This is a genomic window from Undibacterium sp. SXout7W (assembly GCF_049339385.1).
Lineage (GTDB): Bacteria > Pseudomonadota > Gammaproteobacteria > Burkholderiales > Burkholderiaceae_D > Undibacterium.
The window spans coordinates 1-230,686 of record NZ_JBMPPF010000002.1; the positions used below are offsets into that span (position 1 = coordinate 1).

The 230,686-nt window shown below is 50.0% G+C and carries 186 protein-coding genes, 1 tRNA gene and 4 pseudogenes (1 of these 191 cut by a window edge); 93 read left to right on the top strand and 98 right to left on the bottom strand.

From position 1 onward, the window contains the following. The first annotated feature begins 263 nt into the window (after positions 1-263). A complete protein-coding gene (locus ACO0LB_RS02425; RefSeq protein ID WP_423046142.1) occupies positions 264-1,184 on the top strand; it encodes a cation diffusion facilitator family transporter in 921 nt (306 codons plus the stop codon). Here ACO0LB_RS02425 and ACO0LB_RS02430 read toward each other — a convergent pair. The 5 genes from ACO0LB_RS02430 to ACO0LB_RS02450 form a co-directional block, all read right to left on the bottom strand. After that, positions 1,181-3,787 carry a DUF1631 family protein gene (locus tag ACO0LB_RS02430; RefSeq protein WP_423046144.1) on the bottom strand — a complete coding sequence of 869 codons (2,607 nt, stop codon included), beginning with the start codon at positions 3,785-3,787 and terminating at the stop codon, positions 1,181-1,183. The two genes, ACO0LB_RS02425 and ACO0LB_RS02430, sit on opposite strands and share 4 nt — an antisense overlap. 71 nt (positions 3,788-3,858) lie before the next feature. Continuing rightward, positions 3,859-6,447, bottom strand: a complete 2,589-nt coding sequence (locus tag ACO0LB_RS02435; RefSeq protein WP_423046146.1) for a DNA topoisomerase III — start codon at positions 6,445-6,447, stop codon at positions 3,859-3,861. Between the two features lie 167 nt (positions 6,448-6,614). Then, entirely contained in the window at positions 6,615-7,079 is a 465-nt protein-coding gene (locus ACO0LB_RS02440) for a DUF494 family protein (protein ID WP_423046148.1), read from the bottom strand. 223 nt (positions 7,080-7,302) lie between these two features. Beyond that, the gene (gene dprA / locus ACO0LB_RS02445; protein ID WP_423046150.1) at positions 7,303-8,394 is read right to left on the bottom strand and encodes a DNA-processing protein DprA; all 1,092 of its coding nucleotides are present in this window, start codon (positions 8,392-8,394) and stop codon (positions 7,303-7,305) included. Positions 8,395-8,426: 32 nt separating this feature from the next. Next, on the bottom strand, positions 8,427-9,524 hold the full coding sequence (locus tag ACO0LB_RS02450; RefSeq protein ID WP_423046152.1) for a LysM peptidoglycan-binding domain-containing protein: 1,098 nt from the start codon (positions 9,522-9,524) through the stop codon (positions 8,427-8,429). A 169-nt stretch (positions 9,525-9,693) separates the two neighbouring features. On the opposite strand from ACO0LB_RS02450, the gene def reads away from it, so the two are divergent. The 4 genes from def (at position 9,694) to ACO0LB_RS02470 (ending at position 12,751) form a co-directional block, all read left to right on the top strand. Beyond that, entirely contained in the window at positions 9,694-10,218 is a 525-nt protein-coding gene (def, locus tag ACO0LB_RS02455; RefSeq protein ID WP_423046153.1) for a peptide deformylase, read from the top strand. Then, a complete protein-coding gene (gene fmt / locus ACO0LB_RS02460) occupies positions 10,218-11,198 on the top strand; it encodes a methionyl-tRNA formyltransferase (protein WP_423046155.1) in 981 nt (326 codons plus the stop codon). The genes def and fmt overlap by 1 nt, the downstream gene beginning before the upstream one ends. A 291-nt stretch (positions 11,199-11,489) precedes the next feature. Next, positions 11,490-12,173 carry a hypothetical protein gene (locus tag ACO0LB_RS02465; protein ID WP_423046157.1) on the top strand — a complete coding sequence of 228 codons (684 nt, stop codon included), beginning with the start codon at positions 11,490-11,492 and terminating at the stop codon, positions 12,171-12,173. After that, a complete protein-coding gene (locus tag ACO0LB_RS02470; RefSeq protein ID WP_423046159.1) occupies positions 12,173-12,751 on the top strand; it encodes a FlgO family outer membrane protein in 579 nt (192 codons plus the stop codon). Before ACO0LB_RS02465 ends, ACO0LB_RS02470 begins: the two co-directional genes overlap by 1 nt. Positions 12,752-13,127: 376 nt before the next feature. Here the strand turns inward: ACO0LB_RS02470 and nhaR are convergent, their stop codons facing one another. Then, the gene (gene nhaR / locus ACO0LB_RS02475) at positions 13,128-14,027 is read right to left on the bottom strand and encodes a transcriptional activator NhaR (protein ID WP_423046161.1); all 900 of its coding nucleotides are present in this window, start codon (positions 14,025-14,027) and stop codon (positions 13,128-13,130) included. A gap of 160 nt (positions 14,028-14,187) precedes the next feature. Here nhaR and ACO0LB_RS02480 point away from each other — a divergent pair, with 160 nt between their 5' ends. The 3 genes from ACO0LB_RS02480 to metH all read left to right on the top strand — a co-directional run bounded on the left by ACO0LB_RS02480 (position 14,188) and on the right by metH (position 19,956). Beyond that, complete coding sequence (locus ACO0LB_RS02480; protein WP_423046163.1) at positions 14,188-14,874, top strand: Bax inhibitor-1/YccA family protein; 687 nt, start codon at positions 14,188-14,190, stop codon at positions 14,872-14,874. 3 nt (positions 14,875-14,877) lie between these two features. Continuing rightward, positions 14,878-15,843 carry a TerC family protein gene (locus ACO0LB_RS02485; RefSeq protein ID WP_423046165.1) on the top strand — a complete coding sequence of 322 codons (966 nt, stop codon included), beginning with the start codon at positions 14,878-14,880 and terminating at the stop codon, positions 15,841-15,843. Positions 15,844-16,212: 369 nt separating this feature from the next. Beyond that, complete coding sequence (metH, locus tag ACO0LB_RS02490) at positions 16,213-19,956, top strand: methionine synthase (protein WP_423046167.1); 3,744 nt, start codon at positions 16,213-16,215, stop codon at positions 19,954-19,956. 438 nt (positions 19,957-20,394) lie between these two features. Here the strand turns inward: metH and ACO0LB_RS02495 are convergent, their stop codons facing one another. From ACO0LB_RS02495 to ACO0LB_RS02505, 3 genes are all read right to left on the bottom strand, one after another. Further along, positions 20,395-21,579: an ABC transporter permease subunit gene (locus ACO0LB_RS02495; RefSeq protein ID WP_423046169.1), complete on the bottom strand. Its 1,185-nt coding sequence runs from the start codon at positions 21,577-21,579 to the stop codon at positions 20,395-20,397. Positions 21,580-21,590: 11 nt separating this feature from the next. Further along, positions 21,591-22,184, bottom strand: a complete 594-nt coding sequence (locus ACO0LB_RS02500; RefSeq protein WP_423046171.1) for a helix-turn-helix domain-containing protein — start codon at positions 22,182-22,184, stop codon at positions 21,591-21,593. Between the two features lie 67 nt (positions 22,185-22,251). Further along, positions 22,252-22,536, bottom strand: coding sequence for a hypothetical protein (locus ACO0LB_RS02505; protein ID WP_423046172.1), 285 nt, complete (start codon positions 22,534-22,536; stop codon positions 22,252-22,254). A 273-nt stretch (positions 22,537-22,809) separates the two neighbouring features. On the opposite strand from ACO0LB_RS02505, the gene ACO0LB_RS02510 reads away from it, so the two are divergent. Continuing rightward, on the top strand, positions 22,810-23,025 hold the full coding sequence (locus tag ACO0LB_RS02510) for a hypothetical protein (protein ID WP_423046174.1): 216 nt from the start codon (positions 22,810-22,812) through the stop codon (positions 23,023-23,025). 10 nt (positions 23,026-23,035) lie between these two features. Further along, entirely contained in the window at positions 23,036-24,019 is a 984-nt protein-coding gene (locus ACO0LB_RS02515) for a DUF6976 family protein (protein WP_423046176.1), read from the top strand. Positions 24,020-24,200: 181 nt separating this feature from the next. Here ACO0LB_RS02515 and ACO0LB_RS02520 read toward each other — a convergent pair whose 3' ends face one another. Further along, the gene (locus ACO0LB_RS02520) at positions 24,201-24,650 is read right to left on the bottom strand and encodes a DUF6884 domain-containing protein (protein ID WP_423046178.1); all 450 of its coding nucleotides are present in this window, start codon (positions 24,648-24,650) and stop codon (positions 24,201-24,203) included. Positions 24,651-24,687: 37 nt separating this feature from the next. Beyond that, positions 24,688-25,227, bottom strand: coding sequence for a GIY-YIG nuclease family protein (locus ACO0LB_RS02525; RefSeq protein WP_423046180.1), 540 nt, complete (start codon positions 25,225-25,227; stop codon positions 24,688-24,690). 455 nt (positions 25,228-25,682) lie between these two features. Here ACO0LB_RS02525 and ACO0LB_RS02530 point away from each other — a divergent pair, with 455 nt between their 5' ends. Beyond that, the gene (locus ACO0LB_RS02530; RefSeq protein WP_423046692.1) at positions 25,683-27,830 is read left to right on the top strand and encodes a S46 family peptidase; all 2,148 of its coding nucleotides are present in this window, start codon (positions 25,683-25,685) and stop codon (positions 27,828-27,830) included. A 289-nt stretch (positions 27,831-28,119) separates the two neighbouring features. Here the strand turns inward: ACO0LB_RS02530 and ACO0LB_RS02535 are convergent, their stop codons facing one another. From ACO0LB_RS02535 to ACO0LB_RS02625, 19 genes are all read right to left on the bottom strand, one after another. Further along, positions 28,120-30,156, bottom strand: a complete 2,037-nt coding sequence (locus ACO0LB_RS02535; protein ID WP_423046182.1) for a primosomal protein N' — start codon at positions 30,154-30,156, stop codon at positions 28,120-28,122. A 643-nt stretch (positions 30,157-30,799) separates the two neighbouring features. After that, a complete protein-coding gene (gene hemE / locus ACO0LB_RS02540; protein ID WP_423046184.1) occupies positions 30,800-31,882 on the bottom strand; it encodes a uroporphyrinogen decarboxylase in 1,083 nt (360 codons plus the stop codon). Positions 31,883-32,316: 434 nt separating this feature from the next. Continuing rightward, positions 32,317-33,141: a PPK2 family polyphosphate kinase gene (locus tag ACO0LB_RS02545; protein WP_423046185.1), complete on the bottom strand. Its 825-nt coding sequence runs from the start codon at positions 33,139-33,141 to the stop codon at positions 32,317-32,319. A 53-nt stretch (positions 33,142-33,194) separates the two neighbouring features. Beyond that, positions 33,195-33,575, bottom strand: coding sequence for a CoA-binding protein (locus tag ACO0LB_RS02550; RefSeq protein WP_423046694.1), 381 nt, complete (start codon positions 33,573-33,575; stop codon positions 33,195-33,197). A gap of 143 nt (positions 33,576-33,718) precedes the next feature. Next, complete coding sequence (locus tag ACO0LB_RS02555; protein ID WP_423046187.1) at positions 33,719-34,141, bottom strand: F0F1 ATP synthase subunit epsilon; 423 nt, start codon at positions 34,139-34,141, stop codon at positions 33,719-33,721. 69 nt (positions 34,142-34,210) lie between these two features. Continuing rightward, on the bottom strand, positions 34,211-35,617 hold the full coding sequence (gene atpD / locus ACO0LB_RS02560) for a F0F1 ATP synthase subunit beta (protein ID WP_423046189.1): 1,407 nt from the start codon (positions 35,615-35,617) through the stop codon (positions 34,211-34,213). 30 nt (positions 35,618-35,647) lie between these two features. Continuing rightward, entirely contained in the window at positions 35,648-36,517 is an 870-nt protein-coding gene (gene atpG, locus ACO0LB_RS02565; RefSeq protein ID WP_423046191.1) for a F0F1 ATP synthase subunit gamma, read from the bottom strand. Positions 36,518-36,535: 18 nt separating this feature from the next. Continuing rightward, complete coding sequence (gene atpA / locus ACO0LB_RS02570) at positions 36,536-38,077, bottom strand: F0F1 ATP synthase subunit alpha (RefSeq protein WP_423046193.1); 1,542 nt, start codon at positions 38,075-38,077, stop codon at positions 36,536-36,538. Positions 38,078-38,103: 26 nt separating this feature from the next. Then, positions 38,104-38,637 carry a F0F1 ATP synthase subunit delta gene (locus ACO0LB_RS02575; protein ID WP_423046195.1) on the bottom strand — a complete coding sequence of 178 codons (534 nt, stop codon included), beginning with the start codon at positions 38,635-38,637 and terminating at the stop codon, positions 38,104-38,106. A gap of 2 nt (positions 38,638-38,639) precedes the next feature. Next, positions 38,640-39,110: a F0F1 ATP synthase subunit B gene (locus tag ACO0LB_RS02580; protein WP_423046197.1), complete on the bottom strand. Its 471-nt coding sequence runs from the start codon at positions 39,108-39,110 to the stop codon at positions 38,640-38,642. 67 nt (positions 39,111-39,177) lie between these two features. After that, a complete protein-coding gene (gene atpE, locus ACO0LB_RS02585; protein ID WP_162019491.1) occupies positions 39,178-39,417 on the bottom strand; it encodes a F0F1 ATP synthase subunit C in 240 nt (79 codons plus the stop codon). A 91-nt stretch (positions 39,418-39,508) separates the two neighbouring features. Then, on the bottom strand, positions 39,509-40,330 hold the full coding sequence (gene atpB, locus ACO0LB_RS02590; RefSeq protein ID WP_423046199.1) for a F0F1 ATP synthase subunit A: 822 nt from the start codon (positions 40,328-40,330) through the stop codon (positions 39,509-39,511). Next, positions 40,327-40,671 (bottom strand): ATP synthase subunit I, encoded by a 345-nt coding sequence (locus tag ACO0LB_RS02595; protein WP_423046201.1) that lies wholly within the window; start codon positions 40,669-40,671, stop codon positions 40,327-40,329. The genes atpB and ACO0LB_RS02595 overlap by 4 nt, the downstream gene beginning before the upstream one ends. Before the next feature lie 229 nt (positions 40,672-40,900). After that, positions 40,901-41,452, bottom strand: coding sequence for an RBBP9/YdeN family alpha/beta hydrolase (locus ACO0LB_RS02600; RefSeq protein WP_423046203.1), 552 nt, complete (start codon positions 41,450-41,452; stop codon positions 40,901-40,903). 15 nt (positions 41,453-41,467) lie between these two features. Next, the gene (locus tag ACO0LB_RS02605) at positions 41,468-42,358 is read right to left on the bottom strand and encodes a ParB/RepB/Spo0J family partition protein (RefSeq protein WP_423046204.1); all 891 of its coding nucleotides are present in this window, start codon (positions 42,356-42,358) and stop codon (positions 41,468-41,470) included. Positions 42,359-42,361: 3 nt separating this feature from the next. Further along, positions 42,362-43,138 (bottom strand): ParA family protein, encoded by a 777-nt coding sequence (locus ACO0LB_RS02610; protein WP_423046206.1) that lies wholly within the window; start codon positions 43,136-43,138, stop codon positions 42,362-42,364. A 20-nt stretch (positions 43,139-43,158) separates the two neighbouring features. Further along, positions 43,159-43,809, bottom strand: a complete 651-nt coding sequence (gene rsmG / locus ACO0LB_RS02615; protein WP_423046208.1) for a 16S rRNA (guanine(527)-N(7))-methyltransferase RsmG — start codon at positions 43,807-43,809, stop codon at positions 43,159-43,161. Further along, positions 43,806-45,755, bottom strand: a complete 1,950-nt coding sequence (gene mnmG, locus ACO0LB_RS02620) for a tRNA uridine-5-carboxymethylaminomethyl(34) synthesis enzyme MnmG (protein ID WP_423046210.1) — start codon at positions 45,753-45,755, stop codon at positions 43,806-43,808. The genes rsmG and mnmG overlap by 4 nt, the downstream gene beginning before the upstream one ends. A gap of 177 nt (positions 45,756-45,932) precedes the next feature. After that, a complete protein-coding gene (locus tag ACO0LB_RS02625; protein WP_423046696.1) occupies positions 45,933-46,694 on the bottom strand; it encodes a sulfite exporter TauE/SafE family protein in 762 nt (253 codons plus the stop codon). A gap of 120 nt (positions 46,695-46,814) precedes the next feature. Here ACO0LB_RS02625 and ACO0LB_RS02630 point away from each other — a divergent pair, with 120 nt between their 5' ends. Then, a complete protein-coding gene (locus tag ACO0LB_RS02630) occupies positions 46,815-47,972 on the top strand; it encodes an iron-containing alcohol dehydrogenase (RefSeq protein ID WP_423046212.1) in 1,158 nt (385 codons plus the stop codon). A gap of 279 nt (positions 47,973-48,251) precedes the next feature. On the opposite strand, the gene ACO0LB_RS02635 is transcribed toward ACO0LB_RS02630, so the two are convergent. From ACO0LB_RS02635 to ACO0LB_RS02670, 8 genes are all read right to left on the bottom strand, one after another. Beyond that, the gene (locus tag ACO0LB_RS02635) at positions 48,252-49,232 is read right to left on the bottom strand and encodes a branched-chain amino acid ABC transporter permease (RefSeq protein WP_423046214.1); all 981 of its coding nucleotides are present in this window, start codon (positions 49,230-49,232) and stop codon (positions 48,252-48,254) included. Positions 49,233-49,243: 11 nt separating this feature from the next. After that, entirely contained in the window at positions 49,244-50,128 is an 885-nt protein-coding gene (locus tag ACO0LB_RS02640; RefSeq protein WP_423046216.1) for a branched-chain amino acid ABC transporter permease, read from the bottom strand. Positions 50,129-50,298: 170 nt separating this feature from the next. Next, a complete protein-coding gene (locus ACO0LB_RS02645) occupies positions 50,299-51,510 on the bottom strand; it encodes an ABC transporter substrate-binding protein (RefSeq protein WP_423046218.1) in 1,212 nt (403 codons plus the stop codon). 63 nt (positions 51,511-51,573) lie between these two features. Next, positions 51,574-52,296 (bottom strand): ABC transporter ATP-binding protein, encoded by a 723-nt coding sequence (locus ACO0LB_RS02650; RefSeq protein ID WP_423046220.1) that lies wholly within the window; start codon positions 52,294-52,296, stop codon positions 51,574-51,576. Continuing rightward, entirely contained in the window at positions 52,293-53,066 is a 774-nt protein-coding gene (locus ACO0LB_RS02655) for an ABC transporter ATP-binding protein (protein ID WP_423046222.1), read from the bottom strand. The genes ACO0LB_RS02650 and ACO0LB_RS02655 overlap by 4 nt, the downstream gene beginning before the upstream one ends. A gap of 214 nt (positions 53,067-53,280) precedes the next feature. Next, on the bottom strand, positions 53,281-54,900 hold the full coding sequence (locus ACO0LB_RS02660; RefSeq protein WP_423046224.1) for a GMC family oxidoreductase: 1,620 nt from the start codon (positions 54,898-54,900) through the stop codon (positions 53,281-53,283). A gap of 12 nt (positions 54,901-54,912) precedes the next feature. Beyond that, positions 54,913-55,950 carry an NAD(P)H-dependent flavin oxidoreductase gene (locus ACO0LB_RS02665; RefSeq protein ID WP_423046226.1) on the bottom strand — a complete coding sequence of 346 codons (1,038 nt, stop codon included), beginning with the start codon at positions 55,948-55,950 and terminating at the stop codon, positions 54,913-54,915. Positions 55,951-56,362: 412 nt separating this feature from the next. Then, entirely contained in the window at positions 56,363-57,865 is a 1,503-nt protein-coding gene (locus ACO0LB_RS02670) for a CoA-acylating methylmalonate-semialdehyde dehydrogenase (RefSeq protein WP_423046228.1), read from the bottom strand. Between the two features lie 362 nt (positions 57,866-58,227). Here ACO0LB_RS02670 and ACO0LB_RS02675 point away from each other — a divergent pair, with 362 nt between their 5' ends. The 9 genes from ACO0LB_RS02675 (at position 58,228) to ACO0LB_RS02715 (ending at position 67,164) form a co-directional block, all read left to right on the top strand. Beyond that, positions 58,228-59,121, top strand: coding sequence for a LysR family transcriptional regulator (locus ACO0LB_RS02675; protein ID WP_423046230.1), 894 nt, complete (start codon positions 58,228-58,230; stop codon positions 59,119-59,121). Between the two features lie 176 nt (positions 59,122-59,297). Continuing rightward, positions 59,298-60,035 carry a substrate-binding periplasmic protein gene (locus ACO0LB_RS02680; protein ID WP_423046232.1) on the top strand — a complete coding sequence of 246 codons (738 nt, stop codon included), beginning with the start codon at positions 59,298-59,300 and terminating at the stop codon, positions 60,033-60,035. Further along, a complete protein-coding gene (locus ACO0LB_RS02685) occupies positions 60,035-60,301 on the top strand; it encodes a hypothetical protein (RefSeq protein ID WP_423046234.1) in 267 nt (88 codons plus the stop codon). The genes ACO0LB_RS02680 and ACO0LB_RS02685 overlap by 1 nt, the downstream gene beginning before the upstream one ends. Before the next feature lie 82 nt (positions 60,302-60,383). Continuing rightward, positions 60,384-60,842, top strand: coding sequence for an FKBP-type peptidyl-prolyl cis-trans isomerase (locus ACO0LB_RS02690; protein ID WP_423046235.1), 459 nt, complete (start codon positions 60,384-60,386; stop codon positions 60,840-60,842). 162 nt (positions 60,843-61,004) lie between these two features. After that, entirely contained in the window at positions 61,005-62,474 is a 1,470-nt protein-coding gene (glpK, locus tag ACO0LB_RS02695; RefSeq protein ID WP_423046237.1) for a glycerol kinase GlpK, read from the top strand. Between the two features lie 164 nt (positions 62,475-62,638). Continuing rightward, entirely contained in the window at positions 62,639-63,133 is a 495-nt protein-coding gene (locus tag ACO0LB_RS02700; protein WP_423046239.1) for a hypothetical protein, read from the top strand. Positions 63,134-63,289: 156 nt separating this feature from the next. Next, positions 63,290-64,504 (top strand): DUF3419 family protein, encoded by a 1,215-nt coding sequence (locus ACO0LB_RS02705; protein ID WP_423046241.1) that lies wholly within the window; start codon positions 63,290-63,292, stop codon positions 64,502-64,504. Between the two features lie 17 nt (positions 64,505-64,521). Continuing rightward, positions 64,522-65,652, top strand: a complete 1,131-nt coding sequence (locus ACO0LB_RS02710; protein WP_423046243.1) for a hypothetical protein — start codon at positions 64,522-64,524, stop codon at positions 65,650-65,652. A 984-nt stretch (positions 65,653-66,636) separates the two neighbouring features. Continuing rightward, positions 66,637-67,164, top strand: a complete 528-nt coding sequence (locus ACO0LB_RS02715) for a DUF2059 domain-containing protein (protein ID WP_423046245.1) — start codon at positions 66,637-66,639, stop codon at positions 67,162-67,164. A 493-nt stretch (positions 67,165-67,657) separates the two neighbouring features. Here the strand turns inward: ACO0LB_RS02715 and putA are convergent, their stop codons facing one another. After that, complete coding sequence (gene putA / locus ACO0LB_RS02720; protein ID WP_423046247.1) at positions 67,658-71,362, bottom strand: trifunctional transcriptional regulator/proline dehydrogenase/L-glutamate gamma-semialdehyde dehydrogenase; 3,705 nt, start codon at positions 71,360-71,362, stop codon at positions 67,658-67,660. 149 nt (positions 71,363-71,511) lie between these two features. Between putA and ACO0LB_RS02725 the strand changes: the two genes are divergently transcribed. Both ACO0LB_RS02725 and ACO0LB_RS02730 read left to right on the top strand, forming a co-directional pair. After that, entirely contained in the window at positions 71,512-71,970 is a 459-nt protein-coding gene (locus tag ACO0LB_RS02725; protein ID WP_110254407.1) for an Lrp/AsnC ligand binding domain-containing protein, read from the top strand. 214 nt (positions 71,971-72,184) lie between these two features. Further along, positions 72,185-74,122, top strand: a complete 1,938-nt coding sequence (locus ACO0LB_RS02730; RefSeq protein WP_423046249.1) for a GAF domain-containing sensor histidine kinase — start codon at positions 72,185-72,187, stop codon at positions 74,120-74,122. A gap of 147 nt (positions 74,123-74,269) precedes the next feature. Here the strand turns inward: ACO0LB_RS02730 and ACO0LB_RS02735 are convergent, their stop codons facing one another. Further along, entirely contained in the window at positions 74,270-75,781 is a 1,512-nt protein-coding gene (locus ACO0LB_RS02735; RefSeq protein WP_423046251.1) for a DUF3369 domain-containing protein, read from the bottom strand. A 234-nt stretch (positions 75,782-76,015) separates the two neighbouring features. Here ACO0LB_RS02735 and ACO0LB_RS02740 point away from each other — a divergent pair, with 234 nt between their 5' ends. From ACO0LB_RS02740 to ACO0LB_RS02750, 3 genes are all read left to right on the top strand, one after another. Then, positions 76,016-76,891, top strand: coding sequence for a substrate-binding periplasmic protein (locus ACO0LB_RS02740; RefSeq protein WP_423046253.1), 876 nt, complete (start codon positions 76,016-76,018; stop codon positions 76,889-76,891). A gap of 79 nt (positions 76,892-76,970) precedes the next feature. Further along, on the top strand, positions 76,971-77,357 hold the full coding sequence (locus tag ACO0LB_RS02745) for a carboxymuconolactone decarboxylase family protein (protein ID WP_423046255.1): 387 nt from the start codon (positions 76,971-76,973) through the stop codon (positions 77,355-77,357). A gap of 48 nt (positions 77,358-77,405) precedes the next feature. After that, a complete protein-coding gene (locus ACO0LB_RS02750) occupies positions 77,406-77,906 on the top strand; it encodes a cupin domain-containing protein (protein ID WP_423046257.1) in 501 nt (166 codons plus the stop codon). Between the two features lie 37 nt (positions 77,907-77,943). Here ACO0LB_RS02750 and ACO0LB_RS02755 read toward each other — a convergent pair whose 3' ends face one another. From ACO0LB_RS02755 to ACO0LB_RS02765, 3 genes are all read right to left on the bottom strand, one after another. After that, complete coding sequence (locus ACO0LB_RS02755) at positions 77,944-78,630, bottom strand: riboflavin synthase subunit alpha (RefSeq protein ID WP_423046259.1); 687 nt, start codon at positions 78,628-78,630, stop codon at positions 77,944-77,946. 33 nt (positions 78,631-78,663) lie between these two features. Then, positions 78,664-80,796, bottom strand: coding sequence for a sensor histidine kinase (locus tag ACO0LB_RS02760; protein ID WP_423046261.1), 2,133 nt, complete (start codon positions 80,794-80,796; stop codon positions 78,664-78,666). A 118-nt stretch (positions 80,797-80,914) separates the two neighbouring features. Continuing rightward, a complete protein-coding gene (locus tag ACO0LB_RS02765; RefSeq protein ID WP_423046263.1) occupies positions 80,915-81,886 on the bottom strand; it encodes a LysR family transcriptional regulator in 972 nt (323 codons plus the stop codon). 139 nt (positions 81,887-82,025) lie between these two features. Here ACO0LB_RS02765 and ACO0LB_RS02770 point away from each other — a divergent pair, with 139 nt between their 5' ends. After that, complete coding sequence (locus tag ACO0LB_RS02770; protein ID WP_423046265.1) at positions 82,026-82,343, top strand: hypothetical protein; 318 nt, start codon at positions 82,026-82,028, stop codon at positions 82,341-82,343. A 54-nt stretch (positions 82,344-82,397) separates the two neighbouring features. After that, positions 82,398-82,823: a DUF2798 domain-containing protein gene (locus ACO0LB_RS02775; protein ID WP_423046267.1), complete on the top strand. Its 426-nt coding sequence runs from the start codon at positions 82,398-82,400 to the stop codon at positions 82,821-82,823. Between the two features lie 330 nt (positions 82,824-83,153). Here ACO0LB_RS02775 and ACO0LB_RS02780 read toward each other — a convergent pair whose 3' ends face one another. Continuing rightward, complete coding sequence (locus ACO0LB_RS02780) at positions 83,154-85,004, bottom strand: phosphoenolpyruvate carboxykinase (GTP) (RefSeq protein WP_423046269.1); 1,851 nt, start codon at positions 85,002-85,004, stop codon at positions 83,154-83,156. Positions 85,005-85,385: 381 nt separating this feature from the next. Between ACO0LB_RS02780 and ACO0LB_RS02785 the strand changes: the two genes are divergently transcribed. The 3 genes from ACO0LB_RS02785 to ACO0LB_RS02795 all read left to right on the top strand — a co-directional run bounded on the left by ACO0LB_RS02785 (position 85,386) and on the right by ACO0LB_RS02795 (position 89,933). Then, entirely contained in the window at positions 85,386-86,366 is a 981-nt protein-coding gene (locus ACO0LB_RS02785; protein WP_423046271.1) for a D-2-hydroxyacid dehydrogenase family protein, read from the top strand. Between the two features lie 119 nt (positions 86,367-86,485). Beyond that, complete coding sequence (locus tag ACO0LB_RS02790) at positions 86,486-86,719, top strand: hypothetical protein (protein ID WP_423046273.1); 234 nt, start codon at positions 86,486-86,488, stop codon at positions 86,717-86,719. Then, a complete protein-coding gene (locus tag ACO0LB_RS02795) occupies positions 86,694-89,933 on the top strand; it encodes a VIT domain-containing protein (RefSeq protein WP_423046275.1) in 3,240 nt (1,079 codons plus the stop codon). Before ACO0LB_RS02790 ends, ACO0LB_RS02795 begins: the two co-directional genes overlap by 26 nt. A 240-nt stretch (positions 89,934-90,173) precedes the next feature. Here the strand turns inward: ACO0LB_RS02795 and sugE are convergent, their stop codons facing one another. Further along, positions 90,174-90,494 carry a quaternary ammonium compound efflux SMR transporter SugE gene (gene sugE / locus ACO0LB_RS02800; protein WP_423046276.1) on the bottom strand — a complete coding sequence of 107 codons (321 nt, stop codon included), beginning with the start codon at positions 90,492-90,494 and terminating at the stop codon, positions 90,174-90,176. A 360-nt stretch (positions 90,495-90,854) separates the two neighbouring features. On the opposite strand from sugE, the gene ACO0LB_RS02805 reads away from it, so the two are divergent. Continuing rightward, complete coding sequence (locus ACO0LB_RS02805) at positions 90,855-91,382, top strand: TlpA family protein disulfide reductase (RefSeq protein ID WP_423046278.1); 528 nt, start codon at positions 90,855-90,857, stop codon at positions 91,380-91,382. A gap of 61 nt (positions 91,383-91,443) precedes the next feature. On the opposite strand, the gene ACO0LB_RS02810 is transcribed toward ACO0LB_RS02805, so the two are convergent. Further along, complete coding sequence (locus ACO0LB_RS02810) at positions 91,444-92,220, bottom strand: L-asparaginase (protein ID WP_423046698.1); 777 nt, start codon at positions 92,218-92,220, stop codon at positions 91,444-91,446. 52 nt (positions 92,221-92,272) lie between these two features. Here ACO0LB_RS02810 and ACO0LB_RS02815 point away from each other — a divergent pair. The 4 genes and pseudogenes from ACO0LB_RS02815 to ACO0LB_RS02830 all read left to right on the top strand — a co-directional run. Beyond that, positions 92,273-92,737 (top strand): annotated as a pseudogene (locus tag ACO0LB_RS02815) (NAD(P)-dependent oxidoreductase); the annotation flags it as partial. A 532-nt stretch (positions 92,738-93,269) separates the two neighbouring features. After that, positions 93,270-94,472, top strand: coding sequence for a ricin-type beta-trefoil lectin domain protein (locus ACO0LB_RS02820; RefSeq protein WP_423046280.1), 1,203 nt, complete (start codon positions 93,270-93,272; stop codon positions 94,470-94,472). A 240-nt stretch (positions 94,473-94,712) separates the two neighbouring features. Continuing rightward, on the top strand, positions 94,713-95,198 hold the full coding sequence (locus tag ACO0LB_RS02825; RefSeq protein ID WP_423046282.1) for an asparaginase domain-containing protein: 486 nt from the start codon (positions 94,713-94,715) through the stop codon (positions 95,196-95,198). Positions 95,199-95,212: 14 nt separating this feature from the next. Continuing rightward, a complete protein-coding gene (locus ACO0LB_RS02830; protein ID WP_423046284.1) occupies positions 95,213-95,710 on the top strand; it encodes a hypothetical protein in 498 nt (165 codons plus the stop codon). 274 nt (positions 95,711-95,984) lie between these two features. Here the strand turns inward: ACO0LB_RS02830 and hisC are convergent, their stop codons facing one another. Beyond that, the gene (gene hisC, locus ACO0LB_RS02835) at positions 95,985-97,046 is read right to left on the bottom strand and encodes a histidinol-phosphate transaminase (protein ID WP_423046286.1); all 1,062 of its coding nucleotides are present in this window, start codon (positions 97,044-97,046) and stop codon (positions 95,985-95,987) included. Positions 97,047-97,175: 129 nt separating this feature from the next. Then, a complete protein-coding gene (locus ACO0LB_RS02840) occupies positions 97,176-97,646 on the bottom strand; it encodes a MarR family winged helix-turn-helix transcriptional regulator (protein WP_423046288.1) in 471 nt (156 codons plus the stop codon). 38 nt (positions 97,647-97,684) lie between these two features. Here ACO0LB_RS02840 and ACO0LB_RS02845 point away from each other — a divergent pair, with 38 nt between their 5' ends. Further along, the gene (locus ACO0LB_RS02845; protein WP_423046290.1) at positions 97,685-98,425 is read left to right on the top strand and encodes a siderophore-interacting protein; all 741 of its coding nucleotides are present in this window, start codon (positions 97,685-97,687) and stop codon (positions 98,423-98,425) included. Between the two features lie 187 nt (positions 98,426-98,612). Here ACO0LB_RS02845 and alaC read toward each other — a convergent pair whose 3' ends face one another. After that, positions 98,613-99,902 carry an alanine transaminase gene (alaC, locus tag ACO0LB_RS02850; protein ID WP_423046292.1) on the bottom strand — a complete coding sequence of 430 codons (1,290 nt, stop codon included), beginning with the start codon at positions 99,900-99,902 and terminating at the stop codon, positions 98,613-98,615. Positions 99,903-100,032: 130 nt separating this feature from the next. On the opposite strand from alaC, the gene ACO0LB_RS02855 reads away from it, so the two are divergent. Then, a complete protein-coding gene (locus ACO0LB_RS02855; RefSeq protein ID WP_423046293.1) occupies positions 100,033-100,293 on the top strand; it encodes a hypothetical protein in 261 nt (86 codons plus the stop codon). Then, a complete protein-coding gene (locus ACO0LB_RS02860) occupies positions 100,211-101,104 on the top strand; it encodes a Dyp-type peroxidase (RefSeq protein ID WP_423046295.1) in 894 nt (297 codons plus the stop codon). The genes ACO0LB_RS02855 and ACO0LB_RS02860 overlap by 83 nt, the downstream gene beginning before the upstream one ends. Here ACO0LB_RS02860 and ACO0LB_RS02865 read toward each other — a convergent pair. The 5 genes from ACO0LB_RS02865 to ACO0LB_RS02885 form a co-directional block, all read right to left on the bottom strand. Continuing rightward, positions 101,081-104,056: a bifunctional diguanylate cyclase/phosphodiesterase gene (locus ACO0LB_RS02865; RefSeq protein WP_423046297.1), complete on the bottom strand. Its 2,976-nt coding sequence runs from the start codon at positions 104,054-104,056 to the stop codon at positions 101,081-101,083. The genes ACO0LB_RS02860 and ACO0LB_RS02865 overlap by 24 nt on opposite strands. Positions 104,057-104,230: 174 nt before the next feature. Beyond that, positions 104,231-105,295 carry an ABC transporter ATP-binding protein gene (locus ACO0LB_RS02870; protein WP_423046299.1) on the bottom strand — a complete coding sequence of 355 codons (1,065 nt, stop codon included), beginning with the start codon at positions 105,293-105,295 and terminating at the stop codon, positions 104,231-104,233. Between the two features lie 37 nt (positions 105,296-105,332). Next, entirely contained in the window at positions 105,333-107,111 is a 1,779-nt protein-coding gene (locus ACO0LB_RS02875) for an ABC transporter permease (protein ID WP_423046301.1), read from the bottom strand. A 102-nt stretch (positions 107,112-107,213) separates the two neighbouring features. Continuing rightward, positions 107,214-108,329, bottom strand: a complete 1,116-nt coding sequence (locus ACO0LB_RS02880; protein ID WP_423046302.1) for an ABC transporter substrate-binding protein — start codon at positions 108,327-108,329, stop codon at positions 107,214-107,216. 63 nt (positions 108,330-108,392) lie between these two features. Then, a complete protein-coding gene (locus tag ACO0LB_RS02885; RefSeq protein WP_423046304.1) occupies positions 108,393-109,391 on the bottom strand; it encodes a tripartite tricarboxylate transporter substrate binding protein in 999 nt (332 codons plus the stop codon). A gap of 466 nt (positions 109,392-109,857) precedes the next feature. Between ACO0LB_RS02885 and ACO0LB_RS02890 the strand changes: the two genes are divergently transcribed. The 3 genes from ACO0LB_RS02890 to ACO0LB_RS02900 all read left to right on the top strand — a co-directional run bounded on the left by ACO0LB_RS02890 (position 109,858) and on the right by ACO0LB_RS02900 (position 112,405). Next, positions 109,858-110,532, top strand: coding sequence for a response regulator (locus ACO0LB_RS02890; RefSeq protein WP_423046306.1), 675 nt, complete (start codon positions 109,858-109,860; stop codon positions 110,530-110,532). After that, positions 110,532-111,995, top strand: coding sequence for a sensor histidine kinase (locus ACO0LB_RS02895; protein WP_423046308.1), 1,464 nt, complete (start codon positions 110,532-110,534; stop codon positions 111,993-111,995). The genes ACO0LB_RS02890 and ACO0LB_RS02895 overlap by 1 nt, the downstream gene beginning before the upstream one ends. Before the next feature lie 95 nt (positions 111,996-112,090). Continuing rightward, complete coding sequence (locus ACO0LB_RS02900; protein ID WP_423046310.1) at positions 112,091-112,405, top strand: metal-sensitive transcriptional regulator; 315 nt, start codon at positions 112,091-112,093, stop codon at positions 112,403-112,405. A gap of 164 nt (positions 112,406-112,569) precedes the next feature. Here ACO0LB_RS02900 and ACO0LB_RS02905 read toward each other — a convergent pair whose 3' ends face one another. After that, positions 112,570-114,090, bottom strand: coding sequence for a DUF4080 domain-containing protein (locus ACO0LB_RS02905; RefSeq protein ID WP_423046312.1), 1,521 nt, complete (start codon positions 114,088-114,090; stop codon positions 112,570-112,572). On the opposite strand from ACO0LB_RS02905, the gene ACO0LB_RS02910 reads away from it, so the two are divergent. Beyond that, positions 114,089-114,214, top strand: coding sequence for a hypothetical protein (locus tag ACO0LB_RS02910; RefSeq protein ID WP_423046314.1), 126 nt, complete (start codon positions 114,089-114,091; stop codon positions 114,212-114,214). The two genes, ACO0LB_RS02905 and ACO0LB_RS02910, sit on opposite strands and share 2 nt — an antisense overlap. A gap of 130 nt (positions 114,215-114,344) precedes the next feature. Here the strand turns inward: ACO0LB_RS02910 and ACO0LB_RS02915 are convergent, their stop codons facing one another. Then, the gene (locus ACO0LB_RS02915; protein WP_423046316.1) at positions 114,345-116,087 is read right to left on the bottom strand and encodes a methyl-accepting chemotaxis protein; all 1,743 of its coding nucleotides are present in this window, start codon (positions 116,085-116,087) and stop codon (positions 114,345-114,347) included. A 523-nt stretch (positions 116,088-116,610) separates the two neighbouring features. Here ACO0LB_RS02915 and ACO0LB_RS02920 point away from each other — a divergent pair. The 4 genes from ACO0LB_RS02920 to ACO0LB_RS02935 all read left to right on the top strand — a co-directional run bounded on the left by ACO0LB_RS02920 (position 116,611) and on the right by ACO0LB_RS02935 (position 118,602). Further along, positions 116,611-116,973 carry a hypothetical protein gene (locus ACO0LB_RS02920; RefSeq protein ID WP_423046318.1) on the top strand — a complete coding sequence of 121 codons (363 nt, stop codon included), beginning with the start codon at positions 116,611-116,613 and terminating at the stop codon, positions 116,971-116,973. Positions 116,974-117,043: 70 nt separating this feature from the next. Beyond that, on the top strand, positions 117,044-118,120 hold the full coding sequence (locus ACO0LB_RS02925) for an alpha/beta hydrolase (RefSeq protein WP_423046320.1): 1,077 nt from the start codon (positions 117,044-117,046) through the stop codon (positions 118,118-118,120). 106 nt (positions 118,121-118,226) lie between these two features. Further along, complete coding sequence (locus ACO0LB_RS02930) at positions 118,227-118,439, top strand: SlyX family protein (RefSeq protein WP_423046322.1); 213 nt, start codon at positions 118,227-118,229, stop codon at positions 118,437-118,439. Continuing rightward, positions 118,417-118,602: a hypothetical protein gene (locus ACO0LB_RS02935; RefSeq protein WP_423046323.1), complete on the top strand. Its 186-nt coding sequence runs from the start codon at positions 118,417-118,419 to the stop codon at positions 118,600-118,602. The genes ACO0LB_RS02930 and ACO0LB_RS02935 overlap by 23 nt, the downstream gene beginning before the upstream one ends. 72 nt (positions 118,603-118,674) lie before the next feature. Here ACO0LB_RS02935 and ACO0LB_RS02940 read toward each other — a convergent pair. From ACO0LB_RS02940 to ACO0LB_RS02950, 3 genes and pseudogenes are all read right to left on the bottom strand, one after another. Further along, a pseudogene (locus ACO0LB_RS02940) lies at positions 118,675-119,642 on the bottom strand (MBL fold metallo-hydrolase). Between the two features lie 82 nt (positions 119,643-119,724). Next, complete coding sequence (locus ACO0LB_RS02945) at positions 119,725-120,576, bottom strand: HDOD domain-containing protein (protein WP_423046324.1); 852 nt, start codon at positions 120,574-120,576, stop codon at positions 119,725-119,727. Positions 120,577-120,665: 89 nt separating this feature from the next. Continuing rightward, on the bottom strand, positions 120,666-122,324 hold the full coding sequence (locus ACO0LB_RS02950) for a methyl-accepting chemotaxis protein (protein ID WP_423046326.1): 1,659 nt from the start codon (positions 122,322-122,324) through the stop codon (positions 120,666-120,668). A 366-nt stretch (positions 122,325-122,690) separates the two neighbouring features. Between ACO0LB_RS02950 and ACO0LB_RS02955 the strand changes: the two genes are divergently transcribed. Next, positions 122,691-123,398, top strand: coding sequence for a glycine-rich domain-containing protein (locus ACO0LB_RS02955; protein ID WP_423046328.1), 708 nt, complete (start codon positions 122,691-122,693; stop codon positions 123,396-123,398). On the opposite strand, the gene ACO0LB_RS02960 is transcribed toward ACO0LB_RS02955, so the two are convergent. Further along, complete coding sequence (locus tag ACO0LB_RS02960; RefSeq protein WP_423046330.1) at positions 123,354-124,436, bottom strand: GlxA family transcriptional regulator; 1,083 nt, start codon at positions 124,434-124,436, stop codon at positions 123,354-123,356. The two genes, ACO0LB_RS02955 and ACO0LB_RS02960, sit on opposite strands and share 45 nt — an antisense overlap. A 109-nt stretch (positions 124,437-124,545) precedes the next feature. Here ACO0LB_RS02960 and ACO0LB_RS02965 point away from each other — a divergent pair, with 109 nt between their 5' ends. Both ACO0LB_RS02965 and ACO0LB_RS02970 read left to right on the top strand, forming a co-directional pair. Beyond that, positions 124,546-124,986 (top strand): PaaI family thioesterase, encoded by a 441-nt coding sequence (locus ACO0LB_RS02965; RefSeq protein WP_423046332.1) that lies wholly within the window; start codon positions 124,546-124,548, stop codon positions 124,984-124,986. Then, positions 124,983-125,513 carry a PaaI family thioesterase gene (locus tag ACO0LB_RS02970; protein WP_423046334.1) on the top strand — a complete coding sequence of 177 codons (531 nt, stop codon included), beginning with the start codon at positions 124,983-124,985 and terminating at the stop codon, positions 125,511-125,513. Before ACO0LB_RS02965 ends, ACO0LB_RS02970 begins: the two co-directional genes overlap by 4 nt. A gap of 181 nt (positions 125,514-125,694) precedes the next feature. Here ACO0LB_RS02970 and ACO0LB_RS02975 read toward each other — a convergent pair whose 3' ends face one another. Then, positions 125,695-127,353: a long-chain fatty acid--CoA ligase gene (locus ACO0LB_RS02975; protein WP_423046336.1), complete on the bottom strand. Its 1,659-nt coding sequence runs from the start codon at positions 127,351-127,353 to the stop codon at positions 125,695-125,697. Between the two features lie 191 nt (positions 127,354-127,544). Here ACO0LB_RS02975 and ACO0LB_RS02980 point away from each other — a divergent pair, with 191 nt between their 5' ends. Continuing rightward, positions 127,545-128,942, top strand: coding sequence for a hypothetical protein (locus tag ACO0LB_RS02980; protein ID WP_423046337.1), 1,398 nt, complete (start codon positions 127,545-127,547; stop codon positions 128,940-128,942). Positions 128,943-128,945: 3 nt separating this feature from the next. On the opposite strand, the gene ACO0LB_RS02985 is transcribed toward ACO0LB_RS02980, so the two are convergent. Next, the gene (locus ACO0LB_RS02985) at positions 128,946-129,422 is read right to left on the bottom strand and encodes a DUF2721 domain-containing protein (RefSeq protein ID WP_423046700.1); all 477 of its coding nucleotides are present in this window, start codon (positions 129,420-129,422) and stop codon (positions 128,946-128,948) included. A gap of 334 nt (positions 129,423-129,756) precedes the next feature. Between ACO0LB_RS02985 and ygiD the strand changes: the two genes are divergently transcribed. After that, on the top strand, positions 129,757-130,533 hold the full coding sequence (ygiD, locus tag ACO0LB_RS02990) for a 4,5-DOPA dioxygenase extradiol (RefSeq protein WP_423046339.1): 777 nt from the start codon (positions 129,757-129,759) through the stop codon (positions 130,531-130,533). Between the two features lie 181 nt (positions 130,534-130,714). On the opposite strand, the gene ACO0LB_RS02995 is transcribed toward ygiD, so the two are convergent. Both ACO0LB_RS02995 and ACO0LB_RS03000 read right to left on the bottom strand, forming a co-directional pair. After that, positions 130,715-132,061, bottom strand: a complete 1,347-nt coding sequence (locus ACO0LB_RS02995) for an ATP-binding protein (RefSeq protein ID WP_423046341.1) — start codon at positions 132,059-132,061, stop codon at positions 130,715-130,717. After that, a complete protein-coding gene (locus ACO0LB_RS03000) occupies positions 132,058-132,786 on the bottom strand; it encodes a response regulator (RefSeq protein ID WP_423046343.1) in 729 nt (242 codons plus the stop codon). The genes ACO0LB_RS02995 and ACO0LB_RS03000 overlap by 4 nt, the downstream gene beginning before the upstream one ends. A gap of 616 nt (positions 132,787-133,402) precedes the next feature. Here ACO0LB_RS03000 and ACO0LB_RS03005 point away from each other — a divergent pair. Beyond that, entirely contained in the window at positions 133,403-133,936 is a 534-nt protein-coding gene (locus ACO0LB_RS03005) for a Spy/CpxP family protein refolding chaperone (protein ID WP_423046345.1), read from the top strand. A 327-nt stretch (positions 133,937-134,263) separates the two neighbouring features. Here the strand turns inward: ACO0LB_RS03005 and ACO0LB_RS03010 are convergent, their stop codons facing one another. Both ACO0LB_RS03010 and ACO0LB_RS03015 read right to left on the bottom strand, forming a co-directional pair. Beyond that, positions 134,264-134,539: a hypothetical protein gene (locus ACO0LB_RS03010; RefSeq protein WP_423046347.1), complete on the bottom strand. Its 276-nt coding sequence runs from the start codon at positions 134,537-134,539 to the stop codon at positions 134,264-134,266. A 341-nt stretch (positions 134,540-134,880) separates the two neighbouring features. Next, entirely contained in the window at positions 134,881-135,339 is a 459-nt protein-coding gene (locus tag ACO0LB_RS03015; protein WP_423046349.1) for a hypothetical protein, read from the bottom strand. A 257-nt stretch (positions 135,340-135,596) separates the two neighbouring features. Between ACO0LB_RS03015 and ACO0LB_RS03020 the strand changes: the two genes are divergently transcribed. Continuing rightward, the gene (locus ACO0LB_RS03020) at positions 135,597-136,019 is read left to right on the top strand and encodes a low molecular weight protein-tyrosine-phosphatase (RefSeq protein WP_423046702.1); all 423 of its coding nucleotides are present in this window, start codon (positions 135,597-135,599) and stop codon (positions 136,017-136,019) included. A 13-nt stretch (positions 136,020-136,032) separates the two neighbouring features. Here ACO0LB_RS03020 and istB read toward each other — a convergent pair. Beyond that, positions 136,033-136,698 (bottom strand): annotated as a pseudogene (gene istB, locus ACO0LB_RS03025) (IS21-like element helper ATPase IstB). A gap of 237 nt (positions 136,699-136,935) precedes the next feature. Here istB and ACO0LB_RS03030 point away from each other — a divergent pair. The 8 genes and pseudogenes from ACO0LB_RS03030 to ACO0LB_RS03065 form a co-directional block, all read left to right on the top strand. After that, positions 136,936-137,132, top strand: a pseudogene (locus tag ACO0LB_RS03030) (transposase); the annotation flags it as partial. A 250-nt stretch (positions 137,133-137,382) separates the two neighbouring features. After that, the gene (locus ACO0LB_RS03035) at positions 137,383-138,267 is read left to right on the top strand and encodes a TauD/TfdA family dioxygenase (protein ID WP_423046351.1); all 885 of its coding nucleotides are present in this window, start codon (positions 137,383-137,385) and stop codon (positions 138,265-138,267) included. A 9-nt stretch (positions 138,268-138,276) separates the two neighbouring features. Next, positions 138,277-139,131, top strand: coding sequence for a diaminopimelate epimerase (dapF, locus tag ACO0LB_RS03040; RefSeq protein ID WP_423046352.1), 855 nt, complete (start codon positions 138,277-138,279; stop codon positions 139,129-139,131). Between the two features lie 5 nt (positions 139,132-139,136). Then, positions 139,137-140,108 (top strand): 2,3-diaminopropionate biosynthesis protein SbnA, encoded by a 972-nt coding sequence (gene sbnA, locus ACO0LB_RS03045; RefSeq protein ID WP_423046354.1) that lies wholly within the window; start codon positions 139,137-139,139, stop codon positions 140,106-140,108. A gap of 11 nt (positions 140,109-140,119) precedes the next feature. Further along, entirely contained in the window at positions 140,120-141,133 is a 1,014-nt protein-coding gene (gene sbnB, locus ACO0LB_RS03050) for a 2,3-diaminopropionate biosynthesis protein SbnB (protein WP_423046356.1), read from the top strand. A 26-nt stretch (positions 141,134-141,159) separates the two neighbouring features. Further along, complete coding sequence (locus ACO0LB_RS03055) at positions 141,160-142,212, top strand: PLP-dependent cysteine synthase family protein (protein ID WP_423046358.1); 1,053 nt, start codon at positions 141,160-141,162, stop codon at positions 142,210-142,212. A gap of 9 nt (positions 142,213-142,221) precedes the next feature. Beyond that, entirely contained in the window at positions 142,222-143,430 is a 1,209-nt protein-coding gene (locus ACO0LB_RS03060) for an MFS transporter (protein WP_423046360.1), read from the top strand. Between the two features lie 152 nt (positions 143,431-143,582). Beyond that, positions 143,583-144,038 (top strand): ParB N-terminal domain-containing protein, encoded by a 456-nt coding sequence (locus ACO0LB_RS03065; protein WP_423046362.1) that lies wholly within the window; start codon positions 143,583-143,585, stop codon positions 144,036-144,038. Positions 144,039-144,311: 273 nt separating this feature from the next. Here ACO0LB_RS03065 and ACO0LB_RS03070 read toward each other — a convergent pair whose 3' ends face one another. After that, the gene (locus ACO0LB_RS03070) at positions 144,312-145,391 is read right to left on the bottom strand and encodes a hypothetical protein (RefSeq protein ID WP_423046364.1); all 1,080 of its coding nucleotides are present in this window, start codon (positions 145,389-145,391) and stop codon (positions 144,312-144,314) included. A 215-nt stretch (positions 145,392-145,606) separates the two neighbouring features. Here ACO0LB_RS03070 and ACO0LB_RS03075 point away from each other — a divergent pair, with 215 nt between their 5' ends. After that, complete coding sequence (locus tag ACO0LB_RS03075) at positions 145,607-146,578, top strand: hypothetical protein (RefSeq protein WP_423046365.1); 972 nt, start codon at positions 145,607-145,609, stop codon at positions 146,576-146,578. Positions 146,579-146,580: 2 nt separating this feature from the next. On the opposite strand, the gene ACO0LB_RS03080 is transcribed toward ACO0LB_RS03075, so the two are convergent. Then, entirely contained in the window at positions 146,581-147,063 is a 483-nt protein-coding gene (locus ACO0LB_RS03080) for an SRPBCC family protein (RefSeq protein WP_423046366.1), read from the bottom strand. A gap of 117 nt (positions 147,064-147,180) precedes the next feature. On the opposite strand from ACO0LB_RS03080, the gene ACO0LB_RS03085 reads away from it, so the two are divergent. The 4 genes from ACO0LB_RS03085 (at position 147,181) to ACO0LB_RS03100 (ending at position 151,987) form a co-directional block, all read left to right on the top strand. Then, a complete protein-coding gene (locus ACO0LB_RS03085) occupies positions 147,181-149,214 on the top strand; it encodes a UvrD-helicase domain-containing protein (RefSeq protein ID WP_423046368.1) in 2,034 nt (677 codons plus the stop codon). 217 nt (positions 149,215-149,431) lie between these two features. Further along, positions 149,432-150,445 (top strand): DNA-binding protein, encoded by a 1,014-nt coding sequence (locus ACO0LB_RS03090; RefSeq protein ID WP_423046370.1) that lies wholly within the window; start codon positions 149,432-149,434, stop codon positions 150,443-150,445. Between the two features lie 8 nt (positions 150,446-150,453). After that, positions 150,454-150,906 (top strand): type II toxin-antitoxin system death-on-curing family toxin, encoded by a 453-nt coding sequence (locus ACO0LB_RS03095; protein WP_423046371.1) that lies wholly within the window; start codon positions 150,454-150,456, stop codon positions 150,904-150,906. Between the two features lie 121 nt (positions 150,907-151,027). After that, positions 151,028-151,987: a TraB/GumN family protein gene (locus ACO0LB_RS03100; protein WP_423046373.1), complete on the top strand. Its 960-nt coding sequence runs from the start codon at positions 151,028-151,030 to the stop codon at positions 151,985-151,987. Positions 151,988-152,162: 175 nt separating this feature from the next. Here the strand turns inward: ACO0LB_RS03100 and ACO0LB_RS03105 are convergent, their stop codons facing one another. Then, positions 152,163-153,710 carry a DUF4214 domain-containing protein gene (locus ACO0LB_RS03105; RefSeq protein WP_423046375.1) on the bottom strand — a complete coding sequence of 516 codons (1,548 nt, stop codon included), beginning with the start codon at positions 153,708-153,710 and terminating at the stop codon, positions 152,163-152,165. Between the two features lie 390 nt (positions 153,711-154,100). On the opposite strand from ACO0LB_RS03105, the gene ACO0LB_RS03110 reads away from it, so the two are divergent. Then, positions 154,101-154,487 (top strand): hypothetical protein, encoded by a 387-nt coding sequence (locus ACO0LB_RS03110; RefSeq protein ID WP_423046377.1) that lies wholly within the window; start codon positions 154,101-154,103, stop codon positions 154,485-154,487. A gap of 31 nt (positions 154,488-154,518) precedes the next feature. On the opposite strand, the gene ACO0LB_RS03115 is transcribed toward ACO0LB_RS03110, so the two are convergent. Continuing rightward, complete coding sequence (locus ACO0LB_RS03115) at positions 154,519-155,748, bottom strand: GIN domain-containing protein (RefSeq protein ID WP_423046379.1); 1,230 nt, start codon at positions 155,746-155,748, stop codon at positions 154,519-154,521. A 232-nt stretch (positions 155,749-155,980) separates the two neighbouring features. Between ACO0LB_RS03115 and ACO0LB_RS03120 the strand changes: the two genes are divergently transcribed. Then, on the top strand, positions 155,981-156,616 hold the full coding sequence (locus ACO0LB_RS03120; protein WP_423046381.1) for a YcbK family protein: 636 nt from the start codon (positions 155,981-155,983) through the stop codon (positions 156,614-156,616). Positions 156,617-156,663: 47 nt separating this feature from the next. Here ACO0LB_RS03120 and ACO0LB_RS03125 read toward each other — a convergent pair whose 3' ends face one another. Both ACO0LB_RS03125 and ACO0LB_RS03130 read right to left on the bottom strand, forming a co-directional pair. Then, on the bottom strand, positions 156,664-159,429 hold the full coding sequence (locus tag ACO0LB_RS03125) for a M16 family metallopeptidase (protein ID WP_423046383.1): 2,766 nt from the start codon (positions 159,427-159,429) through the stop codon (positions 156,664-156,666). Positions 159,430-159,963: 534 nt separating this feature from the next. Next, positions 159,964-160,788 (bottom strand): D-hexose-6-phosphate mutarotase, encoded by an 825-nt coding sequence (locus tag ACO0LB_RS03130; RefSeq protein WP_423046385.1) that lies wholly within the window; start codon positions 160,786-160,788, stop codon positions 159,964-159,966. Between the two features lie 156 nt (positions 160,789-160,944). On the opposite strand from ACO0LB_RS03130, the gene ACO0LB_RS03135 reads away from it, so the two are divergent. After that, the gene (locus ACO0LB_RS03135) at positions 160,945-161,328 is read left to right on the top strand and encodes a SirB2 family protein (protein ID WP_423046387.1); all 384 of its coding nucleotides are present in this window, start codon (positions 160,945-160,947) and stop codon (positions 161,326-161,328) included. 140 nt (positions 161,329-161,468) lie between these two features. On the opposite strand, the gene ACO0LB_RS03140 is transcribed toward ACO0LB_RS03135, so the two are convergent. Next, entirely contained in the window at positions 161,469-163,073 is a 1,605-nt protein-coding gene (locus ACO0LB_RS03140) for a GMC family oxidoreductase (protein WP_423046389.1), read from the bottom strand. 304 nt (positions 163,074-163,377) lie between these two features. Here ACO0LB_RS03140 and ACO0LB_RS03145 point away from each other — a divergent pair, with 304 nt between their 5' ends. Beyond that, the gene (locus ACO0LB_RS03145; protein ID WP_423046391.1) at positions 163,378-164,514 is read left to right on the top strand and encodes a helix-turn-helix domain-containing protein; all 1,137 of its coding nucleotides are present in this window, start codon (positions 163,378-163,380) and stop codon (positions 164,512-164,514) included. 126 nt (positions 164,515-164,640) lie between these two features. On the opposite strand, the gene ACO0LB_RS03150 is transcribed toward ACO0LB_RS03145, so the two are convergent. Beyond that, positions 164,641-167,040, bottom strand: coding sequence for a PAS domain-containing sensor histidine kinase (locus tag ACO0LB_RS03150; RefSeq protein ID WP_423046393.1), 2,400 nt, complete (start codon positions 167,038-167,040; stop codon positions 164,641-164,643). Positions 167,041-167,076: 36 nt separating this feature from the next. Then, positions 167,077-167,562: a thioredoxin family protein gene (locus tag ACO0LB_RS03155; RefSeq protein WP_423046395.1), complete on the bottom strand. Its 486-nt coding sequence runs from the start codon at positions 167,560-167,562 to the stop codon at positions 167,077-167,079. A 420-nt stretch (positions 167,563-167,982) separates the two neighbouring features. On the opposite strand from ACO0LB_RS03155, the gene dinB reads away from it, so the two are divergent. Further along, on the top strand, positions 167,983-169,131 hold the full coding sequence (gene dinB, locus ACO0LB_RS03160; protein ID WP_423046397.1) for a DNA polymerase IV: 1,149 nt from the start codon (positions 167,983-167,985) through the stop codon (positions 169,129-169,131). Between the two features lie 171 nt (positions 169,132-169,302). Here the strand turns inward: dinB and ACO0LB_RS03165 are convergent, their stop codons facing one another. Continuing rightward, on the bottom strand, positions 169,303-170,241 hold the full coding sequence (locus tag ACO0LB_RS03165) for a substrate-binding periplasmic protein (protein WP_423046399.1): 939 nt from the start codon (positions 170,239-170,241) through the stop codon (positions 169,303-169,305). Positions 170,242-170,244: 3 nt separating this feature from the next. Beyond that, positions 170,245-171,225, bottom strand: a complete 981-nt coding sequence (locus tag ACO0LB_RS03170; protein ID WP_423046401.1) for a 1-aminocyclopropane-1-carboxylate deaminase/D-cysteine desulfhydrase — start codon at positions 171,223-171,225, stop codon at positions 170,245-170,247. A 72-nt stretch (positions 171,226-171,297) separates the two neighbouring features. Here ACO0LB_RS03170 and ACO0LB_RS03175 point away from each other — a divergent pair, with 72 nt between their 5' ends. Further along, positions 171,298-171,960 (top strand): GGDEF domain-containing protein, encoded by a 663-nt coding sequence (locus ACO0LB_RS03175; RefSeq protein ID WP_423046403.1) that lies wholly within the window; start codon positions 171,298-171,300, stop codon positions 171,958-171,960. Positions 171,961-172,167: 207 nt separating this feature from the next. On the opposite strand, the gene ACO0LB_RS03180 is transcribed toward ACO0LB_RS03175, so the two are convergent. The 4 genes from ACO0LB_RS03180 to ACO0LB_RS03195 form a co-directional block, all read right to left on the bottom strand. After that, a complete protein-coding gene (locus tag ACO0LB_RS03180) occupies positions 172,168-173,034 on the bottom strand; it encodes a DMT family transporter (protein ID WP_423046405.1) in 867 nt (288 codons plus the stop codon). A gap of 175 nt (positions 173,035-173,209) precedes the next feature. Next, complete coding sequence (locus ACO0LB_RS03185) at positions 173,210-173,665, bottom strand: response regulator (RefSeq protein ID WP_423046407.1); 456 nt, start codon at positions 173,663-173,665, stop codon at positions 173,210-173,212. 276 nt (positions 173,666-173,941) lie between these two features. Beyond that, entirely contained in the window at positions 173,942-176,461 is a 2,520-nt protein-coding gene (locus ACO0LB_RS03190) for a prolyl oligopeptidase family serine peptidase (RefSeq protein ID WP_423046409.1), read from the bottom strand. Positions 176,462-176,590: 129 nt separating this feature from the next. Beyond that, positions 176,591-176,923 (bottom strand): hypothetical protein, encoded by a 333-nt coding sequence (locus tag ACO0LB_RS03195; protein WP_423046411.1) that lies wholly within the window; start codon positions 176,921-176,923, stop codon positions 176,591-176,593. A gap of 137 nt (positions 176,924-177,060) precedes the next feature. On the opposite strand from ACO0LB_RS03195, the gene ACO0LB_RS03200 reads away from it, so the two are divergent. Continuing rightward, a complete protein-coding gene (locus ACO0LB_RS03200; RefSeq protein ID WP_423046413.1) occupies positions 177,061-178,593 on the top strand; it encodes a peptide MFS transporter in 1,533 nt (510 codons plus the stop codon). Between the two features lie 307 nt (positions 178,594-178,900). Further along, positions 178,901-181,069, top strand: a complete 2,169-nt coding sequence (locus tag ACO0LB_RS03205; RefSeq protein WP_423046415.1) for a ShET2/EspL2 family type III secretion system effector toxin — start codon at positions 178,901-178,903, stop codon at positions 181,067-181,069. 200 nt (positions 181,070-181,269) lie between these two features. On the opposite strand, the gene ACO0LB_RS03210 is transcribed toward ACO0LB_RS03205, so the two are convergent. The 4 genes from ACO0LB_RS03210 to ACO0LB_RS03225 all read right to left on the bottom strand — a co-directional run bounded on the left by ACO0LB_RS03210 (position 181,270) and on the right by ACO0LB_RS03225 (position 185,525). Beyond that, positions 181,270-182,445, bottom strand: a complete 1,176-nt coding sequence (locus tag ACO0LB_RS03210; RefSeq protein ID WP_423046417.1) for an acetyl-CoA C-acetyltransferase — start codon at positions 182,443-182,445, stop codon at positions 181,270-181,272. Between the two features lie 213 nt (positions 182,446-182,658). Further along, positions 182,659-183,225, bottom strand: coding sequence for a phasin family protein (locus ACO0LB_RS03215; RefSeq protein WP_423046419.1), 567 nt, complete (start codon positions 183,223-183,225; stop codon positions 182,659-182,661). A gap of 262 nt (positions 183,226-183,487) precedes the next feature. Beyond that, entirely contained in the window at positions 183,488-183,961 is a 474-nt protein-coding gene (locus tag ACO0LB_RS03220; RefSeq protein WP_423046421.1) for a methylated-DNA--[protein]-cysteine S-methyltransferase, read from the bottom strand. A 28-nt stretch (positions 183,962-183,989) separates the two neighbouring features. Next, complete coding sequence (locus tag ACO0LB_RS03225) at positions 183,990-185,525, bottom strand: AlkA N-terminal domain-containing protein (RefSeq protein ID WP_423046423.1); 1,536 nt, start codon at positions 185,523-185,525, stop codon at positions 183,990-183,992. 271 nt (positions 185,526-185,796) lie between these two features. On the opposite strand from ACO0LB_RS03225, the gene ACO0LB_RS03230 reads away from it, so the two are divergent. Continuing rightward, positions 185,797-187,890, top strand: coding sequence for a GAF domain-containing sensor histidine kinase (locus tag ACO0LB_RS03230; protein WP_423046425.1), 2,094 nt, complete (start codon positions 185,797-185,799; stop codon positions 187,888-187,890). On the opposite strand, the gene ACO0LB_RS03235 is transcribed toward ACO0LB_RS03230, so the two are convergent. Next, positions 187,873-188,553 carry a TetR family transcriptional regulator gene (locus ACO0LB_RS03235; RefSeq protein ID WP_423046427.1) on the bottom strand — a complete coding sequence of 227 codons (681 nt, stop codon included), beginning with the start codon at positions 188,551-188,553 and terminating at the stop codon, positions 187,873-187,875. The genes ACO0LB_RS03230 and ACO0LB_RS03235 overlap by 18 nt on opposite strands. Before the next feature lie 188 nt (positions 188,554-188,741). Here ACO0LB_RS03235 and ACO0LB_RS03240 point away from each other — a divergent pair, with 188 nt between their 5' ends. The 5 genes from ACO0LB_RS03240 to ACO0LB_RS03260 all read left to right on the top strand — a co-directional run bounded on the left by ACO0LB_RS03240 (position 188,742) and on the right by ACO0LB_RS03260 (position 197,506). Further along, positions 188,742-190,322 carry an AMP-binding protein gene (locus ACO0LB_RS03240; protein ID WP_423046429.1) on the top strand — a complete coding sequence of 527 codons (1,581 nt, stop codon included), beginning with the start codon at positions 188,742-188,744 and terminating at the stop codon, positions 190,320-190,322. A gap of 96 nt (positions 190,323-190,418) precedes the next feature. Beyond that, entirely contained in the window at positions 190,419-193,718 is a 3,300-nt protein-coding gene (locus ACO0LB_RS03245) for a carboxyl transferase domain-containing protein (RefSeq protein WP_423046705.1), read from the top strand. 145 nt (positions 193,719-193,863) lie between these two features. After that, positions 193,864-195,081 (top strand): MFS transporter, encoded by a 1,218-nt coding sequence (locus ACO0LB_RS03250; RefSeq protein WP_423046431.1) that lies wholly within the window; start codon positions 193,864-193,866, stop codon positions 195,079-195,081. Beyond that, complete coding sequence (locus tag ACO0LB_RS03255) at positions 195,078-195,212, top strand: hypothetical protein (RefSeq protein WP_423046433.1); 135 nt, start codon at positions 195,078-195,080, stop codon at positions 195,210-195,212. The genes ACO0LB_RS03250 and ACO0LB_RS03255 overlap by 4 nt, the downstream gene beginning before the upstream one ends. Positions 195,213-195,352: 140 nt before the next feature. Next, the gene (locus ACO0LB_RS03260) at positions 195,353-197,506 is read left to right on the top strand and encodes a M3 family metallopeptidase (protein WP_423046435.1); all 2,154 of its coding nucleotides are present in this window, start codon (positions 195,353-195,355) and stop codon (positions 197,504-197,506) included. Between the two features lie 121 nt (positions 197,507-197,627). Here ACO0LB_RS03260 and ACO0LB_RS03265 read toward each other — a convergent pair whose 3' ends face one another. The 4 genes from ACO0LB_RS03265 to ACO0LB_RS03280 all read right to left on the bottom strand — a co-directional run bounded on the left by ACO0LB_RS03265 (position 197,628) and on the right by ACO0LB_RS03280 (position 204,676). Beyond that, complete coding sequence (locus tag ACO0LB_RS03265; protein WP_423046437.1) at positions 197,628-197,975, bottom strand: energy transducer TonB; 348 nt, start codon at positions 197,973-197,975, stop codon at positions 197,628-197,630. A gap of 57 nt (positions 197,976-198,032) precedes the next feature. After that, positions 198,033-199,796, bottom strand: a complete 1,764-nt coding sequence (locus ACO0LB_RS03270; RefSeq protein WP_423046439.1) for a methyl-accepting chemotaxis protein — start codon at positions 199,794-199,796, stop codon at positions 198,033-198,035. A gap of 803 nt (positions 199,797-200,599) precedes the next feature. Then, a complete protein-coding gene (locus ACO0LB_RS03275; protein WP_423046441.1) occupies positions 200,600-203,368 on the bottom strand; it encodes a TonB-dependent receptor in 2,769 nt (922 codons plus the stop codon). Between the two features lie 765 nt (positions 203,369-204,133). Then, complete coding sequence (locus ACO0LB_RS03280; RefSeq protein WP_423046443.1) at positions 204,134-204,676, bottom strand: c-type cytochrome; 543 nt, start codon at positions 204,674-204,676, stop codon at positions 204,134-204,136. 228 nt (positions 204,677-204,904) lie between these two features. Between ACO0LB_RS03280 and ACO0LB_RS03285 the strand changes: the two genes are divergently transcribed. The 5 genes from ACO0LB_RS03285 to ACO0LB_RS03305 all read left to right on the top strand — a co-directional run bounded on the left by ACO0LB_RS03285 (position 204,905) and on the right by ACO0LB_RS03305 (position 212,352). Continuing rightward, positions 204,905-204,981, top strand: a tRNA-Arg gene (locus ACO0LB_RS03285). A 186-nt stretch (positions 204,982-205,167) separates the two neighbouring features. Continuing rightward, positions 205,168-207,954 carry a M16 family metallopeptidase gene (locus ACO0LB_RS03290; protein ID WP_423046445.1) on the top strand — a complete coding sequence of 929 codons (2,787 nt, stop codon included), beginning with the start codon at positions 205,168-205,170 and terminating at the stop codon, positions 207,952-207,954. A gap of 236 nt (positions 207,955-208,190) precedes the next feature. Beyond that, positions 208,191-208,988: a substrate-binding periplasmic protein gene (locus ACO0LB_RS03295; protein WP_423046447.1), complete on the top strand. Its 798-nt coding sequence runs from the start codon at positions 208,191-208,193 to the stop codon at positions 208,986-208,988. A 154-nt stretch (positions 208,989-209,142) separates the two neighbouring features. Beyond that, positions 209,143-209,871, top strand: coding sequence for a substrate-binding periplasmic protein (locus ACO0LB_RS03300; protein ID WP_423046449.1), 729 nt, complete (start codon positions 209,143-209,145; stop codon positions 209,869-209,871). Between the two features lie 138 nt (positions 209,872-210,009). Continuing rightward, positions 210,010-212,352 carry a DEAD/DEAH box helicase gene (locus tag ACO0LB_RS03305; RefSeq protein WP_423046451.1) on the top strand — a complete coding sequence of 781 codons (2,343 nt, stop codon included), beginning with the start codon at positions 210,010-210,012 and terminating at the stop codon, positions 212,350-212,352. 107 nt (positions 212,353-212,459) lie between these two features. Here ACO0LB_RS03305 and ACO0LB_RS03310 read toward each other — a convergent pair whose 3' ends face one another. Beyond that, on the bottom strand, positions 212,460-214,676 hold the full coding sequence (locus ACO0LB_RS03310) for a C1 family peptidase (RefSeq protein WP_423046453.1): 2,217 nt from the start codon (positions 214,674-214,676) through the stop codon (positions 212,460-212,462). A gap of 143 nt (positions 214,677-214,819) precedes the next feature. On the opposite strand from ACO0LB_RS03310, the gene ACO0LB_RS03315 reads away from it, so the two are divergent. Beyond that, entirely contained in the window at positions 214,820-214,987 is a 168-nt protein-coding gene (locus ACO0LB_RS03315; protein WP_423046455.1) for a hypothetical protein, read from the top strand. 10 nt (positions 214,988-214,997) lie between these two features. On the opposite strand, the gene ACO0LB_RS03320 is transcribed toward ACO0LB_RS03315, so the two are convergent. Further along, the gene (locus tag ACO0LB_RS03320; RefSeq protein WP_423046456.1) at positions 214,998-215,954 is read right to left on the bottom strand and encodes a peptidylprolyl isomerase; all 957 of its coding nucleotides are present in this window, start codon (positions 215,952-215,954) and stop codon (positions 214,998-215,000) included. A gap of 482 nt (positions 215,955-216,436) precedes the next feature. Between ACO0LB_RS03320 and ACO0LB_RS03325 the strand changes: the two genes are divergently transcribed. Continuing rightward, entirely contained in the window at positions 216,437-217,036 is a 600-nt protein-coding gene (locus ACO0LB_RS03325; RefSeq protein ID WP_423046458.1) for a hypothetical protein, read from the top strand. 100 nt (positions 217,037-217,136) lie between these two features. Here ACO0LB_RS03325 and ACO0LB_RS03330 read toward each other — a convergent pair whose 3' ends face one another. Beyond that, positions 217,137-219,503, bottom strand: a complete 2,367-nt coding sequence (locus tag ACO0LB_RS03330; RefSeq protein WP_423046460.1) for an EAL domain-containing protein — start codon at positions 219,501-219,503, stop codon at positions 217,137-217,139. A 596-nt stretch (positions 219,504-220,099) separates the two neighbouring features. On the opposite strand from ACO0LB_RS03330, the gene dbpA reads away from it, so the two are divergent. Continuing rightward, positions 220,100-221,485, top strand: coding sequence for an ATP-dependent RNA helicase DbpA (gene dbpA / locus ACO0LB_RS03335; protein ID WP_423046462.1), 1,386 nt, complete (start codon positions 220,100-220,102; stop codon positions 221,483-221,485). A gap of 46 nt (positions 221,486-221,531) precedes the next feature. Here the strand turns inward: dbpA and ACO0LB_RS03340 are convergent, their stop codons facing one another. The 3 genes from ACO0LB_RS03340 to ACO0LB_RS03350 form a co-directional block, all read right to left on the bottom strand. Beyond that, on the bottom strand, positions 221,532-222,494 hold the full coding sequence (locus ACO0LB_RS03340; protein WP_423046464.1) for a VirK/YbjX family protein: 963 nt from the start codon (positions 222,492-222,494) through the stop codon (positions 221,532-221,534). A gap of 492 nt (positions 222,495-222,986) precedes the next feature. Further along, positions 222,987-223,706: a superoxide dismutase gene (locus tag ACO0LB_RS03345; RefSeq protein ID WP_423046465.1), complete on the bottom strand. Its 720-nt coding sequence runs from the start codon at positions 223,704-223,706 to the stop codon at positions 222,987-222,989. A 118-nt stretch (positions 223,707-223,824) separates the two neighbouring features. Then, complete coding sequence (locus ACO0LB_RS03350) at positions 223,825-224,148, bottom strand: NINE protein (RefSeq protein ID WP_423046467.1); 324 nt, start codon at positions 224,146-224,148, stop codon at positions 223,825-223,827. 281 nt (positions 224,149-224,429) lie between these two features. Here ACO0LB_RS03350 and ACO0LB_RS03355 point away from each other — a divergent pair, with 281 nt between their 5' ends. From ACO0LB_RS03355 to ACO0LB_RS03365, 3 genes are all read left to right on the top strand, one after another. Beyond that, positions 224,430-225,449 carry a transporter gene (locus ACO0LB_RS03355; RefSeq protein WP_423046469.1) on the top strand — a complete coding sequence of 340 codons (1,020 nt, stop codon included), beginning with the start codon at positions 224,430-224,432 and terminating at the stop codon, positions 225,447-225,449. A gap of 291 nt (positions 225,450-225,740) precedes the next feature. Next, entirely contained in the window at positions 225,741-227,036 is a 1,296-nt protein-coding gene (locus ACO0LB_RS03360) for an HD-GYP domain-containing protein (protein ID WP_423046471.1), read from the top strand. Next, the gene (locus tag ACO0LB_RS03365; RefSeq protein ID WP_423046473.1) at positions 227,033-229,468 is read left to right on the top strand and encodes a sensor domain-containing protein; all 2,436 of its coding nucleotides are present in this window, start codon (positions 227,033-227,035) and stop codon (positions 229,466-229,468) included. Before ACO0LB_RS03360 ends, ACO0LB_RS03365 begins: the two co-directional genes overlap by 4 nt. Here the strand turns inward: ACO0LB_RS03365 and ACO0LB_RS03370 are convergent. Continuing rightward, positions 229,432-230,208, bottom strand: coding sequence for a tetratricopeptide repeat protein (locus ACO0LB_RS03370; protein ID WP_423046475.1), 777 nt, complete (start codon positions 230,206-230,208; stop codon positions 229,432-229,434). The two genes, ACO0LB_RS03365 and ACO0LB_RS03370, sit on opposite strands and share 37 nt — an antisense overlap. A 176-nt stretch (positions 230,209-230,384) precedes the next feature. On the opposite strand from ACO0LB_RS03370, the gene ACO0LB_RS03375 reads away from it, so the two are divergent. Further along, positions 230,385-230,686 carry the 5' end (the start) of a methylglyoxal synthase gene (locus ACO0LB_RS03375; protein ID WP_423046477.1) on the top strand. The gene runs 601 nt beyond the window's last position, so only the first 302 of its 903 coding nucleotides appear in the window; the start codon lies at positions 230,385-230,387; its stop codon lies beyond the right edge, outside the window.

Sequence of the window (230,686 nt, forward strand, 5' to 3'; positions counted from 1 at the left end):
AGAACCGTATTCTTTTCTGCTTTTGCTTCGAAGCGTTGTGTTCGTCAGCAGCAGAGAAGCGAGATTATGCAGGATCTAACCGTACATGTCAACTGCCTGCCAAACTTTGTTCTTGCTTTGCGCATCGTTCCCGCACCTTGAAGTATCCGCGTAATGAGTTGTAGCTCCGATATCTCGTCAATTATTTGTCTGAATAGTATTGATAGATTGATTCTTGTTAGGCATTTCAGTATGTTTAATTGTTTTTAATTAATGATCTCTTTATGTCTTCCCATTCCGAAGGTTCTACAAAAGCTATTTATTACGCTCTGGGTGCAAATGCAGGAATTGCTCTGGCTAAATTTGGTGCGGCTTTATTCACTGCTTCTGGTGCGATGTTAGCGGAAGCAATCCATTCTTTGGCGGATTGCATTAATCAAATATTTTTACTGATCGGATTGAAAGAAGCTCAGCGGCCGGTCGATGCGGCGCATCCCATGGGATATGGGCGAGTGGTGTATTTCTGGGCGATGATGGTTGCCCTATTACTTTTCTTTTTGGGCGGAGCATATTCAGTGATGGAGGGAGTGGAGCGACTTAAGCATCCTGAGCCTTTGAAAAACCCGATGCTGGCGCTAGGTGTATTGGGAATTTCTGTACTTCTGGAGAGTATTTCTTTGCACGGCGCCTTGAAAGAAATCAAAAAAATTTCTCAAGGAAAATCTTTTTATCAGTGGTTCCGTGAAACACGTCAATCGGAACTCATGGTTGTTGCGGGCGAAGATATCGCCGCATTAGCGGGATTAAGCATTGCATTTATCGCAGTCATACTGACTGTTGCGACGGGAAATCCAGTATGGGACTCCATTGGCTCCATCGTGGTCGGCACTCTGTTAATGCTGGTTGCTTTTTTTGTCATTCGAGAAGTGAAGGCAATGATCACTGGCGAATCTGCTGCGCCTGAGATCAACGCTGCCATTCGCGCTCATATTGAGTTGCATCCTCATGTCAGTCATGTCATCAATCTGATTACCTTGCAATGGGGGGAGCAACTCATGATTGCCGTTCAGGCAAAAATGCATCGTCAGCCATCCGACATGGCACTGATTGAAGCAATCAATGAAGTAGAAGAAGACTTACAGAAACGCTGGCCACAGGCGAAGTGGTGTTTTTTTGAGCCAGATGTGGATAATACGCAAGATTAATGTTGCGCTGTCATATCGTCATGATCAATCGCATCAGCGGATACTAATAGTGACCGGATGGCGCGCTCAAACAAGGGTTCAGTCTCTGGAAAGCGCGCCTGTTCCGATTGCAACATATGCTGCAATTCTATGCAACTCATCAACACGACAGATGTATTTTCCTGAAAGCGTAATATCAGGTTACTCATGTCCTGATTAACCCACATGATACAGGCAGGTTGCAAGCTGCCCTGCACCTGTACTTCCAATGCCGTTCCAATCTGAAATACCGTCGGTATCACTGGCTGAAGATGATTTTGCCTGACATAGGTACTGGTAGCAGAGTCATCATGATGCGCCGGTCTGTGCAGGAAAGTAATCGCCAGTCTGGAATCCCGTATCACAGCAGGCAGAAAATCTGGCACAGATTCAGGAATCTCCTCAGACTCATCTTCTACGTCCAGACTATCCGGCTGATCAGTGAACTGCCCAAAGTGGTCATGCATATCAAACAATGAAGTGGGCTCTTGTACTGCATGTCCTGGTCGCAGCGCTTCTGCATGCGCATCGGCCAACCAATTAAGGAGCATTTGCTGTTCTGTTTTGTCCCATGCCAGCATTTCCAAACCTTGATGTAAGTTATTCAGCATGACAGGAATCATAGCTGATAACTGGTTACGGTCTTCGACGCTGACTTTGGGACTCAGGCTCCAGAATATATCTGGAACAAGCAAACGATAACGGCGAGCCCATCTCGGATCCATGCGTTCTGCGCGGACAATAGCGCTGCTCCAGTCATACAACAGAAAATGGCGGAAATACGGATCGACGTGCAGACGCGACAGCGCATGCGACAATTGCTGATGAGTCTGAACGAAACGCACTCTCAATGTTTCTGCCTCAGACACAGCCTTCACAGCGAGTTTTACATTCACATCACAATGACGCAACAGGCGTCCGACGACCGTGTCAAATCTCTCCTGTACCTTGGGAAATAAATCTGGAACTTCACAGTCATACCGCAGTAATGTTTTGACCAGACGTGCCAGCTCGTCATCAAACAGGGACACGCCCGGCTCAACCTTGGACACAGCAAATGCAACGGTCGCCAGACGATTCAACAATAATCGTGCGGCATGGTGAGTTTCTGTCAAAAATGCCGGCTCCAGCAATGCTTGCTGCAACATTAAAAATTGCAATCGACCTATCTGAATTCTGGTATTCAGGCTCAACAATGCATCGCGCAGAATGAATTCAAACAACATGGCGACGATATCTACCGTCATTTTTTCATCACCGGTCTGCGCCAGACTATGCAAAGCATCACGATGTTCACGCAAGAGATTTCTTATGTCGCCGTTTTCGTTGACCATCGCAGCAGCCTCCGGCGTCATTTGCCTATGCATGCGGCCAATGACTTTAATGAGCCGAATTTCAATCGCCGGAAACACCTTTGGTTCTGAAGCAGATCCCGGTTCTGCGGATATACCTGCAGAATGAGGCAGGCGTAGTGCAGCCAACGACGATATATCCATTTCGGTGCTGGTAACCCGACCGGAATTAGTCTCTACCTCACCCAATGGCAAGGCCGTGTTCTCAGAAGTGGCGGCACCTGTCAATGCGGCAGAACCGGGAGCAGACGTACCAAACACTTTCCTGAGCAAGCCACCAATCGCCATGCTGCCCGCCAGCCAGGAGGTGTCGCTCCCGTTCGCCACTACCGGGGAACCGAATGAAGCAGTTGCAACGCTTGAAGTCGATATTGCCGATGGTGAGGGCGCAGCAGATTTTCTGCGTGCTGCATGAAATAACTGCTCTATCCAACCCTGAGGATGTTGTATGGCAGGTGGAATTTGTTCGACGGCAGGATGTGGACCAGAGCCGGGTGCCGCTCCAGCCGAAACAGGCATTTCTGAAAAAGTAGCCCCCGCTGGTGACACACCTGGCGCCGAGGGCTTCAATTTATTCAGTGTATTGGGTGCCTTAGTGATTTTCAGGGTTAAATTGGCGCTCACCCCCAGATTCTCGAGACATACGTTGGTCGCGCGATACATATCAGCGACGCTATGCTGGAGACATTCACCCAGTTGCAAAATCAAGATTGTATTCAACTCAGGTAACAAACCAAGTGCTTCAATCGCCTGGGAAATACACCGTGTCAATAAATAGGGGCGAAATGGATTTTCTCTTTCGCACATATCTTCTTTTTCAAATAACACAGCGATGCGGATATTCAACTCACGCAATTGCTGCTCAGCCTTGTCGCGAAAATGCTGTGTTATTTCATTAAAACGCAGGGAGTTCTCAAAAACGGAAGGATCGAGCAAAGCAAGGGATTCTACGTCCTGGTTGAGAACAGAAGACGGCCTGAAATTGCTGTACGCCGTTTCCAAACTACGATCGAGCAACTGCGCCATATTCAGCATCAGCTGCTGCATGAGTTGTTCGCGTTTATCCTGTATCAGAGCACGGGCATGAAAAATCAGTTTTTGTTCATGCGATGTAGCAGCTTCTGCCTTGACAAACAAAGCTTCAATGGCGGCCGGCACAAGATCCTGAATCGCATTTTGAAAGGCATGCGTGAACTCGGCTCTGGCATTGGACAATACGTCATTCGGTACCATGTACACCTATTGCAAAATAAACATGATGAACCACATCCACCTGACCGCACTCACGCGCTATCACGATATTGTCAGGCGACTTTTTTCTTTCTGGTAGCTGGCTTTTTGACAGGAGTTGCAGCAACTTCGGTTACCGCAGTGTCTGCCTTGGCTTTGGCCTTCGCCGGTGCTTTGGCTTTACGCTCCTCAAACTCAAAACTGACTTTACCGTCTTTGCCACGGACTAAAAATGCCTTGAACGGGCGACGCGTACGCTGAGAAACAAAACCCGGCAACAAATCGGTCTTACCCTCGTTCAACAATTTTGCCATTTGTTCCGGCAAAATTTCTTGCTGCAAAATAATACGACCACTGCGGAAATCACACGCTTTCGGTTTAGCAGCGGTTTTTTCGCAGACATATGTCAGACCCATTTCGTAGACACCACTACCACATTTCGGGCATGGTCCCAGAACAGTCTGGCCAGTAAAGTCAACGCCTTCGCCGTCTTCACCTTCATCCTGACTCTGCCCGAAATCAAATTCCAGCTTCAGATTATTGTGTTCGGTATCCGGCACGATTTTCAGAATCGCGGCAAATGGTCTTCCCATCTTGGAACGGAATCCCTGCAGCGGACCAATTTCACGTTTCGCCAGCAATTCCTCCACTTCAGCCACTTCAAACTGTCGACTACCCGGTGTTTTGCTCATGGAAAATTCACATTTAGTACAGGCAAAACGACGGTAATTTTCCTTCACGACACCGCCACAGTGAGGGCATGGTGTCGTCAATGTGGCATAGTCGCCAGGGATCGTGTCGTTGTCATATTCTTTGGCACGCTTGACTATAATTTGCGTCATTTGTGCGATTTCACGCATGAATTCTTCGCGGCTGATTTTGCCGCGTTCCATTTGCGACAGTTTATATTCCCACTCACCTGTCAGCTCGGGCGATGTCAGCTCATCCACACCGAGGCCACGCAGTAAAGTCATTAACTGGAAAGCCTTGGCGGTGGGTATCAGTTCACGACCTTCACGCAACAGATATTTTTCTGTCAGCAAGCCCTCGATAATCGCGGCCCGTGTTGCAGGTGTTCCAAGGCCTTTACCAGCCATGGCTTCCCGCAGATCGCCGTCATCCACCAGCTTTCCTGCGCCTTCCATCGCACTCAGCAGAGTCGCCTCACTGTAGCGCGCAGGCGGTTTGGTTGCCAAACCATGCGAAGCGACCTGATCGGCAAGAACTTTTTCACCTTTGGCCACTGCCACTAAAGTACCCTTGCTCTCGCCGTCTTTAGCGTCTTTGTCTTCCAGTGCCTCTTTACCATAAATCGCCAGCCAACCCGCGCTGGTCATGACTTTACCTTCAGTCTTAAACTGATGTCCTGACACTTCGGTAATGCGGGTAGTCACCTGGAATTCGGCTGCCGGGAAAAACACCGCCATGAAACGGCGAGTCACCAGGTCATACAGCTTTTGTTCAGGTTCAGATAAATTCTTGGGCGCCTGTCCAGTAGGAATAATGGCAAAGTGATCACTGATCTTACTATTATCAAAAATACGTTTGTTTGGTTTCACCCACTGGTTATTCAGAATCTGGGCTGCAAACTGGTAGTAATTATTATTTTCAGCAATCGTTCCCAGAGTCTGTTTTACCGTATCCAGATAATCTTCTGGCAAATGACGGGAATCGGTACGCGGATAGGTCAAGACCTTATGTTTTTCGTACAAAGCCTGTGCCAGACCCAGCGTATTTTTAGCCGAAAAACCGAATTTCGCGTTTGCTTCACGCTGCAAGCTGGTCAGATCGAACAAGCCCGGCGCCATTTGGGTTGCCGGCTTGGATTCTTCTGTTACATTGCCCTGGCGACCACGGCAGGCAGCAACGATAGAATCGGCCGCGAGCTTACTCCAGAGGCGTTCGGCTTTCTTTTCTGGATCATGTTCGTCTTTTTTGAACTGATGATCCAGCCAGCGGCCTTCATACACACCCGCAGCGCACACAAATTCGGCACGGACTTCCCAGAAATCACGGGAAACGAATTTCTTAATTTTTTCTTCACGCTCAACCACGATAGAGAGTGTTGGCGTTTGTACGCGACCCACTGTGGTCAGGTAAAAGCCACCCTCTTTGGAATTGAAGGCAGTCATAGCACGCGTACCGTTGATACCGATCAGCCAGTCAGATTCTGAGCGGCAACGGGCAGCGTCTGCCAGCGGCATCATATCGCTGTCACTGCGCAGCTTCTGAAAACCGTCACGTATTGCGCCTGGTGTCATGGACTGTAGCCACAAACGCTGCACCGGCTGCTTCGCCTTGGCGTGTTGGGCAATCAAGCGAAAAATCAGTTCACCCTCGCGACCCGCGTCGCATGCGTTGATGAGCGCGCTGACATCTTTGCGTTTGATTAACTTATTTAATACCTTCAGACGTGATTCCGTCTTCGCTATCGGATTGAGCGCGAAATGTGGCGGAATCATCGGCAAATGCGTAAAGCTCCATTTCCCACGTTTAACGTCGTATTCTTCAGGAACCGCAATTTCCAGCAAATGGCCAACCGCCGAGGACAGCACGTAATTGTCGGACTCAAAATAATCATCATGCTTGGTGAAACCACCCAGAGCTTTCGCAATGTCAGCGGCGACAGAGGGTTTTTCGGCAATGATGAGCGTTTTTGTCATTTCGGGATTCTCGGGTGATTTCTGTATTGCAAAAATGTTTAATGTGCAACACTTTTTGCAAAATATGCGTAAGACTAACCTACATTAGCGCGGAATGATAAACGTGAACGACAAAAAACCGCAATGTGTCTGCGTTTTTTGTCATAAATCTTCCGATAAGAAAACGATTAGTGCAAAAGGCGTGTACTGTTGTCGTCATCTGACAACAGTAACTCATCGAACATTAACATGTCCGGCTCAGTGCCCTGACTCCAGAGCATCATCAGCACGATGATACGCAACTTATCCAGAGGTAATGGTGACTCATGCACAGCAAGAGCACGTTCAATGACGATTTCGCGCTGACGGGAATCAAGCAAACCCGCTGATTCCAGAAACTGTATAAAACCGATCGCTGGTGAACCCAGTGCACTGATTTCTTGCTCTGCATAAACACGAAAGCCGCTGGACGCCAGAGATTCTGGTTGTGACGCATCCGAGGTATTGGCAAGCCCGGTCAGCCAGTCAAGCGCCTCTGAAATTTCATCTTCCGGAAAACCGACAGCCGACAATTTTTTGACCAAGGCGGCCGTATCCGGACACGCATCCGGGCGGTAATAAGTTTCGTAGAGGTAGACAAGGATATCGAACATGTTGCTACTCTATCTGTTGAACCGCTTTCAAACAAGCCCCTTTTTTGGGAGAGCATGCTGAAATGTTAAAGCACATCATGGCGACTCTTGAGATCAGCAAAGCTTTTACACTTCCGTTTCATGAAAAGAATGTGTCTTAAGAAAGCGATAACAAGGCGACTCTGCGAAGAATGGCCAATGCCAACTGATACCAACTGATGCAACCTGGATAACCCGTATCAACCTATACCAAGCGCCGATATAGTCCTCCCGGCAAGGCTTCCGCCTGTCCGCTTAACTCCAGATCCAGCAAACCTGCACTCAGGCTGGCAATGTCCATATCAGCGCGACTCGCCAGAATATCCAGATGTACCGGGTCATAACCGAGTAAGGATAATAAGTGATTGTCGGGCAGCGTCAGTAAATCAGATTCGGCAGGCACCAATGGGAGCGATGGTGATCGAACCTCCAGCTCATCAAGAATGTCTTGCGCCGAATCGACCAGTTTGGCGCCTTGCTTGATCAACTGATGGCATCCTTTTGACAACGGTGCATGAATGGAGCCCGGGATGGCAAACACATCCCGCCCTTGTTCGGCGGCCATGCGCGCAGTAATCAGCGAGCCGGACTGTGCTGCCGCTTCGATCACAAGCACGCCTTTCGCCAGACCAGAAATAATCCGGTTTCGCCGTGGAAAATGCGATGCAATCGCCGGTGCGCCCAGCGCATATTCGCTGACGATACAGCCGCCTTCGGCAATCAGATGTGCCAGACTGCGGTTTCTGGCTGGATACACAATATCGGCCCCCGTCCCAATCACCGCGACCGTCGAACCGATCCCGCGCAAAGCCCCATGATGCGCGGCAGCATCAATACCGGCGGCAAGACCGGAGCTGATCGTCAAACCAGCATGGCTGAGCGTTTCGGCAAATTGCTCCGCATCGCGCACGCCTTGTGCCGTGGCATTGCGGCTACCAACCACGGCCAGCATATCTGCTTGTAACAAGCGCGTCTGGCCTTTGACATACAACAGCGCCGGGGGATCGGGAATATTAAGTAAGGATCCAGGATAACGCTCATCCGCGAGTGTCAGGATGTGGTTGCCTGGCTGTGCACACCAGTCATTGCAACGCTCCAGATACCGTTGCAATTGATCATCTGGTTTGGCCAGCAGGGCATGTGCAATTCTGGTGGACACCACCTGAGATAATTGGGCGGGTGTCGCCGCAAAAATAAACTCCGGCAGACCAAACGCTGCTAACAACTTGCGGGCAGTTTCCGGCCCCACACCTGCTGTCTGCAACAAGCGCAGCCAGTCATGCAGATCGGATGTCATCAATCGCCTTTGAGCCGGTCAGTGCCATTCAATTACTGGGGCGATTTGGCCGTGTCACCAATTTTGACAATATTGGTGACCTGCATGACCAGACCGTAAGAAATATTATCAAACACACGGAAGATAAATAAATTGCCATATTCTTCGTCCGGCAATTTTACTTTGCGATTGTTATCTGTCTTGTCCACAATCATATTTCCAAAACGATGTAACTCCAACACTGTGCCGATGTCTATCCCTTGTTCTTTGCCGCGATTGATCGACACAATATGATTTTGCCCTGCCACAGAAACACCGCCATAAACAGCCACGACACGCGCGGTGACTTCTTCGACTGGAGGATGCGGCACATAACTCATGATCGGCGTCGGGGGAATTGGCAATAATCTGTCACCTACCGACATTTCTTCTTTAGAGTTGACGACCGAGAATGTATGAACATCACCATCCTCACCCGCTTCGCGCTCCAGTTTGACAGTTCCCAGGAACACCGCTTCATAGCCAATAACTGCGTTGGTATCCGGATCTTTTAATGGTGTGCCTGGACGAAATACCTGGAACGACGTGCCGCCTTCGAGTTCGCCACGGACATAGGCTTTTTCACCCTGACCAATATTAACGCTGCCTTCTTTGGTAGCAACGATGCGCGGCGTACCATCGAGTTCGTTGCGTTCAACAATAATAGGCTGCGATAAAAATGGTTCGATCAGCGATGCCGGAATCGCCGGAATCGCATTCGCACCTATCCCTTGCGTACGCGAACGCGGCGTCCATTTCACCGTTGGTACACCTCCCACGTTGGCAAGACGCAAGCGACCATTGGCACGATCCAGATACACAATCTGTCCAGGATAAATCCAGTGTGGGTTACGAATGTCTTCTTTATTCATGCCCCAGACATGTGGCCAGCACCAGGGATTTTTCAGGAATTTGGCAGAAATCCCCCATAAAGTATCGCCACTGACTACCTCATGTTTATCGGGCGCATCTGGTAAAAAATCACACTTGCTGCTGTTAGCAACCGCCTGTGCTTGTGCCAGCGTTGCTTGCGCGCCTGCGGCAAATGCCGGTCCGGTGGCAAACGAAAGACTGGCAACGAGGAGAGGTACGATTGTGCTAAACTTTTTCATAAATAAATGTCCGATGCAAAATACCGCAACATGCTGATGAACAGCAGACTCGCGCAAGCAAGCGAAAAACTTGCAAAACTTGCCAAATTGAATCAAATTCTGCCCATAAATCCTTGAACTAGCAAGAAAAACTGCGTAACGGACTAACAGTCCTGTTGCGAAACGTCTTATGTCAATACTCAATATCCTGCGTTATCCCGATCCGCGCCTGCATAAAGTGGCAAAACCGGTCACCGTGTTTGATGATCGTCTGAAACAACTCATCGCCGATATGGCAGAAACCATGTACGCAGCACCTGGCGTGGGTCTGGCCGCATCCCAGATTGATGTTCACGAACAGCTCGTCGTGATTGATATTTCAGAAACCAATGACCAGCTACAAGTATTCATCAATCCCGAAATCATCTGGGCCAGTGAAGAAAAGAAAGTGTACGACGAAGGTTGCCTGTCGGTACCGGGAATTTACGACGGCGTGGAACGTCCGGCCGAAGTCAAGGTGAAAGCACTCGATGCGCAGGGACAATCTTTCGAATTACAGGCAGATGGCTTGCTGGCGGTGTGCATCCAGCATGAAATGGATCATCTGAAAGGAAAAGTCTTCGTTGAATACCTTTCACCACTCAAGCGCAACCGGATTAAAACCAAAATGCTGAAAGAAGAACGCGAAGAGCAACGTCACCGGAACAAACGCTGATGAAAGTCATTTTTGCGGGAACACCCGAATTCGCCGCCACAGCATTACAGGCGATCTGCGCAGCTGGCTTTGAAGTGCCGCTGGTGCTGACGCAACCCGATCGTCCAGCGGGGCGCGGGATGCAGTTACACGCCTCCGCCGTCAAACAATTTGCCCTGCAACATCAGATACCGGTCGCGCAACCGATATCGTTGCGTCTGGATGGTAAATATCCCGACGTCGCTGCTGAAGCACATCAGTTGCTACACTCCACACCACATGATGTGATGGTCGTGGCGGCTTACGGCCTGATTCTGCCGCCGTCGGTACTGGGGATTCCGCGACTGGGTTGTCTGAATATCCACGGCTCGCTGCTACCCCGCTGGCGTGGCGCCGCGCCTATTCATCGTGCGATCGAACATGGTGACGCAGAAACAGGCATCACGATTATGCAGATGGAAGCAGGTCTGGATACCGGCCCCATGTTGCTGAAGCACAGCATACGCATCGCCGACACTGACACCACGGGCAGTCTGCACGACACGCTGGCCGCAATGGGAGGAGACATGATCGTCACCGCCTTGCGTCAACTCGAACATGGTTCGTTACCTGCCACGGTGCAACCGGAAACGGGGATCACTTATGCAGCAAAAATCAGTAAGGAAGAAGCTGCGCTTGATTTTGCCGGATCAGCGACCAGTCTATGGCGCAAAATACGTGCATTCAATCCATTTCCGGGAGCGCATGCGTCATTTGCCGGTAGCAACATCAAAATCTGGCAGGCCGACATTGTTACCAGCCCCGCGCCTTCCGTCACCAGCGCTCAGCCGGGACAAATTCTGGCAGCCAACGCGCAGGAAGGCATTGTCGTTGCCTGCGGTGAAGGCATGTTGCGCCTGACCGAATTGCAAAAACCGGGCGGCAAGCGTTTACCCGCAGCCGAATTCCTAAAAGGATTTCCGGTCACAACAGGAGCAAGCTTTTCCTGTGCGCTTAAGTGAAGCAAAAAAGCGACAGCTTGCGTATGCAAATGGCAACTTTCTGAATATTACGAAAGAAATAACTCATTTCCGTGTTGGTGCTGAGCAAAATCTTTGTTGCGCTCACTGAGTTGTTGTATTCTCTTACACTGAATTATTGTCTGTTTCCTATTCGACACATACAGGACGGATGCAATATGGTTCCGGCAATGATCGCTACGGTGACAAAATCAGCCACAGCGATCTGTTTGCTACCAAAATAGTGTTACATACGTCCCGACATACTGACAAAGACCTAGAAAAGGTGAGCTCATGAAGAAACTTCTTCCAGTTGCAATCGCAGCCGCGCTGTTGGCAGGTTGTGCTACTCCTTATAGCGAAGCACCGCTAGCCGGAAATTTTCCGACCACCAAGCAAAATAAGCTACAGGCTGCGTCGCACTGGCTGGTTATTGCCAAGGATGTTGCTGAACAGATCAAACTGGGAACAGATAAAATCGGGGCACCTGTTTATGTGGCTCCGCCGCAGAAAAACAGCCAGTTCACACAGGCTTTTTATACACAGATCATCACTTCTCTGGTCAATCAGGGCGTGACTGTCAGAAAATTCAATGACGGTACTGCGCAGATCGTCGATATTGAAACGCAATTGGTGCAATTCTCCCCTAACAGACATCAGAACAAACGCTTTACCAGCGCATCAGTGATTGGTGCCGGTATCGGTGTAATTCATGGTCTGGGCTTCCCTGTCGGTACCGACCGCGTGCTGGGCGGTTTTGCTGTCACTGGTGCGTATGACTGGACTAGCTGGGTAGAACAAGAGTACGCCCGCGGCGCGACGCCAACATACGAGCTGATCGTAACAACATCGCTGGTAAAAAATTCCCAATTCGTTGCACGTCGCACAGATGCCTACTATGTCAACGACCCAGACTGGACTTTGTACAATAACAATGTGACTGACTTCAATTTCAAAGTAGTCGGGGAGCAAAAATAATGAAGAAACTCGCACTTGTTTTCACATCGGTTGTTGCTCTCAGTGCGTGTTCAGGCATGCCTAACTGGGGTGGTGCGCCTGTTTCCACGGCCACAGTACCAACCTGGAAAGATGCTGAAGCCAATGAATTTATTCCGGCAAATCAACGTGCAGCCACAGCGCTGATCGCGTCTGCCAACGCCTCTGCGAATGGCACGCTGGACAAAACCCGTCCATTGATTATCGCCACGCTGGCCAATATCAATGCGCTGGAAGAATCTTCTGCATTTGGCCGTATTCTGGCTGAGCACGTCTCTGGCCAGTTCTCGCGCTCTGGTTACAGAATGGTGGAAATGAAATTCCGCGACAAAGTATTCATGAAACAAAACGTGGGTGAATTGCTGCTGACACGCGAAATCAAAGAAGTCGCTCAAAATCATAGCGCGCAAGCGGTGATCGTCGGCACCTATGCCGAAAGTGACAAACTGGTATTCGTGAACCTGAAACTGATCCGTCCGGGTGACAACATCGTACTGGGAACTTACGATTACGCTATTCCTATGGATAAAACGATCAAGGCTCTGCTGGGTCGCCGCTAAATCCTGCGCAACCAATCACCGCTAAACATCACAGCTTAAGCCACGCCTTAAACCACGTTTTACTGAGCGCCCGGTATTGCATTTGCAGTAGCGGGCGTTTTTCATTGCTGATCATTTTGTTTCTGATTGCGTTGTTATTACCCTGTTATTACCGTGTTTTTACCGCGTTGCTCCTTACCCTGCCCTGTCAAACTTCCCGCCACGCTCCCCGGCAATCAACGACGATCAACGACGATCATTCGATTTTTCACATACTCCCTTACAGTATGTATCATTTACTGCGGCTAACGCTTTAATAACAAGCTCTGTGAGCTGAAATTAACAGATACTCCCCTTTTTTATGAATATGATACGCCCATCATCCAATTCACCTGATTCACCCAATTGCATCTTGTTGCGCAGCGCGGCTGATGGCCAGCACGGCGGGATGTGTGAGTTTGCGTTGCACCGAGATGGCATAGAACTGTTCCCGTATCTCGTCCGTACGACCCACCAGACAGACATCGTATTGGCGCATGACCATGTCAGCGATGACCGTTGGCGCGGCAAAAAATCCGGCTCCTGCCTGACCAAAAGCACTCATCAGCGCACTGTCATCAAATTCGCCAGCGATGCGCGGATGAATATTGCGCTGATCCAGCCACTGCAACAGGCGGGAGCGCAAGGCGGCATCCTCGCCTGGCAACAATAACGGTGCACCTTCCAGATTGCCGGGGAACGCGGACGAATACTGCGCCAGCAAGGCCGAAGTGGCAAAAAAACTGATTCCGCACTCGCCAAGCAAATGGCTATAACCACGCACATTCACCGTGGGCGGCATGGCGCTGTCAGACATCACCACATCGAGCTTATGCGTGGCCAGATCTGCGAGCAAGGATTCCAGCTTGCCTTCACGGCAATTGATGCGCAAGGTTTGCGGCAATTTCAAGGCAGGTTCCAGCAGCCGGTAGGCAACTGCTTTGGGTAATGCATCCGACACACCAACCCGCAACTGCAAGGTGCGCTCGGTTGGCCGATGATGCAATACCTCCTCCAGCTCCTGACCCAACGCAAAAATATCGTCTGCATAACTCAGCACCAACTGCCCGGCTTCGGTCAGTTCCAGGTTACGTCCATTTTTACGAAACAATTGCTCACCCTGAATTTCTTCAAACAAACTCAATTGTCCGCTGATGGTTTGCGGCGTCAGGTGTAGCTGTTCTGCCGCGCGCGCAATGCTGCCCGCTTTGGCAACCACCCAAAAGTAATGCAGATGCTTATAGTTCAACGCCGACATATCCGTACCTTCCGTTCATTCATCGTAAAAATCGAAGTATTTTTCAATTATATTCGACTTTTTTTACAGATAGACAACGACTACACTGCTGTTACCTTCTGTTGAGAAGGTGAAGCTCTTGCCCGTGTTCGCAGAGTCTTCCACATTTCAGGAGATACGCATGAAAATCTTGAGCCGCACGATTGCCCGCGACGTGCAAACCGTTGACTACATTGACAGCAGTGCTGGTGCCAGCCATAAAGTGCTTCGCAACACCTACATGCTGTTATCGATGACTTTGCTGTTTTCAGCACTGACTGCCGCTGCCACTGTCGCCTTTGCCATCCCCGGCCCGGGCATGTTGCTGACGCTGATCGGCTACTTTGGTCTGCTGTTTGCCACCACCAAATTACGTAACAGTGCATGGGGTATTGCCACTGTTTTTGCATTAACCGGTTTCATGGGTTACACCCTTGGCCCTATCCTCAGTCATTACCTGAAAATGCCGGGCGGCTCCGCCATCGTCATGACAGCGATGGCAATGACGGGTCTGATTTTCATGGGTTTGTCTGCCTACGTCCTGATCAGCAAACGTGATTTCAGCTTTATCGGCGGCTTTTTGATGATCGGTATGATCGTCGCGCTGGTGGCGAGTCTGGGTGCGATTTTCTTCCAGATTCCCGCTTTGTCGATGACGATTTCTGCGGTCATGGTCTTGCTGATGTCGGGCATGATTTTGTTTGAAACCAGCAACATCATCCACGGCGGCGAAACCAACTACATCATGGCGACAGTCAATCTGTACGTCACCATCTTCAACCTGTTCACCAGCCTGCTGCAATTGCTGGGCTTCATCGAAAAAGAATAAGCCATGTTACATACCGTCGCTCAACCCTGGATGTGGGTTGCCTTTATTGGATTCGTATTGACCATGCTGGCAGTGGACGTATTTGCCCTTGGCGGTTCGCGCGCCCATAAAGTCAGTGTCAGGGAGGCGGCGGCATGGTCTGTTGTCTGGGTCAGTCTGGCGCTGGCATTTGATTTTGGCCTGTGGATATACCTGACAGAAACCGTCGGACGCGAGATCGCCACTGCCAAAGCCATGGAATTTCTGACAGGCTATGTCATCGAAAAATCGCTGTCAGTCGATAATGTCTTTGTATTTCTACTGATCTTCGGTCATTTTGCAGTACCTGCCCAGCATCAGCGTAAAGTCTTGCTGTATGGCGTGTTAGGTGCCATCGTCATGCGTATCGTCATGATTCTGGCGGGTAGCTGGGTCGTCACACAATTCGCCTGGGTACTGTACCTGTTTGGTATTTTCCTGCTGATCACCGGCTTTCGCATGCTGGTGTCGGCAGAACAGGAACCTGACCTGGAAGCGAATCCGGTATTGAAGTTTGCTAAAAAACTGCTGCCCTTTACCAAAGAATTCCATCAGGAAAAGTTCAGCATCAAGATCAATGGCAAATTGTTCTTCACACCGCTGTTACTGGTGCTGATTCTGATCGAAGTATCCGATGTGATTTTTGCGGTGGATTCCATCCCGGCCATTTTCGCCGTAACGACCGACCCGTTCATCGTCTTCACGTCGAATATTTTCGCGATTATGGGCTTGCGGGCACTGTATTTCCTGTTGGCGGATATGGCAGACCGTTTTCATTTACTTAAATTTGGTCTGGCGTTTGTGCTGATGTTTGTCGGTATCAAAATGCTCATCGTGGAATGGATGCATATCCCAACCGGCATTTCGCTGATGGTCATTGGCTCGATTCTTGGCAGTTCCGTCATTGCCAGCCTGTTTGTTACCCGTAAAAAAGGCGCAACAAAACACTGAAGAACCACAAAACGACAGATTCAACAGATCAGCAGAGAAAAGCTCAAAGCGGCTGACACTATCTGAGCCACCTACGTTCATCACCTAGTAACAATTTCCCTTTGGGCACATATCTTCTCGGAGTATGTGCCCTTTTTTGCTATGCTTTACTCGTTCAGGGCATAACCATCTAACCACAATATATAAGCAAAACCGTCCCAAACCCCGGCAGGCAATATCCAAGCCCTTGATTTGACGTATAATTTATGCTTCCCAGCGCCGATTTGAGATTCAGATTGCGGGCGCGTAATAAGTGCTGCTAAAAGGACGTCGCCCGATCCGCCTGCATGCATGAGCCGATCGGGTTTTTCGTTTTTGCGAGTAAAGATCATGACCAGAACCCTGCCTGTCTCCGCCACCGAAACCCGTTTGCGCGCATTGCTGCAACAACGCATCCTGATCCTGGATGGCGCGATGGGCACCATGATCCAGCGTTATAAGCTGACGGAAGAAGATTATCGAGGCGAGCGTTTCAAAGATTTTGCGGTGCCCGGCAAAGAATTATTCGTCAAAGGCAACAATGAATTACTGACGCTGACGCAGCCACACATCATTCAGGAAATTCACGAACAATATCTGGCCGCCGGTGCCGATCTGATCGAAACCAATACCTTCGGTGCCACAACCGTCGCGCAAGACGACTACCACATGGCGCATCTGGCCTATGAGATGAACGTGCAGGCGGCAAAGATTGCCCGCGCCGCCTGTGACAAATACAGCAGTGCCGACAAACCGCGCTTCGTCGCCGGCGCGCTGGGGCCGACACCAAAAACCGCCTCGATTTCACCGGATGTGAATGACCCTGCGGCGCGGAATGTCACTTTCGATCAACTGGTTGCCGCCTATCATGAACAAACCCGTGGACTGGTCGAAGGCGGCGCCGATGTGCTGCTGGTCGAAACCATTTTCGACACACTGAACTGTAAAGCGGCCCTGTTCGCGATTGATCAGTATTTTGAAGAAACCGGCCAGACCTTACCGATCATGATTTCCGGCACCGTCACCGATGCCTCTGGTCGCATACTGTCTGGTCAGACCGTGCCGGCATTCTGGAATTCCGTACGCCACGCCAAACCGCTGACCATAGGCCTGAACTGCGCGCTCGGTGCGGCGCTGATGCGTCCATATGCAGAAGAACTGTCGAAAATTGCCGATACTTTTGTTTGTATTTATCCGAACGCCGGTTTGCCAAATCCTATGAGCGATACCGGTTTTGATGAGCTGCCAGCCGATACCTCTGCCTTACTGAAAGAATTTGCCGAAGCCGGTTTCATTAATATCGCCGGTGGCTGCTGCGGCACTACGCCGCCACACATCAAAGCGATTGCCGACATCCTGCAAACCCAGACACCACGCGCGGTTCCGGGCGTTGCTCCGGCCTGTCGTTTGTCGGGCTTAGAGCCTTTCACCATCGATGAACAATCTCTGTTTGTGAATGTCGGTGAACGCACCAACGTCACAGGTTCGAAAGCCTTTGCACGCTTAATTTTGAACGAACAATACGATGAAGCTTTAGCCGTCGCCCGCCAGCAAGTGGAAAATGGCGCGCAAGTCATCGACATCAATATGGATGAAGCGATGCTGGATTCACTGGCAGCCATGACGCGCTTCCTGAATCTGATCGCATCAGAACCAGATATCGCCCGCGTCCCGCTGATGATCGATTCGTCCAAATGGAGTGTGATCGAAGCTGGTCTGAAATGCGTGCAAGGCAAGGCCATCGTCAATTCGATTTCGATGAAAGAGGGCGAGGCAGAATTTCTGCGGCAAGCCAACTTGTGCAAGCGTTACGGCGCGGCGGTCATCGTCATGGCGTTTGATGAAAAAGGCCAGGCGGACACGTATCAACGCAAGATAGAGATCTGCGAACGCGCTTATCGCCTGCTAGTCGATCAACTCGATTTTGATCCGCAAGACATTATTTTCGATCCGAATATTTTCGCGGTCGCTACCGGTATCGAAGAACACAATAACTACGCTGTCGATTTCATCGAAGCGACGCGCTGGATTCACAACAATCTGCCAGGCGCCAAAATCAGCGGTGGCGTCTCGAATGTGAGTTTCTCTTTCCGTGGCAATGACCCGGCACGTGAAGCGATCCACACCGTGTTCCTGTATCACGCGATTCAGGCCGGTATGACGATGGGTATCGTGAATGCAGGCATGGTCGGCGTGTACAGCGAACTCGATCCCGAATTGCGTGAACGCGTGGAAGACGTGGTGCTGAACCGCAGGGAAGATGCGACTGAACGCATGATCGAATTTGCGGCAACACTGAAAGCCGGCGGCAAGAAAGAAGAAGCCACGCTGGAATGGCGCAGTGAGCCGGTCGCCAAGCGACTCGCACATGCGATGGTGCATGGCATTACGCAATGGATCGTTGAAGATACCGAAGAAGCACGCGCCGCCATTATGGACAACGGCGGTCGCCCAATACAGGTGATCGAAGGCCCGCTGATGGATGGCATGAATATCGTCGGCGATTTATTCGGTCAGGGCAAAATGTTTTTGCCGCAGGTGGTGAAATCCGCGCGCGTGATGAAGCAGGCTGTCGCCCATCTGGTGCCCTACATTGAAGAAGAAAAAAAGCGCAGCGGCGACAATAAACCGAAAGGCAAAATCGTGATTGCCACCGTCAAAGGCGACGTGCATGACATCGGCAAAAACATCGTCACTGTCGTGCTGCAGTGTAATAACTTTGAAGTCGTCAACATGGGTGTGATGGTGCCGTGTTCGGAAATTCTGGCCAAAGCCAAAGCCGAAAACGCCGATATCATCGGCCTCTCCGGCCTGATCACGCCGTCACTCGAAGAAATGGCCTATGTCGCCAAAGAGATGCAGCGTGATCCGCATTTCCGCATGATGAAGATTCCGCTGCTGATCGGCGGTGCCACCACCAGCCGCGCGCATACTGCAGTGAAAATCGCGCCGAATTATGAGGGCCCGGTCGTGTATGTGCCGGATGCTTCGCGCTCAGTATCGGTCGCGCAATCCTTGCTGACGCCGGAAAGCCGCGATCAATACATTGATGAGCTGGCGACGGATTACGAACGTATCCGCGTGCAGCATGCGAACAAAAAAACCACGCCATTGCTGACGCTGGCGCAAGCGCGTGCGAATAAAATGAAGCTCAGCTTTGATGGTGCGAACGCACCTGTGAAGCCAAAATTCATCGGTCGCCGGGTATTTAAAAACGTCGATCTGGCAACGATTGCGCAATACGTCGATTGGGGTCCGTTCTTCCAGACCTGGGATCTGGCTGGCCCTTATCCTGCGATTCTGACGGATAGCGTGGTCGGTGAAGCGGCGAGCAAAGTGTTTGCCGAAGGCCAGGCAATGCTGAAAAAAATTATCGATGGCCGCTGGCTGACAGCGAACGGCGTCGTCTCTTTGCTGCCTGCGAATAGCGTGCATGACGACGACATCGAAATTTACACTGATGACAGCCGCAGCCAGGTCGCGTTCACTTATTACGGCACGCGCCAGCAAACCGAAAAACCGCTGGTTGATGGCATACAACGTCCGAATCAATGCCTGAGCGATTTCATCGCGCCGAAAGACAGCGGCGTCGCTGACTACATCGGCATGTTCGCTGTCACTGCCGGTCTGGGAATCGAAAAATACGAAAAACGCTTTGAAGACGCGCATGACGATTACAGCAGCATCATGCTGAAATCGCTGGCAGATCGTCTGGCCGAAGCCTTTGCCGAATATCTGCATGAACGCATCCGCACCGATCTGTGGGGGTATGCCGCCGATGAAAAACTCAGCAACCAAGAGTTGATCAAAGAATCCTACCAGGGCATACGCCCGGCACCCGGCTACCCGGCCTGTCCGGAACACACGGTTAAAACCGCGATGTTCAAGCAGATGCAATGCGAAGAAATCGACATGCACATCACCGAATCATGGGCGATGATTCCTGGCGCCGCGGTCTCCGGTTTCTACTTTGCGCATCCAGAATCCAAATACTTCAGCGTCGGTAAAATCGGCGACGATCAGGTCACGGACATGGCGGCACGACGCGGCGTGGCGAAGGAAGAAGTCGAACGCTGGCTGGCACCGAATCTGTAATCACATCGATGACGGAACGTTGACCAAACGTTTGGTCGCCTCCGGCAGCGAGTATGAATCCGACCTGTGATCATGCTCGCTGCTGATCGCACTCAACACTGATCAATGCACCGTGCCACTACTTTGCAGATGATGCCGGAATAGAGTTAAAAATTGGATTTTAAGGGGAGTATGCTGCTATTTTCATCGATAGTCAGCATAAACAAAGGCGTGTTTAAATATACTCCCAGTCAGTATATTTACCCTTTAAAACACGCTTTTCAAGCGTTTTTTCTTTTGTATGCTGTGCGCTATGCGGTGAGCGGTGAGCGGTGAGCGGTGAGCGGTGAGCGGTGAGCGGTGAGCGGTGAGCGGTGAGCGGTGAGCGGTGATGCTAACCGCAGCGGCTAGTCATGTTGCAAGCGATGCATGAACCTCACGTTATGCCCCTCATCCAGTTCATCCTGCTGGTGATTTATGGAGCCTGTCTTCATGTCTGGTGGCGGGCCATAAACCCGCTGGTCGGTATAGCATGATCAGAATCATCGCTAAACCCATCAGTAATTGCCGCAGGATTTCGCTGGGGATCAGGACCTGGCCAAACAAGAGCTGCTGCAGTGGCTCGACCAGATAGCGCAAAATTTCTGGCAGACCAGTGAGCAGGACAGCGCCCAGAATCACGCCGGGAATATGCCCCATGCCGCCCAGAACTACCATCGACAGCACCGTGACCGATTCGTTAAGAGAGAAAGATTCGGGGGAGATGTAGCCCTGAAACGCGGCGAACATGGCCCCGGCGACACCGGCAAAGGAAGCGCCCATGGCAAACGCCAGCAATTTGATCTGACTGGTATTGATGCCCATGGCTTTGGCAGCGGTTTCATCTTCGCGTATGGCGACAAAAGCGCGCCCCAGACGTGAATGTTGCAGGCGGACGGTGACAAAAATAATCGCACCGCACAGCGCCAGAAATAAAAAATAATAGGCATTGACCGAGGGCATGGCAATACTGCCGATGTGCACGATGGCATGTGAATCAGCTTCGCCATGCAGCGATATGCCGAAGATGCTGACCGGATCGATCATGTTGATGCCTTTGGGGCCATCGGTGATGTTGATCGGATCGTTGAGGTTGATGATCAGGATGCGAATAATTTCACCAAACCCCAGCGTGACCACGGTCAGATAGTCACCACGCAATTTGAGCGTGGGAGCGCCGAGCAATATGCCAAACAGGCCAGCCAGTGCGGCGCTGAAAGGGACGATCAGCCATACCGGTAAGTGGATGCCATCATGGGCGATGGCGGGGCCGCATAGTTGTATCAGCCAATGGCCGAAAGCCGGATAATGTTCGACCAGCGATCCCAGTAACACCGCAAACTGCGGCGATGCAAACAAGCCGCTCAGGTAAGCGCCCACCGCGTAAAAAGCGATATAGCCGAGGTCGAGCAGACCGGCAAATCCAATCACAATATTGAGCCCCAGCGCGAGCATGATGTACATCAGCGCCAGATCCATGATGCGCACCCAGGCATTGCCAAACTGGGCTGCGATCAACGGAAACAGCAGCAGCGCGAGCACGATGCTTGCCAGCGGCAGGTGAGCATTGGCGCGGAGTTTAGCGCGGCTGATGAGCGGCTGCATCGGGTGTTGTTTCAGGGCTGAAGGCTGACACACAGATACCGCGCGGGGCTGCTGCCAGGGCAGACGAAGCGCGCTGCACCGCGCATATGAAAGCGCAGGCAGTCACCGCGTTCCAGTCGATAGGTTTTGCCTTCCAGTGCGATCTCAAGCTGCCCCTCGCACATCCAGATATGTTGTTCGGTACCGTGGACGGTGGGGGCGTCGTAGTTCACCATCGCTCCGGCGGGCAGGGTGATTTCGACCAGTTCTATTTGAAAATCGCGTGCCGGTGCCGAGACGGTGCGGCGCAGAAAACCCGATGCAGGATCAACCCAGAGCGCTTGTGCTTCCAGCGCGATCAGCCCCGGCGTTTGCGCTTCTACATCCGCCAGCAGGCGCGACATGCTGATGCCATACACACTGCATAATTTGCTGAGCAGGCTGGCGCTGGGGCTGGTGTCGCCACGCTCTATACGCGACAAGGTGGCGCGGCTGATACCGCTGGCCTGCGCCAGATCGTCCAGCGACAGCCCACGATCCGCCCGCAAGCTCGCCAGACGCAGCGCCAGCCGCAGATCCAGTGCATCGTTTGTTTCAGTATCCAGTGGGATTGTATTTTCTCTCATATTTAAGAATATAGTTCAATTATGAGAATTGTGCAATCAATCCCGGTTGACCTGAATCACTGACCTATCATCCCCGATGAACGTGAGCAGTTGATGCAGCAAGGGCGGCGCGGGTGGATATAAGACAATCAAGGCAGTCAAGACAATCGACAACCGCATCATCGTCCTGACCGGCTGCGTCCAACAAAGCCTTGATCTGGGCGCAGTCGCAGTCGGCTACCAGTTGCAATTTGCCCTGCTCCTGACTCCGGCAGTGGACATCGCAGGTAAAGTTGACGGTAGCGCCGTTACCCTGACAATGCAGGCCGCCGACATGGCTCGTCGCAAGGCTGGAGAACAAAACAGGCAACACGCAAAGTCGTCTCAGACATTGCCATTAAGAAACAATCTTTCACGTATTCGGCTTCTTAAATGCATTTTCTTTTGCATTACTGCTGCTAGAATAAAAAACAGCTGACTAACTGCCAATGCGAAAATAGTAGACTGACGTGCGGTCTTGATGTGGATTAACACATGCGCTATTTGAACTCCTTACACTAAGAGCAGCAGATGACGGTAGCGGATAACGCCTGTGTGATTATCCGTGCCTTTTAAATAGTATGACATCAATACCGAGGAGACTTTCATGGCCGTTCCACCGCTCAATCATCCCTGCTGGCAAAAACTTGCCGGTGGTGCCTTATCGAAGATCAAAACCCAGCATCTGGGTACACAATTGCTCGCCAAACGTCTGGAGCGTAGCACCAGCCCTATACAAGAACGTGCACTTGAGTTACACACCTTCTTTACCCGCTGGGAGCGCATACTCGGCAACGAAATCTCACAACTGACCACTCTGTAAGGGAATCACCATGAATGAACTCATCACCGTACAAGCTGCCAGCGAATTAATCCGTAGCGGCAAGGCGCTGACCCTGGCAGGACCAGAGTCCGCTCTCGATCAGTTGCCAGCGGGTAACTGGATAGGCGGTACTATTCCTTACTTCATGGTGGCCGATGGTGGCGTCGTCGCCAATGAGGGCAAGGTATTCGTCAATGATTTGTCTTCCGTCGGTCACGTCAGTTTTGCCAGTTATGGCCCAGACGAGCTGGCAGGTATTGCTGGCAATGGTCCGGACAACGGTTTTGCCATCACCATCATTCCCGCAGGCAGCACAACGCATCAGAAATTCGCTGCTGGTGCCGCCAATTTTGAAGATGCGTTTGTGAAGCCGACCGTGGGCTGGATCGCTGGCGTTCACCTGTCTGAACTCGGCAGTAAAACCCCGAAAGTGTACGATGGCCGCACTTCTGCAAAATATGAAGACCGCGCCGTTGTCGCTTATGTCTCTTTACCCGATAACAAGCTGGCCTCCATCGAAATCGTCAACCTGTTTGAACAGGATGGCGGCGATGTCCTCAATTTCCAGGACACCAGTTTCGGCGTGCAGCAATGTACCGTCAACGGCAATACCGTCAATTTTGCCGACTACATCCGCAGCCGCGGGCTGGAACATGGCAAATTACCTCTGGTAGGCGACTACGCCGGCGCCCAGATCAATGTCTCGCTGCAAACAGTTGGTGAAGCCGGTGGCACCGTCGCCTTGTATGCGCCTGTGTTTCCGGGTGTGGACTACCGCTTTGCCAAGCCAGTCGCCGACTATGCTGCGGCCTTCCGCACAGAACTGGCAGGCAAGGATGATGAAGGCGTCGCGTTTTCATGTAACTGCATCCTGAACTTCGTGTTCGGTGAGCTCGAAGGAAAAGCGATTGGTGGCGTTCAGGGTCCGGTCACTTTTGGCGAAATCGCTTACCAACTGTTGAATCAGACGCTGGTTTCAGTACGCATCGTTTAAGGCACCATTTAGCATCATTTAGCATCCGGGTCTCCTCCCCACAAGCCCACACCGCCCGCCCTCACCGGCTGGCGGTTTTTTTATGGGCGTTACTCAAGACGATGTAAAAAAATGTCATTTAGGGGGAGTATCTACCCTTTTCTGACCGGTAGTCATGACAAATAAAGGCGTGTAAAAATATCTAGGCTTGCTCTACAAGCAATGGGGAGTGTCGCAAAAGCCAACTTTTTTGCTCACCAATCCGTAATCCTCTCATTGGAACCAATACCTTTACATTTTGTTCGGATAGGTGGAGAGACAAGAATTCCCGATACTTTTCACCTGCCAAGAAAATTACTTGTTTCAATCCTGGCTCAGCCTCTAAAATTTGTAAAAATACACACTTGGCCCATGAGCGCCGATCCTTAGCCGGCATCGTGTTGAGCGTTCGCTCATATGGCGCAATTATTTGATCGGGATTAATCAAACCATACTCTGCAGAAAGGATATACCACGAACACGGCGAAGACTCCGCATAACGACGCGACTTAATGAACCAGTCAGAGATATACAAATCACGTGCGGCACATGCTTGATCTCTCTTTTGACTGACGCAGGATATGAGATAAATAGTGGAATCGTTCGACTGCATTGTTTTCTCCTTCGACCACAATAAGCATATTAAAACATCACAAATATATATTTCTTCTTTTATAATTTTTTCGAATGACCTTCAGAAGATTAATATAATTCAACAATTCGGGTCGTTTGTTGCCCTGAATATTAAGCGGGTAATGATATTCACCATGAAGCTCGCTGCGTTCAATTAACTCCGCTTCTTCTCTTGTGTTTGTCGACTTCCAACTGAGAGATAGATCGTCGAAATAGTTGTTGATCTCCACGTCTCCACCTGAATAGTCAATCTCGTTCAAAGCAAGAAGAGTAAGTCGGAAGGTCGAAAGAAAACCCGATTCTAAGCAGCTAAATGTCAATTTTTGAGCTGCATGCCACTCCACGCGTTGGGCAAGGTTTTTTGCTAAGCCATGGTAAAGACATATTCGACCATCCAATGCAGTCCGTAGTTTTAATTTTTCGACATTACAAAACTCGGAAATACGTAATTGTTCAAGTGCTGTCGGCGGAAAATACCACCAGTAAACACCTGAAGACGTAGGTAAATTTGACCATTTATGATTACGGGAAATCGAAAGTAACTGAGGTTGATTCATTGCATTTTATTTATGATTTACAGAATAAAGTTTGTCCTCCGCATCGGATCAAAAAATAAAAATTCATAAATATTGTGCGGGACAAACCTCGTTGATCTGGAACGAGTAGGAGTTAGTATATTAAGAGGATTGTATGTGAATTGATCGGTTAATTTTCTCATCAGTGGAAGATGACTCCGATCTTTTAGAAATAAAAGGTATGCGACTTAAAACATTTATAGACTCAAGCGCAAATGAAAATCTATAAAAAATCACGTTTTTGATAAAATTCATAAAATGTAAATAAATTTTCTTTTTTTTATAAATATGGAATTATTAATATCAAATTTTCTCTTTTATCGAAGCATTTCCTAATGCTGTAGGTCTAGAATACGGAATTCTGGGCTGGCTTCAGGATGAGGCCGGGCTGTTGACCACTGACGGAGAAAAAGTTGAAACAATCGTATGCATGGAGTCTGGCACTGGCCGGACTGACTTTGGCCAGCAGCCCGCTGGTCCAGGCGGATGAAGGCCAATGGCAGCCGCATCAGTTGCCGCAATTAAAAGCAGAACTGAAGCGCATTGGCATCGCCATTCCGGCTGAAAAACTGGCAGATTTGTCCAAACATCCGATGACAGCGATAGTTTCGCTGGGTGGTTGCTCGGCGTCGTTTGTGTCGCCAACCGGTCTGGTGGTGACCAATCATCACTGCGCGTATGGCGCAGTACAGCGCAATTCCAGCGCAGAAAAAAACTATATCGCTAATGGCTTCCTGGCGAAGTCACGCGCTGAGGAATTACCGGCTGGTCCGGATTCGCGCATGTATATCACCGACAAGGTAGAGAATGTGACGGAGCAGATCATGCGCGGCATCACGCCATCCATGAGCGGCAAGCAAAGACATGAGCATGTGGAAAACCGCATCAAGAATCTGATCGCGGAATGCGAACAGGCGGATGGAAAAAACCAGGCCTATCGCTGTTCTATCCCTGGTTTTCACCGTGGGCTGGAGTACTACCGTATCCGTCAGATGATGATACGTGATGTGCGTCTGGTGTATGCACCATCTGACAAGATAGGCAATTACGGTGGTGAGGTGGATAACTTTGAATGGCCACGCCACACCGGCGACTATGCCTTCCTGCGTGCCTATGTAGGCAAGGATGGCCGCCCGGCTGATCCATCACCCGACAATGTGCCATATCAGTCTAAAGATTTTCTGACAGTGTCAGCTCAGGGTCTGAAAAATGGCGATCCTATCCTGCTGGCGGGCTATCCTGGCCTCACCAGCCGTTACAAGCTGCCGGAAGAAATCCGTTATGCGCGCGATGTCAGCTATCCGGCCCGCGCATTTGAATCGCGTTCCGATATTTCCGTGATTGAGGCAGCCACGGCAGGCAATGCCGAAGGCAAAGTACGCTATGCGAGCGTGGTCAAGGGCATACAGAATCGCTTGAAAAAAACCGAGGGTTTGCTGGCTGGTTTTGCACGTAAAGATATCGCTGCCATCAAGGATGCACAGGATGCAGAATTCCGCAGCTGGGTGGCGCAGCATTATGCCGATAAAGACTTCCTGAAAGATCTGGATGCGGTGATCGCCAGCGATATGGCACTGACGGAAGAAGAGTTTGCCTACAGCGTGGCCAGTAACAGCGATTTGCTGAAAAGCGCACGCACGCTGTACCGTCTGGCACTGGAAAACCAAAAGCCGGATGCGGAACGCAAGGCCGGCTTCCAGCAGCGTGACCTGCCTTTCATCACAGCGCGTCTGAGCCGTCTGGAGCAATCCTATCTGCCAAATGTAGATCAGGCCCGCTTCACGGCTGGCTTACAACGCTATAACAAACTGGCTTCCAAAATCCATCCGCAGGGGCTGGCGCAGGGACTGGACATATTGCTGCCTTTGCCGGAATCGGTGTCTGCGTTTTATCCTCTCACTGAACTGGGTGATACCGCGAAACGCCTGGCCTGGATCAAGAAAGACGTGGCGGAATTCCGCGCTTCCAAGGATGCCTTTATCCATCTGGCCGTCAAATTGCATGACATCGGCATGCAACTCGAAGATCGTCGTCAGGAAGTCGATGGCAATCTGGAGCGTGTCATTCCGAAATACATGCAGGCTGTGATCGCGTGGAAGCAATCCCAGGGCAAGCCGGTGTATCCGGATGCGAACTCCACGCTGCGTGTGACTTACGGCACCGTGGCGCCGTACAGCCCGCGCGATGGCGTGACTAAGGGCCCGTTCACGACCGTGGAAGGGATCGCTGAAAAACACACAGGCAAAACGCCTTTCATCGCACCGGACAATTTGCTGGCAGCGATTAAAGACAAGCGCTACGGTGTGTATAAAGACCCGGTGCTGGGTACGGTACCGGTGAATTTTCTGTCGAGTGCGGATACCACCGGTGGCAATTCCGGTTCTGCGGTGCTGAACAAAAACGGCGAGCTGATCGGTCTGAATTTCGATTCCACGTATGAATCGATCACCAAGGACTGGTACTTCGACAGCGCAATCACCCGCGCCATCCATGTCGATATCCGCTACATGCTGTGGGTCATGCAGGAAGTTGATCATGCCGACAATCTGCTCAAGGAAATGCGTATCCGCTATCCGGCGAGATAAAGCGCCTGACACAGCTTCTTATTTGGCAGCTTTATACAACGACCTTCAACAGCGTCATATCAGTATCGGGCTGGCAGCGCGCCAGTCCCGCCTCATCCACCTTATACACCTTATCCACTGCATCCACTTAACACACTGGATGCAACTGGATAATGAATAAGTCGCGAGTCAGTGTCCGTTGCGGGGTTTGCAGGTGGATTGTGGATGAGTACTAGCTGTCGTCACCGCCATACTGCGATGGCGGTGATGACGGTGATGACGGTGATGTTGCAGAGTGTGCATAAGTCCATCAGATATCCACAGGGTCGATTTCCAGACTCCATTTCACCCGGCTTTTCCAGCTACGCAGCTCTGCGATCCAGATTTTCACAAACGCCTGTAAAGCGGGACGGGATGCGGACTCGATCAGTAACTGGGCGCGGTCACGGTTGGCGACGCGGGTCATGGTCATCGGAATCGGGTCGTTGATCGTCATGGCGGGATGCGGCATGCAGGCAGCAGCTTGCTGTAAAAAATCGAGAGCGGTCTGCAATTCCCGCGCTTCCGCACGCAACAATGCCTGATACATGAATGGTGGCATGCACGCCTGCTGCCGCTCATCCAGCAAATCTGCCGCAAAGCTGCGATAGTTGTGCGCCATCAACGCATGGTACAGCGGATGATCGGGGTAACGTGTCTGTACCAGCACTTCGGAAGCATTGCCGTCTTCTTTCTGTGCCGCCCTGCCAGCACGGCCAGCAACTTGCATCAATTGGGCAAACAGCCGCTCGCTGGCGCGGTAGTCTTGCGAAAACAGGGCAGCATCCGGATTGAGTGCTGCCACCAGCGTCAGATGCTTAAAATCATGGCCTTTGGCCACCATCTGGGTACCGATCAAAATATCGACATCGCCATCATGTACACGCTCGAAAGCCGCCGCCGCACTGCCTTTCAGGCGGGTCGAATCCGCATCGATGCGAAATACACGGGCATCCGGAAAAATAGCAGCAAGACTTTCTTCCATGCGCTGCGTGCCACGTCCCAAGGGTTGCAGATCAATATTTCCACACGTCGGACACGAGCGCGGAATGCGTTGCTCCAGACCACAATGATGACAGCGCAGCCGATGATCGCCTTTGTGCAATACCAGATGCGCGGAGCAGCGGTTACAGTCGCTGATCCAGCCACAGGCATCACAGGCCAATACCGGCGCGTAACCCCGGCGGTTGAGAAACAATAGTGATTGTTCTTTTTTGTCGAGACGGCGACGAATCGCTGCAATCAAACGGGGAGTCAGCCCTTCGCTGGGTTTTTCCTGTTCCAGATTGATGATTCTGATGACGGGTAACACCGCCTTCTGCACGGCCCGCTCATGCAATTCGAGCAAACGATAACGCCCGCTCTGGGCACCATGCCAGCTTTCCAGCGACGGCGTTGCCGAACCAAGCACGACCGGTATCTGCAATTGTCTGGCACGCCAGACAGCGAGATCGCGGGCGGAATAACGCAAACCTTCCTGCTGCTTATAAGATGGATCATGTTCTTCATCCACAATAATCAGCCGGAGTCGCGGCAAGGACGCAAGCATCGCCAGACGTGTACCGAGAACAATACGTGATCGCCCTGTGTGCGCTGCTATCCAATGTAGCAAGCGCTCACCTTCTGCCATTCCACTATGCAAGGTCGATAACAATAATCCCGGAAACCGCGCGCGGATATGGGCTTCGAACTGCGGTGTCAGATTAATTTCCGGCACCAATATGAGTATCTGCGCATCCACAGATTGCGCGAGTATCCTGGCAGCCGCCTGTAGATACACTTCGGTTTTGCCGCTGCCCGTGACGCCAAATAAAAGATGCGCCGCATAGCCATCCCTACCCACAATCGTATCGACCGCCCCTTGCTGCTCTGAATTGAGTACCGGCTCCGCGATTGGCGTGGCATCGGCAAGTGCAGGTAATTGTGCAAGCTTTTTGAGCGCACGGACAAGAGACACGGTTTTACTGACTTTGAGATTCTTGGGTAGCGACGGAAGGGCGACTTCTCCTAATGGTCGCTGGTAATAATCAGCAGCAAACTGACACAACGCGATCCAGTCCGGCGACAACGGTGTTACATCATGACGAACGGCAATGGCATCGCGGAGCTTATTTTCTGGAACAGTGGTTGTCTCAAGCACATCCAGTATCAGACCGACAATTTCCTGACGACCAAACGGGACCAACACCAGTTGCCCTACTTTGGGCACTGGCGCGGCAACGCCATCTTGCTGTGTCAGCGTCCAGCGATAATCGAAACTGGTGTCCAGCGGCGTGTCAAGGGCAACGCGGAGAAAAATGACTTCCACCAATTTACTCACACAGACAAAAAATAGCGCTAACTACTGGTTTTATAAGTAATTTTTGAGATATCCACAACGCCTGTGGATAACTTTGTGGAGAAAGGTCTATTGACATCGGTTTTTGCCAGTGTTGACGCGGGTTTCAGAGAAATTCTGATTTCGCAATAGAATAATTAATTCTTTTAAAATCAATAACTTACAAAATATGTCTGTGCGGTAAAAAAATATTTTTGCATTTATTTTTATCGCCCGAATTTTGTGCATAAGTATCATAAAACAGATATCTGAATGCGTTTTTTTTGACGAATATCAGTATCGTTCTCCACCCTGTTTGCCTTGGAAACCCTGATGTACTCTGGCTTGTGCAGAGCAACATGATGGCCTGGCGCTGTTCATCAGGCATTAACACTTTATCATGCCTGATTTACCATAGGACTTGGGCAAAATTGCCCTGGCATGCTATGGCGCAATATGGCACGCAGGCAGCACGAACCTGTACGGAGTTTATACTGCCCGCTTGCACAACCAGCAGCCATCACGCCGCTGGGATGGCTTTGCGCAAGTTCAGCACCATCCTGTATAACTATTTTTCTTGATGCACCATCGCTGTGAAGTACACCATCTGGCGGCATCGATCCTGGTACAGAACTTATTGACGTAATTGACGACTATATTCATGCACAGTCTCCACCAGAACACTGACAGACTCCACCGGCGTGAATTGCGAAATACCATGTCCCAGATTGAACACATGGCCCTGACCTGCGGTTGGCTTGCCATAAGAATCCAGTGTCGCGATGACCTGCTGACGGATCTGGTCCGGATTGGCAAACAGGACAGCAGGATCCAGATTGCCCTGCAAAGCGACCTTGTCTCCGACACGGGCTCGTGCCTGCGCGAGGTTCACAGTCCAGTCCAGACCAACGGCATCAGCACCAATTGCCGCAATTTGCTCTAACCAAAGACCGCCACCTTTGGTGAAGACGATAGAAGGAATCCGTTTTCCATCTTTGTCTTTTTGCAGTTTGTTCACAATATCCTGCATATAAGACAAAGAGAACCGCTGATACGCGCCATCCGCCAGCGCCCCGCCCCAACTATCAAAAATCATCACAGCCTGGGCACCTGCATCAATCTGCGCATTGAGATAACTGGCAACGGCATCTGCATTGACGCGCAGGATATGTTCAAGCAGATCAGGACGCTTGTACATCATGGTTTTGACAGTATGAAAATCGCGCGACCCTTGCCCTTCCACCATGTAGCAAGCAAGTGTCCAGGGGCTGCCTGAGAAGCCGATCAGTGGAACGCGACCATCCAGCGCCGTACGTATCTGCGTTACGGCATCAAATACATATTGCAGGCTCCCTGCTTCCGGTACGCTCAGAGCAAGAACTTCTTTTTCATCCTTCAAGGGACGCTCAAATTTCGGGCCCTCGCCTTCTTCGAAATACAGACCCAATCCCATTGCGTCCGGCACAGTCAGAATATCGGAAAACAAGATCGCGGCATCCAGTCCGTAGCGATCTATCGGCTGCAGCGTGACTTCAGTCGCAAATGCCGGATTTTTTGCCAGACTCATGAACGAACCTGCACCTTTGCGCGTTGCCCGATATTCAGGTAAATAACGCCCTGCCTGGCGCATCAGCCATAACGGCGTGTAGTCAGTTTCCTGACGCATCAGAGCTTTAAGGAAAGTGTCGTTCTTGAGCGGAGCAAAATTGTTAGGCATGGTTGCTTTCGGAAAGGCTATTTGATATCAATCTGATATTAAAAGCATGAATGTCGGAAATATCTTCTATTATCGCTGATACTGCTGACATCGGCATCTGATCTGGCGCAAGCAGCTGAGAAGCATCAATATTTTCTTCACAGGCTGTGGATAACTTTGTGGATAGCTTTTGAAAATACACTACTTATCTCAGCTAATTCAATACGGTTAACAAGATTGTCACGTAAGTCATTGATTTTATTCGTATGACAATCAAATATATGACGAATGACCCGATTTCAGTCTCAATACGAATTCGTACAAATTGTGCATAAGTCTGAAGAATATATGCCTCTTCAACATGGATGCTTCCTGAAATACAGCATCATCTGCGTTCATGAAATGACTTGTCCGGCAACATCGTTACGTGTTTTCACTGCTGTACCGCCGTTTTTCTAATCTATCAGCAGTTTGCTATATTCAGGATTACCCGGTGGAAAATGCAGGTGCATGTTGTTGAGCGCTTCCATCACAATGCTGGCAATCACAAGATTACGCTGCGTTTTGGAGTCTGCTGGCACCACATACCAAGGTGCGCTGTCAGTGTCTGTGGCCATCAACGCCTTTTCATACGCCCGCTGATATGCGTCCCAGTAAGCGCGCTCGGCAATATCCTGAGGATCAAACTTCCAATGTTTATCGGGATCAGACAAGCGTTCTTCTAAACGACGCTTTTGCTCGGCCTTGGACAAATGCAAAAAAAACTTCAGTACTATCGTTCCGGTCTCGGTCAGCATACGTTCGAAATCTCGGATATGGGCGTAACGTCGCTCACATTCAGCCTGATCTATCCAGCCATGTACGCGAGTAATCAGAACATCTTCATAATGACTGCGGTTAAAAATTACTATTTCGCCTTTACCCGGTACTTCGCGATGAATGCGCCAAAGATAATCATGATCTTTTTCCGCATTACTCGGTGCTTTAAATGCGACCGTGCGGGCGCCAAGGGGATTAATCTGGCCGAATACGCCCTTTACAGTACCGTCTTTGCCGGAAGTATCCATCCCCTGCAAAATAACCAGTAACTTGCGATCTCGTGATGCATACAAAACATTTTGCATTTCAGCAATCTGTTCTGCCAGCTTCAAGGTCTGCAATTTATCAGCCGCTTTGGCCTCAATTTTGTCTGTTAAGGTCGTGCCCAGCGTTTTTTTGCTGGCATCAGCATCTTTTAAAGCGAGAGTGGCATTGATACGGAATTGTTCTGCAATAGTCATGTAGTTTTTCTAATAATGCGGATACAGCAAAATGTCGGTCTATCAGATACGTGTCAGCAACGTATCATATGCTCAATTTTCAGGCACAGATCCATATATACCTCAATACCAGCCTGACGTGCTTTGTCTGCCGCAGCAGCATGCACAATGCCAGATTGCATCCAGACACATCCGGCACCAATGGCAATCGCCTCGTCCACAACTGGAGGAATATCATCAGATTTCCGGAAACAGTCGATGATATCAATAGAGTAATGCTTGCTGGCATCAGTCAGACTGGCAAAACAATGCTCGCCGAGGATGAGTGTCCCCGCTTCACGAGGATTGACCGGAATGATATGGTAACCATGCGCCTGCAAATAAGCAGCAACGCCATGACTGGGCCGATCAGAACGAGCAGAGATACCGACGATGGCAATATGCTTACTGCGCATCAGTAGTGTTTTCAGCGGATCTGTGTCAGCTGTAGTTTGATCTGTCAATATCACTTCCCGGCTCCTGAAAGACAAAAGGCAGCCTGAGCTGCCTTTTGAATACCGTACTTATGCTACGTTCACAAATTACTGCGGTCGGCGAATTAACGCTTTTGACGCAATTTATGAATCGCAGCCAATTGCGCGATCGCGGATGCCAGTTCTGCCTGTGCTTTCGCATAGTCAATTTTGGAATCGCGATTAACCAAAGCCTGCTCTGCCAGCTTCTTAGCTTCGGTGGCTTTCGCTTCATCCAGATCGTGACCGCGAATCGCTGTATCAGCCAAAACTGTCACTGCATTCGGTTGCACTTCAAGCAGACCACCGGCAACGAATACGAATTCGTCTTCCGCTTGTCCTGAAACCTTGATGCGCACCGCACCCGGCTTGATGCGGGTAATCAGTGGTGTGTGTTTCGGATAAATACCCAATTCACCAGCCTCACCCGGCAACGCGACGAATTCGGCTTCACCGGAGAAGATCAACTCTTCTGCCGAAACCACGTCAACGTGAATAGTGTGTGCCATGTTGGACCCTTATTATTCGCTCAAAAAAGCTATGGTGCGACTGAACGAGTCGCACCGCCAGTGCAGCTATTAAGCAGCAGCCAGTTTTTTCGCTTTTTCGATTGCTTCGTCGATAGTACCTACCATGTAGAACGCTTGTTCTGGCAAGTGATCGAGTTCACCGGAAGCGATCATTTTGAAGCCCTTGATCGTATCTTTCAGTGAAACGTATTTACCTGGAGAGCCGGTAAACACTTCAGCAACGTGGAAAGGCTGAGACAGGAAACGTTGCATCTTACGTGCACGAGCAACCAGTAATTTGTCTTCAGGCGCCAATTCGTCCATACCCAGAATCGCAATAATGTCGCGCAATTCTTTGTAGCGTTGCAAAGTACCTTGAACAGCGCGAGCTGTTTCGTAGTGTTCTGCACCAACGACTTGTGGGTCCAGCTGACGAGATGTTGAATCCAGTGGATCAACCGCAGGGTAGATACCCAGAGAAGCGATGTCACGGGACAAAACAACGGTGGAATCCAAGTGAGCAAATGTTGTCGCTGGGGATGGATCGGTCAAGTCATCGGCTGGAACATACACGGCCTGAATGGACGTAATGGAACCAGTTTTAGTGGAAGTAATACGCTCTTGCAGACGACCCATTTCTTCAGCCAATGTAGGTTGATAACCCACAGCGGAAGGCATACGACCCAGCAACGCGGATACTTCTGTACCAGCCAGTGTGTAACGGTAGATGTTATCCACGAAGAACAAAACGTCTTTACCTTCGTCACGGAAACCTTCAGCAATCGTCAGACCTGTCAAAGCAACGCGCAGACGGTTACCTGGTGGTTCATTCATCTGACCGTACACCATCGCTACTTTAGAGTTTTCTGGATTTTCCAGATCAACCACTTTAGCGTCAGCCATTTCGTGATAGAAGTCATTACCTTCACGAGTACGCTCACCAACACCAGCAAACACGGACAAGCCGCTGTGTGCTTTAGCGATGTTGTTAATCAGTTCCATCATGTTAACGGTCTTACCCACACCCGCACCACCGAACAGACCAACTTTACCACCCTTCGCAAATGGGCAAACCAGATCGATAACTTTGATACCGGTTTCCAGCAATTCTTGCGATGGAGACAGTTCGTCGTATGCAGGAGCTTTACGGTGAATGGAGGCTGTCTGCGCGTGGCTGACTGGACCGCATTCATCGATAGGGTTACCCAATACGTCCATAATACGACCCAGCGTTGCTTTGCCAGTTGGTACCATGATAGGGTTGCCAGTATTGGAAATAATCATGCCACGACGCAGACCATCAGAAGTACCCAGCGCAATCGTACGGACAATGCCGTCACCCAATTGCTGCTGAACTTCAAGAGTCAGTTCGGAGCCTTCCATTTTCAAGGCATCGTAAATCTTAGGCATCGCGTCACGTGGGAATTCAACGTCCACAACAGCGCCGATACACTGAACGATTTTGCCATTAGCCATGTTCGTTCCTTCTTAATATTTAAATTCAGTTTAGACCGCTGCCGCGCCGGCGACGATCTCGGAGAGCTCTTTGGTAATGGCAGCTTGACGGGTTTTGTTATAAACCAGTTTCAGTTCGCCAATCACGTTACCCGCGTTATCACTTGCTGATTTCATCGCCACCATACGGGCCGACTGTTCAGAAGCCATATTTTCCGCTACTGCCTGGAAAACCAACGCTTCTACATAACGAATCAACAATTCATCAATCACGGTATTTGCATCTGGTTCGTACAGATAATCCCAGGAATGGGCATTCTTATCTGTTGCCAGTTTGTCCGATGTCAGAGGCAGTAACTGCTCCATCACCGGTTCTTGCTTCATCGTGTTAATAAATTTGGTATAACTCAGATAAACCGCGTCCAGTTTGCCTTCCTGATAAGCATCCAGTAACACTTTTACTGGGCCAATCAGTTTGTCGAGGTGAGGTGTATCACCCAGTTGTACCGCATGCGATACCACTGGTGCCCCTACCCGATTCAGAAAACCGAGACCTTTATTACCAATTGCGACCGCTTCTATCTTTGAACCCTTTGCTTCGAGCTCACGCAGCTTGTTGGTGACCAAACGCAATACGTTAGTATTCAGGCCACCGCATAAACCCTTATCTGTCGTCACAACGATCAGTCCAACTTTCTTGGACTGATCTTGCTGGATCATGAAAGGATGCGTGTACTCAGGATTCGCCTGCGACAAGTTCGCTGTGATAGTACGAATTTTTTCACTATAAGGACGGGCTGCACGCATCCGGTCTTGCGCTTTACGCATTTTGGATGCAGCAACCATTTCCATCGCTTTAGTGATCTTTTTCGTGTTTTCTACACTTTTGATCTTGCCGCGTATCTCTTTGCCTGAGGCCATGTTTAGCTCCAGTTAAGATCAGTACGCGCCAGATTTTTTGAAATCAGCAACAGCTGCAGACAAAGTGGCTTCGCCATCTTTATCCAGTTGCTTGGTTTCTTCAATCTTAGCGAGCAATGCTGCGTGGCTAGTTTTCAAATAGTTATGCAGGCCAGCTTCGAAGGACAATACCTTTTTAACTTCGATGTCGTCCAAGTAACCTTTATTCACTGCGAACAGGGAAGCGGCCATCAAGGAAATCGACAACGGAGCATATTGTGCTTGCTTGAGCAATTCTGTCACGCGGGCACCACGATCCAACTGCTTACGTGTGGATTCATCGAGGTCGGACGCAAACTGCGCAAACGCTGCCAACTCACGATACTGTGCCAAGTCAGTACGAATACCACCGGACAGGTTTTTGATAACCTTAGTCTGAGCAGCACCACCAACGCGTGATACAGAAATACCCGCGTTAATCGCAGGACGAATACCGGCGTTAAACAAGGAAGTTTCCAGGAAGATCTGACCGTCAGTAATCGAAATTACGTTGGTTGGAACGAAAGCGGAAACGTCACCAGCCTGAGTTTCAATGATAGGCAATGCTGTCAGTGAACCTGTCTTACCTTTAACTTCACCTTTAGTGAAGGCTTCAACGTAGTCTGGGTTAACACGTGCTGCACGTTCCAGCAAACGGGAGTGCAAATAGAACACGTCACCTGGGTATGCTTCACGGCCTGGTGGACGGCGCAGCAACAGGGATACCTGACGGTAGGCAACCGCTTGTTTGGACAGATCATCATAAATGATCAGTGCATCTTCACCACGATCGCGGAAGTATTCGCCCATCGCGCAACCGGAGTATGCAGAGACGAACTGCATTGCTGCAGATTCAGCTGCTGTCGCGGCTACAACGATCGTGTATTCCATTGCGCCGTGAGCTTCGAGAGCACGCACAACGTTTTTGACGGAAGAAGCTTTTTGACCAATCGCTACATAGATACAAGTAACGCCTTGGCCTTTTTGATTAATCACGGCATCAATCGCTACGGCTGTTTTACCAGTTTGGCGATCACCAATGATCAATTCACGCTGACCACGACCAACTGGAACCATCGCATCAATCGACTTGATACCGGTTTGCATTGGCTCGGAAACAGATTGACGTGCAATAACGCCTGGAGCGATTTTTTCGATCGGTGCAGACAATTTTGCATTGATAGGACCTTTGCCGTCGATAGGCTGACCCAATGCGTTAACGACACGACCACGCAGTTCAGGACCGATAGGTACTTCCAGAATGCGACCTGTGCATTTGACGGTGTCGCCTTCGGAGATGTGTTCGTAGTCACCAAGAATAACGGCGCCAACGGAATCACGTTCCAGATTCAATGCCAGACCGAATGTATTGCCTGGGAATTCCAGCATCTCACCTTGCATCGCGTCAGACAGACCGTGAATGCGGCAGATACCGTCGGTAACGGAAATAACCGTACCTTGATTGCGAATCTCAGCGGAATCGCCAAGGCCTTGAATCCGGCTCTTGATCAGCTCGCTGATTTCAGATGGGTTGAGTTGCATACTAACTCCTAATATTTATTTCGTTCTTACGCGGTCAGAGCGACGTGCATTCTTTGCAGCTTCGCACGTACCGACGTATCGAGCACCTGATCACCAACCACGATGCGCACACCACCGATCAAAGCAGAATCTACTTTGACAGTTGGGTGCAGTTTGCGGCCAAATTTCTTTTCCAATGTACTCGCCAGTTCGGTTAACTGTGCTGCCGATAATTCAAATGCGCTGGTCACTTCAGCATCTGCAGCGCCGTCAAAGGCGTTTTTCAGAGCATGAAATTGGAAAGCGATTTCGGGCAACAAAGTCAAACGATCATAATCAGCAAGCGTGTTGATGAAGTTGGTCGCTTCAGCAGTCACTGGGGATTTGAGCGCAGACATGAAAATCTCAGCTTTTTGCTTTGCTGAAATTTTTGGGTTGTGTGCAAGAGCTTGTACATCAGGGTGCGCGCCAGCTTGTGCCATCTCGGCAACCAGATCCGACCAGGCGGACAGGTTACCAGTCTGGGCAACACGAAACAGCGCTTCTGCGTAAGGACGAGCGATCGTTGCGAGTTCGGCCATAATTACAGCTCGGTTTTCAGTTGATTCAACAGATCAGCGTGAGCGGATGCATTGACTTCACGTTTCAGAATCTGCTCTGCGCCTTTAACTGCTAAAGTAGCAACCTGGTCACGCAATTCTTCACGTGCTTTCGTTACCTGATTAGCTGCGTCAGCTTGAGCGGCAGCAATAATGCGTGCGGCTTCTGCAGATGCAGTGTTTTTGGCTTCTTCAACGATCAGTTGAGCACGTTTTTCTGCATCAATAATACGCTTCTGACCTTCATCACGAGCACCCGCCAATTCGGCCTGTACGCGCTTTTCGGCAGCTTGCATTTCTGCACGGCCACGATCGGCTGCTGCCAGTCCGTCTGCGATTTTCTTGGCGCGCTCATCGAGCGCGTTCATCAGTGGCGGCCACACAAACTTCATTGTGAACAATGCCAAGATGAAGAAAACCCCAAACTGAACGAACAATGTTGCGTTTAAGTTCACGGTAATTCCTTATCTAAATGGATCAAGCCGAAAGCTGTTTGCTTCCGGCAGTAGAAGGAAAAACTGATTATTTGAATGGGTTTGCAAATGCGAACAACATTGCGATACCAACACCGATCAGGAACGCAGCATCGATCAGACCAGCCAACAAGAACATCTTAGTTTGCAATGTGTTCATCAATTCAGGTTGACGAGCAGACGCTTCCAGGTATTTACCACCCATGATAGCGATACCGATACAAGCACCGATAGCGCCCAAGCCGATGATCAAACCGCAAGCCAAAGCAACAAAAGATAAATCAGTCATGACATTTCCTTAAAAGTTAAAAATAATAAAAAGCTAAAACTAAAAAACCAAAACTAAAAACTGAATCAACAACTACGATAGAACTTAAATCTTAGTGATGTTCGTGAGCCTGACCGATGTACACCAGTGTCAGCATCATGAAAATAAACGCTTGCAGGAAAACAATCAGAATGTGGAAGATAGCCCAGATGGAGCCTGCTACCAAGTGACCGAAAACACCAAATACTGTTGCCATTGAACCAAGTAAAGCAATCAACAGGAACAATAATTCGCCCGCAAACATGTTACCGAACAATCGCATACCCAAAGAAACGGTTTTTGCAGCAAATTCGATCAGTTGCAGAATCAGATTGAACGGTGCCATCTTGATACCGAATGGTGCAGAGACCAATTCGTGTAAGAAACCGCCTAAGCCTTTGATTTTAACGCTGTAATACAGCATCAGCGCCAACACACCGAGAGAGATACCTAAAGTACCATTTAAATCGGCAGTTGGTACGACACGGTGATGAGGGAAAATATGCTCAATGCCTAAGAGTGCAAATAAACCTGAAAACAAATCAACAGGCAAGAAGTCGAGAGAGTTCATCAGGGCAACCCAGACGAATACAGTCAATGCCAATGGAGCAATAAAACTACGGTCACCGTGAACGATGCCTTTGGACTGCTCCTCTACCATTTCAACCAGAATTTCTACTGCTGCCTGGAAGCGTCCTGGAACACCTGAAGTGGCTTTGCGGGCTGCAAGCCATAACAAGATGCTGCCGACGACGCCGGAGAATATGGACCAAAAAATGGTATCCATATTGAAAATAGAAAAATCAACGATTTTATCTTGGTGGTGTGTCGAGAAATGTCCAAGGTGATGGACAATATATTCTGACGCGGTTGGTGCGTGCTCGGTTGCGCTCATGGTCGTTGTCTAAATAGTAAAATGAAATAACTTTTCAATACTACGATGAAGGCGATCAGAAAAGCCGGCCAGTTGACATCGCGGTACCAGTAGACAACCGCAGCCATTAGCGCAATTGTCAATGCAATCTTGATAAATTCACCAATGAAAAAACTCATCGGGTTGGCTCCTCCGGGCTTTCGGGCGCTCATAGTCAGGCGCAACGCGAAAAATGCATTTGGAACCACACAACACATCCCACCAAAAAAAGCGGACAGTGCTAACGATACATTGCCGAATATTCCAGCGAGCATAGCCACAAGCACAGCTGCTGCCATTTGCAACAGAACGATACGTGCCATGCTTCCCCCGCTCTTTCAGGACTTATGCAAAACAGTCCTCTGAACGTCAGAACAATTTTGCATAAATTCTAGGATTGATCATCGATTGACTGTTGAATATCAACACATTCGCCACAATTTAGCAGGCAGCGTATATCCTCGCCAATCAAAACCACGGAATTATACGTGGTAGTGCGTAACATCGTCAAACGTTTGATACAACGCATCAAAATGAGACACAACTGTTTTTTCAGCTATTTTTGACTTTGCTCAACAGCTCTGCAAGCCAATACTGGCCTTGCTCCCAGGCATCAAGACCAGAATCGCCGTTTATATGCCCTTTTGCACCAATATGGTGAAATTCAGCATGCCATTTCTCGGCCCATCTGTTTGCAGTCTGCAAATCACACCAGATATCGTCCTCTGAAGCAACGACTTTGCATGGAAACGGGAATGCGATTTCAGGCATAGGCGCAAAACTGGATGCTGGAAAATCAACACGATTAACATCCGGAGGGGCAACCAAAAATGCGGCTTTCACTTTACTTTTATCGTGAACACCAGGCATTTCAAGCGCAACCCACCATGCTGTCAGCGCACAGCCGAGACTATGCGCGACAAGAATTACATCTTCCTTACTACTGTCAATTGCGCTGGACAGGTGGGCGAGCCAGTCATCAAGTTGCGGCGTATTCCAATTTGCCTGCTGCACCCTTTCAGCATCAGGCATACGATGCTCCCACAAGGTTTGCCAATGTGTGGAACCAGAATTATATAAACCGGGTAACAGCAGAATTTTCATCAGTAATATCAGTAATTATTGACCACGAATTTTCAATATGATGCCATCCAGAGAGTCGAGATCGGCAAAATCGATCATCATTTGACCTTTGCCTTTGCTCCCCATTTTCAAAACAACCTGTGTTGCAAGCAAATCGGACAATTCTTCTTCCAGTCGTTTAATATCTCTTGATTTTTCTGCCTTATCGCGAGATTTCACAGCGCTGACTTCCGCAATTGTTTTCGCCACCAATTTCTCAGCTTCACGCACAGACATTCGTTTGGCGACAATCTGGTTCGCCAGCTGTATTTGTGTCGCGGCATCTGTTGCGAGCAAAGAGCGAGCATGGCCCATATCGATATCACCTGCCATCAGCATGGTTTGTACCGGTTTGGCAAGATTCATCAGCCGCAGTAAATTCGATACCGCGCTACGCGAACGACCTACAGCATTTGCCGCTTGCTCGTGTGTGAAAGAGAAATCGGTTATCAGCCTGTGTATCCCCTGCGCCTCTTCGAGAGGATTCAGATCTTCGCGCTGCATGTTCTCGATCAACGCCATGGCAGCTGCCGTCTGATCGTCTACATCTTTCACGAGAACCGGCACTTCTTCCAATCCAGCCATTTGCGACGCCCTGAAACGACGCTCACCGGCAATGATCTCATACCGTGTCACACCATTATTCTGCCCTATCGGACGTACCAGTATTGGCTGCATCAGGCCTTGTGCTTTGATCGATGCGGATAACTCTGCCAACGCTCCCTCATCCATACGAGTACGTGGCTGATACTTACCAGCCTGCATCTGTGTTACCGCAAGGCTGGTAGGAGCACCGCTGATCGTTGGTGCGACCTCTGCGAAATCACTTGCCCCTCCCAACAAGGCATCAAGCCCACGTCCGAGGCCTTTTTGTTTTTTTGTTGCCATACTTTATTTATCCAATTGTTTAATTCTCTCAACCATTTCCGCACCAAAAGCGATGTACGCCTGAGCCCCTTTGGAAGAAGGATCGAACACCACGCCAGGTATCCCGTACGATGGGGCCTCTGCCAGACGGACATTACGCGGAATAACGGTCTTAAACACTTTGTCGCCAAAGTGCTGTTCCAACTGATCCGACACTTGTTGAGATAACGTCATCCGCGGGTCAAACATCACACGCAGTAATCCAACAATTTTTAAATCTGGATTCAGATTCGCGGATACTTTTTTAATGGTGTTAGCTAAATCTGATAATCCCTCAAGAGCGTAATATTCACATTGCATAGGAATAATGACGCCATTGGCTGCGCATAATCCGTTTAAAGTCAGCATCGACAACGCCGGTGGACAATCAACCAAAATAAAATCATATTCTTGATCAACCAAAGACAAGGCATTGCGCAAACGTTTATCGCGATTGTCGAGTTCAACCATTTCTACTTCTGCCCCAGCTAATTCCCGATTTGCCGGCAGCACATCAAATCTGCCGGATTCAGACCGCTGCCGAGCAGTAGCGACATCGGACATTCCCAGCAAGACTTCGTACACAGAAGCTGTCAGCTTGGATTTGTTGATACCCGCCCCCATCGTGGCGTTACCCTGGGGGTCGAGGTCAACCAGTAATACTCGTTGATCCAATTTTGCCAATCCGGCAGCAAGATTCACGGTAGTGGTGGTTTTGCCAACGCCACCTTTTTGGTTTGCTACACAAAAGATTTTTGCCATAGAGGTTTTCTGTAAATAATTCAGGCGGAGGTTTTCTTAACGAAAACAAGATGACGAGATGCCTGTAAGCCAGGCACAACCAAAGGCTGGACTCCGGTCACTTCCCATCCCTCGGGCAAACGTTCTATTTCCTTGTCAGGAGCGACACCTTTCATCGCGATGAATTGTCCACCATCTGCCAGCAAATGTCCCGACCAATTAATAAAATTGCATAATTCGGAGAACGCACGCGAGGTAATTACATCGAATTTTTCCGTAACTTCCAGTGCTTCTACCCGTCCGGTGTGCACTGTCACGTTTTTTAAGCCTAGCTCCGTTTTCACCTGCGTTAAAAATGCGGTCTTTTTACTCACAGTATCGATCATTGAAACAGATGTCTGCGGATACACAATTGCCAGTATCACACCGGGTAACCCACCACCAGCACCGACATCCAGTACGCGACGGGTTTGTTTGAAAGCAGGAGTCGCTGATAAAGAATCGAGCAGATGTTGTTTGACCATTTCGCTTTGGTCACGGATAGCGGTTAAATTGTAAACAGCATTCCATTTTGACAATAATTTCAAATAAGACATTATGTTATCAATTTGATCATTATTTAATTCTAAACCTAATTCACCTACCCCATTGATGAGCATGGTACGCAAAATCGAAGTATCAGCATTATTCACGATACGTCTCCAATGGAGCTGTCGGTAGTTTCACGTGAAACGGCAAATTCTTTAAAGCCACGCTTTTTCAAATGCACCAATAAAAGAGAAATAGCTGCCGGAGTAACGCCAGATATACGCCCACACTGCCCCAGAGTTTCAGGTTGATGTTTGTTCAATTTTTGACGCACTTCAATCGATAAGCCATTGACTTCCATATAGTCAAAGCCGACTGGCATTTTTAAGTTTTCAAAATAGGCGTGTCGTTCAACTTCTTTAGCTTGCCTGTCGATATAGCCCGCATATTTGATCTGAATTTCAACCTGCTCTTTGACGGATACATCTTCAACACCAGGTCCAGCCAACAATGCTCCCTCTGTACCTTGCAATGTCATCAGACTTTCATAGGTGACCTGAGGGCGTCGCAATAAATCTGCCAACGAATATTCGCGCTCCAACGCCTTACCAATCACCCGCTCCGCTTCAGCATCAGCAAGAATTCTTGGATTGACCCAAGTTGAGCGCAAACGCTCTGTTTCACGTGACACACTTTCTCGTTTCTGCTCAAATGCAAACCATTGATCGTCGCTGACACAACCGAGTTGACGACCAATTTCTGTTAAACGCATGTCAGCATTATCTTCACGCAAACTCAGACGGAACTCTGCACGACTGGTGAACATGCGATATGGCTCTTGCACACCTTTCGTAATCAGATCGTCGACCAACACACCAAGATAAGCTTCATCACGCCGTGGCACCCAGACATCTCTACCCTGCGTTTGCAGCGCTGCGTTTAAACCAGCCAACATGCCTTGCGCCGCAGCTTCTTCGTAACCTGTTGTGCCGTTAATTTGCCCTGCAAAAAACAAACCTTCAATCTGTCGTGTTTCCAATGATGATTTCAGTCCACGCGGATCAAAATAATCATATTCAATTGCATAACCGGGGCGCAAAATATAGGCGTTTTCCATGCCACGCATAGATCGCACCAGATCAAGCTGCACATCAAACGGCAGGCTGGTAGAAATTCCGTTGGGATAGAATTCATTCGTAGTTAAGCCTTCTGGCTCAAGAAAAATCTGATGTGACTCTTTGCTGGCGAAACGGTGGATTTTATCTTCGATAGATGGACAATAACGTGGGCCGACACCTTCGATCACACCGGTGTACATTGGGCTACGATCAAGACCCGCACGAATAATGTCATGCGTTTTTTCATTCGTATGCGTAATCCAGCATGGCACTTGCCTTGGGTGCATGGCTGTATTTCCCATATACGAGAACACTGGTACTGGATCCAGATCGCCAGGCTGCTCCTGCATCACAGAAAAATCAATGCTGCGACCATCAATACGTGGAGGCGTTCCAGTTTTTAAGCGTCCCTGTGGCAAAGCCAATTCTTTGAGGCGGGCGGATAATGAAATGGCGGGAGGATCCCCTGCTCTTCCAGCCGAATAATTATTCAAGCCAACATGGATTTTTCCATCAAGGAAAGTACCGGCAGTCAGTACTACGGCACGAGCACGAAATTTAATACCAACCTGTGTCACCGCACCAACGACACGATTTCCTTCTACCAGCAAATCGTCCACGGCCTGCTGAAACAGCCACAGATTATTTTGATTTTCAAGCCGACGACGGATGGCCTGCTTATATAATATTCTATCTGCCTGAGCACGGGTTGCCCGAACCGCCGGACCTTTAGACGAATTCAGAATACGAAACTGTATTCCGCCTTCATCTGTGGCAATCGCCATCGCCCCACCCATCGCGTCCACTTCCTTGACCAAATGTCCCTTGCCGATTCCACCAATCGAAGGGTTACAGGACATCTGGCCAAGTGTCTCAATATTATGGGTAAGCAACAACGTAGTTTGCCCCATACGTGCGGCAGCAAGAGCCGCTTCTGTGCCAGCGTGACCACCGCCGACAACAATGACATCAAATTCTTTTGGATAAAACATAGTAGCTTCTGGCAAACAAGGACTCTAAGAGCCACGATTATAGTTTGTTTTGAAGATGATTCACTTTTCGGACTCAGAATACAGAAAATAATTCAGCCTTATGTTTCACGTGAAACATAAGGCTGAATTATTAAATAGACATCGAAATAGAATCAATTATTGTTTCACGTGAAACCCTTACTTGAAAAATGCGTCATAACTTGTCTTGCAAATCAATGCGGTAACAACCCCAAGAAACATTTTTCTGACAAATCCAGTTCCGTGTTTAATCGCCAAATGACTACCAATCACCGAACCCGCGATGCCACATGCAGCCATTACCGTACCCAGCAACCAGATCACATGTCCGCTAAAACCAAACCAACTCAGTGCAGCAGCATTACATGCAACGTTCAATACTTTCGCCACCGCAGAAGCGCGTAGAAAATCATACCCAAACATACGAACAAACAAGAACATAAAAAAACTACCCGTGCCAGGGCCGAAAAATCCATCATAAAACCCTACTCCTGCCCCGACCAACATCGCCATCTGAATTTCCTTTTTGCCAGAAAAAACAGGTGAATTATTTGCACCAAATTCCTTTTTCTTAAAAGTATAGACAGCGACTGCCAACAAGATGAAAGGTAAGGCCTTGCGTAAATAAGTCGGCGGGATATGCGTCACCGCAAAGGCTCCCGCAAAAGCAAACAGAAATGCCATTGCCGCTGCAGGAATCACCATCGCCCATCGGACACGAACCTTATTGATATAGTTACGGGCAGCGACTGTCGTGCCCCAGATACCTGCAAACTTGTTGGTTCCAAGTAGAGTCGCAGGTACAACTCCTGGTAAAAAAGAAAACAGCGCGGGAACCTGAACCAGGCCACCACCACCAACAATGGAATCTACAAAACCGGCAAAAAATGCGGCAAGTCCTAATAAGGCAATATCGATCATGAAATTTATTAAAGTTAAGCTATGACAACCAGAGTTCTGGCAAGCTAGAGAGGATATCAACACTTCGTCATATCCGGTGATACAGAACGTCTCAATAACCAGCAGAACAGAAAGCAAGCCATGAAAAATTTCGAGTTCCAGACCGTACCCACGATCATCAGCCAGCTAGGGGCAGCAGGCCAGTTAGGAAATATTATCCGCCAGCATTATCCTGCCAGCCAACACATTCTGCTTGTCACTGACGCCGGATTTCTGAAAACAGGTTTAGTACAACCTGCTATCGATAGCATTGAAGCACAACAATTAAAAGTCAGTGTATTTTCAGATGTCGTAGCTGATCCTCCGGAATCTGTTGTAACAGAGGCAGTAGCCAATGCTCGTGCACTCAACATTGATCTTGTGGTTGGACTCGGTGGCGGCAGCTCTATGGACGTTGCCAAGTTAATTGCCATACTCGTCGGTAGCGATCAGACTTTAGCATCGATGTACGGCATAGGAAACGTCAAAGGCAAACGACTACCGTTGATTCAAATTCCTACCACTGCCGGCACCGGCTCTGAGGTCACACCAATTTCTATCGTCACGACGGGTGCAACCACCAAAATGGGCGTTGTCGCACCTCAGCTATACGCCGATATAGCGATTCTCGATGCAGAATTAACCGTTGGCTTGCCTACAAAAGTCACCGCTGCAACGGGTATCGACGCGATGGTGCATGCTATTGAGGCTTACACCACCAAACATAAGAAAAATCCGCTGTCTGACATGTTGGCTCGCCAGGCATTAAAATTACTCTGGAACAATATTGACCAAGCCTGTACCAACGGCAGTAATCTTGTTGCCCGCCAATCCATGTTGTTGGGCGCGATGCTGGCTGGGCAATGTTTTGCCAATGCGCCCTGCGCGGCAGTGCATGCACTGGCATACCCTATCGGCGGGATTTTTCATGTGCCGCATGGCTTATCCAATTCATTAGTATTACCTCACGTCTTACGCTTCAACACGCCTTATGCAGCAGAACAATATGCAGAATTGGCGGACATCATTGCACCTGATGCGACTGGTAGCACTGAAGCTCGCAGCAATGCATTGATCAGCGCTATGCAGGATCTGGCACAGCGTACAGGGATAGAAACCCGCTTACATCAGGTAGGGATCAGCGAAAGCCATCTGGATCAGTTGGCAACCGATGCCATGTTACAAACGCGGTTATTAGGCAATAATCCGAGAGAAGTAACATTCACCGATGCCAGAGCCATTTACGCGGCGGCACTGTAATGGTGCCAATCAATGCCATGTTGATGTTGCGCTGGTTGGTTTCAGAACCGGTGCAATATGTGTGTAAGTGACGACAACATGTATTCCATATTGGAACAGTATTATTGTCAAAGATAATTGATTGTTAATTTAATACTATTAATTTAATATTGTTAAATAGTAATTAATTTTGATAATTGACACGTACTTTCTTGATAGATGGATAGATAGATATACGTTTCAGATTTAAAAAAAAACCCCGAAAAATCGGGGCTTTTTTTATATCAATATCAACAAATATCAACCTGTTTTTGTCTTCGCTGATCGCTGAAATAACTCTGTGAGTTCACCAACAATACCTTTACGGAACAACAACACACAAACGATAAAGATAAAGCCTGTCACGATGGTCACTGAATCCCCCAGCGTGCGGAACCAATCTATCGTCGTGATATCAGCAAGAAGATTACCGAGGTCGCCCAATTTGTTTTCCAGAGCAATAATGATGACGGCACCAACAATGGGGCCCACCAACGTACCTAAACCGCCCACCAGGGTCATTAACACGACAAGGCCAGACATGGACCAATGTACGTCCGTAAGCGTCTCAAAACCCAGTACCAGCGTTTTAGTAGAGCCTGCCAGACCTGCCAATGCGGCAGAAAGCACGAACGCCAGCAATTTGTACTTATCCACATCGTAGCCCAACGAAATGGCACGAGGTTCATTTTCCTTGACCGCTTTCAATACCTGACCAAATGGCGAATGTATCGTTCTGACGACCAAAGCAAAGCCAGCAACAGCAATCGCTAACACCACATAATACAAAGTCAGGTCTGACGTCAAATCCAGACTACCCAGCAATTTGCCACGTGGAATGCCTTGTAAGCCGTCTTCACCGCCAGTAAATTTAGCCTGCAAGAAAACAAAGTACAACATCTGCGCCAATGCCAGCGTAATCATCGTGAAGTAAATCCCCTGACGACGAATTGCCAACGCTCCCATAACCAGACCGATAAGTGCAGCTGCCGCAACGCCAAGCACAATACCCAACTCCATCGGCAAGCCTGCATCGCGTATGGCCCAGCCGGTGATATAACCTGCACCACCAAAAAATGCGGCATGGCCAAAGGAAAGCAACCCGGTAAAGCCAATCAGCAGATTAAATGCACAGGCAAATAAGGCAAAACACAACAACTTCATCAAAAACACGGGGTAGACAAACAACGGTGCTGCCAGCAATGCGACGAGGGCAATGCCATAGCCAATTTTCTTATTCATAGTCGCTCCGATTATTTTTCTTTACCGAACAGGCCAGCAGGACGAATCATCAGAACAATTGCCATGACGATAAACACCACGGTTGCAGACAATTCCGGATAAAAGACGCGGGTCAGGCCTTCGATAATGCCCAGGCCAAGGCCCGTCAGAATCGATCCAAGAATAGATCCCATACCGCCAATGACGACCACTGCAAACACGGTGATAATCAGATTTGACCCCATCAGCGGAGAGACTTGAATCACAGGTGCCGCCAACACACCGGCAAACGCTGCCAGAGCCACGCCAAAACCATAAGTCAGAGTTACCATCAAAGGCACATTGACACCAAAGGCTTCTACCAATTTAGGATTTTCTGTTCCTGCACGCAGATAAGAGCCGAGTTTGGTTTTTTCGATCACGAACCAGGTTGCAAAACACACCACCAACGATGCCAGCACAACCCAGGCACGGTAATTCGGCAAAATCATAAAGCCAAGATTGGTCGCGCCGAGCAGGGAATCAGGTACCGAATAAGGTTGGCCGGAAACACCGTAAATAGAACGAAATACACCTTCCAGCATCAGCGTGATACCGAAAGTCAGTAAGAGTCCATATAAGTGGTCAAGCTTATATAACCAGCGCAACATGGTTTTTTCGATAATTACGCCGAACACACCAACCAGTAACGGAGCCAGAATCAGCATCACCCAGTAATTGATGCCGAAGTAATTCATCCCCATCCAGGCGAGAAATGCGCCCATCATATACAGCGCACCATGCGCAAAATTGATCACGTTCAGCAAGCCAAAAATCACTGCCAAACCGAGAGACAGCATCGCATAGAACGAGCCGTTGACTAAACCCAGCAAGAGCTGGCTCAGCATCGCCTGAAGCGGAATACCAAATATTTCCATGGCGCTCTTTTTTAAAAAACCCCATACAAATGGGGTGATGTCAGAAAAAGGATGTGTCAGTCAAAAACACGACACATCCCTGTTGAAGCAATGCGATGAATAGAAAAACCGATGACTGTTAAGAGAGTCCGCAACAACTGCGATGCAGTATTGAAACTCTCTTCAGCAACTTATTTCCACGCCGCACACTTAGATTCTGCTTTGGTCGTAAATGCTTGCTCGCCAGGAATCGTCTGTGCCACTTTGTAGTAATCCCATGGTTCTTTGGATTCAGCCTGAGATTTCACCTGCATCAGGTACATGTCGTGAATCATGCTGCCATCACCACGGACATAACCATTTTTTGCGTAGAAGTCATTGATCTTCGCACTTTTCAGTTTTTCCATGACTTTTTGCGTATCGTCCGAACCCGCTGCCTTGACTGCGTTCAGATACGTGATCGTTGCCGAGTAATCTGCTGCTTGCAGACTGGATGGCATTTTTTTCATTTTTTCAAAATAGCGACGTGACCAGGTACGTGATTCTGGCGATTGATTCCAGTACCAGCTATCAGTCAGGTACATGCCATGAGTCGCATTCAAACCAAGAGAATGAATATCATTGATAAACATCAGCAAACCTGCCAGCTTCATGGTTTTAGTAACGCCGAATTCATTTGCAGCCTTCACAGCATTGATGGTGTCACCACCCGCGTTAGCCAGTCCAAGAATTTGTGCTTTGGAAGCCTGTGCCTGCAACAGGAAAGATGAAAAATCCGATGCAGATAATGGATGTTTAACTGAGCCAGATACCGTGCCACCATTGGCTTTCACCACTGTTGCGGTATCGGCTTCGAGAGAAGCGCCAAACGCATAATCGGCTGTCAGGAAATACCAGCTCTTACCGCCCTGTTTAACAACGGCAGAACCCGTTCCCTTTGCCAGCGCTACGGTGTCATACGCATAGTGGATTGTGTTGGGAGTACATTCTTCATTGGTCAGGCGGGCAGTACCGGCACCGATAGAGATAAAGATTTTTTTCTTTTCAGCAGCGACTTTGGACATGGACAAGGAAGTACCGGAATTCGTTCCGCCGATCAGCATATCCACGCCGTCACGATCAAACCATTCGCGGGCGCGACTGGCCGCGATATCTGCTTTGTTCTGGTGATCTGCTGTCACCAACTCAATTTTTTTACCAAGTACCGTACCACCAAAATCTGCAATTGCCATCTTGATGGCTTCTGCACCGCCCTGACCATCGATATCAGAGTACAAACCAGAAACATCTGTAATAAAACCGATCTTGACCGTATCACCGGATACCTGTGCACTTGCAGAACCTGCCAGCGCGGATAAGGCTGTTGCTACTGCGAGACTAGCTACCTTGAATGTTGTTTTCATGCGTCTTCTCCCATCGTTTTTATATAAAACCTGCGGCATGTGCTTGGCAGGCAGATCAACAATTTACACACCTAATAGTTCGTTCAAGACCGGCATTTTTTCTTGCAATTGAGAAGACGAAAACGTCTCTACAATCTGGCCATGTTCCATCACATAGAATCTGTCCGCCAGCGGCGCAGCAAAGCGGAAGTTCTGTTCCACCATCACAATCGTGTAGCCCTTGGCTTTCAACGTCGTGATCATGCGTGCCAAAGCCTGCACGATGACGGGAGCAAGACCTTCTGAAATTTCATCCAGTAACAACAAGCGCGCACCCGTGCGCAAAATACGGGCAACTGCCAGCATCTGCTGCTCACCACCAGACAGACGGGTCCCCTGACTATTTTTACGTTCTGCCAGATTAGGGAACATGTCATAAATTTCTTCGATCGACATACCTTGGGTTTCACGTGAAACAGAAGGCGGCAGCATCAAATTTTCTTCTGTGGACAACGAAGAAAATATCCCTCGCTCTTCAGGGCAATAACCAACACCCAGATGCGCTACTTTATACGTTGGCAGATGAATCGCTTCTACGCCATTAATTTTGATTGATCCCTTGCGCGCTCCGGTCAAGCCCATAATGGCACGCATGGTGGTTGTACGACCAGCGCCATTACGTCCAAGCAGCGTCACGACCTCGCCCTGATTTACTTGCAGGTTCACGTCGTGCAGGATGTGTGATTCACCATACCAAGCCTGCAAATGACTGATTTCCAGCGCGACTTTTTTTGCAGAGTCACTCATGCATGCGCTCCTTCCAGTTCGCCGCTGGTACTGCCCATGTAGGCTTCCATGACCTTCGGATTATTTGATACTTCGTTGTATGTTCCTTCGGCCAGCATCGCACCACGCTGCAATACGGAAATCTTGTCGCAGATACCGGACACCACACTCATGTTGTGTTCCACCATCAGAATAGTGCGTCCTGCCGATACTTTTTTAATCAGCTCAGTCACACGATGCACGTCCTCATGCCCCATTCCCTGCGTTGGTTCATCCAGCAACATCATCTCTGGTTCCATGGCCAGGGTAGTGGCAATTTCCAGCGCGCGCTTACGGCCATAAGGTAAATCCACTGTCACGATATCGGCGAATTGCGTCAGATCGACCAATGCGAGCAACTCCATGGCCTTGTCATTGAGCCGGGTCAGACTGGCTTCGGTTTTCCAGAAATGGAACGAAGTACCGAGCTGCCTTTGCAAGCCGATACGCACATTTTCCATGACCGTGAGATGAGGAAAAACAGCCGAAATCTGAAATGAACGAATGATGCCCTGACGTGCAATTTGTGCCGGTTTGGCAGACGTAATATCACGTCCATTGAACAAAATTTGCCCCGATGTGGGAACCAGAAACTTGGTGAGCAAATTAAAGCAAGTCGTTTTACCGGCACCGTTAGGGCCGATCAATGCATGGATATGTCCACGCTGTACTTGCAAATTGACTTCGCTCACGGCGGTGAAGCCCTTGAACTCTTTGGTCAAACGCTTGGTCTCGAGGATGACGTTGGTCATCGTGTCTCCTTGTTGTCTTGCTTCAGGCCCTTTTCGGGTCCACTTATTTCAACATGACAAACCCGCTGATCTGGCAGCGGGTATTTTTATTATTGTCGGGACTGTTTCTCATCTGAGTCCCGATGATGTTTTTTGATAGTACCTAGCAAACCGAGTTCACAACAATACGGTATAACTACTGTAAGTAGTTTTACTGATGCTGTAAAAACAACAGCTATTTCTGCAAAATACATTGTGCTGCTTTTTCAGCAATCATCACCGTCGGTGAATTCGTATTGCCTGAGGTGATGGTCGGCATCACAGAAGCATCTGCAACGCGCAGACCTGCAATACCCAAAACCCGCAACTGGCTATCCACAACGGCGCTGAGGTCGTCTCCGCGCCCCATTTTACAGGTACCGACGGGATGGAAAATCGTCGTACCGATATCCCCGGCAGCCTTCGCCAATTCTTCTTCTGTACGGAACTGCGCACCTGGTTTCATTTCTTCTGGCGCGTATTTTTGTAATGCTGGTGCTGCCACAATCTGTCTTGTCAGCGTCAGTGAATCAGCTGCAATTTTTCGGTCTTCTGGTGTACTTAAATAATTTGGCACGATCTTTGGCGCGGCCAAAGGATCATGGCTGGCAATGCGCACATGACCGCGCGACGTGGGGCGCAAATTGCAGACGCTGGCGGTAAATGCCGGAAAATCATGTAACGGATCGCCGAATTTTTCCAGTGATAAAGGTTGTACGTGGTATTGCAGATTGGGAGTTACCTGCTGCGCATCTGATTTGGTAAATACGCCCAGTTGCGAAGGTGCCATCGACATAGGACCGCTCTGAAACAAGGCATATTCAAGTCCGATACGAGCTTTGCCGATCAGGCTGTTCGCCATTTTATTGAGCGTTTTAGCACCGCTGATTTTGAATGCTGAACGGATTTGTAAATGGTCTTGCAGGTTGGCACCGACACCGCTTAAGTGATGCACCACAGGCACGCCGACCTGCTGTAAATGCGCAGCATCACCAATTCCTGAATGCTGCAAAATGGCTGGCGAGCCAATGGCTCCTGCCGCCAGTACGGTTTCCTGCACGGACTCGGCAAACCACTCGCGACCGCCGCCAATGAACTCCACACCGGTACAGCGCTTACCGTGTTCATCAGCGCTGATGCGCAGGCGCTTGACCTGACATCCGGTCATGATCGTCAGATTCGGGCGACTGGACGCTGGCCGCAAAAATGCCTTGGATGCGTTCCAGCGTATGCCCCGCTTCTGGTTAACATCAAAATAGGCGCTGCCTTCATTATTGCCACGGTTGAAATCTTCCGTTTTTGGGATACCAATCTGCTCTGCCGCATCGCGGAAGGCATCCAGAATTTCCCATGATAAACGCTGTTTTTCAACCCGCCATTCACCGCCGCGTCCATGAAACTGCTTGTCGCTGCTGTAATGGTCTTCACTCTTTTTAAACAGCGGCAATACCTGCTCCCAACGCCAACTGTCATCGCCCGTATGAGCCGCCCATTCGTTGTAATCACGTTCCTGACCACGCATATAAATCATGCCGTTAATGGAAGAACAGCCACCCAGCACTTTGCCGCGCGGATAAATCAGGCTGCGGCCATTGAGCCCCGGTTCTGACTCGGTACGAAACATCCAGTCAGTACGCGGATTGTTAATGCAATACAAGTAACCTACAGGAATATGTATCCAGACATAATCATCTTTTCCACCCGCTTCCAGCAACAACACGCGCTTGTCCGGATTTTGTGTCAGCCGGTTTGCCAGCACACAGCCAGCAGTACCGGCACCGATCACGATGTAATCAAATTGTCCTGCAGATTCCATGGATTTCTCTTCCTATGCTTGTGATTCTCTGATCAGCGCCGCCATCAGTCCGGCAGCAGAAATATTGCGTGTACGTGCTACACCTTGCCCGCTCCACATCGACATCAGTTCGGTATTCTTATCTTTGGCAGCCTGGGCGCGAATACTGCCCGTTAATGCATTCTGGATCGGATAAGCAGGAACCCGCTCTGCCACCGGTGCCATCAACTGCATGAAACGGTTATCCAGACCACGTGCCAGACGACCGGAAAATGTGCGTGTCTGACGAGTCGTATCTTCCTGCGCATCCAGCAAACGCTGTTTGTAGGATGGATGAATACCCGATTCTGTCGTCGTCAGGAATGCGGTGCCGATTTGCACCCACTGCGCTCCCGCCGCTCTCACCCGGGCAATATCCTTACCATCCATCAAGCCACCCGCAGCAATGATCGGTACTTGCAAATGCGGGCGACACTGCGCCAGCAACTCCAGCAGGCTGAGAGTGGACTCTTCCTGCGCACCGATAAACGTACCACGATGGCCACCAGCTTCAACCCCTTGCAGGCAGATGGCATCAGCACCCATTGCCTGCCACACGATTGCCTCACGCAGATTCGTCGCCGTCCCGATCACCAGAATGCCCGCATCGTGCAGGCGCTGTAGCTGGCTACCGTGTAAAACATCAAATGCAAAACTCGCCACCGCCGGACGTGCCGTAATTAAGGCATCTAGTTGCGCCTCAAAATCTTCGCACCAGCGTGTGGGTGTCGGTACAGTCTCCCAACCCAATTCCGCACAGACGGGTTGCAGCAATTGCTTCGCTGCGTCCACTGCCGCCAAGTCCACTTGCGGACGCGCCTGCACAAATAAATTAATCGCAAACGGTTTATCAGTTAAGCGGCGTATATGTTCTGCCTGTTCAATGATGGTCAGCGGGCTGAGTAACGGTGCGGCAAGTGATCCCAATCCTCCTGCATTCGACACGGCAGCCACTAATTCTGGCGTGGTCGCACCGCCTGCCATTGGCGCCTGAATAATCGGATGTGTGCAGAGGGTATCGATGGTCAACATGATTGTTCCTGGTCAATTTTATATACTGGGATGGAGTATCAGATAGTGAACATCCAGTCTCGTTATTTTCTCAGCGAGATTGAACATATTCATCCATATACTCCCACATATTGATAACAAATTGAACAGGATTTGCACTACGTTTGCGGTTGCCTGTACGCGACTTGGATTGTGCTGATTTGATGAGCACTCCCAATAAAACAGACGACACACTCCCCTCCGCTGTTTCTTTACACAGATACAGCAGCCAACAAAAATACCGGAAAAATAATTAGGTAAAACCAACGACGGTCACCAGCCCACACAAATCATCTGAGACGCGTTTAGTCATTCCAGCGCTTCAGATGTACTCATGCTCAACCATGAGCAATCATGATCAACTACTCCGGCGAACCGTCCCCCGCAGCGCGATTTACTTCGCTACCGGCATCGTGAACTCAGCACCTTTATCTATGCTGTCAGGCCAGCGCTGCATGATGGATTTGTAACGGGTATAGAAACGAATGCCCTCTTCGCCATACGCATGCTGATCGCCAAACAAAGAGCGCTTCCAACCACCGAAAGAATGCCACGCCATCGGCACAGGAATAGGAACATTAATGCCAACCATACCGACCTGGATACGACGAGAAAATTCGCGTGCCGTATTGCCATCCGACGTGAATAGCGACACACCATTGCCAAACTCATGACGATTGATCAGTTCAACCGCAGATGCGAAATCCGGTACACGGACAATACACAGCACAGGTCCGAAAATCTCTTCACGGTGGATTTTCATACCCTCTTTGACGTGATCAAACAAAGTGCCGCCAAGGAAGAAACCACCTTCATGACCCGGTACTTGAAAACCACGGCCATCCACCAGTAATTGCGCGCCTTCGGTAACACCATCGGCAATATATCCTTCGATTTTTGCCTTATGAATGGCAGTAACCACCGGCCCCATTTCGGCATCGCTTTCCATGCCATTTTTAATCGTCAGCGCTTTCACACGAGGTACCAGCGCCTCGACCAATTTGTCTGCCACGTCACCAACCGCAACCGCAACCGAAATGGCCATACAACGTTCACCAGCGGAACCATACGCTGCGCCCATCAGCGCATCAACTGCCTGATCAAGATTGGCATCTGGCATCACCACCAGATGATTCTTGGCACCGCCCAGTGCCTGTACCCGCTTGCCCATGCGCGTACCTTCGCTGTAAATGTATTCAGCAATCGGCGTCGATCCGACAAACGAAATCGCCGCAACGTCCGGGTGCTGCAATAAGCCGTCCACTGCGGTTTTATCGCCTTGCAGTACATTAAAGACGCCATCCGGCAAACCCGCCTGTTTTAATAAATCTGCGATCAGTAATGCGCAGGAAGGATCACGTTCAGAAGGTTTCAGAATAAACGTGTTACCCGTTGCAATCGCCAATGGTGCCATCCACATCGGCACCATAAAAGGGAAATTAAACGGCGTAATCCCTGCTGTCACGCCCAGCGGTTGACGCAGGTTGTAATTATCAATACCGCCACCGATGTTGTCAGAAAACTGGGTTTTCAACAGTTGCGGCATACCGCAGGCAAATTCAACAATTTCAATACCCCGTGTCACTTCGCCCATTGCATCGGACAACACTTTGCCGTGCTCGCGTGTAATCAGCGTCGCCATTTCTTTATGATGGCGGTCGAGCAACTCCTTGAATTTGAACATCACGCGTGCACGCTTGAGTGGTGCGGTCTCTGCCCAGGCTGGTGCCGCTGCTTTTGCTGCTGCCACCACTGCATTGACTTCATCCAGATTGGCTAATACCACCTGTGCCACGACTTCACCAGTCGCCGGATTAAATACGTCTTGCTGGCGGCCGCTGGTCGATGGAAAAATCTGGCCATTCAGATAGTGCTGGAGAGTCGCAGTTGATGTCATAAGAAATCCTTAGTGAATAAAACAATGTTTGAGAGAGATTAATTCAGTCGCTTCTGCAAATCCAATGAGTTATTATCAATAGCATTATAAGAAATACTTATAATTAGAACTGACGAAAAATTGTCTGGACCAAGTCAGGTAAGCTTGCTGTGCTTTGAGCAACATTACTTGCAACTGCTATTCATTTCGCCAGCAGGCAACTCCACAGCGACGCAGGTATTACAAGCTTTATCACAAACAGCCGTCATGCTGCTGGGGTGGTTTCGCGTTATTCCTGATCATGCTTTGAATAGAATACTGGAACGATATCGTATCAACGACGAATCGCCATCATTATCAGCACAGCCCACTCTCTACTTCCTATGGACTTTACACAATTACGCGCTTTTGTCACCGTTGCCAGAGAGGGAAATCTGACCCGTGCGGCAGAACGTCTGCATGTGACCCAGCCCGCTGTCAGCCTGCAGATCAAAGCCTTGCAGGAAAATCTGCAATTACAGTTATTCAGCCGTAACGCCAGCGGCATGGCACTGACCAATGACGGTGCCAAACTGCTGCCCTACGCAGAGCGCGTTCTCTCCAGCATAGGCGAATTCCGGCAGGCGTCGAGTTCTTTACATTCGACCCTCAACGGTGAGCTGGCAATCGGTACGATTCTCGATCCGGAATTTACCCGCCTCGGGTTTTTTCTAAAGCGCTTAGTAGAAACTTATCCACAATTATCCACAAGGTTGCAACAAGGCATGTCTGGCTCGGTATTACAACAAATCCGCGCCGGAACACTGGATGTCGGTTTCTATCTGGGGCAGGTACCGGACGACGGCAAAACGCCTTGCCACAGCATCGTCCTGACAGAATTTACCTACCGCGTACTGGCTCCCAGCGGCTGGAAAACCCGTGTTCTGGGTCAGGACTGGCCTGCACTGGCAAAGCTTCCGTGGCTCTGGACACCGCCGGAGTCTGCGCATCACCGATTACTCAGCAAAATTTTTGCGGAATATGGTGTAGTGCCGAATAAAGTCGCGCTGGTGGATCAGGAGCCCTCCATGCTGGATCTGGTGAAATCAGGCGTCGGCCTGAGTCTGATCCGCGATTCGATTGCGATCCGCGAAGCCCATGCACACGGCCTGATCATTGCCGATGCCGTCAGCGTAGCAACAGAACTATGTTTCATCGCACAAGAAAAGCGGAAAAATGAAGCCATTATTGCCGCTACGTTTGAACTGATTAGTGAAAGCTGGCGTCTCGATGGCTGAACGTAGCTAAAAAAAGAGACCGAGCATGCCGTACCCGGGAAATTCAACTACGCTGAACACTACCTCGCTGTCGTATTTCGTTTTATAAAAAACAATGAAATTGTCACAGATACCTATCTGCGAAGCAGATTCAGCGGTATATTTCAAAGGATTCAGAAAAACTGTTGAGGTTGCATGTGTCACGATTAAACATCGTATCTGCCGGCGTTGCTGTTTGTATAGCATGTCTTCCCGCGTGGACACAGGCAGAAAATATCAAACTGATCATTCAGGAATTCGCCCCTTTTTCACATACTGATATCAAAAACGGTGAAATTCAGGGAATCCTGACGGAGAAAATTCAGGAAATCATCAAACGTGCCGGCGATACCAGTAGCATCACCAGCACGTCGCTGGCACGAGGTCTGCACGCCACAGCAAATGAAGACAACACCTGCCTGTTTGGCTTTCGCCGAACTCCGGAACGAGAAAATTTCTTTAGGTGGGTTGGCCCGCTCATTACGGACAACTGGGTTCTTTACGGCAGAAAAAGTGATCATCGTCAGTTAAAAACATTTGAAGATGCGAAACCGTATCCGATCGGCTCCTATAAAAATGCAGCGACCGGGCTGCAACTGACGGAACAAGGATACAAAATCCTGTTCGCCAGCCAGGATGAGGATAATCCTCGCTTGCTCGTCAATGGAAGAATCGATTACTGGATTGTGTCTGAACTACATGGCATGGTGATTGCGCAACAGCAAGGGGTTTACGCAGATATCGTTCGTGCTGCCCGCTACAAAAGTATAGAACTGAATATGCTGTGCAATATTCACATGGATAAACAAAAAATAGAGTTGTACAACAAACTGAATAAAGACATCGATAATGACGGAACGATGGAAAAAATTTTACGTAAATATGGAAGCAAGTAATGGCACGTTCAACCAAAGCCAGTAACGCAGTACAACGACTCAAAGAACGCAGTAATAACGCTCGTTACTCCATGGTTAGCATGGCAGACGGGCGTTTTTATCTGACTCTGTCAGTGGAAGGTCATGCGAGCGAAGTGATTTGTGACGCCATGGAAATGGATGATTTTGTCGCCTTCGTCAACGGCCTGCAAAAACAGGCACCCAAAAGAGTCAGCCAACTCGATGTTGCCTTTGAAAAAAAATTGCAGCATTCGCGGCAAAAATAACCAGAAATATACTGCGACTGTTTTCGCGATTGTTCATCTCTCTTCTTTCATTTTATCTATCAGTACCACAAGGAAATTCCCAATGACATCCCGCCTGCTTGCTGCACTCCTCTGCCTGTCCACATTCACCGCTACCGTCCTGGCGCAAACATCACAAACGCCGCAAAAAAACGATGCTCAGGTGATCGTCACCGCTGAAGGATTGAAAAAAATTGATCTGCAACCTGGAAATGGCATGGCTGCCATCAGCGGTAATTTTGTACGGGTTCATTACACCGGCTGGCTGTATGATCCTTTAGCTAAAAATGAACGTGGCACGCAGTTTGACAGTTCCCGTGGCAAAGCGCCTTTCGGCTTTTTGCTGGGAACGGGTCGTGTGATCAAGGGCTGGGATCTTGGTGTGGCAGGGATGAAGGCAGGTGGAAAACGCACCCTGATTATTCCGGCAGACCTTGCTTATGGCGCACGCGGCGCAGGTGGCGTGATACCTCCAAATGCGACACTGATTTTTGACGTGGAATTACTGGAAATTAAACAATAACAGCACAAAAAAAAAATGATTCTTGCGAGGCCAGCGGGGAAACCAGCACCGACTTATACACAGCTTATATGAAGCGTGTAACGGGTTGTACCGTAAGAAGCCATCACCCCACTGCGGCGGTTTGGCATCAGTCCTGAATAAATACTCTGCACGGAAATCAACATGACTTATCTGCTTGCACTTGACCAAGGTACTTCCAGTTCACGCAGTATCATCTTTGATCACCGGGGTCAGATCGTTGCCTCAGCACAGCAGGAATTCAGGCAACTCTTTCCACAACCTGGCTGGGTTGAACATGATCCAATCGATATCTGGCAAACCCAGCTAGCCACATGCCAACAAGTAATACAACAGGCAGGTTTGCCAGTCAGCGATCTTGCTGCCATTGGCATTACCAATCAGCGCGAAACCACGGTATTGTGGGATAAAAAAACCGGTCAGCCAGTGTACAACGCGATCGTCTGGCAAGATCGCCGTACGGCCAGCTACTGTGACCAGCTTCGTGCGCAAGGATATGCCACTGCGATTCAGGAAAAAACCGGCCTGATCCTCGATCCGTATTTTTCTGCCAGCAAACTCACATGGCTGCTGGATCATGTTCCCGGCGTACGCGCCCGGGCTGAACGTGGTGAACTGGCCTTCGGTACCATCGATACATGGCTGGCGTGGCAACTCAGCGCAGGTGAACTGCATGTCACGGATGTCAGCAATGCATCGCGTACGATGTTGTTCAATATACATACGGGCCAATGGGATCATGATCTGCTGAACTGGTTCACGATTCCAGACGCAATCCTGCCGGAAGTTCAGCCATCCGCCAGTCATTTCGGAACAACCAGCGTGTTCGGATCACCGATTGCCATCACCGGCATGGCAGGAGATCAGCAGGCAGCCTTGTTTGGTCAAGCCTGCTTTACTCCCGGTATGGCAAAAAATACCTATGGCACTGGCTGCTTCATGCTGATGCATACCGGTAATGTGGCGCCGGTATCGCATAATGGGCTCATCAGCACGGTCGCCTGCCAGACTGGGACTCAAGCGCAATATGCACTGGAAGGCAGCGTCTTTATTGGTGGTGCTGTGGTGCAGTGGCTACGCGATGGGCTCAAAGCAATACAACATTCGCCGGATGTAGAACAACTCGCGGCCAGCGTACCGGACTCTGGTGGCGTAGTCTTTGTGCCCTCGTTCACTGGATTAGGTGCACCTTACTGGGTACCGGACGCCAAAGGTGCAATTGTCGGGCTCAGCCGTGGCAGCACCGTTGCCCATATCGCCCGCGCAGCGCTGGAATCCATTGCTTTTCAAAGTACTGCACTATTGCAGGCCATGATCCTGGATGCAGTATCCCCCATCACTGAACTACGCGTCGATGGCGGCGCAGCTGCAAATAATTTGCTACTCCAGTTTCAGGCAAATCTGCTGGGAATTCCTGTCATTCGACCACGTATTACGGAAACAACCGCGCTCGGTGCCGCCTATCTGGCTGGTATTGGTGCAGGGATTTTTCACAATACCGCAGAATGCGCCGCACTCTGGCAAATTGATAGAGAGTTTATCCCCACCATGCCCAGAGCAGAAGCGCTGAATCTGATGGAAAAATGGGAAGTCGCGGTAAAACGTGTACGTTGACCCCGCATCCGTCATCAATTGTGGATAAAATGGCGGCCGGCAGGCATACAATGCCTTACTTGTTATTGCCCCTGTCGTTGTCCTTTTTTTGATCTCTTTTTGATCTCTTTTTGATCTCTTTTTGATCGTTTCTCTGTCTTGTTCATTCACTTCTGATTACCTTGATGAAATCCAAGTTTGCCCTGATGCTGGCTGTTCCAATGCTGACTCTCAGCTCTTCTGCCGTTATTGCAACCTCTGCAGCTACACCTGATATGAATGGCAGCAGCGTTCGTGTAACCAGTGCTGCCAGCACCGAACAGGCAACGCCTTCTTTTTTCGTTGTCACGCCGGATGAGTCTCCAAAGCAAACCCAGGGCGTGCAGATTGACACACCAAAAATGACCGTGCCAGAAAAAACAGCCAGTAACAAGAATGGGAAAGCAGATGTGCCTATCCAGGTTTGGTCTGGCCCTGTTCCACTCGCTGGTGGTTTATGGATACTGGTTGCCTCCATGCCAGTACTGGCTTCACTCTATTTTGCATATCAATTATTGTTATTCATCCAGGCACGCCGTCGTCGTTTGTCGATACGGCATGATCGTGATGGCAATGTCAGTGATGTTGATGTGAGCAATGCGTCTCAAAACAAGCAAAATTCCCCTCAATCGCCGCAATAAAGCGTGCCTTTCAACAGACGTCAGAAAATTTCATCCTATACATAGTTGTTTTATGTGTTTTTTCATCAATTCTTCATCAGCCTGTCACCTGCCTGTCACCTGACAAACTTACAGTTTCCGTATTCACAGTAATTACAGACCAGACCGGAGACTGATATGTCGAGCAAAGCCTTGATTGATAGTGCTGTATTTAATTCCACCACATCGGGCAGAAAAGGCATTGCCGACAAGCTCTTTGCACACTGGTTCAGCCGTCTTGTGTACGCACAAATCTGGGAAGATCCACAATCCGATCTGGATGCACTGCAATTGCGTCCGGGTGCAAATATTCTGACTATTTCCTCTGGTGGCTGTAATGCGTTGGCTTATTTATCCGCAGAGCCAGCTGCCGTGCACGCAGTTGATCTGAATGCAGCACATCTGGCGATGCTTGATATCAAGCAAAAAGCCATCAAACATCTGCCAGATTACGATGCCGTATTGGCATTTTTAGGCGATGCAAGTCAATCCGATAACATCAAACGTTATCAACGCCATATCCGGACACATTTATCCGAAGATGCATCGCATTTCTGGGAAAGTCGTTCACTGAGTGGTAAAGCGCGTTACCACTATTTCAGCAATCAGGCTTATCAGCATGGCTTGCTGGGGCAATTTATCGGCTTCGCCCATTTTTTTGTACGCATGATGGGTGGCGATATGAGCAAATTGCTGGAAGCCCGTAATCTGCAGGAACAAGCGCAATTATTTGAGCAACATGTCGCACCGGTATTTGAAACGCGCCTGTTCAAATTCATCGCGCGTCAGCCGCTGGCACTGTACAGCCTGGGTATTCCACCGTCTCAGTTTGAGGCATTAAAACGGGATGCCAGTCACGGTTTGCATCTGCTGTTCAAAGAAAGAATGCGTCATCTGGCCTGTGATTTTCCGCTGGAACAGAATTGTTTTGCGCAACAGGCATTCGGCCGTCGCTATAACACCCACCAGCAAACAGCATTACCCATGTATTTGCAGCAACAGCATTTTTATCGCCTGAAGCGCAACATCGATCGCCTGCATGCGCACCACACCACATTGACTGCATTTTTGCAGCAACAACCGCGCGGCTCTATGGATGCCTATTTGTTCCTGGATGCACAGGACTGGATGGATCAACAGCAAATCAGCGAACTCTGGCAAGAAGTGACCCGTACCGCTGCACCGGGAGCCAAAGTCGTTTTCCGTACAGGGGGGGAAGCATCTCCTTTGGAACATCAGCTACCAGCGAATCTCTTATCCGCGTGGACAACTGATACGGAACACAATCGCCGCCTGTACGCGACTGATCGCTCGGCAATCTATGGTGGCATGCATCTGTACATCAAACGCTGAATACCGGATTGATCAGTTTGAGTCATTTACTTCCTCCACGCCAGTTAGCGGACGCCTTATGGCTCTTAACTGCGCGCTCGCGTGGTGGTCAACACTGGGTAAGTAATACCCATTGCCAGATCGACAGCGTCACTATTGCCGGACACAATATTCCGATCAGCTTGCTGGAGCAAAGCGGATGGCAGGAAAGCTATGTCTCCAGCCCGCGTTCGACCTGGCTGCGTTATGCCCAACAGGAAGCTTTACGCCAGCTCCCTCAATCCGGCAGCTGGCTGACCACTGCCATGAAAACAGCCTTGCAACTGGCGTCATGCCCGGTATCGGCCCTGCTGAAAGGCGCCAGACTCGATCAGGCAGCGATTATCGGCAATCATTTGATCTCCACCAATCTGTATCCGGCATGGAATCATCAGGATATGCTGGAAATGACCATGCAACTGACAGGAACCTATTCAGAACGCCCGTTGATGATGCGCAATATTTGCCCAGCGGTGAATCCGGAACTGCATCAGATACTCTGCAAACTAGGCTGGCATATGATTCCTTCCAGAATGGTTTACCTGTGTGATCCACAAGAAAACGGCGTCTGGAAACACAATCACGTCAAGCAAGATGCCCGTTTGCTACGTCAGCCTGAGGTAGAAATTGTCTATCAGGATAATATCCATCCCAGTGATTTACCTGGCTTGCGCAAAGTTTTCAGACAATTATTCATAGACAAACATTCTCATCTGAACCCTGACTTCAGTCCTGCATTTTTTGAACTCTGCCTGGAAACCAGTTTTCTGGAACTGATCGGCCTGCGTTGGCAAGAACAATGGGTTGGTGTACTCGGCTTATATGCCCATCCAGACAGCGGCTGGATCACAACCCCACTGATCGGCTACGATACCAGCCTGCCGCAGGAACTGGGCTTATATCGACGTCTGATGGCCATCCTGCTACAACAAGCCAGACAACGGCATCTGCGACTCCATTACAGCTCAGGTGCGGCCAGATTCAAACGCGCACGCGGCGGCGTTGCTGCATTGGAATATACCGCAATATATACGCAGCACCTTCCCGCCATCCCTCGTAGCAGCCATCAGGCATTCAAAACTCTGCTACAAACCTGCGCTCCCACCCTGCTGACTCGTGCAGATCAATAAACAATTCCTACTTTAATAGCATCAATTTCAACCAAAAGTCGTGTGGATAAGTCTCTGCATATCCCCAACCAAAATTGGGGAAAAGTCAGTTACTTGTCCTCAGGCGTTTTTTTATCCCAAAACTATTACAGGACAGTACAAGGCTTATCAGGCGACATATACTTCTTTTAAGTCATTGTTTCTGTGAATAAAACAGGACTTATCCACAAAATATAGCGACGTTAACTACTATTACTATGTATATATAAACTAAGTTATATAAGTAAACCGCATTCCTGATTTTTCAACAAAACCGCTCTTTTTATCTTGATATCACTCTTTTCAAAGATCAAAAAACGATTAAGTCAGTTCAAAGTATTTATCGACAGCCATACTTTTCATTTTGAAAGCCTGAACGCTAAAAAATATCCATTACGAATTTATATCTGTCGACTTTTAAATAAAGACGACATATCTGCGGACAATTTTTTTTCTTGTAATGGGGTTCAGAGTCAACAACCTGAAAACCAGATGAAAAACATATTCTTTGTAGCAATATTGCTAGCCGTATCAGTGACTAAATCATTTCAATGTGGCAAAAACACACATGGAATGACGCGGCAAAGCCAATTTTTTTGAAAAATCGCTGTTTTACAGAAGTATTTTCACTAAAAAACCACACTTTTACATTTTTTTATGTGGATAACTCGGTCAATATCCACTGTACACATTGTGAGCAAGGATCTATATCGCTCTCACTAAAATATTTGTGCAGATTTTCTCCTGTGGATATACAACGTTTTTTCACCAGTTTATCAATTTCGTAAACAGTTGATTCTGTGGATGTAAACCGACTTATCCACAGAAGCTTTATCACGTTAACAATTACTACTATTTTTATATAAAGTTATTCAATTTAAAGGTATTCACAGGGCAAAAAAACCAAAAAAACAGCGCCTCCAAATTCCATTAGAATTCGTCATCGACCAAATCTTCAGGATAAAAATGAAACTCTGGCATGCGTTGTTACTGATAGGAACTTTGCTGGCAAATGGTGCAGAAGCAGCAAAACCGACAGAAGAATCATTGAAAACACTGTTTGCTGCGGCAAACTCAAAGTCTCTGATACGCAATATGGAAGGGCAACTGGATCAGATACTCAAAAATGCCCAGCAAACAGTGTCTAAAGGCCAGCCAGTCAGCAAAGAAAAGCAAGAGGTACTCGATCACTTCAGGGATAAGTTGATTGTTATCTACAAGCAGGAAATGAGCTGGGAGCATATGGAGCCCGCGCTGATTGAAATTTATAATAATTCTCTGAGCCAGGAAGATGTTGATGGCATCACTGCTTTTTATCAATCTCCAGCAGGACAGGCATATGTACAAAAAATGCCTGTAGTGATGCAGCAGACAATGAGTGTCATGCAAAAGAAGATGGAACCAATCATGGAAAAAATCATGGTCATTTCGAAAGAGCTACAGACAGAATTGCTTGAAATCGATAAAAAAACACAAAAAAATAAACCAGAGTAATACTAATTTTGTGGATAAGTTTTCATCCTCTTTTATTTTTAATCTAAATTACGTCATGTTCATTTAAATTAATTTATCTGTATTGAATAAGATTGTGGATATTGCCTGTATAAACAAAGAATAAGTAGTGAATAACTGTTTTTAATCAGCTAGCAAAATTAGCTTTGTCCGGTAATACGATTATTTTTTGCTCATATTCAACGCCAAACTATCAAAAGCAAGATAAGTACCAAAAATATTCCGCCTGTAAGCTTACTGTATAAAATCATATGTTCTTGTGAATAAGTTTTTAAAAGTCAGTATTTTTCATGATTATCACTTTATTTGGCATTAAATCTATTTAATTTGTTTGAGTAAGTTTGGGTATAACTCTGTGAAAAAAAGCTGTAAAACTAGGGTATATGCTGTGGATTATTTTTATGATGGCTTTTAGTATTCGAAAAAAAACCGCCGTATGGCGGTTTTTTATATTGAAATGACGATGGCAAGACGATCAGTTTTCTAGTGTCATTAAGCTTGCATTACCGCCAGCAGCCGTCGTGTTGATACATACAGCACGCTCAGCGACCAGACGCCATAAAGGTATTTTAGTCGCTTCATGTGTTTCAATGACAGACACAATCGCCTCATTCAGCATGGCAAAGCGCAATTGATATTCATGCAGCAGCTTTCCATCGACTAATGCAATTTGGGCCCCGCTTTCCTCTGCTTCAGCCTGGATCATCAGATTTTTTACTGAGGCAGGCAAACCTGTAGGAACCAGATTGAACGTCGTTTCTGGTAAGACCGGAATATTGCCCGTAGCCAGCGTGGCTGCCAGTTGGTTAATTAAATGATTGACGCTGCTGGCAGCACAGAAAATTCTCCCACGTGGTGCAAATGACAGTGTATTACGCTCACCAGTAGGGCCAGGCAACACTTGTGTGACTTTATATGGATTCTGATGAATATATTGTTCACCCAGATCACGCATTTTCTGGTGACCTTGCTCTTGTGCCCAGACTAAGAGTGCTTCCAGTGCTGGCGGTGATTGTCTTTCATAGACCGTATGTCCGCTCAGGCCAGATTGTGGATTGCGCTGTAGACGGCGCAAATACAAGGGACCACCTGCTTTGGGACCTGTGCCGGATTTACCTTCTCCACCAAAAGGCTGAACACCGACAACGGCACCGACAATATTACGATTGACGTAGATATTGCCGACATGCGCATGATCAATCACAAATTGTATGGTTTCATCAATACGGGAGTGAATGCCCAATGTCAGGCCAAAACCTGTTCCGTTAATCTGATCAATCAATTGTGGCAGCTCATCGCGACGGTAACGCAAAATATGCAGAACCGGTCCGAATACTTCTTTTTTCAGTTCATCCAGCGAGCGTATTTCCAGCACTGTCGGTGCCACGAAGGTTCCTTGCTGACATTGAGCAGATAATTCCAATGAATAGATGGAGCCTGCATGCAAACGCATGGCATCGATATGTGCTTGCAATTGCTGTTGTGCTTCAGCATCAATCACAGGGCCAATATCGGTTGCCAATTGATCCGGCAAACCTATGCGCAGTTCCTGCATTGCACCGTGTAACATTTCGATGGTTTTATCGGCGATGTCGTCTTGCAGGCACAATATACGCAAGGCAGAACAGCGCTGCCCGGCGCTATCAAAGGCAGATGACAATACATCATTGACGACTTGTTCAGGCAAGGCACTACTGTCAACAATCATGGCATTCTGGCCACCGGTTTCAGCGATGAGGGGAATGTCGATGCCCTCGCCCACAGCACGCTTTGCCAGCGTACGGTTGATGATCTGGGCGACTTCTGTTGAACCTGTAAAAATGACGCCTTTCACACGACGGTCGGAGACCAGTTGCGCACCCACGATTTCACCGCTGCCTGGCAGGAATTGCAGTGCACCTGTCGGAACACCCGCCTCGTGCAACAGTTGTATCGCGCGATAGGCAATCAAGGGCGTTTGTTCAGCTGGTTTAGCCAGCACCACATTACCAGAAGCCAGAGCGGCGCTGACTTCACCGAGAAAGATCGCCAACGGAAAATTCCATGGACTGATACAGACCACCGGACCCAGTGCCTGCGTATTTGGCAGACCTTCTACCTGTGCTGCGTAATAACGCAGAAAGTCAATTGCTTCGCGCACTTCTGCCACCGCGTTTGGCAAGGATTTACCCGCTTCACGAATTGCCAGCGCCATAAAATCAAGCAAATGTGCTTCTAGCAAATCACCCGCTCTTTTCAAGATGGCAGCACGTTCTGATGGCGCCGTTGTTTGCCAGTCCATCGCATATTGTTCTGCCGCATGTAATGCAGTTTGCACATCCTCGCTGGTGGCTTCAATGACGCTGCCAACCTGATCGGTATGTTTTGCCGGATTCAGAACCGGCCGCGCAGTATTTGTGTCACTCAGATGCTTTGCCGCACTGCCACCATCTGATTTTTCTGCTATAGGTCTGCTACCTAACAGCGGCATCGCCGTGATCTGATGCTGGCTATATTCCGCAAAATGTGTGGCAATTCTTTTTAATTCGAGTTCATTCGATAAATCAATCCCGGCAGAATTATGTCGCTCGCTGCCAAACAAATGGCGTGGCAATGAAATACCTGTATGGGGTTTGCCGCCGAGCTCGCGGGATATGACAATCGGGTCTGCAATCAATGAATCGATAGAAATGTTTTCGTCCACAATCTGATTGACGAATGACGAATTTGCACCATTTTCCAGTAAGCGGCGCACCAGATATGCCAACAAGGTCTGATGGGAACCGACAGGTGCATAGATACGGCAGGGCTTGTCCATTTTATCTTTTCCGACAACCTGGTCGTATAACGTTTCGCCCATGCCGTGCAGACATTGGAATTCATAATCAGTAATGCCAGCTTGTTGTGCCCAGGTATAAATTGTCGAGAGTGTCAGCGCATTATGGGTGGCAAATTGTGGATAAATGACATCGGTTGCTGCAAGTAATTTTTGTGCGCAGGTCAGGTAAGACAAGTCGGTATATACCTTGCGGGTGTATACCGGAAACTCACTCATTCCATCGACTTGCGCACGTTTAATTTCAGCATCCCAATATGCTCCCTTGACCAGTCGTATCATGAATTTGCTATCACTACGACGTGCCAGATCAATCAGATAATCAATCACAAACGGGCAACGTTTTTGATATGCCTGTACCACAAAACCTATGCCTGAAAAGCCCTTCAGATCAGGATCGAAGGCCAGTGCTTCCATCAGATCGAGTGAGAGTTCCAACCGGTCGGTTTCTTCTGCATCAATGTTCAGACCGATATTGTATTGCTTGGTCAGCAATAGTAAATTTTTCAGTAACGGTAACAATTCCTGCATTGTGCGTTCGCGCTGTGCACGTGAATAGCGTGGATGCAGAGCGGATAATTTGACGGATATTCCAGGCCCTTCTTTCACTCCACGCCCGTTTGATGCTTTGCCGATCACATGGATCGCCGTTTTGTAAGCCTGATAGTAAAACGCAGCATCTTTTGCCGTCAGTGCTGCTTCGCCTAACATGTCATACGAATAGCGATAACCACGTTTTTCATTGTCCAGACTATTCTTGATCGCTTCTTCGATGGTTTGACCAGTGACAAACTGATTTCCCAGCATACGCATTGCCAGATCCACCCCTTTGCGTATCAAAGGTTCACCGCCCTTGGCGATCAGACGCGTCAAGGCTGAACCCAGGCCCTGTTCGCTATTGGTTCCAACCAGTTTTCCAGTCACCAGTAAGCCCCATGTGGCGGCATTCACAAACAGCGATGGTGATTCGCCCAGATGCTTGCTCCAGTCACCCTTGCTGATTTTGTCTGCGATCAGGCGGTCTGCTGTCTGATAGTCAGGAATGCGCAACAGTGCCTCGGCGAGACACATCAGCGCAATTCCTTCTTCTGACGACAATGAAAATTCATGCATCAGCGCATCGACTCCGGAGGCGCGTGTTCGTTGCTGACGTACCGAACTGACCAGTTTATGCGCCAGAGTGCTGACTTGCTGTTGCTGATTGGTATGTGGATTAATCTCCGTCAGCAGCCAATTTACTGCATCAATCTCGTTTCGGCGGTAAGCTTGCGTTATTGCATTTCTTAACGTGGACGGTGCTGATAACAGTTCAGCTTGCAGAGCGGCAAACGGGATATAAGTAGAAGTCACGGTAGTCACAATCATAAAAATTGGTCAAAACGAATTAGATTTGATTGTATAGAGAGTCTTCTATGATTAATTCTGGAAATAAGAACTTATATCGGAATTTTCTATTTTGTGAGAAAATTATCCCGAATTTTATTAACCATCCATCTCATCTTTTTTGACTTCTTATGCTCGACAAAATCAGTAAAAGAATTCTGGCCGAATTACAAAATGACGGCCGTATCAGTAATGTAGAACTGGCAACGCGAGTGAACCTTTCGCCTGCAGCCTGCCTGGAACGTGTACGCAAACTGCAGGAATCAGGCTACATACTGGGATATACCGCCCAGCTTAATCCACATTTATTGGATGTGGCATTGCTGGTGTTTATCGAAGTAGTGCTGGACCGCACAACACCCGATGTATTTGATGCGTTTCGTCGTGGCGTACAGGCAATTCCTGAAGTGCTGGAATGTCACATGGTCGCTGGTGGCTTTGATTACCTCGTCAAGGCGCGCGTCAAGGATATGAATGCGTACCGGGATTTTCTTGGTAAGTCGCTGTTACAGCTGAACGGTGTGCGTGAAACGCATACTTATGCGGTTATGGAAGAAGTCAAAAATACCAGCTGCCTGCCTATCAAATAAATTCGCTCCCCGTTTATCAGCATCTTGTTGAAGCGGATGATATACGCAGCGAGAAGTGGTGGTAAGCAGTGACAGAAGACAAACATCGGCGATATCTGCGTCATGTATGAATCGCTGATATTTGAGTTGCATCTGTTAAATCGTATGGCATTACGGTGTTGGCTGATCGAGATGAACAGTATCTGCATTATGCAGAGATTATTGGGATAGTCCGATGAATACGCGTCTGGAACGTCTTGAAGCAGTGCAGCAAATTGTCCTGGATATCAACAAGATATCTGCTTCTGGCAGTGATCTTGTTGAATTTATTACTATCGTGCATCAGAAAATTGGTCGTGTAATGTACGCGGCCAATTTTTTTGTCGCGTTATTTGATGCCAGTAAAAACACGATCCGTTTTGTCTACGACGTCGATGAGCGCGATCCTCCACTTGACCCTGAACAAGAATTTCCTTTAGCGTCGCCCAATGAATCACCTACTTCCTGGGTGATTTTTCATCGTCAGCCTTTGATTATGACTGCTGAAGAAGATGCTACCCATTTACATGGCGATAAAGTCTGGGGCACTGGCACCCGGGCCGAGCACTGGATGGGTTACCCTTTATTTGATCACCAGCGAGACGTGATCGGTGTGATGGTGGTGCAAAGTTATGACAAGAAGCATTTGTTTACGCAGGGTGACCAAAAATTGTTTGGTCTGATTGCTGCACATGTGTCATCCGCATTGCACAGCGCAATCAGTGTAGATCGTCTGGAACAGGCTGTACGTGAGCGAACATTTATGCTGGAACATGAGGTGGAAGAACGAAAAAAAGCCGAGACCTTACAGCGCGTGTTACTACAGATTGCCGAGCTATTTATTACGGTTGCACCGAACGATAAAAAATTTGAGCAATTGCAAGGCATCATCAGCCAACTGGTACAAGTGCGTAATTTTTTGGTGGCATTATTTCATCCGGAATCACAGGAATTCAGCATTGAATATATTGTTGATGAAAAAGATCTGAATGCTTTTTCCGGAATGCGATTTCCTATGGGCGCTGGCATCAGTTCTTATGTCATGCAACAAAAGCAGGCTTTGCTGATTAACCGTAACGAATTATTGCAGTTGATTGATACTGGAAAAATCAAAGTACTGGGAAATCTGGATACCTACAGCTGGGTTGGCGCTCCGCTGATGGTCGATAGCACCGTGTATGGGGTCATCGTCATACAAAGTTATGACACGTCGTTAACTTACACCGAAGCCGACAGAAACCTGTTGGCCTTCGTGGCAAATCATGTCGCTTCTGCATTTGCCCGGATGAAGGTTGATGAAGAAATCCGTATTGCCAAAGCCGCACTGGAACAGCAAAACATGATGCTCTCCCATACGCTGGATGCCTTAAAAAAGGCGCAGGCAGAATTGGTCAACCAGGAAAAACTTGCTTCACTTGGACGTCTGGTGGCAGGTATTGCACATGAGATTAATACACCACTTGGTATTTGTGTGACGGCGACCAGCCATATGGTGGAAGAGCTGTCACTGATGCGTAAGGAATTTGCACAGGGAAAATTGAACGAACAGGGTTTGCTGGAATTTTTTGATATTTTTCAGCAATCGCTACGCATCATGACGACCAATGCACAACGTGGTGCGGCCCTGGTCAGAAGTTTTAAACAGGTGGCGGTGGATCAATCTTCTGAAGACATCCGTCAATTTGATTTACGTATTTATCTGGATGAAGTGCTGCTGTCGCTGCAACCAAAGTTAAAGGGAAAAAACTACACCGTTACACTGAATTGCCCTGTTGGAATTGATATGAAAACTTATCCCGGAGCTATTTCGCAGATATTAACCAATATGCTGACGAATTCACTGATACATGGTTTTGAAGGTCGTGAAAAAGGGCAGATATTCATTACAGCACATCAGGAAAATGATGTGGTCGAGATGACTTATGCAGATGATGGCATCGGTGTAGATGCGGAAGCGATGGAAAAATTATTCGAACCATTTTTCACAACCAAACGCGGTCAGGGCGGAAGTGGTCTTGGCACACATATTTCTTATAATCTGGTGACAGGTGCATTAGCAGGTCAACTCAAAGTCAGCAGTCCACCTGGCTGCGGGCTGACATATCAGATGCGTTTTCCTCGCGTCCGAAAATAATAAAATCCTGATTCTGCCATCCGAACATCAGGATTTTTTCTGTTGATATTTTATGTATTCATTCAGCATTTATTTGTGACCATATCGTATGGTCACATCGCCACATCGCGTGACTACATCACATCGTCAAAACGGATAATGACCCGCTCAGTCAGGATAATGTTTGTTGATTGCCAATGCCTGATCAACATGTTTAACCAGAATATCGACATACAAAGGATCCAGATGGGAGCCTGATACTTCCTGCATATGTTTGAGTACGTCGTCGATGGGCCACGCCGGCTTATAGCAGCGTTTTTGGATCAATGCATCGAATACATCTGCTGCAGCTACAATGCGCGCAAACGGATGAATTTCTTCACCTCTTAATCCTTGCGGATAACCACTGCCATCAAATTTTTCATGATGTTGATGCGCGATGATGGCTGCGGCACGCAGAATCGGACGATGTGAACCATCCAGTATCGACAGGCCTACATCAGGATGCTGTTTCATGATTTCCCATTCGCTCAGATCGAGTTTTCCAGGTTTCAGCAGAACAGCATCAGGCGTCGCAATTTTGCCGATATCATGCATAGGCGCAGCCTGTTTGAGGATGGCTGCTTCGGCTTTATCCATACCGGATTCAATCGCAATCAGATAGCAGACTTCAGACATGCGCCGGACATGGTTGCCAGCTTCATGCGAGCGAGATTCAACAACATCACCAAGACGCATAATCAACTCGCTCTGTGTATCGGTGATTTCCTGATTCAATAAAATATTGTCGAACGCAATTGCGACACCAGACGAAAAAATCTCCAGTAATTTGGTATCAACTTCCGATACGTCGTGAACACCTTGTAGCACCAGCAAAGAGGTCTTGCCGCTGTCGTTGGGAAAATAACCAACATAGGTATCACCATACAATCTTGAAATACGATTGATGCAAGTTTCGTCAAGTTGTTCTATCAGTGTGGCGTTAAAAATCTGATCTTCGTGATCAAGATCACCAATCTGAGCCAGTACTTCATATTTGTCTTCGCCCGTAATACCCGATGTACCACGTAACCTTACCAGCATGCTGTTTTCCATTTGCAGCAGCGCCACGACCTGTTGCAGCAAGCCGTGGGCAAAATCATACAAATTGCGCTGTTTGAAAATATGCGTGGAGGCTTCAATGACGCGCTCCAGACCTTCCCGGTAGGTAGATTGAAAACGGCGAGCATCTTCGACCGTCATAATGTCGCGATAACCACGTAATGCGGCGAACGTCGTAGTGAAGAGTTTTTTGCGGTCTAATTCAGTTTTTTCTTTATAGTCATTGATGTCGTACTCAACGATGACACTTTCTTCCGGTGCTTGTCCCGGTTGTCCGGTACGTAGCACAACACGCGTGAAATGATTGCCCAGTTCCTGTCGCATCCAGCGCGCAACTTCCAAACCTGCGTCTTCTGTTTCCATGACGACGTCTAAAAATACTAAGGCAATATCTGGCTCGCGCAAAAGAATTTCTTTCGCTTCTTTTCCACTGTACGCATCCAGAAATGCCAAAGGACGGCCATCAAGTTTAAAGCGGTTTAAGGTCAGTTTTGTTACATCATGAATATCAGGTTCATCATCGACCAGTAATACTTTCCACGGTGGCTGTCGGGGAGAATCCGGTTGCAGAAACGACATGATGTTTTTCCGATCTGTTGAAAGATGTAACGCCAATGGCATAGCAGGCTATCTTGATTCTAGTCTTGAGCCCATATTTTCTACAAAGTAATTCGTTCAATTGGCAGGGTTTTTAACTTGTTTTAACGATTGCTTTCACTTCTGTACGGTATGTTATTCAGGTTACAGATAAAAATACTGGTACCGATTGCATTGCAGAACGATAGTCGATACGGATTATGTTGGTGAAAAGTTATGTTGATACAAAAAAACAATATTCCTGCATGGAATGCGGCATGGTTAGCGACGACGGCTATGGCGCTGGTCTTGATTCTGATATCGATGTTGCCAGCAAAAGCAGTGACATTAACTGGAGACGATAGTCCTTGCGGCTCTTTGAAACTGGCATTTTATGAACACGGTGCTTTGTACTATCAGCAGCAGGATGGCAGCTATACCGGTATCGACAAAGATATCGTAACCGAACTTGAAAAAAGGACTACCTGTCGCTTTGATACGGTTCTGGAGTCACGTGCAAGAATTTGGTCACAGATGGAAAAGGGGCTGATTGATATCACGATGTCAGGTATTCCTAACCCTGAGCGAGAAAAATATGCCATGTTTTTTCCTTATTTATCGTCACATAATTATGTTTTGATACAAAAACATCTGACGTTGCCTTCTTCCACGCCCGATAGTTTTCTGGCGGAGACGCAGCTGAAAATCGCAGTAGTTAAATCCTTCCAGCATGGTTATAAAATTGATGACTGGCTCGATAAAATGCGCTTGCAAAAGCGGGTAATTGAAGTTGCTGATGTGAGTACTCTGTTCCGGATTTTTAAGGCTGGCAGAGTGGATGCCATTATTGCGTTACCTACTACCTGGGCGCAACATCAGGCACAGAAGGAATTTCTTTATAATGCAAGGGTTCAGGACTGGTTTCCGGTAGAGACCGGAACAGGTGGTATGGTTATTTCCAAATTCCGTGTCAGCAGCCAACTCGCGATGCGTATAGAACAGGTACTGCGGGAGATGCATGAAGATGGCAGCATGGAAGCAATTTTCAAACGCCATGTCAATGCAGACATTGCCCGTCTCTTATTGATCGACAAGTACCGGCGGCGTCAGTGAGAATGAATATAAATGGGCATGTGTTTCCGAGGTCGGCATACCTGATAGTTGCAACAGTAATTTTTCATGAAAGTCAGAGATGGATCAGCAATTTGAAGATGGTTTGGCAGTGCGTACAAAAGTGATGGGTGATGCTTTTGTTGAAAAGGCTTTCAGCAATCTTGATGCCTTTAATACGCCCTTGCAAGAATTTATTACTCGCAATGCCTGGGGTACAGTGTGGTGTCGTGATGGATTGGATTTAAAAACAAAAAGTCTGATCACCATCTCCATGCTGACGGCGCTGGGTCGTTCGCATGAAATCAAAGGGCATGTCCGTGGCGCGGTAAATAATGGCGCGACGATGAAAGAGATACAAGAGGTGTTATTGCATTCCAGTGTCTATTGCGGCATGCCGCTGGCCATCGATGCTTTCCGATCGGCACATGAAGTATTGAGCGACATGGGAAAAATCGATCCTCTCTGATCCGCAATCTGCTTGTATGGTCCATTACATTGGTCAGAAAGTCAGTTCATGAGCGACAACAAAAAACATTCATCCATCAATACGAGCGGAAATGTTGAGCCATTTCTGATTGAGGACGTGGAATGGCAAACATTTTCTCATGGTGAGCGTTTTGCCAGTCGTTATCGGCAATTGGGTGAATTTGGTGGTTGTTCGCATGTTGGTGTTTGCATGGAAGAACTCTCACCGGGCAAGCAGGCATGCCCGCATCATTACCATCACCTCGAAGAAGAGCAATTGATGATACTTGACGGTGCTTTGACCTTACGTTTAGGTGACAAGACTTATCTGATGCAGGCAGGTAGCTATGTTGTTTTTCCTGCGGGACAAAAAGCCGGACACAGTCTGTTCAATCATACAGATGCCGTCTGTCGGTATTTGTTGATTGGTGAGCGTAATCCGCATGATGTGATTGTGTACCCTGATTCCAATCGCATCAGCGTCCGCCTTGCCGGAGAAGGCTACAACAAGGCGGCTACGATGGACTACTGGGAGAGTGAAGATGCCTGAGAGGCGGATGAAGCCTCAGTGTGTGATCAGATATTGATCAGGCGATCAGATCTTTTACGGACTGAGATTGTTGCGCCAGCAGTGCTTCTAATGCGGGCATCAACGGCCCCAGTCTTTCTTCCAGCACGGTCTGCACGGTATCGACGATGACTTGTGTGCTGCGTTCGATTTCGATATTCAGGCTGGCTCCGGCTTTTTTGTCTGCAAAAACCGTCATACGCAATGTTTCGGGAATCAGCCAGACTTCAAACCAGGATTCTTGTTTATTGACTTCGGCAATCGTCAGACTCGCACCATTGATAGCGATATAGCCTTTTGCAAAGATATATTTCAGCCATTCTGGCGGTACCGCAATCCGGATCACGTAATTATTTTCCAGCTCGCGTATCTGGGCCACTTGCGCCGTAAAATCAATATGACCGGATAAAGGATGTCCACCGATTTCGGCACCATCCCTAGCGGCTCTTTCTACATTCACCCGATGATTAAGCTGGTAGCTTCCTAATGTAGTGATATTCAGACTTTGTTGCATGACATCAAACTCTGCAGCATGGTCGCCATGTAATGCTGTGACGGTCAGGCAGACGCCATCTACAGCGACACTGGCGCCGATTTCAAGGCCAGTGGTGAAGTGGGGTGGAAATGCCAGTGTCAATGTGCGCAGACCCGTTTTGTCTGTCATGTCGGCGATGCTGGCGACACCTTGTACGATACCAGTGAACATAAATGAGATAAAAAAAGAGGTGGATGAATGCAGTCAGCCGTGATTGTAAGCGATCGCGTCGTTTGCTGAGTCAGCAAGCATCTCAGCAGCCATCATTAAGGGAATATCGACGGTAAAGGTGCAGCCTTGTCCGATTTCACTATCGCAATGGATACGTCCACCGAAGACCTCACTGAGCTTTTTTACAATGAACAGACCAAGACCGCTGGAGTGCTCACCGGCGGTTGGTATTGGCGATAAGCGGGTAAATTTTTCAAACAGATGTGCCTGATCCTGTTTTGACAAGCCCGGTCCTTCATCACGCACCTGTAAGCGTCCCATATCTTGATACGTGCTGATGCTGAGCCAGATCGATTTACCCAGCGGAGAGTATTTAATCGCATTGGAAATAAGATTATCAAAAAGCTGTGCTACCGCATCAGGATCGGCTTTGACAACCACGGGGTCGGTTGCTGTTGACAGTACCAGCTTTAATTCTTTTGCCAATAACATATCGCCGTATTGTTGACTGACATCAGCCAGAACCTGATGCAGATCCACGGCTTCGTGCTTCAGGTGCAAATGCCCGGTTTCAAGGGCATTCACATCAAGCAGATTGGTGATGATGTGCATCATTCGTTGCCCGCTGTGGCTGATACGCTCCAGATATTGATGACGCTGCACTTCTGGTAGTTGTTTATCCAGTTTATGCAGCAGATCACTCATTCCGATGATGCTGGTCAAGGGATTTTTCAGATCATGCGCAGCAATTCCCAGAAATTCGTTTTTTTCCTTGTCCAGTTTTTGCAGGCGCGTGACTGCATCGGCAAGCTCGGAAGTCCTTTGTTTGACTATTGCATCAAGCTCCTGTTCCGAGCGCTGGGACATCGCCAGCAATTGTGCCTGTGCCTGGGCTCTTTCTCTTTTGAGTAAATTGATGCGGTCTGCTTGCGCCAGTGCCAGCAGGATGACTTCCAGTGCCGAGCCTACCTGAAAGCCATAATCGGTCAGGCGACTGGGTTCGACCAGGCCAAGATTGCGCATGGTCAGCATCAATACACCGATCATCCATGCTGTGGACGCGATGAACACAATATAGCCAGTCCTGTTACCGCGCCAGCCACAAATCAGACTGACAGGAAATATCAGGATAATTTGTACAAAACCGAGAGACTGGACGTAGGGTGCAATCAAATGGTTGTATCCCATCAAGGCGATGATCGATGCTGCAGCGGAGAGTAGCTGCATGAAACGGAATATCCGGTACATCTTCGGCATACCGGTTTTCAGCCGTAAAAAACTAGTCATGAATAACGAGGTACACAGCATGACGACAGGTGATATCAGGCCAGGCATGATATCGACCAGCCAAGGCCAGTCGGGGGCGATGTACATACCAATATGTCCATTGACAGACATACCGGCGATCAGTGTCGTCACCGACAGCAACAGATAAAACAGCAGCGACATATCGCGGTAGGAAGTCGCCAGCATCAGGTTGTATACGATCATTGCCAGCATAATGCCGTAATAGATGCCCATCATATTCGAGGTCAGATTCGATTCTTCAGCAAAACCGATCGGAGACCATAACGTGGCACGTAAAAAGACAGAACTGGTACTTTGTATGCGCAGATAAACAACGTGCTCATCCGTATCCGGTATATCAATCAAAAAAGTCGGAAAACGATGTTGAATTTCGAGTGCTGAAAAAGGGATACGATCACCAGCCTTATGCCGTTCGGTCGTGCCGTCTTTTTTGGGGATATAGAGCTGTATATCATCGAGCATCACCGGCGTCAGTTCGATCAGCCATTGTTGTGGCGCCGAGAGGTTTTCTCTTTGTAATTTCAAGCGTAGCCAGAAAGCAGACTTGCTGTAAGACGCGCTCAGGTTGCCGGATAAAGGCTGGAATTGGCTGGAAAAATCAGGTGCTGCAACATCGTTGATCGTCAGTTGTGCTTGTTTATCCTCAAACAGTTCAAACTTGGAATGCAGAGCGAGCTTGCCGGTTTTGTCGCTTAACTTTACCGCAGCAGAGACTAATTGCTGGCTTAACAGCAGACACAATGCCAGCAGCAGCGAAATTCTGAGATAAGTTGACTGGCGCAAAAACATCTTCAGTGGCAATCCATTTTGTGGCAAGTTCGATCGATCTGTAACAGACTGTGGTCGTGAACGTTTCATTAATGCAGTGTCAGACTATCAAGTTCCGGATGATGCAGCAAGAGTAGCCATCATCTGAGCGCCTGTCTTATCCACAGGAAAGACAGGCACTGTTAGCATGAACATACACAGTTCGCGCTCAGGTATCAAGCTGAAGGCTGTGTTCGAGTTCAGGAACGAGGTCAGAGTGTGTCATATTGATCAGATTATCCCGCAGCCACTTATGTGCAGGGCTGCGGCTGTCGCGTTCATGCCAGAGCAAATCAATATGTACTTCAGGCATGTCAAATGGTACTTCTTTCCAGATTAGCGCGTCGGTCATCCCCGTTGCTGAAATCAGATGACGCGGTAACACTGTCAGCAGATCAGAATTTGCCACCACACGGCCACCAGTGAAAAACTGGTTAACTGTCAGCAAAATACGCCTTTCACGGCCCATTTTTTGTAAAGCTTCATCGACCAGCCCATTTGCCCGACCAGAAAAACTGACGGTCAGGTGTTTGGCAGCACAATAATCATCGACAGTCAGTTTGCTGTTGGCAAGGGGATGATTTTTACTCATCACACATACATAATGACCCGTGTACAGACGTTCGTGACGGATGGCATTGGATGCCACTTGTCCTCCTGCCATCTGCGCCACCACACCGGGGAAAAAACCTACCGCGACATCGATATCGCCGCGTAGCAGCATCGGGCGCGGTTCACGTGTCGTCAATGGCACCATGCGGACATTAATACCCGGTGCATCCTGTTCTATGGCTCTGACCAGCGTTGGCATCCAGAGTGCGGCTGTCGCATCTGCCATCGCCATCCGGAATGTCACCTGGGATTTCGATACATCAAATGTTGTTGGAGCAATAGCGGCTTCCAGACTCGACAGCGCTTGCCGGATGGCTGGCCACAACGCCTCCGCCCTTGGAGTCGGTTTAACACCGTAGGCGGTACGAATGAGCAGTTCATCGTTGAGCGAATGGCGCAGGCGCTTTAATGCGTTCGACACAGCCGGTTGTGTCATTGCCAGTTTATCCGCCGCGCGCGTCAGATTTTGTTCAATCATGACTGCATCAAAAACGCGCAACAGATTCAAATCTAACGTCAGAAAATTCATACAAATTGTCTCCGGGTAAGTGGATGCAGGCAATTATTCACAAACGATATAGTAGATATGAGGATTCAAAATTAGAATTATATGTTGCAATGCAATATGATGACAGCATTGTAGAATAAATCTTAGCTGGAGTATCACCATGAATTTCCTGAATATCGCCTTCCCTGCCTCTAGCGCACTGCCTGTCGCTCAACTTGCTATCAGCACTATCGCAGGTGCAGCACGACCACTGCTCGGCTTCGGCATTTTGGTCACAATGTTGCTGGCATTTAAGCCTTTGTTAGTCGGTATGTTGCGTGCTGCTGTATTGGCTGTTCGTCCGAGCAAAACACGTGAACAGAAATCTGCATTGCGTAATCTGCGTAATTTATATGCAATCCACCGCGTTGCTAATGAGGTACATCATACATCGCCAAGCATGGCGGCAGAATTGCGCGCACTGGCTTCCCGCGGTTAATTGTTAAGCTAATTATCCCTGTTTGTACGCTGTTTTATCCGGAGGATTCTGATCATGCAACATAGTCCCGTATATGGTGATCGTTCATACCAAGCTTATCAGGTAGCGGCAACACGCCCTTCGGTACGTGAAGTTGCTGGTTCCAAGAGTCTGGCATCAATGCTGCCGACTATCCTGACCACCGGCGTTATTACCTTGGTTGTGACAGCGACGATGCGTCTGATCTGGGCAGGCTTCAATAACGACTTTTTTGCAGCATGGATGGAAGCCTGGTTGACGACATGGCCTATCGCTTTTCCGATTGCCTACCTGACGAAGCCATTGGTCAACAGATTGACACGTAGCGTGAGCAAGCCTGTTGCTGCTTCTGTGCAACGTCGCCGTCCAGGGTTGACTGTGGCAGATGTGATGTCTGCCTCCGAACAGGCAACGCATGCACGTGGCTTGAGAGTCAGAGAATCAGTCACGCCACGTTATTAAACTGAACTCGTATTGAATTGAAAAGCCACAGGTTTCTGTGGCTTTTTTGTTTTTCCGTCTCTCAGACGGATGTTCTGGCTGATCAGTGTCAGACGAGCGAATATCAGCAATCAACGACAGGAAAACGTATGAGACTAATACAGCTGACAACGCCAATAAAACCAGTAACGCTAATCCAACAAAAAGAGAAAAAATAAGTAACAGTAAATAAACGAAAAAAACGCAAGCCATGAGCTTGCGTTTTTTGTCAGAGACTGACGTCACCTGTTCGTAACAGAGGCAAATATGACAATGCCTTTATTTAAACAGGCATCGTCATATCAGTCTTTCTTACGCAGCCAGACGTTTTTCCAGTGCTGCGCGAGTGGCTTCGAGTTCTGCTGGCAGATGGTAGGCCAGTTTTTCGAACAGCTCGGTATGCAGTTTCAATTCTGCTTCCCATGCTGTTTTATCAATCGATGTGATGGTGTTGAACTGCTCTTGCGTGAATTGCAGGCCGTCCCAGTTCAGGTCACCAAAGGTCGGTGTTACACCAAATACGTTTTCTACGCCGTTGGCTCCGCCTTCGATACGATCCAGCATCCACTTCAGTACGCGCATATTGTCGCCAAAGCCAGGCCAGACGAACTTGCCATTTTCATCGGTACGGAACCAGTTGACGCAGAAAATAGCTGGTTGTTTGGCACCAGCGGCTTCGATTTTCTTGCCCATGTCCAGCCAGTGCTGGAAATAGTCGCTCATGTTGTAACCCATGAACGGCAGCATCGCAAACGGATCACGACGCACCACGCCTTGCTGACCAGCCGCCGCAGCGGTGGTTTCGGAACCCATGGTCGCTGCCATGTAGACGCCTTCCACCCAGTTACGCGCTTCCGTGACCAGTGGTACGGTAGTGGAACGACGGCCGCCGAATATGAATGCAGAGATAGGTACGCCAGCTGGATCATCCCATGCGGCATCGATTACCGGGTTTTGTGTTGCTGCGACGGTGAAGCGGGCATTCGGATGTGCCGCTTTTGCGCCTGTTTCCTTGGCGATTGCGGGTGTCCAGTCCTTGCCCTGCCAGTCGATCAGATGCGCTGGCGCTTCTTTCGACATACCTTCCCACCAGACATCGCCATCATCCGTCAGCGCAACGTTAGTGAAAATCGTATTGGCGGTCAGCGAAGCCATGCAGTTTGAGTTGGTTGCCGTGTTGGTGCCCGGTGCCACACCGAAATAACCTGCTTCCGGATTGATCGCATACAAGCGACCATCCTGGCCTGGTTTGATCCACGCAATATCGTCACCGATCGTCGTGACTTTCCAGCCCTTGATCGCTGGAATCAGCATCGCGAAGTTGGTTTTGCCGCACGCCGATGGGAAAGCTGCTGCCACATAATGTTTTTTACCTTCTGGTGATTCCACACCCAGAATCAACATGTGTTCTGCCAGCCAGCCCTGATCGCGACCCATGGTGGAGGCGATACGCAGTGCGAAGCATTTTTTGCCCAGCAGCGCATTGCCGCCGTAGCCGGAGCCAAACGACCAGATTTCGCGGGTTTCAGGGTAGTGCACGATGTATTTCGTCGCATTACATGGCCATGCCACGTCTTGCTGACCGGCTGCCAGCGGCGCGCCGACAGTGTGCACGCAAGGGACGAAATCACCGTCACTGCCAAGCACGTCAAATACCGCTTTGCCCATACGCGTCATGATGCGCATGTTCACTGCCACATACGGAGAATCGGACAGTTCAACGCCGATGTGCGCAATGGGTGAACCCAGTGGACCCATAGAGAAAGGCACCACATACATCGTGCGGCCTTTCATGCAGCCGTCGAACAGCGGGTTCAGGGTGGTACGCATTTCTGCGGGAGCCATCCAGTTATTGGTTGGGCCGGCGTCTTCTTTTTTCTCAGAACAGATGAAAGTGCGGTCTTCAACACGCGCCACATCGGTAGGATCAGAGCAAGCCAGATAGCTGTTCGGGCGCTTTGCCTCGTTCAGTTTTTTCATGGTGCCGGCAGCGACCATCTGGGCGCACAAACGATCGTATTCTTCCTGGCTGCCATCGCACCAGTAAATGGTGTCCGGCTTAGTCAGTGCCGCCATATCGGCGACCCAGTTGATCAGTTTCTGATGTGTTACGTGGGCGGGAGCATTTAATGCGGCCACGCCTTTCATGATAGGTTGATTCACGATACTACCTCCAATGCCATTTCAATAAAAAATTCCGGTGTAGCGGCACGGCAGGATCGTCGTTAGATTGTCAGTCGATGCGAGCACAGTTGGAAAAATCCAGCTCCAGCAAGGCGAACACCATAGCGGCGGTTCTGTCGGATAATATGAAGCAGGAATGTAATCCTGGCTTCAGCGCAATGAGCGTTATAGATGCTGCATTACACGCTCTTGCAACCGGCAGGATGATGCGGGAAGCAAGAATCAAAAAGCTACGTAGCCGGACATTGTACACGTGCAATCGGGCTTGGGGCGAACTTTACGTCAATTTTATTATCACAGTTATATGTTTTGTGAAAGTGAAACTACTTCAGGTATGTAAATTAACAGGGAAAATTTTTCATGAAAATTGCGATACTCGATGATTTCCAGGATGTGGTGCGTCATCTGGACTGCTTTCAGTTATTGAAAGAACATGAAGTCAAGGTGTTTAATAACCGCGCTGTAGGGCTTGGGCAACTGGCGATCCGGCTGGCTCCTTTTGATGCACTGGTACTGATACGCGAACGTACACATTTAACACGCGCGTTATTGGAGCGCTTACCGCACCTGAAGTTGTTGTCCCAGACTGGCAAAGTGTCTGGCAATATTGATCTGGAGGCGGCAGCGGCGCTCAATATCGCGATCGCTGAAGGCACAGGCGACCCGACTGCGCCGGCAGAGCTGACCTGGGCGTTGATTATGGCGTCGTCGCGACGATTACCGAATTATGCGCAGCAGTTACAGGAAGGAAACTGGCAATTGTCGTCTTTGTATCCGGCGCATAATCAATTGGGGCGCGTTTTGAAGCGGCGCACGATCGGTATCTGGGGCTATGGCAAGATAGGCCGGCTGATGGCTGGCTATGCGAAGGCATTTGGCATGCAGGTCATGGTCTGGGGTCGCGAAGCCAGTCTTGTGCAGGCTGCACAGGATGGGCACCGGATCGCGGCTTCACGGGCACAGTTTTTTGCTGAGGCCGATATCGTGACCTTGCACTTGCGACTCAATGATGCTACTCGTGGGATCGTGACCGCAGATGATCTGGCGCTGATGAAGCCGGATGCCTTATTCGTCAATACCAGCCGTGCTGAACTGTTGCAAGCAGGCGTGCTGGAAGCAGCTCTGGATGCCGGACGTCCGGGGTTTGCCGCTCTTGATGTGTTTGAGACCGAACCATTACCAGTACAGAATACCTTGCTGCGACGTGAAAACGTACTGGCGACGCCGCATCTTGGGTATGTCGAAAAAGACAGTTATGAATTGTATTTTGGGACGGCGTTTCAAAACATCGTCAATTTTGCCAACGGCACGCCCAGCAATCTGATGCAGTTACAAAAATAAACAAATTTTGTCGGAAAAAAGAGGGAATGTTGTCGTCGTGATGTCTTGCTGCTTCGTTGAGCATCAGTACGATTGTACGATCTCAGCACGATCTGAACACGTCAGGCCATGAGATCCGGTTGTATCTGACAATCCTGGCGCGTGGTGCTTGTATGTTGTATGCCGTAGTGTGGCCGCTATTGTTCAAGGCGTCGGGTGTGCGGATCTGGTTTGCGCAACAGGTGGCCGCGCATGATGTTTCCTCTTTTTCAGACAAGGATGACCGTGGCTACCAAAAGCTTGATGAATCGTTCAGCCGGACTACGGTACCTGCTGATGGCGGCAGCGATGCTATGGAATTGTTCTGCTGTTGATGCCCAGACCTCCGATTCTGGTCACCATTCTGTGACCGGGAAGTCCATTTTGCCATCGCTATCACCGCGCTCCCCTCTACCACTACCATTGCGACCTGTGCTGGTCGTCCCTGAAGCCCGCATTCCGGTGCGCCTGGACGCGGTGCAGGTACGCACCGATATTGTGGGGGGCAGTGCCCATAGCGTGGTAGAGCTGACTTTTTATAATCCGAATGACAGAGCGCTGGAAGGGCAACTGGAATTTCCTCTGTCACCCGGGCAGCAGGTCAGTGGTCTGGCGCTGGATATTGGCGGAAAACTACGTTCCGCCGTGGCGGTCGATAAAGCGCGTGGGCAGCAAGTCTTTGAGGATGTCAGCCGCGCCCGGGTAGACCCTGCGCTGCTGGAAGCAACACAGGGCAATCATTATCGGGTGCGTGTATATCCGCTGCCTGCAAAAGGCCGACGCACAGTTCAGCTGCAACTCGATGAGCTTCTGGAAAAAAACGATCATCCGCAGCAATCCCGACAATTCCGGCAATCCCGGCAATCGCAACAACAACCATTGCCGCAACAACAGGCGCACTGGAATTACCGCTTGCCGTTGCAGTTGGGACAGGCGATAGGCAGGCTGGATGTCGCCATTCATCTGCATGGTGTGCGTGGCAGGCAAGTGTCGTTGCTGCCTGCCTCCGGTGCCGCGTTGATGGGGCCGTCATCAACGTTACAGCCGCAAAAAGCACCACCGCAAATGGTATTGCCAACAGCCGATATCGGCTGGCAAAAACGTGAAGATGCTGAGCAGACTTTGCTGCAATGGCAGCAGCGTGATCTCAGTCCTGCGGCACGTTTGCCGCAGATTATGGTGACTGCCGGTGAACAGCCGCTGGTACAGATACAGCCGTGGCAGGGAGCCTCTTATTTTTATGCCGACGTGCCAATTGCCGCCCGCGCCACCCAGAGTGCGGCTCGTGCTGTTCCGAAGCGGCTGGCTTTGTTGTGGGATGCGTCCGGTTCGGGTGCCGGACGTGATCATGAACGCGAGCTGGCGGCGCTGGATGCTTACTTTGCGACGATGCCAGAACTGGATGTGCAACTGGTGATTGGTCGTGATCAGGCCGAACCGGTGCGCAATTTTACGATACGCAAAGGCCAGTGGCAGCCATTACGCCAGTTGCTGCAGAGCCTGAATTATGATGGTGCCAGTAATGCCGCTGCCCTCGTGGCACCGGCTGGTTGCGAGTTGGCGCTGTTATTCTCGGATGGCATGATGAATTATGGCAGCCGTTATTTTACTGCGGCACCCATTCCTACCTATGCCTTGCTGGCCAGCACCAGCGCCGATGTACCCGCCTTGCGTGGGCTGGCAGAAAACAGTGGCGCGCAGTTGCTTGATCTATTCCGGTTGTCACCAGCGCAGATCGTTACGGCCTTGCGTACCCGCCAATTACGGTTGACTGGCGTGGTGACAGATCAGATAACTCAGGTAGTGACGGCATCGGTGTATCCCGAACAAGGTCGCTTCAGAATCGCTGGTTTGCTGAATGCGCCATCAGGTCAGCTGGTGTTGCAACTGGAAACGCCGCAAGGAAAAACGCTGGAACAACGTCTGACCGTGGCGACGGGCGACCAGCAGCGGCGCGCAGAGGAGCAGGCGGCGCTATTGTCTGCGGTGCCGGTTGCGCCGCGCTGGGCCAGCCTGCAACTGGCGCAACTACAGCAACAACAGGAATTGAATCGCGCCGCGATCCGGCGGCTGGGACGGCAATTTTCACTGCCAACCTCAGAAACCTCGTTGCTGGTACTCGACAGCGTGCAGGATTATGTCCGTTACGACATCGTGCCGCCATTGGATTTATTGCCAGAATATGAACGTTTGTCTGCTCGCAAAACCTCGGAGCAGACCATGCGCGAGGGGCAGCATCTGGAAAAAATTCTGATGCGTTTTAACGAAAAGCAGCAATGGTGGGACAAGGTTTTTCCGCAGGATCAGCGCCCGCAGCCGCTACCTAAGCCAGCGGCAACTTCACTCGTGCGTTCATCCGCAAATGCAGCTGCAAATTCGCCTGTAACTGCCTCTCCCGCCCCGCTTCCGATGTTGATGGAAGCCAGGGTTGCTGCTGTACCGGTACCGACATCGGCACCAGCCACGCGTGATGCCAATGCGGAGGCTAAGTTTGATGCTGGGAATCAGTCCAATAACGCCGGTGGTGCAGCGACGATACGTCTGAAAAAATGGGAACCCGACGCAGCATATTATCGACGTCTGCAAGAGGCAAGTCCGACTGAGATGGAACGTATTTATTTCGATGAGAGGCCGTCTTATACCGACAGCAGTGCTTTTTTTCTGGATGCGGCGGATTTGTTTCTGGAGCGTGGGCAAACGGCAACGGGTTTGCGCATCCTGTCCAATCTGGCAGAAATGCAGCTGGATCAACGCCAGATTTTGCGCCTGCTGGCATATCGTTTGTTGCAGGCGCAGCAGCCGGCATTGGCGATACCGGTATTACAGCAGGTCGTGCGTCTGAGTCCGGAGGAGCCGCAATCGTATCGTGATCTGGGGCTGGCGCTGGCCGCCGCAGGGCAGCCGCAAGCGGCGATTGACCAGTTGTGGCACGTGGTCAGTCATCCGTGGCATGACCGTTTTCCGGATATTGAGCTGATTGCGCTGGCAGAGATGAATGCCATCATCGCCCGGCAGCCAGCCACTCAGCCGCTGGATACCACGCGCATCGACAGCCGCTTTTTGCGTCATTTACCGCTGGATTTGCGGGCGGTACTGAGTTGGGACGCCGACAATACGGATATTGATCTCTGGGTGACCGATCCGAATGGCGAAAAAACCTATTTTGCCGCACCGTTGAGTTATCAGGGGGGACGTATCTCTCGCGACTTTACTGGCGGCTATGGCCCGGAAGAGTTTTCGCTGCACCATGCCAAGCCGGGTAAATACCGTGTCGAAGCGCAATTTTACGGTCATACGCAGCAGATACTCGCCGGGGCGACCACGCTGATGCTGCGTTTATCCACCGGTTTTGGAACGGACAAGCAAGTGGATCAGCTGGTTGTGTTGCGGTTAAAAGGGCGTAAAGACAGCGTGGTGGTTGGTGAGTTCGAGATCGCTGCATCCGTATCGGCATCCGCGCCTTCCGTGGCGCCGGCATCCACGACCTCCCCGATACCGCCAACACGGGTATCACCTGCGTCGATGAACGAGGATCAGGAAGGGAAGTAGGAAAGGCGAACAGAAAGGCACTTCGGCATTGGCGCACTGGGTGGGTTTCAGGACGATGCACGGAGTGCCTTTATCGTAGTGTTCGTGCGGATATTTTCATACCTCCCCCGACACATATTCCAATGCCTATCCAAATTCGCTCTATCAGCTGTTTTTATACTCCACCCAGTATATAAAATACCATCATATTCCACCGTGTGATGCGGTCGATTAATGAGAAAATGAGGGGGAGTATATGTTTTACTCTGCCGCAGCCAGTTTGAGTCCGATGATGCCTGCGATAATCAGGCTCAGGCTGATCAGGCGCGCCATGCTGGCAGATTCGCCAAACAGCAGTATCCCCAGAATTGCCGTTCCTACTGCGCCCACGCCGACCCAGATTGCATAGGCGGTGCCAACAGGCAGGCTTTTCATGGCGAAGCTGAGTAAGCCGACGCTGATGGCCATCGCCAATAGCGTCAGCACGCTTGGCCACAGGCGTGAAAATCCCTCGGTGTATTTCAGGCCGATCGCCCAGACGATTTCAAACAGGCCAGCCGTGATCAGAATGATCCAGTTCATGGTGTAGTCTTTCAACGGGGTCGTCCCCAACAGGAAAATGGTCAGAGCGCCGTGGTCGTCCCCGTGTCTGTATCGACGTCTGTGGCGCATACTGTACATAGGGCCCATAAGCCGATATAGGAAGATATAGGCAGATATGCGCATAACAACGCGCTGTGCGCATATCGGACGCAGTCATCTGCATCTGCTTTGCATCTGTTGCTGGTGCAGATGTTAGCCTGATGTCCCTGCGCAGATGGCATTATAGGGTTGTTGCACCGTGTTTGCTCTGGAGCCGGTCGTGTAAGTTTTTTCCGTCTTTTGCGACCAAGTGCTACCGGAGTTAATTTTTCCTTTTCATTGCACAGAAAGACATTGCCCATGAACATCCCCTCCTTCCTTCGCGCTTTACCAATCTGTCTGCTGGCCGGTGTCGCTCTGCTTGGTCAGGCATCACAGGTGCAGGCGCAGGCGGCGAAAGAGTTGCCGCAGATGACTCTCAGTGCTACGGATGTGAACGGCAAAAAACTGGAACTCAGCGATTATGCGGGGAACACCTTACTGGTCAGCTTTTTTACTGCTGGCTGCAACCTCTGCGCTCGCGATCTGAGGCTGATGCGGGAGTTTTATGTGGGCAACGCCAAACGTCATTTTGTGCTGTTGGCGATTAACATTGATCGCAGTAAGCAAGATTACGAGACGTATCTGCAACTGATTAATCTTGCTGTGCCAAAAGAGCAGCGATTTCCGATTGTCTGGCGTTATGCACCGGGTTTCAAAGATAATTTTGGCAATATCACCAGCCAGCCTACCCATTTTGTGATCAACCCCAAAGGCCAGTTACTCTGGAAGCGCGAGGGCACTTTTCAGTCTGAAGACTGGGACAACCTGTGGGAAGCGCTGGGTTGATGCCGAAACCGACCAGTGACGGCAGCCTTACCGGCATCGCACTAAGACCAACCCGCATCATTTACAGTTCCAGCGGCAGACTCCAGCTACCGGGAATCACATCATGCCTCACCACCGCGCGCAGCAGATGATGGCGTGCCAGCGTATCCTGGCTCCAGGTGCGCTCCCACCCCGGCGGGTAGCTGAGCGTGACATCATGCCGTTCCGGCAGACGTTGCCTGACCGCCATGATGGGTAAATGCAGAGGCATCGGCGTGGCCGGCGTATCTGCCCCCAGACTGTAAGCGTAATTTGGCAGCAACACATCACAGACATGGGCAAACCACGCCGTGTGATCTTCGTCGCGCCCCAGTGCCTGCGCCAGTCCTGCCGGATCAAAGCGGGACAAAGCGTCGACCAGTTCAGCGCTGCTCGCTCCCGGCGCATCACCCCAGCCCATGACCGGATTGATATTGTAATCCGCTCCAGAGCCATACCAACCCTGACGCAACGGCCTGTGCATCCAGTTACGTGGGCCGGTAAACAGCTGCCAGCGCCAGTGCAGGCCAGATGCCGTGGGCCAGTGATACAAGTACAGCTTTTGATAGCCAGCGGCGTGCAGCTCGCGCACCATCGCCATCAGCCGTGCATGTGGCATGCGCTCAGGAGGCGTACGCCGGAACAAGATCGCTTCGCCATCGGCATGCTGGACAGCATCGGTGGATAAGTTCAGATCGAGCGTGCGTTTTTCCTGCCCAAAACGTGCCGACACCCAGCCCGTCAGCAAATTAACAGCCGTCAGTACACCATAACCGCGGTGGTGATGAAAAATGACAGTACCTGGAGCAACCGGTTTCATGACAATAAGGAATTTCAATTGGCGGCACAGTGTAGCAGTTTTCAGCCTTTCTGCGTTTGGCATGCACGTCATTGTCTGGGGCAGTGAAGCCAGCCGCGCACAAGCGGTACAGGATGGCTATCAGGCCGCCGCTTCGCGCGAAGCATTTTTTGCAGAAAGCGACATCCTCACCCTGCACCTGCGCCTGAATGAGGCCACACGCAGCATCATTCAGGCAGATGATCTGGCACGCATGCAACCTGATGCCCTGTTCGTCAACACCCGCCGCGCCGAACTGCTGGCACCAGACGCCCTCGTTCACGCACTCGATGCCGGCCGCCCAGGATTTGCCGCCATTGACGTCTTTGAAACCGAGGCTGTATCGCCAAACCACCCGCTGTTGCAACGTGAAAACGTCCTCGTAACACCGCACATCGGCTACGTTGAACAAGACAGCTATGAACTCTACTTCGCCGCCGCGTTTCAAAACATCCTGAATTTCGCTGCCGGGACACCGACCAATTTATTGCAGGGATAACGGTGTGCTATGGATAAGGCCAGACATAGTCGCCATCAGAAACGTTGCGCCATGTGCTGGCGTAGCGTCTGAACTTTGAATCAGCACTAGAGGTAATCTACGTACCGATTTTTCGTTGTGAAGCGGTAATGCCGATAACGCAAGCGTTTTTGAGCTTGATTCAGTAAAAGCAGCTTTTGTGATGTCGGTGAAGTGATGTTTGCCCATTTGACTACATTGTTTCGATATTCAGCATCACTCAACACAACAAAGCTGTGTAAGGCTTTCAACGCCTTTTAGGACTGACGCAAAACCTCGCCAGCGGCGTTATGGCGCCTTATTGTACGAAACTCTGTACAAGCACGTACTGCCTTCGTCGCCTTGCCTTGCCGGGACAATGTTGTGTAAGTCCAGGCATTTTAAGAAAATTGTCTTTTTTGACACATCGAGTTAAGCTACCATCGAAAAGGAAGAAGTAGAAGGTGTTGTAAAAACAGGAACAAAAACTGAAAATCTAATCGTTTTTTACCAAAGCCAAAAAAGGGAAACCCGTATGAGTTTTGTTTATTACATAGAAAACATAGCTGGTGGCGTTGTTACTGCGGCACAGACGATGGCGAATGCACAGCTTGCAGTGCTGAATCAGGCAGGTTCATCTGATCTTCAACTCTGGCGTTTTACGAATGAGGGGTATTTTGTATTGAACTCTTCTTCCCCGGAACTTTGCCTGAGCGTGGTGCAAGATTCATTGCAGAACGGGAGTCTGGTTACCTTGGCACCAAAAGGAGCGCAGAACTATTTGCAAACGTGGGTATATAACACTGCAAAGAACGGCTTCTCTCTTGTGGCGAACAGTAACTATTTTTTAACCAGTGGATTGGGCGGGTCAGGTGGCCCAGTAGTCTACGTCTCGACAGAATCAAACACGCCGTTGACGCAATGGCGGCTGGGTTTTGATTGGGCACTGGAGCAACAATTTTATTTTTCCGATGGGGCAGACATAGACAGAACTGTCTGGCAAAGTCCGCAATGGATTTCATCGAATAACAATCCATCATTTTTTGGGCAAACATCTATACGCAATCCAGCCGATTTTAGTCCTCCGATTGGTTACGTTCCGGTAGTAAATAACACCGCTCAACTGTGTCTTTCTACTTTCAATCCATTGGCAGCAGCTCAGGGAAATCCGGATTTTCTAGGCGCGCAAATTGGTACCATCAACCAATGGGGCTTACCGTCTTATGACGCGGTTGCTTTTGAAGCCAATGTAGTGCTGCCACAAACTGCACCCGGCGGAGTCGTTGCATCGTTATTTGCCTACAATCTCATTCAGCAGGCGCCATTTTTGCACGATGAAATTGACTTTGAGTTATCGTCCAATTACTGGGGTGATTCTCAACCACAGATCAATACGAATGTGTACGTCGTCACAGGGCAAAGCATGCCAAATTACGATCATGTTGTTACTTCTCAAATTGGTCTGACTGGTACCGTTACCTTGCGCATAGAGTGGAGTCAGGCAGGCGTATCCTGGTACATCAATAAAGACCAGAACCCTGCCCCGATTTACACCGAGACCAATGTCCCACAAACAGATATGAGTCTGGTGCTCAACTTCTGGGTGCCTGACAGCGGGTGGAATTGGGCTTACGATTCCTCGTTAGTTCCAGCAGCGAATCAACCGGGACAGCAATGGGAGTATCAGGTGAATTGGGCCAAGGTTTGGGTAGTTAAAAAACAGGCGTCATCGTGTTGACGGTTCGCCTGACGGTTGCCCGGGGCATTTCTTCAAATACACTCGGCTAGTGGTTTTTAGTGTTTTTTATGCCTGATCATGTTCAGCCTGCATCTCTGGTGCGGCTGAGCTCTGTTGGTGGCATAGCGTAGCAGTTTTCAGCCTTGGCCCTGTCCGTTACAATGGCGGCAGGCGTTCCACGAGAATGCTGAAATCACATCCCCGCGATGTACTTATTCCATCATCCAGAGACAACACACCATGAGCTTACGCATACTCGCCACCGGCGGCACTTTTGATAAACATTATGATGAACTGGCAGGCAAGCTCAGTTTCTCCGACAGCCATTTACCAGCCGTGATCAAGCGTGCGCGCCTGACTGTTCCTGTAGAGCTCGACATCTGTATGCTGATGGATTCACTGGACATGGACGATAGCCATCGTCAGACGATTTTGCAGGCATGTCAGCAGGCTCCGGAAAAAGCACTGGTCATCATCCACGGCACCGACACCATGCGCGAAACAGCCGAAGTGCTGGGTGCTGCCAATCTGGATAAAACCATTGTGTTCACCGGCGCCATGATTCCTTACGAAATTGATCATTCCGATGCGTTTTTCAATCTCGGATTTGCCTGTGCTGCCGCGCAACTATTGCCAGCAGGCGTACATGTCGCGATGAATGGCAGAATTTTCCCGTGGAATGACGTACAGAAAAATCGTACTGCCGGTGTGTTCGTCAATAAATAATCGAAAGTCCAACAATGAAATCGCTGCTGGCAGCTCTCCTGTTATGTTGTTCTTCCCTGACGCTGGCAGCAGAAACGCGTTTTGACTCCTTTTATTTTTTCCAGTCAGAAGCCGTATTGCAGGAAAAAGGCATTAACGTCGATACTCTCGGACGCTATTCCAGAACCTTGCAATCGAGAATTTATCAATCGCTGAAAAAAGTCAAAATGCCGTCCAGCGCTGGTTATCTGGTGATTGCCATCCGCTCCGACGGCGCAGTGACGTCCTGGCTGGACATGCAGCCTGCCGTGCACGAATATTACGATAACCAGATTTACGAGATCATTCAGAAACTCCCTGCACCCGATGTGAAGACAGGTATTTTCGTCTTTGCCATCAAGATGGCGATTGATACCCCTGTCCACACAAAGAAAGCAGTGCCCTCACCCTCGGATTGGGCTGAAGCGAAAAAACGTCTGGTCAATAAAGATAATATCGAAGAACTGGTATTTTCTGTCTGGCCGGAAGAGTAAGCCGAAGTCGTATTTCTCTCTCCATCCGGTCAGCGTGACAGGACAGAGCAAGAACAAAGCGGGAACAAAGCTGGAACAGAGTAACGCCGCCATCATCGCTTAACGGATGATGGCGGCGTTTCTTTTCAGCGGTTGGCCATGCCTGTTTGTCTGCGGAGCCAGTGCCGGCGTTGTTGTTGAATGCAACTCAGGACTGAAATTCATACAGGTTCATACAGGTTCGCACATTGGCGTGAACGCCAGTGCAGACTCAGCGACTAGCTCCGCGATGAACTCAGGTGCCGAGCAATTGCGCAAGGCCGTCCAGCAAAGCGGCACACTCGGCATCCGTACCGACCGAAATCCGCAGGAACTGCTCTATCCTCGGCAATCGGAAATGCCGCACAATGATTTGCTGTTCACGCAAGCCCTGCGCCAGTGTTGCCGCGTCGTATGCCGGATGGCGGGTGAATACAAAGTTGGCACTGGAAGGCAATACCTCAAATCCCAGCGCCTGCAAGCCATGCGTCAGCGTGTTTCTGGTGTCAATGACCGCTTTGCAGGTATGTTCAAAATACGTCTGATCTTCAAATGCTGCGATCGCACCTGCGCTTGCCAGCCTGTCCAGTGGGTAAGAATTAAAGCTGTTTTTTACCCGGTTCAGCCCTTCAATCAGATCAGCATGGCCCACCGCCAAACCCACCCGCAAACCCGCCAGTGAACGCGATTTGGACAGGGTTTGCACGACCAGCAGATTCGGATAGCGATGCACCAGGCTGATTGCGGTCTTCGCCCCAAAATCCACATAGGCTTCGTCCACCACCACGACCGATGCCGGATGTTGTTGCAGTAACTGTTCTATCTGTTCCAGCGCCAGCACACAGCCTGTCGGGGCATTTGGGTTAGGAAAAATAATGGCACCATTGGCTTGCTGATAATCGTCGACATTGATCTGAAATTGCGCATCCAGCGCCACCGTCTGATAGTCAATGCCATACAGGCCGCAATACACCGGATAAAAACTGTAAGTGATATCGGGAAACAATAATGGCTGATCATGTTTCAGCAAAGCCTGAAAGGTATGCGCCAGGACTTCGTCTGAACTGTTGCCGACAAATACTTGTTGCGGCGTGACATCGTAATAGGCAGCAATCACGTCACGCAGACGGTCAGAACCCGGATCGGGATACAAACGCAGATCAGCCGATGTCACGTCGGCAATCGCTTCCAGCACCTTGGGTGACGGTGGATAAGGGTTTTCGTTGGTATTCAGTTTGATCAGTTTTTGCAGCTTGGGTTGTTCTCCGGGTACATACGGTGTCAGACCGTGTACGAGCTTGCTCCAGTATTGGCTCATGATGAATCTCGTTCCTGATAATAAAAATAAATGTCGGTATCGTGTTGCAGACGGCGCTGATTCTTGTTTGGTACTGCCTGGCACCGCTTGTTGCTGTTTTTGGTGGCCTTTTGTTATCGCTTGTCGTGCTTAGCCGGCATGATCCAGATTCTGTTTTACACGTTGTAACAAGGCAAATAACTGTGCCTGTTCCTGCGGGCTGAAACCGCCGATGGCCCTACTGGTCAATCGCGTTGCCTGCGTTTGCAATTCGCTCAGGATCGCATTGCCTTCCGGCGTCAATGACAAGTGCACATGACGCCGATCACTCTCGTCGGCAATTGCTTCAAGCAATCCACGATCCCGGAGCCCCTTGATCAGGCGCGCCAGCTGTGCCTTGTCACGCCCGCTGTCACGCGCCAGATCGCTTTGTGTGGCGTTTGCATGGCGGGCGAAATACGTCAGTACCTTGCTCTCCATATGTGTGATGTCATGCGCGCCATGACGCAGCGCCTGAAACTGCTGCGAGCGGTACTGATGCATCACGGTATGAATTAATTCCAATACATCCTGGTCACCATGCTCCAAAGAATGGTTGACATTGTCATTTGATTTGCGCATTATAGTAGATATTGTCAACTAATTGAAACGATCAGACTATGAGTATAGACTCTGTCACCAGCCGCGTACAACGCGTGCGGCATGAACTGACCTTGCGCCCGCTTCAGGTGTTGCGGGTCGAGAGCATCAGTCCCCATTTCCGTCGCATTATTGTCGGAGGTGAAGCCTTGTCCGGTTTCGTCAGCGCGTCATTCGATGATCACATCAAACTGATGCTGAACACGGAGAGCGATCATCCCGTGCGTCGCGACTACACACCACGTTATTACGATGCCGCTCTGGGCGAGTTGGCGATAGAGTTTTGTCTGCATGAGGCGGGTGCCGCATCAGCCTGGGCAGCGCAGGCCACGCCGGGGCAAACGGTCACCATCGGTGGACCGCGTGGCTCGTTTATTATTCCCACCGATTTCACGTGGCATTTGCTGCTCGGCGATGAGACGGCTTTGCCGGCTATCGCCCGACGGCTGGAAGAGCTACCCGCCAGCGCTAAAGTGATTGTGTTGCTACAGGTTGCTGATATTGCAGACCGTCGTCCGTTGAATAGCGTGGCCGATGTGGATCTTTACTGGAGCAGCGATGATGCCGCATTGCTGGACACCTTGCGTCGTCTGTCCTTACCTGCTGGTGAGGGTTACGCATGGTGTGCCGGTGAGGCGCGCATGGTTGCCAGCGCGCGCCGCATTCTGACAGAGGAAAAGCAACATCCCTCCGCTGCTATTCGTGCCGCCGCTTATTGGAAGCGTGGCAGCAGCGGACACCATGAAAATCTGGAAGGATGATGCTCTGAATTTCACCGGATTTTCCGGTGCGAGGACTGACGATATTTACTGACGACATTTCCCGACACAAATTTCCCAGTGCATCAGGTAATGTTTGCTGTCACGAGTCTGTTGCTGCAATGGCAGCAACGACCGCCACTGCCATCAGAACCGCAGCGCACGACGGTGTAGTCGTGCGCTGCGGTGATTATTTCAGGAGTCCATCGTCTTTAAACATGGTTTTCAGACCACGTAATGCCTGACGGATGCGGGATTCGTTTTCGATCAGGGCAAAGCGCACATAGTCGTCACCATACTCACCAAAGCCAATGCCGGGTGACACGCACAGTTTAGCTTTTTCCAGTACCTGTTTAGCGAATTCCAGCGAACCAAGCTGGCGGTAATGTTCAGGAATCTGTGCCCAGATATACATTGATGCTTTTGGTTTCTCGACCATCCAGCCGATGTCGTGCAAGCCTTTGACCAGCACATCGCGGCGCGCCTGATAGGTATCGCGAATCTGATGTACGCAGCTCTGATCGCCTTCCAACGCCGCAATCGCCGCCACCTGCACTGGTGTGAAACTACCGTAATCGTGGTAGCTTTTAATCCGTGCCAATGCCGCGACCAGCTCTTTGTTACCGACCATGAAACCAATGCGCCAACCTGCCATGTTATAGCTTTTGGAGAGCGTAAAAAATTCCACCGCCACATCCCGCGCACCCTTTACCTGCATGATGGATGGCGCTTTCCAGCCGTCATACACGATGTCGGCATACGCCAGATCATGCACCACCAGAATATTGTGTTCTTTGGCGAGTTTCACCACGCGTTCGAAAAATTCCAGCTCTACGCATTGCGCCGTCGGATTCGACGGAAAGCCGAAAATCATCATCTTCGGTTTTGGATACGTTTCGCGTATCGCTCTTTCGAGTTCGGCAAAAAAATCCACGCCGGGGCTCATGCGTATCGACCGGATATCGGCACCGGCAATCACCGCACCGTAGATATGAATCGGATAGCTGGGATTCGGCACCAGCACGGTGTCGCCTTTATCCAGCGTCGCCAGCATCAGATGCGCCAGACCTTCTTTCGAGCCGATAGTGACGATGGCTTCGGAATCAGGATTGAGTTCGACTTCGTAGCGGTCTTTGTACCAGCGCGAAATCGCCCGGCGCAGACGTGGTATGCCTTTGGAGGCCGAATAGCCATGTGTGTCGGGGCGTTGGGCCACTTCAACCAGCTTGTCAACGATGTGTTTTGGCGTCGCGCCATCAGGGTTGCCCATCGACATATCGATAATATCTTCGCCACGGCGACGCGCAGCCATCTTGAGTTCGGCTGTGATATTGAAGACGTAAGGCGGCAGACGATTGATGCGGGAGAACGAAAATTTTGGCGAGGAGACGGGTACTGAAACAGGTGTCGAAGCAGGTGTGGATACAGGCGTATCTTCACCAGTTGAACCCCGGCCCGGCGGAGTAAGTGTGTTTGTCATGATCAGATTGTGTGTGAATAGCGTAACGCCCGGAACCGTCCGAGCGACGTGGAAACCAAAGTTTCTGGATTGATTGTAACCAGTGAATCCGTTTTCCGTAAACAATTTTTTTTACATCTGGTCAAGGCGCATGTCTGATAAGGACATCAATGCGGCTGCTTGCTGCACGGATGCTGACGCGCTATCTGCACATCAGCATTGCGCAAACATCATCGCCTTACGTTATGCTGTGCGCTTTGTCGCGACCAGCATCATCGCCAGCGTCACACATCTGAAGAACGTTACGAATATCATTGAAGGAGAATCTCATGTCTTTGCATCAGGAAGGCATTTTGCACGCCCTGCCCGCTCATGCCAGTTATCTGAGCCTGACGCTGAAACCGCAGGCTGATACGGTTGCCATTACTCAGGCACTACGCGCCTTGCAGGTTCTTGTTGATGGCAAGACGTTGGTACTGGGTGTTGGCGCGAGTATCGTGGCGGCACTTGGTCACACGGTTCCGGGCCTGAAAGAATTTACCGGTATCGAAGGCAGCCGCGTGCTTTTACCAGCAACTCCAGCCGCGCTCTGGTGCTGGTTGCGTGCGGATGAGCGTGGCGAGCTGGTGCATTTGTCACATCGCGTATTGCACGCAGTTGCTGCCGCATTTGATGTGTCGCAGGAAGTCGATGCGTTTGTGTACGCAGGTGGTCGCGATTTGAGCGGTTACGAAGACGGCACTGAAAATCCTGAAGGCGATGCCGCCGCCGCTGCTGCGCTGGTCAGTGGACAGCAAGCCGGTGTGGATGGTTCCAGCTATGTTGCGGTTCAACAGTGGCGACATCGTTTCGACCGGCTCGAAGCGATGCCACAAGCTGAGCAGGATCAGATGATGGGGCGCCGTAAAAGTGACAACGAAGAGCTGGATGACGCACCCGCATCTGCGCATGTCAAACGCACTGCGCAAGAAAATTTTACGCCGGAAGCCTTTGTCTTGCGTCGTTCCATGCCCTGGTCAGCACAAGGGCAGGCAGGCTTGCAGTTCGTCGCCTTCGGTGCATCGCTGTATGCCTTTGAAGCACAGTTACGGCGCATGTCCGGTGCGGAAGATGGCGTGACGGATGCCTTGTTCCGCTTTACTCAGCCATTGACGGGTGCTTATTTCTGGTGCCCGCCAATGCTGAACGGTACTCTGGATTTACGCATACTCGGGCTCGTCTGATACCGGCTCTAACAGCGCCAGAAAACCTTCCAGGGGCAGTGGTTTGGAGAACAGATAGCCCTGGAAGGCGAGGCAGTTATGCTCAATCAGAAATGCCCGTTGAGCTTTGGTTTCCACGCCTTCTGCAATCACATTCAGACCCAGATTCACACCCAGTGAAATGATGGCACGGACAATCGTCGCATCGTTTTCATCATGGCTCAGATCCCTGACGAATGACTGATCAATCTTGAGCTGGTTCAGGGGCAGACGTTGCAGATACGCGAGCGAGGAATAACCGGTGCCGAAGTCATCCATGGAAAATGCGATGCCGAGTTTTTTCAACTGATGCATTTTTTCTGTGGTCGCATCAACGTTATCGAGAATCGTGCTTTCTGTCAGCTCAATTTTCAGGCGTGTAGGATTGATCTGATGTTGATGTACGACATTGCTTAATGTAGAGACAAAATCCGGACGCTGGAATTGTTTGGCACTGACATTGACGGCCAGTGTCAGATGGGCGGTCAGCGGGTTGTTTTCCCATTGTTTGATCTGTGCACAGGCGGTGTCCAGTACCCAGTTCCCGATAGGAATAATCAGGCCGGTTTCTTCTGCCAGAGGAATAAAGTCTGCCGGAGAAATAAAGCCACGATCAGGATGTATCCAGCGCAGCAGCGCTTCTGCACCGATCAGTTTGCCATCAGAATTGACTTGCACCTGATAGTAAAGCTGGAACTGATTATGCGTCAGTGCGACACGCAGATTGGATTCCAGCAGCATTCTGACGACCAGTACCGCTTGCATGGCTGGATCAAAAAAACGTACTGTATTGCGACCGGATGTTTTTGCTTCATACATCGCCGTATCTGCGCGTTTGAATAAATCCTTGACGGTATTATCGCTCCCCTGAAACAGACAGACACCGATACTGCTGGAACCGTGATGTTCAAAATCGGTGATCTGATATGGCAGGCTCAACAGATGGCGAATTTTTTCTGCAATCCGGTCAGCATGACCCAGTGCTTCATCACGATCGTCGCTGAGTTCTTCGAGCACCACCACAAACTCATCACCGCCCAGACGTGCCACGGTATCGCTTTCGCGCACGCAGGTTTGCAGGCGGCTTGCTGCTTCGATCAGCAGTAAATCACCCGCATCATGACCACGTGTATCGTTGAGTGTCTTGAAGTTGTCGAGATCGATAAACAAAATGGCGCTATGGCTATGATTCCGGTTGCTGAGCGAGATCAGATGTTCCAGTCTATCCATCAGCAGACGACGGTTGGGTAACTGCGTCAGCGAATCATAAAATGCCAGATTGCGAATTTCTGCTTCGTAGCCTTTGTTGCGGCTGATGTCGGTAAATGAACCGATATAATTGCTGACATCCCCTTTTTTATCGGTGATGGCAGTCAGGGTAATCATTTGTGGATAGATTTCGCCGTTTTTGCGGCGGCTCCATAATTCACCATGCCAGAATTTGTTGTCTCGTAGCGATTGCCGGATATGCTCAAAAAAGCCCTTGTCCTGCTGCTTCGTTTCATGGATCGGCGGACGCAAGCCGATCAGCTCGCTAGCGCTGTAGCCGGTGATGCGGGTGAATGCCAGATTCAGGCGCAGTATCGTCCAGTGGGCATCTGTGACGAACATGCCTTCCTGTGATTCAAAGGTGCAGGCTGCGATTTGCAAATCCTGTTCCGCCTGTTTGCGTTCCGTGATATCGGTGACGAAGCAGTGCCATAACATGGCACCGTCAGGTTCCGCTTCTGGCAGTCCATCAATATACAGCCAGCGTATGCTGCCATCCAGCCGACGAATGCGGAATTCACTCTGCCAGGCCGTCTGGTGGCGCATGGCAATCCGCAGCGACGCCGTGCCGGCTTCCACATCCTGAGAATTGATGCGTTTGAGCAGTGGCAGCGCATCGTTCTTAACTTCTTTCTGACTGACTTCAAAGATTTGCAGAATCGCATCGCTGGCAAAAGGGATACAAGCAGTTTTATCTGGACGAATACGATATTGCATGACGAGTCCGGGCAAACGTGACGCTACTTTGTTGATGCGGTTGTAAGCATCTTCTATCTGCAGACTGGCGTGCATTCTTTCGGTCTGCAAGGCGGTAATGATCAGGGTAATCATCACCATCGTTGCCATATAAGCCCAGAGGATTAACAGGCTGGCCTGGCCGTGATCAGCGAACGGGCCTTTACCAATCGCCGTCGCCCACGCCGCCACCATGGACGCAGCCAGGGTAGCGACGGAGGCCGCAGAAATACCAAAGCGCATCGCCGCCAGTACCATCACACCGCCTGTCATGAATGTCAGGTTCAGGTGGCTGTAGGGTGACAGGAAAATTAACCAGTTGGTGGTACAAAATATCAGCAGATATCCGATCAGCTCTTTACTGCGATGCTGCAGTTTTGCCAGCGAGTGGCTGGAAAAGGTCAGCAACAGCGGGCCTGCCAGCAATGCACCTATCGTGTCGCCTGCCCACCAGGTCAGCCAGATCGGCAGTACATTCCCCACCATCCCGGAAAACGACAGCGTCAGCAAGCCGCCAGTGGCCGAGATACACATGCCCAGCATGGTGGCGACACTGAAACCGAGTACATCGCGTCGCCGTGAAAAATCAGTGCGGAAGCCTTGTTTGCGTAATATCCAGCTGCTCAGAAACGGACCGGCAGTAGAGCCAATTGCCAGCGCCATCGCGATGTTGAAAGAAAACCCGGCACCGATTTCCAGGATCACAGCCGAGGCAAAGATCACGGGTAGCATGACGTAACCAAAGCGCATCAGGCTGGCGATGGCAATACCGGTAGGTAACCAGATCAGACTGACATTCGGATTGGTGTAGGGAATGGATAAACCGATGTGCCCTGTACCGATATACAGAACAACCGTCAGGAGTATGTGTCTGAACAGCTGATCTGGTCTGAAGGTCGTGGAACGTATGGCTTGTTGAGGCTTTGACATGACAATGAACGGTGATAAAACTGCGTTAATTATCCGTCAAAGCACTCCTTGCGGTTGACCTGATTACACGAATTAATGCCTGTTTTTTCAACAAAAACAGGGTATTTCTCCTTAGAACAACAAGAATTGAATCATTGTCTTTTTGTCTTTGCTAGTCGAATTTGCAAGATGTTTTCAATACAACCACAACTTGTCCGCATCGAGCTGCAACCAGTAATCGCCTGCCGCCAGTTTAAATGGTGAATACGCGCGGATACCATCACCGGCGTGACCAAACAGACATTCCCAGCGATCACCGAGATACATGCAGGTGGTCAGTGGTAGTTTGATGGTGTTTTCTGTATGACCATCGGCAATACGGACTTTTTCGAGACGGATAATCGCGGTTGCTTCGTCGCCGATATGTTGTCCGCGTACCGTGGTTTTCAGATGCTCGCCATTCACATTGATGGTGGCAACGTCGCCATCACGATGTACAACCTTGCCACGCAGTTTGTTATTGCTGCCCATGAACTCGGCAGTGAACAAGGTGTTCGGTGTTTCATACATACTTTGCGGTGTACCCTGTTGTTCGATGACGCCGTTATTGAGCAACAGAATACGATCAGAAATCGCCATCGCTTCACCCTGATCATGCGTCACCATCAGCGCTGACAGGTTCAGGCGCACAATCAGTTCACGCAAAAATGCCCGGGCTTCTTCGCGCAATTTAGCATCCAGATTGGATAGGGGTTCATCCAGCAAAATCACTGGTGGGTTGTAGACCAGCGCACGGGCAATGGCGACACGCTGTTGCTGACCACCGGACAACTGGTGCGGAAAGCGCTCACCCAGATGACCAAGACCAAGTTGTCCCAGTACGTCCTTGACCTTGGCGGCGATATCGGTGCTGTTCATTTTACGCAGCTTGAGTCCATAGGCGACGTTATCGAAAACGGTCTTGTGCGGCCATAAGGCATACGATTGAAATACCAGGCCGAGATTGCGTTGTTCGGCGGGTACTTCCAGTTGTTTGTTACCATCAAAAATGGCGCGGTCACCCAGATGGATGGTGCCTGTTTTTGGTGATTCCAGACCGGCAACGGCACGTAGTAAGGTTGTTTTGCCGCTGCCCGAAGGGCCAAGCAGCGCAACGACCTCGCCACGCTGCAAATCCATGGAAACGCCTTTGAGGATAGGATTGGCACTTGCTCCGGAACCATATTCCAGAGTTAAATTCTTGACGCTGAGTTCTGACATGTTGTTCTCTCTCGTGTATAGGATAGTCGGATATAGATCAGTGGCTGAGCTTGACGCCGAAGCGCAGAGCCAGTCCGAGACCGATCGCCACCAGGGTGATGTTAATGAAGGACAGTGCTGCTACCAGATCGACAGAACCACCTGCCCACAAGGAGACGATCAGCGCACCGATCACTTCAGTCCCCGGCGATAACAGATACACGCCGGTCGAATATTCACGTTCAAAAATCAGGAAAATCATCAGCCATGCGCCCAGCAGGCCGTACTTCACGAGCGGCAATGTCACATCGCGCGTGACTTGTCCGCGATTGGCACCAACGGCACGCGCAGCTTCTTCCAGCTCAGGTCCCACTTGCAGCAAGGCGCTGGAAATCAGACGCAGACCATAGGCCATCCACACGACGGTGTAAGCGATCCAGACAGAAAATATCGTTGAACGGACAGAGCGCAATTGAGGAATCAGATTATCGCTGAGCCACAAAGCGAGTGGATGCTCTATGCCTTTGAGCATACCGTCGAGCCAGCTTGGAACGAAAAGAAATACCCACAGGAATGACAGACCCGCCAGCAAGCCCGGAATCGCACGTGGCACCAATACACTGTAATCCAGCAGGCGGGTAATACCATCGGGTTTGCGATGCATGGCCAGCGCGATACCGGCGTAGCAAATGACGGCCAGCGCACCACCAATGATGCCGATGAGTACCGTATTAAAAATGCCGCGCATCAGTGAAGGTTGTTCCAGAATATCGCGGAAGTGTTGCAGCGTCAGCACGTCTGCCAGCTTCACGCCTTCCCCCCAGTACGCCACAAATGCACGCAACACAATGCCTGACAAAGGAATGATGACCGTGAAAATCAACCATGCCGCCAAAATGGCGAAGGCCAGCCATTTCCACTTACCAAGCGGCAGCGGTTTCTGACGTGAACCTTTTCCTTTGATTGATACATATTTGCTGGCCGACTTCAGTAACCAGCGCTGTACCATCACCAGCGGCATCGTGACCGCTACCAGGCAAACTGCTGCCGCAGCCATGAGATGATAAGACGGTGTGCCAAGTTTGTTGGTCAGTTTGTAGAGGTAAGTGGCGAGTACCAGATGGCCTTCAGGATCACCCAGCACCAGCACCAGACCGAATACTTCAAAGCCCAGGAAAAATACCAGCACAGCCGCAAAAGACAAGGCCGGCATAATCATCGGCAGTGATACATGCAGCGCAACCTGAAATGGTGAAGCGCCAGTGATACGCGCCGCTTCTTCCACATCTGAACCCAGACTTTTCAATGCCGAAGAGGAGTACAGATAAACATGCGGCACATGCGTTAAACCGGCAATCAGAACGATGCTGAAAAACGAATAAATATTCCACGGTTCAATACCCGTTAATTGCTTCGCCCACAACGTATAAAAGCCGACAGGTCCCATTGATACCACGTAACCGAAAGCCATCACCATAGGCGAAACAAAGATAGGAACCAGCAATAATGGCTCTATCCAGCTGCGGCCCGGCAAGTCGGTACGAATCATCAGAAATGCCAACAGGCCGCCCAGCGGTACGGCGATACCCGCCAGACCGGATGCCAGGATCAGACCGTTCCAGAACGCCTGACGAAAATCCGGGTCTTCAAAAATAAAGCGATAGGAGTCCAGTCCTAATTCTTTGACCGGAGAAAAGAAGGGGGCGTTTAAAAAACTTTGAAACAAAATCAATGACAGTGGCGTAAAAATCGCCAGTACGGTCAGTATCACAACGAGTCCGCGCGGCCAGTTGATATGTGACCATCTGCCAGACGGAGGGAGGCTCAGGGTGCTCATGGTTAGCCCTAATAAAAATTCAAAAAACGGGAGGCAGGATTGCCCGACAGAACAGTGGACACTCTCCGGCAAGTTGCGCCTGCCGGAGATGTTTCGTCCGTCTTATTTTTTACCTGCGGTTTCTTTCCATTGCTTCAGGAAAGCCAGACGTTTTGTCTGATCGAGGTATTGCAGCAAACTAGGATTGACGGGCAGAGGTTTCAATCCGGCACCGACTTTTTTGCCCAGCGCAACCGGATTGGCGTCACCTTTGACATCCGGGCGAATCGCAAACAGGTTGGCTTCGTTGGCGATGATAGTTTGTCCGCGTTTAGACAAAATATAATCCAGCCACAATTTACCTGCGTTCGGATGCTTGGCAGATTTGCTGATAAATGCGACGCGTGACAATACCAGCGTATAGTCTTTTGGCATTTGCACACCGATGGATGGGTCTTTGGCGGCGCGGGTCAGTGCGTAGGAACCGAGGATGTTATAGCCGATCAGATTTTCACCGGAAGAAATACGTTCCAGCATCGTACCGGTCGATGATTGCACGCGCACGCTGGCGTTACCAAACGCTTTTGCCAGTTCCCAGAAGTCTTTATTTTCGTGACTGTCCTGAGTAATAAACATGAAGCCGACACCAGATTTTTCGATGTCATAAGTAGTGACTTTGTTTTTGAATTTATCGAGTTTGGTATTGATCAGTTTGGCAAACTCTGCATGTGTTTTTGGTACTTCGTCTTCACTGACCAGACGTTTGTTATACACAAATACGGCGGGCTCAAATGTTGTACCGAAAGCAGAATTATTCCAGATCGCCCATTGCGGAATGCCGCTGATTTCCGGCGAGGCATATTGCAAACCATAGCCATCGGATACCAGCTTGACCTGCAAATCCATGGCCGAAGACCACAGCAAATCGGCACTGTTACCGCCGGCGGCCATTTCGGAAATATAGCGGCTGAATACTTCGGTTGAATTCATGTCGTTGTATTCGACCTGAACTTCCGGATACATCACACGAAAATCCTTGATCAGCGGTTCGACAGCCTTGGTGTCGGTTGCGCTATAGATCACGATCTTGCCTTCTTTTTTTGCAGCGTCGATGATTTTGTTGTAGTCGGCAGGGTAGCCTGCCGGTGCCTGTGCCACAGCGAGAGTGGACATGCCGAGCGTCAGTGCAGTGATGGCACTGGCAAACAGCGTTTTGGACAGTAAGAGGTTGGAATTCATTTGTCTTCTCCTTTGATGGATATTGTTGGGTATTGTCGTAATCAGAAATGAGGAATGGAAAAACTAACGTACCATGCCAAATTCTTTTGCTTGCAAGCGGTAATGCACAACGGCTCTTTCTATGTATTCCGTGAGTTCTTTTCCTGTCATGGCAAATGGATACAGCCCATGCAGGCGACGTTGTTCTTCAAAGGCCGGCGTGTTCATCGCCTGCTGAAAATAGTTGACCCATTTCTGGTAATCATGATCGCTGACCTGTGGTCCCATGTAGAGTCCGCGAATAATCGGCCAGGTGACATCAAATCCTTGTTCGTGTGCTGTTGGCACCCGTGCCAGTGCACCGGGAAGACGAGCGTCTGACAGCACTGCCAGCACGCGAATTTTGCCATCTCTGGCGTGCAGGCTGGCTTCGGAGGCATCACCTGACACGACCTGCACATGATTTGCCATCAATGCGGTAAATGATTCGCCGCCGCCTTCAAATGCGACCAGACGCATGGCTTTCGGGTCCATGCCCGCCTGCTTGGCGATTTGCGCCATTTTCAGCCAGTCCTGGCTGCCGACTGTGCCACCGGCACCAATCGCAAATTGAGCAGGATTTTTTTTAATGGCCTCGATCAGTTCGCGCAGGGTTTTATAAGGGGAATCGCTACGTACGGCGATCATGCCGTAGTCGGTACCGATGGCTGCGAGCCAGCGCACGTGACTGGTGTCGAATTTGCCAAACTTGCCTTCAGCCAGATTGAGGAGTGAGCCACCGGAGTACGCGACCAGCGTGTTCGTTTCGGCTCGGCGCTGGGTAATCACGGTATTCCAGGCAATGGCACCGACGCCGCCCGGTAGATAATTAATTTGCACTGGCTGGCGCGGTAACAATGTTTGTACCAGCTTGCAGGTCTGATCCATACCACCACCGGGTTTGGCCGGGACGATGCACTGCACCTTCTCTGCATCCGCGCCAGTCTTGCCGTTGGTTGTTAATGCGGGTGCAATGGCCCATGCCGGTATCAGCGTCAGCAGGCTGGCGATGGCGGCAGTACAAAGAGTGATGGGCTTGAGCATGATCAGAATGGGACTCCTAGAGTGACATGGATCATACCGTGACGAAACTTTCAGTCGGCTTTCAGAATCATGCGGTATGTATCCATATGTATCCGTCTATACCCGTCTGTGTTTGTCGCTTTATGTCCGGAAGATGGTCAGCGTCTTTACTGTAGCAGAAGCCGCAGCGCAATATTCTGACGCTGATAAAAAAAGCGCGTTCTGCTGTGAATATGACCGTCACGTCCGCTGTTGTTTTATGTTTGGTTTGGGTTTGCTTTCAGTTGGCTTTCAATATCGTTTCAGAGACCGATTTATCGTGTAATTTTTTAGTCGATTTTAGGCGTGATTTATGCGATTCTGTCGATCCGCAGGTCAACAGATGTAGCCGACATTCACATGTTTGTATCACATGCGTGTATCGCTTCTTTCTCGGCACCTTTGTCTTGTTATCTTGAGACCTGCATTCTCCTGATGGTATTTATCTATGCGTATTCTGTTGGTCGAAGATCATGTTGAGTTATCCCACTGGGTGGCTAAGGCCTTGCGCGATGCGCACCTGACCGTAGAGACGGCAGGGAATGGTGCGGATGCCGATGCCTTGTTGCATACGCAAGAATACGCGCTGGTGATTCTGGATCTGACTTTGCCAAAAATGGATGGGCTCGATGTGCTCAAGCGTATGCGGGCGCGTGGCAGCAAGGCACCGGTGCTGATACTGACGGCAAGAGGCGGCCTCAATGAGCGTGTACAAGGATTGAATCTGGGGGCGGATGATTATCTGCCCAAGCCTTTTGAACTGGCGGAACTGGAGGCACGGGTCAAAGCCCTGTTGCGGCGTTCTCAGGGTAACGAAGCCGTGGTGTTGCAATGCGGCGCATTGAGTTTTGATACCGTCAGCCGGCAGTTTTTTTATGATGCGGCATCACTGTCCCTGACACCGCGTGAATATGCAGTGCTCGAAGCTTTGATGACGCGCCCCGGGCAAGCTGTTTCCAAAGACAAACTATTTGATGAAGTATTTGCACTCGATGACGATGCCAATCTCGATGCGATCGAAATCTATATTCACCGATTGCGTAAGAAACTCGATAGCGTCAGCGTTGGCAAAGTGGCGATTGTGACTTTGCGCGGCATTGGCTACCTGCTGGAGGCGCGCTGATGCCGGGGAAGGACCGGCTGGGCAGCCTGCGCGGGCAGTTTCTGCGCTGGTTGCTGATTCCCTTAGTGTTGCTGGTAGCGGCGAATGCGTTTTCTGTGTATCGCAACGCACTCGATGCTGCTGATCTTGCCTACGACCGTTCCTTGTTATCCTCTGCCCGGGCATTGGCAGACCGGGTCGGTATCGTGGATGGCAAAGTGCAGGCTGATGTGCCCTATGTAGCACTGGACAGTTTCGAGACGGATACCTTGGGGCGTCTGTATTTCAAAGTCACCGGCGTGAATGGTGAATTTGTGTCTGGCTACGAAGACTTACCGGATTTACCAAAAAACGTTCCACGTTCCGATATGTACCCGGCGCTGGTGCATTTTTTTCATGCTGAATATCAGGGGCAGACAGTCCGCATTGCCGCCTTGCATCAGCCCGTCTACGACGATCGTATGCGTGGTATTGCCTTGATCGAGGTTGGCGAAACAACCGATGCCCGGCGTGGCTTATCACGCCAGATTCTGATCGATACCCTGCTGCGTCAGGCCGCACTGGTGTTGGCTGTGGCGCTGATGGTCTGGGTCGCGTTGCGGTTTGTGCTGTCGCCGATTATGCAGCTACGCAGCGACGTGGAAGCGCGTGAGCCAACCGATTTATCCGATTTTGATCCGCAACTGGTACATAAGGAAATTCGACCGCTGGTGCTGGCGATGAATGCCTATATGGCGCGTTTACAGACGCTCATCAATGGACAAAAACGGTTTATTGCCGACGCTTCGCATCAGTTGCGTACGCCCTTGACCGTTCTGAAAACGCAGGCAGAACTGGCATTGCGCGAAAACGATCCGGTCGCCATGCGGCAGATCGTGGAAAGTATTGCGCACACGACCGATGCCACAGTGCATCTGGCGAATCGTTTGCTGACACTGGCGCGTACCGGACACGGTGCGGAAGCGTCAGAACTGCAAACCCTCTCGCTGACGCAACTGGTGCGCCAGGTCTGTCTGGAACTCGCGCTGCCTGCCGTCAGAAAGCAGATTGATCTGGCGCTTGATGCCGATCACGACATCTTCATCCGTGGTCAGGCTTTACTCTTGCACGAAATGGTCAGCAATCTGCTCGATAATGCGATCCGCTATACGCCGGAAGACGGTCGTATCGTCTTGCGCGTGCAGCAGCAAGGTGAGAATGTCTTACTGGAAATTGAAGACAATGGTCCCGGCATTCCAGATACGGAACGTGAAAAAGTGTTTGAACCGTTTTATCGCTCTACCACGACCAGTGCAGTCAATCCCGGCGGCACGGGTCTTGGCCTGTGCATCGTGCGCGATATCGTCGTCTTGCACGGAGGGCAGATACTTTTACGGAATGCTACCCCAATCAATCCAATCGATACCGTCATTACAGACCACGCTGCTCCGGCTGTTGTATTACCGGGTTTGCGGGTGTCGATACTGTTTCCTGAGCAGCGCTGATCCTGTTACTATAGCCGATATATGTACTATACCCAGTATAGTATCAGTCACCGCTTCGTCGTATCACTTATAAACCATTGCTCAGGAGAACAAACATGGCAGATACTCCCCCCCTCAAGATTATTCAGGGCACAGCATTGAGCGAACAGCAAAAGAAAGATTTGCTGCATCGTCTGGCACGGATAGAAGGTCAGTTGCGCGGCGTGCAGAAACTCATCGCCAAGGCCGCCGAGCCAGCGGATTGCGAAGGCATTGCCCAGCAAATGTCTGCGGCCCGTAAAGCATTGGATCGTTCTTTCGTCACGTTGCTCACCAGTTCTGTGGTTACACACGCAGAAAAAGCAGCGACACCGGAAGAGTCCTTGCAAAGCGCCAAACAGATTGCCGCTTTGCTGGAAAAATTTGTCTGAACTTGGTTGAGCTTAGTTGAACTTAGTTGAGTCGGATCGGATTTTTATCGGATAAAAATCCGACGATCAGACGGATTGCTATATTGTCATTGCGTCGGTACGTGAATACATTATTAACGTATTGTCAGCGCACTCATGCGCTGACATGGTCATGCCAGAAAAACTCAGGCTGCCAGATGTCTGGCCTGGCGTTGCGGCAATGTCTTTGGTGTTTTTTCCTGCGTAACCGTTTTTTCGCCGCCCTGTTTATGTTGAGCTTGTCCTGCATAATCACTGGCGAGCAGCGTCGCGACTGATTCTGCACTCATCTTTTGTTCCGCATGCAGCCATTTGCCGACCAGATTGGCTAAACGATCCAGTGCGATTCTGTGCGTGGCATCGGTATTGACATAAATCCAGTCAGAAAACGCCATGAAACGTTCAAACGGATGCTCACCCAGCATCACCGGCAGCGTGTGCGCAAAGCGGCCAGAGTTGGCGACCATATCCCAATAGCGTGCAAATCGCACCAGTCTTTGCATATCCGCAAAACGAATGTCCTTGTTTGCCAGAATCGTGTACGGTGGCAGCGGATCAAATGTCAGTTGGAACGCTTCTGTATGCCGGATCAGTGGCGTACCCCGCAGACGCTTCAGAATGCCAAACTGAATTTCATGCGGGCCGAGCCCTACCAGTTTGTTAAAACCAGCGGCAAAACTTTCGATGGTTTCACCCGGCAGACCGGCGATCAGATCGACGTGTAAATGGGCATGCGAATGCTCACACAGCCAGCGGATATTTTCTGCCGCCTTGTCATTGTTTTGTTTGCGACTGATCAGGCTTTGTACGTCCGGATTAAAACTCTGAATACCGATTTCAAATTGCAAGGTGCCATCCGGGAATTGTTGTATCCCTTCTTTCAGCGCATCCGGCAAATGATCTGGTACCACCTCAAAATGGGCAAACACCGGATCGTGTGGTGCCGCTGCCAGCTTATCAAGGAAGAACTGCATAATCTTCAGACTGGTTTTGATATTCAGATTGAAGGTGCGATCGACGAATTTAAACAGTCGCGCACCGCGTTGGTACAGGCTTTCCATCTCCACCAGAAATGCATCGATATCAAAAGGCCAGGCGGTTTTGTCGAGCGCCGATAAACAGAATTCGCATTTGAACGGACAACCGCGTGATGCCTCCACATACAGCGTGCGATGGCGGATATCCTGATCGCTATAGAGTTGATATGGCAGTGTGATTTCATTCATTGGCGGTTGTTTGCCAGCATGAATTTTCATCAACGGCTGTGGCCCGTGCAGGATTTGTCCACAGAGTTCAGGAAAACTGACGTCGCCCCAGCCAGTGATCACATAGTCGGCGAGACGGACGATCTCTTGATCATTGGTTTCATGGGATACCTCAGGCCCACCTAGCACGATCACGACATCCGGCGCGACCCGTTTTAACACCGCCACTACCTGCGTGATCTCCACCACGTTCCAGATATACACGCCAAAGCCGACGATGAAAGTTTCACCCGGTGTGCGATAGCCAAGGATTTTTTCCACGATGTCGGTACTGCGCGCACCGATGACAAACTCATGCAACAGCGTTTGCGGTTGCAAGTCTCCCATATTGGCAAGCAGATAGCGCAACCCCAACGAGGCGTGGGCGTAGCGGGCATTCAGGGTGGTCAGCAGGATGGTCATGGAGTACAGCAGAAAACATGGGGAAGGCGCTATTGTACGCTGCTGCGCCCTGGTCATTACAGCGAGTGCGATGAATGCGACCCATGCAGCGATGGTCTTGATTGCGGTGACGCTGAATCTGTAAAAATGAAAAAGCCGTTGCCTGTGATAAAAGGCAACGGCGTCACAATCAATACCACACTATTGGTATGACAGACTCTGCTGTGCGAGGAACGCCAGTGTCATTGCGTTCAGGCCTGCAGATCAGTCACTGGTCAGAACTCTTCCCAGTCGTCATTGACTTTACTGCCGGAAGCCGGCTTGCCAGAGTAGCTTGATTTGGCCGCGCTGGATGCATTTGCTGTACTGGCGGCTAATGCCGGGCGTGCACTGGATTTGGTCGCCGATGGTGCTTTCGGTGGGGCTGGACGTACTTTTGCAGAGGTGCTGTGTTGTGCGCTACGTTGCGTCTCTTGTGGAGTACTGCTCTGATTGATTTTAAATACACTGACGACTTGTGCCAGATTGCTTGCCTGATCTTGCAGAGACGATGCGGCAGCAGCGGCTTGTTCGACCAGCGCTGCATTTTGCTGCGTGGTTTCATCCATGTGTGTGATTGCCATGTTGATCTGGTCGATACCGGCCGTTTGCTCCTGGCTGGCTGCCGTAATTTCGCTCACCACATCGGTCACACGGCGTACGCTTTCGACGACTTCGCGGATCGTCGCACCGGCTTCACTGACAAGTTTGCTGCCGTGATCGACTTTTTCAACAGAGTCGTCAATCAGGGTTTTGATCTCTTTGGCTGCCGAGGCGCTGCGCTGTGCCAGATTGCGGACTTCTGCTGCCACCACCGCAAAGCCGCGCCCCTGCTCACCGGCACGCGCCGCTTCAACGGCAGCATTCAGCGCCAGAATATTGGTCTGGAATGCAATTCCATCAATAACGGCAATGATATCGACGATTTTTCTGGCGGAGCCATTAATACCGTCCATGGTTTCCACCACGCGTTCTACTACTTCGCCGCCTTTGCTTGCGACTTCCGAAGCAGATACCGCCAATTGGTTGGCCTGGCGGGCGTTATCGGCGTTATGTCTGACGGTACTGGTCAATTCTTCCATTGACGATGCGGTTTCTTCCAGTGCGCCGGCTTGCTGTTCGGTACGGGCAGATAAATCCATATTGCCCGTGGCAATTTCGGTAGAGGCAGACGCAATATTATCTGTGCCGATGCGTACTTCACCCACGACTTTGAGCAAGCTGTCGTTCATGTGTTGCAGTGCCAGCATCAACTGACCCATTTCATCTTTGCCGGAGGTGTCGATTTGTACCGTCAGATCGCCACTGGCAACCGTTTCTGCCACGCTGATAGCCTTCGACAATGAACGGCTGATGCCGCGTGTGAGTATCAGACCCAGAAAAATAATACCGCCAGCAACTACGATGCTAAAACCGAAACTGATGACGTTGGCAGAAGCCTTCGCTGCCGCTGCATCGTCAGCGCCCTTTTTGCCTAAAACCGTGTTGTATTCCAGATGTGTGTCGAAGTCACTGTTTAATTTATTAGAGACAGTTAAATTGCCCATCAATAACTCTCTGCCCTCGTCCGGTTTATTTTCATAAGACAAGGCGATCACTTTTTTTCTCACCTCAACATAGTCGTTATAGCCTTTTTGTACTTCCTTTAATAAGCCGGCATCTTTCTCATCGCTGATATCGTCTTTTTCGTAGAGTGCCAGAGCGTCAAGCACTTTTTGATGTGCCGCGATGATTTTTGTTTCTATTCCTTTTTTCTGTTCAGCATCACTTGCCGCCATATGCTGCCACACCAGTACGCGGTCCAATCCAAACTGGCTTCTGGCTGTCGCTAGTGCAAGCAGGCTGGGAACAGTGTTGACGTTGGCATAATTGGCGGCATCGTACACTTTGCTCATTTGGTATCCACCGAATCCGCTTACGCCAAACAGCGCCAGAATGGCGAGGGCGAGTAGCAGATACAGACGTTTGGCTATGCTCATGTTGATCTCCAATGGCTTTTATTGATAAGAAGTATATGTCAGTGATCTGATGACGAAGATGCCGGGCCTGTTTTTTGTTTGCAGCGAGCGGCTTTGTTGCTGGTATCGCTACGATACTTTACACCGCTTATATCGAGAGCCGTACCGAAAATCCTGTCAGTCTATGCAGGCAATAAAAATTGCCTGATGTAAATTAATCATAAGTCATAACTATCCCTTGTTCCAGTGCTGCCTGTTGATTTTGCAATTGATTGCAATTCGTGTATTTATTTGTATCTGTTTGTATCTATCTTCATGGGCAACGCGTCTATAAGCCACCCACAACCATCTTGCGGTCACTCGCGAGGATGCTAAAGACCTGCGGTATGTGGGAGTGTGAATAATTTCACCACGGATTTTTGTACGTTCATCCCTGTGATTTTGCTGTTCGTCGCAAGTGCCTGGTGACTTGATGGGCGTGTGTCTACAGTGCATACATCGCACCACCACACGTCACTACGCGACGTCAACACAGGAGAACGACATGAAACAATCTACTCAAACAACACTGGTTTTTGTGTTTGGCTTGCTTGTCAGCAGCCTGTTCATGAGCCAGACCATGATCAACCAGCGTCTCGCCAGCGGCCATCATCAAGGCGTGAAGCAGGAACAGAACCAGGCACCGTATCAGGAGCAGATGCAGATTGTGACGATTGTTGCCAAAAGTATGAGCGAAGAGCAGAAAGTGGCTTACGATCAGGAATCATCCAGAATGCAAACCGTGATCATCAGCGCGAAACGTCTGAGTCCTGAGCAAAAGCTGGCAATGGATTTGCAAGCGGATCAGCAAAACAGCATCGCACGTGACACCGTCGCAACTCAGGAAGCACAGGCTGATAAGATATAAATACTGTTACATTCCTCACGGGTGGTGCAGTGTTATAGTTGTGATATCAATTCATCGTGAGAAATACATCATGTCTTTCGTTCTGGTCAATGTTGAGCGTATAAACATCGGGTCTGTAAAAAAGGGGCTATTTGCCTTAGTGGCGACCTTATTCATGATGATGTTGGCACAGTCCGCCAGCGCCGGTGCGCTGCGTGACAGATTGCTGGAGCGTCGTGCAGAACGACAGGAGCAGCAAGACAGACAGGTGACATCAGAGGCGGCAGCCGGGACCACTGAAGACGCCGGTCAGAACAGCATGAGCACTATGGATACTCATCAGTTTCAGGGGCAGAATTTACCGGCCGGTAGCCGGGTATTGCGTGATCTGCATTATGGCAATGATCCGCGTCAGACCATGGATGTGTACCTGCCACCAGCAACATCGGAACCAGGTAACAAGGCCTTGCCTGTCATCATGATGGTACATGGTGGTGCCTGGAGAACAGGAAGTAAAAATGCGGCGCATGTGGTGCAAAACAAACTCGCACGCTGGCTGCCGAAAGGTTTTATTTTTATCTCTGTGAATTACCGCATGTTGCCAGATACCTTGCCCTTGCAGCAGGCGGCAGACGTTGCAGTTGCTCTCGCCGATATTCAACAGAAGGCAGCAAGCTGGGGCGCTGACAGTACAAAAGTGATCCTCATGGGACATTCTGCCGGTGCGCATCTGGTCGCCTTGCTGGCATCTTCTCCATCACTACTGAGCGCGCATGGTGTGGTGCCGTGGTTGGGAACCGTTGCACTCGACAGCGCGGCGTATGACATAGACAAAGTCATGTCCGCACGGCATTACCGATTCTACGATCAGGCATTTGGCCGTGATCCGCAGGTCTGGCGCGCTGCGTCACCGTTCTGGCAACTGACGCAAGCTGGGTCGCCAGTGATGGCGGTCTGTTCCAGCACTCGTCCGGATCATCCCTGTTTGCAGGCACAAGCGTATGTCAGCAAAGCGCAGGGGCTGGGTATGCGTGCTGTCTTGCTGCCGCAGGCGATGAGCCATGCCGATATCAATCATCAACTGGGGTTGGACAACGACTATACGCATGCCGTAGAAAACTTCATGGGTACTCTGGATGCGTCTGTCAGGCTAAGGTTGTTGCACTGATGTCTTCGTGTGGTGATAGCGGTGACACCAAGTCTGCAGAAGGTGCGGCGAAGGAACGCGCCTGGTATGGCATACTGCGTGGACTTTATGAGTAGGAAAGAACAAGATGACGACCGAAGAACGCCTGATTGACCTGGAAATTCGCCTCAGCCGCCAGGATGATCTGGTCGATACACTCAACACCACGGTGTATCGTCAACAGAAAAAAATTGATGAGCTGGAAGCCTTGTGTACCGCCATGATTGGCCGCATACAAGAGTTGGCGATCAATGCCAGCCAGAGAAACGCAGTGATCGATGAGCGACCACCGCATTATTGAAATTGCTCTAAGACGTTTGAATACGTCTGACGCCGATAAGCTGATTGAAAATGTCGGTGACGATGACCGGAATGTCGATCTTGATGGGATTTTGATGATGAAGATGACTGCCGGATGGCATGAAATACGTGTCCATCCGGCAGTCATTCGCTTATTCAATTAAGCAGCCTCTACCGAGCTGATGCCATCATATAAGCGTCATATAAGCGCTTCCTTCTTTTGCTTCCTTCGTGCTTTATTGCTTCGGCGCGTAGTTCACAGGAATCCAGGCATATCCTTTACCTTGCTTGCTGACATAGCCAAGTCCAGGAAAAGACAGATGGGCAGCGCCAACCAGATAGGATTGTTGCGCGGCGCTGGCATAGGCTTTTTTACGCTCAGCAGCCGCTGATTTGCTGTCCGTATCAAACTGGATTGTTACCGCAGGGTTGGCAAACTGCACCGCAGCAACGTGCATCAGATCGCCCCATAACACCAGTGATTGTCCTTTGCTGTCAATTTTATAAATGCTGTGACCAGCGGTGTGGCCGTGTGCCGCAATGGCTTTGATGCCAGGCTGCAGATCGGTATCACCCTCAAACGCTTTAAACTTGCCCGCCTTGACATAAGGGTTCAGCGACGCCATTGCTCCCTGAAAAAAGCCTTTGGCTTCTGCCGGTGCTTTGTCCAGGTTTGTCTGGCTGAGCCAGAAATCAGCATCATGCTGGTCGGCGCGGATGACTGCATTTGGATAGACCATTTTTTCACCATCCATCAGGCCACCAACGTGATCAGGATGCATATGGGTGATGTAAATTTCATCGACCTGATCTGGTGTGTAGCCAGCCGCTTTCAGATTCGCCTGTAATTTACCCAGTGTCGGACCAAACAATGTGCCAGCACCGGTGTCAATCAATATCAGCTTGCTGCCTGTGTTGATCAGGTAACCGATGTTTCCAGTGGGCTGTGCTGATGCACTTTGCTCAGTGCTTGCGTGACTTGTGCTGGCTTGATATTGGTCAGTAATTTATCCACAGGAAGGGTAACGGTACCGTCCGACAGTGCCGTGATTTCAAATTCACCGAGCATGGTGCGGTAAAACCCGGGCGCTGCTGTTGTCGCCAGCGGTGCCGCTGCCAAGACGGACGCAGCAGGCAAGCCAAGTGTGGCAACAGTAGCAATAGTAGTAACAATACGGTTGCGGAGCAGATGAGGCATGTTCATCAGTTTCTTCCTTCCAGACGAGAGTAGAGCCAAATGGGCAGCTTATTATGCCTAAGTTTGGAAGGATGCGTTTTGGCAGTCCTTAGTCGAGTAAGGCATTGGTCAGCGAAGACAGATCGCCAGCCGAGTCATGGAGTATCTGTGTGAGTGTTGAGGTGTCAACGGTAAAGTCGCTGTTGTCGATCAGTGCCTGTAATTCCTCTGGGGTACGTGGGTCCAGCGGAGATGCCACGCTGGCCAGTTCATTGGCAAGCAGCAACGTATCGCCGAGTGTCTCCGGAGGTGTAGTACGAACGCCATACCACAGGGTTTCGATGGCACTGACGACGCGTTTCGGCACCATCAGTTTGCTGAGTACCGCGCGTCCGATAAAGGTCTCATGGGTTTCCAGCGGTGCGTCTTCAGATGCTGGAGCGGTGTCGCGGTCCAGCAGTGAGGGAAACTCCTCGGCACGTGACAGCAGGTAAAAACTGCCAACCTCATGCACGATGCCGGCAAACAGGGCAGATTCTGGATCAACGTGACTGACTTTACGTGCTAGCAAGTGAGCGAGTGCACCGACATGGGCTGAGTGTTGCCACATTTGCTGCATCTGGGCACGTATGGCAGGTTGGGAAACGGCGTAACTCAGTTGACGCATGGCGACTGAAGCAATCACAGAGCGCAGAGTGCTGAATCCCAGGATGGTGACCGCAGTTTTGATATTGGTAACGCCGCCGCCAAAACGACTATAAGCAACAGAATTGGCGATAGCCACGACCCGCGCTGCTATTAATGGCTCGGTGATGACCAGTTTGGCGGCCACTTCGAGACCACAATCAGGGCTGTCGAGTGCTTCCTGAATTTTGAGTGATGCGGTGACATTGGTCGGAAAGACAAGATCTCCACGGTTGGCCTGAGCGGCAATACTTTTTAAAGCGTCGGATTTGTTCATAGAAAAGGTCAGTTGCAACAAGGGCGTTCGTATTTGAAATCGCCACGCCCTTTTTTGATGCGCTGGTGCAAAAAACCTTATCCTACGCGTTAACTCTTGCTCAGTCCAAGTGCTTTCAATAATTTGCCTTTTTCATTGTCGGCGAACAAATTAGCTGGCGCTTGGGTTTGTGCTGGTTTTGCCGCTTGCGGGCGATTGGCCGCGTTGCCGAGCTTGAATGCCGACACAGTACGTGCCAGATTTTCGGCCTGTTCTTCCATGCTTTCGGCAGCAGCAGCAGCCTGTTCGACGAGCGCCGCGTTTTGCTGCGTCATTTCATCCATTTGTGTGATTGCGCGGTTGACTTCTTCGATACCGGAGCTTTGTTCCAGACCTGCCGCCGTGATTTCCGCCATGATGTCGGAGACATGTCTGACTGAACTGACAATATCGTTCATGGTTTTTCCAGCCGCGTCTACCAGCTTACCGCCTGCTTCCACTTTTTCGACAGAGTCACCAATCAGTGTTTTGATTTCTTTGGCTGCGCTGGCGCTACGCTGTGCCAGATTGCGCACTTCGGCCGCCACGACGGCAAAGCCACGCCCTTGCTCACCCGCACGGGCAGCCTCGACAGCGGCATTGAGCGCCAGAATATTTGTCTGGAAGGCAATTCCGTCAATCACGCTGATGATATCGACAATTTTGCGCGAGCTTTCGCGGATGGAATTCATGGTATCAACAACTTTGCCGACTTCTTCTCCACCTTGTACCGCAAAGCCGGAAGCTGACGTCACCAGTCCATTGGCCTGCCGCGCATTGTCTGCATTGTGGCGCACAGTTGCCGTGATTTCTTCCATCGAACTGGCAGTTTCTTCCAGTGCGCCAGCTTGTGTTTCCGTACGTGAAGACAGATCCGCATTGCCAGCCGCGATCTCACCGGCTGCGGTGGCAATGGCATCGGTACCTTGCCTGACTTCACTGACGATCTGATACAAATTGTCATTCATTTCTTTTAAGGCATTCAGCAGTTCACTGATTTCATCGGTGCCTTCCGATGTCTCCTGAAACAATAATTCACCTGCTGCCACACGTTTGGCTATCGCAACTGCATCGCGCAATGGTGTGGTGATACCACGAGTCAGGAAGACAGAAAAACCAGCGCCGATCAGCAGAATGACTAAGCCAATCGCAAACAGAGTGATGGTCAGTTGTTTGCCTTTGCTTTCGGTGGCAGCCGACATGTCTTTGGCTGCTTGATTTTGAATCTCGACCAGTTTGTTGATTTCTAATAAAGCTTTTTGCTGCAAAGGATCAATCTGTGTAGCGATCACTTTGACAGCTTCTTCGCCATTAAAATTGAGCAGCATTTTCAGCGCTTCTTTTGTCGGCACATCAATTTGTTTGTCGAAATCCACGACGATATCAGCGATCTTTTTTTCTTCGGCGTTCAGACCCAGCGCGAGTAAAGCCTTATGTGCATTCAGGAAGCGTTCACGCTGGGTTTTGACGACGACTTTTTGTTTGTCAATTTCAGCGATATCCGACTGCAAGCCGATATTCCGGATCGCCAGTCCACCTTCCAGCATGGCACTTTTCATAAGTGCTGCCTGCGTGGATTTGTTATTGGATAACTCCAGACTATCTACCATTTGCTGACGGTTACGGGCGCTGAACACGCTGTCGATAATCAGGATCAGAATCAGACTCGCCAGGATGACCCCAAAACCGACTGCCAGACGGGTTCCTATACGCAGATGACGCAGATTCATGATGATTCTCCCTGTTGAGTTCATGCCTGAACATGAATTATCTGAAAAAAATGATTTAGTAAATAAAGCTAACAGACTAATGACAAGAGAAAATCTGGAATAGCAGCGAGATTGAAATACAAGTCATGGTCGTTTTGAATGCAAAAACTGTTCCGTCGTCGATATATATTCGCATGTTCAAAAAAAGATGGCTATAGACAAAAAATCAGATGTTTTTTTAGATAGTCAATATGACCATCATCAGTAGTGTTTTTTTGTATCAATGTTTACGTTGATGAATTAGTTAAAATGGCATGACTTTTTTTATTCAATACATTGTTTGCAGCGTGAGGTTGAATCGTGCAAACAGGGAAGGATGTTCTGTCGATGCGATCACTGCTGATCATGGGATGCGTGGGATTGTTATTACTGGTGCTGTATCTGTATGCCCGCTGGCGGGCGGTTGCCAGGGCCGACTACATCCGCAGCTATATGTTCCCTAAAGGCTTACTGGAGAAGCTGCACCAGCGACGTCCCGATCTGTCGTTGAAGGATCAGCAGCTCGTTGCCAGAGCGCTACGCCAGTTCTTTTTGGTGTATCTGAAGTCCGGCTACAAACAGGTGTCTATGCCTTCGCAAGTGGTGGACGATTTATGGCACGAATTCATTCTCTATACAAAAAACTACGATGCCTTTTGCCGTAAAGCTTTTGGCCGGTATATGCATCACACGCCAGCGGCCGTATTAGGGCAGCATCAGCGCAGTAATGATGGGCTGCGACGTACATGGTGGTTTGCCTGCCTGGAAGAAAATATTAATCCACGCAACGCCACGCGTTTGCCTCTGTTGTTTGCACTGGATGGTAAATGGAATATCGCTGATGGTTTTCGCTACGAACCGGATTGCAGTGCTTTACGTAAAAACGGAGACGGCGGGGTGTATTGCGGCGGTGATTTTTCTGACGGCAGCGTCGCTCACGGATTTAGCTCAGATTCCGGCGATAGTTATTTCAGTGCCGACGGCAGTGATAGTAGTGGCAGTGGCGATAGTTCAGGGTGTAGTGGCGGTTGCAGCGGTGGCTGTGGCGGCGACTGAGTGCGGGTTCGCGGAGCGAATGGTAGATTTTCTGGCCGGGCCGAATTGTTCGCGGTAAGCCACGGGCGTGACGCCGGTATGGCGTTTGAACAGGCGTCGAAATGAACTGGGGTCGCTGTAACCGGTACGTCCGGCAACTTCTTCCAGGCTGAGTGTGGTGGTTTCCAGTAAACGTTTTGCCACATCCATTTTGATCTGTTGCGCATAACTGGCAGGCGTGGTTCCCAGCACCTGATGAAAATGTCGTATGACCGTACGTTCGCTGACCGCCAGATGATCGGCCAGTGCAGGTAGTCGGAATGGTCGTTGATGGTGCTGACGTAACCATTTTTGTGCACGCTGCACCAACGGGTCTGCGTGTGATTGACGATCCTGTTGTGTTGGTCCTATCAGTTGCATATAGGGCATTTGAGAAGCGCGGTTGGCATCAATCAGCAAGGTTTTAGCGACTCCCGCCGCGATTTCCTGTCCCGCAAACAGCTCTGTCAGGTGGTAGGCCAGATTCAGATAGGTAGAGGCTGCGCCGGAAGTAATGATGTTGTTATGCTCATGCAGCACATCGGCAAGATGCAGATGTATTTGTGGATACCGTTTTCTGAACAGGCGTTCCAGCCACCATGCTGTCGTGGCATGACCCTCATCCAGCAAACCAGCTTCTGCCAGTAAAAAACTGGCGCTGCAATTGGATGCCAGCAGACATCCTTGCTGATGCCTTTGTTTTAACAGTGGATACAGCGCCTGCATCGTTTGCAGAGTGTGAGCCACACCGCTGCTGCCCTGATCTACATAAAACCCTGGCAACAGTACGACATCGGGTCGCGCTTCGCTTTGTATGGCACCGTCGGCATGCAGATGAATATTGGCCGGCGTCAACACTGGCGCACCATCAATGGAGCGCAGGCTCCAGCTGAATAAAGCCTGACTGGCTTCTTTGTTCCGTGTAGCCCAGATGGCATTAGCAACCGCCAGCACATCCAGTGGTCCGGTCACTGCCGACGCCATGCAACCGGGATAGATCCAGACTTCAATATGAGTCATTGCATCACCTGTATGTCAGTATTTGCCTTAAAAGAGTCAATACTGACACTGTGCATGACGTTACGCAATCCCTACAATGGTTGCAGACGCTTTTTAATGAGAGATGACGATGAACACAGCGCAACACTCGCCAGAGGAACATGCCTTGCGCATGAATCAGCATGGGGCCTCCTTTTTGCCGGGACATCTGGGCATACGCATGCTATCGGTTGCCAAAGGCGAAGTACATGCCGAGCTGGATATTGCGCCACATCTGCTGGCTCCCAATGGCTATCTGCATGCCGGTACGGTGGTGACACTGGCGGATACGGCTTGTGGATATGGCTGTATTGCCAGTCTGCCGGAAGGGGCTGCCAGTTTCACGACGGCGGAGTTGAAATCGAATTTTTTAGGGACTGCGCGTTCCGGAAAAATCACCGTGCATGCCAGCGCCTGTCATCTCGGGCGCACGACTCAGGTATGGGATGCCGTGGTCAGTTATGAAGGTAAAAAAATCGCTCTGTTCCGTTGCACACAAATGATCTTATTTCCTAAAAAGGATGTGGCATGAATCAAGAAATGACAGTATTGCAGCAATGGTTGGCGCGCGAGGCCGAAGTACGTGCCAATATGCGTGAGCCAGGTACGATGGATCTGGCGCTGGTCAAGGAAATGACTGGTCTGGAGTTTTTGCAAGGCATACTGAATGGACATCATCCGGTTGCCGGCATCGGCAAAACCATGGATTTTTTTCCAGTCGAAGGCGAGGCTGGTCGTATCGTATTTCAGGGGACGCCGGGACGTCAGCATTACAACCCGATGGGCAGTGTGCATGGAGGCTATTTCTGTACCTTGCTCGATTCTGCAGTGGGTTGTGCAGTGCAATCCATGCTGCCTAAAGGTATGGGATATACAACCCTGGAAATCAAGGTCAATCTGATTCGCGCCATGAATGAAAAAACCGGTCCGGTCAGAGCGGAGGGCAAAGTGATTCAGGTGGGACGGCAGGTAGGAACGGCAGAGGGCCGTATTATTGATAGCCAGGGCAAAGTCTACGCACATGCGACGACAACCTGTCTGATTTTTCCTCTGCCCTGATGGCAACTGACTGCAACTGATCTTAACCTGACCTGAGCCTGACCGCACCCGGTATGGCGTCGGTCAGATCGTTCATATCAGATCGTGCATATTGAGGTGCTGGTGAATGATTGCTTCACCAGCACCGCTTCAATATTGGCGCATGATTGGCGTATGACTACGTGTGTGATTCGGGCAGTATTCAGTGCGTGGCTTCTTTTTCCTGAAGTGTGCGCCACATGACTTTGCCTGTACCGGATTTGGGCAGGGTATCGACGAACTCGACAAAGCGTGGCACTTTGTAAGCAGCCATTTTTTCATGTGCCCACGCCATGATTTCGTCGCCAGTGATGTTGACGCCAGGTTTTTTCACAATCACTGCTTTCACGGTTTCGCCACGGTAGGCATCTTGCGCCGCGATAATGCAGCACTCCTGAATCGCTGGATGTTGGTACATCATCGACTCCACTTCGGCCGGCCAGACTTTAAAGCCACTGGCATTGATCATCCGTTTGAGGCGATCGGTAAAGAAGAAGAAGCCTTCTTCATCAATGTAGCCGAGATCGCCGGAACGGAAGAAGCGCTTACCATCAAGTTCAGCAAATGATTCTGCTGTTTTTTTAGGATCATTCCAATAGCCTTGAAACACTTGCGGACCATGTATCCAAATTTCTCCGGTCTCGCCCTGCTTCACTTCTTGTAAGGTCGTCGGGTCGACGACGCGGGAATCCACATTAAAATAAGGAATGCCCAGACATTGTTGCTTCATGCGCTGTGGTGGATTCAGGTGGGATGGTGCCATGGTTTCTGACAAACCATAGCCTTCCATATACACCTGACCAGACAAGGTCAGTAGTTTTTGTGCAATTGCTGCTGGCATTGCTGCACCGCCACCGGAAACCCGCGTCAGTTTCGAAATATCGTATTCCGGCAGACGTGGATTGGAGAGGAAGTCGATCATCATTGGCGGCACCAGCGTCCAGTTCGTGACGTGATAACGGGTAATCAGTTCTCCGGCCGCATCTTTATCCCAGCGCGGCAAAATCACCAGTGCACCACCACAGTAAATCATGGCGTTCATGACAGATTGCATCCCGGTGACATGGAAAAATGGCAAAACTGCCAGCGCCACATGCGTCGGCACAATGGCGCCTGACCATGTCGGGCTGCCAACGATATTGAACATGACCGATCGGTGGTTGTGAATGCAGCCCTTGGGTTTGCCAGTGGTGCCTGAGGTGTAAGGCATACAGGCCAGATCGTCTGGGCCAGCCATGTGTTCGTTTGGACGGTATTGAGTCGCTATGGCGTCTTTCCAGCTGACGACGCCCTGATGAGCCGCCACATCTCTTGGTGCTTTGACGAATTCAGGGACATTCAGCGTTGTTTCTTCTGTCAGATGATCAGAATACGTAGCGACCACCGCATGCTTCAGGCCAGTCGTGCCGACCAGCGGCAGCATGCGTGGGAACACGTCTTGTGATACCAGCGCCGTAGAAGCGCCGCTATCACTGATGTAATGCGTGAGTTCATCGGTCATCAACATGGGATTGACGGGCACCACCATCGCATCAGCACGCAAGATTGCATAAAAACCAATGACGAATTGCGGGCAGTTTTGCATATTCAGCAATACCCGGTCACCTCTTTTCACACCGCAAACCTGTTGCAGATACCCGGCGAGCGCCAATACTTCCTGGTGCAATTGTGCGTAGGTCAGTACCGAATCGTAAAAAATGATCGCAGGCTTATCCGGGTAACGTAAGGCGGAGACTTGCAGATTCGTATAGACGCTGGCTTCTGGGGTGATCAGCTGATGCGGTAAGCCTTGCGGCCAGTGTGCATAGTGTGCGGTGTTCATGTCAGTCTCCGTAGTGTGATGTGAATTTTTTGCATTAGAGTGCCACACCTAAATTATTTTTGCACGGTCGTTCGCAAATTTGCAACAAGAAACTTTGCCGCTTCCGTATGGATCAATGTACTGCATTTGTCTGCCTAAAGTTACAATGATGGTTATTTATTCAGATTGTTACCTCATTCAACGGAGTCAGCGTGTTTCAGCAAATAAGACTAGCCTCAATCGTGTTCTCTGGCCTGCTCGTGGCCGCCTGCGGCGGCGGTGGCAGCAGTGGGACGACTACTGCAACAGGCAGCAGCAATCCGGTCACTGTTGCTGTTCCCGCGCCGCTGACAGTATCCAATGGTAATCCACTGACGTTTCTGGGGCAGGTCAGCAGTACTGCCGGGACGATTTCTACGATGTCCTGGAAACTGGAGGCGCTGACACTGGGGGCGAATAATGTTTCCGTTCTGGCAAATCAGGATTGCAAAAATACACAAAAGAGTCCCACTGGAACAGAAGCCAGTTGCACCTTGCAAGTCACACCACCCACGCTGCTGACCGCCGACTATACCTATAAGCTGACATTTACTGCCAGCGATGCTAAAGGTAACAGCAATACTGCCTCGACCACCTTGCTGGTGTTGAAAGAAGCATCATCGACCTACAACCCGATTGCCAAAGTAGGTAGTGATATAACGGTGACTTCCGGTGATAAGGCGACGATGACGTGTACCGGTAGCGGCGGTACGCCAGCCACGAGCGGTGATCCATACGCCTATCAATGGGTGGTCAGTGACGATGCCGGTCTGGGAGTGAAACTGGTGACGACGGATACCGCCGTCACCAGTTTTACGGCACCGGTGGTGACTGCATCCACCACCATGAAGTTTCAATGCCGCGTTACAGACGATAAGCAGAAAATTGGTACTGCCACGCAAAATGTGATTGTCAATCCGATTATCAAGCCGACGGTGATTCCCATTTCCTATAGCGGTGGCGTGGTGACGTCGGGTTCCAATATCACACTCGATGGCAGCAAATCAGTGAAATATGACGCGAACGGAAAACTGATTGATGGCGGCGTTATTTACTACTATTGGACGCAGAAATCAGGCCCGGTAGTGGATATTTTCAACGCCTTCAGCAGCGTTGCAACAACAGCTTTGCCAAAACAGGTAAGCACACGCACGGCTTTTGTTTTTACGTTGAATGTTTCCAATTCGCCAATCACGACTGGTGGAGTGTCGATTGATCCGATTAAGCAGGTTGACGTGGTTTTTTACGTTGATCCGTTGCCCGCGATTTCTTTGGTGTCTTATACGCCGACACAGGTAGCATTGAGCGGTAGTGCTGTTGTCCTGAAAGTAGACGCACCGTCGAATACTGGTTCAAACCAGGTGTATTACGGTTGGACGCAGGTATCAGGGCCGTCAGTACTGATCGCGGGTGCGAACACTGGCAATGCCGGGTTCGTTGCTCCGGTAGTCAGTACTGATACGATTATGATTTTCCGTGCCAGTGGCGGTTATCAGCCTATCACGGTGACGACACCGGGTACGGCTGCGATTGATGTCATCGTTCTGGTGCAGCCAATCCCGACAAAATAAATTTTACTCACCCGGCAAGGCTCTGCTCTTGCCGTGTTTATGCTGGCGCGACAGAGTTTTTGTCGCGACCAGGATTTCCCGCATGAAGTAAATAAAGCTGCCGATCAGCGAAAAAATACCTCCGACAAACAAGGCTGCAATCAGTTTGTCCAGATTCAGGCTGGTTGCATCGCCAAGAAACAGTGTCGCAATGACCAGGCAGATCAGCAGACCGCAGGATGTGCTGAGGGTGATGGCACGGTTAATCAGGCGTGAGCGTTCGTAGAGTTCATTGAGTTCGTATTCCAGCCCCAGCTTGTTGATGGGGGCCCTATCGTCTGGCATTTTCTGCAATAAATCTTCCACTACCCTTGCCCGGTCAATGATACGTGCCAGACGGCTGGTCAGGACGGACAATTTTGTACCCACACCGGTCAGTAAAAATACCGGCGCGATCGCCAGTTGGATAATGTGGCTGACATCGCCAAGTTGCAGACTAATCATAAAATACTCTCTTCTTTTCATTGGCTGGCAGACGCGGCATTTGCACATGGTGATTGCGTAATGTGCTGGCTTGCCGGACAAAGTCTTGTTTGTAACGGGATTACGTGGTCAGGTCTTGGTAAGACCTCTTCCTGGCAGACTGTACACGATCCCATGCACATCATTCAGGCGGATAGATGATAATAGAGTAAGCGCAGACAACACAATATGGCAGTAAATTATGTCTTCCGTATGGTCGTGATTCATCCTCTTCTGGATAGCACGGTCTGTACTGCACCATGATGATTGCACCGCGATGCATTACGATAGCGATGAACCTCAGGAGTAACTTATGTCAGTATCTCAACGTATGCCAGCGATTTTTTTTGGACATGGCAGTCCTATGAATGCACTGGAAAATAATCGCTATACGCAGGCCTGGGAGCAGTTGGGGCAGCGTTTCCCCACGCCGAAAGCCATCCTGATGATTTCTGCGCACTGGATGACGCATGGCGTTGCAGTGACTGCGATGGCAGAGCCAAAGACGATTCACGATTTTGGTGGATTTCCGCAGGCTTTGTTTGACATGCAGTATCCGGCACCAGGAGACCCGGCATTGGCGGCACGTATTGCTGAATTACTGTCACCGGAGCTGGTGATTCAGGATCAGCAATGGGGTCTGGATCATGGAACCTGGTCAGTGTTGGTCAAAGCGTATCCGGCAGCTAATATTCCGGTGGTGCAGCTCAGCCTGAATATGGATCAGCCCGAGGCCTGGCATTTTTCTTTGGGACAGAAACTGGCTTTGCTGCGTGAAGAAGGCGTGATGATTGCGGCAAGTGGCAATGTGGTACACAATCTGCGACGCCTTGCATTTCACGCCCCTGCGTATGACTGGGCGACACGATTCAATGACAATATCAGACAAGCCATCGTGAGTCGGGACTGGAACAAGGTGATCAACTTTACCCGCATGGGGAGCGACGCCACCCTATCTGTCCCAACCACAGAGCATTTTCTGCCTTTACTGTATGTACTCGGCTGCCATACAGCGCAGGATCAGTTGGAGATTGTAGTGGATGGCATTGAACTGGGGGCGATCAGCATGATGTCTGTCGTGGTTGCATAAACGTCGCATAGCAAGATACGTAATATATTCTGCATATCCTGTCACCGAAACAGGAATATTGCTCGCAAGTACTGGATTTCAGCTATTTTTTTCTGACTACGACTACGACATTACGGCCATGGCAGTTGAACTGCCATGGGATCGCCATTAATAGGTAAGTGTGCGGTAACTGAGCTATAAACTAAGCCGCCGCGACAGGCAGGGTCAGGCGCACTTCCAGACCGCCTTCGGACATATTCGTCAACGCTAATTGTCCGCCGTGTTGTTGAGCGATATTTTGTGCAATCGTCAGCCCCAGACCTGTGCCGCCAGATTCGCGCGAGCGCGATGTTTCAATCCGGAAAAATGGTTCGAATACCTTGTTCTGGTATTCAGGAGGGATGCCATTTCCGCCGTCGCGTATCAATATATGCAAGACATCGGCCGCGGCATCGGTCCCTGTTGCCAGGCTGACCTTCGCAAAGTGACCATATTTCACTGCATTATCGATCAGATTTGTCAGGCAGCGGCGTAACGCCTGCGGTCTTGCCATCACGGTAATGCCCGGCTTACCTTCAAAACTGACATCCTGACCCGCATCATTGGCATCGGCGCAGACGCTATCGAGTAGTGAGTCCAGATCCAGAGGCCGTAAGGCTTCGTTACTATCCATACTACGCGCCAGATCCAATCCGTCCTTGATGAGCATCTGCATGGCAGACAGATCACCGATCAGTTTGTCACGCAGATCATCATCGCCCACTTTTTCCAGACGCAGACGCAAGCGTGTCAGAGGCGTTTGCAGATCATGCGTAATGGCCGCCAGCATATGCGTACGTTGTGCGATGTGTTGCCGTATCCGCGCCTGCATCGCATTGAAGGCACGCGTCGCTTGTAAAATTTCTTTCGCACCTTTTTCAGGTAAAGGCGGACGATTGATATCTTGCCCCAGATCTGTTGCTGCCTGCGCCATCTGCTGCAGAGGTCGCATGGTCATTTTGGCGATCAGAAAAGCCAGTACTGCAATGCTGGTCAAAAACATGAACAGGTACTGTATAAAGTCTGGACTCATGGGCGGTACCGGGCTGCGTGGCGGCAGCACAGTCAGACGCAGTTCTGTACCGTCGTGCAGCGTGATCCCCAGCGCTTCGCATGGCAAGCGGGACGACTGAAAATCAGGCGGAATGCGTGGACAGGACGCAGGGTCTTGTGGCAGCGACATGACCCGGAAATTTTTATCCAGACGCTTGCTGACTGCAATCGCATAATTGGAGCGAGGAACAACATCAGTGGTTGCTGCTGGCAGAGTGGTGACCTTCAGACCCAGTCGTGGTGCTGTTGCCAGAAAGGCTTCACGATTCGCCGCTGGCAGCGCATCCAGCGCCAGCACCAACTGTTCGGCCCGCTCAACGGCATGCGAGTCGCGGTATTGCGACAGAGTTTTTTGTCGCTCGCCAAATGTCAGCCACCACGTTAATACGGTAGACGCAAGTACGCCCAGCAACAAAATGGCAAATACCCTTCCCCACATGGACGACAGAATTTTCATGCATCTGGCTCCGTGGTGACCGTCACTGCCAGAACATAACCACCATTGCGAACTGTTTTAATGATTTGCGGTGAACGTGCATCTTCCCGTAATTTCTGGCGCAGACGACTGATTTGAATATCGATAGACCGGTCAAACGGGTCAGCATCACGACCGTGCGTCATATTCAATAACTGATCCCGGTTCAGGATACGGTTGGGATGATCCAGAAAAATACTCAACATCCTGAATTCTGCACCAGACAGCGACACGATCATCCCTTCAGGGCTTAGCAGATGACGTGCAGTCATATCCAGTGCCCAGCCTGCAAATTTTAATTTTTGTAAGGCTTCGCCATGTTGATTGTGATGACTCGATTGCGTCCGTCGTAAAACACTGCGGACACGCGCCAGCAGTTCGCGAGGTTCAAAAGGTTTTGGCAGATAATCATCTGCGCCCATTTCCAGACCAAGAATCCGGTCGAGTGGCTCGCCCCTTGCTGTCAGCATAATGACGGGCAGCGATGATTTGCTCCTGAGCGTTCGGCACAGTGTCAGGCCGTCATCGCCGGGCAGATTTAAGTCCAGCACCACCAGATCAATCTGATGCTCCTGCAGCGCCGCCCACATCGCATTGCCTTCACCGGCTGTGACAGTGGCATAGCCGTTATTATCCAGATAATCAGCCAGCAAACTGCGGATGTCGCGGTCATCATCAACGATGAGAATTTTATTTAATGTATCCATGCTTTTCATTATGACTCCGGCGGAGGAATTGGAGGCGGTGATTTTGTATCGGCTTGTTATCGTCAATGATCAGAATTTCATCGTTATTCAGACATGATTCAGGTATTCGCCCGGCAACATTCCCCAGTGTATTTGTTGATTATTTTGCTTTATACATCTGACACACCTGATGTTGCTATTTGCTGTTCTTACTCAGGCTCAGAGCTGATTAAAGTCATAATAAGGTCATACTTAGGTCAAACAAAGCCATACCAGAGGCAAGTTAGCGTCACATGAATTCCACGCCTTGCGCTGTCTTTCAGGTCATATTTTGCCTGCTGAATCGTGTATTTTTTCCCTGCATATCTCTCTTTCTCATCGAGACTGTTACACAGGGATACAAACCAGAAGCTGTCTGACATTTGATAGTTACATCTATGACCCAAGATACAGGCTATGACTGAAGCGAAGATGTTTGATCGCAGATCAGCCATTGCGTTTATACCGTCAGTTTTTTTTCATTCCTGATCCTTCACCGCCAATACTTGCCGCAACCCGGTCAGTGCTGATGACAGTGATTAATCTGCAATGAATTCGGAGACGGGTATGAACTGTTCAACTCAACGAGATAAAAATCATGAAAATTCTGAAAATGAAATTGTACATTGGTTTGACAGCAATGACTCTTGCCATCGCTGGCAGTGTTTATGCACAAAGTACACCTCCGGCACCGCCAGCGCCAGATGCACACGCAGGACACCACGAAGCACCCGGTGACAAGGCAAAATGGGCCGAAAAAATGAAAGATCGCATGGCGAAGCATCAGGCCGAGCTACACGATAAATTGAAAATTACCGCAGCTCAGGAACCTGCATGGAAAACCTTTACTGACGCAATGAATCCTGGCGCGATGCCAGCACGTCCAGATCATAAAGAGCTGGAAAAAATGACGACGCCGGAACGTCTGGAAAAAGGCCTGGATCGTGCTAAAGAACATTTGGCACAGATGCAGACACGTCTGTCCGCGTTAAAAACTTTTTACGCCATCCTGACACCAGAACAGCAAAAAATATTTGATGACAGTCATCGTCGCATGGAAAAAAATATGCATGAACGCATGTCTGACCATATGCATGGTCATGGTTCTATGAGCGGCGATAAAAAGCCTTAAATCCTCTATTTTGTTCCGGTACTATTGCACACATCGCGAGTACTGGAACAATCAATCTGATTTTCTTATTTGAAGTGATCTGTATCCAATCAGACATCATTGAGAATTTTCAGAATTGAGGAAATGTTGTCTCGTTAGAGTGATAGCTTTTGTTGTATAAGTTCAGTGTAAATTTCGTACAAGCTCGTATTATTTTCGTCATGCAATGTTGGGATATTTTTTGTCAGCCCATACATAAAAAGAAGCACCTGTTTTTTGAACAGGTGCTTCTTTTTTATTGATTAGATCGACAGCGAATTGCGCTGTTGGATTTGTCATCCAGTCAGATTATTTAGCTGGTGCAGTTTTTGTTTGTTCGGCTTTAGGTTCTGTATTGGCACTTTCTTTTGCCTCTTTTTTTGCAGCTGCATGTTTGTGATGTTTATGTGCTTTTTTCTCACCAGCAGGAGTCGCTGTTTTATTTTCTGCTACGGGTGCTGACGCTGGAGCCGTAGCGCTGGTGCTGGCAGGAGTAGCCGCTTTCGCTGGAGTTGCTGGTGTTTGAGCAAATGCAGTGCCCATAGCAAAAGTAGTGGCGATGATGGAAGCGATGATCTTGTTCATGATAAATCCTGTTCTGTTTTAATCTGGTTAGCGTAGTCAATCTACGTAAGCTAAAAACGTGTTCAACATGATTTCTGTTGACATGAAATTTGTTGCGAATTGTAATTGTTGACGCGATTATTTTTTCATTTTTAAGCAGTGAAATTTTTTAAAAAATCATGATGTTTTTGTTTTTCAAAAAATTTTTTTCATCAAAAAATAAACAATGATCTGAAGAAAATAATGATTAAAAATTTCGTCATATTTTTCTTAAAATAAAATGAAAATCGGCAGACATTTTTTAATGTCTGCCGATTTTCATTTAGACTGATATCGTCGATATCAGCCATTCAATTGTCAGTTTATTTTGCAGGAGCTTGTTTCGTTGTTTCTGCTTTTGGTTCTGCAACCGGATGTGTTTTTAAATCGGTTTTTACGTTTGCTTTTACCTCTGATTTAGCCGCTGCTTTCGCATCTGTTTTAGCGTCTGCTTTTACGTCAGTCTTTGCTTCTATTTTTGTATCCGCCAGCGCTTCTGTTTTTTGTTTGGCATGTTTTACATGTTTGCTGACTTTTTTCTCTGCTGCCGGAGCGACAGATTTTGCATCGCCAGTTGTGGCTGCGACTGATGCTGCTGGTGTTGCGGCTTTCGCGTCTGCGGCAGATGCCGCGACAGAAGTTTTAGCTGTGCTTGCTGCGGCTTGCGCTGCTACCGCTGGTGTAGCGGGTGCGACTGTTTTTGCAGCAGTAGCTGGTGTTTGTGCGAACGCTGTACCCATAGCGAAGGTAGCAGCAACGAGGGAGGCGATCAGCTTGTTCATTTGAAATCCTGTTCTTTGGTTGATTTGTTTTACGTAGTCAATCTACGTATGCCAAGAACGCTGCCCGTTGCATTTGTGTTGACACAGAATGTGTTGCGAATTGTTACTTGATATTTTTCGGCGCAACATAACGACGCATTCACTATTTTCTGCTTGGGCATCGCAGATGTGTTTTATGATACTTTGGCAGTAACTGAATCACATTACATTACGTTGAAATAATCTGAGTCCGGATCATTAATAATAAAACGACTTCTATTCTATTTGTCTGTATGGGTAACATCTGCCGCTCACCAACAGCAGAAGGCGTATTTCGTCACAAGGCTAACGTGGCAGGGTTGGCTTCGGTGTTGTCTATCGGTTCAGCGGGAACGCATGCTGATCATATTGGTAAACCACCGGATCTGCGTTCACAGGAATTTGCATTCAAGTGCGGGATAGATTTGTCTGCACAACGCGCGCGTCAGGTGAATCAGGAAGACTTCATCCGCTTTGATTTTATACTGGCGATGGATAAGCGAAATCTGGCCTTGTTAAGGTCATGCTGCCCTGCTGCGAATTCGCGTCAAATAAACCATCAAATGGCATTCAAAAAAGCTACTCATTCGCATTTCACCTGTACCACCAAGTCGCATCAAAAAAGCCACCTGCGCTTTTATTCACAGATGGCTCAGTGCTGAAGTCGATTTTTGACTATTTTATTTTTTGCCTCGTCTTTTTCCTTAGTGATTCACCAGACAACTTGACAGCGTAAGAACTGTAGACAACTCGGTTCAAGATAGCATCTGCCACTGTTTTGTTTGGCAGCGTATCATGCCACGCGCTCATAGGAAAATGACTTGTGATAATTGCGGACTTCTTTCCTGCACGTGCATCAATTAACTCAAGTAAGTCATGTTGAGCACGTTGATTAAAAGGTTCAGTACCTCAATCATCTAGGATAAGAAAATCAAATTCTTCTAGCTGCTGTAATCTTTACTGAAATAAATTCAATGCCCGTGCAGAAGTCAGTTCCAACATTAGCGTCGGGACGCGAATAAAAAATGTAGGAAGTCCGTTTTTGCAAGCTTGATTTCCCAGCGCGCACGCAAGCCAGGTTTTTCTTGTGCCTGTTAGTCTTGTCAATACCAGATTAAGATTTTGCTGCATCCATTCCAAAGTAGTCAGCGACAATATCTGAGATTTGTCGACAACGCGTGGAGCACGGTAGTCAATGTTTTCGACGGATGCTTGCATTTGTAGTTTCGCTTTTTTTAGCAACATTTGCATACGCTTGCTGTTTCGGGATGTGGCCTCCTGATCTACAAGAATACGAATTCTTTGTTCGAACGGAATTTCGCCGATACTTGGATTGGCAATTTAACGTTCATTCCAATGATTTTTCTAGACTCCATTCAGCAATCGCTGCGTGCGCTTCCGTTCTATGCTGCTTGTGCACAGTGAATTTTCCACGTTCATAACTGCGAATATGAGTTGTGATGCATTTACTCTTTTGAAGAATATCGACGGCAGTGGCGGTTAGGCGGAAATCAAACTCTTGCCCCCGCATTTGATGTGGAACGCATGTAACCATGCCCGTCGATTGTGACAAGGTAGATTTCCAGAAGAACCAACAACACTAAAGCCAATCCGGAATTCGATGCACGTCTATACAAGCAACGCCATCTGGTTGAAATTTTTTTGCCAGATTGAAGCATTTCCGCAGTATTGCGACTTGCTTTGAGAAATTGGCGCGAAATTTCAAAGTCATGCTCTCTATGGCATGTGCTTTTATCTGGATGAAATTGAAATGAGGATACTCCCTAAAGACAAGATAATTAGACATAACGCCCATTAGTTATTAACACGATTAAATGTAAATTTGTTTACATTTAATCATTGAAAATGAAACAACAGAAATGAATGGAAACATTTCAAAATTCCCTATAAATATTATTATAATAAATAGATAAAAATATAACTTTTGATGAGCGGCATCATTTAAAAAAATTCTTTGGCGTGTAGTGATGCTCCGGAGAAATTGCAGATTAAAAGCAGGGACACATGACTCAAATTTTACAAAATCTAGCCAAGCTAAATGCCTACGAATGGATTCAAAGACGCCAAGGAAAAATCCCATCGATCTTCGGTAGAACGCAAGTTCCCCCGCTTGCGTTAGCGCAAGTCGTGGCAGGAATCAGCGGCTACGGAATAGTGCGTGGAATCATGAAGGAGTTCCTGAGCACGTTACCGCCAACAGGGGCGAGTGGCGACCGTCCTGAAAGAAGCGAATGGGGCCTGGAATGGGCTATTTTGCGCCTAGCCTCGTCGATTGGCTGCGATATTTTGGGCTATCCTGGCGAGAAAAAGGGGGAGTACATCCATCAGGTGATTCCCGTGGCAGGCCGTGAAGAAAGTCGCAGTAATGAAGGTGCTAATCTTTTTGAGGCGCATATGGAAGCCCCTCATCTCCCCGAGCCGCCCGATCTCATCATGATCACCTATCTCAAAAATGAGGAGAAGGGGCCAACAGCGATCTGGCCACTGGAGGTGTTTCTGGAGGTGATGACTCCGCAGGAACTTGACATCGCATTTCAGCCGCGATTTTGTGTAGAAATGGGAGAAAGCTGGGGTGTGCGTGAGACTTTCAATTACCCGATTCTGGAGCGCAACGAGCTCGGCGAGATGAAGCTGCGACTCGACCTGACATCCATGACTGGCGCGGATGAAGAAGCGCAACGGTTGCTCGACAAACTCTTCAAACATTGTGTGACGGAAGACGGTCAACTACGCAATTGCCTGAGTTTGCTCATGGAGCCGGGCGATGTATTGCTGTTCGATAACCGTAAAAATTGCCACGGTCGAGTTTCTATCCCAAAGGTAGATATTGCACCGGAAGACCGGCGTTGGTTGCAGCGAGTCTATCTGCGCAGACTGCAAGCGATCTAAAAGTGTGCTATGGAACGAAAAATTAAATTCACCAAAATGCACGGTCTCGGCAACGATTTTTTACTTGTTGAGGAAGATCATGTGCGAAACGAAAATCTCGGCCAACTCGCCACGATTATGTGCAATCGCCGCACCGGTGTGGGTGCCGATGGTCTGCTGGTTTTAGGGGCATCCTCTGAGCCGAGAGCCGTGTCGATGAGGATTTTCAATCCTGACGGTAGCGAATCATCCATGTGTGGCAACGGCATACGTTGCGTAGCTCATTATGCCTATGGTCGCGGAATTTGCCGGTATCGAGAATTCGCCGTTCATACCTTGGCGGGGCGCATGCAGATTTCTCTGCGGCTGGTCTCCGATGATGTAGTCGGTGTCAGCATTGATATGGGTGTTCCTGTGCTGAATACCAACGATATCCCCGCCCAGCTTGCTTTGGAAAATTTACCCCCATTTTCGATCGAATACGCAGGGTCTTCCTGGAATGGCCATGCGCTGCGGGTTTCGGTCCCGCATGCGGTGATCTTCTTGGATACATTGGACCAAGTCAATGTCGCTGAAGTCGGAGCCTTCATTGAGCGCCATGCATTTTTTCCGGAAGGTATCAATGTCAATTTTGCCCAACATATCGGTAAGGATCGGGTTCGCCTACACACCTGGGAACGTGGTGCGGGATTGGTTCTCGCTTGCGGCAGCGGTGCCTGCGCCACAGTGGTAGCGGCCAACGAATTAAGTTTGACTGGGCCTCAGGTCACCGTGGAAGTCGCACTCGGCGAGCTGCTGATCGAGCGTTCCAGCGACGGCCGGATACTTATGACGGGACCAGCGCGTTATGTTTTCGATGGTAACTTCCACTTGATGGGGGAATAGATTTTATGATTGCTCAATGCCCTACTGAACTGGTGCATGATGATTGCTTTTTGGCGTTGCGCAGCATCGCGCCGCACTTTGCCGTCAACCTAAAGCTTGAAGGTTTTTCTGTTACAGGCTCCATCAAGGTCAAGGCAGGGGCGCATATGATCCAGGCTCTGGAGGCAGCTGGCACATTGCGGCCTGGTTCGCGAATCATCGAAAGCTCGTCCGGAAATCTCGGCCTGGCGTTGAGCATGATTTGCGCCGCCAAGGGGTATGCCTTCACCTGTGTCAGCGACCCAAATATCTCGCCGCTCACTGAAAGCCTGATTAAGGCCTATGGTGCTGAACTCATCATCGTGAACAAGCGTGATGTGAATGGCGGCTACCTGGAAACCCGTATTGAACTGATCAAGTCTATGATCAAGCTGGACAGTCGGCTGGTATGGATTAATCAATACGAAAATATCGAGAACGTCAGAGCGCACCGGCTCACGACAGCCACCAGCATTCTGAAGCATTTCCCGAATCCGGATTTTATCTTTGTCGGCGCTGGCACGACCGGCACTCTTGGCGGCGTCTCCAGCGAGCTGCGCGAGCGGGCGCCCAACGCCCGCATTATCGCCGTGGATTCTGTCGGCTCTGTGACCTTCGGCGGTCTGGCGGGGAAGCGGTACATTCCCGGGCTTGGCACGAGCACGCCACCACCCATCCGCCGGCATTCGAGTTTCGACAAGATGCTGATGATTCCAGAAGTCGAAACGATAGTCATGTGTCGCCGCCTCGTACGCCAGGGCATTTTGCTTGGTGGTTCTACCGGCACCGTACTGGCTGGTGTAGGTCGTTACGCCGATCTGATTCATGCCGGTGCCTGCGTGGTCGCTATCTCGCCTGATCTCGGTGACCGCTATGCCGATACCATTTACAACGACGAGTGGGTTAATACCCGCTTCCCGAACCTACTACGCGAATCTGTGCCAGAAATGGCGAACTAAGTCAACAATCCATGATATCCCCAAGCACTTTATTTGTTGTTCCCGGTAGAGCAATTGCCGATCTACTCTCCAAATCGCATGCAAATGTTATCGGTGTGGTACGAGATACCTATTTGGCGCACGGTGCGGCACAGACCATCAATCCAGACAGTTATTTCTTGCGCTTTGACGACAAGCCGGAAGCTCGCATTATTGCATTGCCTGCTGCCTTGAAAGGTGATCGAGCGGTCTCTGGCATTAAATGGATTGCCAGTTATCCGTCGAATATCCGCGTCAATCTGCAACGCGCTTCTGCGACGCTGATCCTCAACGATTACGAAACCGGCTATCCCATTGCATTTTTGGAGGCGTCACAGATCAGTGCGGCGCGTACCGCCGCCTCAGCCGTATTAGGAGCTGAGGTGCTAGGCAATGGTAAACATGCAAAGCGCTTAGCGGTGGTCGGTGCAGGCGTCATTGCGAGAACCATTATCGAATACTTTCATGCGAATTCATGGTCGGTGGAATCACTCGTTGTGCACGACCTAAATCAAACTGATGCCTCGCATTTGGCCAGAGCTGCTGAGCCGCTATGCGCATCGGCGGTGGTGGCCGCATCGCTGGATGAGGCGTTGCAAGGTGCCTCCCATGTAGTTTTTGCCACCACTGCGGTTCAGCCCTATATCCACAATTCAAGCTGGCTTACTCCTCGCCAGATCATTCTCAATATTTCCTTGCGCGATTTGGCGCCTGAGATTTTGATTGGTTCTACCAATATTTTTGATGACGTGGAACACTGCATGAAGGCATCAACTTCGCCACATTTGGCGGAGCAGCTTACGGGCAATCGTGATTTTGTAGCGGGGACGCTGGCGGATGTGATATCAGGAAATCTTGATATCGATGATGATAAACCCATCATTTTTTCGCCATTTGGACTTGGCGTTTTGGATGTCGCACTCGGCCATTACTTGCTGGAACGCGCATGCCTCCACAAGCTGGCTTGTCCCATTGAAGGATTTTTCCCGGATACCGCCCGCTGGTAATTCCCTAACGCAACATTAAAGATAACATGTACTACAACAATTTTCTTGGCACAGTCGGCAATACGCCGGTAGTACGGATCAATAGCCTTGCCGGCAATTCCGAACACGCCATTTTTGCCAAATTGGAATTTTTCAATCCTGGTCGCAGCGTTAAAGACCGGATCGCCCTCAATATCATTGAGCGTGCTGAACAGAGCGGCGCACTGCAACCCGATGCGATGGTAATTGAATCTTCATCCGGCAACACTGGCATCGGACTCAGCATCGTTTGTCGTGTTAAAGGCTATCGTAATGTGGTAGTGGTGGATCAGAACTGTCCGGTGGAAAAGCTGAAGCTACTGCGAGCGCTGGGCGCGACGATTTTGATGCTAAAAAGCAGAGCAACCGTGGGAGCCGACCTGACACAGTCGCGGATTAAACTTATCGACGAACTGCGCAGCCATGTCGATGGGATGTTCGTGCCCAATCAATATGAAAACCCGGATGCGCCCGATGCGCATTACCGTGGCACTGGTGCCGAAATTGTGGAATTTATCCAAACTAGCGCGATACCAATCAAGGCAGTATTAGTAAGTGTCGGCACCGGAGGTACGATCACCGGAGTCTCGCGGCGTATCAAAGAGTACGATCCCACGATTCAGGTGATAGGTGTGGAACCAGTAGGCTCGACGCTGTTCGGAGGCCAAAAAGGGCCTTATCTGCAGCAAGGTCCGGGAAATTACTTTACCCCAAAAAATCTCAGTCACGACTATATCGACATAGGCGCAAAGATATCTGATACGGATGCGTTCAATATGTGCCGTCGCATGGCGATGCAGGAGGGCATGCTGCTCGGTGGATCGGCCGGAGCTGTATTACATGAGGCACAGCGGATTTTGCCTACACTAGGAAGCAGCATGCTTTGCGTGTTACCCGACAGCGGCGAAAAATATCTCGACACCATTTATTCCGACGAGTGGCTCGCGCAACATGGCATCGAGATTGATACAAATCTTCGCAATCCAATGCTAGAGGTTGATATGGATAGGCCGGTCGATTGTGCTGAGCTTGCTGCCGCCATTTCTCATCAAGAATATTGAAAGTCGATTATGGAAAAATACAAAATACGCAGTTTATTGTACGCAGAGAATTTTTTTGTCACCTTTGCGGTCGGTATATTTCTCACACTTCCACTGTGGTTCCAATCCTTTGGTCGTAACGAATTATTTTTCGGGCAAGTATTTGCAGTAGGTGCTGTCGGCGCTCTTGTTTGCGTACTGTCCAGTCACTGGTTGCTGAAACGATTCGGACTGAGTCGTTTTGCCCCAGCGGGAAGCCTGCTGTTTTTCATCGGTAGCATAATTTTCCTGCTTGAGTCCCGCAGTGTAATGCCTTCCGAGCCGCTACTTTATCTAGCTTCTTTGTTGCATGGGATGGGATGGGGAATTTTTCTCACTCAGGGGCCTTTGTGCATGTCGTCCACATTGGAGGACAAGGAGCGTTCTTATTATTTTACGATTTATGGTGCTTACAACACGATGGGGATCGGCCTGGCACCCATCTTTTGTAGTCTGGCGTTGAAATATTTGGGAATGAACTACAGCAATCTCTACACGCTGGCATGCGTGACGAGTTTTGTCGCTTTTCTTCTCTCCAGCAAGGCTGCCAACAGAAATAAGCTGTATGCAACGGTGGGGCAAAATGAGGCGGGCGCGAGCTCTCAGGGCATTGGTACCATCATGCGACTTCCAAGCGCATTTTTCTTGACGATGGTAGTGATCTGCGCCTGCGTCTATACAAGCATGATGAATTTTCAAGCAACCTTCGCGACCTCCATAGGAATCGATTACACCATTTTCTTTAGTTTTTATACGTTGGCGGTGGTCAGTGCTCGCTTCGGTTTGAGTAAATCTATTGCGAAGTTCTCCCCTGGTTTTGTGATCGCGGCACTTGCTTTGTTGATGGTGATTGCACTCACCTTGCTGCTATACGCGGATTTGTCCGTCGTGGTCTATGCCATGGGAGCCTTGCTGTTAGGTGTGAGCTATGGACTTCTGTATCCATTGATCCAGGCGCAGGCTGTGAACCATGCTCCTTCTGCGATGCGAGCACAGGCATTGATCGCCTTTAGTTTGTCTTATCTGGTGGCGCGCTACCTGTTTCCCTATCTCGGTGCTGTGGCGGTGCAAGAGCATGGTTACCGTGGTTTGTTCTTCCTGTTGCTGATTGGCACCTTGGCCAACCTTGGCATTGCCACGTACTTTTACACCATTGGTCCAGGGAAGGCCCCCTCGGTCAACTTCGCTGCCGACCGATAGCGCTTGTCACGTAGCTGCAAAACCGCCTACGTGGTCACTACCCAGCCCAGTATCGCGAAGTGATGGCGTATTTGCGTTTAATCGACGACCAGAACGATATCTTACTGGACGCTTGATTTTTTCATTCCAATCGTCTTTCTTGAAGGTGACACATGTCCATCTTATCCAGCTATCCGGTGGTACTTGAGTCCATCGATTTTTTCCTGGCTTCAGAAGAAGTCGATTACCATGATGTGCAAAACTTAGCCCAACAAATTGCCGACCGGGGCATGTGGATCATGCCTGTACCTGTGGAACGCCATACCGGCATCATCATGGATGGTAACCACCGCTTGCGCGCAGCTCGGCTGTTGGGGTTGTCGCATTTGCCCTGCATTTTGCTCGATTACAATACACCCGGCGTCTCGGTATTACACTGGGACAGCGGCGAACCATTTTCGATTGCCAAAATCTATCAGGTGATCCTGCGCGAGCACAAAATCTTTGCTTACAAAACCACGCGCCATGTTTTTGAACCAGCTCTGCCCGCCTGCGAAATCAGCATCGCCAGCTTGCGCCAGATTAACCAATTTACCCAACACAATGATGAACGGGTGTTGTCCCCGTAGTCGAAGTTCTACCGCCACCGCAGCCGACCAATGCCAGCACGGTGGTCAGTGCGGTTAAACGTAACGCTGTTGAAATAGAAGATGTAATTTTTTCATAAAAATTCTCGTCAAATTGAATTGCCGATTTTTTAGAACGTGCTCACGATCTTACTGTCAGGGCGTGAACACGTTCTGAGAAAAAATAAACAGGATGTAGCAAAGACGTATGTGAATGAGGCGAAGACAATCTGTCACAGAAGTTCTTCGCCTGATGACGCTGATGAGGGCTACTGATTATTCTGCCAGCATTTCACGCTTCACTCTGCGGGCGATTTCCCAATCGAGTTCTTTGTCACGTTTTTTTTCCAGCGCATCGATGTGACGCAGTTTTTTATCGGCGACAAATTCTCCCGACAAAATCAGACGTGGTTTGCTGTCGGCAGAGATCAAGCCTTGCGTTGCCCATGCGGAACGTGGCAAGGTGGAGCCAGCAAAAATGCCATAGTCTTTACCGCAGTGAATGCCTTTTTCTCCGACCACAGATTCACCGGCCTTGATGTATTTTGCTGCGTATAAAGTCGCTGCCGTGGCGATCCAGCGGCCTGCGTGAATTTCGCCAAACAGACTGCTGAGTTCACCTTTGGCGCGGATGCTGCCCCAGGCACTGATGTCACCCTGGCTACCGATCGCACCTGCGGAGACATTGCCCTGACAAACAATTTCACCAGCAAACAGGCTGCCTTCGACTTCGATATTGGTTTCGCTGAATACTTCACCCTGGCAATTGCAATCACCCGCGACGTGGATTGCGCTGGCACTCAGATGGCCGCCAACGAATTGCACTTCGGTAGCTTCAAGGTCGTCATCGAGTTGCAGGTTGCCATGACAATCCAGATCTGCGCAGGATAAATAACCGAGTCCCTGAATATCACCAAAGCCGCCGAACACATCGTTATGCTGATGGCGGTCGAGTATCGCCGGATGCACCAGCAGATCGATAAAACTCTCACCTTCTTTGAGTTTGCGCTGATCGAGTTCGAGTACGCGCGCCATCCATTCGGCATTGCAGCCGGTTTTGACGAGGAATTCCACGTCGATATTGCCGCCTGCATCCAGTGTCTGGCCGATATACAGCGATTGCACCTGCACATCACCCGTCACCGTCAGCTTACCAAGACAGAAGACCTCTTCTGCAATCAGGTCACCGTCAATTAACAAGTCACCGCCGACGATCAGTTGTGTCGTGATCGTCACGTCGCCCTGAATATGGACATCGCCAGTGCTGGAGAATTGTTTGCGTTTCAAGCGCGTTGCTTGAAATGGTTCAGGTGCATCAGGGACGCTTGCAGGGGCGCTTTTAGTGAGCTTGGACATGGTATGCCTTATAAAGGAGAGGACCTGGATCAACTGGAACAACGCGCATTATCCCAGACTTCTGTTATCACCGATATGGTATGAGCTGACAACACCGGGACGAATGATAGTGAGTGCCATAATTTTATGTGGCCTCAAAGGAGTTGAGCATGACATAGCATGCAGATGGCATGGCATCATGTTGCCTTTGCATATTCCGTCTTTTGGAGTCAAGAGTGAATTCTGTTTCAGCATTGCGTCCGTGGTTAGTCCGTTTGCCTGCCGGTTTGTTTGGGATTGTATTGGGTCTGTTGTCTTTGTCATCCGGATGGCGCAGATTGCAGGTATTTGAGATTCAGGGCGCTGGCGTGGTCGCTGATCTGGTGCAGATGGCTGGGCTGGTGGTATTTGCATTGCTGGCGCTGTTGAGCGTATTGAAGCTGATACGTTATCCGTCGACGCTCATGACGGAATTACGCCATCCCGTGCAGGGCGCCATGTTGGCCATTGCCCCGACATGCTGCTTGTTTATCGTCATTCTGCTGTTGCCTGCTCACATGGAATGGCTGACCGAGGCGCGGATATTGGTTGCAGTTGCGCTATTGTCTCAGTTGTTAATCGCATGGCATATCGTGTCACAGTTATCGACGGGCAGAATGCCTGCTGATCTGATCAGTCCTGCCTTGTATTTACCGATTGTTCCGGGCGGATTTGTCGGTGCGATGGCAATGAAGACCGTGGGTTTGCCAGGATTTGCCATGTTGCTGTTCGGCGTAGGTCTGGCGGGGTGGGCGTTGCTGGAATTTAAAATCCTGAACCGCCTTTTCTCTGGTCCTTTACCTGTGACCCTGCGCACTACACTGGGCATCGAAGTAGCGCCAGCAACAGTGGGTACGTTGACGGTGATGACATTATGGCCGGAATTGTCAGCAGATTTTCTGATGATAGGAATTGGTATTTCGAGCGGCTTACTCTTCGCCGTCATGACACGCTGGCACTGGCTGTTGGAAACGCCGTTTAATGCGGGTTTCTGGTCTTTTTCATTTCCTTTAGGCGCAATGGCATCCTGTGTGGTGGAAGCGGTACAACGTGGACATTGGCCTGCAGAAGTAGCGCTGACAGCGGTTTTGCTGGTCAGCGCTCTGGTGCTTTTTTTGAGTGTGCGTACGATGTTATTACTGTGGCGTGGTGAACTGTTACCAGCCTGAAATCAGGAAGGTAAGGCATCCAGCCGGCCGCTTTCTGCCAGTTCGCGGATGACCTTGATGGTATCAATATCGGCTTCTTCATACGCTGATTTGCGATATTCGTTGTACATCTTGTTCTCTTCATCCTGAGCAGCCGAGGTACTGTTTTCGTAGAGAAAGCGTACGAACAGATGCCCGGGTTGTGGTTCTTCAATCATCATGCGCAGTGACGAAGGCGGTATGTCACCCTGTGCTGCCACGTCGTAATGCACATGTTCAAGATGCACAAAACGCACGGTATCAGTCACCGACAGATCGCCATATTTCAGCGTGCGTGTCATGCTGGCTTCTGTACGGTCAACGATGTTGGCTGCATCCAGATACGGGACAAATAATTTCGGTGATTCCGCTCGTAGCACCAGTCCGCGCCACAGTTGTTCACGGCTGATGAAGTCGGCCATGGGATTCAGGATGTCATTAATTTCTACCAGATGCTCAAATTTCATGATGTCGCCTCATTTTTGAATGAGCCATAGTTTACTCTTCTTGCTGACAGCAGGGGGAAATCCCGCCAGCCTTGACGATAGGGCTACAATAGCGCTTACTCCGATTTTCTAAGCGCTATGTCCCACGGTCTGAATACTCCCCAACGTAATGCCGTCAACTATATGGATGGCCCTTGTCTGGTTCTGGCGGGGGCGGGTTCGGGCAAAACCCGTGTGATCACGCAGAAAATCGTCAATCTGATCGAAATCCACGGTTACGAGCCCAGACATATTGCCGCGCTGACATTCACCAATAAGGCGGCACTGGAAATGCAGGAGCGGATAGGCAAACTGCTGGCCGAGCCGCGTCAGGCCAAACAACTAACGGTATCGACGTTTCACTCGCTGGGCGTGAAAATTCTGCGGCAGGAAGCGCAGGCGCTGGGCCTGAAAGACCGCTTCTCGATCATGGACAGCGACGATTGTTTTTCGCTGGTACAGGATCTGGCCATCACCACCGATAAGCAATTAATCCGCCGTATACAGACTGCCATGTCGCTCTGGAAAAATGCGCTGATCACGCCGGAACAGGCATTGCAGCAGGCGCAGGACGAAGAAGAAGCGATTGCTGCGCGTATTTATGCGAGTTATGTCGCCACGTTATCGGCGTATCAGGCGGTCGATTTCGATGATCTGATCCGGCTGCCAGTCGAGCTGTTCCGCAATAACGAGCAAGTGCGCGACAAATGGCAGCGCCGTTTGCGTTATCTGCTGGTCGATGAATATCAGGACACCAACACCTGCCAGTATGAACTGGTGAAATTATTGGTCACCGGCGTAGGCAAAAAGCCGATGTTTACTGCCGTGGGTGACGACGATCAGGCGATCTACGCCTGGCGTGGTGCTACGATTGAAAATCTGAAGACTTTGCAAGTCGATTTCCCAAATCTGGAAATCATCAAGCTCGAACAAAACTACCGTTCCAGCACGCGCATCTTGCAGGCGGCGAATGCGGTGATCGGTAATAATCCCAAGCTGTTTGAAAAATCGCTGTGGTCTGAGCATGGCCTTGGAGATCCGGTCAAAGTGCTCGGTATGCAGGACGATGAACAAGAGGCGGAACAAGTCGCCATCATGATCTCTGCGCATCGCTTTGAGCGGCGTGCCAAGTATTCTGATTACGCGATCCTGTATCGCGGCAATCACCAGGCGCGTGTGATCGAACAGGCCTTGCGTAAGGAGCGTATTCCCTACACGATTTCTGGTGGTCAGAGTTTCTTTGACCGCGCCGAAATCAAAGACATCATCGCTTACCTACGTCTGATCGCCAATGAAGATGATGATCCGGCGTTCATCCGCGCGATTACGACACCTAAGCGCGGTGTTGGTCAGGCGACGCTGGAAGTGCTGGGCGCGTTTGCCGGCCAATGGCAATGCTCGTTATTTGCTGCCGTATTCAAAGGCGGTATCGAAGCAAAACTCACGGACCGGCAATTGCGGCCATTGCGTGAATTCTGCACCTTTATCAATCAGGTCGAAGCGCATGCGCATCGCGAAAGTCATGCCGAGCAATTGCTGGATGATCTGATGAAAGAAATTAATTACGAAGCCTATCTGTATGACAGCTTCGATGACCGTGCGGCGCAAAACAAATGGCAGAACGTACTGGATTTCACGCAATGGTTAAAGACCAAGGGCAGCGGTGGTAAAGACGGTACCGACGATCATCGCAGCCTGCTCGATCTGACGCAGATGGTGGCGTTGATGACGATGATGGAAGGTAAGGATGAAGAGCCAGATGCGGTGCGCATGTCTACCCTGCACGCATCAAAAGGTCTCGAATATCCGCATGTGTTTCTGGTGGGTGTTGAAGAGGGTATTTTGCCGCATAAAGGCGATCCTGATGCACCGATAGAAACGCTCGCCGCGCGTATCGAAGAAGAGCGGCGACTGATGTATGTCGGCATCACGCGCGCTCAGCGCAGCTTGCATATCACTTGGTGCAAGAAGCGAAAACGCGCCGGTGCACCAGTGCATTGTGATGTTTCCCGCTTTATCAAGGAAATGAAACTCGATGAAGGCGACGCCGTGCCGAGCGAAGCAGAAACCTTGACACCGAAAGAACGGCTGGCGAATCTGAAAGCCTTACTGAGTCAGCCTAAACCTGAATAGAGAATCAGCTTACATAAAAGATTATTTGGCTATTTTTTTATGTACTTTAAATGATAATCTTGTGCCAATTTTCTGAAAGAGATGCAATGTACAACGTGTGCTTAGTCAGCGAACCATGCGGGTGATACTGCAAGAAAAAATCACTCAAAACCTTCTTCGATTTCAATCGTTTTTAGATTAAAAAACCAACGGCTCCACTATTAGAGAAAGATCATTTATGGCAAACGACCTAACTAATTCTTTAGTAGATAGACAAAATGTACTGAATAATCGTTATGCCTTATCGCAGGCAGAACATCATCTAGCTCTTGGCGGAGTGTTTTTTGATGGTGAATGTGTGTTCACTAAGCAGCATGTCATGGCAATGTTCGATGTCAGCGATGCCACGATTGAGCGTTATCTTTCTGCACACAATGAGGAACTAAAATCTAATGGTTACATGTTGTTGCGTGGGAAAAAACTCAAAGAATTCAAGAGCTTAAGCAATGTTACCCTCATGGATGAGGGTAACAAGGCACCGATATTAGGATTATTTACTTTCCGCTCGGTTTTAAATTTAGCGATGTTATTAACTGAAAGTGAAAAAGCTAAGCTCATTCGCAGCCGTTTGCTAGATATTGTAATTGACACTGTAGCGGCACGCTCTGGCGGCAAAACTAAATATATCAATCAACGCGATAATCAATATTTACTCGCTGCTTTTCAAGAACAGGGTTACCGTAAGCAATTTACCGATGCTTTGGATCAGTACGTTGATGCTAATCACTGGAAGTATTCGCGTTTTACCAATCTAATTTATCAAAGTATTTTTCATGAAAATGCCACTGAATATCGACGCGTTCTCAAATTAGCGGAGAGTGACAGTATTCGCGAAACTTTATATTCTGAGGTGCTGACGCTGATTGCCAGTTATGAGGCAGGTATAGCTCACGAGTTAGAGCGGGCATCAAAACAACTTAATAGAAAATTGACTCAAAAAGAGACAGAGGAATTATTTAGTAAGTTTGAAGCCCATCCATTATTTATTCCACTAATTCTTGACGCCAGGACAAAGATGGCGAGCCGTGACTTGTGCTTTCGTGATGCTTTGCATGAGAAGTTAAGCGCCTATGTAAAGTCGGTACCGGAAGCTGATTTTGAACGGTTTTTAGGAGAAACAAGCAAATCGTTAGAGGAGCAATTAAATGATCCAGAGACCTTAGCAGTATTTAAACGACTCAAAGATCGCTAAAGACAGCAATGGATAATAAACTGCCGACCTTCTACTTCGATGTAGATCATGCAATTGATGTTCACGACTGGATTATAGAAAATTCTGGTGGACGGATTGGAATATTGAATCTTGGCAACCTGGAAAGTCCTTTAGCTCACATTCAGAATGATCTTTACTATCCTGAGTTTCAGGATAAATTAACGCACCTAGTTTTTGCTATTAACAAAAACCACGCATTTAACGATGGGAATAAACGTTCCAGTATCGCTCTTGGTGCTTATTTTTTAAAACTCAATGGCTATGATTATGTAATTACGCGCTTTGTTTTTGAAATGGAAAACATTGCGGTTTGGGTGGCAGACAATCAAATTGATAAAAATTTATTGGCTGAAATTATTGAATCTATATTGATTGAAGCTGACTACAGTGAAGCTCTGAAACTGAAAATTATTGATGCAACAATAACCAACAATTTCTGAGGAATTAGGTATTTATTGATAAATGTAATTATTACCATCCCCATTTTCTCGTTTGGCTGACATTACTCCGCCTGCAGTCTTGTCATTCATGGAAAACCAAAATCCGAATAAGAGAAAAATAATGATTCCCCTTCTTCATCCCCCGTATCCTTTACTTAAACACGCATTCAATATGCTGGCAGGTGTCGCTATTGCGTTCCACGGCCTCGCACAGGCGGGTGATGAAACGCCTGCCAACGGCATCCTGTGGGAAGTAAAATCGACGATGAACACAGCGTATTTGTTTGGTTCTATTCATCTGGCCAAAGCGAGTTTCTACCCCTTGCCCGATGCAGTACAGCAGGCGTTTCAGCAGGCTGATGTGCTGATGGTGGAAATTGACGGCAGCGATGCAGAGGCCGGGAAAAAAGCGATGCCCTGGTTAAGTTATACGACGCCGGACAATTTAAAAAGACATCTGCGTACTGCCACCTGGAAAAAATTACAAGCCATGTTAGGAAATTCCGTGGCACAGGTCAGCCAGCTGAAACCGGCGATTGTCGCGACCAGCCTCAGTCTGGGGATATTTACTGCACAGGGATACGATGCCGCAGAGGGAGTTGATCTGCATTTTATCCGTCGCGCACATGCTGCACATAAGCCTGTCGTTGAACTGGAAAGCATGGAGTTTCAGGCGCAGGTATTAGGTGGGCTTGATGATGAAGATGGCGATGCCTTATTACTTCAGACGCTGGAAGCCTTGCAAAGTGGCGAGGCCGTGCGTGAGACTGAGCAGATGGTACGGGCATGGCAGGAAGGAGATGCAGAGACGCTGGTGCGCATACTGGAGCAAACGGCGGATAAGGACAAGGGCTCACGCAAGATGATGAAGCTTTTGCTGGATGACCGTAATCCACATATGGCGGCACAGATGGCAGCGGCGATACATGCTGGCAAGAAAATCTTTGTCGTTGTCGGTGCCGGACATATCGCAGGCAAAAACAGCATTACAGATTTATTGCAACGTCAGGGTTATCAACTGCGCCAGCTACGCCAGTCAGGTTCGCCGGAGCAGTTGTTCCTGCCTCTGCGTCAGCCCTGATCGGGGCAGCGCAGAGGTGGGCGGTGTTGATCTGAAATGACTCACTTACTTCAAGCTATCTGTCATTGCGGTCGATTATCCGCAATGACAGAATTACCGGCAATCTCCCGCCACTAATCACCACCACTCACTACTGTATCGCGAGGCGGCGGAGCTGCCGTTATTGTTGTTACGTTTATCCCAGCCACGGTGTGAATTCGATACCGTTTTGTATGGAGCCGATGACTTGTGCCTGATTTTCTGGACTGTCAGCAAAGCTGGCCAAGGTATCTGCTGCGGAGATTCTTCCTGCGCTTAATTCTTTAAACCAATAGTCATAACCACTTGGATCTGCCTCCCTGTGCAATACATTTTTGTATATATTGGTGAGCAAAGTGGCGTTGGTTGGGTTATTCCCGTACAGCGTTTGGAACTCCGCAGACTGTGTAAAACCAGTCGCAACTTTTTGCAGACTCGCCCCTTTATCCATTTCATTGATCCAGTAGCCTAGCCCCGTCAGATCAGGTTTGCGGTCAAATGCGGCCTGATACAGACGATAGGTTTGCCCGGCATTGCCGCTGATATCAAAGCCTACGACGCTATCGCTGAACTGCACCCGTTCGACATTGGTGATCGTCAGATTGTCGCCAGAAGCTGCATTTTTGGCAGTCACCAGATCGCCATTTTTTTGTATGGCAAAGCTGGCCTTGCTGCCATTGACAACCAGCGTATCAAAGCCTGCACCGCCATCGACAGTATCGCTACCACCACCGCTGACGATCCGGTTATTGATCGCATTACCGATCAGCGTGTCGCTGAATTTGGTGCCGATCAGGTTTTCGATCACGGCATCGTAAGCAATCGACAGGTTATTAACCGCGGCGCTGCCATCGGCGATTTTTCCAACTGAGCTGCTGCTGCCTGCGACAAGGCTGATGCTGACACCGATCGTTACAGCGGATGCATCGATGGTATCGGTTCCGCCGGTATCGTTGATCAGCTTGAGGATTTTGCCATCGGCATCCGAATAACTGTAGGTCGTGTTGTCGGCGTTATAGGCTTTGCCACCGTACAGATATTTCAGCGCCAACAGATCGTATTTGGCAAAGAAATCCCGTTCCTGCTGTTGCGGCGCCTTGATGTAAGACATGATGGTATTGGCTTCGCTATCTTCCGCAGCGGCCAGGAAATTATCCGGCGTTGTCGATGCAGGTTCGCCCGCATTGTAGTTACCAGGATGCTTGAGACCGATAGCATGGCCGATCTCATGTACCAGTGTTGCCCAGCTATTGGTGCCGGGAACGACATTGCTCAGATTACTGGCATCTTGATTGTTGATGTAGACGTCACCTGAGGTATTGAGGTCGCTGGTGTCCGGATACGTTGCGTAGCCAGCACTCGTCGCTCCCTGTGCGTTATTGCCAAAACGCATGGTGCCGTAGCTCGCGTCGGTATCAGTGACTTCCTTGAACGTGATGCCGATTTGCTGAGAAATCAGATCAAGGATGGCGCGCGTGGCTACTTTTTGTTCATCCGTAAAGCTGCTGAACCCTTTTTTATCAGAATCCTGACTGTAGGTCGGCGCATTTGACATGAAACTGAATGTCACTTCTGCTGAGGTACCTACGGATTTGCCATTGTTCCAGCGTGCAGTTGCCGAGGGTAATAAAACATCAATGCGATAATCGCCGCTGTAAGCGTTGACAATCAGCGTTTCTTTTTGAGTGGAGACGGTATCAGGCATGATGAATTCCTTCTGTTGTTGTAGTTAATATAACGATACGCGATGCTCGTAAGATAGTCGTAAGATGGTTTTAATATGACTCTAAGGCAACTCTAAGGCAACCTGAAGGTGACTCTGGGGCATTCATGCAAGGAATGCAGTTGTATCAATGCAGTCCTGAATCATGGCGTGATAGCGCCATGGCTCAAGCTGGTAACTCAATCTTGATGTTGTGTCGGGCATAGACCATACTTGCAAGCAATTTCTGGCGGCGTTTCAAGCGTAAGCTTTCGCCCCCTCTCACGCTTATTGTTGATCCCGTGATACCGCTGCTCTGACACATCCTGGCCTGGTGCCTTGGATTATCTTAGTTCAGCTTTTCTGAGACTTCTAGAAAAATAGTGACCCTTCATGAACCCATCTCCCGTTTTATCCGAGCATCCCTGGACTCCCTTGGAATCAGTACTGGAAGTCGAATCCTGGATGGAGTTGTATAACCGCGAATTACAGGAGGCGATCGGGACTGCGCATAGCGTCGGTCAGGGTATTTGTTTTTCCCTGTTGCATGGTGGAGAGGTCTATCTGCATACCAATCAGGACGGTGATGTGATGCTGGATGTCACGTCCGAAGCAGCGTGGGTGATTCCACTGATTACCGCGGTCACCAGTCAGTCAGCGCCACGCGGGCAATACTGGATGTTGCCCGGACATGTGCTGGTGCAACTGATCTTTGGCCTGAACAGTCTGATTGCGTCAAGCCGACTGGTGCTCAGGCATGAATACAAACGCCCTGCCTGATGTGCATGGCGCCAGAAGTCGCGGAAGAGTATTAACTGACGACGCCGTTACGATCAATTCTGACAACGCGTGAACCGTCCGCTTTTTTGACATTGACCTCTGCTTCGCCCGCGCCGGTGACCTTAATGCTGGCATTGTCGAGTAACAGCTGCTTGGCATGCAAATCACCGGAACCGCTGAGTCTGGCTTGCAGGCTCTTGGCTTTTCCGCTCAGATTGACATTGCCAGGGCCGGACATCGTCAGATCGAACGTCGCGTTCGAGTCTGAAATGGCGCTCAGATCGCCCGAGCCACTGATGTCTGCCTTGAGCGTTTGCATGATGTGTAACTCCGACAGATTGGAGGGACCATTGTTGCTGATTTGTGCGCTGGCAACCTGTAAATGCGCGGCATTCAGATCACCGGAACCGTGGGCATTGATGATGAGTTGAGCAGTTTCTCCTGCCAGTTTCACATCGCCAGAGCCTTGTATGCGCAGTTGAACCTGCTGCGAATGCAGACCCGCGACCTCAACGTCGCCGGAGCCATGTACCTCGATGTTCAGATCGCGGATATCGCCATTGAGCTCAGTATTGCCCGAGCCGTTGACGGTCAGCTTCACTTTCGTTTGCGCCAGCTGACTCAGCTCGACGTCACCGCTGCCATTCACATTGATGTTTGCCGTTTGTCCGACATTTTGCAAGTGTACGTCGCCCGAACCGTGTATGTTGAGCGTTAATTGCTGACTCTGGAGCTGTGATCCGCGCAGGTCGCCACTGCCACGGATGTTAATCGTCAGTTCCTCGGTGCGGCCTGCCAGCACCAGGTCGCCAGAACCATTGCTATTGACGCGCAACTGTTTGCCATCGAAGGCACGCAGATCGATATTGCCGCTGCCCTGACTATTCAAGGTAGAAAACCGGGTTGCCGTAATTTTGACCGCGATGTGCGGCTGGCTCCAGCCCAGTTTCAGTCCTTTATGCTTGTTGCGGATGATCAGCGTATTGTTTTCGACGATGGTATCTATTTCTGCGAGCAGGTTTTCATCACCACTGACATCAACGCCCGGATTTTCTCCGCTGACGATCAGAATATCCTGTGAGCTGTCATTGCTGATGGCATCGAATGAGCCGATGGTCCGCGCCTGCGTCACCATGTGACCATTGCCTGCGAGTTGTTCCGAATGGACATTGATGTCACAGGCATTCAGGCTGAGAATCAATGCCGGTAACACCAGCAGGCGCATGGATGAAGGAAATAATGGAGGGAATAAATTTCGCATAGTAGTCAATGGACAATGAACAGTGTCAATGGAAACAACGGTCATGATGGCAGTTTTCTAAGCATGTGAGTGTAGTGCCGTTTTGAACACCGTGGCCTGTGAAAACGACGAACGGCAAAAAGTACGGCATCAAATGCCAATCTCGCTGACAGAATGTGGCGCCAGCACTTGAAGATTCGTTAATCGGCGTTACACTAAGCTTGTCCCTTATTGTTGAACAGATTGATACTCCATGCCAACGCGTCGCCATGTATTAAAGAAAAGTATTTTACTCACCGCTGCTGGTTTGTTTGCCGGTACTTCGCTGGCGCAGTCCGGCGAACCCAAAAAAACCGGACAACTGGAACCGCCACCGGACCTGTTTGATTCCCAGGCGCTGGATATCGAATTCTGGGTCAAGCCCAGAACACTTGATCTGGTTCGTCCAGCCAGCGGTGAACGTAGCAAATTACTGTACTGGAAAGATGGCGAAATGATTGACTCCGCCTATCAGGAACTATGCCATTTGTTACGCGACGTGAATGGGAAACAGGCGGCAGCCATTGACCCCAAATTACTCGAAACCCTGTGGGCAACCCAAGCCTATGTTGCACGTTTTGGTATGACGCGGCCACTCGAAATTTTATCCGGCTACCGCACGCCGGAATCCAATCGTCGCCTGATAGAACAAGGCGTTCCCGCTGCCCGCAAATCTCTGCACATGGAAGGCAAGGCCGCTGATATCCGGATCGCGCAGTTGCATGAGGAAGTGCTGGGAGAACTGATCCGCAGTTTCCGTCAGGGCGGCGTCGGCTTTTATTATCGCCCTTCTGCCAATGGCGGCTGGATTCATACTGATACCGGCTTGCAGCGCAGCTGGAAAGGCTGATCATTGCCGCCAGCAACGCTGATTCAGTATGTCTGTTGCGCAAATGGTTATTGCTGGGCGGCTTTATCGACAGGTGACTGAAACCGGGCTTGATCTCCTGCAATAAAAATACTCATGCTGGCTGGATGAATATACCGGCGGAATGCCTGATTCACCTGCTCCAGCGTCACCGCCTGTATTTTGTCGTCGATACTTTGTGACCAGGCAAAGGTACGCTTCAGATACAGATTGCCGTTCCAGGTACCTGCCAGCGTATTGTCATTGCTGCGGCTCTGTGCGCGTTGTTGCAGCAGACCCGATTTGGCTTTGGCTAATTCTTCGGCGGTAAAGCCTTCTTTCAGGGCACGTGCCAGTTCTTCCTGTATCGCCTGATCGAGCTTTTGCAGGTTTTGTGGGGCGGCAATGGCGCTGATGCTGAAACTACCGTCACGATCGAGTTCGCTGACGCTGAGGCTGGAACCGCCGCCATAGGACAAGCCATCTTTTTGTCGTATACGTTCCAGCAGGCGCGAATTGAGGCCGGAGCCGCCGCCGAAGATGTAATTGGCGACTCTTAAGGCCACGGTATCGGCATCGTCTTCGCGCAAATTCAGATTCAGCCGTGCCAGATAACTGCCGTTTTCTTTTTCAGGCGTATTGAATATCTGCCGTACCGGTGCGATGTCGGCATATTGCGTATTCAGCCGCGTATAGGGCAAATGGCTGTGCCAGCCGCTGAACGCAGCGCTGATCGCCTGTTTGGCTGCATCAGCATCGAAGTCGCCGACGATAGACAATTCACCCTGAGAAGCACCATACATTTGCTGGTGATAAGTGTGAATGTCGGCCAGTGTCAGCGCGCGCAGAGCTGCCAGCGACTCCTCCAGTGTGGGTGCATAGCGGAAATCGCCTTTGGGATAGTGATTAAAATGGGCGGCCATCGCGCGGGCGGCGATGGCGCCGGGTTCGTTGCGGCTCGATTCCAGTCCGACCAATGCTTTTTCTTTGGCCTGGATAAATTCGCTTTCCGGGAAATTCGCTTCGCGCAGTACATGCGCCATCAGGGCAATGGCGGCCGGTAAATGTTCGCGTGTGGTCTGGAAGTTATAAACATTGCCGCTGATTTTCAGGCGCGACATTTCATCGGCCAGTTGTGCGCGGCTGTACCTGCTGGTGCCCGTTGTCAGCAAGCTGCGTGTAAAGTTGGCGATAGTCTGTTTGCCGAACAGGGTTTTTTCATCACCCCAGCGTAATAACATCGCCACATTCACGGTTGCTCCGCGATTTTTCTTGGGCAGCAGCGCGACTTGTAAACCGTCGATCTGGCTGATCTGTGTGCGTCGGTCAATGTTGGCAGGAGTGGCATCGAATTCCTCTCCGGTCAGATACGCGGCTTTCGGAACAAATCCCTGCATCACCGTTGCGATGGCAGGCGCAGCCGGAATCTCTGCACGCTGCGGTTTGTCTTCCGGAATAAACATGCCGACCGTGCGGTTGTCACGCACGAAATAGCGTTTGGCCGTAGCGTTGATCTGGGCCGCGTTGATCTGGGCGATCGCGTCTCTTTCTTTGAACAGATAGCGCCAGTCGCCCATGGCGATGTATTCGGACAAGCTGATGCCCACGGTTTCATGGTTGTTCAACAGTTTTTCGTATTGGTTGCTTTCTTCGCGCTTCAGGCGTTCGATTTCCTCGGCGGTGGGGGGATGCGCCATAAAATCGTCGATACCGTCCAGCAACGCTTGTCGTGCCGCTTCTATCGACTCACCTTTTTTGACCACAGCGCCAATGATCGCCAGCCCCGGCGCAGCATGGCCGACGCTGGTCGAAAACACCTGCACGACTTTGCCGGTTTCGACCAGTTGCTTATGCAGACGCCCGTGTGGCGCGCTTGTCAGCAGGTTGCTGGCATAACCGATATCGTCGCTGTCGGGATGCAGATCGGCAGGGATTTTGTACCCTATCATCAGCAATTGCACATCGCCCTGACGGCGGACAATCACACTGCGTTCACCATCCTGTACCGGTTCTGTCGTCCAGAAGCTGGGTAAGGTGCGGCTGGGTTTGGGAATGCGGCCAAATGCATGGCTGATCCATTGCAATGTGCTGGACGGATTAAATTTGCCTGCGACCAGCAGAACCGCATTGTCGGGTTGGTAGTAAGTACGATAAAACGCTTGCAGATTCTCGATCCTGACGTTTTCGATATCCGAGCGGTTACCTATCGTCGAATGTCCATAATTGTGCCAGTCGTACGCCACGCTTTGCAGGCGTTTCATCAACACGCCGCCCGGAGAGTTTTCGCCCTTTTCAAACTCATTGCGCACGACCGTCATCTCGGTATCCAGGTCTTTTTTCGCGATATGCGAATTGACCATGCGATCGGCTTCCATTTCGAGTGCCCATTTCAGATTGTCGTCGCTGGCCTGAAACAGTTCGTAGTAATTGGTGCGGTCCAGCGATGTGGTGCCGTTCATGCGCATGCCGCGCTTGTTGAATTCGTCATCAATTCTGGGGTTGGTCGGCGTGCCTTTGAACATCAGATGTTCTAACAAATGCGCCATGCCGGTTTCGCCGTAATTCTCGTGCCGCGAGCCGACCAGATACGTCATATTGACCGTTACGGTGGGTTTGCTGGCGTCCGGTAACAACAGCACACGCAGGCCATTCGCCAGTCGGTATTCGGTAATGCCTTCGACACTGGTGATCTGGCTCATTCCATGCGGCAAATTATCTGCCAGCGCCGGTGGTTCGGTAAACATGAACACCCCGCCTAAGACCAGCGCACGCAGCACAGGCGTCAGGGACAGAGGCAGGAAGGGACGGTGTGACATAGATTTCCTTTACGGATGATCGGGCAATATGGACAAGACTGACATCAACCACCCCAGCGGCATGTTGGTTTCTTGATATACAAGCGATACAAGCGAGGTACAACATCGGTACCAGCCTGACAAGAATTGATGACAAGCGCCTATGACAAGTGTTATTACCGGCCTTATTGCCAGTTATTGTCTCAGCGCAGAAAGCTTGTCTGGCCTTGCCGGGGTACTGTTGTGTCAGTCCTCATTCAGTTAAACAATACAGAGAAGAAATTCACATAAAAATCAGACAAACAACTTCATGCAAACTGGTTCAGGCAAATACGGGCCTGGCGGAAGCAAAATACGGCTTAATAATACTCACGGGAGTATGCTACAGCATGCCTTATTTTATGCTGACAAGCGGTCGATATTACAAAAAATCAGGGGGAGTATGCCGGATTCCGTCGCAATCAGGCTTTATCTGACCCCTGACGGCTCCCCTTCGCTTGCAGACCAGCCTGATTTCAGGCCAACATGATTTCATACCGACATCACGGCCTGGCATCAGCTTGCCGTGGGGAACACTTCCAGCGTCTGGCTGCCGCTCCATTGTGCTCCAGGTGTCAGACAGACGGGCTGTAAAATAGTTGCAGCTTCAATGCACAACATGCGTTGTTCCCCGCCGCTGTCCAGATCACTGAGCTTGCCGGCGCTCTGGCCGGGATTCCAGATCACGGCATCCGCAAAGCCGCGGGCATGAATGCGCAGCGTCTGATGTGGCTGTTGTAATTCGAGTATCTCTGGCACTGCGCCGTAAATACGATCTGTTTCACCTTCAATCTGCAACAGCGCGGCATGTTCGGTGCAATGCTGCGCGCCGCTCACGCTGTCGCGGTACTGCAAACCCTGCAAGCCTTGTACCCGTGCCTGACGGAGATCATCCACCGCCAGATAGGTATGCAGCGCACTGGTGAACTGAAACGTCGTATCTCCGGTATTGTCGATCGCCAGCGCCATCTGCAGACGAGCCGCACCGACCGTGACTTTGAATGTTGCCCGGAACACATGCGGCCAGATCGTCAGCCGGGCGATGTTTTCACGCAGTTCATACACTGCTTCTGCGCTGCCATCCGCCAGCAGGCCGGACTGCAACAGCCGCCATTCAGATGTGCGGGCAAAACCATGTTTAGGCAAGGTACCCAGACCAGCGAATTGCGGAAAAATAACAGGTACACCGCCACGGATGGCGACGCCCGGCGCAAAACCGGATGTTTTGCTCAAAAATAATTGTTCTGTGCCACCGGCGGGTATCCAGGAGCAGACATGTGCGCCCTGGCTGGCGATACGGACAGCAGCGCCATCACTGGCGGTCAGAATGAGATCAGTCATGCGGGAATTTCTTTCGGTGAATATGTTGTAGAACACACAGAACGACTATTCTAAGCCAAGCCGCGCTATTGATCGCGATGCCAGAAGTGGTACTGCGCCGATTTCAGGTAGGATGCGGCATACCTATTGTGAATGATTAATCAGGATATTTTCTTTATGTCGATCAGCTATATTGCCGTCAAACATCTGCACATCACCTGCGCCGGTCTGAGCGGGTTGTTGTTTGTCCTGCGTGGCATCTGGGCCGTACGGGGCGCCGGTATGCTGCAAAAAACCTGGGTCAAAGTGCTGCCGCACGTGATTGATACCATCTTACTGGCCAGTGCCGTGACGCTTGCTGTACTGAGCGGTCAGTATCCGTTTGAGCAAAGCTGGCTGACGGCCAAATTGCTGGCGTTGTTGGCGTATATTCTGCTGGGAACCATCGCGATCAAGCGTGGACGCACTGCCGGCACGCGTCTGAGCGCCATGATCGCGGCGCTGGCTGTTTTTGCCTATATCGTGGCAGTTGCCATCACCAAGCAAGCGTTGCCGTTCTGACCAACCAGGCAGGGCAGTCAGGCAGCATGTTGTTCTGTCATGACGTTTGATGTTTGACGTGCGATGTCTTCCCTGCTGACCGTATGCGACGAATACGGCCAGCACTTTTCATACCGAAGTCATCCTCGGCACCCCCGGCATCATCCCTGGCGGTGAGCGGCGCGTAGCAGGTCGGCGGCTTTTTCACCGATCATCATCGTAGGGGCATTGGTATTGCCACCGATCAGTGTTGGCATGATCGAGGCATCCACCACGCGCAAGCCCTGTATGCCATGCACCCTGAGTTCCGGATCGACCACCGCCATGTCATCGGTACCCATTTTGCAGGTGCCGATTGGATGATAAACGGTATCCGTTTTTTCCCTTAACACGGCGCGGATCTGGTCGTCGATCTGGATATCTGCGGTCTGGAATTCGCTGCTGCGTGCCTGCGCCAGCGCCGGGGCATTGAGCAGGCGACGGGTGAGTTTAAAACCTTTGAGCATGTTTTCCAGATCATCAGGATGCTCCAGAAAGCGCGGGTTAATCAGCGGTGCGCTGAACGGGTCGGGGCTGGCGAGCGTGACTTCGCCGCTGCTTTTCGGGCGCAGCAAACAGACGTGACAGGAATAGCCGTGACCCAGATGCAGTTTGCGGGCATGGTCATCGAGCATCGCCATGACAAAGTGCAGCTGGATATCCGGCGCTGGCAACGACGGATCGGTTTTCAAAAATCCGCCTCCCTCGGCACCATTCGAGGTCAGCATGCCGCGTCGCTGGCGCTGATAACGGCTGAATTCCCGCATCATGCGCACGCTGCCACCGGCGGAAATACCAAGTAAGTCCAGACTGTTGGCCCGGTATTTGAAAACAAAATCCGGATGATCCTGTAAATGTTGTCCGACACCCGGCGCATCGTGTACCACCGGAATCCCCATTTTTTGCAAAGCGGCACCATCGCCCACGCCGGACAGCATCAGTAATTGCGGCGTCTGGAAAGCGCCAGCAGCCAGCAGGATTTCGCAACGTGCGTGTAAGGTTTTTTGCACACCGTTCTGACGATATTCGACGGCGACAGCACGTTTTCCTTCAAACACCACACGCGTTACCTGACAGCCGGTTTCTACCCGCAGATTGGCGCGTTTGCCGATATGCGGATGCAGGTAGCCACGCGCGGCTGTCCAGCGCTCTCCCTGATGTTGCGTGACCTGATAGATGCCGATGCCTTCTTGTTCTGCCCCGTTAAAATCATCGTTGATCGGAAAACCCGCTTGTCGCGCTGCTTCCAGATACCGCTGCTGATAAGGGTTGTCGGTGCGCAGATGGCTGACGCGCAAGGGGCCGGACTGACCGTGATACTGCCCGCCCAGACTCTCGTTGTTTTCTGAACGGATAAAGTAAGGCAATACCTCCTCATACGACCAGCCGGTGTTGCCCAGTGCAGCCCAGTGATCGTAATCAGAACGATGACCACGGATATACACCATTGCATTCAGTCCCGAGGAGCCGCCCAGCATTTTGCCGCGCGGTTGATAGCCGCGGCGACCGTTCAGGCCCGGTTGTGGTACGGTTTCAAACGCCCAGTTATTGAGCTTGGTGGGTAACATTGCCACCACACCGATCGGCGTATTCACGACCCAGCTGTCACCCCGGTTGCCGGCTTCAAGTACCGTCACGTGGATGCCGGGGTCTTCCGTCAGTCGTCCTGCCACGGCGCAGCCGCCAGAACCGCCGCCGACGACGATGTAATCACTGATGTCAGTCATATTTGTCTCTTCCATAAGGTTGATCAGATACACACAATGGTTCTGCTATGTTGCCGAATCCGGATTTCAGGTGTACGTTACGGTCGATAGTAGTGCGTCCCGGGGCGATAAGTAAGGACATTTACTGCCACTTTGCAGACTTGGCTCCATCAGCTCAGAACAAGCCACAATAGTTCAAAACAGGTCAAAACAGGTCGGGAGTGGATGTGGGAGCGGATGAGCGCGCTGAAGACCGGGATCTGAAGCATGAACATGAACCATCAACGTGAACCATCAACGTCAATAACGCAAATGATGAACGCCAATGACGACTGTAGATAAGCAACGGGTATCTGCCACCGTGTTATCGGTGCAGGATGCGGTATTTCCGGCGCATCCGTTCAGCGGTGTGCTGGCGATAGCTCGCGAGCAGCAGTGGCGCGTGCAGGAGATGTTTCAGGCATTTGCGGAGCATGCTTCTTCCTTGCCTGCACAGACAGGTGCCGCTGCGCTTGCCTGCGCCCATTCTGAGCCGGATTCACGTTCCGCTGCTGATTCCGGTCAGCGTATCAGCTACGTTCAGGCCAGAGCGGGGTTATTGCAGGCCCGTCAGCAGGGTGTCGACGGATTGGCGTTGTTGTCCGGTGCTCGCAAATTTTTACCGCAACTGGGGCAAATGGAGTACGGCATGCGGGCGCAGGTGTCTCTGGGCGAGGCGCTCCGGTTCGGGCTGGAATATCAGCTGATTGCCGGCTCTATGGTGCAACTGAGTCTGGAGCAGGACGGCGCGCAGATGGCGCTGGTGGCGCATGGTCTGTTTGATGATCCGGAATTACAGGATTTTCTGGATGCCGATCATTTGGCAACTGCACTGAATGCGGCGCGCCAGCTGTGCGGTCAGCCATTGTCGCTACACAAAGTGGAATTGCGTGGCAGTTGCCCGGGTGGGCGCTCGATGGCGGAAGCATTTTTTGGCTGCCCTGTGGTTGATCGCGCTGATGTCAGTCGCCTGGTGTTTTCTCCGGCGATGCTTGATATTCGCCTGCACCATGCCACATCACAGGCCGCAGCACAGGCCGATCCCGACCTGATCCTGCGTGCACGGCTGGCATGTGAACAGGAATTGGCGGCAGTCGGTGTACTGGGTCGGCAAAGCCTGCTACGCAAACTGGTGACGCTGCAGTGTGAGCAGCACCCGGTACAGGACATGGCAACAGTGCTGGGGATGAGCCCGCGTACCTTGCATCGTTTACTGGCCCGCGAAGGCACCTCGTATGCCAACATCACAGAAAATATACGGATAACACGTGCCAAACGCTTGTTGCAGGGCAGCCGCAGTCTGGACGATATCGCCGTCGAGCTGGGTTATTCAGACAGCCGCAGTTTTCGCCGCGCTTTCCGGCGCTGGACGCATCTTAGTCCCGGAGATTATCGTCTGCAGATGCGGAGTCAGCCGCAATAAGCAGCAGGACTGACGCGATACTTCCCCGGCGCATGATGTTTCCCAAAATACAGGAGGCTCGCCCAGCCTTGTTGGCGTGCTGGTGCATCCGTCTTCATGTGTTGATTTGAACGAACGTGCCGTGCATCAAACCAGTTGCTGATTGCTGTGGCTGTCAAATTCAAACCAGAATGTTGATCCTTTGCCGACTTCGCTGTCAAAACCGATATTGCCGTGCATTTTTTCTACCATCACTTTGGTGATGGACAAGCCTAAGCCTGTGCCGCCCTGCTGCCGTGTATTGGTGCCATCAGCCTGAGTGAATGGTTCAAACAGACGATTCTGGAATTCCAGCGTGATACCGGGCCCGGTATCACAGACCTCTACCCGGTAGCGATTGCCACAGGTCCAGATTTGCAGATGGACATTGCTGCCTTCGTCAGAAAATTTAGCAGCATTGGACAGTAAATTCGCCATCACCTGCATCAGCCTGTCATAGTCCGCCATGATCCAGGCACTTGGCGGATGCTGGCGTAGCACCAGCCGGACTTTCAGGGAGCTCGCATACGTCAGGTTAGCTTCGATCGCGTTGTGTACCAACGCGACCAGATCAACCGGTTCGGATTTGAACGTCATCTTGCCACTGGCCAGTTTATCCATGTCCAGAATGTCATTGACCAGCGTGATCAGGCGCTTGCTGTTGTTATGCGCAATTTTGACCAGATGTTTTCCTTGCTCAGACAGCTGACCCGCGACACCGGATTCGAGCAGACTCAGGGAGCCGCGGATAGAGGTCAGCGGCGTCCGAAGTTCATGGCTGACGACCGAGATAAATTCAGTCTTCAATTGAGTCATACGCAAACGCTCGCTGATATCCATGATGAAGGCCACCCATTCTGCCCGCGAGTTTTCCAGCAGACTCAGGCCGACCAGCATCGGTATCTGGTGACCATCACGATGGATCAGCATGATTTCTACCGGTGCGGTGCTGCCATGTTCCAGCAAGGCGGTATACGACTGGCGGCAAAGTAGCTGATCGGATTCTGACAGCAGGCAAGTCCAGCTTGTTTCGTTGCCCAGCAACTCCTCGCGGGTATAACCACTGAGTTGCACAAACATATTGTTCACATCCAGCAAATACTTGCTGCCACGCCCTTGCACAATGCCGATCAGACTATGGTTCATCAGCCTTTGCAGCCGATGTTCGCTTTGGCGTAATGAGTCCAACGTGCGGCGCTGTTCGGTGATGTCTTCCACCATCCAGACTGCACAGCGCTGGTAGCGCTCGTTTGGCAACGCCCGCCCCACGACCCGCGCAGTGAACGGCTCTCCGGTAGCACGTCGCAGACGCCATTCCAGTTCGACCAGTTCATCTTTGAGCAAGACCGGAATCACCTGCTGACCAAAGGCGCGGTAATCATCCATATCCCGATACAGAAACGTCGTCTGTACGCCGATCATCATCGCCGCATCCGGAAAATGACAAAGTTCTGCCAATGCCTTGTTGGCGCGCACAATCACACCGTCGCTGACAAACATGATGCCAACCGGCGTGTTGGTGATCAGGATTTCCAGCTCACGCGCCAGTTCCTTGTAGCGGTTGTTGCTGGTTTCCAGTTGCTCCTGATTCTGTTGCAAAATGGATTCTGTCTGTTTACGGTCGGTAATATCCACATGCGTACCGAGCATCCGCAACGCGCGACCATTGTTATCCCATTCAACGACACATCCTTGCGACAGTATCCAGCGCCATTCCCCCGCCTTGTTTTTTTGCCGGAATTCGACAATGTAATCACTCTCACCATGCGACTTAAAATGGGTGCGGTAAGCCTGCTGCATGCGTCCGATGTCATCGGGATGCACGCCTTCTGACCAGAAATAACGCCAGAAGCTGGCATTGTCGGCAAAGTCATCCGGCGTGTAGCCCAGCATTTGCAGATAATCGTGGTTGAAATGGCCTTCGCCGGTCGTCAGGTTGATATCGTACAAACCCTGATTCGATGCCTTGAGTACCAGCCGACTCTGGCGTTCGGCTGCCAGCAGTTGTTGTTCTGCCTGTTTGCGCGCGGTGATATCAGAAAGATAGCCATGCCAGAGCACGCTACCGTCTGGCTGCGCTTCTGGTGTGGAATCTCCCAGCACCCAGCGTTCGGCGGGCGCGGCGTGTCCTTCGGTACCGCTCTGGTTGCCGGATTGCTGTGGCAGTATCCGGTATTCGCAGCGCCAGACCGTCATTGTTTCAGCAGAATGGCGCACGGCAGTTGTCAGCGCGGGGATATCATCCGGATGAATTTTGCTGAACAGAATACTGGCATCGTTCTGTAATTCTTCTGCCCGAAGACCAAAAAACTGCAACACTGCTTCGCTGGTATATGGAAAACAGAAACGGCCATCAGGATAGCGCCGGAACTGATAAAACATCCCCGGCAGACATCGTGAAAAGTTCGACAGCAGCGCGTGACTCCGCCGCAGCTGCTCCAGTTCTGCTGCATCTATCAGCACCGGCGTGGTAATGGCTGCGGCCGTGAGTTCGTGCTTTTCTGTCATTGGCAAACCTGACTCTGATGAACGCTGCTAAGGTTGCTAAGGATGTTGCGTAAGAACATGACTGAAAAAATCATACACCCCTTGTTCGCTCATTCGACGTGCATTGGATAATTCTCCACCTTTGGACGCATACAGCAGCGTGTTGTCGGCATTGACCACAACGGCCGCAGGAATACCCTTTTTGATCGGATTATCGTAATGGTTGACCAGTGTCAGATTTTTATCAAACTGGCCGACATCCACCTTCACCAACACGAATTTGCTGGCAATCAATGCGGCGCTCTGACCTTGCAGGGATTTATCCAGCTCCAGACAATCCTTGCACCAGTTGGCACCGAACAGAATCAGTACTTTCTTGTTGCTGCTTTTTGCCTGTGACAGCGCTTTGGTGACAGCGGCTTGTGCATCGGCGGTTTCATCGTAGGGTTGCGCCGGAGTTGCTGACGCCGCAGATACCGCGATTGCCGGTAACAACGCAGCACTGAAGATCAGCGCACAAAGCAAACGGAGACGTTTTTTCATCATGAATCAGAAAGAAAATAAACACCTTGAGATAGTGACCGAAAAGAACAGGTTTGTCATGTTGCACAAAAACATACAAGAAGATTGAATCAGATCAATGCTGTATATATATACAGTTTTATAGTAAAAACGGAGTAAAATTCCACCAAGCCGTTTGTGTTGGATATCGGATCGCTTTTTGCAGCCGTCACTGGCGATTCATTGTGTTATTCATACATAGACAGGATTAACAACATCACACTTTACCGCCCCCGGTCATACCGTCAGAAGGGCAATGATTCACATGTATAAAACTGACTTTGGCCTGCTCATCGTGCCGCTATCGATGTACACCTCCGGTGGGGCGGCGAACACTTGCACTTGCACATACTCATGCGGACACCGATGCCTCATGGCGGGCCCGTGTGCTGGGGGTTGCTAATGACGGGTCGCTTGCGCCGGATTGCGCATCTGGATATGGATGCGTTTTATGCCTCTGTGGAATTACTGAAATACCCGGAATTACGCGGGCAACCGGTGGTGATTGGTGGCCGCCGTGTTCATCAGCCCACAGATCATGCCGACGGTACGCGTAGTTATGCACGCCTGCGTGACTATGCCGGTCGTGGTGTGGTCACCACCTCCACTTACGAAGCGAGGGCGCTGGGCGTATTTTCTGCGATGGGTCTGATGAAGGCAGCGCAAATGGCACCGGAAGCAATACTGTTGCCAGCGGATTTTGATTCTTACCGCTATTATTCACGCCTGTTCAAACAGGCAGTCAGCCAGATTGCGCCGCTGATTGAAGACCGTGGTATCGACGAAATTTATCTTGATCTGACAGAGCATGATGGCGATAGCAGGCAACTGGCGCAACAAATCAAAGATGCAGTGCGCGATACGACGGGATTATCGTGTTCGATAGGCGTGGCACCAAATAAGCTGCTGGCAAAAATCTGCTCTGATCTGGAAAAGCCGGATGGTCTGACCTTGCTGGCCTGTGACGATATACCGCACCGCATTTGGCCGCTGGCGGTGCGCAAGGTCAACGGCATAGGCCCGAAAGCCACAGAAAAATTATCGGCGTTAGGTATTGCCACCATTGGCGAACTGGCGGCCGCTGCACCGGATCTGTTGCAGACCCATTTCGGTTCCACCTATGCAGCATGGTTGCAGCGTGTGGCGCGTGGAATTGATGAGCGACCTGTCGTCACCAGTTCTGAACCCAAATCGGTCAGCAGGGAAACCACCTTTGAACGTGATCTGCATGCCAGGCATGACCGCGAGGCTCTATCCGTGATTTTTACCGACTTGTGTACGCGTCTGGCGCAGGATCTGGAACGTAAGCAATATCTCGCTAAAACCATCGGCATCAAATTGCGCTTTACCGATTTTCATACCGTCACGCGGGATCTGAGCTTGCCGGTGCCGGTAGGCGATGCACAGGCCATCCGCAGAGCCGCCGGAGAGTGTCTGCGCCGCGTGCCACTCGATCTGCGTCTGCGTTTGCTGGGCGTGAAAGCCAGCGCCCTGACTCCCCGCAATACGCCAGCCAGCACACAGAGTTATACCCAGCATAATTTGTTTTGATATTGGCCTGAATTCTGTGACCGATTTCTGTTGAATCTTACGGAGTCTTACTAAAGCTTACTAAGGCTTGTTGCTTACACCGGATGATGGCAAGAACCTATCCGGGTTGTCTGGCGTATGGGTGTGAAGATGTTTGCTGGTGTGCGTTTGCAGTGTTGTAACGCCTCCGCATCAATGATCAGACAGGCCATAGCGTCGCATCATGCGGGTGAGTTCGCCATTGTTTTGCATGCGACGGATGGCTTGGTTGATGGCGTCTATTTTCCAGCCAGACTTTTTCGACAAGGCGCATTGTGTTTGCATGAGTGAGAAAGTCTGATGCGAAATTTTGAACAGTGTGCGTTTTTCCGGAAAGCGTTTGAAAAATCCCTCGATCTCGCTTTCGGAGCTGATCAAGGCATCTGCGCCGCCGCGCTCCAGCATACGGAACATACTGGGTACGTCGGTCATGTCGACACGGGTGGTTTGCCCTGAGTCGAACAATGCGGTGAGTGTCGGATAGTGATAGCCGATCTGTACCGCCATTCTTTTTCCTGGTAAATCTCTGGCAAATTGTTCTGGCACAGGCTGGCTTGCCAGCACCACCACACGTTCCAGTTGCGGCAGGGAGGGAATGCTCCATTGCATGGCGTCTGGTTTGTCTGACCATTGCGGGCTGGTGTAGCAGAGTAAATCGGCTTCGCCGCTGATGATGACTTGCTCGATACGGCGGCGCGAATACGGCAGGTAGATGGCATCGGCACCGATGCTTCTGGCGATGCGGTCGGCAAATTCCTTTTGCACGCCGCCAATCAACTGGTGCTGCGCGTCATAGATACTGAGCGGATAATCGAGATTTTCAAAAATAGCAATCCGCAATACGGGAGCGGTCTGGTGAGTCTGTGCGGTTGTTGTCGTGGTGGCACTTTGGGCATGGCTATGCGCTATCGGCAGTGACAGCAGAAGGCCGGTGCTGACGTGCAATAACCGGCGTTCTCTGCGGGCGGAACGGGCAACATCGTGGTGACATTTACCAGACAGGCGTGCTCGGGACGCTTGTATCAGTGGTATCAGTGGCAGCAGCGGTGAAAGTAGCAAAAGCAACAAAAGCAGGGGCAACAAGGAAAACATGGTTTACTTCATCATTTCTGTAACAGTCGCTGCGGATGGCGATGGCAATGGCGCAAATCCGCGTGCTCCTTGCAATCCACCTGTGTGGATAGCCACGACACGTTCTTGCGGGTGAAAAAAACCGTCAAGCCATAATTGCCGGACAGCGAATAACATTTTTCCAGTGTAAACGGGTTCGATGGCGATACCCGTATCGTGAATAAATTCTGCACAAAATTGTAGCAACTCCGGACTGGTTTTGGCGTAACCACCGTGCTGAAATCCATCTGACAATTGATAATTGTCATACGCCGGATAGTTTGCCTGCTGTAACAGGCGCGCGATGTCCTGATGCAGGTAAGCGGGCTGGCTGACTACCGGGATGCCGATAACGCGACTGCGTCCACGTAATCCGGCCAGAATGCCCGCCAATGTGGCGCCGGTGCCACAGGCCAGCACGATCGTGTCCGGGATGAACGGCAATTCCTCAACCAGTTCTGCCACACCATGCAGTGCTTCCGGGCTGCTACCGCCTTCGGGCAGCCAGACATACGCTTGCGGGTCGTCCGGAGCAATATATTGCTGCCAGTGCGCAGGGTCTTGTCGCAATTGTCGCAATTGCCGGTATGCCTCGCGTGTGACGAAGCGTATCTGCATGCCCATCTGCCGGCAGTCATCCAGCATGGCGCTGCGCATTCCTTCTGCGCCGCGCACCAGCGCTGTTGCGGGTAATCCGCTGAGGGCGGCGGCGTGTGCCAGCGCGTGCAGGTGGTTTGACCAGATGCCGCCCATCGACACCAGATGCGGGGCCGGTGGCGAATGCGGCAGTGCGTCGTCGGATAAGCACTGTGCCTGAATGGCCTGTAGCGGATATTTGAGTTTGCGGAATTTATTGCCGGATACCAGTGGATGCAGCTGGTCGTCGCGCTTGATCCATAAGGACATTCCGGGAAACAGTGCCGAACTGAGCGGCTGACAGGCAGAGGGGGAGGTACTGAACAACATGCTTGGCGGAAACTGCTTACAAAATGGTAAAGTGCCATTGTATCGCTTGCTTCCATACCCGCCGGAGAGAACATGTCCTCAGATTCCCATCAACCGCTGATGAATGCCAGGCTGCAGCTGAGCCAATTGATCAAGCAATTGAAAGATCATGGGCAGCAAGACAACTTGTTGCCGACGCTGGAAACGGTATTGAATCAGCTGGAAAGCATGGTGCAGAACGACCACCTGACCGGCGCACTCAACCGCCGTACCCTGCTCAGCATGCTGGAAGGTGAACTGGCACGTTCGTTTCGTACGGGGCACACTTTTTCGCTGGTGGTGATCAGTGTCGATGGTCTGGAGCGTATTCTGGAACAACATGGTCAGGCTGTTGCGCGTCAGGTGTTGCAGATGGTGGCAAAAGAGGCGCTGGATATGTTGCGCACTCTTGATTCATTTGGCCGCGTTGCCGCGAATGAGTTTGCCATCGTGATGCCGACCACCTGGCTGGATCAGAGTCTGAAGGCCATCGCCCGCCTCAAAGCGCGCATCGCCACGCTTGATTGGGAAGCCGTGGCACCGGGGCTGAGGATCACGTTTTCCTGCGGAATCACCACCAATGCGATCAAGGACACCGCCGATCTGATGCTGCAACGCACGACCGGCGCTCTGCTTACTGCCAGGACAAAAGGAGCAGATCAGATTCAGCAAATTGAACCGCCGTTGCCAGATTACAATCCGGCGGACGATGATTGATAGCGATTGAAAAATAGCAAAATCAGGGGAGTATCAGCCAAAATAGGCATATTGTCGGCATAAACAAAGGCGTGTTGAATAATACTCCCGCCAGTATATTAAGAGCTCAAATCAGCCGATTTGAGCTGATTTGAGCTGATTTGGGCTGATTTTTGCTTTGGTTTTCACTTGATTTCAGTTTGGGTGCAGCTCAATTTCTGGTGAATGTCAGGTCTGTCGGGGTTGCACTACCACCAGCCAGGTTGCCAGCACCACGCCCACGCAACCCGCCAGCGTGCTGAGCGTAATCGTTTCATGCAGGAACACAAAGCCCCACAGCAAGGCAAACAAGGGGATCAGGAAGGTCACCGTCAGCGCTTTGGTCGGGCCAACATCGGCCATCAAACGGAAGTAAATCAGATACGCGACCGCGCTGCATAGCAATGCCAGTGCCGCGGCCACGATCATGATGGTGCTCGTGATCTCGCCCTGCACCGGTGCTACCGAGAGCAGTGGCAGCAATACCAAGCTGGCGCCACATTGCGAACCCGTCGCCATTTGCATGGCACTGAGCTTACCGGAGACTTTTTTCGAGTAAATACCTGCCAGCGCATAACACACGGTGGCGCCGACGCAAGCCAATACGGCCAGAAATAACTCGTGGCTCCATGCCACTGGTCCCAGTCGTACTAGCAGCGCCACGCCTGCCACACCGACCGCCATGCCCAGCATCTTCCGGATCGTCAGTTGTTCACCCAGAAAAACACGGCCCATGAGTGCGCCCCAGAGCGGACTGGTGGCGTTCACAATCGCAGAATAACCCGCCGGAATAGTCAGCGCCGCATAGGAATACAGGGCAAACGGCAGCGCTGAATTGACCAGTCCCAGCACCAGATAAGCGCGCCAGTGCTGACCAAACTGCATCGCTCTTTTAGTGACCAGCATCAGCAACAGTAAGGCGATCCCCGCCAGTGTGACGCGCACTTCGGCAGTCCAGATGGCTCCCAGTACGGGTGCTATGACGCGCATGAACAGGAACGATGCGCCCCAGATAGCGGCCAGAGAAACGAGTCGGAAAAAATCACTGCTGCGCATAGTGGCTCCGGTAGGAATGAATCAAGGACGAATCCGTCAAGAGCACGCAGTGTAACAAATCAGGCAATGCAGCGCTGGCCGCTTTCAGACAGCAGATGGTCGGCCGTTGACCATGTGCGAAGGCAAGGAGGCAAGAAGGTACTTAGGGCACTAAGGCACGATAGGCGCTTGCGGATCAACTGCTGCTGGTATCGCCTGCAGGCTGATCTGTCGCAGCGGCTGCGGTGGTTGCAGCAGCTCCGGCATCGACCGGGCGTGATTGTTTGGCAATGCGGAGGATGGTATTGCGGATGGAATTGAGTACCGCCACCGAGTTGAATGGCTTCACAATAAAGCCATGCACACCGCGTTGCTGCGCCGCTTGCAGGGTCGCGGCATCGATTTTGGACGACACCATGAACAACAGCGATTTGGGCAGTGAGGCACGTAAATGGTCGAGCAGTTGCAAGCCCTCGTTATTGACTTCACCGATATCGATGCAAATGATCTGTGGTTTCAAATTCACGATTTTGGCGATACTGGCCGGACTCAGATTGGCATCACCCACGACTTCGTGGCCGCCGTTGATGAGAACCGAGGTCAGTAAATTGCGGGCGACAGCATTGGCGTCCAGAATGACGGCTTTAAGCATGGGAGTCCGGTAACGGATGAGTAATTTGCATAGTAATGCAAAAAAATAATGGCAGGTAAAAAAACGCTGAATGGTCAGAGAACAAATCAGCTAACAAATTAGCTGACCAATCAGCTGACCACCAGCAGACATAAGCGCGCTGTTGCTGGCAGGCGATAGAGGAGATTCTCCTGCCAGTCACAGGCTGTCAACATTCAACATCCATTCAACATCCAATCAAAAAACAATCAAAAAACAATCAACAAACGATCAGACAACCAGCCCACATCAATAGGCTCAGTCCTTCGTGCCGGCTTCACCTCGGGCATTTTTGACATACGTTTCCAGCCAGCGATCCTGTTCCCACAGCATGTGCATGATGGATTCGCGGGCGCGGTAGCCGTGACTTTCATTGGGCAGCATCACCAGGCGCGTCACAGAACCCAGCCCTTGCAATGCCTGATACATGCGTTCGCTCTGTACCGGGAAGGTGCCGGGATTATTGTCCTGCTCGCCATGAATGAACAAGATAGGATCCTTGATCTGGTTGGCAAAATTAAACGGTGACATCTCCTGATACGTCTTGCGCGCTTGCCAGAAATTACGGTCTTCGGACTGGAAACCAAACGGCGTCAGCGTCCGGTTATAGGCGCCGGAGCGGGCAATCCCAGCGCGGAACAGGCGGGTATGCGTCAACAGATTGGCGGTCATGAAGGCACCATAGCTGTGGCCGCCAATCGCGATCCGGTTGCGGTCTGCCACACCCAGACGCACGACTTCATCCACAGCGGCTTCCGCATCCATTTTCAATTGTTCGATATACGTATCATTGGGTTCACGTTTTCCTTCGCCAATGATCGGCATGCTGGGGCCATCCAGCACCGTATAGCCGCGTGCCAGCATCACCAGAGGGCTGTTATAGGGAATCCGGTTAAAGCGGTAAGGCGAGCCGCTGACTTGTCCGGCCGCTTCTGCTGTCTTGAATTCGCGCGGGTAGGCCCACATCAGCATGGGGCGCGGGCCATCACGTTTTGGCTCATAGCCGGGCGGCAGATACAGCGTGGCACTCAGATCAACGCCGTCATCACGTTTATAGCGTATCTGCTGTTTCTGTATGCCTTTGAGTTGCGGCGTCGGATGTGGGAACTGTGTCAGCGCACGTAAGGCATCGGTGCCGCTCAGGTCGCGGACATAGTAATTCGGACGTTCTTCCGCTGCTTCCCGGCTGGTGATAATGCGGCGCGCCTTGTCATCCAGTATCCCCACCACTTCTTCATAATAAGGCGCCTGTGAGCGCCAGAGATGGGTGACCTGCTTGTTCAGCAAATCGAATTTGTCCAGAAACGGACGATCTCCGTCCACAGTGGCGCCAGTCCCCGTCAGGAACAGCGCTTGGCCTTCCTGCGTTGTTCGCAACACGGGTTTGCCAAATGGATTCAATGTCATGGCGGGCGTGCCCGGATTGGCATACTGATCTTCGGATTTCCGACTGAATAACAGTTCCGGCTTACTTTCAGGCAAGCCCGGTTGTATGCGCCAGGTACGGGTGTCACGACTTTTCCACCAGCTTTCTGTCACCAGTGCCAAACCATCGTTGGCCCACTGCACTCCGGAAAAACGCCAGGCCAGATCCATCAACTTCTGTGGTGCAGAATCGAATGGCGCTGCTTGCTGTAACAACACATCGTGCACCCGGGAATGGGCTTCCGGGTCGCCGCCCGCCTGCGCCTCCAGCCAGTACAGCGTGGCCGCCTTGTCATGCCGCCAACCAAAATCACGCGGTCCGGCCTGTACGGCATCGTTCCCGCTTGGCAAGCGTTCGCGCATGGGGCGCTCAGCGATCGTTTTGATTTTATGACCCTGGTTATCCCAGACTTCGATCAGTTGCCCGAAGCGATCTATCTGCAGCATCGTGGAATAGGGGCGGCGTAACTGCGTCGTCAGGATCAGTTTGCCATCCGGCGAGGCCAGTGCCTTGCTGAGTGTCATGACAGGGCCGATGCGTTGCAGATTGCCATTGATCTGTACAAAGCCGAGCTGGGTTTGCAGATGCCAGTCCAGCAGGTCGGCGTCGTGTGGCGTTTTCAGCATATCGGGATAGGTGCGGTTTTGCGCGACTTTACCGCCTTTGGTTTCCTGCGTATTCGGTCCGCCGGGAATGTCTCTGGCAACGGGAGGGTTGGCTTGATGCAGGGGCAGCAGGCGCACCAGCAATTGCTCTGAACCATTGCTCCAGGCAAAGCCCGGGCTGATTGTGGCATTGAGTTTGTCGGCAATCAGCCGTTGGGCACGGGCTTTTTTGACATCCAGCAGCCACAGTTCCACACCGTTATCGGTCCACAGACTGAAGGCCAGCCATTGCTCATCCGGTGACCAGGCAGTATCGGCAATTCTGGTTTTAGTAGGCAGGCCGCTGACTTCGCGGGTTTTTCCGGTGGCAACATCGAGCAGGCTGAGCCCCGTACCAAAGTCGAAATGGCTGGCAGCGCGGGTGCGCGGATTGATTCTGAGTCCTGCCAGTTTCAGTTCGGGTTGCGCAACTTCGGCAATACCCGGCAGACCGGGCAACTGAATCAGCAAGGCGGTCTTGCGTTGTGGCCCGAGTCTGAACAAAGGGCCGCGTGGCGCATCCACCACCGCTTGCAATTCCGGTACAGGCAAATGATAGCCATTGTCAGTGCCAGACGTCGCCGCCAGACTGCTGCCTGCCGGTGTCACCACATTCAGCAAACTCAGCGTGGCGGCAATCAACAACGGAAACAGCGGCTTGAATGGGTGCCTGGGATGTATTTGGCGTGTTTGACGTGTTTGGATCATCGGACGATAAGATTGAAAAGACAACGGCATGTACTGAATAGAAAAGAAAAATCGCCCAGAGTAGCGGCGAACGGACGATGATCGGTGACAGCGCAGAATGATCACAACCATGCGTGGGGCATGTCGCTTTCAGAACCGAGATGGTATTTTGGTCAGAAATTCCAGCCAGAACTTACCTCGCCCATTCTTCGACACATGACGACAAAAACTCTTCCGTGGATCAGACAGAAGAGTATTTTCTGTGGCGTTTTCTGTCCAGCGGCAGTGCAGCAATTTCTCCTGTGCCACTTTTTGATGCAAAACACGCATATTGCCCAGTTGCATTTGTTCCGTCAATCCTGTTGCCACAGGTTTCCGGTGTTGAGTTGCTGCGCTGGCCGCGACCGTTTTACTGGTCGGAATCAGGAAAGTGGCGATGATGAAAAGTAGATGAGAACCTCTGGTTTTCTTGTTGCATTGCATGACAACTGGTTCAAATTTTGCTTTTCATCGTGGTAAGCTACGCTCCGAATTGACTTAATTCATATCATTTTCTGTCTGTCGATGAAAATTTTTTTGCGACAAGACTATTTTACCCAAAATAATTAACGGAGAGCACTTTGAACAAAATTCAAACACCGGGTGCACACACTATTCTCGGACACCCCGATAGCCTGTTTGTGTTGTTCTTTACAGAAATGTGGGAACGATTTTCTTATTACGGCATGCGTGCCCTTCTGGTGCTGTTTCTGGTCACCCAGACTGCCAAGGGTGGCTGGGGCTGGACGCGGGCTGATGCGACCAATCTGTATGGCTGGTATACCGGCCTGGTGTATCTGACGCCGATACTGGGCGGCTATATTGCCGATCGTTTGCTGGGTAGCCGTCGCTCCGTTGTTCTGGGTGGATTCGTGATTGCTTCCGGACATGCCTGTCTGCTGTTTGATACGCCGCCGATGTTTTATCTGGGCTTATCGCTGGTGGTGTTTGGCACGGGCTTATTTAAACCGAATATCTCCGCCATCGTCGGGCAGTTGTACAACAAAGACAATGAAAGCGGCCGCGACGGTGGTTATACCCTGTTCTACATGGGTGTGAATGCAGGCGCATTCTTTGGTATTTCTCTGTGCGGTTATATCGGCGAAAAAATTTCCTGGTCGTATGGCTTCGGTCTGGCAGGCGCTTTCATGATTCTGGGTGCGATACAGTTTTATTTCGGTCAGGGCATTTTTGGCGATATCGGTCTGTCAAAATCGCAACAAACAGGTAAGCAAGTGGTGGCCGAAGAAGAGCCGCCAGCACATATTGTGGCCGATCGTCTGAAGGCGATCTGTGTCTTTTCTTTCTTCACGATTTTTTTCTGGTTTGCGTTCGAGCAGGCGGGCGGCTCGATGACCATCTTCGCTTCCGACTATACCGACCGGGAACTGGTCGGCACCAGCGGTTTGATTTTTAAGATCGTCAATAGCCTGATGACCGTGATTCCGACAGCGATTCTGTCGTGGTTGTTGCTGAAACTGTTTGTCGGCACAGCAAAACGCTATCTGCTGTCGAATATCTTGCTGATCGTCTGTATCGGCGCTATCTGGGCCTTGGTCATCTGGATGCTGGGACGCGAATTCTCGATGGACAAATCGAGTGTACCGGCAACCTGGTTCAGCATTTTGAATTCCTTTTTCTTGGTGATACTGGCGCCGATGTTTTCTTCTCTCTGGGAAAAACACTGGAACCCCAGCGGGCCGATTAAATTTGGCGTTGGTCTGATTTTGTTGGGTCTGGGCTTTGCTGCTTTATCTTATGGCGCTTCCAGTATTCCTGCTGGTGCTAAAACCGCATCGGTCAGCATGATTTTCCTGATCGCCGCTTACTTTTTTCATACGATGGGTGAGCTATGTCTGTCCCCTGTCGGACTGTCGTACATCAGTAAGCTGGCACCATCGCGCTTGCTGGGGCTGATGTTTGGCGTCTGGTTTCTGAATACAGCGATTGCCAACAAGCTGGCAGGCATGACTGGCAGCTATATTGACCATATTTCGGAAATATATTCTTTGTCCACGTTTTTCCTGATTTTCACCATCATTCCTATCGTCGCTGGTCTGGTACTGATGAGCCTGAACAAGTGGATGGAAAAGAAAATGCATGGCATCCACTAAGACTAAGGGAGTGCTCATCATTCTCTAATAGGACTTACGTAACGTCGCTGAGGTAGTTTTGTGTCAGTTCTCATCAACACAAAACGGCTGCGTACTCATGGCGACTGAATTTCAATTTCCTTATATTGAGCTTTGAACCGCTTGATTGCGGTACTTCATGTTATGTGCCACCACGACAAATCTTGGGTGGCACATACACGATTCTCATAGTGAAGCAAATTATTTTTAGTTTTCACCGAACTTTGATTGGTTTTGTGCGACTTAAAGGATAAGTCCCATTCCTTCACTCAAATAAGGTAACTAAACCATGATGCCAACATCCGCTATCACAAGAACCCCTGGCAGAAATTCTCACAGCAGTATTAGTTCCCCCAAGTTTCAAAAAGATGCTCAATGGAAGCGTTTAGTGAATGAGTACCATAACAACAAATTCGGCCATTATGACGAGGAGCTCATTGCGACCATTGAGGACACTCTTTTTGGTGAGAATCACTCTTTTTTAAATATGTCTGGTTGTCATGAAAATGACGTGAGAGGTCTTGAGGAAAAATCACCGGGAATTATTGCAAGACTCCAGACATCGGGGGTTACAGAAATACACTTGCCAGAAAATCTGAAAGCAATTCCTTCTTGGCTCGAAAAAATGCCACATCTTACATCACTCAAGATGCCGGATGTTGATGTCCCAAAGGCATTGGACTTGTCTGGTGCCGAGCTATTGGATATCGATCTACCGGATATTGGGGCGTTGGACATTTCAGATATAGATATTTCAGATATCACCGAGCATCTTGATCATCCGTCTCATTCCGACTATACCCTCGATTTTAGAGATTTAAAACAAAAATGCCCTAATCTTAACTTGATTCATATTAGCACCAAGCAATCTGCCAATATTATTGTGTATGAAAATATCCAGGTTCTTCCTTCTGGGCACGCCCCCAGCCCGAAGGATATTGTGATTAAGATTGATATTTATGGCAAGGATGACAAACCGCTTCGTCAGCAAACTTTGGCAGGTCGTTCTTATTATGCGCAGTATCGTGGTGCTAAATTATCTTCTACAGCAATTGCAATGCGGGTTGATGACTGGAATAGAAAGGCAAACCTGAATGGGGAGGCGAAATTTCCTTATAATTCTCTAGAAGGAATGGAGCAGAGTATTAAGTGTTGCCATTTGGCTACTTACTGGTTATGGCAACCTAAAAATATAGGTGAGCGATTGCTGACCAATATCGTAACGAAAATGGGTGCGCAAAATGATATCGCACAAAACATTCCAGCGAGCATAGATGCCCGTTTTCATGAGATAGCATGGCAGGGTAAAGAAAATTATCTGGTTGGTCATGATGCATGGGGAGGTTTTATGCATGATCAGTTTACTCAGATGAAAAGTAACCAGACGCAACGCATCATAGTCCAGAGTGGAAGCCACGCAATGGCTTTGCTGCTCAAAGTCAAAAATCAGAAAGGGTTTACTGAGTATGTGGCAGAATTTTTTGATCCTAATCTGACATTAACACATGTCCGTTTGGTAGAAACCAATCTGCAAAATGTCAGTGCTTGGACAAGAGATAATTTTATGGAGGAAGATACGCAAGCCACATATTACAAGGAGTATGGTGCGGCGGACGTGGGTGGTGACGTAGATGATGATGACGACATGGAATCAGAGGAACAAGTTGCTTATGAGGATTGTAGTTTGTTCATCAAAGCACCAGAAAATCTGGATGCGCATTCTATGGATGAACCATTATGGGCAAACGATAGTCGTGAGCGCACAACAAAATTTTTTCCGACATCGTTGCGTCAAAAAAAATCCTCTGCGGTCATGTGGCATGCTGGAATGAGTAATCTTTCTGGAGTACTACGAGAGCAATTGGTTGAAATGCAAGGCATTGACATGGAGGAGAAAAAACAAATTTTGAAGGAAAACGATTCCGAAGGTAATTCAAAATTCATCAGATTATTTACGAGAAGTAATCCGGAGGTATTGAAAACTTTCCTTGTAGGAATCAAAGAGATGAGATTAGATCAATCTGATTTAGTTGAGTTGTTGTCAAGGGATCACTGTGGTTCCGCATTACTCTGCAGCATCATGCTTACCGAAGGAAAAGCAGAGCACGTAGCAGCAATCCTTGAGGGAATCAAGGAATTGGGCTTGAGTAAGGAAAATCTGCATACATTGTTACTGGCGAAGAGTGGAGATGGTACTACAGGGTTGCGGTATGCGATAACTCTGGATTATCAGGATACAGTAGCGGCATTTCTTACTGGTTTTAAAAATCTAGGGCTAGACTCCGAAGACTTTGTTAAATTTGCATCAGAAAAAGATGAAAATCAATCTTGTTTAATGAAAGATGTAATAACTGATGTTACTTCAGATGCAAGAGAACACTTTTTAAGTTGCATTCAGGAGCTAGGATTGGGTTCCGCAGAGCTAGATGAGCTGCGAAATAGTGTATTGTCTGAGTGAGCATACAGTTCTTTGCCATGGGTAATTAGCAATGTTAATCATGTTGACTGACTTTGTAGTAGTACGGCAACCGCATTAATGCTGAGGTCGCCATCACGTTGCAGATTTTCTGACATTAATTAGGCCATCTGCATAATGAAAAAATCCCCGCAAGATTAACTTGCGGGGATTTTTTTTAAGACAGAACTGCGTTGCGCAGATTAGCGCTCAATTGCCAGCGCCACGCCCATGCCACCACCGATACACAGACTCGCCAGACCTTTTTTTGCATCGCGACGGATCATTTCGTGAATCAGGCTGACCAGGATGCGGCAACCGGATGCACCGATAGGATGGCCAATCGCAATTGCGCCGCCGTTGACGTTGATCTTGCTGGTATCCCAGCCCATTTCCTTGTTCACGCCAATCGCTTGTGCTGCAAACGCTTCGTTGATTTCCATCAGATCCAGATCCTGATGTGTCCAACCAGCTTTTTTCAGGCACAGTTGTGCTGCAGGTACAGGCCCCATACCCATGATGGTCGGATCGATACCGGCAGAGGAGTAGGCTTTGATGCGTGCCAATACTGGCAGGCCGAGTTCTTCGGCTTTTTTGGCAGACATCATGATGACAGCAGCTGCACCATCGTTCAGGCCGGAAGCATTACCGGCAGTGACGGTACCGTTTTTGTCGAACGCCGGACGCAGGCCAGCCAGAGATTCCAGTGTCGCGCCATGTTTGATAAATTCGTCAGTATCAAACACGGTCGTGCCTTTTTTGGAAACCAGTTCGACAGGAATGATTTCATCTTTGAATTTGCCCGCTTTTTGTGCTGCTTCTGCTTTGTTTTGCGAAGCCAGTGCGAACAAATCCTGTTCTTCACGTGTCACGCTGTATTTTTTAGCGACGTTTTCAGCGGTAATACCCATGTGATACTGGTTATACACATCCCACAGACCGTCCACGATCATGGTATCAACCAGCTTGGTGTCGCCCATGCGGAAACCATCGCGTGAACCGTTGAGTACGTGCGGGGAAGCACTCATGTTTTCCTGGCCGCCCGCGATGATGATGTCGGCGTCACCAGCTTTGATGGCTTGTGCTGCCAGATGAGTGGCTTTCAAGCCGCTGCCGCAGACTTTATTGATCGTGAAGGCCGGAACCATGTTTGGCAAACCGGCTTTGATCACCGCTTGACGCGCTGCGTTCTGACCGACGCCAGCAGTCAGAACCTGACCAAGGATGACTTCATTGATGATATCGCCACTGAGTCCTGTTTTTGCCAGCAGACCTTTGATGACCAGCGCACCCAGATCAGAAGCGGCGATTTTTGCCAGTGAGCCACCAAATTTACCTACTGCAGTGCGGCCTGCAGCTACGATTACTACATCTTGCATATGAATGCTCCTATGGTTAAGGCGTCCCCGGGACACGGAATGAAATAGACAACAGACAGGCGTAGAGATTACACCAGCTTGTCAGTGCTTGCTGATGCATTCTGATACTTTCTGATCGTTTTGGGTATTGTCAGGCGAAAAAAAACCCCCGCATGTTGACGGGGGCTTTTTGGTACGCTAATTCACTGAATCAGGATTCGATCAGGAGTCAGCTTATTTTTTCTTTGCTGCAGCTGCTTTTTCAGCAGCTTGAGTGAACTGTTGAGTTGCTTTGGAAAGATTTTCTTCCAGAGTCTGCACAGCTTGTTTTGTTGTTTTAGACAGTTGCTCGTAACCTGCGTTGATGTTACCAACAACGGATTTCAGTGCAACAACTGCTTGCTCGGAACCAGCAGGAGCATTTTTAGTCACTTCGTCGATCAGGGAAACAACTTTAGTGTTTGTTTCTGCGATGTGTGCTTCAACAGCTTTAGTGAATTCTTGCTGTGTTGCAGAAGTGATGCTTGCCAGGTGACGGCCATAAGCCAGGGCTTTTTCTGCTGTAGGCTGAGCCTGCGCTGCTGTCAGGGTGAAGAATTCTTGTGGATCTTTCGCTGCCAACAATTGTTTTGCTGTTGCTGTACCTTCTTCGATGCTCGCTTTTGCTGCATTCAGGTTCAGTGCAAACAATTGCTCCAGACCTTCAAATGCTTTTTTGTTGAACGAAGTCAGGGAAGCGAATTGAGATTCCAGGTTAGCTTTTGTGGAAGCGATGAATTGTTCTGGTGTATTTGTAGTCATGACATTCTCCGTAAATGGAATTAAGGAATCGGCAGCGCCTTCCATCGGATTTCTTGAATGGTGCACCGCAACAATTTGAATTCTACACGCTTCAAATAAAAGATCAAGCTTTTTTTGTGCATCGCAACAAAATGTACTAAATGATATTTTTTTGAAAATTCAGTATTCGTCTGTCGTTGCTGTTTCTGTGTTTGAGGAGTGTGTAGATTTACCTGCTGATGGTTGGCATCAGTGCGTAAAGTTGCTGAATAATAGTGCAGAGTCAGCGTCTTTCCAAGTTCAGCAGTGCTTGTTTATGTTGCATGCCGCCAGCATAGCCAGTCAGAGCACCGTTGGCAGCGATGACCCGATGGCAGGGCACGATAATCGAGACTGGATTGCGACCATTTGCCGCACCTACCGCACGGACGGCGCGTGGATTGCCGATCTGGTTTGCCAGTCCGCTATAACTTTCTGTGCTGGCGTAAGGGATTTTCAGCAATGCCTGCCAGACCGTTTGCTGAAATACCGTACCGGCAGATAAATCGAGAGGCAGTGTAAATTCCTGGCGTTGCCCTTCGAAGTATTCGCTTAACTGCTGGCTGGCAGCTAGCAATACGGGATGATCGTCCCTTCGTTTCCAGCCCGTGCTGCCCTTAAAGTGGCGATGTTGCTCAAAATACACGCCGCTGATTCCCTGTGTACTGGCAGCCAGTAATAAGCGACCAAGCGGGCTGTCGATTTCGGTGAATTGCATGAGGTGACCTCGTTAATCAGAAAAAGAATCAGGGCAGATGTGCCACAGATGAATGAACAGACAAAGATTGCCAGAGTAAGACGGCGGCATACGATCGCCACGGTGCCCATGCTTGTGCCTCGGTTAGCAATTGTTTTTCGGTCAGTCTTGTCATGGTCGGGGTACTGAGCTGGGCAGCGGCTTTTTGCAGTCCCAGATCACCTGCCGGAAACGCGTTCGGATAACGCAGAGCGCGCATGGCAATGTATTGCGCTGTCCATTCTCCTATGCCTTTGACGGTTTTCAGCTGCGCCACGGCTTCTTCCACACTCGCGCCCGGATGGCGTTGCAAGCCTCCTTCCAGCGTAAAGCGCGCCAGATGTTGCAACGTGGCAGCTCTGGCACCGGGTACGCCTATGCCAGCCAGTTGATCCAGTGGCAGTGCCGCAATAACAGCAGGCGTCGGGAAGTGATGCGTGACGTTGGCGAAGGGCGTCTGGAAGGCTTCCCCGAAGCGTTGCACCAGCCTGCCGGAAACGGTGGTGGCACCCGCCACGCTGACCTGTTGCCCCAGCACGGCGCGGATAGCCAGTTCAAAGCCGTCAAAGGCACCCGGTACGCGCAGTCCCGGCGTCCGCTGTATCTGCGGATTCAGCATTGCCGATGCTTGCAGGATGCTTTGTATCACAGCAGGATTGGCTTCCAGATCAAACTGCTGCCGTACTCTGGCCATGAGTGGCATCAACACCGGCGTCAGTTCTGGCGCGATGTGCAGCGCTAACTGCTGGCGCTCAGGTAGATGGCTGATTTTGATCCAGCCTTGCCTGCCGTCGAGCGTCACGCTGCGCACATAGGATGCTTGCCCCTTGTCGTGAAGGATGGCCTCCAGTCCCGGCATGGCACGTCCTGCCAGATAGCTGATCAGCGCATCCCAGGCAAACGGTGGTCGGTAGGCTAGCCGTAGCTGTATGCTGTCGCTGGTCTGGGCTGAAATGCGGCGTAATGATCCGGGCGTGAGTTGATACGCGTCGGCAAACAGCGCATTGAAGCGCCGTACGCTGCCAAAGCCGGAGGCGTAAGCGATGTCGGTCATACTCAGACTGGTTTCTTGCAATAATCGTTTGGCAAACAGCAGGCGCTGGGTTTGCGCAAGTGTGACCGGCGTTACACCAAATTCTTGCAACACTACGCGTCTTAGCTGGCGCGAAGATAGGCCAACCTGCGCCGCCAATGTTTCCAAGTTGCCTTCATTCAAGGCACCGTCTGCAATTTTTTGCCAGACTGCATGCGCCAGATTTTGTTGTATTGCGTACGGTGCCAGTTCCGGACGACAGCGCAAGCAGGGTCGAAAACCGGCTGCTTCTGCCGCCGCTGCGGTACTGAAAAAATGACAGGAGGAAGCGCGTGGCGTTTTTGCCGGGCAGACAGGACGGCAATAAATGCCGGTGGTGGTCACGCCGGTAAAAAACACGCCGTCAAAACGGCTGTCGCGGGCTGCCAGCGCATGGAAATAGCGCTGATCGCGCTCATCTTCCTGAGCAGAATGTGATTTGGTGGTGGCGCGGAGAGGATCAGTAGCTGGCATGATGTCATTTGAATTGCAACGGACAGTTAAATAGTGAATTTGCCGTCACCCGTCCGGCAGGATTTACTTTACTATGATTTAAACAGAACATCACAGCGTATTCCTTGAGGCTGCAGATCAGTCAGGATGACTTTGCTGTTTTCTGTGATGAACGTTATACGCCACTATGTTTGCTGGCTCTGGCCATTTTCGGACGGATAAGTTGTGGCGGATGGGATGATGCCTGGGTGTCATTGTCAGGCTGTCATCTGCTTTTCACCGGAAGATGCATGTGAACAGTCGTCTGGAGCGCATTCTTACTATCGCACGTCGCCATCCACAACTGGCGATGCTGTTGTTGCGGCAATCTGATTTGCCATTCATTCAGTCATCGGCTCCATCTGACGCACAGACGTTGCTGGACGCCCTGCGTCACAGCCTGCACGATATTCCCGACGTACTTCATGTGCTGGATGTCGCCAATGCTGCGCTTCCTGCAACACCATTCAAAGCCCTGCTCGGCCTGTCTGTCAGCCGTATTCTGGAAGAAGGGACTCAAGCGGAGGTATTGCAGCATCTGGTGGATGCCGCGCTGGATGTACTGAGTATTGATTGCAGTGCAATCTGGTTGCTCCCTGCAGGCAGTTCCCGCTTGTATTGCCAGTCGATAAACGGCCATGCAGTGTCGCCTGATTGTCCAACGATGGCGCCAGATGTGCAGGCAAGTCTGCTGGCGTGTTTTGATGATGAGCGCGGCATACTGATTGCAGACGATCTGGCGCAATATCCTTTACAGCAACTTGGGACCGTGGCGTTTCAGCAGCCGCAGCAGCAAGTTTGCTCGTTAATGGGTATTCCTCTGCGGATTCAGGGAAGACTTGCCGGAGTCCTGTTTTCAGGAACGACGCACCGACAGAGAAACTGGTCATTTCAGGACCAGGTAGGGGGCCGTTACATTGCCTATCTGATTCAGCAAATCCTGCTGCGAGATATGCATACCAGCCTCCAGCACGTATTAGAAGAGCAGGTTGAACGCCGCACGGCCGAATTGCAACAACAAAAGCAGCAGCTCGAAGAGGCGCAAAGAAACATCTCAATGCTCAGTGAAATCGGTCGCGAAATCACTTCCAGCCTTGACCGTGCCGTGATTATGGAAGTTGTCTATCGCCATGTGCACAAGCTGATGGGTGCAGAGGTATTTGCCGTAGGTTTGTATCGGCCGGAACAGCAGATCATCGACTTTCCCTGCAACATCATGCGTGGCGAACATATGCAACCGTATACACGTAATATTCATGACTCCAATTTATTGTCAGTCTGGTGTATCACGCATCAGCAGGAAATTTTTATCAATAATATTGAAGACGAGTACCCGCAGTACATGGATGCCGCTGGTTTGGCAACGCTGACCGTGGATAGCGCGTATCCAGATGGAAAAGCCAGTATCTTCCCGTTGTCGCACATTTATGTACCCATGGTCATCAAGCAACGCACCACAGGATTGATCGCGATACAAAGCACAAAAAAAAATGCTTTCCAGCGCATGCATCTGGATATGGCGATGACACTGGCCGCCTACACAGCGATTGCCGTTGACAACGCCGATACTTACCAGCAACTGGCAAACGCCCAGCAGATTCTGATCTCGCAGGAAAAACTGGCTGCGCTTGGCTCACTGGTTGCCGGTATTGCACATGAACTGAATACGCCTATCGGTAACAGCCTGCTGACAGCCAGCACGCTGAATGAAGAGTCGCATAGTTTCATGCAGAAAATGAGTGCGAATTCGCTACGTCGCTCGGATCTGAACTCCTTTGCTTCTGTGGTCAACGAGGCCAATGAATTACTGATGCGCAATCTGACGAATGCCTGCGATCTGGTCAGTAGCTTCAAACAGGTTTCGGTTGACCAGACCAGTCAGCAACGGCGGGTGTTTCCTCTGGCGCAGACCACGCATGAAGTGGTGCGTACCCTGCATAACAAAATACATAAGCTGGGACATAGCCTGATCATCGATATTCCTGAGGATATTGTGATGGACAGCTATCCCGGACCCTATGGGCAGATTGTCACTAATCTGATACAAAACGCGATGTTGCATGGATTTGAAAACATGTCTCACGGAGAGATGCAAATCGGCGCTAAAAAAATCATGAACGATCGGGTGCAGGTCATTTTTGTGGATAACGGCTGTGGTATTCCCCCTGAAAACCTGCGACGTATTTTCGATCCGTTTTTTACAACCAAACTCGGACGTGGCGGCAGCGGTCTGGGACTCAGCATCGTACATACACTGGTCTCAAGCATTATGGGTGGCAAGATTGATGTGCAGAGCACGCCGGGCAAAGGTTGCCGCTTTACGTTGCTATTACCGATCAAGGTTTGATATGGGTCTGCTGTCTGCATCCCGCAAGCCCAGTACACGCCAGCTCAGGCGAGACAATTCCTGCACCATTTGCTCCTGATTCAGGCGACCATCGGGACGATACCAGGTGTACATGAAGCCAGGCAGGCTGCATGCGGCGAGCGCCGTAATGCGGGTTTCGTTGAAATTCAGTGTGCCTTCCTTTTTCCCCTGCTCCAGCAAAATACACAGCTGATCATAAAAATGTTTCGCTAATTTGTTTTGCTTACGCAGGTAGGCGGCGCTATAGACCTGCGGCTCACGATAACCGAAAAATGCCGAAGGATAATGACTGATCGTTGAATGAATCAGGCGTTGTATGCCATCAGCAATTTTTGCGTCCGCAGGTCGCGTATCGTCATCCGGAAAATCCATCGCCGTCAGGCAGGCTTCTGTCGGGCGCCATGACAGAGTCTCGAAAATTTCCTGCTTATTGCGAAAGTAGTAGTAAACAAAAGGTTTGGTCACGCCAAGCTCGCCCACGATCTGATCCATCGTGGTTTTTGCATAGCCCTGCTCAAAAAAAAGACGCTCGGCTGTTACCAGTATCCGTTCACGTTTTTCGTCTGTGCCAACAGTGATATTTTTTTGTCTGCCGCGTGTTGTTTTGATTGTTTTGGCGACGGTATTTGTGCTGCTACTCATATGGCGTTCATGTCCTTTTCTGATCATACACATGGCACGACCCTATCTTCGCCGGATATCCGGCGGTATCTTTGCGCCCGATTGTAACATTGCTACCACGCATTATACCGACTAGTATACTAGTTATACCAATCGGTATAATATGACCGGATCACTCCTCCTTCTTATAAAAAACGCCGAGACACATCATGCAAACTTTGCACGAACAATTACGTCAACATGCCCGCACGCAGGGTAACAAACCTGCCCTGATCTGGTATGGCACTGCCATCAGTTATGCCGAGCTGGATCGCGCCAGCGATGCCTTCGCCGCCTATTTGCAGGCCGCGGGTATACAGCAGGGGGAACCAGTTGCCTTGTTTATGAATAATTGTCCTCAGTACATGATGGCACATATCGGCATTCAGAAAATGGGCGGTATTGTTTGTCCATGCGGGCCGTTGAATAAGGAACATGAGCTTGAATATCAACTGAATGACATGAAGGCACGCATGATCATTGCTGCCAGCAACTTATTACCCATCGTTGCCAAGGTGCGCGAGCGTACAGCATTGGAGCATGTGCTGGCAGTGCGTTATACCGATTTTTTACCCGCTCATCCGGTGATTGATATTCCGGCTGAATTGCTGGCAATGATGACTCAGCCAAGCGAGCTGCCGGAATCTGTTGATGATTTTCTGGTCGCCATCAGCGGCGACGCGACACCTTTGACGGTGGATATCGCGCTGGACGATATTGCTCTAATGACGTACACCTCAGGGACAACGGGCTTGCCAAAAGGAGCCATGCTCAGTTACCGCAACGCCAGCTATAAAACGGCGATGGCCGCTGCCGCCAGTCGTGGCGGCAAGGACGATGTATTGCTGGCAGTAGCACCGCTGTATCACATCGCAGGCATGGTGATGGGGATGAATATTATTTTGCATACCGGTGCCAGTTGCGTCTTGCTATATCGTTTTGATCCTTTGGCGGTGTTGCAGGCAATCAGTCACTATCGGGTCAGTTGGTGGTACAGCATTGCGCCGATGAATATGGCGATCATGCAGCTACCGGTAGCGCGCGAATATGATTTATCGAGTTTGCGTTTTAATCCGGTGACCAGCTTTGGAATACAGTTCACGCAAGAGATTGCCGCTCGCTGGAAAATCTTTGCTCCCAACTGCATTGCCTGCGAGGCATCGTATGGGCTGAGCGAAACACATACTGTCGATACCATCATGCCGCTGGATGCCATACGCTGGGGGACGCATGGCAAACCAGTGGAGGGTAATGAGATCCGTATCCTGCATGCAGACACAGGGCTGCCTTGTGCTGTCAACGAAGCCGGAGAAATCGTTTTGCGCAGTCAGGGCGTATTTCATGGTTACTGGAATAATCCCCAGGCGAGCGCACAAACCTTACGCGATGGCTGGGTGTATACCGGCGATATTGGCAAGTTGGACGAAGAGGGCTATCTGACATTTCTCGGGCGCTTCAAGGAAATGATCAAGGTATCCGGTTACAGTGTGTTTCCGGAGGAAGTAGAAAGCATATTGATACGGCACCCGGCGCTGATGCAGGTAGCCGTGATCGGGCTGCCTGATCCTGACAAGGGAGAAATCATCAAAGCCTGCGTCGTGCTAAAGCCCGGCCATAGTGTGACACCGCAAGAGATCAGTCAATGGTCACGTGACCATATGGCGAATTATAAAGTCCCGAAAATGGTTGAAATTCTCAGCAGTCTGCCGAGTACCGGTGCGGGCAAAGTGTTGCGACGGCTGTTGAAATAATACCCGCCAGTCCGCGGACACCGGACACATCGGACAAATGGATTGAGCGCCATGTATATCAACCGCCACTCATATCAACGCTACACAGGTATCGCTATGTTTAACAAAATTCTGATCGCCAATCGTGGCGAAATAGCCGTGCGCATTGCCCGGGCAACGCATGATCTCGGTATTCCCAGCGTCGCGGTATACGCTGCTGACGACGCACAATCGCTGCATGTAAGACAGGCAAGCCAAAGCGTTGCATTGAACGACAGCGGTGCTGCGGCCTACCTGAATGGGGAACACCTGCTACGGATTGCGCAGGAGTATGGATGCGACGCGATTCATCCCGGTTATGGATTTCTGAGTGAGCGTGCAGATTTTGCCGATGCTTGTCAGGCAGCCGGTATTTGCTTTATCGGTCCTGATAGCCGTCATTTACGTTTGTTTGGCGACAAAGCGCAGGCGCGTGAACTGGCGCAGCAATGTCAGGTTGCACTCGTTCCTGGAACAGGTGCGGTGACGCTGGAGCAGGCGCAGGTGTTTTTTTCGACTCAGGAACAAGGCGTGGTGATCAAGGCAATTGGCGGTGGTGGCGGGCGCGGAATGCGTGTAGTGATGCAGGCAGAGATGCTGGCGGATGCCTATGCACGTTGCGTGTCGGAAGCCCGGGCGGCATTTGGTGTTGATGGCGTTTATCTGGAGCGCCTGATCGCCCGCGCGCGTCACATCGAAATCCAGATCGTGGGGGATGGCAGGCACGTGATGGCGCTGGGTGAGCGCGAATGTACATTGCAGCGACGTTTTCAGAAAATGATTGAAGTTGCGCCGAGTCCCAGTCTGTCAGCGGGATTGCGCCAGCGTATTACCGAGGCTGCGCTGCGCATGGCGCAACAAGTGGGCTATCGCAATGTGGGTACGTTTGAATTTCTGGTTGACGAACAGTCGACAGAATTGCCTTTTGTATTTATCGAAGCTAATCCGCGCTTACAGGTCGAGCACACCATTACTGAAGAAGTTTTCGGCATTGATCTGGTGCAATTACAAATACGTCTGGCAGCGGGTCACAGTTTGCAGGATTGCGGATTGGATGTCTCGGCGCCGCCGCAGGCACAAGGTTATGCGTTGCAATTGCGTATCAATGCTGAGACGCTGGATGTGCAGGGGCAATCCATGCCGGGTTATGGTCAACTGAGCACGCTGGATTTGCCGAACGGACCGGGAATACGCGTTGATACGCATGCGTATCACGGTTATACCCCATCACCACATTACGACACCTTGTTGGGTAAACTGATTATCAGCATCCGGACACCTGATTTCGCCGCTTTGAGCAGGCGCGCATTGAGGGCGTTGCAAGAATGTCGCATTGAAGGGCTTCCGACGAATCTGGGTTTGCTACAGGCATTGATACAGCGATCAGAATTTATCCCGCATCAGATTGATACTCGGTTTGTCGAACGACATCTGGCTGAATTATTGCACGCTGCATTACAGTATCAAATACCTGTCAGCAACGTTGCCGCGACCGTGCCGGGCATCAACGCCAGTGGCGTGTCTGGTAGCACACGTCAACCAGCGCTGACGCTGGCACCCGGTCAGCGGGCGATATGTGCGCCTATGCCCGCACGACTGGCTGAGATATGTGTATCTGTCGGACAGATAGTATCCGCAGGTAGTCCGTTGCTGATTATTGAAGCCATGAAAATGGAACATGTGCTGGCGGCGGAAGAGGATTGTCGTATCGTAGATGTTCATGTCGCAGCAAAAGAACTGCTGCAGCCCGGGCAAGTATTGCTGATCGTGGAGGCCGCTGATGCAGTTGCCGCTTGCAAAGTCATGGCAGAACAATGGAATCCGGATCATATTCGCCCTGACTTGCAACAATTGCAAACTCGCCTGGCCTTCACGCTGGATGAAAACCGTTCGGCGGCTGTCGCTAAGCGGCATGCGCAGGGAGGACGTACAGCCCGAGAAAATATCGCTGACCTGTGTGACGAAGGCAGCTTTATTGAGTATGGCGCGCTCGCGATTGCAGCGCAGACTCGTCGTCGCAGCCTGGAAGATCTGGTCATGAATACGCCTGCTGATGGCATGTTAACAGGCATTGCCACCGTCAACGCCACATTGTTTGGACGCGAACAGAGCAGTTGTGCAGTATTGGCCTACGATTACACGGTACTGGCCGGAACTCAGGGCATACGCAATCATCAGAAAACTGATCGCGTCTTAGCCGTTGCGCATCAGCTGCAAGTGCCGGTGGTGCTGTTCGCAGAAGGTGGCGGCGGACGGCCCGGCGACACGGATATGCCGATCATTGCGGGCTTGAACAATCATACTTTCAGCCAGTTTGCTGCCTTGTCAGGCAAGGTGCCTGTCATTGGGATTGTGCATGGTCGCTGCTTTGCCGGTAACGCGGCACTGCTCGGTTGTGCCGATGTCATCATCGCGACAGAAAACAGCAACATCGGGATGAGTGGCCCGGCCATGATAGAAGGTGGCGGACTGGGGCGTTTTTCACCAGAACAGATCGGCCCCAGCGATGTGCAATCTGCTAATGGTGTGATTGATATTCTGGTACCGGATGAAGCTGCAGCAGTTAGGGCTGCACAACATTATCTGTCATTTTTTCAGGGCGTTGTCAGTGATTGGGGCTGCGCTGATCAGCGTTTGTTGCGTCATGCTGTACCAGAGAATCGCCTGCGTGTTTATGATGTGCGCACGGTGCTGGAACTGCTGGCGGATCAACACAGCGTATTGGAATTACGTAGCGGATTCGGGCTTGGCATCATCACGGCGCTGGCGCGTATCGAGGGACGTCCGGTTGGTATCATCGCGAACAATCCGCATCATCTCGGAGGCGCAATTGATGCCCCTGCAGCCGATAAAGCTGCACGCTTCATGCAGTTGTGCAATGCGCATGGGCTGCCACTTGTGTCATTGACCGATACGCCGGGATTTATGGTCGGGCCAGACATGGAAGCGCAGGCGCAAGTGCGGCATGTCTGTCGCATGTTCATGATCGCCTCGCATCTACAAGTACCGTTTTTCAGTGTGGTATTGCGTAAAGGGTATGGACTGGGGGCGCAGGCCATGACAGCTGGTGGGTTTGATGCGCCGGTATTCACGGTTTCCTGGCCCACTGGCGAATTCGGCGCAATGGGGCTGGAAGGCGCTGTCAGACTGGGTTTCCGCAAAGAGCTGGAAGCTGTTGCCGAAGGTGAAGAGCGTGACATGCTGTTCAAACAATTACTGAGTCAGCAGATCGCCAACGGTGCTGCCATTAGCATGGCATCGACGCTGGAAATCGATGCGGTGATTGATCCAGCTGACACCCGTGCATGGCTGGTGCGTGGTTTGGCAGCAGCCGGGTCGGTGGCAAAAAAGAAGGATGGTTTTATCGATACCTGGTAAATGTCGCTCTCGCTGTGGCCTGCCCGCAGATTGGTTTCGCCGGATGATGCTGAGTGTCATGGTCAAACCGGCAGTCCACATGATTTCTGAGTTTGCACTACACTAAGCTCAGTAATCAATGATCGATATAAGCAGAAAGCATAACATGAGCATTCAACGTTCTCCTGACCTTAAAACCGTGCTGATTGCCAGCGGCTTTGTCCTGACTCTGGCTATGGGTGTGCGCCACGGTTTTGGGTTCTGGTTGCAGCCAATTTCGCAAGCGCATGGCTGGACCCGCGAAACCTATTCGATGGCCAATGCCGTACAGAATCTCATGTGGGGGCTGTTTGGCCCGTTTGCCGGTATGGCCGTCGACAAATTCGGTACTTCGCGTGCAATCATGGTTGGTGCGGTCTTGTATGCTGCCGGTTTGTTGTGGATGGCGATGATTGATCAGCCTCTATTATTTATTGTCGGTTCCGGTGTGTTGATCGGCGCTGCTTTATCTTGCACGTCGTTTGGCGCAGTCAGTGGCATTATCGGCCGTAGTGCGCCGATGGAAAAACGCTCCTGGGCCTTTGGTATTTCTTCCGCAGCCAGTTCTTTTGGTCAGTTTGTGATGATGCCGATAGAGCAGCAACTGATTTCGCATACTGGCTGGCAAAATGCTTTCTATGTCCTGGCAACGTTGGTGTTGCTGGTCATGGTGCCAATGGCGTGGCGTTTGCGCGAGCCGCCTGTGGATCATAGCGGCGGACATCAGCAAAGTATTACGGAGGCGATACGCGAAGCCTTTGGACACAAGCCATTTTTATTACTCGTCGCCGGTTATTTTGTCTGCGGATTCCAGGTTGTGTTCATCGGTGTGCACATGCCCGCCTATCTGAAAGACAAAGGCATTATGGATCCGAACGTCGCTGTATTCGCACTGGCATTAATCGGTTTGTTTAATATTTTTGGTTCTTACTATGCTGGCAAGCTAGGCGGCATATTCCCTAAACGATATTTGTTATCGTCGATTTATATTTCCCGCAGTGTCGTCATCAGCCTGTTTTTGCTGGCACCGTTGTCGTCCTATTCAGTCTATATTTTTGCTGCTGGCATGGGCGTGTTATGGCTGTCCACCGTACCGCTTACCAATGGTGTGATTGCGGGAATTTTTGGTTTGAAATATTTATCCATGCTGTCTGGTTTTGTGTTTTTCTCTCATCAGGTCGGCAGCTTTCTTGGTGTCTGGCTCGGTGGCTATATCTACACCAGAACGGGCAACTACGATATCGTCTGGGGCATTACACTCGCATTGGGCATCTTTGCCGCATTGGTGAATTTGCCGATCAATGAGCAAGCGATACAGCGCCATCAGGTTGCTGCTGCATCATGATGTTTCCCCGCCTTTTACTGCGTAACGTGTTACTGGCCATTGTGCTGATCGCCGTCTTGGTCGTGGCATTTATGGCGTATCTGCAACCAGCGTTCATCGTCGATCTGGCGAATCGCTTTGTGATGTGCTGAGTGTTGGTGGATGCGCTTGCTGCAATAGATTGATCGTCGATACATAAAATAATCGGAGGGACAGTGAATTTTTAACATAATCTGATGTCAGAGCAGATGCATCACCTGCTCTTTCACTCTATTTATTTTCATCATTCACCATGACCAAATCCACGCTCATGCTGCTGTGTTCAACGCTGGTAATTCAAGCCAGCCTGGCAGCAGAATCACTTCCACCTTCTGGCAATGCAACCGTCGCCACCATTGAAGCCGCCGTCGCCACCAATCCTTTATTATCGCCGTCTACTCTGGCATTTGGCTTGCCCGCTTTTGACAAAATCCGTAACGAACATTATGCCCCTGCATTCCAGTTGGCGATGGAGCAGCATCTTGCCGAAATCAATGCGATTGCAGACAGCGCCGCAGCGCCGACATTTGACAATACGATTGTCGCGATGGAGCGCTCAGGACGTTTGTTGGCACGCGTGAGCGCTGTGTTTTTTAACCAGAATGCCACCAACACGAACCCTGTCATGGAGACATTGGCGCGCGATCTGGCGCCCCAAATGTCAGCGCATCAGGATCAGATTTTTTTGAACGCTTCTTTGTTTCAACGTGTGGATACGGTGTTCCGGCAGCGTGCCAGTTTATCGCTTGATCCTGAATCCTTGCGACTGCTTGAGCGCTACCATACCGACTTCATTCGTGCTGGCGCACAATTGAGTGCGGCCGATAAAAATACACTTCGCAGCATGAATGCGGAGCTGGCAAGTTTGGCAAACCGGTTTAATCAGAATGGTTTAAAAGAAACCAATGCAGCGGCATTGATCGTGGATCAGCGCGCTGATCTGAGTGGATTGACGGATGCAGAAATTGACACGGCAGCCGCTGCAGCCAAAGCGCGTGGACTCGAAGGGAAATTTGTAATTCCTTTGGTCAATACCACGGGACAAGCGTATCAGGCCGTATTGACGCATCGTGCAGTACGCCAGCGTCTGCATGAACTGGCAGTTGCCCGGGGTAACCATGGCGGCGAATTTGATAACCGCGATATTGTGCTGCGACTTGCACGTTTGCGCGCTGAGCGGGCGCAGTTGCTCGGCTACCCGAATCATGCGGCCTATCGCCTGGATGATGAGACTGCCAAAACGACGACGGCCGTTAACAAGATGCTGGCAGGTTTAGCGCCGGCAGCAGTGGCGAATGCTAAACGTGAAGCTGCCGAATTACAGAAATTGATTGATGCCAGTTCCAGTCACTTTCCACTGGCAGCCTGGGATTGGCCGTACTATTCAGAACAGGTACGCAAAGAGAAATACGCATTTGATGATGCACAGTTGCGTCCTTATTTTGAACTGCGCCACGTGCTGGAAGATGGCGTGTTTTATGCAGCGACTAAATTGTATGGCGTCACATTTAAAGAGCGCAAAGATTTGCCTGTGTATCACCCTAGTGTCAGGATTTTTGAGGTATCGGACGCTAACGGAAAACCGCTGGCATTGTTTATTGCAGACATGTATGCGCGCGATACCAAGCGTGGTGGTGCCTGGATGAATGCCTATGTCACACAATCCGGACTGATGAATGAATTGCCGGTGATTGCGAACCATCTTAATATTCCACAACCTCCGGCAGGACAGCCGACCTTACTGACGGTAGACGAAGTGAAAACTGCGTTCCATGAATTTGGACATGCCCTGCATGGCATGTTGTCGAATGTCCGTTATCCACGTTTTTCAGGTACCAGTGTGCCAAGAGATTTCGTAGAATATCCTTCTCAGGTGAATGAAATGTGGGCCCTCTGGCCAGAGGTTTTGCAACACTATGCAAAGCATTATCAAACCGGTCAGGTGATTCCTTCTGCGCTGGTAGAAAAACTGAGTCAGATTCAACAATGCAATCAGGGCTACACAACGACATCCTATCTGGCATCTGCCTTACTGGATCAACGCTGGCATCAACTGACGCCAGATCAGATTCCAACAGATGTTCTGGCGTTTGAACGGACGGCATTGAAAGAAGCTGGCGTGGAGATGGATGCTGTTCCACCGCGTTATCGGACGACGTATTTTTCGCATGTATTCAGCGGCGGATATTCTGCTGGTTATTATGCGTATGTATGGAGTGAAGTGCTGGATGCAGAATCTGTTGAATGGTTTAAAGAGCACGGCGGACTGACACGCAAGAATGGTGACTGGTTCCGTGAGCAATTATTGTCTCGTGGCGGTAGTGTTGATCCTATGTTGTCGTTCCGCCAGTTCCGTGGACGTGATCCTGAAATTACACCCTTACTGATCCGTCGTGGTCTGCGTTGAGTGGTTGTACTGCATTACGGCATGACGACATGACGACAGTAGGTTAGCGTGTTGATCGCAATATTAAAAAAGGGAACACGATGTGTTCCCTTTTTGCTGGATTGAGCCTGACGTAGAAAGACTATTCCAGCTTCCAGACGAAATCGACTTTCGCCCATAATTGCTCGGCTTTGCCATCTTTCGTTCCTGGCTTGAATTTACATAAACCCAGGGCACTCAGCGCCGCTTTATCCAGACTCTTGGAGCCGCTGGATTTATCGATCCGTGATTCAACGACTTTACCCTCCGTAGAAATCAGGAAGCCCATATGCACAGTGCCTGTTTCTTCATTCATCAGGGCTGCCTTCGGATATTTGGGCGGTTCGCAGGATTTGCTATCCATCACCGGTGCGACTTCTGCAGCCAATGCCGCAGTGCTGAGTACAGCGAAACAGAAACTGGAAATAAGTTGGGTAACGGGTAATTTCATGGGTGTATTTCTTTCTTTTTTATTGGTATTTATGTGAGTCATCATATTTGGCAATGATCAGAACTCTTCCCAGTCATCCGTGCTATCGGTGGCTTTGGTGCCAGCCGCTGCTGTTTTTTTGATGGCAGGTTGAGTGATGGGCAAAGGCTTGCGCGGAGCAACACGTGCCGTCGGTTTGACAACATGCAGTAATGGCTCTGCGCGCTTCACTATCTTATGTGTGCTGGGTGTGAGATGAGACACTGCCGCTACTAATGGCGTTGCCTGATGGCTGAGTTTGAAAACACTGACCACGTTAGCGAGTTCAGCCGCTTGATCCTGCAAACTTTGTGCGGCGGCGGCGGCTTCTTCAACCAGCGCAGCATTTTGCTGGGTGACGCTATCCATTTCAATAATGGCGTGATTCACCTGTTCTATTCCTGCGCTTTGTTCCTGGCTGGCTGAACTGATTTCGGCAATGATGTCCGTGACATGCTTCACGCTGGTAACAACCTGCTCAATCGTAATGCCCGCCTGACCGACAAGTTTGCTACCGATATCGACTTTTTCGACCGAGGTATCAATCAGTGTTTTAATCTCTTTCGCTGCGGCTGCACTGCGTTGTGCCAGATTGCGCACTTCGGCTGCGACTACGGCAAAACCTCGCCCCTGTTCACCGGCACGGGCTGCTTCTACTGCGGCGTTCAGTGCCAGAATATTGGTCTGAAAAGCGATCCCATCAATGACGCTGATGATATCAACGATTTTCTTTGATGATTCATTGATGGACCCCATCGTATCAATCACTTGTGCCACAACTTCTCCGCCTTGTCGTGCAACGCTGGATGCTGATGCGGCGAGTTGATTGGCTTCACGGGCATTGTCGGCATTTTGTTTTACCGTGCTGGTCAGCTCTTTCATCGACGAGGTAGTTTTTTCGAGCGAGCTTGCTTGCTGCTCCGTGCGGGCAGACAGGTCAAGGTTGCCTGTCGCGATTTCGCTCGACGCAGTCGCGATGGTTTCTGTGCCATTTCTTACCTGCGTTACGATGTTGACCAGACTGTCACGCATGTTTTTCATTTCAGCGATCAGACTATGCTGATCGCCGTGGCGGAGGTTGATGTCTGCTGTCAGTTCTCCGGCAGCAATCTGGCTGGCGATTCTGGCAGCGTAATCGGGTTCCCCACCTAATTGGCGTAACAGACTACGGCTGATCAGCCATGCAGCATAAATTCCGGTACCAAGCGCAATCGCACTCAGAATCAGCATCATGCCGGTGGCAGCCTTAAACGCGGCGCTGGCATCTTCTGCGACGGCAGCATTGCTTTTGTCTTCGAGAGCGACTAATTCATCCAAGGTATCGAGCCATTTTTTTTGTACCGGACGCAGTTTTTTAATCAAGGTGATCGTGGCAACTTCAGCATCATTTGCCATGCCTAATTCTTGCGCTTTCGCTGGCAGACTGGCTGCGGCATTGGCCTGTTCTTTCAGTTTGGCCAGCAAGGTTTTCTTTTCTTCATTGAGATTGCCGTCGCTAGTGGCGATTTTGTTCAGATCATCATCAGCCGCAGCATATTTTTTTGATTGCTCCGCAATTTTTGCGAGTTCTGGTTCCATATCGCCGGCATCGTTGAGCAAGGTCAGATTACGTAGCGACACCATGCGGTCGTAGACGATTGCACGCATATCGATGGCGAGCCGGGTTTCGACATTACTGATATGGACAATTTTTTCAAGTCGCCCCTGGATTTGGGACATCCTGAAAATACCAACGATTGCCACGGCGATGAGAAGCGTCAGCACGAGAGCAAAGCCTAGTCCAAGACGTTTACTTACTGTCATTGTTGAAAAATTCATGTGTGTGACTGGATTTAAAGTGGTTGAAAAGACGAAAAATTTCTATGCAAATTTATTTTCATAAAGTATGCATTTTCTATGCCTGATTTTTGCACCAAACAAGAGAGGGAAAAATGATTCGCTTACCTGCTCATTCTCTGCAAACGGGGTCGCTATTATCCTGAATGTGATTCAGTTGCTCTGTGGCATTGAGATATGAAGCCTAGAAATATACGCGTTTTTTTCTGTGCGGCAAGTGATATTTATGTTCTGAAATTTAAGTAAATGAAGATATATTTACTATGAAAAATTAAACATTTTTTTAAAATGGCAGCTATTTATTTGCACAAATTAGTAGCAACTAATGATGATCGAAAAATAGAGTTTGTAACGAAATTTTCTTCGAAGTTTTATGCTGTTTTCCTTGGCTAATTCATCTTGTTGAGAGTGAAAAATGACCATAGAAATAAATAGAAGGAGAATTGCGCTTTAGAGTTTTCCTTCTTTATTTGAAAATTTATTTTCAAATTGTGTGAATTCGCAACAATATCAACGAATCAAAAGCACCGTTGTATTATCTGAAACTGGTATTGAAGCTGTATCTATCGGTGATTCAACACATTATCCAGGAGTGATAAAGATTCCGCTGCTGCCCATGCATCAGAGCTGAGGATGAATGCTGCGTATGAAACACCATTACGATGCTGGAAATAAAAAATCCTGCCAATTTGCATTGGCAGGACGATTAAATCTTAACTGATGTGGAGTAGCTTTAGTACTATCAGATTTAAGAGTTGAGTCTTGCTATATTACTTAAAGCGATAATTTGCCGTAACGTAAACGAAGCGACCACGGGGGTCGTATTGGTATACATCGTAGCCCGCTTGGAATTGATTCGTAACAGCCGTACCGATAATGTTTGGTTGTTTATCAAATAGATTTTTTACGCCAAATCCCAGTACCAAGTTTTTAATTCCTTTGTAGCTGATGTTTGCGTCGTAGATAGATTCACTAGAAATAAACACGCGATTATCGTTGAGGTCATGACCAACTTCGTAACCTGTTCTGAAATTTTGAATCAACGTTGTTGCCCATGATCCAACAGTCCAGGTGCCTGCTAATTGATGCTTCCAACGTAAAATAACACCGCCGTTTTGTGCGCCAATCACAGGGTTACCAGCGCCATCGACCAAAGTCCCTACTTTATGAGACAAGTCACCACCTGGGCTGGTTTGATCGTATTTGTCCATGTATGTACCGTTGATAGATACATCAAGACGACCAAAGTTAAAGGTGTCACGCCATGTCGCAAACACATCAACACCTTTGACGTTTGCTTCACCAGTATTGGCATTGACAGATTTAATCAAGGTTACGTCATTTCCGGCCAAAGTGACTAAGCCAGCATAAGCAGGATCGCCAGCTCTGAAGCGAGACACTACTTCTTGTGCGGATGGTGTAGCAATAATATCTTTAACTTTTATATTAAAAAAGTCGATTCCGACACTCGTATTGCTTGTTGGTTGCAAGACCATACCCAAAGAGTATTGGTTTGATTTCTCTGGTTTTAAATTTGGATTACCACCGCTTAACTGACTGACTTGCAAACCAGTTTGTTTAGTCGCAGGATCATTAAATGCCTCTGATGTTCCCAAAACTTGTGGTGTCCATAAGTCAACAAGAGTTGGTGCACGGAAGCCTGTACCTACAGATGCTCGGAACAACACGGCTTTAGTTGGCTGCCAACGTGCATTTGCTTTGTAGTTAGTGGACGCACCTACGTCATCGTAACGATCGTTACGCACAGCAACTGTTCCCTCTAGGGTTTTTAATAGCGGCACATTGACTTCTGCAAACATAGAGTTCACGGTTCTGTTCCGGTCAATTGGAACTTGTTGGCCACCGAGACCGGCGATATCTCCAGATTGATATGCTGCGCTTGGTGCAGTTGTGTATGTTTCACGACGTGATTGAATACCTGCTGCGTATTGAGTTTGTATATCTCCAAGCTTAATTAAATCGCCAGATAATTTAGCGTCAAGCGTGTTGCTCTTGGAAGTCGCACTCAGGAAATCGCCGCTAAATTTTGCAGTCGCAATTTTTCCTGCCAATGCACCAGTTTGTACGCCACCTGCGGCCCATGGATTCCAATTGCTGTTTGGATCGTTAATGATTTTTGCGTAAGCAACCTGAGAGAAATAGCCTGTGGTTACAGAGCTTGTTAATTTTGATTCATTACTGCTGAAACCAACTTCATAGTCTTGATTGGCGATCGTACCTCTGCTGCCCACGACAATGCGAGATTGCGTTGCTGTATCGACATTTTGACGTGGTCCAAAATCAAATACACGCGATGTAATTGACAATGGATTCCCGTTGACTAAAGAGCCAAACCCATTATTTTTTAAAAATGGCGCAGCAATATTTTGGTATGCCGGGTTATTTGGATATAGCAACAGTGCAGCTTCAACATTTTGCTTTGCAAATTGTGAATCTGTTGAGAAGAAGCTTGCACGAGCAGGAGATGGTTGATACGTTTGCGTTACTTTACTTTGTGAATACAATGCATCTGCAAACAGTTCATGATTTGAATTTACTTTAAAAGTAAAATTACCGGTAAAGTTTGCTAACTCACGGTCTGGTATCAGGCCTACATCTGGTGCGCTATCGTAGTAGCAATATGGTGCTCCTTTTGCCGACCCAGTTAAACGTGCCATCTTAATCAGATCACACTGATTACTTGCTGCGAGTGGATTACCGTAACCACTACCACCCTGGCTGAAACCTTTATCAGCTCCCACTCCTGGTGTCCAAGAGCCTTGAATGTTGCCTAGTCCCGTTGCTGTGCCATTAAAGTAGGGAAGCACAGTTGATGTCGACGCATAAGAGCGGTCGCGACCAAACAATATTTTTTCTTTTTCGTAAGTGCCGGATAATACGACGCTATATCCATCAGTTTCAATATTGCCAAAACCACCGGTAATGGATGCTTTTTGATTCTGCCCACCGCCACTGGTGGTTGGTGAGCCATAACCTGCGGATAGGTTAATACCGTCTGCTTTTTTGGATAAGATAAAATTGACAACGCCAGCAACTGCATCACTGCCATAAACACCAGATGCGCCATCTTTCAAAACTTCAATGCGTTCAATTGCCGCGATAGGTATAACGTTAACATTGACTGCCGCACCGCCACTGCCAGCAAAAGCAGCTAAACGACGGCCATTAACCAGAATCAATGTTCTCTCATCACCTAAACCACGCAAAGATACAGATGATAATCCACCAGTTGATGTACCTGCACCTTTGGCATTCGAAGTAGCACCAGAAGTTGATAAGGCAGAAATTGATGTTAATAATTCTTGAGTACTAGTCGCACCAGTCCGTTCGATGTCAGCTTTTGTGACGATTTGAACTGGTAACGCTGTTTCTGAGTCGACTCGTTTGATCGACGAGCCGGTAATTTCAACACGCTGTGCTTCTTGTGCAACAGCTGTCTGAACGACGGCTCCGGTACTGATAGCAACAGTACCCGCAAACATCAGGCGTACTGATCGGGACAATATTTTTTCAACCATGACTTACAACCTCCGTTTTTATAATTAATTCGTTTTGCCGTGTGAGCAAGTAATTTGCGATGACTATTGGGTGAAGTGATCCAGACAATAATCGGCATATCTACAAATATTTCTGACAGGAAAATTTGTTATTGGCGTATGTATATTGCAAATCTATGTAAATAAGATCGAAATTTCTAACTTATTTATGTAAATTATTCTGTCAAAAAATATTTATACTGCATGGAACCATTTAGTCGGAGGGAGTGTCAATACTCGCCATTTTTCAAATCACAAAAAAACAACAGGTTTTTTGAAGCCGAAAAAAGGGCGTGAAAATACCAGTGCTTTTATTGTGCTTTGCAATAAATTGGTGCAATCGATCAACGAATTTTGACGGGGAGAATGTTTATTCTTGTATGCGGTGAGAATACAGAATAAAGTTTTTTTCTGATCAATGATGAAGCAAGGAAATTTGTAGAAAACAATTTTCAAAAATATCATTTTTCTTAAGAAAAATGATATTTTTGAATCGAGTTTTAATCACTACAAAGGGAGTTGCACCGATTTGGTGCGAAAAATTATTTTCATAATTTTTGAGTTACAGCATTTTTGCAACACAAAAATTTTCTTTTATACGTCATTGGTACGGTTTTTTACTGTTACCCAGATTGAAATAATGATTTATTTTGATGCACATCAAACCAGCGGTGATCTGATCCTATTTTTCAAGCGCGCATAAAAAAAGCCAGTCATGTGACTGGCTTTTTGTTTGTTTTGACAGGTTTATTTTGCCGATGCTTCAGCAGAGGCTGCGGCAGCCTTGACTTCTGGCTCTTTAAATTTAGCACCGCCAGCGTTGGCCATGTGTACAACGGCACGCGCGACTTCGATATCATCCAGATCAGGATTACCACCCTTGGCTGGCATAGCACGCAAACCACCGAGCGCGTTGGCAACTACTTTGTCATAGCCTTGCGCAATACGCGGACCCCATGCACCTGCATCGCCGAATTTTGGAGAGCCAGCAGCACCAGTATCATGGCATGCGGAACAAACCATCTTGTAGACAGCTTCGCCAGACTGCAATTGCTTAGGACCACTGTTGTCCTTGAATGTGAACCCCTCATCAGCAACCGGGCGGATACGCTGGGCAGTGGCTTCTGCGGTTTGCGCTGCAGAGCCTGCGCCGACTTTCTTGTCATTGGATACAAACTGAACCAGCAAAACGATCAGAATGATGGGAACCAAAAATCCGGCAATGACAGCAACAATGAGTTGCTTAGGGGTCTTAATCGCTGATTCGTGTTCGTCGTGCGCGTCGCTCATGGTTTCCTCGTGACAAATGTTAAGTAGATCCAGGTTGCTGGCTTGCGTAATAAACAGGCAAGCGGTAAAGCTTGGGATTATAGAGCGAAAGCAGCTTGTTTGGAATGAAAACAGCGGAGTACAAGGCAAGTAGTTGGAATATCTGAGCCAATCTGAGACAAAATCCTTGGCGCGACCCACAAGCAAAGGGGTAATTTAGGTTAGAATAGCGAGCTTGGTCACCCCTATGCGCCAGTAGCTCAGTTGGATAGAGTACAGCCCTCCGAAGGCTGGGGTCGCACGTTCGATTCGTGTCTGGCGCACCATTTTCCTGCTTGTTTGTTGTTTCCCGCTCGTCTCTCTTTTTTCTCCACTCCAAAAAATACTGAATGCTTCCTGCTTTGCAGCTGAAGGTGTTGTCCTGGACGCCATCGTTACATGATTGGATTCTGCTACTATCATTCGCTAGCTGGCAATGTACGCTGAATTCATCTGCTTAAGGTTTGTGACCCATGATTTCCACTTTTAAATGTCGAGTGCTCTCTTTTTCTGTGGCGATTGCCTGTCTGGGCGGCGCGCAGGGCATAGTGATGGCGGCGGATAATTTGCCTGTTGCCACTGTCACCGCTGCCGCATCAGCCAAATTACCCGCAGGTATGCAGTTTGTACGCAGTGTCGAGGGAATAGACGAATACCGCCTGCGTAATGGTCTGAGGGTATTGTTGGTACCAGATGCCAGCAAGCCGACCACAACCGTCAACATCACTTACCGTGTTGGTTCACGTCATGAAAACTATGGCGAAACCGGGATGGCACATCTGCTTGAGCACCTGATGTTCAAGGGAAGTAAGGCGCATCCACGCTTGTGGGAAGAAATGTCGCAACGTGGTGTCAATTTTAATGGCACCACCTGGTTGGATCGCACCAATTACTATGAAACCTTTGCAGCGAAGCAAGAAACCCTCGCATGGGCCATTGCGATGGAAGCCGATCGCATGGTGAATTCGCGCATTTCCGGTGATGACCTGAAGACGGAATTTTCCGTGGTGCGGAATGAAATGGAAAAGAATGAAAACTCTTCAGTCGGCATGCTGATGCAAAGAGTGGTGTCGAGCGCTTTTCAATGGCATCACTACGGTAAAGATACCATCGGTGCGCGTACCGATATTGAAAACGTCAGCATTCCACGGTTACAGGCATTCTGGCGTAAGTATTACCAGCCTGATAATGCCACCTTAGTCATCGCTGGTGCGTTTGATGCAGCTTCGGTGTTACAACAGGTGAGCCAGCACTTTGGTCGCATTCCAGCGCCGAAAAGAGTCATCGAAACGACATATACGCTTGATCCCGCACAAGATGGCGAGCGGGATGTGACGGTCCGGCGCGTGGGAGATACGCAGGCGATTGCGGCCTTGTACCATACTGTTCCCGCTGCCCATGCTGATTATGCCGCGACCGAAGCGCTGGCATTGATTCTGGGCGATAGTCCGAATGGTCGTTTGTATAAAGCATTGGTCGAGACGAAAAAAACGGTAGATGTGTTTCCGTGGGCAGCAAGCCTTGAAGAGCCGGGCTTTCTTTTGCTGGGTGCCAATCTGCGTAATGGACAGGATATTGCAGACGCCAAGAAGATTCTGCTGGAAACCATCGAGAGTTTTACCATCCATCCTGTGACAGAGGCAGAGCTTCTGCGCGCTCAATCCCGGCTGGATGCCGATATCGGACAGATTTTCAATGATCCGGAAAAGCTGGCCGTCGCCTTGTCAGACAGCGTTGCTGCTGGTGACTGGCGTTTGTTTTTCCTGTTTCGTGATCGCGTCAAGGCACTCACTGTTGCCGATGTTCAGCGCGTTGCCACCACCTGGTTAAAATCCAGCAATCGTACTTCCGGGAGTTTTATTCCTGAAGAAAAACCTGATCGTGTCCCAGCACCGGCGAAGGCGAATGTCGCACAGGAGTTGCGTCAGTTCAAGCCCGGCGCGGCGATGGCGCAAGCTGAAAATTTTGATAGTTCACCAGACAATATCGACCAACGCACCCAGACCGGTGTGCTGGAAAATGGCCTGAAATACGCTTTACTGCCGAAAACCACGCGTGGCAATACTGTGGTCATGCATTTCAATCTGCATCTGGGCGATGAACAAAGTCTGAAAGGTCGTTCAGTGGCAGGTGAGCTGGCCGCGATGATGTTGAATCGTGGCACAGAAAAACTCACGCATCAGCAATTGACGGAAGAACTCGACAAACTGAAGGCGAAGGTACTGATTGCCGGTTCAGCGTCCAGTGTGATGGTGACCGTAGAAACGATCCGCGATCATTTTCCGGCAGTGCTGGAATTAGTCCGGGATTCCCTGCGTCAGCCTGCTTTTGCTGAGGCTGAGTTCCGCCAGGTCATCAATGGGCAACTGGCGCAGCTGGAAGAGTCGCGTAAAGAACCGCAGGCCCTGGCGATTGATAAAGCACAGCAATTACTCAACATCTGGCCCAAAGACGATCCTCGTTATCATCAAAGTATCGACGAACAAATTGCTGCGTTAACAACCATCAATCTTGAAGAAGTACGGACATTCTGGACAGATTTTTACGGTATCAACGATGATGCGCAGGCGCAACTTGCGGTGGTTGGGGAGTTTGATCCTGTCGCCCTGCGTACCCAATTGCAACGCTTGTTTGGTGACTGGAAAGCGAAAACCAGCTTTCATCGTCTTCGTCAGTCCTATACAGCGACCGTCGCTCAGGAACTCAAGCTCATTACGCCGGATAAAGCGAATGCATTTTTCTTTGGCGCGATGGACTTGCCACTGGGTATCCAACATCCGGATTATCCTGCATTGCAACTTGGCAATTATTTATTGGGTGGCAGCGCCAATTCAAGAATCTTGAACCGCATACGTCAGAAAGATGGCGTCAGCTACGGTGGAGGTTCGTACTTCAGTGCGGGTTCGCTCGATGATGTCGGTAGTTTTTCTGTTGCTGCTATTTATGCGCCAGAAAACCGTGTCAAGCTCGAAACCGGTATGCGCGAGGAAATTGCCCGGGCGTTAAAAGAGGGTTTTTCCAAAGCGGAGGTAGAAGACGGTAAAAAAAGCATGATTCAGCAATTACAACTGGAACGTAGTCAGGATGCGGGTCTGGCATCTGCCTTGGCAAGAAATTTGTATCTTGGAAGAAATATGCAGTTTAGTGCTGACATGGAGAAAAAAATCATGGCACTGAATTCCGCACAGATCCGTGAGGCAATGAACCGCCATATTCTTTACAGCAAATTGATCCGGGTTTTTGCAGGGGATTTTAAATAAGCGGCGCTCTGTCAGCAGAAAGATGCAATAAAGAAAAGGATCGTCATGAAATGTTCGCAAGGGCTTATTCATGCGAATCTGGGTGCGCATTCCAAATGTGTTGTTTGTTCAGATATGCATCTTGATATTGGCTGGCACACATAGCGTGATACGGCAAAACAACTATACCGGACAGATGTGGTTCAGAAACAGGCATTTCATGCTGTCCGGCATTGTTTTCCGGTTAGAATTTAAGGATGATAAACCGCGCTGCCTTCTCTTATTGCAAACACTATATTGATCAATTGACTAGTCAATTGATGTGTCTGGTCACTGGCGTATCGATGGCCATGATGGTGAGCCTGCCACTGTCTGCAACGGAACTGAAGGTCGTGACAGAAAGTCTGCCCCCTTTGAGTTACGAAGAAAATGGCGTGATCACAGGATATTCAACAGAATTGCTGAAAGCTGTTTTACAGACAGCAGACATGAAGGCTTCCATTGAAATATTGCCTTGGGCGCGTGCCTATCAGACCTCACTGAGCCAAGCCAACACACTGATCTACTCCATGACGCGTTTGCCAGAACGTGATGCCTTGTTTGAATGGATAGGCCCGATCAGTTCGCGGCAGATTTTTTTGTATAAATTGCGTGACCGCAAAGAAGTTCAGGTCAAAACTATCGCTGATGTGGCCAATTATCGGGTAGGTCTGGTGCGGGAAATGGCTTCCAGCAAAGAGTTTGTCAAAGCCAGTAATTTGCCAGAGAGCGCATTCGATTACGCACCGACAGTCGAATCCAATATGAAAAAACTGTGGATGCGCCGGATTGACCTGCTGGTGTCGCAAGACTGGAGCGCTGCGTTTTTGGCGAAATCCCAGGACCATAAACCAGAAGAGCTGGAACCTGTACTGTTACTGGATAACCAACGCAGTTATTACTTTGCACTGAATAAACAAAGTGATCCTGCTCTGGTGGCGAAATTACGACTGGCCTTTGAAAAGGTATTGATTTCTGGCAAAGCGGACAAACTCAGAAATAAATATCTGCGCTGAATCACTTAATTGCAGAGGCGTTCATTCCCGCGTTACCGTATTACTTATTTTCCTGCGGTTGTTTTTCATTGGCTATATTGGCTATTCATCGTCCAACACTCACATGCCCATTTTTTTGCGCAAACTGCTGATCTTCTTCGTATGTTGTCTAAGCATGCAGAGCAGTGTTGCCAGCGGCGAAATCATGCGACTGACCACGCTGGAATGGGCGCCGAATGTGGCATCAGATATGCCGGAGCAGGGAGTCATTGCCTCGGTTGTCAAGCAAGTTGCCAGTCAGGCCGGTTTAGAGACGCAGATCCGTTTCGCCCCTTGGAGTCGCGTTGTGCAAGTGGGTGCGAGCGATCCGGCTTATGCAGGTTATTTTCCGGCGTTTTATACCAAAGAGCGTGAAAAAACCTGTTACTTCTCCGGTGTCATTGGTCACACCATCATCGGTTTTGCATACCTGAAAGACAAGCCTTTACATTGGAAAAAATTGCCTGATCTGCAAGGTACGACAATAGGTATCGTACAGGAATATGTCAACGGCGAGGATTTTGATGCCTTGGTCAGAGCGCATGTGCTGACGACCGATATTGCGCCTTCGGACATCAGCAATCTCCGTAAATTACTCGCCGGCAGAGTGGACGTGATTGTGATCAGTAAAGAAGTGTTGCGTCAATTATTGCTTACAGATCCAGGTTTGCAGGCAGCAAAAGAGCAGATCGTATTTCATTCAAAAGAGTTGACCAATTTCTCAATGCACATTTGCTTTCAGAAAAACGAGCGAGGACTCGATCTGCAAAAACGTTTCAATGCAGAACTGGGAAAAGCGAATACAAAAAAAATGGAAAACACGTATTTTCAGCAATTGCAGACATCGAAATCCGGTAGTCGGTGAATTTCTTCTCGCTTTGCTGTTATTTGCTTGCAAATTGTGCATAAATGAAGGATTTTTACCGCAATTTATGCGAGGAGAGTAAACTACAGCCCAAATCTTGTCGCATCCTGCGATACGAGCGAACGAGCGAGCATCGCCATGTCAGAAAACACCTCCCCTATCACCTTCGCCGATCTGCAACTGAGCGCGCCTTTATTGCGCGCCTTGCAAGACGTCGGTTACGAAACGCCGTCACCGATTCAAGCGGCGACTATCCCTTATCTGCTGGATAACCGCGACGTGCTTGGACAAGCGCAAACCGGTACCGGTAAAACCGCATCCTTTGCGCTGCCAATCCTGTCGCGCATCGACATCCGCCAGACTACACCGCAAGCCTTGGTGCTGGCGCCGACGCGCGAACTGGCGATACAGGTTGCCGAAGCGTTCCAGACTTACGCGCGGCATATCCCCGGTTTTCACGTGCTGCCGATTTACGGCGGCCAGAGCTACGGCCCGCAATTGTCGGCGTTGCGCCGCGGCGTGCACGTCGTGGTCGGCACGCCGGGCCGGGTGATCGATCACCTCGATAAAGGTTCGCTCGATTTATCTGCGCTTAAAACGCTGGTGCTCGACGAAGCCGACGAAATGCTGCGCATGGGCTTTATCGACGATGTCGAACGCATCCTGCAAGAGACGCCGGAAAGCCGCCAGACCGCGTTGTTCTCGGCAACCATGCCGTCCGCCATCAAACGTATCGCCCAGACTTATCTGGATAATCCTGCTGAAGTCACGATTGCAGCAAAAACCGGTACCGCCGACAATATCCGCCAGCGTTACTGGCTGGTATCCGGCATGCACAAGCTCGATGCGTTGACGCGCATTCTCGAAGCCGAGACTTTCGACGGCATGATCATTTTCGCCCGCACCAAGCTCGGCACCGAAGAACTGGCTGCCAAGCTCGATGCGCGCGGCTTTTCAGTCGCAGCGATCAACGGCGACATCAACCAGCAGCAGCGCGAACGCACGATACAGCAGCTGAAAGACGGCAAGATCGATATCCTGGTTGCCACCGATGTGGCCGCACGCGGTCTGGATGTCGAACGTATCAGCCACGTGATTAACTACGACGTGCCGTACGATCCGGAAAGCTATACCCATCGTATCGGCCGCACCGGCCGCGCCGGCCGCAGCGGTGAAGCGATTCTGTTCATCACACCGCGCGAAAAAAATCTGTTGAAAGCGATCGAGCGCGCGACCCGCCAGCCGGTCTCGCCGTTAGAGCTGCCGACGATACAAACCGTGAATAACGTGCGTATCGCTCGTTTCAAGGATCAGATTTCGACTACGCTGGCCGAAGGCGGTCTCGAAGAATTTGCTTCGCTGATCGAATCTTACGAACAGGAACACAATATTCCGGCGCTGGAAATCGCTGCGGCGCTGGCCAAGATGGCGCGCGGCGATGAGCCTCTGCTGCTCGATAAAAACCGCCGTGAAACGAAAACCGACGATAGCTGGCGCGATGAGCGTTCTGCACGCGGCGAACGCAGCGAGCGTCCATCGCGTGACCGCGGCGATCGTGGTGATCGTGGCGACAGATTTGAGCGTGAAGAGCGTGGTCCACGTCGTGAGCATAGCCCGCGCGTGTCGGAGCCAGGTATGCAAACGTATCGGATTGCGGTTGGTCATGAGCACGGCGTCAAGCCGGGCAATATCGTCGGTGCGATTGCGAATGAAGCCAATATTGAATCAAAATTCATTGGTCGTATCGACATTTATGATGATTACACCATCCTCGATTTGCCTGACAATTTGCCGACGGAGATGATTGATCATCTGAAATCCGTGCGCGTGGCAGGCCAGTCATTGCGTATCAGTGCCGAGAAAGCAGGAGCGGCAAGTTCTGCGCCGGCACGTACACCGCGTGTTGATCGTTCAGAGTCGCGGACAGAACGTAGCGAACGCACTCCCCGCATCGCTGATAGCGCACCCGGTAGCCGCTTGAATCAGGTGGTTGATCGCGCATTCAGCGCGCCGGATGATGGTGAGCGTTCAGCCAAACCGAAAAAAGACAAGGCAAAAGCCAAAGTCAATGTGCCCATGCAAACTTATCGCATCGAAGTGGGCAAGGCTGATACGGTGACGCCTGCCAATATCGTTGGTGCGATTGCCAATGAAGCAGGGATGGAAGCCAAATATATCGGACGCATCGATATTTTTGATGATTACAGCACACTGGATTTGCCTGTCGGTATGCCGAATGAGTTGCTGACGCAGTTAAAAGGCGTGTGGGTCGCGGGCAAGCAAATCAAAATCAGTCCGATAGGTCAGCCCACCAGCGGTGGAATTGCTCAGGATTTTCCGGCAGGGCCAAAAAAATCCGGCGGTGATCGTCGCGTGATGGAAAAATCCGCAGGATATGCAAAGAAAGATGGCGCTGCACGTGCACCCCGTGCAGATCGCGATCAGGCAAAGCCACATCGCAAAGGCCCAAAAGCAAAATAATATTTTCACACGCTGTTAAAAAAAAGCCTGGTCCTGATTCGGCGAGGCTTTTTTTTGACCTGTGAATGACTGGTATTGAATGGTATTGAATCTGATGGGCAGTAAATTCAGTAATCCAGATCAATTACGGGCTGCGGTAAAGCATCCGACGAAGGCAAGCCCAGAATTCTGCTCAACGTTGCCGAGATTGTTGCAACATCATTATCAAATGCCCCATGAGCCGTTGGGATATGGCGCGTACCGCAATTCATGGTTTTATCGTTGACGATATGCAGACGTGATGCCTGATCCGGATTCAGGCCTGTTCCTGTTGCTGAAAATCCTTGTGGCGCATGACCATTCCAGTAAAAAGTATTCCAATCGTTCAGCGTGTTGATTGTTGCTGGATTCCACATGCCGTCATTGGTATCAATATGGCGGTAAGTGGCGGCATCGAGGCTGGCTGCCATGCCCAGTAACGGTGTTTTGTGCTGTGTCTCGAAAGCACGGGCAACCAGATACAGTAAGGATTTATGATAAATGCCAGCCACGTTGTCTTCCTGCTCCCTTGCATCGGACATCATATGCAGGTGGAACTTGTCTCGTGGCAGCTGATTGCTTTCAATCGCAGGACGATATGTCTGGTTTGCAAACGCCAGCGTACATGCTGGCGCGTACAGACTACAGGACGCAACGGCCAGTTGTCTGGTACCTAGCAGGCGGAGTAAATGGCCTTGTACAATTGATCCGGCAGAATGACCGATCAGATGTAATTCCAGTTTCTTTTTCCCCAGTGTTTTTTGTAGCTGAGCCAACCGATCTGCCAGGATAAACAAGCCACGCGCAGGCGTACCATCCTCAGCGCCCTGCTCCGCATTTTGTTTCATCTGTATCCATTGCCCCTTGCCGCCCAGATTTTCTGCCAAAGATTCGACGGTGCGGTCAGCGACTTCAGCGGCAGCATTTTTCAATGGCGTCAAAGCGTTCCAGGTGCGTTCCTGCTCTGGAAAACTAGCGTTGATTTTGTCAGCCAACATATCAATCAGCGTTTCCTGCAAGCCTGTTCTCCAGGTGATGAATACCGGATAAATGCCGTTTGCCAAAAAATAGGGTGCCATCGCAGCAATACGGCGCAAAGAATCTTCTTCCGAATTCAGGCCGCCGTGCGCATAGACGGCTAATCGCAGGACCGTTGACGTTGGTTGATGCTGTAGCCAGTATAATGGTGCCTCTAACACGACATGATCGACAGCGGCGACGGCATCGCTTGCCTCTACAATTCTCTGGATAACACCGCCGTCATTGCCCATGATCACGGTGAAGCCATATGCCTGATCGGTCGTGAGTTTTGGTAATCCTGCGCGGTGGCTGGTATCTGTTCTGGCTACGTCCAGCAGGGAGCCGCTGGCTCGATACGCGGGAGCAACCGAAATATGCTCCAGACCGGGGTGCTGTAAATTACATGCGTGATAGGGGCGATGCTGCGCTGCGATCGCACCACGTTGCACAGGAACACCCAGCGATACTGTCCATGCGTCGCTGCCATTGGCGACCCAGTCCTCATAGGTCAGAACGGCAAAGCCCTGATGTCCCCAGCCAGTGCCCCAGGAATTTTGCACAATAAAACCCTGATCGGTATAACCAATCAGCGCAAACGCATGGCCACCGGAGGTTTCCGGATGCCAGGTGATGACAGGCAAGTTGTCATAGTTGCTGAGTGTGCTGCGTTTTTTGGGCGCACTGGTATCAAATTGCCAGCCCTCATGCACTTTTCCAGAAACATAAATCGCACCGATTTCCAGTATGGCTGCCTGCATGTCTGTGACAGACGCTTTGTTGATGCGGTAGTAGGTACCTAATGGTCTGGTTGCCGCATCTTCGGCCCAGTTCTTTTTAGGTTTTTCAAATACCGGAACACTATTATTTTTTCTGACGGTATAAGGCCACAGTTCCCGGCTGCAAACGCCGTGCTTGTGCCAGCCTTTCAGCGCGCCACGGCAACTGGAGCCGACATAATCTTCGCCAGCCCATTCATCGTAAAACTGTGCCAGGTGATATAGCATGCGCGGGCTTGCCTGCTGAATATCGGGATTTCTGTGCCACATCAGATAATTGATGACAGCCGCCAGACCAAAGCCTGTACAGGCGCCTTCTGAGCCTTGGTTCAACACCAGACCCGCTTTCACATAAGCGGACAACATGCGTTTGAAATGGCTGAACTCAGGAAAGCTCGGCGGCAAATTGCAGACCCGCGGCGCGTAGGTGCGATCCCGGAAATCAAGCCGGTCCGGGCGTGCATCAAGTGCCAGAGCAGCACCATTGAACTGAAAGCGATTACTGGGCATCACGACCTCTTTTGTTGTGCAGATGAAAATGCGGTCCGGCATTGATTAGCATTAATTAGCCCTGTCAGGGATTGATCAATGCAATCAGACGCGTCAAATTATTATTGTTTTATTTGCAATAATATTCTCAGAATTGAGCAAAAATGGCAACAAATATTCTGGCGATCAAAGAAGAAAAAGCGGCTCCTGTTGTTACAGGAAGCCGCTTTTGTGATTGCTGGTCGCGTTTGCTCAATAAAACAGTGTCAATGAAGCAGTATCATCCAGACATTTTCATCGAGCAAGCGTACGAAGCAACGCTATCGTATTGAATACATCGCGTTATTTTTTTGCAGCGTCAGCAGGTGCCGCTGGTGTTGCTGTGGCTGATGCTGGCGCTGCGCTGACAGCAGGTGCAGAAGCTGCGATAGGTGCTGGCGTTGGTGTGATATCGATTTTTGCTTTTGCCTTGATATCGTCAAGCAATTTTTTCAGATTTTGCTGTTGTAATTGCTGCGTCAGACCTGGTTTCAGTTCTTCAAATGACGGTACGGTCACAGGGCGGGTATCATCGAGAATAATGACGTGATAGCCGAATTGTGATTTAACTGGCTCTTCTGTGAACTTCCCTTTTTCCAGTTTTGCGACTGCGGCACTGAACTCAGGCACCATGTTGCGTGCATCAAACCAGCCCAGATCGCCGCCCTTGCCTTTAGAGCCTGGATCTTTGGATTTGGATTTTGCCAGTCCGTCAAAGGCTTTTGCGTCTTTTTTGAGTTTGGCGATGATTTCTTTGGCTTCGTCTTCTTTTTCCACCAGAATATGGCGCGCTTTGAACTGATTGCCGCCGGATTGCGCTTTGAATTTATCGTATTCCGCTTTCAACGCTTCCTCTGTCACGCTGGCAGTCTTTGTGTAGTCGCGGATAAATGCATTCGCCAGAATAGACTGACGTGTCATTTCTATCTGCTCAGTGACTTCAGGCGTTTTATCCAGACCTTTGCTGACGGCTTCCTGCGCGACCAGCAATTGCATGGCCAGATTATCGATCACCAGCTTGCGGGTTTCAGGATTATCCGGCATGCCCTGGGAGGCTTGCTGTAACATGATCTGATCGAGTTGTTTTTTGCTGATAGGCGTACCATTGACTGTCGCTGCAACATCATCCTTACTGATGGCTGGTGCGCTGGCAACGGGTGCGGATGCTGGCGCCGGTTGGGTGGTTTCTTTCTCATTACAGCCACTTAATGCCAATAAGGCGACGGCACTACCTAAGACAACGCGATACTTCATAGACATGAGTTTTCCTCGAGTAAATAAACTAAATAACTAAAATAAATAGGACTTACGCAAAATTGTCACAGCAAGGCGAAACAAACTTCCTGTTCTTTGGAATACATCACTGGCAAGTGATGTTCGTTTCGCCAGCAGGCAACATGTTGCCTGAAACCCTGGCTACACCATGACGACGAAGGCTGTAGTTTGTACTCTGTGCTTGTACAGAGTTTCGTACCATCAGGAGCCATCATGCCGCTGGGGCAGTTTTGCGTAAGTCCTGCTCAATAAACATGGCAGCATTAAAAATCCGGGTCTGGCCAGCGCCGGGCGGAGTCAGCCGACATAAAATGACGGTGAATTTTACCCGTGATTTTCAATTGATTGCCAGATATTCACTTTTGCTTACTCTTTTCAGAAAGACAGATACCTGCATTGCCTGACAAGCGGCTGTTACGGCAGCTTATTTCCAGATATCAGACACTTACATTCATCAAGAAACACCTATGACACAACTGCAAGAAGAAACACTCCCCGTCAGTCTGGCCGATATGCTGCCCGTTGGGATGATTGCCAGCGGCGGTGCTGCTGCGACCGCTATGGCGTTGGTGGCGCAGCGCAAACGCTCTCAGGCGGGCTGGGAAGCCTTTCATTATGAACGCGCCTCTTCGACAGAATTTGATATAACCGGGGGGATTGCGGTGCATGCTGCAAACGCGACGCAGGGCAAAAAATGGCAGGAACCACATGATGCAATTCGGGTGACTGAGGCAGAAATTTTGCACGAGTTACAGCAAATGCAGCAGCGTGAAGCGCATACATCGTCGCTGCAAACTCTCCCACCACTTCCGCCACAACCGCAGCTTCAGCAAGGTACCCAAGCTGCACCCCAGCCTGCAATAAAGGCTTTTTCGGAAGTGAGCACTAACATGGTTCAGTCGACATCTGCCAGTGCGCAGCAATACTTGCAGGTCGTGCTTGCTTTACCTGATGACGAAGTGGGCAGGCAGCGGATTATGCGTGCGTTTCAGTTACAGGCTGATTTTTTCGGTGCGAAAGTCAAGGCGTGCTCGATCCATGATGCACATCCGATTACGATCATCTGAACCTTGAAGTAAAAGGGACAACGCCCCTGACTAGACGCATGTCTTGCCAGCCCGCGTTTTGGCTTAAAGCATCTCACAATGTGAATGTGAGCAGGCGCTACTATGTCTGCTGCCATTCCTTGGGAGTTGTAAAGTTGCCAGCCCATTCCATGACCTGCGCAGCAGGCATAGGACGTGCGATGCCATAGCCTTGCCCCAGCGTGCAGCCCAGTCGTATCAGGGCTTCACCTTGCGCATGTGTTTCCACGCCTTCGGCGATCACTTCACGCCTAAAGGCGGTAGACAGACTGATAATCGCACTGATCAGCGCCAGATCTTCCTGATCATCCAGCATATCCCGTACAAAGCTCTGATCAATTTTTAAAATATTGGCAGGCAGACGTTTGAGATAGGACAGCGAAGAATAACCTGTACCAAAATCATCTAAGGCAAACCTGACACCAAGCTGCTGGCAGGCCAGCATCACTTCGCGGACATACTGTATATCTTGTATCGCAGCGGACTCCAGAATTTCAATTTCCAGAAGTTGTGCCGGTACTTCCGGATATTGTTCCAGTATGCTGCGCAAGCGCGGCAAAAAATCCTTGGACTGAAAGTGACGTGCAGCGATATTGACGCTGACGATCCATGATTTTCCTGCCGTCACCCAGCAACGCAACTGCGCCAGTGCCTGATGCAAAACCCAGTCGCCGATATCAATAATCAGATCTGTTTGTTCAACTAACGGAAGGAAAGACAACGGGCCGACGATCCCTTTCTCCGGATGCTGCCAGCGTAGCAGTGCTTCCATGCCGATCACAGTGCCTTGCTGCATATCGACTTTTGGCTGGAAATACAGGCGAAACTCTTCATTTCGCAGGGCTTGGCGGATATTCGCCCGTTGGTTATGGTGGGTTCTGACTTCCTGATCCTGCTGTGCGTCAAACAGGTGATATTTATTCCTGCCACTCAGTTTGGCCTGATACATCGCCTGATCAGCGCAGCGCAACAGCGTATCGGGATTGATGTCGTCACGAGGGTACATGGCGACGCCGATACTGGCTGTCATATGGATTGTATGTTGCTCTATTGCATATGGTTGTGCCAACACTTGCAATAGTTTATTCAGGTTATATTCGACGGATTGACTGTCGGTCTGATTTTGCATCAGCACGACAAATTCGTCTCCGCCAAGACGAGCGATGGCATTTCCTTCTCCTGCATTATTCTCCAGTCGTCTGGCGACCTGCTGCAATAATTTGTCGGAAAATTCCTGACCGTATTTTTCATTCAGTTGATGAAAATGATCGAGATCCAGTAAACAAACGGCAAAGCTATTGCCCTGGCACTGTGCCTGCTCAATCGCCAGCGTAAAGCGATCCGTCAGTGCGGTCCGGTTTTCCAGTCCGGTGAGTACATCATGCACCGCCTGCCAGGAAATCTGGCTGAGCAGCAAGCGTTTTTCGCTGACATCCCGAAAAATCAGGACACAGCCCGTGCTGTCACCATTTTGTTGACGTATTGCGGTGGCAGTGTAGTTGACATCAATCGGTTTGCCGCTGCGCGACAGTATTTGCTGGTTATCGGCTTGTAATAAGTCCGTTTTCTCATCAATCGCTTCTACAAAGCGTCGCAGAGTATGGGAATGTACCGGGTCGGGCAAGAAAAAAATCTGTTGCAATGGTTGATCGTAAGCATCGTGGCGGTCCCAGCCGGTTAGCTCTTGAGCAACTTTATTCAGTGTCAGAACGCGGCCATGCAGATCGGTACTGATCACGGCATCACCGATCGAACTCAGTGTCGTTTCCGCTCTTTCTTTCTCGGTCGCCAGCTCTGTTTGACTCTGCTGTAGCGATGCCAGATGTGTCTGAACTTCTTCTGCCATGCTATTGAAGGTAGTGGCCAGCGCGCGAGCCTCGGTGTTGCCGACGACCTCCATCCGGACTGAGTGTTCACCGAGGCGAAATCGATTGCTGGCATTTGCCAGCCGGCGCAGGGTTTGTCCGGTGGAATGTAAAATCAATCCAAGAAAAAAATACACGGCGATGATCAAGCCCAATGATATTTTTAATTGTGTTTTGACTTTGTTCCAGATACGGGTACTGGAAGGGCGGGTGGTCGTCTGTAGTTGGAAGGTGGCTGTTTCGCCGTTGCTGAGAGGAATTTGTTGTGTCACCATTTCCACAGTGAGGGGCAGGCGTCGGATAAACCACTCGGGTGCGTCGTTGGGGCTTAAATGCTGTTCCGTTGCCTGGATGATTTGTTGTCCGTACTGCCAGCTGAGTTCGCCGATTTCCTGACTGCTGCTGACTTCCTGTTGCAATAATTGACGTATGCGGGAGGCATCTGCCTGATCAGACAAGCGACTGAGCACCGGTGGCAGAAAGTGTTGTAATTGACGTAATTCGGTACCGGCACGCTGGCGGGCATCACCGGTTTCTGACTCAATCATCAGGCTGTAGCGTATACAGCCGACAAGGACGATCATCACAGATGCCGGAATGAAAAGTCTTGTATAGACTTTGGGCTTAGACCAGCTTAGCAAGAATTTTTGTAATGTATGCACAAGTTCAACAAAGATATCCAGTGAGTGTTTCACAAAAAAAGACCATCACAGACGCATTTGATGGTTAATTTATCATGATATTGCTATTAATTTTAACCGGAACAAATACGCTTGTTCTCTAAAATAGTTGATTTCAGGGAAATGTTTACTGAAAGTGTCTTTTTTTTAAACCCTCTTTGTATTAAGCGAAGTACATCAAATACCAGTTTTCTTCTTCTTTTCCGATGACAAAAAAAGAGTTCCTGACGTGTTTTATTCGATACTCTGCGCTCAGTGTCAAAGCAATTCCGTCAGAACAGACGGCATGACCTACAATACGGGCATTGCTACTGCCATTGATGGAGTTATTCATCAATTCGTGAGTTGTTTGTGTTGTGATCCGCTTCGCTCTTGGTGTCTTTCATGTGCATCATCAGATGCCGGATCAAATGCATCAACACCGAAGCCGGATTTTTGCCACCATCCGGCTCACGGCACATTTTTTCACCTGCTTTACAGAAACGAATAAGAAAAATCCCATGTCCGACCCTACTGCGTTCAGTTCCCTTCCTTTATCTGCCGCCATTCTTTCCAATCTGGAGAGTCTGGGATATACCACCATGACGGCGATTCAGGCTGCCAGCTTGCCTATCGTCCTGCAACAGCGGGATCTGATTGCACAAGCCAAGACCGGCAGTGGTAAAACTGCAGCATTTGGTCTTGGTATATTAGCCAAGCTGAATCCGACTTATTTTGCGGTACAGGGGCTGGTGATTTGTCCGACGCGGGAACTGGCCGATCAGGTTGCCAATGAATTGCGTCGTCTTGCCAGAGCCATTGAGAATGTGAAAATTCTGACCTTGTGCGGTGGTACTGCCATGCGTCCGCAGATTGCTTCTCTGGAGCATGGGGCGCATATCGTTGTTGGCACGCCGGGGCGTTTGATTGATCACATCAGTCGTGGCACGATTAATCTCAATACCGTGCAGACGCTGGTACTGGATGAAGCAGATCGCATGGTAGATATGGGCTTTTATGACGATATTTACGACATTGTTGCCGCGTGTTCGCCACGCCGCCAGACTTTGCTGTTTTCAGCCACTTACCCGGATAATATTCGTAAAGCCAGTGAGCAATTGTTGCGCGATCCTGAAGAAATCAAGGTGGAATCCCAGCATGCGGCGAATCATATAGAGCAGTTGTTTTATCTGGTCAGCCCCGAGGCACGCAACCAGGCGGTAGCGCGGCTGTTGCATCACTATCAGCCTGTATCAACGATCGCATTTTGCAATACAAAAATTCACTGCCGGGAACTCACCGAAGAATTGCAGGCACAAGGTATCAGCGCGCTGGCGTTGCACGGTGATCTTGAGCAGCGTGACCGGGACGAAGTGCTTATCCGCTTTGCCAACCAAAGTTGTTCCGTGTTAGTTGCTACGGATGTGGCAGCCCGTGGTCTGGATATTCAGACATTAGGCGCGGTAATTAATGTTGACGTCTCGAAAGATACGGAAGTGCATATTCACCGGATTGGGCGTACTGGCCGTGCGGGCGAGAAAGGCCTCGCTCTGAGTCTGGCAACGTCCAATGAGAAAAAATGGGTTCGCCTGATCGAGGAATATCAGGGGGAACCTGTGCAATGGGCAGATTTCAGTACGATAGAAGAAGCGCCTGAGCAGACGCTGGAGGCACCGATGATGACCGCCTGCATCATGGGCGGCAAAAAAGATAAATTACGTCCCGGTGATTTGCTTGGTGCCCTGACGGCTGATCTCGGATTAAAAAAAGAACAGGTCGGTAAAATTAATGTCTCTGAATTCGTCACCTATGTCGCGCTTGACCGGCATATTGCCATCAAGACGATAGACCGACTCAGCCGCACCAATATCAAAGGGCGGCAGTTCAGAATGCGTGTGATTGATTAATGTGATTGATGTATGACTGAATTGCTGGCAGCGGAGACAGGTGCTGTCAGCGCACCAGCAGTTGTTGCTGTATTGATTCGAGTAAGGCACTGCGGCGGCGATATTCACTGCGCTTGTTGGAAGGGCGGCTTTCTATCGGTTTTTGTTCGCCGTACAGAGGCAGATCAAAGTTGCCGCGGTTGTTGACGGTAGCGCCCGCCAGCAGCCAGAGTTGATCATATTCCGCATGAATGTTTTTTTTCAGGCGATAGCGCCATGCACCATAGATGTGGTTGAGCTTGCTGATGCACTCAATATGGCTGCAATCCATTTGCTGAGCAATACCGCGCAGTGCCTCGATCAGCAATAAGCGAGGCTGTATGCCATGCAGGGAGTGCGTGGCTTTTCTCAGCATGTCACGACAGCAATGCTTCGATGATTGTATGCCACCCACTTTGATGACGGTTTGTTGCCCTTGTCTGAGCATCGTGAATGTCAGATACAGCAGTGTTTGCCCGTCAAAATTCAGCGCCAGCGTAATGCCACCTTCACGCTTAAACGCACTGTCACGCAGCATGATCAGAGAACATGGTTCTCCGTGTTTACCTTCAAACTTGCAGAGTTGAACCCGATTACCACTCATGACATCGCCAGTCTGGCGGCTGCCCAGCAATGTCGGCAGCAATTCAAAATGCCCTTTCAGCAAACGTACACGATGCCGGGCACAGATATTTTTATCAAAAAAAGGCCGGTGTATCGCTTCGATCAGCCCGGGCTCTGCATGAGCAACATCATGCAGATAACTATTACGCAAAAAACGAAACCACGAGGCACTGGCACGGAAATGCAATAGCGTGCGCAACAGGAATTTACCTTGCTGTCGCAAATCTGCTTTGTGTGATTGATTCATCACCTGATATGCCCAGCCGACATCCGCCACAAGATGTGCGGCAGATCTTGTGGGCTGGTGAAGTGGTGCAGGTTTGCGATATGTAGCACCCTGCGTCAGGTTTTGATCAAAAAATAACACTGTAAGCTGGTTGTTTGTAACGTAATGTTGCGCATTGTAACCCAATGCGGTAGCAAAAAATCGTTAGTTCTGTAAGGCCGGGTATGTGAGGTAATTTTTTCTGAAGCGGCATCATGGCGAGCGCTATCGCGTGATTGCTTGGTGGTGGTCGAAAATCTTGCTGACTAAGGTGTAAAACGCGTTTCAGAGGGGGCATGACACGGCGTGGATATTGCCAGACTGGTATTGTTTCTGTAAATGTAAATAATTGTTAAATATATTGCAGTCATTCATTTAATGTGAGAATGACATGCCCGATTGTGCAACCGTGCTTCAATAACGCTTACATGTCATGTTTCTACGTAACTAGAGGCAACTCGAAGTAGTTCGAATAAATCAAGTAACATTAGCCCTTCTGCCACGACTGATCCGGGCTGAAGGGCTGATGTAGGGATGGCCTGAGAGGGTAGAGAGGTAGAGATGGGGGGAGTTGATTGTCAGGCAGTCTCAGTGTTATCCCAGATTATCGGCGGCAAAGCCCCAGTTGATGAGCTTGTCCAGCGCTGCATTGACATAATCGGCACGACGGTTCTGGTAGTCGAGATAGTATGCATGCTCCCAGACATCAATCGTGAGCAGCGGTTTTAGCCCTTTGGTTTGCGGCACATCGGCATTACCGGTTTTCACGACCTTCAGCTTATCGCCATCGAGTACCAGCCAAGCCCAACCACTGCCAAACTGACTCAGTGCTGCAGCGGCAAATTCTTTTTTCAGCGCTTCTACGCTGCCAAACGACGCTTCAATTTTTTGCTTTAATGCCAGTGGCGGTACGCCGCCGCCATTCGGTTTCAGACTGTTCCAGTAAAAACTGTGATTCCAGATTTGCGCCGCATTATTGAACACCACCGCCTTATCGGCCTGATTCGCGGTGGTCATGATGAGTTTTTCCAGTGACAACTCTGCCAGTTCATTGCCGGTCAGCATGCGGTTCAGATTATCCACATACCCTTTGTGGTGCTTGCCATAGTGAAAACCCATGGTCTGGGCGGAGATCACCGGACCCAGCGCGTTTTCTGCATAAGGCAAAGGTGGCAAGGTATGGATGGTGGCGGCTTCCGTGCGCCCCGCAAATCCACCGAATGCCAACAACGTCGCGGCACCAGCAGCAGTGCCAAAAAAATGGCGGCGACTCTGAGAATGGTGAGAATCGGAGAGAATATCTTGTTGACTCATGATAGGTGTCCTTTTTGATGTAGCGAAATGGCTGCAAGGGTTTGGCTGACAATATGAGGGTGATGCCATCGGGTGGATATTGTCACGCCACCCTTGATGCGATTGAGCAATAGCGAACTCAGGTCCATAGCGTGAGTTTATTACCTTCTTTGTCGGTGAAAGCACCTGCGATGATCATGATGAAATCAATCAGTGCCCATATTCCAAATCCACCGATGGTCAGTAATTGCAGAATTCCCGTTCCAACTTTGCCGACATAGAAACGATGTACTCCCAGAAAGCCGAAAAAAAAGCACAGCAGCATCGCAGGCAGAATACGTTTATCTGTATTGCTGACGGGCGTTTGCACAGCGCCGCAGCCAGGGCAGTATTGAGCACTTTGATGCATCTGTTTGCCACAAACACGGCAATATTGCATCTGAAATTGGGGAGACTGATCCATGCTTGTCCTCTTGTGCATGCAGAAATCGTACAGAAGTTAAACGTCCAATAAGGATGATATTGGCATGCTTTTCATCTCCATGTTGAGATTTTTATACAGTCGCGAGTGACCCAAGTACATACCTGTACGCGCTACGGCGCGACAAGACACGTTTGCAAAGAAAATACTGTTGTCAGATTTCATGTTTATGATGTCATTCATGCGTATTGCATGTCAGTCAGCACCAATGTGGGATGCTGACTGTTTTACAATACTGATTCATATTCAGTTCAGGAATTCAGATGGTGTTAGATAATTTGTCGTATGGTTCAGACCACTCTGGCCTGATTTGTGGTTATGTTTTTGAGCGTAGTCAGCCGGGTAAGTTGCTGCATACCCGCGACGTGCTGGATTGGCTGCATCAGCACAGAGATGAACGTCAGCATTCATTTATCTGGCTGCATTTCAATCTCTCGAATGTGGCGACAGAAAAATGGCTGCACGAGCATGCCAACTTACCCGAAGAATTCTTTGAAACCCTGCATGAGGGCTCACGCTCCACCCGCATTGAACACGCTGATCACAGCCTGATTGCCGTGGTGAATGATGTCTTGCACGACTTCGCGTTTGAAGCATCTGATATTGCTACTCTATGGCTGAACGTGACCGGAAACGTCATGATCAGTGCCAGAAGAAAGCCCCTGCAATCCGTCGATCGTTTGCGGAATGCCGTCAATCATGGAGAAGTGTTCCACTCGCCGACTGAATTACTCACCCATCTGCTGCGTGATCAGGCCGATGTGCTGATCGGGATTGTGCGGAATGTGATCAAAAAAATCGATGATATTGAAGATCATTTGTTAGCGGACAGACTCAATCACAAGCGGGCCAATCTGGGTGAGTTACGACGGGTGCTGGTTCGTCTGCAACGATTACTGGCGCCGGAGCCTGCCGCCTTGTTCCGTCTGTTACAGCGACCACCGATCTGGGTTGAAGAGCGTGATATTCAGGAATTGCGGCAATCGACTGAGGAATTTGCGGTCGTACTCAGCGATATGGCATCACTGCAGGAACGAATTAAGTTGCTGCAGGAAGAAATTGCCGCCAGTGTGAACGAACAAAATAACCGCTCTTTGTATGTATTGACGATCGTCACCGTGCTGGCGCTGCCTATTAATATCATCGCTGGTTTGCTGGGGATGAATGTTGGCGGCATTCCTTTGGCGCAGCACGAATACGGCTTCTGGATCATCGTTGCGATTGTTGCGACCTTTACCGTCATTGCTGGCCGGCTGGCATTCCGGAAAAACAGACAAGACTGACGGAAGTTTCTTCAGGCCTGATTGCCCGCCAATATGGCGATGTTGTACGCCGTTGAAAAATTCCCGTACGAGAAAGACTTATACATAATGAATTACCCCGGTCAGGTGCATAGCGTCGCATGGCCGATTTTGCATAAGTCCTATGAAATACCGTTGTTGTACTAATGATATGGCGATTCTGGTGAAAACCTGTTGTACCATTCGAAAGTAATGGTTTTTTCACTCAATGCATGTTAAAAATACAACTTCACCAACCTCCACTGCAACGCCTGTTTCCAGAAAGCGGGTTCCATGACTGACATTCACACGCAGTTTATCGACGTGGCGCAATTGCGCATTGGGATGTTTATTTATCTCGATATGGGATGGATGGATCATCCATTTCCAGTCAGCAATTTTAAAATCAGCAGTCAATCTCAAATTGAAACTTTGCAGTCTCTGGGGCTGGAACAGATTCGTTACGCGCCGGATAAAAGTACGCCAGAATCACAAGACGCTTCTGACCCCACCGGCAAGAATGCCGATAAAACCGTTGTCAGCATTGTGCCTGAGTCCGCCGCCTCTATTGCCGCACGTCAGCGCAAGGAATTGCTGGCGGATCAGCAGGCCAGTCTTCAAATCTGTGAGCGGCAATTTAGTCATGCTGCGCAGACATTTAAAAATGTCACGGACATTATTCACGCGCAGCCTGCACAGGCCAAGGAGTTGACAGAGCAACTGATACAAGGTTTTCTGGGGCAGGTTCTGGGGGAAGAAGAGGCGGCTATCCGCTTGCTGTCAGAAAAGGCAGGTGAAAAAACCTCACTGCATTCCATGAATGTGACGGTAATTTCCTTGTTGCTGGGAAAGGCTTTGCAGCTTGGTAAAGCAGAAATGCTGGAACTGGGTGTGGGCGCGATGTTGCACGACATTGGCAAAATTGAATTGCCGGACAGATTGCGCTGGCTCGACGATCACTTTACGGTATCTGAAAAGCAGCTATATAACGAACATGTGATGCATGGTGTGAATCTGGCCCGAAAAATGAATTTGTCGCCGAATACCATGCTGCTGATTGCACAACATCATGAACATGCTGACGCCAGCGGCTATCCTAGTCGTGTGCCTGGTGAAAAAATCTCTCCCATCAGTCGTATTGTGGCCTTGGTAAATCAGTACGATAATTTATGCAATCCCTCTAACCCGGCACTGGCAATTACTCCGCATGAAGCCTTGTCGCAAATTTTTACGCAATATAAGCCACGCTTTCATGTGCCGACGCTGACCGCGTTTATCCGCATGATGGGAATTTACCCACCCGGGTCCGTGGTACAACTGACAGATGAGCGATATGCTCTGGTCGTTTCTGTGAATTCGGCACGTCCGATCAAGCCAAAAGTGGTGATTCACCAGCCATCAATCCCTCGGGAAGAAGCGCTGGTGATTAATCTGGAATATGAAAAAACGCTGTCGATACAGCGCAGCCTGAAACCTTTACAGTTACCCAAAGCGGCCTATGATTATTTATCGCCGCGCAAACGACTGTGCTACTTTTTTGAGCGCGGACTGGAAGCAGAAACCGATACCGATGACGGAGGTTCACTGTGAAACCACATCAATGGCAGGCATTGATTGAAGGTATGCTGGAAGCGGTTATTCTGGTCGATCCGATTCCCTTGCGTATCATGGCTGCCAACCGCACTGCACATCTGCTGTTGCAAGTACCTGAAGGAAGTTTGACGGGGAAGGCCATTGTTGATCTGTTAGCTGCGCCAGAAGATGTGTTTTTTTGGGAAGATGTCGCAGCGGGTTTATCTGAAAATATTTATTCTGAGACTTTATTGCAGCGTTCGGATAAATCCATCGTTCAGGTGCAGCGTCGTGTCAGTCTGGTGCGTATCGGTAACGATAGTTCGATCTTTGTGGTGGCGATCAGCGACAACACCAATCAGCGTCGTGTTGAGCATGAGCTGGAAAAATTGATCGCCGAATTGCGTGCCACACTGGAATCAACAGCGGACGGCATTCTGGTCACTAATCTTGATGGTGCCATTCGCAGTTATAACCATCTGTTCGCCGAATTATGGGGATTGCCATCTGATTTGCTGACACAACGGGACGATGGCGCAATCTATGCGTGGATGGATAAATGCATGGTTGATGCCGATCATTACAGCGAACGTCTGAGCATCATCACCCGTTCTCCGCTGATGGAGGCAACCGATGTGCTGGTACTGCGTTCCGGCAAAATTCTGGAGCGGGTCACGTTGCCGCAATATGCGCGTGGACGTCCTATCGGCAGAGTGTATTCTTACCGTGATATCACCCAAAGGCTGGCAGACGAAGCGCGCCTGCAACTGGCAGCCAAGGTATTTGAATCCAGCACGGATGCAATTTTCATCACCGATGCTGAGCAGAAAATCATTACCACGAATCCCAGTTTTGAACGCCTCAGCAGTTATACCGAAGAAGAAATGCTGGGCAAGACAGCAAAAGATTTTTTCAGTAATGAAAACAATGCCGTACAAGTGAATCATTTGCTGGCAGAGCTGGAGGAGAAGGGATATTGGGAAGGCGAGCTGTGGAATCATCGCAAGAACGGGCATGCTTATCTGTGCATGATTTCGCTGGTGCGGGTGCAGGATGACAAAGGCGAAACTATCCACTACATCGGTTTTTTCAAAGACCGGACTGAAACCCACGCTGCTAAACAAAGAATCGAAGAGCTGGCATTTTCGGATGTGTTGACTGGCTTACCCAACCGTTTGTTGCTGTCTGAGCGCATCAAGCAATCCATCACCATCGCCAGCCGCCAGCACGCCACCTTTGCCCTGCTTTTTCTCGATCTTGATCACTTCAAGCAAATCAACGATTCACTCGGTCATCCTTTTGGTGACAGGGTGCTGCTGGAAGTGACTGAGCGTCTTAAAAAATGTATACGCCAGGTCGATACCGCAGCGCGTCTTGGTGGTGATGAATTTGTGTTGTTGTTACATGAAGCGAGCGCAGACGGTGCGGAAGTCTGCGCTCGGCGTGTTCTGGAAGAATTGTCTCTGCCTTTCTGTCTGGATGGCATGAATTTCACTGTCACTGCCAGTATCGGTATTGCCTTATATCCGGAAGACGGAATGAACATGGCAGACCTGATCAAAAATGCAGACAGTGCGATGTATCACGTCAAGGAACGTGGGCGTTCTGGCTTCCGTTTTTATCAACGCCAGATGAATATCGGATTATTGTCCAGAATGAAGCTTGATCACGCTATGCGGCAGGCGCTGGAGCATCAGCAATTCCGTTTGCATTATCAACCTCTGATTGATTTGGAAACGAATTCTGTGATTGGTGCTGAGGCATTGCTGCGCTGGCACGATGCCGATCTCGGCGAAATCAGCCCGGCGCAGTTTATTCCGGTAGCAGAAGCATCTGGTGTGATTGTGCAGATTGGTCAATGGGTATTGCAGACCGCGATACGCCAGGCGGCATTGTGGAAACAGCAGGGGTACGTGCTCAGGGTATCGATTAATGTCTCGGCGTTACAATTTCAACAGGCGAATTTTGTGGATAGTGTGGCGGAAGCCCTCAGTATGCATGCCTTGGATGCGAATTGTATTGAGCTGGAATTGACAGAATCGATACTGATACGTGATGTCGAAGAAGCATTTAAAAAGCTGGAATCGCTGGCAGCACTGGGCGTCACTTTATCTATTGATGATTTTGGTACCGGTTATTCGAGCCTGAGTTATTTGAAACGTTTTCCGATCAATAAATTAAAAATTGATCGTTCTTTTATCGACGAGCTGCCGGACGATGAAAGCGATGTTGCGATTGTGACCGCGATCATTCATCTGGCACATGCGTTGAAGTTACGAGTCATCGCCGAAGGTGTGGAAACCGGCCAGCAACGCGAGTTTTTGCACAACATGCAATGCGATGAATTGCAGGGATTTTTGTATTCTCCTGCCTTGGCGGCAGAAGAATTTGAGCAATATTTTCTCTCCGTTAATCAGGAATGGGCGTGCCATAAACGCGTGTCGTCGTGAATTTCTGCAATCTGTTCAGCCGTTAATGCATTGCTGACCAGATCACGACTATCAAAAGACATGATGCCGGCATGCAGGCTGGCTTGTAGCATGTACCGATAGCCGCGCAACAGATTGGTTTCAACGCCCTCACCATGCAGGTAATGCAAACCAATCTGAAACTGTGCGGCAGAGAGTCCATGATCGGCTGCCTGTTGCAGCCAGTAAAAGGATTTCGTCGCGTCTTTATTGACACCAGTCCCGCTGGCGTAGAGTAAACCTAAATGGTATTGCGCACTGCTGTTGGCTTGTCTGGCAGCCTGTTGATACCAGTAAGCTGCGGCTTCAGCGTTGTGTGCGGCGTTGTGTGTGATATCGGAACTGTTTTCGTACAGATAACCCAGCGCCAGTTGCGCGGCGGGCATGCCTTGCTGGGCGGCCTGCCGGAACAAGCTCAAGGCATGCTCCTCATCTCTGTCGATATCTTCGCTGGTCAGATAAATCAGCCCCAGATTGGTTTGTGCTCCGGCGTGTCCCTGTATGGCAGCCTGACCCAGCCAGTAGATCGCTTCATCCAGACTGTATTCCGCGCTGTCGTCTTCCAGTATTGCCAGCGCCAGAGTATTTTGTGCTTCGGCGTTGCCTTGCAGCGCTAATTGCCGTAATTCAAGCAGATGATCACTGACCTGGCTATCGCCCAGAGCCACCGCGCAGGACGCTAGCACCGCCAGCGCTACCAACAGATGTCGCCAGTGTTTCATGATACCTCCGTCAGTTGTTTCGATCTATTGCTCATCGTACCCACGTCTTGGTCCTGAGATATGTCGCTACTGTTGATTTCAGTAACAAAATGTAGGTGCTGAACTGGCAAGCCTGCACAACACAAGGTAAACTGCGTCACCGGTTTTTACATCTGCTCACAAGAAAGGCTCTTCCCGTGACCGCTGCACCGATCAAAAAACTTCGTATAGGTTTGATTGCCAACCGTTCTCATCAGGACGCCCAGTATTCTGCTTTGGTACAGTTATTACGAGGCGCCGCTGACGCATTGGCGCATCTGCAAGTGGAACTGGTGGTCGTGGGGCGTACCTTGGATGCCATTGCCACGCATGGCCTGATGGCACTGTGTCCACAGGTTGAACGTTTTCCTTATGGTCGTGATGGCGGTCTCATGAAACTGGTGTCACGTGTGGTGGATACCGATCCCGCACGGGCGGTGGATGCAGTGATTTATCTGAT

Bases quoted from the DNA above. Each gene is read 5' to 3' on its own strand.
- ACO0LB_RS02425 (WP_423046142.1), top strand. From the start codon at position 264: ATGTCTTCCCATTCCGAAGGTTCTACAAAAGCTATTTATTACGCTCTG.
- ACO0LB_RS02430 (WP_423046144.1), bottom strand. From the start codon at position 3,787: ATGGTACCGAATGACGTATTGTCCAATGCCAGAGCCGAGTTCACGCAT.
- ACO0LB_RS02435 (WP_423046146.1), bottom strand. From the start codon at position 6,447: ATGACAAAAACGCTCATCATTGCCGAAAAACCCTCTGTCGCCGCTGAC.
- ACO0LB_RS02440 (WP_423046148.1), bottom strand. From the start codon at position 7,079: ATGTTCGATATCCTTGTCTACCTCTACGAAACTTATTACCGCCCGGAT.
- dprA (WP_423046150.1), bottom strand. From the start codon at position 8,394: ATGACATCCGATCTGCATGACTGGCTGCGCTTGTTGCAGACAGCAGGT.
- ACO0LB_RS02450 (WP_423046152.1), bottom strand. From the start codon at position 9,524: ATGAAAAAGTTTAGCACAATCGTACCTCTCCTCGTTGCCAGTCTTTCG.
- def (WP_423046153.1), top strand. From the start codon at position 9,694: ATGTCAATACTCAATATCCTGCGTTATCCCGATCCGCGCCTGCATAAA.
- fmt (WP_423046155.1), top strand. From the start codon at position 10,218: ATGAAAGTCATTTTTGCGGGAACACCCGAATTCGCCGCCACAGCATTA.
- ACO0LB_RS02465 (WP_423046157.1), top strand. From the start codon at position 11,490: ATGAAGAAACTTCTTCCAGTTGCAATCGCAGCCGCGCTGTTGGCAGGT.
- ACO0LB_RS02470 (WP_423046159.1), top strand. From the start codon at position 12,173: ATGAAGAAACTCGCACTTGTTTTCACATCGGTTGTTGCTCTCAGTGCG.
- nhaR (WP_423046161.1), bottom strand. From the start codon at position 14,027: ATGTCGGCGTTGAACTATAAGCATCTGCATTACTTTTGGGTGGTTGCC.
- ACO0LB_RS02480 (WP_423046163.1), top strand. From the start codon at position 14,188: ATGAAAATCTTGAGCCGCACGATTGCCCGCGACGTGCAAACCGTTGAC.
- ACO0LB_RS02485 (WP_423046165.1), top strand. From the start codon at position 14,878: ATGTTACATACCGTCGCTCAACCCTGGATGTGGGTTGCCTTTATTGGA.
- metH (WP_423046167.1), top strand. From the start codon at position 16,213: ATGACCAGAACCCTGCCTGTCTCCGCCACCGAAACCCGTTTGCGCGCA.
- ACO0LB_RS02495 (WP_423046169.1), bottom strand. From the start codon at position 21,579: ATGCAGCCGCTCATCAGCCGCGCTAAACTCCGCGCCAATGCTCACCTG.
- ACO0LB_RS02500 (WP_423046171.1), bottom strand. From the start codon at position 22,184: ATGAGAGAAAATACAATCCCACTGGATACTGAAACAAACGATGCACTG.
- ACO0LB_RS02510 (WP_423046174.1), top strand. From the start codon at position 22,810: ATGGCCGTTCCACCGCTCAATCATCCCTGCTGGCAAAAACTTGCCGGT.
- ACO0LB_RS02515 (WP_423046176.1), top strand. From the start codon at position 23,036: ATGAATGAACTCATCACCGTACAAGCTGCCAGCGAATTAATCCGTAGC.
- ACO0LB_RS02520 (WP_423046178.1), bottom strand. From the start codon at position 24,650: ATGCAGTCGAACGATTCCACTATTTATCTCATATCCTGCGTCAGTCAA.
- ACO0LB_RS02525 (WP_423046180.1), bottom strand. From the start codon at position 25,227: ATGAATCAACCTCAGTTACTTTCGATTTCCCGTAATCATAAATGGTCA.
- hemE (WP_423046184.1), bottom strand. From the start codon at position 31,882: ATGCCTAACAATTTTGCTCCGCTCAAGAACGACACTTTCCTTAAAGCT.
- ACO0LB_RS02545 (WP_423046185.1), bottom strand. From the start codon at position 33,141: ATGACTATTGCAGAACAATTCCGTATCAATGCCACTCTCGCTTTAAAA.
- ACO0LB_RS02550 (WP_423046694.1), bottom strand. From the start codon at position 33,575: ATGCGCAGTAAGCATATTGCCATCGTCGGTATCTCTGCTCGTTCTGAT.
- ACO0LB_RS02555 (WP_423046187.1), bottom strand. From the start codon at position 34,141: ATGGCACACACTATTCACGTTGACGTGGTTTCGGCAGAAGAGTTGATC.
- atpD (WP_423046189.1), bottom strand. From the start codon at position 35,617: ATGGCTAATGGCAAAATCGTTCAGTGTATCGGCGCTGTTGTGGACGTT.
- atpG (WP_423046191.1), bottom strand. From the start codon at position 36,517: ATGGCCTCAGGCAAAGAGATACGCGGCAAGATCAAAAGTGTAGAAAAC.
- atpA (WP_423046193.1), bottom strand. From the start codon at position 38,077: ATGCAACTCAACCCATCTGAAATCAGCGAGCTGATCAAGAGCCGGATT.
- ACO0LB_RS02575 (WP_423046195.1), bottom strand. From the start codon at position 38,637: ATGGCCGAACTCGCAACGATCGCTCGTCCTTACGCAGAAGCGCTGTTT.
- atpE (WP_162019491.1), bottom strand. From the start codon at position 39,417: ATGACTGATTTATCTTTTGTTGCTTTGGCTTGCGGTTTGATCATCGGC.
- atpB (WP_423046199.1), bottom strand. From the start codon at position 40,330: ATGAGCGCAACCGAGCACGCACCAACCGCGTCAGAATATATTGTCCAT.
- ACO0LB_RS02595 (WP_423046201.1), bottom strand. From the start codon at position 40,671: ATGGCACGTATCGTTCTGTTGCAAATGGCAGCAGCTGTGCTTGTGGCT.
- ACO0LB_RS02600 (WP_423046203.1), bottom strand. From the start codon at position 41,452: ATGAAAATTCTGCTGTTACCCGGTTTATATAATTCTGGTTCCACACAT.
- ACO0LB_RS02605 (WP_423046204.1), bottom strand. From the start codon at position 42,358: ATGGCAACAAAAAAACAAAAAGGCCTCGGACGTGGGCTTGATGCCTTG.
- ACO0LB_RS02610 (WP_423046206.1), bottom strand. From the start codon at position 43,138: ATGGCAAAAATCTTTTGTGTAGCAAACCAAAAAGGTGGCGTTGGCAAA.
- mnmG (WP_423046210.1), bottom strand. From the start codon at position 45,755: ATGTTTTATCCAAAAGAATTTGATGTCATTGTTGTCGGCGGTGGTCAC.
- ACO0LB_RS02625 (WP_423046696.1), bottom strand. From the start codon at position 46,694: ATGATCGATATTGCCTTATTAGGACTTGCCGCATTTTTTGCCGGTTTT.
- ACO0LB_RS02630 (WP_423046212.1), top strand. From the start codon at position 46,815: ATGAAAAATTTCGAGTTCCAGACCGTACCCACGATCATCAGCCAGCTA.
- ACO0LB_RS02635 (WP_423046214.1), bottom strand. From the start codon at position 49,232: ATGAATAAGAAAATTGGCTATGGCATTGCCCTCGTCGCATTGCTGGCA.
- ACO0LB_RS02640 (WP_423046216.1), bottom strand. From the start codon at position 50,128: ATGGAAATATTTGGTATTCCGCTTCAGGCGATGCTGAGCCAGCTCTTG.
- ACO0LB_RS02645 (WP_423046218.1), bottom strand. From the start codon at position 51,510: ATGAAAACAACATTCAAGGTAGCTAGTCTCGCAGTAGCAACAGCCTTA.
- ACO0LB_RS02650 (WP_423046220.1), bottom strand. From the start codon at position 52,296: ATGAGTGACTCTGCAAAAAAAGTCGCGCTGGAAATCAGTCATTTGCAG.
- ACO0LB_RS02655 (WP_423046222.1), bottom strand. From the start codon at position 53,066: ATGACCAACGTCATCCTCGAGACCAAGCGTTTGACCAAAGAGTTCAAG.
- ACO0LB_RS02660 (WP_423046224.1), bottom strand. From the start codon at position 54,900: ATGGAATCTGCAGGACAATTTGATTACATCGTGATCGGTGCCGGTACT.
- ACO0LB_RS02665 (WP_423046226.1), bottom strand. From the start codon at position 55,950: ATGTTGACCATCGATACCCTCTGCACACATCCGATTATTCAGGCGCCA.
- ACO0LB_RS02670 (WP_423046228.1), bottom strand. From the start codon at position 57,865: ATGACATCAACTGCGACTCTCCAGCACTATCTGAATGGCCAGATTTTT.
- ACO0LB_RS02675 (WP_423046230.1), top strand. From the start codon at position 58,228: ATGGACTTTACACAATTACGCGCTTTTGTCACCGTTGCCAGAGAGGGA.
- ACO0LB_RS02685 (WP_423046234.1), top strand. From the start codon at position 60,035: ATGGCACGTTCAACCAAAGCCAGTAACGCAGTACAACGACTCAAAGAA.
- ACO0LB_RS02690 (WP_423046235.1), top strand. From the start codon at position 60,384: ATGACATCCCGCCTGCTTGCTGCACTCCTCTGCCTGTCCACATTCACC.
- glpK (WP_423046237.1), top strand. From the start codon at position 61,005: ATGACTTATCTGCTTGCACTTGACCAAGGTACTTCCAGTTCACGCAGT.
- ACO0LB_RS02700 (WP_423046239.1), top strand. From the start codon at position 62,639: ATGAAATCCAAGTTTGCCCTGATGCTGGCTGTTCCAATGCTGACTCTC.
- ACO0LB_RS02705 (WP_423046241.1), top strand. From the start codon at position 63,290: ATGTCGAGCAAAGCCTTGATTGATAGTGCTGTATTTAATTCCACCACA.
- ACO0LB_RS02715 (WP_423046245.1), top strand. From the start codon at position 66,637: ATGAAACTCTGGCATGCGTTGTTACTGATAGGAACTTTGCTGGCAAAT.
- putA (WP_423046247.1), bottom strand. From the start codon at position 71,362: ATGATTGTGACTACCGTGACTTCTACTTATATCCCGTTTGCCGCTCTG.
- ACO0LB_RS02725 (WP_110254407.1), top strand. From the start codon at position 71,512: ATGCTCGACAAAATCAGTAAAAGAATTCTGGCCGAATTACAAAATGAC.
- ACO0LB_RS02730 (WP_423046249.1), top strand. From the start codon at position 72,185: ATGAATACGCGTCTGGAACGTCTTGAAGCAGTGCAGCAAATTGTCCTG.
- ACO0LB_RS02735 (WP_423046251.1), bottom strand. From the start codon at position 75,781: ATGTCGTTTCTGCAACCGGATTCTCCCCGACAGCCACCGTGGAAAGTA.
- ACO0LB_RS02740 (WP_423046253.1), top strand. From the start codon at position 76,016: ATGTTGATACAAAAAAACAATATTCCTGCATGGAATGCGGCATGGTTA.
- ACO0LB_RS02745 (WP_423046255.1), top strand. From the start codon at position 76,971: ATGGATCAGCAATTTGAAGATGGTTTGGCAGTGCGTACAAAAGTGATG.
- ACO0LB_RS02750 (WP_423046257.1), top strand. From the start codon at position 77,406: ATGAGCGACAACAAAAAACATTCATCCATCAATACGAGCGGAAATGTT.
- ACO0LB_RS02755 (WP_423046259.1), bottom strand. From the start codon at position 78,630: ATGTTCACTGGTATCGTACAAGGTGTCGCCAGCATCGCCGACATGACA.
- ACO0LB_RS02760 (WP_423046261.1), bottom strand. From the start codon at position 80,796: ATGAAACGTTCACGACCACAGTCTGTTACAGATCGATCGAACTTGCCA.
- ACO0LB_RS02765 (WP_423046263.1), bottom strand. From the start codon at position 81,886: ATGAATTTTCTGACGTTAGATTTGAATCTGTTGCGCGTTTTTGATGCA.
- ACO0LB_RS02770 (WP_423046265.1), top strand. From the start codon at position 82,026: ATGAATTTCCTGAATATCGCCTTCCCTGCCTCTAGCGCACTGCCTGTC.
- ACO0LB_RS02775 (WP_423046267.1), top strand. From the start codon at position 82,398: ATGCAACATAGTCCCGTATATGGTGATCGTTCATACCAAGCTTATCAG.
- ACO0LB_RS02785 (WP_423046271.1), top strand. From the start codon at position 85,386: ATGAAAATTGCGATACTCGATGATTTCCAGGATGTGGTGCGTCATCTG.
- ACO0LB_RS02795 (WP_423046275.1), top strand. From the start codon at position 86,694: ATGCTATGGAATTGTTCTGCTGTTGATGCCCAGACCTCCGATTCTGGT.
- sugE (WP_423046276.1), bottom strand. From the start codon at position 90,494: ATGAACTGGATCATTCTGATCACGGCTGGCCTGTTTGAAATCGTCTGG.
- ACO0LB_RS02805 (WP_423046278.1), top strand. From the start codon at position 90,855: ATGAACATCCCCTCCTTCCTTCGCGCTTTACCAATCTGTCTGCTGGCC.
- ACO0LB_RS02810 (WP_423046698.1), bottom strand. From the start codon at position 92,220: ATGAAACCGGTTGCTCCAGGTACTGTCATTTTTCATCACCACCGCGGT.
- ACO0LB_RS02820 (WP_423046280.1), top strand. From the start codon at position 93,270: ATGAGTTTTGTTTATTACATAGAAAACATAGCTGGTGGCGTTGTTACT.
- ACO0LB_RS02825 (WP_423046282.1), top strand. From the start codon at position 94,713: ATGAGCTTACGCATACTCGCCACCGGCGGCACTTTTGATAAACATTAT.
- ACO0LB_RS02830 (WP_423046284.1), top strand. From the start codon at position 95,213: ATGAAATCGCTGCTGGCAGCTCTCCTGTTATGTTGTTCTTCCCTGACG.
- hisC (WP_423046286.1), bottom strand. From the start codon at position 97,046: ATGAGCCAATACTGGAGCAAGCTCGTACACGGTCTGACACCGTATGTA.
- ACO0LB_RS02840 (WP_423046288.1), bottom strand. From the start codon at position 97,646: ATGCGCAAATCAAATGACAATGTCAACCATTCTTTGGAGCATGGTGAC.
- ACO0LB_RS02845 (WP_423046290.1), top strand. From the start codon at position 97,685: ATGAGTATAGACTCTGTCACCAGCCGCGTACAACGCGTGCGGCATGAA.
- alaC (WP_423046292.1), bottom strand. From the start codon at position 99,902: ATGACAAACACACTTACTCCGCCGGGCCGGGGTTCAACTGGTGAAGAT.
- ACO0LB_RS02855 (WP_423046293.1), top strand. From the start codon at position 100,033: ATGTCTGATAAGGACATCAATGCGGCTGCTTGCTGCACGGATGCTGAC.
- ACO0LB_RS02860 (WP_423046295.1), top strand. From the start codon at position 100,211: ATGTCTTTGCATCAGGAAGGCATTTTGCACGCCCTGCCCGCTCATGCC.
- ACO0LB_RS02865 (WP_423046297.1), bottom strand. From the start codon at position 104,056: ATGTCAAAGCCTCAACAAGCCATACGTTCCACGACCTTCAGACCAGAT.
- ACO0LB_RS02870 (WP_423046299.1), bottom strand. From the start codon at position 105,295: ATGTCAGAACTCAGCGTCAAGAATTTAACTCTGGAATATGGTTCCGGA.
- ACO0LB_RS02875 (WP_423046301.1), bottom strand. From the start codon at position 107,111: ATGAGCACCCTGAGCCTCCCTCCGTCTGGCAGATGGTCACATATCAAC.
- ACO0LB_RS02880 (WP_423046302.1), bottom strand. From the start codon at position 108,329: ATGAATTCCAACCTCTTACTGTCCAAAACGCTGTTTGCCAGTGCCATC.
- ACO0LB_RS02885 (WP_423046304.1), bottom strand. From the start codon at position 109,391: ATGCTCAAGCCCATCACTCTTTGTACTGCCGCCATCGCCAGCCTGCTG.
- ACO0LB_RS02890 (WP_423046306.1), top strand. From the start codon at position 109,858: ATGCGTATTCTGTTGGTCGAAGATCATGTTGAGTTATCCCACTGGGTG.
- ACO0LB_RS02895 (WP_423046308.1), top strand. From the start codon at position 110,532: ATGCCGGGGAAGGACCGGCTGGGCAGCCTGCGCGGGCAGTTTCTGCGC.
- ACO0LB_RS02900 (WP_423046310.1), top strand. From the start codon at position 112,091: ATGGCAGATACTCCCCCCCTCAAGATTATTCAGGGCACAGCATTGAGC.
- ACO0LB_RS02910 (WP_423046314.1), top strand. From the start codon at position 114,089: ATGGAGTACAGCAGAAAACATGGGGAAGGCGCTATTGTACGCTGCTGC.
- ACO0LB_RS02905 (WP_423046312.1), bottom strand. From the start codon at position 114,090: ATGACCATCCTGCTGACCACCCTGAATGCCCGCTACGCCCACGCCTCG.
- ACO0LB_RS02915 (WP_423046316.1), bottom strand. From the start codon at position 116,087: ATGAGCATAGCCAAACGTCTGTATCTGCTACTCGCCCTCGCCATTCTG.
- ACO0LB_RS02920 (WP_423046318.1), top strand. From the start codon at position 116,611: ATGAAACAATCTACTCAAACAACACTGGTTTTTGTGTTTGGCTTGCTT.
- ACO0LB_RS02925 (WP_423046320.1), top strand. From the start codon at position 117,044: ATGTCTTTCGTTCTGGTCAATGTTGAGCGTATAAACATCGGGTCTGTA.
- ACO0LB_RS02930 (WP_423046322.1), top strand. From the start codon at position 118,227: ATGACGACCGAAGAACGCCTGATTGACCTGGAAATTCGCCTCAGCCGC.
- ACO0LB_RS02935 (WP_423046323.1), top strand. From the start codon at position 118,417: ATGAGCGACCACCGCATTATTGAAATTGCTCTAAGACGTTTGAATACG.
- ACO0LB_RS02945 (WP_423046324.1), bottom strand. From the start codon at position 120,576: ATGAACAAATCCGACGCTTTAAAAAGTATTGCCGCTCAGGCCAACCGT.
- ACO0LB_RS02950 (WP_423046326.1), bottom strand. From the start codon at position 122,324: ATGAATCTGCGTCATCTGCGTATAGGAACCCGTCTGGCAGTCGGTTTT.
- ACO0LB_RS02955 (WP_423046328.1), top strand. From the start codon at position 122,691: ATGCGATCACTGCTGATCATGGGATGCGTGGGATTGTTATTACTGGTG.
- ACO0LB_RS02960 (WP_423046330.1), bottom strand. From the start codon at position 124,436: ATGACTCATATTGAAGTCTGGATCTATCCCGGTTGCATGGCGTCGGCA.
- ACO0LB_RS02965 (WP_423046332.1), top strand. From the start codon at position 124,546: ATGAACACAGCGCAACACTCGCCAGAGGAACATGCCTTGCGCATGAAT.
- ACO0LB_RS02970 (WP_423046334.1), top strand. From the start codon at position 124,983: ATGAATCAAGAAATGACAGTATTGCAGCAATGGTTGGCGCGCGAGGCC.
- ACO0LB_RS02975 (WP_423046336.1), bottom strand. From the start codon at position 127,353: ATGAACACCGCACACTATGCACACTGGCCGCAAGGCTTACCGCATCAG.
- ygiD (WP_423046339.1), top strand. From the start codon at position 129,757: ATGTCAGTATCTCAACGTATGCCAGCGATTTTTTTTGGACATGGCAGT.
- ACO0LB_RS02995 (WP_423046341.1), bottom strand. From the start codon at position 132,061: ATGAAAATTCTGTCGTCCATGTGGGGAAGGGTATTTGCCATTTTGTTG.
- ACO0LB_RS03000 (WP_423046343.1), bottom strand. From the start codon at position 132,786: ATGGATACATTAAATAAAATTCTCATCGTTGATGATGACCGCGACATC.
- ACO0LB_RS03005 (WP_423046345.1), top strand. From the start codon at position 133,403: ATGAAAATTCTGAAAATGAAATTGTACATTGGTTTGACAGCAATGACT.
- ACO0LB_RS03010 (WP_423046347.1), bottom strand. From the start codon at position 134,539: ATGAACAAGATCATCGCTTCCATCATCGCCACTACTTTTGCTATGGGC.
- ACO0LB_RS03015 (WP_423046349.1), bottom strand. From the start codon at position 135,339: ATGAACAAGCTGATCGCCTCCCTCGTTGCTGCTACCTTCGCTATGGGT.
- ACO0LB_RS03035 (WP_423046351.1), top strand. From the start codon at position 137,383: ATGACTCAAATTTTACAAAATCTAGCCAAGCTAAATGCCTACGAATGG.
- dapF (WP_423046352.1), top strand. From the start codon at position 138,277: ATGGAACGAAAAATTAAATTCACCAAAATGCACGGTCTCGGCAACGAT.
- sbnA (WP_423046354.1), top strand. From the start codon at position 139,137: ATGATTGCTCAATGCCCTACTGAACTGGTGCATGATGATTGCTTTTTG.
- sbnB (WP_423046356.1), top strand. From the start codon at position 140,120: ATGATATCCCCAAGCACTTTATTTGTTGTTCCCGGTAGAGCAATTGCC.
- ACO0LB_RS03055 (WP_423046358.1), top strand. From the start codon at position 141,160: ATGTACTACAACAATTTTCTTGGCACAGTCGGCAATACGCCGGTAGTA.
- ACO0LB_RS03060 (WP_423046360.1), top strand. From the start codon at position 142,222: ATGGAAAAATACAAAATACGCAGTTTATTGTACGCAGAGAATTTTTTT.
- ACO0LB_RS03065 (WP_423046362.1), top strand. From the start codon at position 143,583: ATGTCCATCTTATCCAGCTATCCGGTGGTACTTGAGTCCATCGATTTT.
- ACO0LB_RS03070 (WP_423046364.1), bottom strand. From the start codon at position 145,391: ATGTCCAAGCTCACTAAAAGCGCCCCTGCAAGCGTCCCTGATGCACCT.
- ACO0LB_RS03080 (WP_423046366.1), bottom strand. From the start codon at position 147,063: ATGAAATTTGAGCATCTGGTAGAAATTAATGACATCCTGAATCCCATG.
- ACO0LB_RS03085 (WP_423046368.1), top strand. From the start codon at position 147,181: ATGTCCCACGGTCTGAATACTCCCCAACGTAATGCCGTCAACTATATG.
- ACO0LB_RS03090 (WP_423046370.1), top strand. From the start codon at position 149,432: ATGGCAAACGACCTAACTAATTCTTTAGTAGATAGACAAAATGTACTG.
- ACO0LB_RS03095 (WP_423046371.1), top strand. From the start codon at position 150,454: ATGGATAATAAACTGCCGACCTTCTACTTCGATGTAGATCATGCAATT.
- ACO0LB_RS03100 (WP_423046373.1), top strand. From the start codon at position 151,028: ATGATTCCCCTTCTTCATCCCCCGTATCCTTTACTTAAACACGCATTC.
- ACO0LB_RS03105 (WP_423046375.1), bottom strand. From the start codon at position 153,710: ATGCCTGATACCGTCTCCACTCAAAAAGAAACGCTGATTGTCAACGCT.
- ACO0LB_RS03110 (WP_423046377.1), top strand. From the start codon at position 154,101: ATGAACCCATCTCCCGTTTTATCCGAGCATCCCTGGACTCCCTTGGAA.
- ACO0LB_RS03115 (WP_423046379.1), bottom strand. From the start codon at position 155,748: ATGCGAAATTTATTCCCTCCATTATTTCCTTCATCCATGCGCCTGCTG.
- ACO0LB_RS03120 (WP_423046381.1), top strand. From the start codon at position 155,981: ATGCCAACGCGTCGCCATGTATTAAAGAAAAGTATTTTACTCACCGCT.
- ACO0LB_RS03125 (WP_423046383.1), bottom strand. From the start codon at position 159,429: ATGTCACACCGTCCCTTCCTGCCTCTGTCCCTGACGCCTGTGCTGCGT.
- ACO0LB_RS03130 (WP_423046385.1), bottom strand. From the start codon at position 160,788: ATGACTGATCTCATTCTGACCGCCAGTGATGGCGCTGCTGTCCGTATC.
- ACO0LB_RS03135 (WP_423046387.1), top strand. From the start codon at position 160,945: ATGTCGATCAGCTATATTGCCGTCAAACATCTGCACATCACCTGCGCC.
- ACO0LB_RS03140 (WP_423046389.1), bottom strand. From the start codon at position 163,073: ATGACTGACATCAGTGATTACATCGTCGTCGGCGGCGGTTCTGGCGGC.
- ACO0LB_RS03145 (WP_423046391.1), top strand. From the start codon at position 163,378: ATGACGACTGTAGATAAGCAACGGGTATCTGCCACCGTGTTATCGGTG.
- ACO0LB_RS03150 (WP_423046393.1), bottom strand. From the start codon at position 167,040: ATGACAGAAAAGCACGAACTCACGGCCGCAGCCATTACCACGCCGGTG.
- ACO0LB_RS03155 (WP_423046395.1), bottom strand. From the start codon at position 167,562: ATGAAAAAACGTCTCCGTTTGCTTTGTGCGCTGATCTTCAGTGCTGCG.
- dinB (WP_423046397.1), top strand. From the start codon at position 167,983: ATGACGGGTCGCTTGCGCCGGATTGCGCATCTGGATATGGATGCGTTT.
- ACO0LB_RS03165 (WP_423046399.1), bottom strand. From the start codon at position 170,241: ATGTTTTCCTTGTTGCCCCTGCTTTTGTTGCTTTTGCTACTTTCACCG.
- ACO0LB_RS03170 (WP_423046401.1), bottom strand. From the start codon at position 171,225: ATGTTGTTCAGTACCTCCCCCTCTGCCTGTCAGCCGCTCAGTTCGGCA.
- ACO0LB_RS03175 (WP_423046403.1), top strand. From the start codon at position 171,298: ATGTCCTCAGATTCCCATCAACCGCTGATGAATGCCAGGCTGCAGCTG.
- ACO0LB_RS03180 (WP_423046405.1), bottom strand. From the start codon at position 173,034: ATGCGCAGCAGTGATTTTTTCCGACTCGTTTCTCTGGCCGCTATCTGG.
- ACO0LB_RS03185 (WP_423046407.1), bottom strand. From the start codon at position 173,665: ATGCTTAAAGCCGTCATTCTGGACGCCAATGCTGTCGCCCGCAATTTA.
- ACO0LB_RS03190 (WP_423046409.1), bottom strand. From the start codon at position 176,461: ATGATCCAAACACGTCAAACACGCCAAATACATCCCAGGCACCCATTC.
- ACO0LB_RS03195 (WP_423046411.1), bottom strand. From the start codon at position 176,923: ATGCAATGCAACAAGAAAACCAGAGGTTCTCATCTACTTTTCATCATC.
- ACO0LB_RS03205 (WP_423046415.1), top strand. From the start codon at position 178,901: ATGATGCCAACATCCGCTATCACAAGAACCCCTGGCAGAAATTCTCAC.
- ACO0LB_RS03210 (WP_423046417.1), bottom strand. From the start codon at position 182,445: ATGCAAGATGTAGTAATCGTAGCTGCAGGCCGCACTGCAGTAGGTAAA.
- ACO0LB_RS03215 (WP_423046419.1), bottom strand. From the start codon at position 183,225: ATGACTACAAATACACCAGAACAATTCATCGCTTCCACAAAAGCTAAC.
- ACO0LB_RS03220 (WP_423046421.1), bottom strand. From the start codon at position 183,961: ATGCAATTCACCGAAATCGACAGCCCGCTTGGTCGCTTATTACTGGCT.
- ACO0LB_RS03225 (WP_423046423.1), bottom strand. From the start codon at position 185,525: ATGCCAGCTACTGATCCTCTCCGCGCCACCACCAAATCACATTCTGCT.
- ACO0LB_RS03235 (WP_423046427.1), bottom strand. From the start codon at position 188,553: ATGAGTAGCAGCACAAATACCGTCGCCAAAACAATCAAAACAACACGC.
- ACO0LB_RS03240 (WP_423046429.1), top strand. From the start codon at position 188,742: ATGCAAACTTTGCACGAACAATTACGTCAACATGCCCGCACGCAGGGT.
- ACO0LB_RS03245 (WP_423046705.1), top strand. From the start codon at position 190,419: ATGTTTAACAAAATTCTGATCGCCAATCGTGGCGAAATAGCCGTGCGC.
- ACO0LB_RS03250 (WP_423046431.1), top strand. From the start codon at position 193,864: ATGAGCATTCAACGTTCTCCTGACCTTAAAACCGTGCTGATTGCCAGC.
- ACO0LB_RS03255 (WP_423046433.1), top strand. From the start codon at position 195,078: ATGATGTTTCCCCGCCTTTTACTGCGTAACGTGTTACTGGCCATTGTG.
- ACO0LB_RS03260 (WP_423046435.1), top strand. From the start codon at position 195,353: ATGACCAAATCCACGCTCATGCTGCTGTGTTCAACGCTGGTAATTCAA.
- ACO0LB_RS03265 (WP_423046437.1), bottom strand. From the start codon at position 197,975: ATGAAATTACCCGTTACCCAACTTATTTCCAGTTTCTGTTTCGCTGTA.
- ACO0LB_RS03270 (WP_423046439.1), bottom strand. From the start codon at position 199,796: ATGACAGTAAGTAAACGTCTTGGACTAGGCTTTGCTCTCGTGCTGACG.
- ACO0LB_RS03275 (WP_423046441.1), bottom strand. From the start codon at position 203,368: ATGGTTGAAAAAATATTGTCCCGATCAGTACGCCTGATGTTTGCGGGT.
- ACO0LB_RS03280 (WP_423046443.1), bottom strand. From the start codon at position 204,676: ATGAGCGACGCGCACGACGAACACGAATCAGCGATTAAGACCCCTAAG.
- ACO0LB_RS03290 (WP_423046445.1), top strand. From the start codon at position 205,168: ATGATTTCCACTTTTAAATGTCGAGTGCTCTCTTTTTCTGTGGCGATT.
- ACO0LB_RS03295 (WP_423046447.1), top strand. From the start codon at position 208,191: ATGATAAACCGCGCTGCCTTCTCTTATTGCAAACACTATATTGATCAA.
- ACO0LB_RS03300 (WP_423046449.1), top strand. From the start codon at position 209,143: ATGCAGAGCAGTGTTGCCAGCGGCGAAATCATGCGACTGACCACGCTG.
- ACO0LB_RS03305 (WP_423046451.1), top strand. From the start codon at position 210,010: ATGTCAGAAAACACCTCCCCTATCACCTTCGCCGATCTGCAACTGAGC.
- ACO0LB_RS03310 (WP_423046453.1), bottom strand. From the start codon at position 214,676: ATGCCCAGTAATCGCTTTCAGTTCAATGGTGCTGCTCTGGCACTTGAT.
- ACO0LB_RS03315 (WP_423046455.1), top strand. From the start codon at position 214,820: ATGGCAACAAATATTCTGGCGATCAAAGAAGAAAAAGCGGCTCCTGTT.
- ACO0LB_RS03320 (WP_423046456.1), bottom strand. From the start codon at position 215,954: ATGTCTATGAAGTATCGCGTTGTCTTAGGTAGTGCCGTCGCCTTATTG.
- ACO0LB_RS03325 (WP_423046458.1), top strand. From the start codon at position 216,437: ATGACACAACTGCAAGAAGAAACACTCCCCGTCAGTCTGGCCGATATG.
- ACO0LB_RS03330 (WP_423046460.1), bottom strand. From the start codon at position 219,503: ATGATCGTCCTTGTCGGCTGTATACGCTACAGCCTGATGATTGAGTCA.
- dbpA (WP_423046462.1), top strand. From the start codon at position 220,100: ATGTCCGACCCTACTGCGTTCAGTTCCCTTCCTTTATCTGCCGCCATT.
- ACO0LB_RS03345 (WP_423046465.1), bottom strand. From the start codon at position 223,706: ATGAGTCAACAAGATATTCTCTCCGATTCTCACCATTCTCAGAGTCGC.
- ACO0LB_RS03350 (WP_423046467.1), bottom strand. From the start codon at position 224,148: ATGGATCAGTCTCCCCAATTTCAGATGCAATATTGCCGTGTTTGTGGC.
- ACO0LB_RS03355 (WP_423046469.1), top strand. From the start codon at position 224,430: ATGGTGTTAGATAATTTGTCGTATGGTTCAGACCACTCTGGCCTGATT.
- ACO0LB_RS03360 (WP_423046471.1), top strand. From the start codon at position 225,741: ATGACTGACATTCACACGCAGTTTATCGACGTGGCGCAATTGCGCATT.
- ACO0LB_RS03370 (WP_423046475.1), bottom strand. From the start codon at position 230,208: ATGAAACACTGGCGACATCTGTTGGTAGCGCTGGCGGTGCTAGCGTCC.